The organism is Citrobacter sp. EC_71, from assembly GCF_019584005.1.
In the GTDB taxonomy this organism is placed as follows: domain Bacteria; phylum Pseudomonadota; class Gammaproteobacteria; order Enterobacterales; family Enterobacteriaceae; genus Citrobacter; species Citrobacter werkmanii.
The window spans coordinates 1-230,686 of the sequence record NZ_VDAY01000006.1 but is presented as its reverse complement, the minus strand read 5'-3'; the positions used below and the strand labels follow the sequence as shown (position 1 = coordinate 230,686).

Annotated in this window: 208 protein-coding genes, 2 tRNA genes and 1 pseudogene (1 of these 211 cut by a window edge); 129 read left to right on the top strand and 82 right to left on the bottom strand. The window is 52.3% G+C overall.

Translation table 11 applies throughout. From position 1 onward, the window contains the following. Positions 1-2,186: the 3' portion of a phosphoenolpyruvate--protein phosphotransferase gene (gene ptsP, locus FHD02_RS08885; protein WP_137360988.1), read on the top strand. Its footprint begins 310 nt before the window's first position; the window shows 2,186 of its 2,496 coding nt (coding positions 311-2,496); its start codon lies beyond the left edge, outside the window; its stop codon occupies positions 2,184-2,186. A 78-nt stretch (positions 2,187-2,264) separates the two neighbouring features. Here the strand turns inward: ptsP and FHD02_RS08880 are convergent, their stop codons facing one another. The 4 genes from FHD02_RS08880 to FHD02_RS08865 form a co-directional block, all read right to left on the bottom strand. Continuing rightward, positions 2,265-2,453 carry a hypothetical protein gene (locus FHD02_RS08880; RefSeq protein ID WP_137360987.1) on the bottom strand — a complete coding sequence of 63 codons (189 nt, stop codon included), beginning with the start codon at positions 2,451-2,453 and terminating at the stop codon, positions 2,265-2,267. A 101-nt stretch (positions 2,454-2,554) separates the two neighbouring features. Next, positions 2,555-3,418 (bottom strand): helix-turn-helix domain-containing protein, encoded by an 864-nt coding sequence (locus FHD02_RS08875; protein WP_061382148.1) that lies wholly within the window; start codon positions 3,416-3,418, stop codon positions 2,555-2,557. A gap of 15 nt (positions 3,419-3,433) precedes the next feature. Beyond that, entirely contained in the window at positions 3,434-4,168 is a 735-nt protein-coding gene (locus FHD02_RS08870; RefSeq protein WP_137360986.1) for a LytTR family DNA-binding domain-containing protein, read from the bottom strand. A gap of 14 nt (positions 4,169-4,182) precedes the next feature. After that, a complete protein-coding gene (locus FHD02_RS08865) occupies positions 4,183-5,880 on the bottom strand; it encodes a sensor histidine kinase (protein ID WP_071888159.1) in 1,698 nt (565 codons plus the stop codon). A gap of 386 nt (positions 5,881-6,266) precedes the next feature. On the opposite strand from FHD02_RS08865, the gene alaC reads away from it, so the two are divergent. Further along, entirely contained in the window at positions 6,267-7,505 is a 1,239-nt protein-coding gene (gene alaC / locus FHD02_RS08860; RefSeq protein WP_042306985.1) for an alanine transaminase, read from the top strand. 67 nt (positions 7,506-7,572) lie between these two features. Here alaC and ypdK read toward each other — a convergent pair whose 3' ends face one another. Continuing rightward, positions 7,573-7,644 carry a membrane protein YpdK gene (gene ypdK / locus FHD02_RS08855; protein ID WP_010723117.1) on the bottom strand — a complete coding sequence of 24 codons (72 nt, stop codon included), beginning with the start codon at positions 7,642-7,644 and terminating at the stop codon, positions 7,573-7,575. A 342-nt stretch (positions 7,645-7,986) separates the two neighbouring features. Here ypdK and FHD02_RS08850 point away from each other — a divergent pair, with 342 nt between their 5' ends. Next, positions 7,987-8,601 carry a lysozyme inhibitor LprI family protein gene (locus FHD02_RS08850; protein WP_137350009.1) on the top strand — a complete coding sequence of 205 codons (615 nt, stop codon included), beginning with the start codon at positions 7,987-7,989 and terminating at the stop codon, positions 8,599-8,601. Positions 8,602-8,642: 41 nt separating this feature from the next. On the opposite strand, the gene lpxP is transcribed toward FHD02_RS08850, so the two are convergent. Beyond that, positions 8,643-9,563: a kdo(2)-lipid IV(A) palmitoleoyltransferase gene (gene lpxP, locus FHD02_RS08845; RefSeq protein ID WP_137360985.1), complete on the bottom strand. Its 921-nt coding sequence runs from the start codon at positions 9,561-9,563 to the stop codon at positions 8,643-8,645. Positions 9,564-10,002: 439 nt separating this feature from the next. Here lpxP and FHD02_RS08840 point away from each other — a divergent pair, with 439 nt between their 5' ends. Beyond that, complete coding sequence (locus FHD02_RS08840) at positions 10,003-10,245, top strand: DUF2545 family protein (protein WP_042306990.1); 243 nt, start codon at positions 10,003-10,005, stop codon at positions 10,243-10,245. Between the two features lie 105 nt (positions 10,246-10,350). Here the strand turns inward: FHD02_RS08840 and pgtP are convergent, their stop codons facing one another. Beyond that, positions 10,351-11,742 carry a phosphoglycerate transporter PgtP gene (gene pgtP, locus FHD02_RS08835; RefSeq protein WP_137360984.1) on the bottom strand — a complete coding sequence of 464 codons (1,392 nt, stop codon included), beginning with the start codon at positions 11,740-11,742 and terminating at the stop codon, positions 10,351-10,353. 421 nt (positions 11,743-12,163) lie between these two features. Between pgtP and pgtC the strand changes: the two genes are divergently transcribed. Genes pgtC through pgtA form a run of 3 tightly spaced genes read left to right on the top strand, consistent with a single transcriptional unit; the run spans position 12,164 to position 16,597 of the window. Beyond that, the gene (gene pgtC, locus FHD02_RS08830) at positions 12,164-13,357 is read left to right on the top strand and encodes a phosphoglycerate transport regulator PgtC (RefSeq protein ID WP_371415445.1); all 1,194 of its coding nucleotides are present in this window, start codon (positions 12,164-12,166) and stop codon (positions 13,355-13,357) included. An 11-nt stretch (positions 13,358-13,368) separates the two neighbouring features. After that, positions 13,369-15,360: a two-component system sensor histidine kinase PgtB gene (gene pgtB, locus FHD02_RS08825; RefSeq protein WP_170972933.1), complete on the top strand. Its 1,992-nt coding sequence runs from the start codon at positions 13,369-13,371 to the stop codon at positions 15,358-15,360. Then, positions 15,350-16,597: a two-component system response regulator PgtA gene (gene pgtA / locus FHD02_RS08820; protein WP_137360981.1), complete on the top strand. Its 1,248-nt coding sequence runs from the start codon at positions 15,350-15,352 to the stop codon at positions 16,595-16,597. The genes pgtB and pgtA overlap by 11 nt, the downstream gene beginning before the upstream one ends. 99 nt (positions 16,598-16,696) lie before the next feature. Here pgtA and FHD02_RS08815 read toward each other — a convergent pair whose 3' ends face one another. Further along, positions 16,697-17,236 (bottom strand): DUF2058 domain-containing protein, encoded by a 540-nt coding sequence (locus FHD02_RS08815; RefSeq protein ID WP_079223254.1) that lies wholly within the window; start codon positions 17,234-17,236, stop codon positions 16,697-16,699. A gap of 384 nt (positions 17,237-17,620) precedes the next feature. Between FHD02_RS08815 and FHD02_RS08810 the strand changes: the two genes are divergently transcribed. Further along, entirely contained in the window at positions 17,621-19,519 is a 1,899-nt protein-coding gene (locus FHD02_RS08810; RefSeq protein WP_137360980.1) for a methyl-accepting chemotaxis protein, read from the top strand. Positions 19,520-19,594: 75 nt separating this feature from the next. On the opposite strand, the gene FHD02_RS08805 is transcribed toward FHD02_RS08810, so the two are convergent. Further along, complete coding sequence (locus FHD02_RS08805; protein ID WP_137360979.1) at positions 19,595-20,203, bottom strand: DUF1062 domain-containing protein; 609 nt, start codon at positions 20,201-20,203, stop codon at positions 19,595-19,597. 280 nt (positions 20,204-20,483) lie between these two features. On the opposite strand from FHD02_RS08805, the gene FHD02_RS08800 reads away from it, so the two are divergent. After that, positions 20,484-21,116: a DNA-binding protein gene (locus FHD02_RS08800; RefSeq protein WP_137371286.1), complete on the top strand. Its 633-nt coding sequence runs from the start codon at positions 20,484-20,486 to the stop codon at positions 21,114-21,116. Between the two features lie 74 nt (positions 21,117-21,190). Here FHD02_RS08800 and FHD02_RS08795 read toward each other — a convergent pair. Both FHD02_RS08795 and FHD02_RS08790 read right to left on the bottom strand, forming a co-directional pair. After that, positions 21,191-21,262: transfer RNA gene (locus FHD02_RS08795), tRNA-Arg, on the bottom strand. 75 nt (positions 21,263-21,337) lie between these two features. Next, entirely contained in the window at positions 21,338-22,270 is a 933-nt protein-coding gene (locus tag FHD02_RS08790) for a formate/nitrite transporter family protein (protein ID WP_170972932.1), read from the bottom strand. A 297-nt stretch (positions 22,271-22,567) separates the two neighbouring features. Between FHD02_RS08790 and mlaA the strand changes: the two genes are divergently transcribed. Next, on the top strand, positions 22,568-23,323 hold the full coding sequence (mlaA, locus tag FHD02_RS08785; RefSeq protein WP_038642393.1) for a phospholipid-binding lipoprotein MlaA: 756 nt from the start codon (positions 22,568-22,570) through the stop codon (positions 23,321-23,323). A 61-nt stretch (positions 23,324-23,384) separates the two neighbouring features. Here the strand turns inward: mlaA and fadL are convergent, their stop codons facing one another. After that, positions 23,385-24,668 (bottom strand): long-chain fatty acid transporter FadL, encoded by a 1,284-nt coding sequence (gene fadL, locus FHD02_RS08780; protein ID WP_137360976.1) that lies wholly within the window; start codon positions 24,666-24,668, stop codon positions 23,385-23,387. Positions 24,669-25,039: 371 nt separating this feature from the next. On the opposite strand from fadL, the gene FHD02_RS08775 reads away from it, so the two are divergent. The 4 genes from FHD02_RS08775 to sixA all read left to right on the top strand — a co-directional run bounded on the left by FHD02_RS08775 (position 25,040) and on the right by sixA (position 29,653). After that, positions 25,040-25,324 (top strand): YfcZ/YiiS family protein, encoded by a 285-nt coding sequence (locus FHD02_RS08775; RefSeq protein ID WP_038642389.1) that lies wholly within the window; start codon positions 25,040-25,042, stop codon positions 25,322-25,324. 176 nt (positions 25,325-25,500) lie between these two features. Continuing rightward, positions 25,501-26,811 carry an acetyl-CoA C-acyltransferase FadI gene (gene fadI / locus FHD02_RS08770; protein WP_137360975.1) on the top strand — a complete coding sequence of 437 codons (1,311 nt, stop codon included), beginning with the start codon at positions 25,501-25,503 and terminating at the stop codon, positions 26,809-26,811. After that, positions 26,811-28,958: a fatty acid oxidation complex subunit alpha FadJ gene (gene fadJ / locus FHD02_RS08765; protein ID WP_220393812.1), complete on the top strand. Its 2,148-nt coding sequence runs from the start codon at positions 26,811-26,813 to the stop codon at positions 28,956-28,958. The genes fadI and fadJ overlap by 1 nt, the downstream gene beginning before the upstream one ends. A gap of 209 nt (positions 28,959-29,167) precedes the next feature. Then, entirely contained in the window at positions 29,168-29,653 is a 486-nt protein-coding gene (sixA, locus tag FHD02_RS08760) for a phosphohistidine phosphatase SixA (RefSeq protein WP_137350052.1), read from the top strand. A gap of 74 nt (positions 29,654-29,727) precedes the next feature. Here the strand turns inward: sixA and smrB are convergent, their stop codons facing one another. Further along, positions 29,728-30,279 (bottom strand): endonuclease SmrB, encoded by a 552-nt coding sequence (gene smrB / locus FHD02_RS08755; protein ID WP_006683613.1) that lies wholly within the window; start codon positions 30,277-30,279, stop codon positions 29,728-29,730. 166 nt (positions 30,280-30,445) lie between these two features. Between smrB and prmB the strand changes: the two genes are divergently transcribed. From prmB to FHD02_RS08725, 6 genes are read left to right on the top strand one after another with little or no spacing between them, the layout of a single operon-like run. Next, positions 30,446-31,378, top strand: coding sequence for a 50S ribosomal protein L3 N(5)-glutamine methyltransferase (gene prmB / locus FHD02_RS08750; protein WP_220393811.1), 933 nt, complete (start codon positions 30,446-30,448; stop codon positions 31,376-31,378). Positions 31,379-31,417: 39 nt separating this feature from the next. Next, complete coding sequence (aroC, locus tag FHD02_RS08745) at positions 31,418-32,503, top strand: chorismate synthase (protein WP_137360972.1); 1,086 nt, start codon at positions 31,418-31,420, stop codon at positions 32,501-32,503. A gap of 3 nt (positions 32,504-32,506) precedes the next feature. Further along, positions 32,507-33,331 carry a penicillin-insensitive murein endopeptidase gene (gene mepA, locus FHD02_RS08740; protein ID WP_042307048.1) on the top strand — a complete coding sequence of 275 codons (825 nt, stop codon included), beginning with the start codon at positions 32,507-32,509 and terminating at the stop codon, positions 33,329-33,331. Beyond that, complete coding sequence (locus FHD02_RS08735; RefSeq protein WP_220393810.1) at positions 33,331-34,140, top strand: sulfite exporter TauE/SafE family protein; 810 nt, start codon at positions 33,331-33,333, stop codon at positions 34,138-34,140. The genes mepA and FHD02_RS08735 overlap by 1 nt, the downstream gene beginning before the upstream one ends. Continuing rightward, positions 34,140-34,688, top strand: a complete 549-nt coding sequence (locus FHD02_RS08730) for an elongation factor P hydroxylase (RefSeq protein ID WP_137371282.1) — start codon at positions 34,140-34,142, stop codon at positions 34,686-34,688. Before FHD02_RS08735 ends, FHD02_RS08730 begins: the two co-directional genes overlap by 1 nt. Before the next feature lie 32 nt (positions 34,689-34,720). Then, on the top strand, positions 34,721-34,999 hold the full coding sequence (locus tag FHD02_RS08725) for a YfcL family protein (protein WP_042307051.1): 279 nt from the start codon (positions 34,721-34,723) through the stop codon (positions 34,997-34,999). A 123-nt stretch (positions 35,000-35,122) separates the two neighbouring features. On the opposite strand, the gene mnmC is transcribed toward FHD02_RS08725, so the two are convergent. Further along, entirely contained in the window at positions 35,123-37,123 is a 2,001-nt protein-coding gene (mnmC, locus tag FHD02_RS08720) for a bifunctional tRNA (5-methylaminomethyl-2-thiouridine)(34)-methyltransferase MnmD/FAD-dependent 5-carboxymethylaminomethyl-2-thiouridine(34) oxidoreductase MnmC (protein ID WP_220393809.1), read from the bottom strand. Between the two features lie 159 nt (positions 37,124-37,282). Here mnmC and fabB point away from each other — a divergent pair, with 159 nt between their 5' ends. After that, a complete protein-coding gene (gene fabB / locus FHD02_RS08715) occupies positions 37,283-38,503 on the top strand; it encodes a beta-ketoacyl-ACP synthase I (RefSeq protein WP_038642358.1) in 1,221 nt (406 codons plus the stop codon). Between the two features lie 44 nt (positions 38,504-38,547). Here the strand turns inward: fabB and FHD02_RS08710 are convergent, their stop codons facing one another. The 3 genes from FHD02_RS08710 to FHD02_RS08700 form a co-directional block, all read right to left on the bottom strand. Continuing rightward, positions 38,548-39,066: a YbjP/YqhG family protein gene (locus tag FHD02_RS08710; protein ID WP_137360970.1), complete on the bottom strand. Its 519-nt coding sequence runs from the start codon at positions 39,064-39,066 to the stop codon at positions 38,548-38,550. Between the two features lie 2 nt (positions 39,067-39,068). Next, positions 39,069-39,434, bottom strand: a complete 366-nt coding sequence (locus FHD02_RS08705) for a CHAP domain-containing protein (protein WP_137360969.1) — start codon at positions 39,432-39,434, stop codon at positions 39,069-39,071. A gap of 170 nt (positions 39,435-39,604) precedes the next feature. Continuing rightward, on the bottom strand, positions 39,605-39,841 hold the full coding sequence (locus tag FHD02_RS08700) for a helix-turn-helix domain-containing protein (protein ID WP_220393808.1): 237 nt from the start codon (positions 39,839-39,841) through the stop codon (positions 39,605-39,607). 172 nt (positions 39,842-40,013) lie between these two features. Here FHD02_RS08700 and FHD02_RS08695 point away from each other — a divergent pair, with 172 nt between their 5' ends. Then, positions 40,014-40,388 (top strand): DNA-binding protein, encoded by a 375-nt coding sequence (locus FHD02_RS08695; protein ID WP_137360967.1) that lies wholly within the window; start codon positions 40,014-40,016, stop codon positions 40,386-40,388. A 179-nt stretch (positions 40,389-40,567) separates the two neighbouring features. Continuing rightward, positions 40,568-41,746 carry an MFS transporter gene (locus FHD02_RS08690; RefSeq protein ID WP_061382126.1) on the top strand — a complete coding sequence of 393 codons (1,179 nt, stop codon included), beginning with the start codon at positions 40,568-40,570 and terminating at the stop codon, positions 41,744-41,746. On the opposite strand, the gene flk is transcribed toward FHD02_RS08690, so the two are convergent. Beyond that, complete coding sequence (gene flk, locus FHD02_RS08685; protein WP_137371505.1) at positions 41,743-42,750, bottom strand: flagella biosynthesis regulator Flk; 1,008 nt, start codon at positions 42,748-42,750, stop codon at positions 41,743-41,745. The two genes, FHD02_RS08690 and flk, sit on opposite strands and share 4 nt — an antisense overlap. Positions 42,751-42,858: 108 nt before the next feature. Between flk and pdxB the strand changes: the two genes are divergently transcribed. The 15 genes from pdxB (at position 42,859) to hisP (ending at position 57,006) form a co-directional block, all read left to right on the top strand. Beyond that, positions 42,859-43,995 (top strand): 4-phosphoerythronate dehydrogenase PdxB, encoded by a 1,137-nt coding sequence (gene pdxB, locus FHD02_RS08680; RefSeq protein ID WP_220393807.1) that lies wholly within the window; start codon positions 42,859-42,861, stop codon positions 43,993-43,995. 67 nt (positions 43,996-44,062) lie between these two features. Further along, positions 44,063-45,076, top strand: coding sequence for an aspartate-semialdehyde dehydrogenase (locus tag FHD02_RS08675; protein ID WP_042307061.1), 1,014 nt, complete (start codon positions 44,063-44,065; stop codon positions 45,074-45,076). Further along, positions 45,076-45,888 carry a tRNA pseudouridine(38-40) synthase TruA gene (gene truA / locus FHD02_RS08670; RefSeq protein ID WP_042307062.1) on the top strand — a complete coding sequence of 271 codons (813 nt, stop codon included), beginning with the start codon at positions 45,076-45,078 and terminating at the stop codon, positions 45,886-45,888. The genes FHD02_RS08675 and truA overlap by 1 nt, the downstream gene beginning before the upstream one ends. Positions 45,889-45,912: 24 nt before the next feature. Continuing rightward, positions 45,913-46,572: a DedA family protein gene (locus FHD02_RS08665; RefSeq protein ID WP_003028140.1), complete on the top strand. Its 660-nt coding sequence runs from the start codon at positions 45,913-45,915 to the stop codon at positions 46,570-46,572. A 149-nt stretch (positions 46,573-46,721) separates the two neighbouring features. Continuing rightward, complete coding sequence (gene accD, locus FHD02_RS08660; protein ID WP_006683629.1) at positions 46,722-47,636, top strand: acetyl-CoA carboxylase, carboxyltransferase subunit beta; 915 nt, start codon at positions 46,722-46,724, stop codon at positions 47,634-47,636. A 69-nt stretch (positions 47,637-47,705) separates the two neighbouring features. After that, on the top strand, positions 47,706-48,974 hold the full coding sequence (gene folC / locus FHD02_RS08655) for a bifunctional tetrahydrofolate synthase/dihydrofolate synthase (RefSeq protein WP_137360961.1): 1,269 nt from the start codon (positions 47,706-47,708) through the stop codon (positions 48,972-48,974). Beyond that, positions 48,964-49,632 carry a cell division protein DedD gene (gene dedD / locus FHD02_RS08650; protein WP_137360960.1) on the top strand — a complete coding sequence of 223 codons (669 nt, stop codon included), beginning with the start codon at positions 48,964-48,966 and terminating at the stop codon, positions 49,630-49,632. The genes folC and dedD overlap by 11 nt, the downstream gene beginning before the upstream one ends. A 202-nt stretch (positions 49,633-49,834) precedes the next feature. Continuing rightward, positions 49,835-50,323 (top strand): colicin V production protein, encoded by a 489-nt coding sequence (cvpA, locus tag FHD02_RS08645; protein WP_006683632.1) that lies wholly within the window; start codon positions 49,835-49,837, stop codon positions 50,321-50,323. Positions 50,324-50,356: 33 nt separating this feature from the next. Beyond that, positions 50,357-51,874: an amidophosphoribosyltransferase gene (gene purF, locus FHD02_RS08640; protein ID WP_005129677.1), complete on the top strand. Its 1,518-nt coding sequence runs from the start codon at positions 50,357-50,359 to the stop codon at positions 51,872-51,874. A 97-nt stretch (positions 51,875-51,971) separates the two neighbouring features. After that, positions 51,972-52,541 (top strand): UbiX family flavin prenyltransferase, encoded by a 570-nt coding sequence (locus FHD02_RS08635; RefSeq protein WP_220393806.1) that lies wholly within the window; start codon positions 51,972-51,974, stop codon positions 52,539-52,541. 287 nt (positions 52,542-52,828) lie between these two features. Continuing rightward, a complete protein-coding gene (argT, locus tag FHD02_RS08630) occupies positions 52,829-53,611 on the top strand; it encodes a lysine/arginine/ornithine ABC transporter substrate-binding protein ArgT (RefSeq protein WP_006683634.1) in 783 nt (260 codons plus the stop codon). A 248-nt stretch (positions 53,612-53,859) separates the two neighbouring features. Next, positions 53,860-54,642 carry a histidine ABC transporter substrate-binding protein HisJ gene (gene hisJ / locus FHD02_RS08625; protein WP_003028120.1) on the top strand — a complete coding sequence of 261 codons (783 nt, stop codon included), beginning with the start codon at positions 53,860-53,862 and terminating at the stop codon, positions 54,640-54,642. A 186-nt stretch (positions 54,643-54,828) separates the two neighbouring features. After that, positions 54,829-55,515 (top strand): histidine ABC transporter permease HisQ, encoded by a 687-nt coding sequence (locus tag FHD02_RS08620; RefSeq protein WP_038642334.1) that lies wholly within the window; start codon positions 54,829-54,831, stop codon positions 55,513-55,515. Next, positions 55,512-56,219, top strand: a complete 708-nt coding sequence (gene hisM, locus FHD02_RS08615) for a histidine ABC transporter permease HisM (protein ID WP_006683637.1) — start codon at positions 55,512-55,514, stop codon at positions 56,217-56,219. The genes FHD02_RS08620 and hisM overlap by 4 nt, the downstream gene beginning before the upstream one ends. 13 nt (positions 56,220-56,232) lie before the next feature. Beyond that, the gene (hisP, locus tag FHD02_RS08610) at positions 56,233-57,006 is read left to right on the top strand and encodes a histidine ABC transporter ATP-binding protein HisP (RefSeq protein WP_038642330.1); all 774 of its coding nucleotides are present in this window, start codon (positions 56,233-56,235) and stop codon (positions 57,004-57,006) included. A 33-nt stretch (positions 57,007-57,039) separates the two neighbouring features. Here hisP and FHD02_RS08605 read toward each other — a convergent pair whose 3' ends face one another. The 4 genes from FHD02_RS08605 to yfcG form a co-directional block, all read right to left on the bottom strand. Further along, complete coding sequence (locus FHD02_RS08605; RefSeq protein WP_137360959.1) at positions 57,040-57,555, bottom strand: GNAT family N-acetyltransferase; 516 nt, start codon at positions 57,553-57,555, stop codon at positions 57,040-57,042. Positions 57,556-57,626: 71 nt separating this feature from the next. Beyond that, positions 57,627-58,520, bottom strand: coding sequence for a TIGR01777 family oxidoreductase (locus FHD02_RS08600; protein WP_220393805.1), 894 nt, complete (start codon positions 58,518-58,520; stop codon positions 57,627-57,629). A 19-nt stretch (positions 58,521-58,539) separates the two neighbouring features. Next, positions 58,540-58,902, bottom strand: coding sequence for a dihydroneopterin triphosphate 2'-epimerase (gene folX, locus FHD02_RS08595; RefSeq protein ID WP_038642324.1), 363 nt, complete (start codon positions 58,900-58,902; stop codon positions 58,540-58,542). A 54-nt stretch (positions 58,903-58,956) separates the two neighbouring features. Continuing rightward, positions 58,957-59,592 carry a GSH-dependent disulfide bond oxidoreductase gene (gene yfcG, locus FHD02_RS08590; RefSeq protein WP_137360998.1) on the bottom strand — a complete coding sequence of 212 codons (636 nt, stop codon included), beginning with the start codon at positions 59,590-59,592 and terminating at the stop codon, positions 58,957-58,959. 134 nt (positions 59,593-59,726) lie between these two features. On the opposite strand from yfcG, the gene yfcF reads away from it, so the two are divergent. The 3 genes from yfcF to yfcD are packed head-to-tail and all read left to right on the top strand — an operon-like array spanning position 59,727 to position 61,589. Next, positions 59,727-60,371, top strand: a complete 645-nt coding sequence (gene yfcF, locus FHD02_RS08585) for a glutathione transferase (RefSeq protein ID WP_220393804.1) — start codon at positions 59,727-59,729, stop codon at positions 60,369-60,371. A gap of 55 nt (positions 60,372-60,426) precedes the next feature. Continuing rightward, positions 60,427-60,978 carry a phosphodiesterase gene (yfcE, locus tag FHD02_RS08580; protein WP_220393803.1) on the top strand — a complete coding sequence of 184 codons (552 nt, stop codon included), beginning with the start codon at positions 60,427-60,429 and terminating at the stop codon, positions 60,976-60,978. A gap of 56 nt (positions 60,979-61,034) precedes the next feature. After that, positions 61,035-61,589, top strand: coding sequence for an NUDIX hydrolase YfcD (yfcD, locus tag FHD02_RS08575; protein ID WP_042307083.1), 555 nt, complete (start codon positions 61,035-61,037; stop codon positions 61,587-61,589). A gap of 56 nt (positions 61,590-61,645) precedes the next feature. Here yfcD and yfcC read toward each other — a convergent pair whose 3' ends face one another. The 3 genes from yfcC to ackA form a co-directional block, all read right to left on the bottom strand. Then, the gene (yfcC, locus tag FHD02_RS08570; RefSeq protein ID WP_042307085.1) at positions 61,646-63,166 is read right to left on the bottom strand and encodes a putative basic amino acid antiporter YfcC; all 1,521 of its coding nucleotides are present in this window, start codon (positions 63,164-63,166) and stop codon (positions 61,646-61,648) included. Positions 63,167-63,366: 200 nt separating this feature from the next. Continuing rightward, positions 63,367-65,508 carry a phosphate acetyltransferase gene (gene pta, locus FHD02_RS08565; RefSeq protein WP_042307087.1) on the bottom strand — a complete coding sequence of 714 codons (2,142 nt, stop codon included), beginning with the start codon at positions 65,506-65,508 and terminating at the stop codon, positions 63,367-63,369. A 76-nt stretch (positions 65,509-65,584) separates the two neighbouring features. Beyond that, positions 65,585-66,787, bottom strand: a complete 1,203-nt coding sequence (gene ackA / locus FHD02_RS08560) for an acetate kinase (protein ID WP_042307090.1) — start codon at positions 66,785-66,787, stop codon at positions 65,585-65,587. 339 nt (positions 66,788-67,126) lie between these two features. On the opposite strand from ackA, the gene yfbV reads away from it, so the two are divergent. The 4 genes from yfbV to FHD02_RS08540 all read left to right on the top strand — a co-directional run bounded on the left by yfbV (position 67,127) and on the right by FHD02_RS08540 (position 70,740). Further along, complete coding sequence (gene yfbV, locus FHD02_RS08555) at positions 67,127-67,582, top strand: terminus macrodomain insulation protein YfbV (RefSeq protein WP_038642312.1); 456 nt, start codon at positions 67,127-67,129, stop codon at positions 67,580-67,582. 83 nt (positions 67,583-67,665) lie between these two features. Then, positions 67,666-68,160, top strand: a complete 495-nt coding sequence (locus FHD02_RS08550) for a YfbU family protein (RefSeq protein ID WP_006683652.1) — start codon at positions 67,666-67,668, stop codon at positions 68,158-68,160. Then, positions 68,153-68,830, top strand: coding sequence for a sugar phosphatase (locus tag FHD02_RS08545; RefSeq protein ID WP_087051296.1), 678 nt, complete (start codon positions 68,153-68,155; stop codon positions 68,828-68,830). Before FHD02_RS08550 ends, FHD02_RS08545 begins: the two co-directional genes overlap by 8 nt. A 77-nt stretch (positions 68,831-68,907) precedes the next feature. Beyond that, positions 68,908-70,740 carry an SLC13 family permease gene (locus FHD02_RS08540; protein ID WP_038642308.1) on the top strand — a complete coding sequence of 611 codons (1,833 nt, stop codon included), beginning with the start codon at positions 68,908-68,910 and terminating at the stop codon, positions 70,738-70,740. A gap of 48 nt (positions 70,741-70,788) precedes the next feature. Here the strand turns inward: FHD02_RS08540 and yfbR are convergent, their stop codons facing one another. After that, positions 70,789-71,388 carry a 5'-deoxynucleotidase gene (gene yfbR, locus FHD02_RS08535; protein ID WP_042307093.1) on the bottom strand — a complete coding sequence of 200 codons (600 nt, stop codon included), beginning with the start codon at positions 71,386-71,388 and terminating at the stop codon, positions 70,789-70,791. A gap of 97 nt (positions 71,389-71,485) precedes the next feature. Continuing rightward, a complete protein-coding gene (gene alaA, locus FHD02_RS08530; protein ID WP_005129483.1) occupies positions 71,486-72,703 on the bottom strand; it encodes an alanine transaminase AlaA in 1,218 nt (405 codons plus the stop codon). Positions 72,704-73,624: 921 nt separating this feature from the next. Here alaA and lrhA point away from each other — a divergent pair. From lrhA to nuoN, 14 genes are all read left to right on the top strand, one after another. Beyond that, on the top strand, positions 73,625-74,563 hold the full coding sequence (lrhA, locus tag FHD02_RS08525) for a transcriptional regulator LrhA (RefSeq protein ID WP_042307095.1): 939 nt from the start codon (positions 73,625-73,627) through the stop codon (positions 74,561-74,563). A 627-nt stretch (positions 74,564-75,190) separates the two neighbouring features. Next, on the top strand, positions 75,191-75,634 hold the full coding sequence (nuoA, locus tag FHD02_RS08520; RefSeq protein ID WP_003028077.1) for an NADH-quinone oxidoreductase subunit NuoA: 444 nt from the start codon (positions 75,191-75,193) through the stop codon (positions 75,632-75,634). A 15-nt stretch (positions 75,635-75,649) separates the two neighbouring features. Further along, positions 75,650-76,312, top strand: a complete 663-nt coding sequence (gene nuoB, locus FHD02_RS08515; RefSeq protein WP_003028075.1) for an NADH-quinone oxidoreductase subunit NuoB — start codon at positions 75,650-75,652, stop codon at positions 76,310-76,312. An 85-nt stretch (positions 76,313-76,397) separates the two neighbouring features. Next, positions 76,398-78,200, top strand: a complete 1,803-nt coding sequence (gene nuoC, locus FHD02_RS08510; RefSeq protein ID WP_137360955.1) for an NADH-quinone oxidoreductase subunit C/D — start codon at positions 76,398-76,400, stop codon at positions 78,198-78,200. Between the two features lie 2 nt (positions 78,201-78,202). Then, positions 78,203-78,703: an NADH-quinone oxidoreductase subunit NuoE gene (nuoE, locus tag FHD02_RS08505; protein WP_006683660.1), complete on the top strand. Its 501-nt coding sequence runs from the start codon at positions 78,203-78,205 to the stop codon at positions 78,701-78,703. After that, on the top strand, positions 78,700-80,037 hold the full coding sequence (gene nuoF, locus FHD02_RS08500) for an NADH-quinone oxidoreductase subunit NuoF (protein WP_003839356.1): 1,338 nt from the start codon (positions 78,700-78,702) through the stop codon (positions 80,035-80,037). The genes nuoE and nuoF overlap by 4 nt, the downstream gene beginning before the upstream one ends. Positions 80,038-80,117: 80 nt before the next feature. Continuing rightward, a complete protein-coding gene (gene nuoG / locus FHD02_RS08495) occupies positions 80,118-82,844 on the top strand; it encodes an NADH-quinone oxidoreductase subunit NuoG (RefSeq protein WP_042307216.1) in 2,727 nt (908 codons plus the stop codon). Then, on the top strand, positions 82,841-83,818 hold the full coding sequence (nuoH, locus tag FHD02_RS08490) for an NADH-quinone oxidoreductase subunit NuoH (RefSeq protein WP_003028063.1): 978 nt from the start codon (positions 82,841-82,843) through the stop codon (positions 83,816-83,818). Before nuoG ends, nuoH begins: the two co-directional genes overlap by 4 nt. Positions 83,819-83,832: 14 nt before the next feature. Continuing rightward, entirely contained in the window at positions 83,833-84,375 is a 543-nt protein-coding gene (nuoI, locus tag FHD02_RS08485; protein WP_003028062.1) for an NADH-quinone oxidoreductase subunit NuoI, read from the top strand. Between the two features lie 11 nt (positions 84,376-84,386). Then, a complete protein-coding gene (gene nuoJ / locus FHD02_RS08480) occupies positions 84,387-84,941 on the top strand; it encodes an NADH-quinone oxidoreductase subunit J (protein ID WP_042307097.1) in 555 nt (184 codons plus the stop codon). Then, positions 84,938-85,240 carry an NADH-quinone oxidoreductase subunit NuoK gene (gene nuoK, locus FHD02_RS08475; protein WP_006683663.1) on the top strand — a complete coding sequence of 101 codons (303 nt, stop codon included), beginning with the start codon at positions 84,938-84,940 and terminating at the stop codon, positions 85,238-85,240. The genes nuoJ and nuoK overlap by 4 nt, the downstream gene beginning before the upstream one ends. Next, positions 85,237-87,078 (top strand): NADH-quinone oxidoreductase subunit L, encoded by a 1,842-nt coding sequence (nuoL, locus tag FHD02_RS08470; protein WP_220393802.1) that lies wholly within the window; start codon positions 85,237-85,239, stop codon positions 87,076-87,078. The genes nuoK and nuoL overlap by 4 nt, the downstream gene beginning before the upstream one ends. A gap of 76 nt (positions 87,079-87,154) precedes the next feature. Next, positions 87,155-88,684 carry an NADH-quinone oxidoreductase subunit M gene (gene nuoM / locus FHD02_RS08465; protein ID WP_220393801.1) on the top strand — a complete coding sequence of 510 codons (1,530 nt, stop codon included), beginning with the start codon at positions 87,155-87,157 and terminating at the stop codon, positions 88,682-88,684. A 6-nt stretch (positions 88,685-88,690) separates the two neighbouring features. Then, positions 88,691-90,148: an NADH-quinone oxidoreductase subunit NuoN gene (gene nuoN / locus FHD02_RS08460; protein ID WP_042307100.1), complete on the top strand. Its 1,458-nt coding sequence runs from the start codon at positions 88,691-88,693 to the stop codon at positions 90,146-90,148. Positions 90,149-90,207: 59 nt separating this feature from the next. Here the strand turns inward: nuoN and FHD02_RS08455 are convergent, their stop codons facing one another. Then, a complete protein-coding gene (locus FHD02_RS08455) occupies positions 90,208-91,212 on the bottom strand; it encodes a chemotaxis protein (protein ID WP_042307102.1) in 1,005 nt (334 codons plus the stop codon). 64 nt (positions 91,213-91,276) lie between these two features. Further along, a complete protein-coding gene (rbn, locus tag FHD02_RS08450) occupies positions 91,277-92,194 on the bottom strand; it encodes a ribonuclease BN (RefSeq protein ID WP_079223305.1) in 918 nt (305 codons plus the stop codon). A 67-nt stretch (positions 92,195-92,261) separates the two neighbouring features. Between rbn and FHD02_RS08445 the strand changes: the two genes are divergently transcribed. From FHD02_RS08445 to pmrD, 9 genes are all read left to right on the top strand, one after another. Next, on the top strand, positions 92,262-92,723 hold the full coding sequence (locus FHD02_RS08445) for a GNAT family N-acetyltransferase (protein WP_042307106.1): 462 nt from the start codon (positions 92,262-92,264) through the stop codon (positions 92,721-92,723). A gap of 63 nt (positions 92,724-92,786) precedes the next feature. After that, a complete protein-coding gene (gene elaB / locus FHD02_RS08440; RefSeq protein ID WP_006683669.1) occupies positions 92,787-93,092 on the top strand; it encodes a stress response protein ElaB in 306 nt (101 codons plus the stop codon). Between the two features lie 104 nt (positions 93,093-93,196). After that, positions 93,197-94,495 carry an isochorismate synthase MenF gene (menF, locus tag FHD02_RS08435; RefSeq protein ID WP_137360954.1) on the top strand — a complete coding sequence of 433 codons (1,299 nt, stop codon included), beginning with the start codon at positions 93,197-93,199 and terminating at the stop codon, positions 94,493-94,495. Positions 94,496-94,579: 84 nt separating this feature from the next. Further along, on the top strand, positions 94,580-96,250 hold the full coding sequence (gene menD / locus FHD02_RS08430; RefSeq protein ID WP_042307111.1) for a 2-succinyl-5-enolpyruvyl-6-hydroxy-3-cyclohexene-1-carboxylic-acid synthase: 1,671 nt from the start codon (positions 94,580-94,582) through the stop codon (positions 96,248-96,250). After that, on the top strand, positions 96,247-97,005 hold the full coding sequence (menH, locus tag FHD02_RS08425; protein WP_137360953.1) for a 2-succinyl-6-hydroxy-2,4-cyclohexadiene-1-carboxylate synthase: 759 nt from the start codon (positions 96,247-96,249) through the stop codon (positions 97,003-97,005). Before menD ends, menH begins: the two co-directional genes overlap by 4 nt. 14 nt (positions 97,006-97,019) lie before the next feature. Next, positions 97,020-97,877, top strand: coding sequence for a 1,4-dihydroxy-2-naphthoyl-CoA synthase (gene menB, locus FHD02_RS08420; RefSeq protein WP_137371500.1), 858 nt, complete (start codon positions 97,020-97,022; stop codon positions 97,875-97,877). Next, positions 97,877-98,839, top strand: coding sequence for an o-succinylbenzoate synthase (gene menC / locus FHD02_RS08415; RefSeq protein WP_137360952.1), 963 nt, complete (start codon positions 97,877-97,879; stop codon positions 98,837-98,839). The genes menB and menC overlap by 1 nt, the downstream gene beginning before the upstream one ends. Further along, on the top strand, positions 98,836-100,248 hold the full coding sequence (menE, locus tag FHD02_RS08410; RefSeq protein WP_137360951.1) for an o-succinylbenzoate--CoA ligase: 1,413 nt from the start codon (positions 98,836-98,838) through the stop codon (positions 100,246-100,248). Before menC ends, menE begins: the two co-directional genes overlap by 4 nt. 95 nt (positions 100,249-100,343) lie before the next feature. Beyond that, positions 100,344-100,607, top strand: coding sequence for a signal transduction protein PmrD (gene pmrD / locus FHD02_RS08405; protein WP_042307121.1), 264 nt, complete (start codon positions 100,344-100,346; stop codon positions 100,605-100,607). 2 nt (positions 100,608-100,609) lie between these two features. Here pmrD and arnF read toward each other — a convergent pair whose 3' ends face one another. The 8 genes from arnF to nudI form a co-directional block, all read right to left on the bottom strand. Then, positions 100,610-100,996, bottom strand: a complete 387-nt coding sequence (arnF, locus tag FHD02_RS08400) for a 4-amino-4-deoxy-L-arabinose-phosphoundecaprenol flippase subunit ArnF (protein WP_137360950.1) — start codon at positions 100,994-100,996, stop codon at positions 100,610-100,612. Continuing rightward, entirely contained in the window at positions 100,996-101,331 is a 336-nt protein-coding gene (gene arnE / locus FHD02_RS08395) for a 4-amino-4-deoxy-L-arabinose-phosphoundecaprenol flippase subunit ArnE (protein WP_042307126.1), read from the bottom strand. Before arnE ends, arnF begins: the two co-directional genes overlap by 1 nt. Continuing rightward, complete coding sequence (gene arnT / locus FHD02_RS08390) at positions 101,328-102,983, bottom strand: lipid IV(A) 4-amino-4-deoxy-L-arabinosyltransferase (protein WP_137360949.1); 1,656 nt, start codon at positions 102,981-102,983, stop codon at positions 101,328-101,330. The genes arnE and arnT overlap by 4 nt, the downstream gene beginning before the upstream one ends. After that, positions 102,980-103,882 carry a 4-deoxy-4-formamido-L-arabinose-phosphoundecaprenol deformylase gene (gene arnD, locus FHD02_RS08385; protein WP_137360948.1) on the bottom strand — a complete coding sequence of 301 codons (903 nt, stop codon included), beginning with the start codon at positions 103,880-103,882 and terminating at the stop codon, positions 102,980-102,982. Before arnD ends, arnT begins: the two co-directional genes overlap by 4 nt. Beyond that, positions 103,879-105,861, bottom strand: coding sequence for a bifunctional UDP-4-amino-4-deoxy-L-arabinose formyltransferase/UDP-glucuronic acid oxidase ArnA (gene arnA, locus FHD02_RS08380; RefSeq protein ID WP_061382108.1), 1,983 nt, complete (start codon positions 105,859-105,861; stop codon positions 103,879-103,881). The genes arnD and arnA overlap by 4 nt, the downstream gene beginning before the upstream one ends. Continuing rightward, a complete protein-coding gene (arnC, locus tag FHD02_RS08375) occupies positions 105,858-106,841 on the bottom strand; it encodes an undecaprenyl-phosphate 4-deoxy-4-formamido-L-arabinose transferase (protein ID WP_220393800.1) in 984 nt (327 codons plus the stop codon). Before arnC ends, arnA begins: the two co-directional genes overlap by 4 nt. Before the next feature lie 2 nt (positions 106,842-106,843). Next, a complete protein-coding gene (gene arnB / locus FHD02_RS08370; protein ID WP_220393799.1) occupies positions 106,844-107,983 on the bottom strand; it encodes a UDP-4-amino-4-deoxy-L-arabinose aminotransferase in 1,140 nt (379 codons plus the stop codon). 292 nt (positions 107,984-108,275) lie between these two features. After that, positions 108,276-108,701 (bottom strand): nucleoside triphosphatase NudI, encoded by a 426-nt coding sequence (gene nudI, locus FHD02_RS08365; RefSeq protein ID WP_220393798.1) that lies wholly within the window; start codon positions 108,699-108,701, stop codon positions 108,276-108,278. Positions 108,702-109,018: 317 nt separating this feature from the next. On the opposite strand from nudI, the gene FHD02_RS08360 reads away from it, so the two are divergent. Next, positions 109,019-109,561, top strand: a complete 543-nt coding sequence (locus FHD02_RS08360) for a YfaZ family outer membrane protein (protein WP_038642254.1) — start codon at positions 109,019-109,021, stop codon at positions 109,559-109,561. A 79-nt stretch (positions 109,562-109,640) separates the two neighbouring features. Beyond that, entirely contained in the window at positions 109,641-110,837 is a 1,197-nt protein-coding gene (locus FHD02_RS08355; protein ID WP_137360945.1) for a nicotinamide mononucleotide deamidase-related protein YfaY, read from the top strand. A gap of 112 nt (positions 110,838-110,949) precedes the next feature. Here FHD02_RS08355 and FHD02_RS24365 read toward each other — a convergent pair whose 3' ends face one another. The 4 genes from FHD02_RS24365 to glpA form a co-directional block, all read right to left on the bottom strand. Continuing rightward, positions 110,950-111,330, bottom strand: a complete 381-nt coding sequence (locus FHD02_RS24365) for a hypothetical protein (protein WP_371415457.1) — start codon at positions 111,328-111,330, stop codon at positions 110,950-110,952. Between the two features lie 151 nt (positions 111,331-111,481). Then, positions 111,482-112,672 (bottom strand): anaerobic glycerol-3-phosphate dehydrogenase subunit GlpC, encoded by a 1,191-nt coding sequence (gene glpC, locus FHD02_RS08345; RefSeq protein WP_137360944.1) that lies wholly within the window; start codon positions 112,670-112,672, stop codon positions 111,482-111,484. Next, entirely contained in the window at positions 112,669-113,928 is a 1,260-nt protein-coding gene (gene glpB, locus FHD02_RS08340) for a glycerol-3-phosphate dehydrogenase subunit GlpB (RefSeq protein ID WP_137371498.1), read from the bottom strand. Before glpB ends, glpC begins: the two co-directional genes overlap by 4 nt. Next, complete coding sequence (glpA, locus tag FHD02_RS08335; protein WP_220393797.1) at positions 113,918-115,546, bottom strand: anaerobic glycerol-3-phosphate dehydrogenase subunit A; 1,629 nt, start codon at positions 115,544-115,546, stop codon at positions 113,918-113,920. The genes glpB and glpA overlap by 11 nt, the downstream gene beginning before the upstream one ends. Positions 115,547-115,816: 270 nt before the next feature. Here glpA and glpT point away from each other — a divergent pair, with 270 nt between their 5' ends. Then, the gene (gene glpT / locus FHD02_RS08330; protein ID WP_042307146.1) at positions 115,817-117,175 is read left to right on the top strand and encodes a glycerol-3-phosphate transporter; all 1,359 of its coding nucleotides are present in this window, start codon (positions 115,817-115,819) and stop codon (positions 117,173-117,175) included. A 3-nt stretch (positions 117,176-117,178) separates the two neighbouring features. Continuing rightward, positions 117,179-118,246, top strand: a complete 1,068-nt coding sequence (glpQ, locus tag FHD02_RS08325; RefSeq protein ID WP_061382104.1) for a glycerophosphodiester phosphodiesterase — start codon at positions 117,179-117,181, stop codon at positions 118,244-118,246. Between the two features lie 60 nt (positions 118,247-118,306). Here glpQ and FHD02_RS08320 read toward each other — a convergent pair whose 3' ends face one another. Beyond that, complete coding sequence (locus FHD02_RS08320) at positions 118,307-119,185, bottom strand: LysR family transcriptional regulator (protein WP_220393796.1); 879 nt, start codon at positions 119,183-119,185, stop codon at positions 118,307-118,309. A gap of 161 nt (positions 119,186-119,346) precedes the next feature. Between FHD02_RS08320 and FHD02_RS08315 the strand changes: the two genes are divergently transcribed. Continuing rightward, positions 119,347-120,537 carry an MFS transporter gene (locus FHD02_RS08315; RefSeq protein WP_042307149.1) on the top strand — a complete coding sequence of 397 codons (1,191 nt, stop codon included), beginning with the start codon at positions 119,347-119,349 and terminating at the stop codon, positions 120,535-120,537. Between the two features lie 3 nt (positions 120,538-120,540). On the opposite strand, the gene yfaE is transcribed toward FHD02_RS08315, so the two are convergent. The 4 genes from yfaE to ubiG form a co-directional block, all read right to left on the bottom strand. Beyond that, the gene (yfaE, locus tag FHD02_RS08310; protein ID WP_137371496.1) at positions 120,541-120,795 is read right to left on the bottom strand and encodes a class I ribonucleotide reductase maintenance protein YfaE; all 255 of its coding nucleotides are present in this window, start codon (positions 120,793-120,795) and stop codon (positions 120,541-120,543) included. After that, positions 120,795-121,925 (bottom strand): class Ia ribonucleoside-diphosphate reductase subunit beta, encoded by a 1,131-nt coding sequence (nrdB, locus tag FHD02_RS08305; protein ID WP_003027605.1) that lies wholly within the window; start codon positions 121,923-121,925, stop codon positions 120,795-120,797. The genes yfaE and nrdB overlap by 1 nt, the downstream gene beginning before the upstream one ends. Before the next feature lie 111 nt (positions 121,926-122,036). Then, a complete protein-coding gene (gene nrdA, locus FHD02_RS08300; protein ID WP_137350039.1) occupies positions 122,037-124,322 on the bottom strand; it encodes a class 1a ribonucleoside-diphosphate reductase subunit alpha in 2,286 nt (761 codons plus the stop codon). Positions 124,323-124,742: 420 nt separating this feature from the next. Further along, a complete protein-coding gene (gene ubiG, locus FHD02_RS08295) occupies positions 124,743-125,471 on the bottom strand; it encodes a bifunctional 2-polyprenyl-6-hydroxyphenol methylase/3-demethylubiquinol 3-O-methyltransferase UbiG (protein WP_038642230.1) in 729 nt (242 codons plus the stop codon). 158 nt (positions 125,472-125,629) lie between these two features. Here ubiG and gyrA point away from each other — a divergent pair, with 158 nt between their 5' ends. From gyrA to FHD02_RS08270, 5 genes are all read left to right on the top strand, one after another. Next, positions 125,630-128,266 (top strand): DNA topoisomerase (ATP-hydrolyzing) subunit A, encoded by a 2,637-nt coding sequence (gene gyrA, locus FHD02_RS08290; RefSeq protein WP_087857376.1) that lies wholly within the window; start codon positions 125,630-125,632, stop codon positions 128,264-128,266. A 357-nt stretch (positions 128,267-128,623) separates the two neighbouring features. Further along, positions 128,624-129,145, top strand: a complete 522-nt coding sequence (locus FHD02_RS08285) for a PTS glucitol/sorbitol transporter subunit IIC (RefSeq protein ID WP_006683705.1) — start codon at positions 128,624-128,626, stop codon at positions 129,143-129,145. 9 nt (positions 129,146-129,154) lie between these two features. Continuing rightward, the gene (locus FHD02_RS08280) at positions 129,155-129,553 is read left to right on the top strand and encodes a PTS glucitol/sorbitol transporter subunit IIA (RefSeq protein ID WP_137360939.1); all 399 of its coding nucleotides are present in this window, start codon (positions 129,155-129,157) and stop codon (positions 129,551-129,553) included. Beyond that, positions 129,534-130,547: a PTS sorbitol transporter subunit IIB gene (locus tag FHD02_RS08275; RefSeq protein ID WP_220393795.1), complete on the top strand. Its 1,014-nt coding sequence runs from the start codon at positions 129,534-129,536 to the stop codon at positions 130,545-130,547. The genes FHD02_RS08280 and FHD02_RS08275 overlap by 20 nt, the downstream gene beginning before the upstream one ends. 11 nt (positions 130,548-130,558) lie before the next feature. Next, positions 130,559-131,575, top strand: a complete 1,017-nt coding sequence (locus FHD02_RS08270) for a Gfo/Idh/MocA family protein (protein WP_006683708.1) — start codon at positions 130,559-130,561, stop codon at positions 131,573-131,575. A gap of 93 nt (positions 131,576-131,668) precedes the next feature. Here the strand turns inward: FHD02_RS08270 and FHD02_RS08265 are convergent, their stop codons facing one another. After that, a complete protein-coding gene (locus FHD02_RS08265; RefSeq protein ID WP_137360937.1) occupies positions 131,669-132,424 on the bottom strand; it encodes a MurR/RpiR family transcriptional regulator in 756 nt (251 codons plus the stop codon). Between the two features lie 365 nt (positions 132,425-132,789). On the opposite strand from FHD02_RS08265, the gene rcsC reads away from it, so the two are divergent. Next, on the top strand, positions 132,790-135,636 hold the full coding sequence (rcsC, locus tag FHD02_RS08260; protein WP_079223352.1) for a two-component system sensor histidine kinase RcsC: 2,847 nt from the start codon (positions 132,790-132,792) through the stop codon (positions 135,634-135,636). Positions 135,637-135,706: 70 nt separating this feature from the next. Here the strand turns inward: rcsC and rcsB are convergent, their stop codons facing one another. Both rcsB and rcsD read right to left on the bottom strand, forming a co-directional pair. Then, a complete protein-coding gene (gene rcsB, locus FHD02_RS08255) occupies positions 135,707-136,357 on the bottom strand; it encodes a response regulator transcription factor RcsB (RefSeq protein WP_003027592.1) in 651 nt (216 codons plus the stop codon). A gap of 16 nt (positions 136,358-136,373) precedes the next feature. Next, a complete protein-coding gene (rcsD, locus tag FHD02_RS08250) occupies positions 136,374-139,043 on the bottom strand; it encodes a phosphotransferase RcsD (RefSeq protein ID WP_042307165.1) in 2,670 nt (889 codons plus the stop codon). A gap of 741 nt (positions 139,044-139,784) precedes the next feature. On the opposite strand from rcsD, the gene FHD02_RS08245 reads away from it, so the two are divergent. The 6 genes from FHD02_RS08245 to mgtE all read left to right on the top strand — a co-directional run bounded on the left by FHD02_RS08245 (position 139,785) and on the right by mgtE (position 147,107). After that, positions 139,785-140,885 carry a porin OmpC gene (locus FHD02_RS08245; RefSeq protein WP_137360935.1) on the top strand — a complete coding sequence of 367 codons (1,101 nt, stop codon included), beginning with the start codon at positions 139,785-139,787 and terminating at the stop codon, positions 140,883-140,885. Between the two features lie 114 nt (positions 140,886-140,999). After that, positions 141,000-142,052 carry an FAD:protein FMN transferase ApbE gene (gene apbE / locus FHD02_RS08240; RefSeq protein WP_137360934.1) on the top strand — a complete coding sequence of 351 codons (1,053 nt, stop codon included), beginning with the start codon at positions 141,000-141,002 and terminating at the stop codon, positions 142,050-142,052. Positions 142,053-142,131: 79 nt separating this feature from the next. Next, complete coding sequence (ada, locus tag FHD02_RS08235; RefSeq protein WP_061382096.1) at positions 142,132-143,196, top strand: bifunctional DNA-binding transcriptional regulator/O6-methylguanine-DNA methyltransferase Ada; 1,065 nt, start codon at positions 142,132-142,134, stop codon at positions 143,194-143,196. After that, positions 143,196-143,846 carry a DNA oxidative demethylase AlkB gene (gene alkB / locus FHD02_RS08230; protein WP_042307174.1) on the top strand — a complete coding sequence of 217 codons (651 nt, stop codon included), beginning with the start codon at positions 143,196-143,198 and terminating at the stop codon, positions 143,844-143,846. Before ada ends, alkB begins: the two co-directional genes overlap by 1 nt. Before the next feature lie 75 nt (positions 143,847-143,921). Beyond that, positions 143,922-145,565: a multidrug ABC transporter permease/ATP-binding protein gene (locus FHD02_RS08225; protein WP_079223354.1), complete on the top strand. Its 1,644-nt coding sequence runs from the start codon at positions 143,922-143,924 to the stop codon at positions 145,563-145,565. A 105-nt stretch (positions 145,566-145,670) separates the two neighbouring features. Then, the gene (gene mgtE / locus FHD02_RS08220; RefSeq protein WP_137360932.1) at positions 145,671-147,107 is read left to right on the top strand and encodes a magnesium transporter; all 1,437 of its coding nucleotides are present in this window, start codon (positions 145,671-145,673) and stop codon (positions 147,105-147,107) included. Here the strand turns inward: mgtE and FHD02_RS08215 are convergent. After that, positions 147,070-148,314 (bottom strand): SulP family inorganic anion transporter, encoded by a 1,245-nt coding sequence (locus FHD02_RS08215; RefSeq protein ID WP_137360931.1) that lies wholly within the window; start codon positions 148,312-148,314, stop codon positions 147,070-147,072. The two genes, mgtE and FHD02_RS08215, sit on opposite strands and share 38 nt — an antisense overlap. 277 nt (positions 148,315-148,591) lie before the next feature. On the opposite strand from FHD02_RS08215, the gene mqo reads away from it, so the two are divergent. Further along, positions 148,592-150,253 carry a malate dehydrogenase (quinone) gene (mqo, locus tag FHD02_RS08210; protein WP_220393794.1) on the top strand — a complete coding sequence of 554 codons (1,662 nt, stop codon included), beginning with the start codon at positions 148,592-148,594 and terminating at the stop codon, positions 150,251-150,253. 41 nt (positions 150,254-150,294) lie between these two features. Here mqo and eco read toward each other — a convergent pair whose 3' ends face one another. Beyond that, positions 150,295-150,792 (bottom strand): serine protease inhibitor ecotin, encoded by a 498-nt coding sequence (eco, locus tag FHD02_RS08205; RefSeq protein ID WP_061382229.1) that lies wholly within the window; start codon positions 150,790-150,792, stop codon positions 150,295-150,297. Here eco and FHD02_RS24855 point away from each other — a divergent pair. The 16 genes and pseudogenes from FHD02_RS24855 to FHD02_RS08130 all read left to right on the top strand — a co-directional run. Next, positions 150,771-150,830: pseudogene (locus tag FHD02_RS24855) on the top strand (hypothetical protein); the annotation flags it as partial. The gene eco and the pseudogene FHD02_RS24855 sit on opposite strands and share 22 nt — an antisense overlap. A 375-nt stretch (positions 150,831-151,205) precedes the next feature. Beyond that, on the top strand, positions 151,206-151,697 hold the full coding sequence (gene napF / locus FHD02_RS08200) for a ferredoxin-type protein NapF (protein ID WP_137360930.1): 492 nt from the start codon (positions 151,206-151,208) through the stop codon (positions 151,695-151,697). Next, complete coding sequence (napD, locus tag FHD02_RS08195; RefSeq protein ID WP_137350858.1) at positions 151,687-151,950, top strand: chaperone NapD; 264 nt, start codon at positions 151,687-151,689, stop codon at positions 151,948-151,950. The genes napF and napD overlap by 11 nt, the downstream gene beginning before the upstream one ends. Further along, positions 151,947-154,433 carry a nitrate reductase catalytic subunit NapA gene (napA, locus tag FHD02_RS08190; RefSeq protein ID WP_137371493.1) on the top strand — a complete coding sequence of 829 codons (2,487 nt, stop codon included), beginning with the start codon at positions 151,947-151,949 and terminating at the stop codon, positions 154,431-154,433. The genes napD and napA overlap by 4 nt, the downstream gene beginning before the upstream one ends. Before the next feature lie 6 nt (positions 154,434-154,439). After that, positions 154,440-155,135 (top strand): ferredoxin-type protein NapG, encoded by a 696-nt coding sequence (gene napG, locus FHD02_RS08185; RefSeq protein ID WP_003834629.1) that lies wholly within the window; start codon positions 154,440-154,442, stop codon positions 155,133-155,135. Further along, the gene (gene napH, locus FHD02_RS08180) at positions 155,122-155,985 is read left to right on the top strand and encodes a quinol dehydrogenase ferredoxin subunit NapH (protein ID WP_042307187.1); all 864 of its coding nucleotides are present in this window, start codon (positions 155,122-155,124) and stop codon (positions 155,983-155,985) included. Before napG ends, napH begins: the two co-directional genes overlap by 14 nt. Beyond that, positions 155,982-156,431, top strand: coding sequence for a nitrate reductase cytochrome c-type subunit (napB, locus tag FHD02_RS08175; RefSeq protein WP_038642185.1), 450 nt, complete (start codon positions 155,982-155,984; stop codon positions 156,429-156,431). The genes napH and napB overlap by 4 nt, the downstream gene beginning before the upstream one ends. Before the next feature lie 9 nt (positions 156,432-156,440). Beyond that, positions 156,441-157,043 (top strand): cytochrome c-type protein NapC, encoded by a 603-nt coding sequence (gene napC, locus FHD02_RS08170; RefSeq protein WP_003027548.1) that lies wholly within the window; start codon positions 156,441-156,443, stop codon positions 157,041-157,043. Positions 157,044-157,063: 20 nt separating this feature from the next. Beyond that, positions 157,064-157,684, top strand: coding sequence for a cytochrome c biogenesis heme-transporting ATPase CcmA (gene ccmA / locus FHD02_RS08165; protein WP_137371492.1), 621 nt, complete (start codon positions 157,064-157,066; stop codon positions 157,682-157,684). After that, positions 157,681-158,340 carry a heme exporter protein CcmB gene (gene ccmB, locus FHD02_RS08160; RefSeq protein WP_003027542.1) on the top strand — a complete coding sequence of 220 codons (660 nt, stop codon included), beginning with the start codon at positions 157,681-157,683 and terminating at the stop codon, positions 158,338-158,340. The genes ccmA and ccmB overlap by 4 nt, the downstream gene beginning before the upstream one ends. A gap of 76 nt (positions 158,341-158,416) precedes the next feature. Beyond that, positions 158,417-159,154: a heme ABC transporter permease gene (locus FHD02_RS08155; protein WP_006683732.1), complete on the top strand. Its 738-nt coding sequence runs from the start codon at positions 158,417-158,419 to the stop codon at positions 159,152-159,154. Then, positions 159,151-159,363, top strand: a complete 213-nt coding sequence (gene ccmD / locus FHD02_RS08150; RefSeq protein ID WP_005129320.1) for a heme exporter protein CcmD — start codon at positions 159,151-159,153, stop codon at positions 159,361-159,363. The genes FHD02_RS08155 and ccmD overlap by 4 nt, the downstream gene beginning before the upstream one ends. Further along, positions 159,360-159,839, top strand: coding sequence for a cytochrome c maturation protein CcmE (ccmE, locus tag FHD02_RS08145; RefSeq protein ID WP_042307191.1), 480 nt, complete (start codon positions 159,360-159,362; stop codon positions 159,837-159,839). The genes ccmD and ccmE overlap by 4 nt, the downstream gene beginning before the upstream one ends. Further along, complete coding sequence (locus FHD02_RS08140; RefSeq protein WP_137360927.1) at positions 159,836-161,785, top strand: heme lyase CcmF/NrfE family subunit; 1,950 nt, start codon at positions 159,836-159,838, stop codon at positions 161,783-161,785. The genes ccmE and FHD02_RS08140 overlap by 4 nt, the downstream gene beginning before the upstream one ends. Next, complete coding sequence (gene dsbE / locus FHD02_RS08135) at positions 161,782-162,339, top strand: thiol:disulfide interchange protein DsbE (protein WP_003834613.1); 558 nt, start codon at positions 161,782-161,784, stop codon at positions 162,337-162,339. Before FHD02_RS08140 ends, dsbE begins: the two co-directional genes overlap by 4 nt. Next, positions 162,336-163,385 (top strand): cytochrome c-type biogenesis protein CcmH, encoded by a 1,050-nt coding sequence (locus tag FHD02_RS08130; protein WP_220393793.1) that lies wholly within the window; start codon positions 162,336-162,338, stop codon positions 163,383-163,385. Before dsbE ends, FHD02_RS08130 begins: the two co-directional genes overlap by 4 nt. A 101-nt stretch (positions 163,386-163,486) precedes the next feature. Here the strand turns inward: FHD02_RS08130 and narP are convergent, their stop codons facing one another. From narP to FHD02_RS08110, 4 genes are all read right to left on the bottom strand, one after another. Further along, complete coding sequence (gene narP / locus FHD02_RS08125; protein WP_137360925.1) at positions 163,487-164,134, bottom strand: nitrate/nitrite response regulator protein NarP; 648 nt, start codon at positions 164,132-164,134, stop codon at positions 163,487-163,489. Positions 164,135-164,342: 208 nt separating this feature from the next. Then, positions 164,343-164,419 (bottom strand) — tRNA-Pro (locus FHD02_RS08120). A gap of 74 nt (positions 164,420-164,493) precedes the next feature. Further along, on the bottom strand, positions 164,494-166,254 hold the full coding sequence (gene yejM, locus FHD02_RS08115) for an LPS biosynthesis-modulating metalloenzyme YejM (protein WP_042307247.1): 1,761 nt from the start codon (positions 166,252-166,254) through the stop codon (positions 164,494-164,496). Positions 166,255-166,285: 31 nt separating this feature from the next. Beyond that, complete coding sequence (locus tag FHD02_RS08110) at positions 166,286-166,513, bottom strand: YejL family protein (RefSeq protein WP_003027506.1); 228 nt, start codon at positions 166,511-166,513, stop codon at positions 166,286-166,288. Positions 166,514-166,647: 134 nt separating this feature from the next. Here FHD02_RS08110 and yejK point away from each other — a divergent pair, with 134 nt between their 5' ends. Then, on the top strand, positions 166,648-167,655 hold the full coding sequence (yejK, locus tag FHD02_RS08105; protein WP_048234884.1) for a nucleoid-associated protein YejK: 1,008 nt from the start codon (positions 166,648-166,650) through the stop codon (positions 167,653-167,655). 120 nt (positions 167,656-167,775) lie between these two features. On the opposite strand, the gene rplY is transcribed toward yejK, so the two are convergent. Then, on the bottom strand, positions 167,776-168,060 hold the full coding sequence (gene rplY / locus FHD02_RS08100; RefSeq protein ID WP_006683755.1) for a 50S ribosomal protein L25: 285 nt from the start codon (positions 168,058-168,060) through the stop codon (positions 167,776-167,778). A gap of 124 nt (positions 168,061-168,184) precedes the next feature. After that, complete coding sequence (locus FHD02_RS08095; RefSeq protein WP_137360923.1) at positions 168,185-169,945, bottom strand: DEAD/DEAH box helicase; 1,761 nt, start codon at positions 169,943-169,945, stop codon at positions 168,185-168,187. A 151-nt stretch (positions 169,946-170,096) separates the two neighbouring features. Here FHD02_RS08095 and rsuA point away from each other — a divergent pair, with 151 nt between their 5' ends. From rsuA to FHD02_RS08080, 3 genes are all read left to right on the top strand, one after another. Beyond that, a complete protein-coding gene (rsuA, locus tag FHD02_RS08090) occupies positions 170,097-170,804 on the top strand; it encodes a 16S rRNA pseudouridine(516) synthase RsuA (RefSeq protein ID WP_061382086.1) in 708 nt (235 codons plus the stop codon). A gap of 15 nt (positions 170,805-170,819) precedes the next feature. Continuing rightward, a complete protein-coding gene (locus tag FHD02_RS08085; protein ID WP_061382085.1) occupies positions 170,820-172,010 on the top strand; it encodes a Bcr/CflA family multidrug efflux MFS transporter in 1,191 nt (396 codons plus the stop codon). A 334-nt stretch (positions 172,011-172,344) separates the two neighbouring features. Beyond that, complete coding sequence (locus tag FHD02_RS08080; protein WP_029139605.1) at positions 172,345-172,689, top strand: YejG family protein; 345 nt, start codon at positions 172,345-172,347, stop codon at positions 172,687-172,689. A gap of 3 nt (positions 172,690-172,692) precedes the next feature. Here the strand turns inward: FHD02_RS08080 and yejF are convergent, their stop codons facing one another. From yejF to FHD02_RS08035, 9 genes are all read right to left on the bottom strand, one after another. Continuing rightward, a complete protein-coding gene (yejF, locus tag FHD02_RS08075) occupies positions 172,693-174,282 on the bottom strand; it encodes a microcin C ABC transporter ATP-binding protein YejF (RefSeq protein WP_137360922.1) in 1,590 nt (529 codons plus the stop codon). Position 174,283: 1 nt separating this feature from the next. After that, the gene (locus tag FHD02_RS08070) at positions 174,284-175,309 is read right to left on the bottom strand and encodes an ABC transporter permease (RefSeq protein WP_137371487.1); all 1,026 of its coding nucleotides are present in this window, start codon (positions 175,307-175,309) and stop codon (positions 174,284-174,286) included. Beyond that, the gene (locus FHD02_RS08065; RefSeq protein WP_137360920.1) at positions 175,309-176,403 is read right to left on the bottom strand and encodes a microcin C ABC transporter permease YejB; all 1,095 of its coding nucleotides are present in this window, start codon (positions 176,401-176,403) and stop codon (positions 175,309-175,311) included. Before FHD02_RS08065 ends, FHD02_RS08070 begins: the two co-directional genes overlap by 1 nt. Further along, positions 176,404-178,218, bottom strand: coding sequence for an extracellular solute-binding protein (locus tag FHD02_RS08060; protein ID WP_042307261.1), 1,815 nt, complete (start codon positions 178,216-178,218; stop codon positions 176,404-176,406). A 100-nt stretch (positions 178,219-178,318) separates the two neighbouring features. Continuing rightward, positions 178,319-179,878, bottom strand: coding sequence for a cyclic di-GMP phosphodiesterase (locus tag FHD02_RS08055; protein WP_220393792.1), 1,560 nt, complete (start codon positions 179,876-179,878; stop codon positions 178,319-178,321). A gap of 168 nt (positions 179,879-180,046) precedes the next feature. Then, complete coding sequence (mepS, locus tag FHD02_RS08050) at positions 180,047-180,616, bottom strand: bifunctional murein DD-endopeptidase/murein LD-carboxypeptidase (protein WP_003027474.1); 570 nt, start codon at positions 180,614-180,616, stop codon at positions 180,047-180,049. 413 nt (positions 180,617-181,029) lie between these two features. Next, a complete protein-coding gene (locus FHD02_RS08045) occupies positions 181,030-181,743 on the bottom strand; it encodes a phosphatase PAP2 family protein (protein ID WP_042307265.1) in 714 nt (237 codons plus the stop codon). Between the two features lie 34 nt (positions 181,744-181,777). Continuing rightward, entirely contained in the window at positions 181,778-182,764 is a 987-nt protein-coding gene (locus FHD02_RS08040; protein ID WP_042307267.1) for a GTP-binding protein, read from the bottom strand. 119 nt (positions 182,765-182,883) lie between these two features. Then, positions 182,884-184,350, bottom strand: coding sequence for a mannitol dehydrogenase family protein (locus FHD02_RS08035; RefSeq protein ID WP_137371486.1), 1,467 nt, complete (start codon positions 184,348-184,350; stop codon positions 182,884-182,886). Positions 184,351-184,552: 202 nt separating this feature from the next. Between FHD02_RS08035 and uxuA the strand changes: the two genes are divergently transcribed. Beyond that, positions 184,553-185,743, top strand: a complete 1,191-nt coding sequence (gene uxuA, locus FHD02_RS08030) for a mannonate dehydratase (protein ID WP_042307270.1) — start codon at positions 184,553-184,555, stop codon at positions 185,741-185,743. A 45-nt stretch (positions 185,744-185,788) separates the two neighbouring features. Here the strand turns inward: uxuA and FHD02_RS08025 are convergent, their stop codons facing one another. Further along, a complete protein-coding gene (locus FHD02_RS08025) occupies positions 185,789-187,261 on the bottom strand; it encodes a PLP-dependent aminotransferase family protein (protein WP_137371485.1) in 1,473 nt (490 codons plus the stop codon). A 164-nt stretch (positions 187,262-187,425) separates the two neighbouring features. On the opposite strand from FHD02_RS08025, the gene torC reads away from it, so the two are divergent. From torC to torD, 3 genes are read left to right on the top strand one after another with little or no spacing between them, the layout of a single operon-like run. Beyond that, complete coding sequence (torC, locus tag FHD02_RS08020; RefSeq protein WP_137371484.1) at positions 187,426-188,559, top strand: pentaheme c-type cytochrome TorC; 1,134 nt, start codon at positions 187,426-187,428, stop codon at positions 188,557-188,559. Positions 188,560-188,568: 9 nt separating this feature from the next. Beyond that, positions 188,569-191,067, top strand: a complete 2,499-nt coding sequence (gene torA / locus FHD02_RS08015; RefSeq protein WP_137371483.1) for a trimethylamine-N-oxide reductase TorA — start codon at positions 188,569-188,571, stop codon at positions 191,065-191,067. Then, positions 191,057-191,689 carry a molecular chaperone TorD gene (gene torD, locus FHD02_RS08010; protein ID WP_220393791.1) on the top strand — a complete coding sequence of 211 codons (633 nt, stop codon included), beginning with the start codon at positions 191,057-191,059 and terminating at the stop codon, positions 191,687-191,689. Before torA ends, torD begins: the two co-directional genes overlap by 11 nt. Before the next feature lie 54 nt (positions 191,690-191,743). On the opposite strand, the gene yeiP is transcribed toward torD, so the two are convergent. Then, the gene (gene yeiP, locus FHD02_RS08005; protein ID WP_038642029.1) at positions 191,744-192,316 is read right to left on the bottom strand and encodes an elongation factor P-like protein YeiP; all 573 of its coding nucleotides are present in this window, start codon (positions 192,314-192,316) and stop codon (positions 191,744-191,746) included. A 157-nt stretch (positions 192,317-192,473) separates the two neighbouring features. Between yeiP and FHD02_RS08000 the strand changes: the two genes are divergently transcribed. Continuing rightward, entirely contained in the window at positions 192,474-192,728 is a 255-nt protein-coding gene (locus FHD02_RS08000; protein ID WP_220393790.1) for a YkgJ family cysteine cluster protein, read from the top strand. Here the strand turns inward: FHD02_RS08000 and setB are convergent. After that, a complete protein-coding gene (gene setB, locus FHD02_RS07995; RefSeq protein ID WP_087857397.1) occupies positions 192,725-193,906 on the bottom strand; it encodes a sugar efflux transporter SetB in 1,182 nt (393 codons plus the stop codon). The genes FHD02_RS08000 and setB overlap by 4 nt on opposite strands. A 368-nt stretch (positions 193,907-194,274) precedes the next feature. Here setB and fruB point away from each other — a divergent pair, with 368 nt between their 5' ends. From fruB to FHD02_RS07975, 4 genes are all read left to right on the top strand, one after another. Then, positions 194,275-195,405: a fused PTS fructose transporter subunit IIA/HPr protein gene (fruB, locus tag FHD02_RS07990; protein ID WP_137361773.1), complete on the top strand. Its 1,131-nt coding sequence runs from the start codon at positions 194,275-194,277 to the stop codon at positions 195,403-195,405. Beyond that, complete coding sequence (fruK, locus tag FHD02_RS07985) at positions 195,405-196,343, top strand: 1-phosphofructokinase (protein WP_006683781.1); 939 nt, start codon at positions 195,405-195,407, stop codon at positions 196,341-196,343. The genes fruB and fruK overlap by 1 nt, the downstream gene beginning before the upstream one ends. A 16-nt stretch (positions 196,344-196,359) precedes the next feature. After that, positions 196,360-198,048, top strand: a complete 1,689-nt coding sequence (gene fruA, locus FHD02_RS07980) for a PTS fructose transporter subunit IIBC (protein ID WP_137350017.1) — start codon at positions 196,360-196,362, stop codon at positions 198,046-198,048. A gap of 146 nt (positions 198,049-198,194) precedes the next feature. Then, positions 198,195-198,431: a YgdI/YgdR family lipoprotein gene (locus FHD02_RS07975; protein ID WP_042307282.1), complete on the top strand. Its 237-nt coding sequence runs from the start codon at positions 198,195-198,197 to the stop codon at positions 198,429-198,431. 66 nt (positions 198,432-198,497) lie between these two features. On the opposite strand, the gene FHD02_RS07970 is transcribed toward FHD02_RS07975, so the two are convergent. Both FHD02_RS07970 and FHD02_RS07965 read right to left on the bottom strand, forming a co-directional pair. Continuing rightward, positions 198,498-199,796 (bottom strand): anaerobic C4-dicarboxylate transporter, encoded by a 1,299-nt coding sequence (locus FHD02_RS07970; RefSeq protein WP_079223422.1) that lies wholly within the window; start codon positions 199,794-199,796, stop codon positions 198,498-198,500. Between the two features lie 73 nt (positions 199,797-199,869). Beyond that, complete coding sequence (locus tag FHD02_RS07965) at positions 199,870-200,589, bottom strand: aspartate/glutamate racemase family protein (protein WP_042307286.1); 720 nt, start codon at positions 200,587-200,589, stop codon at positions 199,870-199,872. Positions 200,590-200,942: 353 nt separating this feature from the next. On the opposite strand from FHD02_RS07965, the gene hypT reads away from it, so the two are divergent. From hypT to FHD02_RS07945, 4 genes are all read left to right on the top strand, one after another. Beyond that, the gene (gene hypT / locus FHD02_RS07960) at positions 200,943-201,854 is read left to right on the top strand and encodes a hypochlorite stress DNA-binding transcriptional regulator HypT (RefSeq protein ID WP_079226151.1); all 912 of its coding nucleotides are present in this window, start codon (positions 200,943-200,945) and stop codon (positions 201,852-201,854) included. A 303-nt stretch (positions 201,855-202,157) separates the two neighbouring features. After that, entirely contained in the window at positions 202,158-203,099 is a 942-nt protein-coding gene (locus tag FHD02_RS07955; RefSeq protein WP_042307288.1) for a pseudouridine kinase, read from the top strand. Further along, positions 203,087-204,022 carry a pseudouridine-5'-phosphate glycosidase gene (locus tag FHD02_RS07950; protein WP_042307290.1) on the top strand — a complete coding sequence of 312 codons (936 nt, stop codon included), beginning with the start codon at positions 203,087-203,089 and terminating at the stop codon, positions 204,020-204,022. The genes FHD02_RS07955 and FHD02_RS07950 overlap by 13 nt, the downstream gene beginning before the upstream one ends. 96 nt (positions 204,023-204,118) lie before the next feature. Further along, positions 204,119-205,369, top strand: coding sequence for a NupC/NupG family nucleoside CNT transporter (locus FHD02_RS07945; RefSeq protein ID WP_137371478.1), 1,251 nt, complete (start codon positions 204,119-204,121; stop codon positions 205,367-205,369). Between the two features lie 43 nt (positions 205,370-205,412). On the opposite strand, the gene FHD02_RS07940 is transcribed toward FHD02_RS07945, so the two are convergent. The 3 genes from FHD02_RS07940 to FHD02_RS07930 form a co-directional block, all read right to left on the bottom strand. After that, positions 205,413-206,501 carry a sugar kinase gene (locus FHD02_RS07940; RefSeq protein WP_061382074.1) on the bottom strand — a complete coding sequence of 363 codons (1,089 nt, stop codon included), beginning with the start codon at positions 206,499-206,501 and terminating at the stop codon, positions 205,413-205,415. A gap of 2 nt (positions 206,502-206,503) precedes the next feature. Next, positions 206,504-207,361, bottom strand: coding sequence for a deoxyribonuclease IV (nfo, locus tag FHD02_RS07935; RefSeq protein ID WP_042307296.1), 858 nt, complete (start codon positions 207,359-207,361; stop codon positions 206,504-206,506). A gap of 65 nt (positions 207,362-207,426) precedes the next feature. After that, positions 207,427-208,476: a YeiH family protein gene (locus FHD02_RS07930; protein ID WP_137361776.1), complete on the bottom strand. Its 1,050-nt coding sequence runs from the start codon at positions 208,474-208,476 to the stop codon at positions 207,427-207,429. 244 nt (positions 208,477-208,720) lie between these two features. On the opposite strand from FHD02_RS07930, the gene yieE reads away from it, so the two are divergent. After that, entirely contained in the window at positions 208,721-209,602 is an 882-nt protein-coding gene (yieE, locus tag FHD02_RS07925; protein ID WP_079223428.1) for a DNA-binding transcriptional regulator YeiE, read from the top strand. 195 nt (positions 209,603-209,797) lie between these two features. After that, entirely contained in the window at positions 209,798-211,267 is a 1,470-nt protein-coding gene (gene lysP, locus FHD02_RS07920) for a lysine-specific permease (RefSeq protein ID WP_042307301.1), read from the top strand. Positions 211,268-212,128: 861 nt separating this feature from the next. Here lysP and FHD02_RS07915 read toward each other — a convergent pair. From FHD02_RS07915 to serB, 3 genes are all read right to left on the bottom strand, one after another. Continuing rightward, positions 212,129-214,114, bottom strand: a complete 1,986-nt coding sequence (locus FHD02_RS07915) for a ligand-gated channel protein (protein WP_220393789.1) — start codon at positions 214,112-214,114, stop codon at positions 212,129-212,131. A 340-nt stretch (positions 214,115-214,454) separates the two neighbouring features. Next, the gene (locus tag FHD02_RS07910) at positions 214,455-215,777 is read right to left on the bottom strand and encodes an MFS transporter (protein ID WP_137360783.1); all 1,323 of its coding nucleotides are present in this window, start codon (positions 215,775-215,777) and stop codon (positions 214,455-214,457) included. A 30-nt stretch (positions 215,778-215,807) separates the two neighbouring features. After that, entirely contained in the window at positions 215,808-216,695 is an 888-nt protein-coding gene (gene serB, locus FHD02_RS07905; RefSeq protein ID WP_137360784.1) for a phosphoserine phosphatase SerB, read from the bottom strand. Positions 216,696-216,910: 215 nt separating this feature from the next. Here serB and FHD02_RS07900 point away from each other — a divergent pair, with 215 nt between their 5' ends. Both FHD02_RS07900 and FHD02_RS07895 read left to right on the top strand, forming a co-directional pair. Then, a complete protein-coding gene (locus tag FHD02_RS07900; RefSeq protein ID WP_137360785.1) occupies positions 216,911-218,293 on the top strand; it encodes an L-serine ammonia-lyase in 1,383 nt (460 codons plus the stop codon). Continuing rightward, on the top strand, positions 218,271-218,660 hold the full coding sequence (locus FHD02_RS07895) for a helix-turn-helix domain-containing protein (RefSeq protein ID WP_061382069.1): 390 nt from the start codon (positions 218,271-218,273) through the stop codon (positions 218,658-218,660). The genes FHD02_RS07900 and FHD02_RS07895 overlap by 23 nt, the downstream gene beginning before the upstream one ends. Here the strand turns inward: FHD02_RS07895 and fghA are convergent, their stop codons facing one another. Next, positions 218,661-219,497: an S-formylglutathione hydrolase gene (gene fghA, locus FHD02_RS07890; RefSeq protein ID WP_042307313.1), complete on the bottom strand. Its 837-nt coding sequence runs from the start codon at positions 219,495-219,497 to the stop codon at positions 218,661-218,663. Between the two features lie 319 nt (positions 219,498-219,816). Here fghA and folE point away from each other — a divergent pair, with 319 nt between their 5' ends. The 6 genes from folE (at position 219,817) to mglC (ending at position 226,735) form a co-directional block, all read left to right on the top strand. Next, positions 219,817-220,485, top strand: coding sequence for a GTP cyclohydrolase I FolE (gene folE / locus FHD02_RS07885; protein WP_003027410.1), 669 nt, complete (start codon positions 219,817-219,819; stop codon positions 220,483-220,485). A 14-nt stretch (positions 220,486-220,499) separates the two neighbouring features. Next, the gene (yeiB, locus tag FHD02_RS07880) at positions 220,500-221,657 is read left to right on the top strand and encodes a DUF418 domain-containing protein YeiB (protein WP_137360786.1); all 1,158 of its coding nucleotides are present in this window, start codon (positions 220,500-220,502) and stop codon (positions 221,655-221,657) included. 144 nt (positions 221,658-221,801) lie between these two features. Beyond that, complete coding sequence (gene galS, locus FHD02_RS07875) at positions 221,802-222,827, top strand: HTH-type transcriptional regulator GalS (protein WP_038641992.1); 1,026 nt, start codon at positions 221,802-221,804, stop codon at positions 222,825-222,827. Between the two features lie 292 nt (positions 222,828-223,119). Then, entirely contained in the window at positions 223,120-224,118 is a 999-nt protein-coding gene (mglB, locus tag FHD02_RS07870) for a galactose/glucose ABC transporter substrate-binding protein MglB (protein ID WP_006683804.1), read from the top strand. 70 nt (positions 224,119-224,188) lie between these two features. Continuing rightward, on the top strand, positions 224,189-225,709 hold the full coding sequence (gene mglA, locus FHD02_RS07865) for a galactose/methyl galactoside ABC transporter ATP-binding protein MglA (protein WP_005129207.1): 1,521 nt from the start codon (positions 224,189-224,191) through the stop codon (positions 225,707-225,709). A 15-nt stretch (positions 225,710-225,724) separates the two neighbouring features. Continuing rightward, on the top strand, positions 225,725-226,735 hold the full coding sequence (gene mglC / locus FHD02_RS07860) for a galactose/methyl galactoside ABC transporter permease MglC (RefSeq protein ID WP_220393788.1): 1,011 nt from the start codon (positions 225,725-225,727) through the stop codon (positions 226,733-226,735). Between the two features lie 56 nt (positions 226,736-226,791). Here mglC and preA read toward each other — a convergent pair whose 3' ends face one another. From preA to sanA, 4 genes are all read right to left on the bottom strand, one after another. Next, positions 226,792-228,027 carry an NAD-dependent dihydropyrimidine dehydrogenase subunit PreA gene (gene preA / locus FHD02_RS07855; protein WP_137360787.1) on the bottom strand — a complete coding sequence of 412 codons (1,236 nt, stop codon included), beginning with the start codon at positions 228,025-228,027 and terminating at the stop codon, positions 226,792-226,794. After that, positions 228,021-229,262 carry an NAD(P)-dependent oxidoreductase gene (locus tag FHD02_RS07850; RefSeq protein ID WP_137360788.1) on the bottom strand — a complete coding sequence of 414 codons (1,242 nt, stop codon included), beginning with the start codon at positions 229,260-229,262 and terminating at the stop codon, positions 228,021-228,023. Before FHD02_RS07850 ends, preA begins: the two co-directional genes overlap by 7 nt. 233 nt (positions 229,263-229,495) lie before the next feature. Continuing rightward, positions 229,496-229,735, bottom strand: coding sequence for a DUF2542 family protein (locus FHD02_RS07845; RefSeq protein WP_061382065.1), 240 nt, complete (start codon positions 229,733-229,735; stop codon positions 229,496-229,498). 2 nt (positions 229,736-229,737) lie between these two features. Next, positions 229,738-230,457, bottom strand: coding sequence for an outer membrane permeability protein SanA (gene sanA, locus FHD02_RS07840; RefSeq protein ID WP_038641981.1), 720 nt, complete (start codon positions 230,455-230,457; stop codon positions 229,738-229,740). Positions 230,458-230,686: the final 229 nt, after the last annotated feature.

The window sequence follows — 230,686 nt, the reverse complement described above, 5'->3', positions numbered from 1 at the left end:
CGTTGCCGCGTTCGCTGATTCGGCTCAACCCGGATTTGCTGTATGGCACCGTGCTGGCAGGCGGCGTGGGGGCAGGTCAGCTCACGCTGTGGCAGAGTGATAATCTGGAGAGCTATCGCGCGATTGCGGCGAGTGCGGAAGACAACGCCAGGCTGGAGCACAGTCTGGCGACGCTGGCGGAGCTGCTCAATCAGCAACTGCGCGAGCGCGATGGTGAGAGTAAAACCATTCTCAGTGCGCATCTGTCTCTGATTCAGGACGATGAGTTTGCCGGGAATATTCGCCGCTTAATGCTCGAGCAGCATCTGGGGCTGGGGGCGGCGATTATTACCAATATGGAGCAAGTATGCGACAAGCTGTCGGCTTCCGGCAGCGATTACCTGCGTGAACGCGTCAGTGACATTCGTGATATCAGCGAACAATTGTTGCACATTACCTGGCCTGAAAAGCGGCCACGCCATGCGCTGGTGCTGGAAAAACCAACGATTCTGGTTGCTGAAGATCTGACGCCCAGTCAGTTTTTGAGCCTCGATTTGCAGCATCTGTCAGGCATGATTCTTGAGAAAACAGGGCGCACCTCGCATACGCTGATCCTCGCTCGGGCGTCGGCGATTCCGGTGCTTAGCGGCTTGCCGCTGGCAGCGATTAGCCGCTATGCCGGGCAACCCGCGGTACTGGATGCCCGATGTGGCGTCCTGGCCATTAATCCAAACGAGGCGGTTCGCGGCTACTACGCGATTGCGCAGAAGCTGGCTGATGAATGCCAGCGTCGGCAAGCCCTTGACGCCGCCCAGCCCGCGTTAACAAAAGATAATCAACGAATTGACGTTGCAGCGAATATTGGCACCGCGCTGGAAGCGCCGGGGGCGTTTGCCAATGGCGCGGAAGGGATTGGGTTGTTTCGCACAGAAATGCTGTTTATGGATCGCGACAGCGCTCCCGACGAGCAGGAACAGTTTGAAGCCTACCAACAGGTGTTGTTGGCTGCGGGCGACAAGCCGGTTATCTTTCGCACGATGGACATTGGCGGCGATAAGAACATCCGTTATCTCAATATTCCGCAAGAAGAAAATCCGTTCCTGGGTTATCGCGCGGTGCGGATTTATCCCGAATTTGCTGGGCTGTTTCGCACGCAGTTGCGCGCCATTTTACGCGCGGCCACCTTCGGTAATGCGCAGTTGATGATCCCGATGGTGCACAGCCTCGACCAGATTTTATGGGTAAAAAGCGAATTGCAAAAAGCGCTGGTGGAGCTGAAAGCGGAGGGTTTACGTCATGCTCCGACAATTTCATTGGGGATTATGGTTGAAGTACCGTCGGTGTGTTACATCATCGACCACTTCTGTGACGAGGTGGATTTCTTCAGCATTGGTTCAAATGACATGACCCAGTATCTGTACGCTGTCGATCGTAATAATCCTCGCGTGTCGCCGCTATATAACCCGATTACGCCCTCGTTCTTGCGGATGTTGCAGCAGATTATCCGCGTGGCGCACGAACGCGGTAAATGGGTAGGCATTTGCGGTGAACTGGGCGGGGAAAGTCGTTACCTACCGCTGCTGTTGGGCTTAGGGCTTGACGAGTTAAGTATGAGCAGCCCACGGATCCCGGCGGTGAAAAGTCAGCTTCGTCAACTGGACGGCCAGGCGTGTCGCGAACTCGCTATGCAGGCCTGCGAGTGTCGCAGTGCTCAGGAGATAGAAGATTTGCTGAACCAGTTTGCACCGCAGAAAGACGTGCGCCCGCTACTGGCGCTGGAGAATATTTTTGTTGGCGAGCCTCTTGCCAACAAAGAGCAGGTGATCCAGTTCTTATGTGGCAATCTTGGGGTAAATGGACGCGCCGAACATCCGTTTGAGCTGGAGGAAGATGTCTGGCAGCGCGAAGAGATAGTGACTACTGCCGTTGGTTTCGGGGTTGCTATCCCACATACTAAATCCCAGTGGATCAACCATTCCAGTATCAGCATTGCCCGGCTTGCTCAGCCGATAGACTGGCAGTCCGAGATGGGCGATGTTGAGCTGGTGATCATGCTAACGCTGGGGGCTGATGAAGGCATTAACCACGTGAAGGTCTTCTCGCAGCTGGCGCGTAAGCTGGTGAACAAGCAGTTCCGCCAGTCGTTGTTCGCCGCTACCGATGCCGAAAGCATTCTGGCGTTGCTGCAGGCGGAACTGACGTTTTAAACGCCACTGTGAGGAGCATTTTCCAGCCTGCGTTAATGGGATTGCAGGCTGGGCAAAACGGTTTTACAAGAGGAATTATTAATCTGCGGTGTGTTGAATCGGCAGTTTCCCGGCCCTTAACAACGTCATCTCTTGTTTGCAGAGCAGTACTACCGCCTGGCGACCTTTGACGCGTCGGGCGGTGAGCGCTCTTTTTACGGTCCGACGATCCGCACCTGATTCCAGCATCTGAAGACACATCAGGGAAAGTGCACGTCTGTTTTTCATCGAATATTCACTTTGTTGAGTAAGCCTGCACGTTATGCGCGAAAGGGCATTATTTTACAACGATACAAGTGGATATGACTAACTCGTTGGTGTTGCCTCAATCAACGTGCTGACTGAAAACGGGCGCCGTACTCGCCCGGCGTCAGGCCAAACTGACGGCGGAACAGGCGGCAAAAATAATCACTGTCCTGATACCCGCAACGCTGTGCGACTTCGCTAATCGACAAATGATATTTCTGTAAGATAATGCGCGCCTTCGCCATTCTCACCCACCGCAAATACTCAACAAATCCCATGGTGCCATGCTGGGTAAATACTTTTGATAAGTGATTCGGTGTGATATTGAAAAAATGCGCTACGTTTTCCCGGTTCAGCGGCTGGGCATAGTTGTCCTGGACCCAATTGCATATGCTGTGATAGAGAAATTCAGAGCGCGGGCGCGCTATATCAGGCCGGGTGTTTACCACGCTGCGGCACAGGTGCAGCAGACTCAGCACCAGCGGCTGAATAATATCCTGGGCCTGTGGTGAGCGGCTTAAATGGGTTAATGCGGTAAGCATCGCCTCGCCTTCACCGCGCTGCGGATGCGGTAACTCAATGCGACGTACGGGACGTAGCAGCGATGCGGTTCGGTTGTCATAAAAAGAGAGGCCCAGCCAGGCCGGTGAAAATACCAGGCTCAAGAGCATCACCGGTTTATCGCTGCCTGGTAAATTCGCCGCTTTCGCCGGGATGAACAACATGTCGCCTTCCGCCAGGCTGTGCTGCTGTTTTTCCAGTTGGTTGCTGTACTCTCCGCGCAACACGATATCCAGGCGGGGCAGGTCAATACATAAACTGCCGGTCGGTAATGTGGCTAGTTGCCTGGCGAACCATACGCGCCCCAGACGCTGCGGGTTTAACACCAGGCCGCTGAACAGATCGGCAAAAAACTGTTGGTCGGCGGGCAGGCCTGGCTCTTTCATTGCTCTTTCTCTGCGCTATAAGTGCATTAACTGTCTGAACTCTTTCACTTTACTCCGACTCACCGGGATTTCAAATTCCAGGTCTTTTAAGCGCAAAATGTAGGTGTTGTTAAACCAGGGTTCGATCTCGCGAATTTTATTCAAATTCACACAGAATGAGCGGTGGCAGCGGAAGAAATGCGCAGCAGGCAGTTTGCTGCAAAACTCGGTGATGTTCATTGGCATCACATACGACTCGCGCCGGGTGTAGACGAACGTCATCTTTTCATGGGCTTCAGCGTAGTAGATGTCGTTGATCGGGGTTACGATGATCCGCTCATCTTTGATCAGGTTGATCGTATCGTTTTCACGGGGAGCTGGGCTAGATGGTGAGGTTCCCGCTTGCTGCTGTTGCCAGGCGGCCTCCAGCTTTTGCAGCATGCCGACAATGCGCGATTCCTGATACGGTTTCAGAATATAGTCAAAGGCTTCCAGTTCGAAAGCTTCTACAGCGTGCTCTTTCCATGCGGTAATAAACACAATAAAGGGCTTATGCGCGAACTGGCTGATGTTTTGCGCCAACAGTACACCATCCAGCGAGGGAATATTGATATCCAGAAAAATAGCGTCAACGCGGTTGTGCTGGAGATATTTCAGCACGTCAAGACCGTCGTCAAATGTACCGACAATCTCCATCTGGCTGTGCTCTTTTATCAGCCAGCTTAGTTCCTGTTGGGCCAGGAATTCATCTTCGACAATGATGACTTTCACGACTTCACTCCTGGTTAAAGCAATAATGTGGCCGGTGCGGCTGCGGGCGAGTGCTGATTAGGCACATAAAAGGCAATCTCTGTGCCTGGCTCCAGACGGCGGATCAGTAATCCTTCACCGTAGAGCAGCTTAACGCGATGATGCACATTCAACAGGCCGATTTTATTCCCCGGCATTTCATTGGATTCGACCCGCTCAATTACTTTCGGATCAATACCATGGCCGGTATCCCGCACGGCAATCCGTACCCGGTTCCCGCACTCTGCAACGCTGATGGTGACCACGCCTTTCCCTTTGCAGGGTTGAATACCATGGACGATGGCGTTCTCAACAAGCGGCTGAATCAGTAGGCTGGGAATATAACAGCTTACCTCTTCATCAATATCATAAATAACCGTCAGCTTGTCGCCAAAACGGGCCTGTTCGATGGCGATGTAATCCTTGATTTGATACAGCTCTTTCTTGATGTCGATCTGCTCATCATCTTTTAATTCAATATTATAGCGAAGATAGCGCGACAAATTAAAAATGAGCTGACGCGCAGTGTCCGGGTTAAGCCGCACCGACGAGGAAATAGCGTTCAGGGCGTTAAACAGGAAATGGGGATTTATTTTACTCTGCAGTGCTCTTAGCTCTGCCTTATTTGCCATTTCGCGTAACTGTTCCGCCCGAGAAACCTCAAGCTGAGTCGAGATAATTTGCGACAGGCCGATGGCCATTTCCTGCAATGAGGAGGTGATCTGGTGAGCGTGACAGTAGTAGATCTTTAGCGTGCCGGTAACAACGCCTTTCTCCCACAGCGGGATCACCAGCATGGAGTGTATTTCCGGTGTCCGATGCGCTTCATCATTGTTTTTTATGATGATTTTACCGTAATTGATCGCCTGTCGCGTGGTCGGGCTGACGAAATCATCGTTATCGCGGTAATTCAGTTCACCCACGCCAACGTAGGCCAGAACGTGCTGGGTATTGGTAATAGCGACGGCATCAGCATGAATATCATGGCGAATAATCTCGCATACCTGGCGGAGCGACTCGCTGTTGACGTGACGGAAAAGCGGCAGGGTTTTGTTGGCGATATCCAGCGCCAGCTTGGCCTGCTTCGCGGCGCTGGCTTCTTTTTCACCTTCCACGCTTTGAACCAGCATAACGATAAAGCCAATACAGACGCTGCCCAGGATCATTGGGATACCGATTTTCGAGACGATATCCAGCCCCAGCGCGGTCGTAGGCGCCCAGGCAACGACGAGGATCATGGTCAGGGATTCGCACAGCATTCCGCCTAAAATACCTGCGCGCCAGTGTTGCGCTTTGGGGATCTTACGGTTGATCCACCCGGCAATGCAGCCTGCCAGAATACTGGTAATAAAGCAGGGTAGGGCGGTGACGCCGCCAATATCAATCAGGTAGCGGTGGGTGCCGGCGATGAGCCCCGTAATGATGCCGACCCACGGACCGAACAGAATTCCCCCTGACATGACCGCGATAATACGTACGTTAACCAGTGAGCCTTCAACCGGTACGCCGGACCAGGTACTGAACAGGGCAAACATCGAGAAAATCGCGGTGACGGCGAGCAACTCTTTCGGGGAGTGGGCTGACTTGTGCAACAGTTCGCGAAACAGGCGGATACGAATCAGGAAAAACAGACAAAACAGCATCAGCGCTGCCCGGTCAAATACCGCCAGCAGCATATTAAATATTTCGTGCACGGGTGACTCTTGCGCAGGGGTTAAACCTCTATGATAGGCAACCTGAGTCTGGATGACCAGCGCCCGCGCAGTCTGCGGCTAATGAGGAAAAACCTTAATATTAAAAGGGGATTGTTGCATTGTTGTTGTATTTACAATACCTGTCTTCTAAGCGCAAAGATCAAGGTAATGTTTTTCACAACAAAATGTTAAATGATGGTAATTTTTAGCTGTGTGTGAAATTGAATATTTCCTCATTTTTTTTACTTGTTCCTCATTTGTGCCGAAAAAAATATTTTGTTTTGCCTCTCGACAGAAGGAAATTATTCAGGCTATTTTCTAAACGTGCCACCATCGTGGCAGCGTCGCTCGGACGGTCCGGGCGCTAACGTTAATCTGAGGATATTATGGCTGACTCCCGCCCTGAACGTCGCTTTACGCGTATTGATCGCCTTCCCCCTTACGTTTTTAACATTACCGCTGAACTGAAAATGGCTGCGCGTCGGCGCGGCGAAGATATTATCGATTTCAGTATGGGGAACCCGGATGGGGCCACGCCTCCTCACATTGTTGAAAAACTGTGTACCGTGGCGCAGCGCCCGGACACGCATGGCTATTCCACGTCTCGCGGCATTCCGCGTCTGCGTCGGGCGATTTCCCGCTGGTATCAGGAACGCTATGACGTTGAAATTGATCCCGAATCCGAAGCGATTGTGACCATTGGTTCCAAAGAGGGACTGGCGCACCTGATGCTGGCAACGCTCGATCATGGTGATACGGTTCTCGTACCCAACCCGAGCTATCCGATCCATATTTATGGCGCGGTGATTGCCGGGGCGCAGGTACGGTCAGTGCCGCTGGTGGAAGGTGTCGATTTCTTTAATGAGCTGGAGCGCGCGATCCGTGAAAGCTACCCGAAACCGAAGATGATGATCTTAGGTTTCCCGTCCAACCCGACAGCACAGTGCGTCGAGCTGGAATTTTTCGAAAAAGTCGTCGCGCTGGCTAAACGCTATGACGTGCTGGTGGTTCACGATCTCGCCTATGCCGATATCGTTTACGATGGCTGGAAAGCGCCATCGATTATGCAGGTACCAGGCGCTCGTGATGTCGCGGTTGAATTTTTCACCCTGTCGAAAAGCTACAACATGGCGGGCTGGCGTATCGGTTTTATGGTCGGCAATAAAACGCTGGTCAATGCGCTGGCGCGCATCAAGAGCTATCACGATTACGGGACGTTTACACCGTTGCAGGTTGCGGCAATCGCGGCGCTGGAAGGCGATCAGCAATGCGTACGGGATATTGCCGAGCAGTATAAACGCCGTCGCGATGTGCTGGTTAAAGGGCTGCATGAGGCCGGTTGGATGGTTGAGATGCCAAAGGCCTCAATGTACGTTTGGGCGAAAATTCCTGAGCAATATGCCGCGATGGGGTCACTTGAGTTTGCCAAAAAATTGCTGAACGAAGCGAAAGTATGCGTTTCGCCGGGGATTGGCTTTGGTGATTATGGCGATACACACGTGCGTTTTGCCTTAATTGAAAACCGTGACCGTACCCGCCAGGCGATCCGCGGCATCAAAGCGATGTTTCGCGCAGATGGCTTACTGCCTGCCAGTGCGAAATCGGCTATTGAAAGTACCGACTAACCAATCGTGAGATCCCCAAAAGCAAACAGGAGCCTGATGGCTCCTGTTTTTTTGCTGCGTCTTTTATTTAGATCATCAGGGCGAACGTACCGGCCCAAACGATGACCATAAAAGAAATGCCCATAAAGAAATATTTCACTTTTCATCTCTCCGCGTACCTGGGTACGTCTGAATGAACATATGCTTACCTGACAGAGAGCTGATGCACGCGCAAACGAAATGGAGAATATCCCTCGTTTGCCTGGCTGCATCACCTCAGAATTCTGAGCTTTAGTGCTCCAGACGGCGCTAATGTACGCCTAAAAATGAGGTGAGACAAGAGGCATTTTTCTATTTAATTTTAATAACTTACAAGTGTCGTGATTCGGCGACAGTTTAATTTCTGCCGGTAATAAATTGCTATTGAGCGACGTAATGATTAGTCGGATAATTCTCATATCACCATAATATGAATACGGTTAATTTTTCGCGGAATTCAATAATGAAAAGGTTAAAAATGACCAGATTAATGATGTTAGCACTCGTTCTTACGCCAGTGGCGTCGATGGCGGCCTCTCCGTTGGCGTTTAATTTCAGCTGCGCAAGTATTGGTGGTGTGAATAGTGATGGTAAAGGCAACGTTTGGATTGATGGCTCAAAGGCAACCGTAAAGAGCTTCAATGACAACTACTGGGAAGCCAAAAGCGGGAAAAATACGCTTTCCATCTCCCGTAAAGATGACGGCAACCCGGAAGTTTCATGGACAGGACCTAATCGTAAGCACGGAATTTGTCAGCCTGAAGACAATATTGACTACGCTCCGGGGGAAAAATCGACCTACAGCGGTCCTTCTTTCTCTTGCTCAGCGGTGGCAAAGGGAAGTATTGAAGAGGTTATTTGCCAGAGTCCATCACTCTCCGCGCTGGATGTTAAGTTGAACGGGGTCTACAAACAGGCGTTGGTTAAATCGAAAAATAACCCAACGCTGAAAGCTGAGCAGCGCGGCTGGGTTAAAGGACGAAACGAGTGCTGGAAAGAGCAGGATAAACCAGCCTGTATTGCTCGTAACTACAATGAGCGCATGGCTGAACTACAGAACGAGTGGGGCGTTAAGTAATTCAGCCACAGACAAAAAGAAAGGCCGTAAGGCCTTTCTTTTTAGATATATAACGAGGCTTCACCCATGGGGCGGGTTTTGAAGCGACGGTGGATCCAGAGATACTGCTCGGGCGCGCGCATGATCTCTTTTTCGATAATTTTATTCATATAAGCCGCAGCCTGGCTTTCATCTGCCGGGTAACCTTCCATTTGTGGTGTGATAAACAGGCGGTAACCTGAGTTATCTGCTTTTCTCACCATGGTTACGGTCAGCATCGCTGCGCCTGATAGTCGTGACAGCACGTAAGTACCATTGGTGGTTGCCACGTTTTTGACAGCGAAGAAGGGCGCGAACGAGCTTCCTTTACGGCCGTAGTCCTGATCGGGAGCAAACCATACCGCTTCCCCTTTTTTCAGGGCGCCGACAATGCCACGCAGATTATTTCTGCCGATCATGGCTTTGTTGGAACGCATACGACCGCGGGTTTGGATCCACTCCATCAACTTATTGTTGTGCGGGCGATAGGTTGCCATCATCGGCTGGCAAAGCCCCATTACGCGGCCACCTAATTCGAGCGACATAAAATGTACGCCAACAACCATCACGCCACGGCCTTCAATCTGGGCGCGTTTCAGGTTGTCTAACCCTTCTACATCAAACCATTTGCGAACCCGGTGATCCGGCCAGAACCAGGCCATGCCTGTTTCAAGCAGTCCCATACCGAGTGAACGGAAGTTCTCATCGACCAGTTTGTCTCTTTCTTCCTGCGACAGATTGGGGAAACAGAGTTCGAGGTTTTTACGTGCAATAGATTCACGGCGCTTTAAAAATGGGCGAGCCAGTGTTCCTGTACGGGTACCAAGAAAACATAATACGGGATAGGGAAGTTGTACCAGTAACCAGAGCACACCGACGCCAAACCACGTGAGCCAATAGCGCGGATGCAAAAACGCGCGTGAAAATTTACATTGGGGAAACATAAGCACCTGTTGTTGATACGAAATAGATGTATCGCGAAGACGCTGGGTCTGGCGCGTTACACTCTGCACAGATCGTTAGGCCGCCATAAACGACATTGGTTCCTGCAAAGAGTGTAAAACTGAGTCAGGACAAAACCACGAGGGGCATGAATGATCGGACGCACAATGTACACCCGAAGATTAATGTCAGCCAGAAATAATTACTCAAGTTTCGTAAATATTTTTGGGGCGATTAAGAACAAAAAAAGCCTATATATAATTCATTGTTTTTATGATGAATAAATAAACTCCAGGTGAATATCTAAATAGTAAGCAGATGAGTGATTTTTGTAACGTAAATGTTGCTTAAATTGCGAACTAATGGGAATTGTCTTAGAATATAAAATCAAGGGAGTGTAAGGACTTACGTAAAGTTTTACGGCAAACAGGAGGTATCGCAATGCTCTATTTTTGGATCTTTCTCGCATTGAGCATTCTGAGCGTCAGTTGCTACATCTGGCAGGTAATGGGCGCGGCGGCGTCAATAAGCGCTTTTATCGGCATGGGCATACTCACGGCTTTAATTTACGTTTTCACTATGCGGTTGACTAATGGTAACGAAATGGTAACCGGATTATTCCTTTTTCTTGCCCCGACATGCGGTTTGATCATTCGCTTTATGGTGGGGGACGGCAGGCAATAATCTGGCACGTTACGATTGGAAATGAATTATCACGGTTAGAGATTTATTTAGCTGAGCGTAGGGAAGTGCCAGCAGCGCTGGCACTTTTTGCGAGACTGGAATCGATTAACGGGCGTCAGCCAACTGGAGTGATGCTTCTTCTTGCTGAGCATTTTTCCGCTGTTGCTCAAGTTCCAGCGCCCCGCGATGAGAGAGGTAGCAGAACAGGATGCAACAGACAATTCCCCCCATCAGCAGATAGAAACCGCCATGCCATCCCATTTTGTCGACCATTACGCCAAACAGGCTGGTACCCAATGATGCGCCAAAAATGTAGCTCATAAATCCGCGTAATCCTACTGCGGAACCCACTGCGAAGCTGGGTACGATTTCCATGGTCTGAACGGAGGCCAGGAACTGAGGAACATAAATCAGGCAGCCAACGATGGCGGCAAAAATAGTCACCATCAACAGCGATTCGCTTTTCCAGTAGCCGATCAGACAGACGAAAATCAGTGCCATACAAATCATTGCCAATGGCATGCGGCGGCCTTTAAACAGTTTATCGGTAAGCCAACCCGCCAGTAATGTGGAAGGAATTGCCGCCCATTCGAAAAACAAAAACGCGACGCTCATTTCCTCTTTCGAGAAATGTTTTTCGGTTAACAGATAAATTGGCAACCAGCTAATCATGCCAAAACGCACCATATAGACAAAGACATCTACCAGTGAAACATACCAGGCATTTTTATTACGCAGGACATAGGTGCAGAAAATCTGGAAGGCGCTCATATTTTCTGGCGCCTGGACAGCGTGTTGGGTATTTAATACAACTTTCTCTTCCGGCATCATTTGTTCCAGAGCCGGTAAACCTTCCTGGCGTGGTGAGCCTTTCCCCAGCATCAGCACGATAACTGCAAACAGTACGGCAACGCCGGCCGGAACAATATAGCTGGCGCTTTGCCAGTGTTCACTTCCCAAAATGGCAAAGGCGGCACCAACGATCGGGGCAACAATACCACCACCGACATTATGTGAGATATTCCAGAACGCGCCAACGCGTCCACGTTCTTTACGCGGGAACCAGTTGGCAATAGTAATAAATGAAGGGCCGACGCCCATCCCCTGGAACAAGCCATTGAAGACAACCAGCGCGGCAAAAATCCAGAATCCGGTACTGAATCCTAAACCCACGTTGACGATAGCGCACAGAATTAAACCGCATGCCATAAAGACTTTGGGGCTGGCTTTGTCTGCCAGGCTGCTCATAATGCCTTTACTGATCCCATAGGCGATAAGCATACAACTACTGAGTAAACCGATCTGCGTGGCGCTGAGATCCAGATGTTCCTTCAGATAAGGCGTTGAGAGCGTGAAGTTATTGCGCACAATATAGTACGCAAGATAGCCCAGGAATACGCTGAGTAATGCCTGAATGCGGTAGCGACCATAAGTTTCCTGGACTTTCTCCGCCGGGACTTTATTTGCCGCTGGCCCTGCCTTAAATATTGATAACATATCATCACCTAAATTTATATTGATGTGAATATCAGGAGTTTTCGTGGTGCAGAGTGAAATAGGCAGGAGATAAACTCAAGTCGATGAAATGTGTCACTATTGACTCATTTTATCGATGGCGCGGCAGATTTTGACTCTTTTTAAATAATGGCATTTTATTTCTGTTCTTTTGCGCGAGGTTTTATTGCTGGCATGTGCGGATATTAACAAATTCAGACTGTGTTTTCGGGTATTCTTTGTTGATGTAGTCACTTTCCGTATGGTTATTTTGCGAATAACCTTATTCTTCTCTCCTGTCGTGATAAACGGGTAAGTTTTGTCTCAATATTATTTTTTGCACATGTTGGTATTTATGAACGGGATCACAAACAGACTTTTCTGTTGGCGGCGTTTTTGGGCAATCTCGCTCTGTTTCATGTCGCTGTCGGCGAGTAGCCAGGCTTTGGGTAAAGAGCTGGTGATGGCCACAACCTTTTCCCCCGGAGCCACGGCCTGGATTATCCAGCGCTGGCAGACGCAGCCGGGGTCGGTGATGATTCGCACATTAAACCGGACCAGCAGCTCGCTGGAACAACTGCTTGATACCGCGAATGCGGAAAATGTTGATCTCATTTTGACCTCATCGCCCATGCTGTTACAGCATCTTCAGGAGCATCAGAAGCTGGCGCCCTTTGAAAATGCGCTGCCGGAAAGCCAGAGGCTGGTGCCTGAGTCTATTCGCTCGACCTCCGTGGCCGTGGCGATATCCGGTTTTGGCCTGCTAATTAACCGTTCTGCGCTGGCGGCGCGACACCTTTCACCTCCTGCTGACTGGGCGGATTTAACGCAGCCTAAATACCAGAATGCGTTGTTGATGAGTAGTCCGTCTCGTTCCGATACCAACCATCTGATGGTTGAGTCGCTGTTGCAGCAAAAAGGATGGGAAGAGGGCTGGGTGACGCTATTAGCGAGCGCCGGTAATCTGGTGACGATTTCATCACGCAGTTTTGGCGTCGCCGACAAAATTAAGAGCGGTCTTGGCGTTGCCGGGCCGGTCATTGATAACTATGCCAACCTGTTGCTCAACGATCCGCATCTGGCCTTTAGCTATTTTCCACGCTCGGCAGTGTCGCCAACCTATGTTGCCGTGCTCAAGAACAGCCAGCACGCCAGTGAAGCGCGTCGTTTTATCCGCTACTTATTAAGTCCGGAAGGACAGCGGATCCTTGCGGATGCGAATACGGGAAAATATCCGGTTACCCAGCTCGCGTCAGATAACCCACGGGCCGCTCAACAGGCGATGTTGATGAACCAGCCTGCGCTTAATTATCGGCTGATCCTTAAGCGGCAGCGGCTGGTGCAGCGGATGTTTGATACCGCCATCAGTTTTCGTCTGGCACAGCTGAAAGATGCCTGGCGGGCGCTATACAGTGCGGAAGCGCGCCTGAAACGCCCGTTACCCGAAATCAGAGCCTTACTGACCAGCGTCCCGATAGATGCCAGGCGTAGTGAAGATGAGGCCTGGCTTGCTCAGTTCGATAACAAAAGCTTTGCCGAACAGCAGATGATGGAGTGGCAGCTGTGGTTTCTTAAAAATCAACGTCAGGCGATAGCAAAACTGGAAGAATTAAAATGAAAGGTGGATCGATACTGCAACGCCTGCGGCAGCTCAACATTAGCAGCAGCCTGCGGGGAGCCTTTCTGACGGGCGCATTACTGACGTTGAGCGTAAGCTGCGTCAGTTTGTACTCATGGCACGAGCAGAGCTCGCAGATACGCTATTCGCTTGATGATTACTTCCCGCGCGTGCATTCCGCTTTTTTGATTGAAGGCAATCTTAACCTGGTTGTGGACCAGCTTAATGAATTCCTGCTGGCCCCCAATACGACGGTGAGGCTGCAACTGCGCAATCAGATAATCTCGCATCTGGATAAAATCGAGGCACTGAGCCGGGGGCTACAACCCGCAGAACAACAGCAACTGGCGGTGATTTTGCAGGACAGCCGGGCGCTGATGGCGGAACTGGATCGGGTGCTCTACAACATGTTCCTCGTGCGTGAAAAAGTGAGTGAACTCTCCGCACGCATCGACTGGCTACATGATGATTTTAACACTGAGCTGAATTCACTGGTGCAGGATTTTACCTGGCAGCAGGGGACGTTATTGGATCAAATCGAGGCAAAAAGTGGCGATGCGGCGCTGTATCTCAAACGTGCCAGAGAGGTGCAAAACGAGCAGCAGCAGGTTTACACCCTGGCAAGAATTGAAAATCAGATCGTCGATGATTTACGCGACAGGCTTAATGAACTGAAGTCGGGCAGCGACGACGGGATGCTGGTGGAGAACCATATCCGCTACCTGGAAAATCTGAAGAAAACCGCCGATGAAAATATCCGTACCCTCGATGACTGGCCCAGTACCATCACCCTGCGGCAAACCATTGATGAGCTGCTGGAAATCGGGATGATGAAAAATAAAATGCCCGACACGATGCGCGATTATGTCGCTGCGCAAAAGGCGCTCATTGATGCCAACCATGCCAGAGAGGCAACGCTCGGGCGCTTTCGAACGCTGCTTGAAGCGCAACTGGGAAGTAGTCATCAGCAAATGCAGATGTTTAACCAGCGGCTGGAACAAATTGTTCGCGTCAGTGGCGGACTTATTCTGTTGGCGACGCTGCTGGCGCTCCTTCTCGCCTGGGGACTTAACCACTACTTCATTCGTTCCCGACTGGTGAAGCGTTTTACCGCGCTCAACCAGGCCGTGGTGCAAATTGGTCTTGGCCGAACGGATGCCACGATCCCGGTTTATGGGCGCGATGAATTGGGGCGTATCGCGGGCTTGCTGCGCCATACCCTGGGCCAGTTGAATGCGCAAAAAAATCAGCTGGAGCAGGAGGTGGCAGAGCGTAAGGAGATTGAGTCCGATCTCCGGGCTATGCAGGATGAGCTGATCCAGACGGCTAAACTGGCGGTGGTTGGCCAGACCATGACCACTCTGGCGCACGAAATTAATCAACCGCTGAATGCGCTGTCGATGTACCTGTTTACGGCGGGAAAGGCAATTGAGCAGGGGCAATCCGCTCAGGCCAGAAGCACGTTAACCAAAGCAGAGGGGCTGATTACCCGCATCGATGCCATTATCCGTTCACTGCGTCAGTTTGCGCGCCGAGCGGAGCCGGGCGCGCCTTTACATCCGGTCGATCTACGACAAACGTTTACTGCTGCCTGGGAACTGCTGGCTATGCGCCATAAGCAGCAGGGCACGCTGACGCTGCCTGCTCAAAGCGTGTGGGTGGCAGGTGATGAAGTGCGTATTCAGCAGGTACTGGTAAACATACTGGCAAATGCGCTGGATGCCTGTCCGGCTGCCGCGAAAATAGAGGTTCACTGGCAGATCGAGGGCCGCCGATTGTGCGTCTTAGTCTGTGATAACGGCCCCGGCTGGCCAGGCGCGTTGTTGCCATCACTATTAAAGCCGTTTACCACCAGTAAGGATGTGGGTCTCGGTATTGGTTTATCGATTTGTGTATCGTTAATGACGCAAATGAACGGCGAGCTGCGCCTGGCCTCGACGCCGGGGCGGAATGCCTGCGTCGTGCTGGAATTTAATCTGACGGATGTAAACGATGTTGTGTGATGAATATGCTGTTTTGCTGATTGATGACGATGCTGATGTTCTCGACGCTTACACGCTGTTGCTTGAACAAGAGGGTTATCGTGTATACGCATGCAGTAACCCTTTTGACGCCCGAAATTGGCTCCAGGCCGACTGGCCGGGGATTGTCCTGAGCGACGTGTGTATGCCTGGCTGCAATGGAATCGATCTAATGACATTGTTTCATCAGGATGATAATCAGCTGCCGATCCTGTTGATCACCGGGCATGGCGACGTCCCGATGGCCGTGGAAGCGGTGAAGAAAGGGGCATGGGATTTTCTGCAAAAACCGGTCGACCCCGGCAAACTGCTGTTGTTGGTAGAAGATGCGTTGCGTCAGCGAAAATCCGTGATTGCGCGTCGCCACTATTGTCAGCAAAAGCTGCAGGTTGAGCTGATCGGTTACAGTGACTGGGTCAATCAGTACCGTCAGCGTCTGCAGCAACTGGCGGAAACGGATATCGCCGTCTGGTTTTATGGTGAGGCGGGAACGGGGCGTATGACGGGAGCCCGTTATTTGCATCAGCTCGGGCGCAGCACCGAGGGACCGTTTATCCGCGGTGAGCTGACGCCCGTGAATGCGGGACAACTCAATGATCTTATTGCCCAGGCGCAAGGCGGTACGCTGGTCCTGAGCCATATTGAATGCCTGACGCGCGAACAGCAGCACCAACTGGTGCACCTGCAAAGCCAGGAGAGGCGTCCGTTTCGCTTGATCGGTATTGGCGCCACATCGCTGGTGGAACTGGCGGCAACTAACCAAATTGTGGCCGAACTCTATTACTGTTTCGCGATGACGCAAATCGCTTGTCAGTCGTTGTCGCAGCGTCCCGATGATATTGAGCCATTGTTTCGCCATTATCTGCAGAAAGCCTGTCTGCGCCTGAATCATCCTGTACCTGACGTTGAAGGGGAACTCCTGAAAGGCATGCGGCGCCGCGTGTGGCTAAGTAATGTTCGGGAACTGGCGAACGCCGCTGAGCTTTTTGCCGTTGGGCTACTTCCGCTGGCTGAAACCGCAAATCCGCAGCTGCATATGCCTGAACCGACGCCGCTCGATCGCCGGGTGGAGGAGTACGAGCGGCAGATTATTACCGAGGCGTTAAATATTCATCAGGGGCGCATTAATGAAGTGGCGGAGTATTTACAAATCCCGCGTAAAAAACTGTATTTACGCATGAGAAAATACGGGCTGAGCAAAGAACATTATAAGTTTTAGCTGACAGGATTGGGCAGAGGTGACGTCAATGATATTTCGGTGGTAGCGTTGGCGTTCACCGAAATACGCGACGGAAGTTTGAATTATCTGTTTGTTTTCTTACCACATCAAATCATCAGGGATGACAAAATCAGCATACGGATCGTCTTCGTCCTTCGCTTCCTGGCTCAGCTCGCAATTTAATACGATATAGTTTGCATCGCGCTGGGCAATTTTATCGGCGACGACAGCCGGAATGATGGCATATTCGCTATCGCTACTGCTTTCAGCCGTCAGACGCGCAATGGCCAGGCGGCCCTTGATCAACTGTGATTGGGTCACTTTATCAACATAGACTTTTTTGATCAGATTATTATCAGTGAAGTTGTAACCAATATCGCCACGAGTAATGGTGATTTTGTTCATTTCAATCAGTTGCTTGATCTGTGCTTTATACTCTTTAGACAGCGCAGCCTGCTTTTGCTGCTCGCTGAGCAGCTTATCACGTTCGACCTGTGCTTTTTTATTCTCTTCCACCGCCTCTCTGGCTTCACGAGCCTGAACGCGCGATTTTTTCGCCGTTCTCTGCACTTTTGCCATTTTTTTACTGCTGACCAGACCTGCCTTAAGCATCTGTTCTTGTAGGGTAAGTTTTGTCATCGTCGCTTCTAATCCAATAAAATCGTTGTAGGGATTATAACCTTAACGTTCGGTGGGAAGCCAGATAAGGGGCGCGCTCTGCAGGTCGCTCTTTGGGCGACACCCGCGACGGGAGCGATCCTGTGTCTTTCTTCCGTTTTTCATCAGATTAATAATTACCCTGACTGGAATAAGAAATAACATGCTATATATTATTCAAATAATAAAATATAGATTCGCGAATATAATATAAATGGATATTTATGCTATTTATTCTAATTATATAGAGGTATATTGATCAATATTAAACCAAATACATAGCCATGTGTCTCCTGAAAAGATGTAAAGTGCAGCAACACCACGCCGATAACCATGACGAAAATATGGATAAGGGAGGTAAGTGGCATGTGGTGGGTTTATCGAATGCCGATGAAAATGAAGTTAATAATCGCGCTGCAACCACTATTATTGGCGTTATGTTGGTTTGCTGGTTCAGGAATATGGACGCGCATCGAAACAGAACGACAGATGGAGAATATTGCCCAACTGACAGCCCTCGCACGCAGTGCCGGAAATGTGGTGCATGAACTGCAAAAAGAGCGTGGAATGAGTGTCGGGTTTCTTGGGGCCGAAGGGAAGACGTTCAAAGATGAACTAAACGCGCAACGGGCGTTAACCGATCGCGAGATCGAGATATTTGTGCGTTCGCTGTCCGATACTGCCTTACAGGCAGGGGATGTGACCAACTCTGTCGCCGCGTTTAAGAAAAATATTCTGTCGCTGGCGACAATTCGGGAAAAGGTGACGCAATTGGGTCTGCCAGCCTCTGAGGTGGTTAAGTTTTATACTAGCGTTATTGCTGATGTACTGCATTTTGTTGGCCGGTTGGGGACGTTGACGGATTCCGGCGAGATGGCGAATTCATTTGCAGCCTACTACAACTTGCTGAATTTGAAGGAGCAAGCGGGCATTGAGCGAGCGCTGCTGTCAAATATCTTTTCCTCTGGTCATTTCGCCGACGGACAATTACATCAGCTTAGCGATGTGGTCAGTAAACAGAATGTCTGGCTGGCACAATCATTGCGCCTGAGTTCACCTGAACAGGCCGCCATGCTGAAAAGTCGCTTACAATCCACCGAAGCTACACAAGCGCTTTCATTACGCGAAGCCGCGTTTAGCCATGCGGCGAACGGTGGATTTGACGTCGATCCTACTGTCTGGTTTAAGGTACAAACCCAGCGTATTGAAGTGATGCGACAGATAGAAAATTTGGCGGCGAATCTTCTATGGGAGAGTGCGATAAAACTCGCACAGGATGCACGTAAGAACTGGCAGATATATATGGCCGTGAGCCTGCTGGCGCTACTGGCATCATTGGCGTTCGCCGGGGCCATCGCACTCAATATGCACCGTCAGTTCAGCGACACGCTAAGCAAGATTGCGGGTATGAACGGCGATCTGACTCAACGTCTGGCGACGCCAGGGAAAGACGAGCTTTCTTCACTCAATCGCGCCTATAACACGATGCTGGAAAATATTCAGCACATCGTACAGGAGATAAAACAAGGCTCTCTGGTGCTGTACGATGCCAGCAGCAGTATCACGGCGGGAAATCAGGATCTGGCCCAGCGCACCGATGAACAGGCCGCATCGATTGTAGAAGCCGTGGCCAGTATGGAACAGCTCTCAACGACGATTACGCAAACGGCGGACAATGCCCGCGAAGCGGAGCTCCTGACAATAAGATTGGAAAAAGAGGTTCGCCAGGCAAGTAACGTCGCCAGCGCGGCAAACCAGAGCATGGGGGATATTCGCTCCTCCAGTGAGAAAATCTCAAATATCGTTACCTCAATTGATGATATTTCCTTTCAGACGAATTTGCTGGCGCTGAATGCGGCTGTTGAAGCGGCACGCGCCGGAGAGATGGGCAGGGGGTTTGCGGTAGTTGCCAGTGAAGTGCGTAACCTTTCACAGCGCTGTGCTAAAGAAGCGAATCAGATCCGTGAGCTGGTGGCGCAGAATATGGTAAAAATCAGCGAGGGCGTTGAGCGGGTTACAGCGTCAGCTACCGCGCTAAAAGCGGCGGCAGATAATACCACCAGTATGAAGCAATATATCGGCGATATCGCCCGGGTGGCGACGGAACAATCGCTGGGTGTTTCCCAGATAAACCAGGCGTTGAGACCCATGGAGCAGGTCACGCAGCAAAACGCGGCGTTGGTTTCTCAGGCCGCGAATGACAGCCAGCGGCTGGATAATCTCTCCGTAACCATGAGGGATCTGGTTAATCGTTTTGTTGTCTGACATAAAACCGCTATCCCGATCCGGCAAAGGTGTCGGATCGGGAGGGCTCATTACCTCAGGATGAGCCTTATTCTATTAACGTAGCGCCAAAACCACCCTTCGCCGGGCATACAACGTTACCGCAGACAAGTAAAAATCGACATTTGCTGTCCGTAACGTTCGGGATTTGAGTTCTTTCATGGTGATACCACGAATATGACCTTCATCTATCAGTTTCTTAATCTCCGCTGTGCTGAGTAAAAGCTGGCGCTTTAATATCGATAGCGCACTGATCTGAAAAGCACAGGTAAGCCTGATGCTGACGGCGAAGTGTTGGTCAATATTGATGCTGGCCTGCCATTGCTCCTGAACACGAAAATCAGGCTTACCTGCAAGCTCAGCGTTGTTTCGGCTCAGAGTGGCTTTATCATGAGAATAATAGTGAACCGTACTGGCATCGTTCGTGATAAACCGATGGTACAGCTCTCGATTAATTTTGCTGATGTGAAACCGTGAGAACAGCGAGATATTCCACGTATATTCACAATGCGTGCATTTATAAATGCTCCAGATATCGAGCACTTTTTTTTGTGAATTAACCCTGAAGGCACCGGAAGGTGCAAACTCGCGTTTTATATTGCATGCGGGACAGCGTTTGGTAATTCGCTGGTACCCGGCAGGAGTGACAGTCCATGTGACTTTCATACCGTACCTTTTTTAACCCAAATAAATTCGGATCCGTATTGAACGAACCATCGTTTTTATATGAGAAAAATATTTGTTAGATATTTTTCAGTGGGTTAAGAAAAGATTTCTAACACGGTGACCCTGTCCGCCAGCCAATGAATTCCGTGAGATTAGCAGTGTGATAACAATTAAGTATATGAGTTGAGTCAATATTCGTTATGTTGCCGGGCTTTCGGTAGTCGTCTGTCGCTGGTAAAGTGAGCAGCAAATACCGAATGTGGCCAGAAGGGAATGCCGTGTGACCGGACGTATTGATTATCAGGCTGAAAAGTACAGTTTTACAGAGGCTGCTGAAAGTTCTCGTCTTATCGGCCAATGGGCTGACGTCATTGCGGAATGTCGGGAAATGAAGGCCGGCCCGGAAGAGCGTTTGCGTATTGCCTTACTGAACGTGGACTATGTGACCAGCTTTGAGCTGCCTTTTCGGTTGTTATTACTTCGAACCCCGCAATTGATTGCCAGCGTGCGTGACGCGCTACAGCTTAGCCAGAAAAACGTCATCTTCAATGGTAAACGCTTTGGGTGTGTATATACCCTGAAAGCGAGCCTTGACGGTATACCGGATGAATTTCAGTACCGGCTGTCGCATCGTATCCGGCGCATAGATCCAGAAGGGTTGACCGAAGCCCCTTACCAGCGGATCGCAAAAGCGGTGAAATCTCCACGGGAACGCCTGAAGATGGCGCTCGAATCAGGACTGGATGTCACGGCGTTGGACGGGCTTTTCTGGTTTGGCAGCCAGCGTATAGCGGCTGACGTACTGAGGTTGCGAAAATCAGGGATGCGGGTAGCGACGGGCCAGACATTGGTGTCTGATAATCTCACTGCAACAGTGAGAAATGTTCCGTTTTATCGCCTGGCACAGGGTTAAGCTGAAGAGACATTTTTCTGCCGTTTTGGGTCACAAGATAAAGGGTTTTTAGCAGAGGATATGAGCGTTCAGAGTGTCCCCTGCAGGAATCGAACCTGCAACTAGCCCTTAGGAGGGGCTCGTTATATCCATTTAACTAAGGGGACAAAGCGGCACGAGTATAGCGTTTTTTACCCTCAACGGTAAGTCTCAAGCCGCCTGACTGCTCAAACAGTCACCATTCAAGCCTGTTTTTTCTGGTTTTTCTGCTTTTGCTCGTCGCGTTTGGCTTGCTGCCTGGCTTCTTCCTTGCGTTTGTTGCTCATATCATTGCGAATCTGCGCGTGGCTCATCAGCGCAAAGATAAACGTACCGCCGCAGATATTTCCGGCGAGTGTCGGTAACGCAAAGGGCCAGAAGAAATCACCCCAGTGCAGCGTACCATTAAAGACCAGATAGAGAATTTCCACTGAGCCGACGACGATATGCGTGGTATCGCCTAGCGCAATTAGCCAGGTCATCAGAATAATGACCACAATCTTCGCCGCACCGGCCGCAGGAAACATCCAGACCATTGTGGCAATCAGCCAGCCAGAAATAATCGCGTTAGAAAACATCTCTGTTGGGCTGTTTTTCATCACGTCCATGCCGATTTTGACAAAGGCGTCGCGGGTCTGTTCATCAAAAATCGGCATATATTCAAAGGCCCATGCCGCAATGCCGGTACCGATAATATTGCCCAGTAAAACCACTCCCCACAGGCGCATTAACAGGCCAAAATTACCGAGGGTGGGGTTTTGCATAACCGGTAGTACGGCAGTGACGGTATTTTCGGTAAAAAGCTGTTGGCGGGCCATGATGACGATGATAAACCCGAAGGTATAACCAAGATTCTCGAGTAAAAAACCTCCAGGCACGCTTTCTAATTGCACGTGAAAAATCCCTTTTGCCAGTAACGAGGCACCCATCGATAGCCCGGCAGCGATGGCCGACCACAGCAGCGCCATCGCATCGCGTTCCATCTCTTTCTCCCCATCCTGGCGGATATGTTCATGGATCGCCATCGCCCGGGAGGGGAGTCTGTCCTCATCGACCTCTATCTTTTTACCTTCTAGCTTTTCATCACTTTCGACCTGGATTTCGTCGCTGTGCCGATCGATTTTTTCTTTCTCAATATCATTCATAGCCGAATCCTGAATAAGCACGTATTGCTAAAGCGTAGCGGTTTTTATCCGAAATTCAGCGGGACAAAGTCTGAGATAGCAAAAATGGTAACGTTTGTTTTTATCGGGTTAGCTAAAATAGAACCGCCGCGTAGTGTGCATTACCAGGCTATGATCAAATCAGTAAGACCGGGTATATAGACATCGTTTGACGTGCTGTTACAATCGCTCACATCTTAACAGGCGGATACGTCATCGTTCCGTCATGGATGGCAATCAGCGATAGCCATATTACACAGGGAGACACTTATGAAGCTTCGCCTGTCGGCGCTTGCGCTGGGAACCACACTTTTGGTGGGGTGTGCGAGCTCCGGTACTGAACAGCAGGGGCGTTCGGATCCATTTGAAGGGTTCAACCGCACTATGTACAACTTTAACTTTAATGTTTTAGATCCCTATGTTGTTCGACCGGTAGCAGTAGCCTGGCGTGATTATGTCCCGCAGCCGGCGCGTAATGGTTTAAGCAACTTTACGGGCAACCTTGAAGAGCCGGCCGTCATGGTCAACTATTTCCTGCAAGGTGATCCTTATCAGGGGATGGTGCATTTTACCCGTTTCTTCCTGAACACCCTGTTGGGGATGGGCGGATTTATCGATGTGGCGGGGATGGCGAATCCGAAGCTACAGCGCGTTGAACCACACCGCTTTGGCAGTACATTAGGCCACTATGACGTGGGTTACGGACCGTATATGCAGCTTCCGTTCTACGGTAGCTTCACGTTGCGCGATGATGGTGGCGATATGGTGGATACGTTGTATCCGGTATTGTCCTGGCTGACCTGGCCGTTGTCGATAGGTAAATGGACCGTTGAAGGGATTGAAACCCGCGCACAGCTGCTTGATTCCGACGGTCTGCTGCGTCAGTCTTCCGACCCTTACATCATGGTACGTGAAGCCTACTTCCAGCGTCATGACTTCATCGCGAACGGCGGGAAACTTAAACCAGAAGAAAACCCGAACGCGAAAGCCATTCAGGATGATTTAAAAGATATCGATTCCGAGTAAGGAATTGGTGCAAATAAAAAGGTGAGCTAAAAAAGCTCACCTTTTTTACGTCGGAAGAAAATCAGAACGCGTAGTTGAAGTTGGTTCCGAACAGCCAGGCTTTACCTTCAGAGTCGAAAGTATAATACGGGCCTTCTTTGACGGTCACGTTCTGCCCGTGCATGTAAGATACGCCGACGTCGATAGAAGCATCTTCGTTAAAGGCATAAGTAGTACCTGCGCTTAGCCACAGACGGTCCTGATCTGGTATGGAAATGGAGCGTTTGTTTGCTGGAACCGGGCTGTCGTCATAGGCGATACCGGTACGGAAGGTCCAGTTTTTATCCATATAGTAGGTTGTACCCAACGCCAGACGGTAAGAATCTCGGAAACCTTCTTCTTTATAGAACAGGGTTTGTCCGTTAGTACCGGTGGCTTTTAACTCCTGGAACTGGCTCCAACTGGTGTAAGCGATACTGTAGTGGATTGCCCACTGCGGAGCTACGCGGTTGTAACCCGACAGTTCCCACATTTCCGGCAAGTTAAGCGTCAATGAACCTGGAACCGTGGTGTTGTTGGTTCCCCATGGGAAATCAATACCAGCTTGCGGTGAACCGTTGACCAGACTGCTCAGTCCGCTCTTATAATCGCCGTCGAAATCGATTTTAACTTCAGAGCGGTACGTTAAGCCCCAACGGTTATCTTTATCCAGCTCGTACAAAATACCGGCGTTCCAGCCGTAGCCCCATTCGTCACCCTTCAGGCTGGCAATTTTGTTGCTGACTTTCGGTAATCCCGCAGTCATTTCACCGGAATAACGTTCAATTTTTGCATCGGCGTAGACGGCATTAAAACCAACACCAAAGCTCCAGCTGTCATTCAGACGGTAGGCACCGCTCAGGTTAAGGTTGACTGTTTTAAGGTCAGTCTTCCCACCGTATTCACCGACGATATAGCTGTCATTAAACTCGGTCGCCAGACCATAGTTAGAGGTGACAGATGCCCCCCAACCAAACTGTTCGTTGATAGGCATCACGAAGTGGGCGTTGGGAACCCACGCCGTCGGGGCGATGTTATCTGCGTCGGTGCTACGTCCGGTGAATGGCGATTTACCGGAAATATTCACGTCTGGATCGATATACACTGCACCCGCAGAAAAAGTGGGGCGATCAAACATCATAATCAGTGCCGGGTTACGACTGGCGTTACCTGCATCATCTGCAATAGCGCCTTCACCCGAATATGCCCGGCCAAGGCCAGAGGAAGAAAATTCGTTTAACTGAAAGCCTGCAGACCAGGCCTGTGTGGAGATAATTGCCACTGCGACTGCGAGAGCAGACTTTGTAAACAGGGTTTTCTGGCTCATGACCATAACCTCATAGATTTATTTTTATACAAACAATGTTACATACCGTAACAGGAGCGCGAAGTGTAGGGTCTGAGGTACGACATAGAAATCAGACCAGTGCCGAGAGTATAGGTCTGACCAGCTAAAATGTTGCAAGTATGTTTATAAATATTTTCAATTCTGATCTCGGAAACGCGATCCAGCTGGCAAAATTGCGGGTATGCGCACTCACCTGTTTGGGTGATTTTTGTTTTAGATCATTTTTAAGTGTGATTTCGGTCACTTATCGCATTTCATACAATTAACGACTGGAGAGGCGAAAGAGGGGAGCGTAAAATATCCCCATCGTTTATCTGGCACCTCAGGTGCGAATACAGAGGAAATCTACAATGAGTAAATGCAGTGCTGATGAAACCCCGGTTTGCTGCTGTATGGATGTTGGCACCATCATGGACAACTCCGATTGCACCGCGTCATACAGCCGTGTGTTCGCGAATCGCGCAGAGGCAGAAGAAACGCTGGCCGCTCTGACTGAAAAGGCGCGTGGCGTGGAATCTGAGCCTTGCCAAATCACCTCTACTTTTACTGAAGAGTCAGATGGTGTGCGTCTGGATATTGACTTTGTTTTTGCTTGTGAAGCAGAAACGCTGATTTTCCAGCTGGGCCTGCGTTAATCCCTTCTATTTATGCCCTTGCTACCTGGTGGCAAGGGCATTTTCGTAACAGTCAGTGATTATTCACTGTGTCTTAGCTCCCACTTTCTTTTCTCTCCGCTTGGCTAAATGTAAAAAATTGGTTAAGACTGTGATCAGGTCAGACCACTTATTTTTATTTTTTACAGGGGAGTGTTATGAGTCAGGCTTTACCGCTGGTTACCCGCCAGGGCGATCGCATCGCCATTGTAAGCGGATTGCGTACGCCATTTGCCCGTCAGGCAACCGCATTTCATGGCATTCCCGCCGTAGATCTGGGGAAAATGGTTGTTGGCGAACTGCTGGCGCGTAGCGAAATACCCGCTGATGTGATCGAGCAACTGGTCTTTGGCCAGGTTGTACAAATGCCTGAAGCCCCCAATATTGCTCGTGAAATCGTGCTGGGAACCGGTATGAATGTGCACACGGACGCCTACAGCGTAAGCCGAGCCTGCGCCACCAGTTTCCAGGCAGTGGCGAATGTCGCGGAAAGCCTGATGGCGGGAACGATTCGCGCCGGAATTGCCGGCGGGGCGGACTCGTCGTCAGTCCTGCCGATTGGCGTCAGCAAAAAGCTGGCGCGTGTGCTGGTGGATGTCAATAAAGCCCGCACGACAGGGCAACGCCTGAAACTGTTTTCCCGGCTGCGTTTACGTGACCTGATGCCTGTGCCGCCAGCCGTCGCTGAATATTCCACCGGCTTGCGCATGGGGGATACGGCCGAGCAGATGGCGAAAACCTATGGCATTACTCGCGAGCAGCAGGATGCCCTGGCGCATCGTTCGCACCAACGTGCCGCTCAGGCATGGGCTGAAGGAAAGCTCGCCAATGAGGTGATGACCACCTACGCGCCACCGTTTAAAGATCCTCTTTCCGAAGATAACAACATTCGCGGCAACTCTACGCTGGCCGATTACGCCAAACTGCGTCCGGCGTTTGACAGAAAGCACGGTACCGTCACTGCGGCAAACAGTACCCCGCTGACAGACGGCGCAGCCGCCGTGATACTGATGACGGAATCACGTGCTAAAGAGCTGGGACTGGTGCCGCTGGGGTATTTACGCAGTTATGCTTTCACCGCAATTGATGTCTGGCAGGACATGCTGCTGGGTCCGGCGTGGTCAACGCCGCTTGCGCTGGAGCGAGCTGGACTGACGATGGCGGATTTAACCTTGATCGATATGCATGAAGCCTTTGCCGCACAAACGCTGGCGAATCTTCAGTTGCTGGGCAGCGAACGTTTTGCCCGCGAAGTGTTGGGTAGGGCACATGCCACTGGCGAGGTTGATGACAGTAAATTTAACGTGCTGGGCGGATCGATTGCCTATGGACACCCCTTCGCCGCCACCGGTGCGCGAATGATTACGCAAACCCTCAATGAATTACGCCGTCGTGGCGGCGGTTTTGGCTTAGTGACTGCCTGTGCGGCAGGTGGCCTGGGTGCGGCAATGGTTCTGGAGGCAGAATAATGGAAATGACATCGGCTTTTACGCTAAACGTGCGTCTGGATAACGTCGCTGTTGTCACCATTGATGTGCCCGGAGAGAAAATGAATACCCTGAAAGCGGAGTTTGCTTCTCAGGTTAGGGCCATCCTGAAACAAATTCGCGATAACAAAGCACTGCGCGGTGTGGTGTTTATTTCGGCGAAACCCGATAACTTTATCGCCGGAGCCGATATAAACATGATTGGTAGCTGCCGCAGTGCGCAGGAAGCCGAAACGCTGGCCCGCCAGGGTCAGCAGATTATGGCAGAAATTCACGCGTTACCGATCCCGGTTATCGCCGCGATTCATGGCGCGTGTCTGGGCGGTGGCCTGGAGATGGCGTTGGCCTGCCATAACCGTATTTGTACGGATGATGCTAAAACCGTACTGGGTTTGCCGGAAGTCCAGCTTGGCCTGTTGCCCGGCTCCGGCGGCACGCAACGCTTACCACGCCTGATTGGCGTCAGTACCGCACTGGATATGATCCTCACCGGAAAACAATTACGCGCAAAACAGGCGCTGAAAGTTGGTTTAGTGGATGAAGTTGTACCGCATTCCATTTTGCTAGAAGCGGCCGTTGAACTGGCTAAAAAGGACAGTTCTGCGCACCGAACGCTGCCAGTGAGAGAGCGGGTGTTGGCGGGGCCACTGGGGCGAGCGCTGTTGTTCCGCATGGCCAGTAAAAAGACGGCGCAAAAAACGCAAGGTAACTACCCTGCAACAGAACGTATCCTTGAAGTCATCGAAACCGGGCTAGCGCAAGGCAGCAGCAGCGGTTACGACGCTGAGGCCCGCGCGTTTGGTGAACTGGCGATGACATCCCAGTCTCAGGCGCTACGGCACATCTTTTTTGCCAACACCGATGTGAAAAAAGATCCCGGAAGTGATGCGAAACCAGGCCCGCTAAATAGCGTAGGTATTTTGGGTGGCGGTCTGATGGGCGGCGGTATTGCCTATGTGACGGCCTGTAAAGGCGGCTTGCCTGTGCGTATCAAAGATATAAATGCTAAGGGAATCAACCATGCGCTGAAGTACAGCTGGGAGCAGCTTGAAACGAAGGTTCGTCGCCGTCATATCAAAGCCAGCGAGCGCGATAAACAGCTGGCGTTAATCTCGGGATCTACCGATTATCGCGGTTTTGCGCATCGTGATCTGGTGATTGAAGCCGTGTTCGAAGATCTGGCGTTAAAACAACAGATGGTGGCAGAAGTTGAACAAAATTGCGCACCTCACACTATTTTTGCTTCCAACACCTCATCTTTACCGATTAGTGATATTGCGGCTAAGGCTGCCAGACCTGAACAAGTGATTGGTTTGCACTTTTTTAGCCCGGTTGAAAAAATGCCGCTGGTTGAGGTCATTCCGCATGCTACGACCTCTGAGCAAACTATTGCAACAACCGTCAAGTTGGCGAAAAAACAGGGTAAAACACCGATAGTCGTCAGAGATAAGGCCGGGTTTTACGTTAACCGCATTTTAGCGCCTTACATCAATGAAGCTATACGCCTGTTAACCGAAGGTGAGCGGGTTGAAGTCATTGACGCCGCGCTGGTTAAGTTTGGTTTTCCGGTTGGGCCAATCCAACTTTTGGATGAGGTCGGAATTGATACGGGCACTAAAATTATACCTGTGCTTGAGGCCGCGTATGGAGAACGTTTTAGCGCGCCTGCAAATGTTGTTGCTTCAATTTTGAATGACGATCGCAAAGGTAGAAAAAATGGTCGTGGTTTCTATCTTTATGGGGCGAAAGGGCGTAAAAGCAAAAAACAGGTCGACCCTGCAATTTATACGCTTATAGGCGCTCAGGGCCAGGCCCGACTCACCGCCACGCAAATTGCTGAGCGGTGTGTCATGTTAATGCTCAATGAAGCAGCACGCTGCTTCGACGAGAAGGTCGTCCGCAGCGCGCGTGATGGCGACATCGGCGCTGTATTTGGTATTGGTTTTCCGCCATTCCTCGGCGGCCCGTTCCGGTATATGGATTCTCTCGGCGCGGGTGAAGTAGTTGCGGCTCTGCAACGGCTATCAACACAATATGGCACGCGGTTTACGCCGTGTGAGCAGTTATTGCTGATGGCGGAACGTGGTGAAAGATTCTGGAATAGTAGGGAAACTGACCTGAATTCATGAGGTCAAAGGTAGGATGAATCCGCACTGAATGTATGGCTCATGCTCAAAATGTAAACAGAGATTGACTATACTTACGCCGTTGAGGTAAAAAACAGCGTTTCATTCGGTGAATGGATAAGGCACAATGCCGGCCACCATATCGTTACCACGGTCAATAGGGGCTGTGACTAACTGGTGTTGGTGATTCTGGTTAACAAAAGCGGTGCAATATGCAAGTTTTTATCATGCGTCACGGCGACGCGGCCCTCGATGCCGCCAGTGATTCGGTTCGTCCTTTAACCTCTTGTGGTTGTGACGAATCTCGCCTGATGGCGAACTGGCTGAAAGGTCAAAAAGTGGATATCGAACGCGTTCTGGTGAGCCCGTTCCTGCGAGCCGAACAAACGCTGGATGTGGTGGGGGAATGCATGAACCTGCCAACCGACGTGGATGTTTTGCCGGAGCTGACTCCCTGCGGCGATGTCGGTCTGGTCAGCGCCTATTTACAGGCTCTGGCCAATGAAGGTATCGCCACGGCGCTGGTGATCTCTCACTTGCCTTTAGTGGGGTATCTGGTGTCTGAGCTTTGCCCAGGCGAAACTCCGCCGATGTTTACCACGTCAGCGATTGCCAGCGTAACGCTTGATGAAAGCGGAAAAGGGGTTTTCAACTGGCAGATGAGCCCGTGTAACCTCAAAATGGCGAAAGCGATATAAGTAGGCCGGATAAGGCACAACCACCATCCGGAAAATAAAAGAGCCGCAAACGCGGCTCTTTCTGTTTTTCTGCATCAGGGAAGTTCTGGCGGCAGCCACTCTTCCACTTCAATCAGCACCAGCAGCGCGGCGTCGCCCCCATACTCTTTCGGCGCCTGATGAAAGGCCATCACGTGCGGATGCTGTGCCAGCCAGAGAGGCGTTTGCTGTTTAAGAATATGCTTTCCGTGGCCATGCATAACGCAGGCGCAAAATACGTGCTCACGACGACAGGCGGCGATTAGCGCGCCTAGTTCCTGTTTGGCCTGTTGCTGGGTCAGTCCGTGCAAATCGAGAAATAGCTCCGGGGAGTAGTCGCCACGACGCATTTTCTTCAGTTCGAAATGGCTGACGTCAGCACGCAGATATCTCACCGGGCCGTCCGTGTTCAGCAACGGCTGAAATTCGTCAGAAAAATAGTGGCTGGCATCAGCCTGTTCCTGCAACAGCCTTTTAACCGGGACCTCGGTGATTTTTTTACGTAGCGGTCGGTGAACAATAGTGTCTTGCTTAATTTTACGCGTGCCGGTCATCAGCTGGCGAAACAGCGTCTGATCCTCCTCGCTGAGCGATGTTTTCTTTTTCATTCGAGAGTCTCATCTTTTATTTTCCGTTAGTTTAACCCGACTCGACGGGCATCCGATCGCTTAAAACGCAATTTTCGCGTTCAGGCCCGGTGTGGATGCTGATTTATCGCCGTCTTCGTGGCAAACTAGCCGCCGAAATTAATACGAGCATGCCCTGGAGGAATACGTGGATAAAATTTTCGTCGATGAAGCAGTGAGTGAACTGCATACCATTCAGGACATGTTGCGTTGGGTGGTCAGCCGTTTTAGCGCGGCGAACATCTGGTATGGCCATGGCACGGATAACCCATGGGACGAGGCCGTACAGCTGGTGCTGCCGTCGCTCTATTTACCGCTGGATATACCTGAAGATATGCGCACTGCGCGTCTGACCTCCAGCGAGCGCCATCGTATTGTTGAACGCGTGATTCGCCGCGTCAACGAGCGTATCCCGGTTGCTTATCTGACCAATAAAGCCTGGTTCTGCGGGCATGAGTTTTATGTTGATGAACGCGTGCTGGTTCCACGCTCACCGATTGGCGAATTGATCAATAATCGTTTTGCGGGCCTCATCAATGAGCAGCCGCAGCATATCCTTGATATGTGTACCGGCAGCGGCTGCATCGCTATTGCCTGCGCGTATGCTTTCCCGGAAGCCGAAGTGGATGCGGTGGATATTTCCACTGACGCGCTGGCGGTGACCGAACACAATATTGAGGAACATGGTCTGATCCATCACGTGACGCCGATCCGCTCCGATCTGTTCCGCGATCTGCTGAAAGTGCAGTATGACCTGATTGTGACCAACCCGCCCTACGTCGATGCGGAAGATATGTCCGATCTGCCAAACGAATATCGTCATGAACCTGAGCTGGGTCTGGCGTCCGGTAGCGATGGGCTGAAACTGACTCGCCGCATTCTGGGGAACGCTCCAGATTACCTGGCAGATAACGGTATTCTGATTTGTGAAGTCGGAAACAGCATGGTACATCTGATGGAGCAGTATCCGGATGTACCGTTCACCTGGCTGGAGTTTGACAACGGCGGTGACGGTGTATTCATGCTGACCAAAGAACAGTTAGTTGCTGCTCGCGAGCATTTCAGCATTTATAAAGACTAAATACACGCGCACAAACACAACACTCATAACGGAGCCGTGATGGCAGGAAACACAATTGGGCAACTCTTTCGCGTAACCACATTCGGCGAATCACACGGGCTGGCGCTCGGTTGTATTGTCGATGGTGTTCCGCCGGGCATTTCTCTGACAGAAACTGACCTGCAGCACGATCTCGACAGACGTCGCCCGGGGACGTCGCGTTACACTACGCAGCGCCGTGAACCGGATCAGGTGAAAATCCTCTCTGGTGTGTTCGAAGGCGTGACCACCGGTACCAGCATTGGTCTGCTGATCGAAAATACCGATCAGCGTTCACAGGATTACAGCGCGATTAAGGATGTTTTTCGTCCTGGTCACGCCGACTATACCTATGAGCAAAAATATGGCCTGCGCGACTACCGTGGCGGCGGACGTTCTTCCGCACGTGAAACAGCGATGCGCGTGGCGGCTGGGGCGATTGCCAAAAAATATCTGGCGGAAAAGTTCGGCGTTGAAATTCGCGGCTGTCTGACGCAGATGGGCGATATCCCGCTGGAGATTAAAGACTGGTCTCAGGTGGAGCTTAACCCGTTCTTTTGCCCGGATCCGGATAAAATCGAGGCGCTCGATGAACTGATGCGCGGCCTGAAAAAAGAGGGCGACTCCATCGGAGCAAAGGTCACCGTGGTGGCAAGCGGCGTACCTGCGGGTCTCGGTGAACCTGTATTTGATCGCCTGGATGCCGACATTGCCCATGCGCTGATGAGCATTAACGCCGTTAAGGGCGTAGAGATTGGTGATGGGTTTGACGTTGTCGCGCTGCGCGGCAGCCAAAACCGTGATGAAATCACCAAAGACGGTTTCCAGAGTAACCATGCGGGCGGCATTCTGGGGGGGATCAGCAGCGGGCAGCAAATCGTTGCACATATGGCGCTGAAACCAACCTCCAGTATTACCGTTCCCGGACGCACGATTAACCGCTTTGGCGAAGAAGTCGACATGATCACCAAAGGACGCCACGATCCGTGTGTTGGGATCCGCGCCGTGCCGATCGCAGAGGCAATGCTGGCGATCGTATTAATGGATCACCTGCTGCGTCAGCGGGCGCAAAACGCGGACGTGAAGACCGATATTCCACGCTGGTAAGAGATGAACAAAATGGCACTTGCGGCGCTGGCTCTTTTTGCCAGCACCGCCTGCCTGGCGGCGACGCCCTGGCAGAAAATTACCCATCCGGTGGCAGGCAGCGCGCAGTCTATCGGCGCGTTCTCCAATGGTTGTATTGTTGGCGCCGATACGCTGCCTGTACAGTCTGAGCACTATCAGGTGATGCGCACCGATCAGCGACGTTATTTTGGTCATCCGGATCTGGTGATGTTTATCCAGCGTCTGAGTAATCAGGCGAATAATCTGGGGCTGGGCACGGTGTTAATCGGCGATATGGGCATGCCGGCCGGTGGGCGTTTCAATGGCGGTCATGCCAGCCACCAGACGGGACTGGATGTGGATATTTTCCTGCAGTTGCCGAAAACGCGCTGGACCCAGTCACAATTGCTGCGTCCTCAGGCGTTAGATTTGGTCTCACGGGATGGCAAACATGTCGTGCCGTCGCTGTGGAAGCCGGAGATTTTCAGCCTGATTAGGCTGGCGGCAAAAGATAATGAAGTCACGCGTATTTTTGTGAATCCGGCGATTAAGCAGCAGCTGTGTCTGGATGCAGGGACCGACAGGGACTGGTTGCGTAAAGTGCGACCGTGGTTCCAGCATCGTGCGCATATGCACGTACGATTACGTTGTCCTGCTGACAGCCTGGAGTGCGAAGATCAACCTTTGCCCCCACCGGGTGACGGCTGTGGCGCAGAGCTGCAAAGCTGGTTCGAACCTCCTAAACCTGGAACCACCAAGCCTGAGAAGAAGACACCGCCGCCGTTGCCGCCTTCCTGCCAGGCGCTACTGGATGAGCATGTACTCTAATGGATCATTTTGTCTCTCTGTTTATGGTGTCGCCACTGCTGTTGGGTGTGCTTTTTTTTGTGGCAATGCTGGCAGGTTTTATTGACTCTCTGGCCGGGGGCGGCGGTTTACTCACCATCCCGGCATTGATGGCGGCTGGAATGCCGCCCGCGCAAGCACTGGCCACCAATAAGCTGCAGGCCTGCGGGGGATCTATCTCTTCCTCGATCTATTTTATTCGCCGGGGCGTGGTTAATCTGGCGGATCAGAAGCTCAACATCTTCATGACCTTTGTCGGTTCAATGAGCGGCGCATTGTTGGTCCAGCATGTGCAGTCCGACATATTACGCCAGATCCTGCCGGTGCTGGTTATCTGTATTGGCCTCTACTTTCTGTTGATGCCCAGAGTGGGCGAAGAAGACCGGCAGCGTCGACTGCACGGTTTGCCTTTCGCGCTGGTGGCCGGAGGCTGCGTTGGTTTTTACGATAGCTTTTTTGGTCCGGCAGCGGGATCGTTCTACGCGCTGGCTTTTGTCATGCTGTGCGGATATAACCTGGCGAAATCGACGGCCCACGCCAAAGTATTAAATGCCACCTCGAATATCGGTGGGTTGTTGCTGTTTGCCCTCGGCGGCAAAGTGATTTGGGCGACCGGGTTTGTGATGCTCATTGGCCAGTTTATTGGCGCACGGATGGGATCGCGACTGGTGCTCAGCAAAGGACAAAAACTCATTCGGCCTATGATCGTTATTGTCTCCGCCGTAATGAGCGCCAAGCTACTTTACGATAATCATGGACAGGAGATTCTCCACTGGCTGGGGATGAACTAATGAATAACACCCATCACTACGAACAGTTAATTGAGATTTTTAACGGCTGCTTTGCCGATGAATTTAATACCCGTCTGATTAAAGGCGATGACGAACCGATCTATCTTCCTGCTGATGCGGAAGTACCGTATCACCGTATCGTTTTTGCGCATGGTTATTACGCCAGCGCCTTACATGAAATTTCGCACTGGTGTATTGCGGGTAAAGCGCGTCGTGAGCTGGTTGACTTTGGTTACTGGTACTGCCCGGATGGACGCGACGCGAACATGCAATGCCAGTTTGAAGATGTGGAAGTGAAGCCGCAGGCGTTTGACTGGCTGTTCTGCATGGCGGCGGGCTATCCGTTTAACGTCAGTTGCGACAATCTGAACGGAGACTTTGAACCGGATCGCGTGGTATTCCAGCGTCGTGTGCATGCCCAGGTGATGGAGTATCTGGAAAAGGGGATCCCGGAGCGTCCAGCGCGCTTTATTAACGCGTTACAGAATTATTATCACACGCCTGAACTTAAGGCGGAACAATTCCCGTGGCCCGAAGCGCTCAACTGAAGCCGCCGCCACGTTTACAATGAGGAAAGAAGATGATCGCGGAGTTTGAATCACGCATTCTGGCATTAATCGACGATATGGTAGAGCACGCCAGCGATGATGAGTTGTTTGCCAGTGGCTATTTGCGTGGGCACCTGACGCTGGCCGTAGCAGAGCTGGATGCTGGCGAGGACCATTCCGCTGAGGCATTGTACGCCAATGTGACCAGCAGCCTGGAAAAAGCGATTAGCGCAGGCGAACTTTCGCCGCGTGATCAGGCGTTAGTGAAAGAGATGTGGGACATGCTGTTCCAGAAGGCGACAAAACAATAATTGCAGTGGATTGTGCCGGATGGCGACGTTAAGGCGTCTTATCCGGCCTACGTGGACTGACGATTCGGGTTCAGTTTGTAGGCCTGATAAGCGCAGCGCATCAGGCAATGATGAGAGGGTATCTTATTTCACCGCTTTTCCCTTCAATAACTTCCTGACCCACAACCGATTCGGGTTCAGTGCCGCCAGCGTATTGGCATCCATAGGAATAGGTTCATCGCTCATTTGCGAGGCCAGAATTTCTGCACACAGTGGGGCTGAACACAACCCGCGTGAACCCAATGCCCCCAGCATAAATAAATCAGCATAAACCGGGGCGCTTACCGCGTGCGCTTTGTCTTCGGCAAGCCTGGCGTACTGGCTGAGCGTGGCGTCATAGTCTGCGACATTGCCCACCATCGGGATGTGATCGCGCGTAGCGCAGCGGACCCCGCAACGGGCGGCATGCGCACTGACGTCCACCTCTTTTGCCCATGCGGCGTGCGGGAAGCAGTCGATTAAGCGCTGACGATTTTGCTGCTGGTCCTCCTCGCGATACTCAGTCTCTTCACTCCCACGATGATAGCTGGCACCAATGCAGTGTTGCTGGTTTTGCGGGTTATGCGGCGTGAGGTAACCGTCGTAGCACAACACCTGGCGTAGCGCTGACAGCGCGGGCGTGGTGGGGATATGACTCACCTGGCCGCCAACGGAATAGACCGGTAACGTCTGCGTCAGCTCAAAGCGGTTAATGCGATGGCCGTTAGCCAGAACCACCGCTTCGTGAGTGGCGGTTTCTCCACAGGCAAACTGCAATTGCCAGCCTGCTGTCTGGCGTGAAAGTGAGGCCAGAGTATGTTGGTAGCGGGTGCGTAATCCCAGGGTTGTGGCATAGTCCAGTACGGCAGCGGTTAACTGCGCCGGGCACAGCCATCCACCGGCAGGATACTGAATCCCGCCGCACCCGGTTTCGACGCCGGTGGTCTGTAAAACCTGCTCTGCGTCAACGCCGACGGCAAGCGCATCGGGCAGTTCAAGAGACAGCATTTGAGTGATTTTCTGCTGACTTTTTTCATCCCATGCGAGCTGCGTCACGCCGCACCAGTCATGCGCGAACTCTACCGGAAGGGCGTCATACAGGCGGCGGGCGAAGGTAAACGCGGTGGGGAAAAAGAGATTAATGGCCGCGTCATGCTTGCTGAGTAACGGATAGAGCGCGCCCTGACGGTTACCTGATGCGCCTTCGGCTGGTTTCGCGTCTGCGCAATAGAGCGTGACCTGCCAGCCGCGGCGCAGTAGCGCCAGCGACAGCAATGCGCTGGCGATGCCCCCGCCAATAATAGCGGCTTCGCGCTTATCTGTGCCCGTGCGCGTGAACCATGGAGCCGATGAAGGGAGTGCCAGAGTCTGTTCCATGGCGCCACAAAGCATTTCGCGTTTGCGACCAAAGCCTTTGCATTTTTGCATCGTAAATCCGGCTTCCTGCAACCCCCGTCGCACAAAGCCTGCCGATGTGAAGGTAGCCAGTGTGCCGCCGGGGCGAGCCAGTCGGGCCATCGCGTTAAACAACGTTGGCGTCCACATGTCAGGATTTTTTGCCGGGGCGAAACCGTCCAGGAACCAGGCGTCCACTTTTTGATTCAGGGAATCATCGAGTTGGCTGGTCAGTTCGTTAATATCGCCAAACCACAGATCCAACGTGACGCGCCCATCATCAAGAAGCAGACGATGGCATCCCGCCAGCGGCAGCGGCCACTGCGCCTGTAACGCCGTGGCCCACGGGGCAAGCTCCGGCCAGTGCTGATGGGCTAAAGTTAAATCTTCACGCGTCAGCGGATATTTTTCAAAACTGATGAAATGTAATCTTTTCAGAGTAGCGTCAGGGTGCGTATCGCGAAAATCAGCGAATGCCTGCCAGAGAGTCAGGAAGTTAAGCCCGGTGCCAAACCCACTTTCTGCCACCACGAAGAGGGGACGTGAATGCACAGGGAATCGCTGTGCGAGATGATTCCCGCCGAGGAAGACGTAACGTGTCTCTTCCAGCCCGTTATCATTGGAAAAATAGACATCATCAAAATCTCGGGAAACAGGTGTACCCTCAGCGTTGAATTCAAGGTTGGCAGGTTGTATAGCGTATTGTTTCACGTAAGTTACTCGTCTGGCAGGCTGTGCCCCGATCTTAGCGATGAGTGCCTGGCTGCGCAAATTTCCACATTAAATGGCTGATCGGACTTGTTCGGCGTACAAGTGTACGCTATTGTGCCACTCGAAACTTTAAAATAGTGCGACTTACAGAGGTATTGAATGAAACGTGCAGTGATTACTGGCTTGGGCATCGTTTCCAGCATCGGTAATAACCAGCAGGAAGTCCTGGCATCTCTGCGTGAAGGACGTTCAGGGATCACTTTCTCTCAGGAGCTGAAGGACTCCGGCATGCGTAGCCACGTATGGGGCAACGTAAAACTGGATACCACTGGCCTCATTGACCGCAAAGTAGTGCGCTTCATGAGCGACGCATCCATCTATGCATTCCTTTCCATGGAGCAGGCTGTGGCGGATGCCGGTCTTGCTGCAGAAGATTACCAGAATAACCCGCGCGTTGGCCTGATTGCAGGTTCCGGCGGCGGTTCCCCGCGTTTTCAGGTGTTCGGCGCTGACGCAATGCGTAGCCCGCGTGGTCTGAAAGCGGTTGGCCCGTATGTGGTCACCAAAGCGATGGCGTCCGGCGTTTCTGCCTGCCTCGCAACGCCATTCAAAATTCACGGCGTAAACTACTCCATCAGCTCTGCCTGTGCGACATCTGCGCACTGCATCGGCAACGCAGTAGAACAAATTCAACTGGGTAAACAAGACATCGTGTTTGCTGGCGGCGGCGAAGAGCTGTGCTGGGAAATGGCGTGTGAATTCGACGCCATGGGCGCGCTGTCTACCAAATATAACGACGATCCGTCTAAAGCTTCCCGTACCTATGATGCAAACCGCGACGGTTTTGTTATCGCAGGCGGCGGCGGTATGGTGGTGGTTGAAGAGCTGGAACACGCTCTGGCTCGTGGCGCACATATCTACGCGGAAATCGTCGGTTACGGCGCTACCTCTGATGGCGCAGACATGGTTGCCCCGTCTGGCGAAGGCGCAGTACGTTGCATGCAGATGGCGATGCATGGCGTCGACACCCCGATCGACTACCTGAACTCTCACGGTACCTCTACTCCGGTAGGCGACGTGAAAGAGCTGGGCGCAATCCGTGAAGTGTTTGGCGACAACAGCCCGGCAATTTCTGCAACCAAAGCGATGACTGGTCACTCACTGGGCGCGGCTGGCGTGCAGGAAGCCATCTACTCTCTGCTGATGCTGGAACACGGCTTTATCGCGCCAAGCATCAACATTGAAGAGCTGGACGAGCAGGCGGCGGGTCTGAACATCGTGACCAAACCGACCGAGCAGGCGCTGACCACCGTAATGTCCAACAGCTTCGGCTTTGGCGGTACCAACGCTACGCTGGTTATGCGTAAGCTGAAAGCGTAAGTCTGCAAAATAAAATGCAAAGGGGAGTCTGATGGCTCCCTTTTTTATTTATTCATTTTTTCGTACTCCGGCGCGATTTCCGCCGACCAGGCTTTGGCTCGTGTGATATCACCAGTGCTGTAGATTGGCTGTTCAAATTGATTATCCAGATCCCGCACGCGATAAATTTTCCAGCGACCCTCTTCCCAACGCGTATACACTTCCAGTTGCATGGGCGCTTCGCCTGCTGGCCCACCTAATTGTACTTCCACCTTTTCGCCACCGAGAAAGTGTTGAGCTGCTCCAACCCGTAGCCGCGGGATCCATTCAGGGTCGTAATCCTGCACGTACATAAAATAGTCAGAATTTATTATTTCCTGCTCGTAAAGGCTGTCAATCAGCGCCAGACGGTCGATAACGTCTTTCGCCACATAACGTTGCATGAGCGCGGACGTATCTCGATCTTGTGTGTAGGCGGACATCCACGCGAGATAGAATTGTTTAACATCCTGAGTGCTGTCACTGCGTGATGAAGAACAGCTACAAAGTAACAAAACCAGAGCAATCAATGGGAACGCTTTCATTACTACTTCCTGTAAATAGTGTATGAAGGTTTTGCCGCCCGATAGCCTGGTCCCGCCCACATATCACGTTGTCTAAAATCGGAGTACCACTCCTGACCGTCAAATATCGCCATATGACCGCTTGGGTTTCCTCCCTCATAAGGTTGAATGACGACGACATCTCCAGCTCTGGGCTGTTCATATGTACCGATAGGACGGAATCCTGCGTTTTTTAACAACGGTCCATAATCTTTAGCATGGTAGGTATTCCCAAGATTGATACCACCGGCCTGAATGGCTTTACGGGTAAATTCTGCACAACGCTTTTGAGAATGGCTGCCTGCATGAGATTTTGCATAATTTGTTGCTGCTGTTTTATCCCAGCTCATCACGACTCCTGTTAAGAGAATATTTAATAAGTTCGTGTATTGCTTTAACAGGATTTAATCTGACGAGAATGACCGATAGTGCTATTAATATCGAAAATACATTTACTTGAAATATTAATTAATCCGTTTGGTAAATTATTGGTGATAAATTTATAATTTATGTTTATTCTTTATAACCGTTTTTTTCTTGATTTCGAAAGATAGCGTGACGGCCAAATCACGTCCGGTGTGGTTTCCAGTGCCTGTGCGATGATCTGTTCTGCGCGCGGCCAGTTGCGGGTAAATACATTACGCAGCGAATCTGGAGATAAGCCTGCCGCACGTGACAATTCTCTGAGCGTAATGCCTCTTTTTTCCAGTGCACTTTTAATATCTGCACGATGCCAGTCTTGGCTTTTTTGTTCCATTCTGTAATCCTAAGAAGATGTGTTATCGGCGCCGATATTTTTCAGGGTATAAATTAGAAAGCCAAAAAGAATGTAACTTTCTTTTTGACGTTGGAATATTGCCAGAATTAATCTGAAATTTCGCGCAAAAGAAAAAATATTTTTATTTCATCAGCAGAAAGGAAAATAACTGATGGTAAAAGAGTGGTTTACGGTGAAGGAGTGTCTTGAATTGCCTGGGTTTCCGAGAAGCGCACCAGCCGTTCGCTTGCGCTTAAATACCTACAGTGAAGGAAAAGAGGGCGTCAAACGTAAGCGTGCGAAGTCTAAGGCTGAGGAATTTCATATTTCTGTGTTTCCGCTATATGTCCGCTCGTATCTGAATAAAAATGAGCAAACAGAAGCGCCAGATCGTAACATCGTGCAGGAAGCCGAGCCCAAAGAGATTTGGGATATGATGTTCCGGCTCCTGACGCCGCAGCAGCGTGAACAGGTAACCGGATTGTTCAGAACGAAGGGAATTGACGCTGTATTTCCCTTTTTGTTTGTAGACAAGTCATCGTTTTGATACGTGTAGCTATGTTTTCACAGTTGACAGCCCGGGCCCCTCACAGGCAGACTCCAGCTTCAACATTATCCTCTTGATAATGCGTAAGCGTTTAACGTTATCCAACGCACCTTAATCCTGAAAGTCAGGTAGAGGGGGCGTGGGCATTCCTCGCCTTACTCTGCATTTTGGAGTAACGCATGACAGCAGTAACCCAACAAGAAAAAACACCGTCGGCGAACTTTTCGCTGTTTCGTATCGCTTTTGCGGTTTTTCTGACCTACATGACGGTCGGTCTGCCTTTGCCCGTCATTCCTCTGTTTGTGCACCACGAGCTGGGCTATGGCAACACCATGGTTGGTATCGCCGTAGGCGTACAGTTTTTGGCAACGGTCTTAACCCGCGGCTACGCCGGGCGCTTAGCCGATCAATATGGCGCTAAACGTTCGGCGCTACAGGGGATGTTTGCCTGTGCGCTGGCGGGGGCGGCGTGGCTTTTAGCCGCGCTATTGCCTGTCTCTGTCCCGGTGAAATTTGCGTTGTTAATCGTCGGGCGTTTGATCCTCGGCTTTGGCGAAAGCCAACTGCTCACCGGAACCCTGACCTGGGGACTGGGGCTGGTTGGCCCTACGCGTTCCGGTAAGGTGATGTCGTGGAACGGGATGGCGATTTACGGTGCGCTGGCTGCCGGTGCGCCGTTGGGCTTGCTGATCCATAGCCACTTCGGCTTTGCGGCGCTGGCGGGAACCACGATGGTATTACCGCTGCTGGCCTGGGCATTCAACGGCACCGTTCGTAAAGTGCCTGCGCATGCCGGGGAACGACCTTCACTGTGGAGCGTGGTCGGGCTTATCTGGAAACCGGGCCTGGGTCTGGCATTGCAGGGCGTGGGTTTTGCTGTCATCGGTACGTTTATTTCGCTTTATTTTGTCAGCAATGGCTGGACGATGGCTGGATTCACCCTGACCGCGTTTGGCGGGGCATTTGTGCTGATGCGCATTCTGTTTGGCTGGATGCCGGACCGGTTCGGCGGCGTGAAGGTCGCCGTTGTTTCATTGCTGGTTGAAACTGCGGGCCTGATCCTGCTGTGGCAGGCTCCCTCTGCCTGGGTTGCTCTGCTCGGGGCGGCATTAACCGGGGCCGGGTGTTCGCTTATCTTCCCGGCATTGGGCGTTGAGGTTGTGAAGCGCGTGCCAGCACAGGTTCGTGGTACGGCGTTAGGCGGTTACGCCGCATTTCAGGATATCTCCTACGGCGTAAGCGGCCCTGTCGCCGGGGTGCTGGCCACCGCGTACGGTTATCCCTCGGTATTCCTTGCCGGGGCGATATCCGCCGTGGTGGGGATTGTTGTGACGTTGCTGACTCTGCGAAAAGGCTAAGCGACCAGCCAGAAAATGGCTAACGCAATCATCAAGGCAATAAATATTAGTCCCGGTCGTGCCGACAGTGATTTAACCGTTTCAATCATCGGCGCGAACGGGCTGTAAATGGGTTGGGGATGGCGCGGATCGTTTAATTCCTGCTCCCGGTCACGTTCCACGCGGCGCAGGAAGATTTGATTCAGCAAGTCCAGCACCTGAACTGTGGTCAGAATCGATTGTGGTTGGATCTGATATGTCTGCTGCGCGTACTCTTTGATTGCCGTCAGCTCATTGGGCTCTAACGGCAGCTTCAGCGCCGCCTGCAGCGTTTGTAGCGTCGGGGCATTTTGCAGACTGAGCGTCTGGCGCGCCTGCAGCCAGGTGACCAGATGCGTAAATTGTTTGGCGGGGATTAGCTCTCCGCTTTTTACCCCAGACAGCTCCAGCATAGATTGCCAGATCATCTTACCGGATTCTCCCGTAGCCGCCGCCAGCTTGGTAACTAACTGGTTCAGCGTATTGTGCTCTGCGGGTAATAACGGGCGATCGGTAGCCGGACGCTGCTGCGGCTGCGGTATTGAAAGCTGACCTTGTTGCAACAGGGTCAGCACGTTCTTCAATTGTTCTGGCGTGAGTTGGCTAAGCGCCGTCTGCCCATACTGCTGGCGAATAAAATCACTCACCGCCTGACGGTTATTTCCCTGACTTAACAGTTCAGTAAGCTGCGACAGCACCTGACGATTAGCATGGTTCTGCTGTGCGACTTCCAGCCGCTGGTTCAGGTTTTGCTCTGCGGCAGGAAAGTGACGTGACTGCAACGGTGTGTCACTTTTAACGCCCAGATCGTGTTTCATTCCAGCCCACACCTCAGCGCTTTGCTGTTGGGTGAGCGAAATCAAACGGGTAATCAGCCGTTCCAGCACGGTACGTTGTAACGTGGATAACGGTTGCTCACCTGCAACGGAGGGGACATTTTGGCCTTCGCCGGGAGGGCGAGCGGGCGTACCTGAAATGGGCTGCATCGTCTCTGTTCCTTAAATCTGTGCTGACCAGGTCTCGCAGTATGCCTGGCGGCGAGATTATGGCACACTTGCCCGGTTAACTCTCGTTCTCAAACAGGTGCGAAAGACGTGAAAATCCTCGTTGATGAAAATATGCCCTATGCCCGCGAACTGTTCAGTCGTTTGGGGGAGGTCAAAGCGGTTCCTGGTCGTCCGATTCCCGTTGCTGAACTGGATGATGCGGATGCTTTAATGGTGCGCTCGGTGACGAAAGTCAATGAATCACTGCTCAGCGGAAAACCGGTTAAATTTGTTGGTACGGCAACCGCAGGCACGGACCATGTGGATGAGGCCTGGCTTGCGCAGTCGGGAATCGGTTTTTCCGCAGCGCCCGGATGTAATGCGATTGCGGTCGTAGAATATGTTTTTTCAGCGTTGTTAATGCTGGCGGAGCGCGACGGTTTTGCGTTACGCGATCGTACCGTGGGTATCGTCGGTGTTGGCAACGTAGGTGGACGTTTGCAGGCGCGACTGGAAGCGCTGGGGATCCGTACTTTGCTGTGCGATCCGCCAAGAGCCGATCGCGGTGACGAGGGCGATTTCCGCTCGCTGGACGAACTGGTACAGCAGGCCGATGTGCTGACTTTCCATACGCCACTATTTAAAGACGGCCCGTATAAGACACTGCACCTGGCGGATGACGCGCTGATGAGTCGACTGAAGCCCGGCACTATTCTGATCAACGCCTGCCGTGGGCCGGTTATCGACAATACGGCATTACTGAACCGGCTTAACACCGGGCAGGCGCTGAGCGTGGTGCTGGATGTCTGGGAAGGCGAGCCGGATCTCAATGTGGCGTTGCTGGAGAAAGCCGATATCGGCACCGCGCACATTGCCGGATATACCCTGGAAGGAAAAGCACGTGGGACCACGCAGGTCTTTGAGGCCTATAGCAAGTTTATTGGTCGCGAGCAGCACGTGGCGCTGAACACCCTGTTACCTGCGCCGGAATTCGGTCGTATCACGTTGCACGGCCCGTTAGATCAGCCAACGCTGAAAAGGTTGGCGCATTTAGTGTATGATGTGCGCCGCGATGATGCGCCGCTGCGTAAAGTCGCTGGAATTCCGGGTGAATTTGATAAACTGCGTAAAAATTATCTTGAGCGCCGTGAATGGTCGTCTTTATACGTGATGTGTGACGACGAGACGACAGCCACCTTGCTGTGTAAGCTGGGTTTTAACGCTGTTCATCACCCGGCACATTAATGTCTTCTTAATGCTCCCTGTCGAATAATGCGACAGGGACGCTTATGTATTTCTGGAGTAAATCACCATGTCTGAAGGCTGGAACATTGCCATTCTGGGCGCAACGGGCGCCGTAGGCGAAGCCCTGCTCGATACGCTGGCTGAACGCCAGTTCCCGGTCGGTGAAATTTTTGCGCTGGCGCGTAACGAAAGTGCCGGTGAGCACCTGCGTTTTAACGGTAAATCGGTCATTGTTCAGGATGTTGCAGACTTTGACTGGACGCAGGCACAACTGGCATTTTTTGTTGCGGGCGCTGAGGCCACCGCTGCATGGGTGGAAGAAGCAACCAATGCCGGTTGTCTGGTTATCGACAGCAGTGGTTTGTTCGCACTTGAGCCTGACGTTCCGCTGGTGGTTCCGGACGTTAACCCGTTCGTGTTGGCAGATTACCGCAACCGCAATGTGATTGCGGTCCCTAATAGCCTGACCAGTCAACTGTTGTCTGCGCTGAAACCGCTGATTGATGATGGTGGTCTTTCACGTATTACGGTGACCAATATTCTGTCGGCCTCTGCGCACGGTAAAAAAGCGGTGGATGCGTTGGCAGGGCAAAGTGCGAAACTGCTCAATGGTATCCCGATTGACGAAGACGATTTCTTTGGTCGCCAGCTGGCATTCAATATGCTGCCGCTGCTGCCAGATCGCGAAGGTAGCGTGCGTGAAGAACGTCGTATCGTTGATGAAGTGCGCAAAATTATGCAGGATGACGGTCTGCTTATCTCCGCTAGCATCGTACAGTCACCGGTATTCTACGGTCACGCGCAGATGGTGAATTTTGAAGCTCTGCGTCCATTAGCTGCGGAAGAAGCGCGCGATGCGTTTTCTCGCGCTGAAGACGTGGCGTTGTCGGAAGAGACCGATTTCCCGACTCAGGTTGGCGATGCGTCAGGTACGCCACATCTTTCCATCGGCTGTGTACATAACGATTACGGTATGCCGGAGCAGGTTCAGTTCTGGTCCGTGGCAGACAACGTGCGTTTTGGCGGCGCGTTGATGGCGGTGAAAATTGCGGAGAAACTGGTGCAGGAGTATCTGTACTAATGTCGGACCTGCAACAGCCGCTAACCCATAAAATTGCGCTGGGCATTGAGTATGACGGCAGCAAATATTATGGCTGGCAGCGCCAGAACGAAGTGCGTAGCGTTCAGGAAAAGCTGGAAAAAGCGCTTTCTCAGGTCGCGAATGAGCGTATCAATGTCTTTTGTGCGGGGCGCACGGATGCGGGCGTTCATGGCACAGGGCAGGTCGTGCATTTTGAAACGCACGCTGTGCGTAAAGACGCCGCCTGGACGTTGGGCGTAAATGCGAATTTACCTGGTGACATCGCCGTGCGCTGGGTGAAAGCTGTACCTGATGATTTTCATGCCCGATTTAGCGCCACGGCTCGCCGTTATCGCTACATCATCTACAATCATCGGTTGCGCCCTGCGGTTTTGGGCAAAGGGGTAACCCATTACTATGAGCCGCTGGATGCTGAACGTATGCATCGTGCAGCCCAGTGTCTGATCGGCGAAAATGATTTTACCTCGTTTCGTGCGGTGCAGTGCCAGTCGCGCACACCGTGGCGTAACGTGATGCACATTAACGTTGAACGTTTTGGTGCATATGTGGTGGTGGATATTAAAGCGAATGCCTTTGTACATCATATGGTCAGGAATATTGTCGGCAGCCTGATGGAAGTAGGCGCCAACAACCAGCCGGAGAGCTGGATAGCAGAACTGTTAGCAGCGAAGGACAGAACGCTGGCAGCGGCAACGGCGAAAGCGGAAGGACTGTATTTGGTTGCGGTAGATTACCCTGACCGGTTCGACCTGCCAAAACCGCCAATGGGCCCGCTATTTCTGGCGGACTAATTTGAGTCGTATAAAGGCAAAACTATGGACCTGATTTACTTTCTTATCGATTTTATTCTGCACATTGATGTGCACCTGGCAGAGCTGGTCGCGGAATACGGTATCTGGGTATACGCGATTCTGTTTCTGATCCTGTTCTGTGAAACCGGGCTGGTAGTGACGCCGTTCCTGCCGGGGGACTCACTGCTGTTTGTTGCTGGCGCGCTTTCTGCGCTGCCAACTAACGATCTCAATGTTCATCTGATGGTGGCGTTGATGATTGTGGCTGCGATTGTCGGCGATGCGGTGAACTATACGATTGGCCGGTTGTTCGGTGAAAAACTCTTTAGTAACCCGAACTCCAAAATTTTTCGTCGCAGCTACCTGGATAAAACCCATGCGTTCTACGAGCGTCATGGCGGAAAAACGATTATCCTGGCGCGTTTCGTGCCTATCGTGCGGACATTTGCGCCATTTGTTGCCGGTATGGGACACATGTCCTACCGCCACTTTGCGATGTATAACGTTGTAGGCGCACTGCTGTGGGTATTGCTGTTCACCTATGCAGGCTATCTGTTTGGCGATCTGCCCATCGTTCAGGAAAACCTGAAATTATTGATTGTGGCGATTATCGTCCTTTCCGTATTGCCGGGTGTGATTGAAGTAATTCGTCATAAACGGGCTGCGTCACGGGCTGCAAAATAGAAAGTAACTCAGCGGTTCGACCACTTTTTTATCCAAAGTTTCGGGCTGTTATGTTTTAATGTGCAACATTCATGGTCTGTTAGGGGCAAAAATGGCATTATGCGCCCCTTATAACAAAGCTGACTAGGGTTCAGGCAGAAAGGTCACCAATGAGCTGGATTGAACGAATTAAAAGCAACATTACTCCCACCCGCAAGGCAAGCATTCCTGAAGGGGTGTGGACCAAGTGTGATAGCTGCGGTCAGGTTTTATACCGTGCTGAGCTGGAACGTAATCTTGAGGTCTGTCCGAAGTGTGACCATCATATGCGCATGTCGGCGCGCAATCGCCTGCATAGCCTGTTAGATGAAGGTACTCTTGTGGAACTGGGTAGCGAACTTGAGCCGAAAGACGTGCTGAAGTTTCGTGACTCCAAAAAGTACAAAGACAGACTGGCCTCAGCACAGAAAGAAACCGGCGAGAAAGATGCGCTGGTGGTGATGAAAGGCACGCTTCACGGTATGCCGGTCGTTGCGGCTGCATTCGAGTTCGCGTTTATGGGCGGCTCCATGGGTTCTGTCGTCGGTGCGCGTTTCGTCCGTGCCGTTGAGCAGGCGCTGGAAGACAACTGTCCGCTAATCTGCTTCTCCGCTTCTGGCGGGGCGCGTATGCAGGAAGCGCTGATGTCTCTGATGCAGATGGCGAAAACCTCTGCTGCGCTGGCGAAAATGCAGGAACGCGGTTTACCGTACATTTCTGTACTGACCGACCCAACGATGGGCGGTGTTTCCGCAAGCTTCGCGATGCTGGGCGATCTCAACATTGCCGAACCGAAAGCGTTGATCGGCTTTGCGGGTCCGCGTGTTATCGAGCAAACCGTACGTGAGAAACTGCCGCCGGGATTCCAGCGCAGCGAGTTCCTGATTGAAAAAGGCGCTATCGATATGATCGTCCGCCGTCCGGAAATGCGTCTGAAACTGGCAAGCATTCTGGCGAAGCTGATGAATCTTCCGGCGCCGAATCCGGATGAGCCGCGTGAAGGCGAGGTGGTACCTCCGGTACCCGATCAGGAATCAGAGGCCTGATAACTGAAAAGGGCAGGGCCACAGGCGCTGCCCTTTTGCTTTTCTCAACGTAAAGAATCTACAGGCATCATGGACAATAAACGTATTCCTCAAGCCGCGTCGCCCCTGGCGTCGTGGCTTTCTTATCTGGAAAACCTGCACAGTAAAACCATCGATCTGGGCCTTGAACGCGTCAGTCAGGTGGCGCGTAAATTGGGTGTGTTGAAACCCGCGCCATTTGTCTTTACGGTGGCGGGAACCAACGGAAAAGGCACGACCTGCCGTACGCTGGAATCGGTGCTGACCGCAGCAGGTTATAAAGTCGGAGTATACAGTTCGCCGCATCTGGTGCGTTACACGGAACGCGTGCGCGTGCAGGGGCGTGAACTGCCGGAATCCGCGCATACCGCTTCGTTTGCTGAGATTGAAGACGCACGTGGCGATATTTCCCTGACCTACTTTGAATACGGTACGCTATCGGCGCTTTGGTTGTTTAAACAGGCTCAGTTGGACGTAGTCATTCTGGAAGTGGGGTTAGGCGGTCGCCTTGACGCGACGAATATCGTCGATGCCGATGTTGCGGTCGTCACCAGTATTGCGCTTGATCATACTGACTGGCTGGGCCCGGATCGCGAGAGCATTGGTCGTGAGAAAGCGGGGATTTTCCGCGCAGAGAAACCGGCCATCGTTGGCGAACCGGAAATGCCATACACTATTGCGGATGTGGCGCAAGAGTGCGGGGCGATTTTGCAACGCTGTGGTGTGGACTGGCGCTATACGGTAACGGAGAACGACTGGTCCTTTACGGACGCTCACGGCACGTTGGCGCATCTGCCATTGCCACAGGTTCCACAACCGAACGCTGCGACCGCACTGGCTGCGCTGCGTTCCAGTGGTCTTGACGTCAGCGAGCAGGCAATTCGTGACGGAATCAAACAGGCGATTTTACCGGGGCGCTTCCAGATTGTGAGCGAGTCGCCGCGGGTGATTTTTGATGTTGCCCATAACCCGCATGCGGCGGAATATCTGACCGGACGTCTGAAAAAGTTAGTGAAAAGCGGGCGTGTACTTGCAGTTATCGGTATGCTACATGATAAAGATATTGCCGGTACGTTGGCCTGGTTAAAAAGCGTGGTCGATGTCTGGTACTGCGCGCCACTGGAAGGGCCGCGTGGCGCAACGGCAGAACAGCTGTTAGAACATCTGGGCAAAGGTGAAGCCTATGACAGCGTGGCGCAGGCATGGTCTGCGGCACTGGCCGAGGCGAAGCCAGAAGATACCGTGTTGGTGTGTGGATCGTTTCACACTGTCGCACATGTCATGGAAGTGATAGACGTGGGGAGAAGCGGTGGCGAGTAAGTTTCAGAATCGATTAGTTGGCACAATTGTGCTGGTCGCGCTTGGGGTGATTGTGCTCCCCGGACTGCTTGACGGGCAAAAAAAACATTATCAGGATGAGTTTGCTGCGATCCCTCTGGTGCCCAAACCGGGCGATCGCGACGAACCGGACATGATGCCTGCGGCAACGCAGGCGCTGCCGACGCAACCGCCTGAAGGGGCGGCAGAAGAGGTGCGCGCGGGCGATGCCGCCGCGCCATCGCTGGACCCATCGCGCATGGCAACGGCAAACAGCGCGGAGTTAGATCCTGTCCCTGCACCTGTTGAACCGCCGAAACCTAAACCGAAGCCGCAACCCGTTGCCGCCACACCGGCACCAACCCCTGCGCCTGCTCCAGCACCGAAACCAGTCGCGGAAGACGCGCCAGCCCCGACCGGCAAAGCGTATGTTGTGCAGCTCGGCGCGCTGAAAAATGCGGATAAGGTCAATGAGATCGTGGGTAAACTTCGTGGCGCGGGCTTCCGGGTATATACTTCCCCGTCAACGCCGGTACAGGGTAAAATAACCCGCATTCTCGTAGGGCCTGACGCCTCCAGAGATAAGCTGAAGAACTCGCTGGGCGAGCTGCAGAAGATCTCTGGTCTGAGTGGGGTTGTGATGGGGTATACCCCTAATTAAGGGGCCGTCTCATGTCGGCCGGATACGGTGTTTTCATCGCTATCCGGCAGTGTCCGAAGAGGCATAAAACCGTATGGCGTTGAAGATTTTTTCAGCGCCATTTTTATTTACGCGTGGAAAGGAAATCCCTACGCAAACGTTTTCTTTTTCTGTTAGAATGCGCCCCGAACAGGACGACAGGGCGTAAAATCGTGGGACACTTATGGTCTGGATTGATTACGCCATTATCGCGGTGATTGGTTTTTCCTGTCTGGTTAGCCTGATCCGTGGCTTTGTTCGTGAAGCATTATCGTTGGTGACTTGGGGTTGTGCTTTCTTTGTCGCCAGCCATTACTACACTTACCTGTCTGTCTGGTTTACGGGCTTTGAAGACGAACTGGTTCGAAATGGGATTGCTATCGCGATACTGTTCATCGCGACACTTATCGTCGGCGCTATCGTTAACTTTGTGATAGGCCAACTGGTAGAGAAAACAGGTTTGTCGGGTACCGACAGGGTGTTGGGGGTTTGCTTTGGTGCTCTGCGAGGAGCGCTGATCGTCGCCGCCATACTGTTCTTTCTCGATACGTTTACCGGTCTGTCGAAAAGTGAAGACTGGAGTAAGTCGCAGCTGATCCCGCAGTTCAGTTTCATCATCAGATGGTTCTTTGACTATCTGCAAAGCTCGTCAAGTTTCTTGCCCAAAGTATAAACTTTGGGTCGTTGCTGAACGAGGAAAAGACGTATGTGCGGTATTGTCGGTATCGCCGGTGTTATGCCGGTAAACCAGTCGATTTATGACGCGTTAACGGTGCTCCAGCATCGTGGTCAGGATGCTGCGGGCATCATCACTATTGATGCCAACAACTGCTTCCGCTTGCGTAAAGCAAACGGAATGGTGAGCGATATTTTTGAAGCGCGCCATATGCAGCGTTTGCAGGGCAATATGGGCATCGGTCATGTGCGTTACCCAACGGCTGGCAGCTCCAGCGCCTCCGAAGCTCAACCTTTTTACGTTAACTCACCGTATGGCATCACGCTTGCCCATAACGGCAACCTGACCAATGCGCATGAGCTGCGTAAAAAGCTGTTTGAAGAAAAGCGCCGCCACATCAATACCACTTCAGATTCTGAAATCCTGCTGAATATTTTCGCCAGCGAACTGGATAACTTCCGCCATTACCCGCTGGAAGCAGACAATATTTTTGCGGCCATTGCGGCAACCAACCGCCAGATCCGTGGCGCCTATGCCTGCGTGGCGATGATTATTGGCCACGGTATGGTTGCCTTCCGCGATCCTAACGGTATTCGCCCACTGGTACTGGGCAAACGCGATATTGGCGACGGTCGCACCGAGTATATGGTGGCTTCCGAGAGCGTGGCGCTGGATACGCTGGGCTTTGAATTCCTGCGCGATGTAGCACCTGGCGAAGCGGTGTACATCACCGAAAAAGGCCAGCTGTTTACCCGCCAGTGCGCCGATAACCCGGTCAGCAATCCGTGCCTGTTCGAATACGTTTACTTTGCGCGTCCTGACTCCTTTATCGACAAGATTTCCGTCTACAGCGCCCGTGTGAATATGGGAACTAAGCTCGGCGAAAAAATTGCCCGCGAGTGGGAAGATCTGGATATCGACGTGGTGATCCCGATTCCGGAAACCTCTTGTGATATCGCGCTGGAAATCGCCCGTATTCTCGGCAAGCCGTACCGTCAGGGGTTTGTGAAAAACCGCTATGTGGGGCGTACCTTTATCATGCCGGGCCAGCAGCTGCGTCGTAAATCCGTGCGCCGTAAACTGAACGCCAACCGTGCGGAGTTCCGTGATAAGAACGTGCTGCTGGTGGATGACTCTATCGTACGTGGCACCACCTCAGAACAGATTATCGAGATGGCGCGTGAAGCTGGGGCGAAGAAGGTGTATCTGGCCTCTGCCGCACCGGAAATTCGCTTCCCGAACGTGTATGGTATCGATATGCCGACGGCGACGGAGCTGATTGCCCACGGTCGCGAAGTGGACGAGATTCGTCAGATAATCGGCGCAGACGGGCTTATCTTCCAGGACCTGAACGATCTGATTGAGGCCGTTCGCGCTGAGAACCCAGATATTCAGCAGTTTGAATGTTCAGTGTTTAACGGCGTCTATGTCACCAAAGACGTTGACCAGCAGTATCTCGATTTCCTCGATTCCCTGCGTAATGACGATGCCAAAGCGATATTGCGTCAGAATGAAGCGGAAAACCTTGAGATGCACAACGAAGGTTAATGTTTGCTCGCAAGCAAGGGCGCAATCCGCACCCTTGCTTGCAACTCCCCATAAATTCCTGCAAAGTCGGCCCTGAAGCAAGCAAGGGCGATTAAACATGAAACGACTCATCATTGGTATTTCTGGCGCAAGTGGGGCTATTTACGGCGTGCGCCTGCTGCAGGTTTTGCGTGACGTTACTGATGTGGAAACCCATCTGGTGATAAGCGCCGCTGCCCGGCAGACGCTGGCGCTGGAAACGGATCTCTCTGTGCGCGACGTGCAGGCGCTGGCGAATGTGACTCACGATACGCGCGATATCGCCGCCAGTATTTCCTCTGGCTCTTTTCAGACCGCCGGGATGGTTATCCTGCCCTGTTCAATTAAAACGCTTTCTGGCATCGTTCATAGCTATACCGATGGGCTGCTCACCCGTGCGGCTGACGTGGTCCTGAAAGAGCGTCGTCCGCTGGTGCTGTGCGTGCGCGAAACGCCATTGCATCTGGGGCATCTGCGGCTAATGACGCAGGCGGCAGAAATTGGGGCGGTGATTATGCCACCGGTGCCGGCGTTTTATCATCGCCCGCAAACCCTCGATGACGTGATTAATCAAACGGTTAATCGTGTCCTCGACCAGTTTGATATCTCCCTTCCTCATGACCTCTTCACCCGCTGGCAAGGGGCGTAAGCCGTTCCATCAGGGTGCAAAGAAACATCCGTTGCCCTGTTTCAGGGCAATTTTGTAACCGCGATCATATCCTCAACATTTAATTCGTCAAAACTCAACGAAACGCTGCGTTTCAACCGTCAGACCTGCTATCTTCAAAATCAGGACAATATTGCAACGTTTTATTAACATATTTAACGTCGAATATCCTCAACGACGCGAAAATGGCATAAGACCTGCATGAAAAAGTCTGCAAACACACAACACAACGTAAAACATAATAAAATTACGCCACTTGAGGGTTATGTATGAAGAAGACGGTTCTTGCTTTGTCTTTGCTGGTAGGACTTTCCGCAACCGCGGCCAGCTACGCAGCACTTCCGCAGACAGTTCGTATTGGTACAGATACCACGTATGCACCTTTTTCCTCTAAAGATGCCAAAGGCGATTTCGTCGGTTTTGATATCGATCTGGGAAATGAGATGTGTAAGCGCATGCAGATCAAATGTACCTGGGTTGCCAGCGACTTTGATGCGCTGATCCCGTCGCTGAAAGCGAAAAAAATTGATGCCATCATCTCCTCGCTTTCCATCACCGAGAAGCGTCAGCAAGAGATTGCCTTCTCAGACAAGCTTTACGCCGCAGATTCTCGTTTGATCGCCGCGAAAGGTTCGCCGATTCAACCGACTCTGGACTCCCTCAAAGGTAAACACGTAGGCGTACTACAAGGCTCTACTCAGGAAGCCTATGCCAATGATAACTGGCGCAGCAAAGGCGTGGATGTGGTGGCCTACGCGAACCAGGACCTGATCTATTCTGACCTGACGGCGGGACGTCTGGATGCGGCATTGCAGGATGAAGTCGCGGCCAGCGAAGGTTTCCTGAAACAACCGGCAGGTAAAGACTACGCTTTTGCCGGTCCTTCAGTTAAAGATAAAAAATACTTTGGCGACGGAACCGGGATTGGCTTGCGCAAAGATGATGCGGAGCTGAAGGCGGCTTTCGATAAAGCGCTGGGTGAACTGCGCAAAGACGGCACCTACGACAAAATGGCGAGTAAGTATTTTAACTTTAATGTCTACGGCGATTAATTCATCGACGTGGGGGCGTTGGCTGCACCATTGCGGGTAACCATTACGGTGCATTATAAATTCAGTGCACTGTTTTGGTGCCTTTATCGCTGACTTAATAAGCATGAGTGCATACTTAAGCGCTTTTCATGCAAATAAATACCGCCGACAAGGTAGAATGCTTTGCCTTGTCGGCCTGATTAATGGCACGATAACTGCACCTGGTCCTGTAAAGATCCCCTATAAAAGACAGTCTGTTGAGGATAGTTATGAAAAAACTGGTGTTGTCTCTTTCTTTGGTCCTGGCTTTCTCCAGTGCTACCGCAGCATTTGCAGCCATTCCGCAAAAAATTCGTATCGGCACCGATCCTACTTATGCGCCGTTCGAATCGAAAAATGCGCAGGGTGAATTAGTCGGTTTTGATATCGATCTGGCTAAAGAGCTATGCAAACGTATTAATACACAATGTACCTTCGTGGAAAACCCGCTGGATGCGCTGATCCCTTCGCTAAAAGCGAAGAAAATCGATGCGATTATGTCCTCGCTTTCCATTACTGAAAAACGTCAGCAGGAAATCGCGTTTACCGACAAGCTTTATGCAGCTGACTCGCGTCTGGTTGTCGCTAAGGATTCTGCTATTCAGCCGACCATTGAATCGCTGAAAGGCAAACGTGTCGGCGTGCTGCAGGGTACCACTCAGGAAACGTTCGGCAACGAACACTGGGCGCCAAAAGGCATTGAAATTGTCTCCTATCAGGGACAAGACAACATCTATTCTGACCTGACAGCCGGGCGTATTGACGCCGCATTCCAGGATGAAGTCGCTGCCAGCGAAGGCTTCCTGAAACAGCCAGTTGGTAAAGATTACAAATTCGGCGGCCCGTCTGTGAAAGACGAGAAATTGTTTGGCGTGGGTACCGGTATGGGACTGCGTAAAGACGATAACGAGCTGCGCGAAGCACTGAATAAAGCCTTTGCTGAGATGCGCGCCGACGGCACTTACGAGAAGCTGGCTAAAAAGTACTTCGATTTTGATGTTTACGGCGGTTAATCACCGCAGGTGCTGATAAAGCCCGTAGATTTTTGACGCGTTAAATTTATGCCTGATGGCGCTGCGCTTATCCGGCCTACATTGATTTTGTAGGCCGGATAAGGCAAAGCCGCCATCCGGCATTGAACGGTTAGTCTGAAATCAAAAGAGGCTTATTACTCCACCACACACGACAGGACAGGCAGCATGTTGTATGGCTTTTCAGGTGTTATTTTACAGGGCGCAATTGTTACGCTTGAGCTGGCGCTCAGTTCAGTGGTGCTGGCGGTTCTGATAGGCCTTGTCGGCGCGGCAGCAAAACTGTCGCAAAGCCGGGCGTTGGGGCTTATTTTCGAAGCGTACACCACGCTTATCCGCGGCGTGCCCGATCTGGTCTTAATGTTGCTCATCTTCTATGGATTACAAATCGCGCTGAATACCATTACCGATGCAATGGGGGTCAGCCAGATTGATATCGATCCGATGGTAGCGGGGATAATCACGCTCGGATTTATCTACGGGGCCTACTTTACGGAAACGTTCCGCGGCGCGTTTATGGCTGTGCCCAAAGGCCATATTGAAGCCGCGACGGCATTCGGCTTTACCAGTTCACAAATTTTTCGCCGCATTATGTTCCCGGCAATGATGCGCTATGCCTTACCGGGAATTGGTAATAACTGGCAGGTTATTCTCAAAGCCACTGCGTTGGTATCGCTGCTCGGTCTGGAAGATGTGGTGAAAGCGACTCAGCTTGCCGGGAAAAGTACCTGGGAGCCGTTCTATTTTGCCGTCGTGTGCGGGGTCATCTATCTGGTGTTTACCACAGTTTCTAATGGTGTGCTGCTGTACCTTGAGCGCCGCTACTCCGTGGGTGTGAAGAGGGCTGACCTGTGATTGAGATTATTCAGGAATACTGGAAGTCCCTGCTGTGGACCGACGGATACCGCTTTACTGGCGTGGCTATCACCCTGTGGCTTCTGATTTCGTCGGTGGTGATGGGCGGGATACTGGCGCTGTTTTTGGCGATTGGTCGCGTTTCCAGTAATAAATTTATTCAGTTTCCCATCTGGTTATTCACCTATATTTTTCGTGGGACACCGCTGTATGTACAACTGCTGGTGTTTTATTCCGGGATGTATACGCTGGAGATAGTCAAAGGAACGGACTTCCTCAACGCATTTTTCCGCAGCGGGTTGAATTGCACTGTACTGGCGTTGACGCTGAATACCTGCGCCTATACGACGGAGATTTTCGCCGGGGCGATTCGTTCTGTGCCGCACGGCGAGATTGAAGCCGCGCGCGCTTACGGTTTCTCGTCATTCAAACTGTATCGCTGCATAATTTTGCCTTCCGCGCTGCGTATTGCGCTGCCGGCATACAGCAATGAAGTGATTTTAATGCTGCATTCCACGGCGCTGGCGTTTACCGCCACGGTGCCTGATTTGTTGAAAATTGCCCGCGATATCAACTCGGCAACGTATCAACCGTTTACCGCTTTCGGTATTGCCGCGGTGCTGTATTTGATTATTTCGTATGTCCTGATCAGTCTGTTCCGTAAAGCGGAAAAACGCTGGTTGCAGCATGTATCCTCTAAATAATTCGAGTAACACGATGTCTGAGAATAAATTAAACGTTATCGATTTACATAAGCACTACGGCGAACATGAAGTGCTGAAAGGGGTTTCGCTGCAGGCTAATGCGGGTGATGTCATCAGTATTATCGGCTCGTCAGGTTCCGGTAAGAGTACCTTTCTGCGCTGCATTAACTTTCTTGAAAAACCGAGTGCTGGTTCCATTGTCGTCAGTGGGCAGAACATTGGTCTGGTGCGAGACAAAGATGGCCAGCTCAAGGTTGCGGACAAAAATCAGCTGCGTTTGCTGCGCACAAGACTAACCATGGTCTTTCAGCACTTTAATCTGTGGAGCCACATGACGGTGCTGGAAAACGTCATGGAAGCGCCGATTCAGGTACTGGGACTGAGCAAGCAGGAAGCCCGCGCACGCGCGGTGAAGTATCTGGCTAAAGTGGGTATTGATGAGCGAGCGCAGGGCAAATATCCGGTGCATTTGTCTGGTGGTCAGCAGCAGCGCGTTTCTATTGCGCGTGCGCTGGCGATGGAACCGGAGGTGTTGCTGTTTGATGAACCCACCTCGGCGCTTGACCCAGAGCTGGTCGGCGAGGTGCTACGCATTATGCAGCAACTGGCCGAAGAGGGGAAAACCATGGTGGTCGTGACCCATGAAATGGGGTTTGCCCGAAATGTCTCCACGCACGTGATTTTTCTGCATCAGGGGAAAATCGAAGAAGAGGGTGACCCGGAGCAGGTATTCGGCAACCCGCAAAGCCCACGCTTGCAGCAGTTCCTCAAAGGATCGCTGAAGTAATTCAGTTGCCCGGAGGCGCCATGCTTTCCGGGCCTACCGCTTTAACGCATCGCACTCCAGGCGATAAACCCAGTCGTCGTGCGCGATCCCATTAATCTCATACGCTTTTTCCAGCACCTGCGTTCGTACAAAGCCTGTCTTTTCCAGAACACGTATCGAACCCTTATTCTCTGCCAGCACGTAAGCATTTATCGCCGTGACGCCAGCATGTTCAAAGGCATATTGGCACACCGCGTTCACGGCATCGCTGGCAATACCTTTCCCCTGTGCATGTGGCATGATGGCGTAACCGAGGTCGGCCTCATGCGGATAAAGATGACTGATTTGCAGACCAATATCGCCGAGCGGCGTCGGGTTGTTATGCTCGCGAATAACAAATGTTTGCTGTGCGGCAAGGCGTCTGGCGAATAACAGACGCGTATCCTTCGCTGGGGCGATGTCGCCCATATAGCGCATGACTTCAGGGCTTTCACGTAATCTCTGGAAAAATGACCAGTCAGAAAATTGAAACAAAGAGAGGGTAAGACGGGGAGTCGATATTTTTGCCATAACGTCGCCATTGCGGAAGTCAGATCTATAACCTTACCATCGCAACGGCGAATGTGAATAGCGCTTAGTAACTATTGGATAACATCCGCTAGCGCCTCTTCTAAATCGTACCAGCGAAACGCGAAACCGGACGCTTCCAGACGTTTGGGTAACGCCCGCTGTCCGCCGAGAACCAGCACGGAAGACTCGCCCATCAGTAGACGTATTACGCCAGCGGGAACGCGCAGAATGGCTGGGCGGTTTAAGGCATGGCCCAGCGCGTGGGCAAACTGCTCATTGTGTACCGGGTAAGGTGAAACCATATTGAAGGGGCCACGAAGATCGTTATCCAGCAGCCAGATAATGCCGTTGACCATATCATCAATATGGATCCAGGCCAGATACTGGCGTCCGTTACCCATCGGGCCGCCTAAACCAAGACGAAATGGTGGGACCATTTTCCCCAGAATCCCGCCAGCAGAGGCCAATACCACGCCGGTACGCAACATACACACGCGGGTTTTGTCACTTTGCGCTGTGCTGGCAATTTGCTCCCAGCGGGCGCACAGTTTATGGGTAAATTCGTTATGCGGCGGCTCTTCTTCCGTGACCACAACTTCGCCCAGATCGCCGTAGTAACCGGTAGCGGAACCGGATATTAACACCGCGGGCGGCGTCTCGCTGGCGTGGATTAAATCGACCAGTTTCTGCGTGATGCCCCAGCGACTCTGACACAGACGCTCCTTTTGCTCAGCGCTCCAGCGCTTATCTGCAATAGGCTCTCCGGCAAGATTAATCACGGCATCAATGCCATTGAGATTTTGCTGCTCTGTCAGCCCCTTCCACAACGTGACCCGAGAGCCGAGAATCTGACGCGCCTTATCAGGGTTACGTGTCACTACGGTTATCTGATGCCCCAGTTCGAACAGGCGGGGGATCAGATGACGTCCAATCAGGCCAGTACCGCCGGTAATCAGAATCTGCATGTCGCCTCCCGGGTTACGTTTAGCGCTGCCAGCTCAGCGTCATGGATACTGAGTCGGCGTAACGCAATGCGTGAAGTTTATCGATCTCTACTTCAGCATAAGTGACCCAGTGATGTTCGCGTGCGATATCGAGCACATCTTGAGTTAATTTTTCTAATAGTGAGAAGCGGTTACTCTCCACGTGCGCAATGATGCTTTTGGTGATAGTGCGATAATTCAGCGCGTCGTTGATGTCTTCGCTGATACGGGCTTTGTCTGCCGGATAATGAATGGCAATGTTGATGACGATATCCTGGCGGTTAAGGATCTCCTCTTCTTTGATGCCGATAAAGGTGCGCAGACGAAGGTTTTTTATACGAATAATAGCGTCAGGTTGTGACATTGCAGGTTTCCTCCATGTATGAACCTATTCATGATACACGAGAATCGAATCGTGTTACCGCTTCTCACTCTGCGCTTGCTGCATGGCGCGTTCCGTGGCAGGCCGCGTACGGATGCGCTCATGCCAGTTATTAACCGCCGGGTAATTGTCGAGGTCGATACGCTGACGCTGGTGGGCATGAATCCATGGCCAGCAGGCTATGTCAGCAATGCTGTAGTGATCGCCCCCCAGCCAGGGGGAGGTTTCCAGACGTTTATTCATCACGTTATACAGGCGCTGAGTTTCAACCTGGTATCTTTCAATGGCGTAGGGGATCGTCTGCGGGGCGTAATGACTGAAATGGTGATTCTGACCGAGCATGGGCCCCAGGCCGCTGACCTGCCAGAACAGCCATTGCAACGTGGCGTGGCGCTCACGTAACTCACCGCTCAGCAGCTTGCCGCTCTTTTCCGCCAGATAGAGTAAAATTTCTCCGGACTCAAACAGGCTGATCGGGCTTCCGCCGTCCTGCGGTGCATTGTCGATAATGGCCGGGATTTTATTGTTCGGCGAGATCTGCAGAAAATCAGGACGAAACTGGCTACCTTTGTTGATATCAACATGAATCAGACGGTATTGCAGCTGCGTCTCTTCAAGAAACAGCGTGATTTTGTGACCGTTTGGCGATGGCGTGTAATAGAGATCGATCATTTTCAGCGTCCGTTTTGTCATGAACCGGGTCATTACAAGTATAGAGGCTGTTAGCGTGCGTGAGTTTTCATCAAGTGACAGCGAGAGAAAGACTCTATATTTTGAAGGCAAGCCAATACACTTCAGAGGACGTTATGAGCAAACCTGCAATTACGCTGTGGTCAGATGCCAATTTTTTCTCCCCTTACGTGCTGTCTGTTTATGTCGCTCTGCAAGAGAAAGGACTACCTTTTACGCTGAAAACTGTTGATCTCAACAGCGGTGAACACTTGCAACCTTCATGGCAAGGTTATGCGTTGACGCGCCGCGTGCCGGTCCTGGAGATTGACGATTTCGAGCTAAGCGAATCATCAGCAATTACTGAGTTTCTGGAAGAGAGCTTTGCCCCGCCGCAGTGGGAGCGCATCTACCCACACGATGTGCAAAAGCTCGCGCGGGCTCGCCAGGTGCAGGCGTGGATCCGCAGCGATCTGATGCCTATTCGTGAAGAACGTTCAACGGATGTAGTTTTTGCTGGCGTGAAAAAAGCGCCGTTGAGCGAAGCCGGAAAAGCCAGTGCAGAAAAATTGTTCGCCACTGCGAGCAGTTTACTGAGCCACGGTAAACAAAATTTATTTGGTGAATGGTGTATCGCTGATTGCGATTTAGCGCTAATGCTTAATCGTCTGGTCCTTAATGGCGATGAGGTGCCAGAAGCGCTTGCGGAATACGCCACCTTCCAGTGGCAGCGCGCTTCCGTTCAGCGTTTTATCGCGCTTTCAGCGAAGCGTTCCTGCTGACCATCGAAGCGTAATCCAGTATCATTACAAGGTACTTTTCAACGAGGAGTGAGTGATGAAACTGATGTTCGCATCGGACATTCATGGTTCGTTGCCAGCCACGGAACGCGTACTCGAACTGTTTACCGCAAATGGTGCGCAATGGCTGGTGATATTGGGTGATGTTTTAAATCACGGACCGCGTAATGCGTTGCCGGAAGGCTATGCGCCCGCGCAGGTTGCAGAGCGGTTGAATGAACTGGCAGCGCGGATTATTGCGGTGCGTGGCAATTGCGACAGTGAAGTGGATCAGATGCTCCTGCATTTTCCGATAACCGCGCCGTGGCAGCAAATTCTGACAGAAAACCAGCGACTCTTTTTGACGCACGGGCATCTTTTGGGCCCGCAAAATATGCCAGCGCTCAGCGCGGGAGATGTACTGGTTTATGGCCATACGCATCTGCCGGTTGCCGAGTTGCAAGGGGATGTCTATCACTTTAACCCCGGCTCGGTAAGCATCCCGAAAGGAGGCTTTGCGGCAAGCTACGGGATTCTGGATGATAATGTTCTCAGCGTCATGGCACTCAATGATCAAAGTGTTATTGCGCAGATCGAGATTAATCCGTAATTTACCCCACAAACATAAACGCGCCGTAAGAGCGCCAGAAAAAAGAAGGTTTCCTGATGGTGGAACAGCGTCATTTGGCAAGTACGGAATGGGTGGATATTGTGAACGAAGACAACGAAGTCATCGCACAGTCCAGCCGGGAACAAATGCGGGCGCAGCGCTTACGCCATCGTGCGACGTATATCGTGGTGCACGATGGTATGGGCAAAATTCTGGTTCAGCGTAGGACTGAGACAAAAGACTTTTTGCCCGGCATGCTGGATGCCACCGCTGGCGGTGTTGTTCAGGCTGACGAGCAGCTACTGGACTCAGCGCGCCGTGAAGCGGAAGAGGAGTTGGGGATTGCGGGCGTGCCGTTTGCCGAGCACGGTCAGTTTTATTTTGAAGACCAGAATTGTCGCGTCTGGGGTGGGCTGTTTAGCTGTGTGTCCCACGGACCGTTCGCGTTACAGGAAGAAGAGGTCAGTGAAGTTTGCTGGCTTACGCCGGAAGAAATTACCGCACGCTGCGACGAATTTACGCCGGACTCTCTGAAAGCGCTGGCGCTGTGGATGACCCGCAACGCCAAGAATGAAGGGGCAAAAGCCGAAAAGCAGGAAGAAGCCGAGTAACGTCTGCTCATCCGGCCTACAGCGTCGAGAAATCATGTAGGCCGGGCAATCATTTTTTAATGGTAACCCATTATCTGCGCACCAATCACCACCACGCTGGACATAATAAACAGCAGGCCTAACAGCGTGGCACCTACTTTCAGCCAGTTACGAAAATCCACCCGACAAACGCCTAACGTTGCCATCAATGATGCCGACGTCGGATAGATAATGTGGCTGAATCCGTCGCCAAACTGGAAGGCCAGTACGGTGACCTGACGGTTTACGCCAACCAGATCGCCCAGCGGCGCTAATAGCGGCATGGTCAATGCAGCCTGGCCAGAGCCGGACGTAACGAAGAAATTAAATACCGCCTGGAACAGCAGCATAAACCATGCAGCGATAGCGTTATCCAGTCCGCTGATACCGTTGGCAATGCTATGCAGCAGGGTATTTAATACGCTGGCTTCGCCCGCCTCTCCGTTACCGACCAGCAGTAATATGCCCTTGGCGAAACCGACCAGCAGGGCGGGAGCAATCATCATTCGCGCACCTTCAGTGAAGGAAGATGCCATGACGTTGACCGTCATACCGTTGAGACGGAACACCACACCGATGATGCCAATCACCAGTCCCATCGTGAAGAACTGGCTGGCGATCTCAGGAATAAACCACGCGTTGACGATAACGCCCCAGACGACCCAAATCATCACCGCGGTCAGTACCAGCAATACCAGCCAGTCGCCCAGCGTGAAGCGTCGTTCTACAACCTCGTCCTGCTGCTCACGAAAGAAGCGGTCGGACTCATGTACCCGGGAGAGAAGCGGATTTTTTTTGATGCGCGCTGCGTAGGCCAGGGTGAAGGTCAACCCTATCAGGGTCGCAACGACCCATACTACGATACGCAGACCGGAACCAGAGAGCACCGGGACACCTGCAATACCCTGCGCGACCACCACGCAGAACGGGTTCATCCATGAACTGGCAAAACCAATTTGGGTAGCGATATAGGTGACCAGCACGGTGGTGATACTGTCGTAACCTAAGCGTACCATCAAAGGCGCAATGATAATGGCAAAAGCAACCGCCTCTTCGCCCATGCCAAACACCGCGCCGCCTAATGAGAAGAGAATAAACAGCACCGGGATAAAGAGAACTTCGTTACCCCGCGTATGACGAATGAGCGCCAGAATGCCATTATCAATGGTTCCGGTACGCATAACGATGCCAAATGCGCCGCCAATCACCAGCATAAACATGATGATACCAACCGCCGTGCCGAACTTAGAGCCGGAGGTTAACCCTTCAAACGGAAAATTCATCAGGCCGGGGCGTTCATCTCCGGTGGTGAAAAACTGCACCCGGTGATACTGCTCTTCACCCGCGTCGTTGGTCAGAATACGAAAAGAGTGGGGGTCAACAACTTTACGGGTTTTGGTTTGCCCATCAACCTGATACTGCACTTCCTGGCTGTCGAACATCCCGACCGGAACTACCCATGTCGCCAGGCTGGTTAAAATGGCGACGAAAAAAATAATCACCAGTGTATCGGGCATCGCCCATTTTTTGGCTGGCTGTGATTCTGTGACTGCTGACATGAAAGACTATCCCTGTTGCAATGCAAAAGAGAGTAAGTATGCAAACAGAAGAATAGTTATTCATTGATGCAGCGCATCCTGGCAAATATTTCAGAATGTACCAAAGAAAAAACAGATATAAAAAAACCGGAAATATCAGCTATTTCCGGTTTGATAAGCAGAAGCGTTACCGGATAAGAGATCCGGCACACTGCAGCAAATTACTGCTGCTGGGAAGACTGGATCGCGGTCAGGGCGATGGTATAGACGATATCGTCTACCAGCGCGCCACGGGACAGGTCGTTCACCGGCTTGCGCATACCCTGCAGCATTGGCCCGATGGAGATCAGGTCGGCAGAACGCTGTACCGCTTTGTAGGTGGTGTTACCGGTGTTCAGATCCGGGAAGATGAACACGGTAGCGCGACCTGCAACCGGCGAGTTCGGCGCTTTGGATTTCGCTACGTCAGCCATAACTGCGGCGTCGTACTGCAACGGACCGTCGATCATCAGGTCAGGACGTTTTTCCTGCGCCAGACGAGTCGCTTCGCGAACTTTCTCTACGTCGCTACCTGCACCAGAGGTACCGGTGGAGTAGGAGAGCATCGCAACGCGCGGTTCGATACCGAAGGCGATGGCGGATTCAGCGGACTGAATGGCGATTTCTGCCAGCTGTTCAGCAGTTGGATCCGGGTTGATCGCACAGTCACCGTAAACGTAAACCTGTTCCGGCAGCAGCATGAAGAACACGGAAGACACCAGAGAGCTACCCGGCGCAGTTTTGATCAACTGCAGCGGCGGACGAATGGTGTTTGCGGTGGTGTGAACGGCACCAGAAACCAGACCGTCAACGTCGTCCTGCTCCAGCATCAGGGTACCGAGAACCACGTTGTCTTCCAGCTGTTCGCGGGCAACGGTTTCGGTCATGCCTTTGTTCTTACGCAGCTCAACCAGGCGAGCAACGTAGCTTTCGCGAACCACATCCGGGTCAACGATTTCTACGCCAGCGCCCAGCTCAACGCCCTGAGAGGCCGCAACGCGGGTGATCTCGTCCGGGTTACCCAACAGAACGCAGGTAGCGATACCGCGTTCAGCACAGATAGCAGCCGCTTTAACGGTGCGCGGTTCGTCGCCTTCCGGCAGAACAACGCGTTTGCCCGCTTTACGCGCCAGCTCGGTCAGCTGATAACGGAACGCCGGCGGAGACAGACGACGGCTGCGCTCAGAGGTCGCGGTCAGAGATTCAATCCAGTCAGCGTTGATGTAGTTAGCAACGTATTCCTGAACTTTTTCGATGCGCTCGTGATCGTCAACCGGAACTTCCAGGTTGAAGCTCTGCAGGCTCAGAGAGGTCTGCCAGGTATTGGTGTTCACCATGAATACTGGCAGGCCGGTAGCGAATGCACGTTCGCACAGTTTGTTGATGCGCGCGTCCATTTCGTAGCCGCCGGTCAGCAGCAGTGCACCGATTTCTACACCGTTCATCGCTGCCAGACATGCTGCAACCAGCACGTCAGGACGGTCGGCAGAAGTCACCAGCAGAGAACCTGCGCGGAAGTGCTCCAGCATGTGCGGAATGCTGCGTGCGCAGAAAGTCACAGACTTCACGCGGCGGGTGTTGATATCGCCTTCGTTAACGATGGTGGCGTTCAGGTGACGCGCCATATCGATTGCACGGGTAGCGATCAGATCGAAGCTCCATGGCACCGCGCCCAGAACCGGCAGCGGGCTGGATTCTTGCAGTTTAGCCGGATCAACTTTGATCACCTGCGCCTTGGAAGAGTCGTCGAAAATCTCGGACAGATCCGGGCGAGTACGGCCCTGGTCATCAACCGGCGCGTTCAGTTTGTTAACGATAACGCCAGTGATGTTGGTGTTTTTCGCGCCGCCGAAGCTGCTGCGAGTCAGTTCAATACGCTCGTTCAGCTGTTCCGGAGTATCGGTGCCCTGAGACATCACGAAGACGATTTCCGCATTCAGCGTTTTCGCGATTTCGTAGTTCAGAGACTGCGCGAACTGATGTTTACGGGTTGGGACCAGGCCTTCAACCAGTACGACTTCAGCATCTTTGGTGTTCGCGTGGTAATTCGCGATGATCTCTTCCATCAGCACATCTTTCTGATTGCTGGAGAGCAGAGATTCAACGTGGCTCATCTTCAGCGGCTCAGCAGCTGGCAGGTTAGAGTTAGCACGAACGATAGTAGTAGTCTGGTCTGGCGCATCGCCACCGGCACGAGGCTGAGCGATTGGCTTAAAGACGCTCAGACGAACGCCTTTGCGTTCCATAGCGCGGATCACGCCGAGGCTGACGCTGGTCAGGCCGACGCTGGTTCCGGTAGGGATCAGCATAATAATACGGGACACGGTTTATCCTCTTTCGTTACCGCCCATTTCAGGCGGGTTACAAAACAGCACCGCCAGCTAGGCTGGCGGTGTGAAATCAGGCAGTCAGACGGCTCGCGTCTTGCGCGATAACCAGTTCTTCGTTGGTTGGGATAACCACCGCAGGACGGGTACCTTCTTTGTTGATGAAACCAGATTTGCCGAAACGTGCGGCCAGGTTACGTTCGTGGTCAACTTCAAAGCCCAGAACGCCCAGTTTGCCCAGAGACAGTTCACGAACCATCGCTGCGTTTTCACCGATACCACCGGTGAAGACAACCGCATCCAGACGACCATCCATCAGCGCAGTGTAAGAACCGATGTACTTCGCCAGACGGTGGCAGTAAACGTCCATTGCACGTTTAGCGTCTTCTTTGGTTGCGTAGTTATCTTCAACATAACGGCAGTCGCTGGTGACTTCGGTCAGACCCAGCAGGCCGGACTCTTTGGTCAGCATTTTGTTGATCTGGTCAACGCTCATGCCCAGGGTGTCGTGCAGGTGGAAGATGATCGCCGGGTCGATGTCACCGGAACGCGTACCCATCACCAGACCTTCCAGCGGGGTCAGACCCATGGAGGTATCAACACATTTACCGTTACGGATAGCAGATACAGAACCGCCGTTGCCCAGGTGGCAAGTGATGATGTTCAGTTCATCAACCGGTTTGTTCAGCATTTTTGCCGCTTCCTGAGTAACAAAGAAGTGGCTGGTACCGTGCGCGCCGTAACGACGAACGCCGTGTTCTTTGTACAGGCTGTACGGCAGAGCATAGAGGTAAGACTCTTCCGGCATAGTCTGATGGAACGCGGTGTCGAATACAGCCACGTTTTTGTCTTTCAGGCTTGGGAAGGATTTCAGCGCTTCTGCGATACCGATGAGGTGAGCAGGGTTATGCAGCGGTGCGAAAGAGGCAGAATCTTTGATGCCCTGGATAACAGAATCATCGATAACCACAGAGCTGGTATACTTCTCGCCGCCGTGTACGATACGGTGACCGATAGCGGTCAATTGCGCAGACAATTCTGGTTTTTGTGCCAGAATAGTGTTAACGATAAAGTTCAGCGCTTCACTGTGAGCGGCGCCTGCACCTAAAGCCGCTTCTTGTTTACCGCCGTCCATTTTCCACTTGATGCGTGCTTCTGGGAGATGGAAACATTCGGCTAAACCAGAGAGGTATTCTTCACCGTTTACTGCATCGATGATGGCAAATTTCAGTGAGGAGCTACCGCAGTTCAGAACCAGTACTAACTTACTCGACATGGAAGTACCTATTTATGATACGTGGCTAAAAAAACGTCAGGGAGCCATAGAGCGTAGCGCATGATGACACCGACGTTTATGATTAACATCATGCGCCAGAGTCTTTTTGGGCACGATGGAATAAATACCTTTGAGTCTATGTCATTTTGCGTATTTTTCAGCCAGTGGCATACTGTATGCCAATTTGACGACTCAATGATTTTGGACTAAAGGCCTTACAGGCCGGCACAGGATACCTGAATGTGGGTATCAAAGACAAAATGTTTTGAACGATGTCCCTTGTAGTTGTTGTTTTGCACAAATTTTTTAATTTTTATATGTGAAGTTGAGGTAACCGCCATGTCGACACCGGATAATCGTTCCGTCAATTTTTTTAGTTTGTTTCGCCGGGGGCAGCACTATGCGAAGACGTGGCCAATGGAAAAGCGCCTCGCGCCCGTGTTTGTTGAGAACCGCGTGATCCGCATGACGCGTTACGCAATCCGTTTTATGCCGCCCATCGCTGTTTTCACCTTATGCTGGCAAATTGCTTTAGGCGGGCAGTTGGGACCGGCCGTGGCGACAGCGCTGTTTGCACTCAGCCTGCCGATGCAGGGCATGTGGTGGCTGGGTAAGCGTTCTGTCACGCCGCTGCCGCCTTCAATACTCAACTGGTTCTACGAAGTTCGGGGTAAATTGCAAGAGGCCGGACAGGCGCTCGCTCCGGTAGAAGGAAAGCCTGATTATCAGGCGCTGGCTGACACGCTTAAGCGCGCCTTCAAACAACTGGATAAAACTTTCCTCGATGATTTGTAATTGACCCCTGATTACGCATATAAAAGAAGGCACAAGATGCCTTCTTTTTTTTCATCGCAGTAGTAGTGATACAGGAGTCCCAAATGGAAATGACCAACGCTCAACGTCTGATTTTGTCGAATCAGTACAAAATGATGACTATGCTCGATCCCACTAACGCCGAGCGTTATCGTCGTTTGCAGACGATTATTGAACGCGGTTACGGCTTGCAGATGCGTGAGTTGGATCGTGAGTTTGGTGAGCTGACGGAAGAAACCTGTCGTACGATTATCGATATTATGGAGATGTATCACGCATTACATGTCTCCTGGACCAATCTAAAAGACGCGCAGTCTATTGATGAGCGACGCGTGACCTTCCTCGGTTTTGACGCCGCAACGGAAGCCCGTTTCCTCGGGTACGTTCGTTTTATGGTCAATGTGGAAGGGCGTTATACCCACTTCGATGCGGGTACGCATGGTTTCAACGCCCAGACCCCGATGTGGGAAAAATATCAGCGTATGCTGAATGTCTGGCACTCTTGCCCGCGCCAGTATCACCTGAGCGCGAATGAAATTAACCAAATCATTAATGCCTGAGGGGGCGAGCGTGCAGTGCAAAGGTTTTCTGTTTGATCTGGATGGAACGCTGGTCGATTCCTTACCCGCAGTAGAACGCGCGTGGTGCAACTGGGCCGATCGTTTTGGCCTCGATCACGCCGAGGTGCTCGGCTTTATTCATGGTAAGCAGGCCATTACCTCCCTGCGACACTTTATGGTGGGCAAGTCCGAGGCGGAGATCGCTGCGGAGTTCACCCGCCTGGAGCAGATCGAAGCGACGGAAACCGCGGGGATCACCGCGCTGCCAGGGGCGGTTGATTTGCTCAACCATCTCAACAAAGCGGGCATCCCATGGGCGATTGTGACTTCAGGATCAATGCCGGTCGCACGGGCGCGCCATCGTGTCGCAGGACTTCCTGCTCCTGAGGTGTTTGTCACTGCCGAACGGGTAAAAAGAGGTAAACCAGAGCCTGACGCCTATCTGTTAGGCGCTCAGTTACTGGGCCTGGCGCCACAGGAATGCGCGGTAGTCGAGGATGCGCCCGCAGGGGTGCTCTCGGGACTGGCTGCAGGGTGCCATGTAATAGCGGTAAATGCGCCAGCGGACACGCCGCGTCTGGATGAGGTCGATTTTTCGCTGACCAGTCTGGAACATATTTCTGTGACCAAACAGCCCAACGGAAATGTGGTCGTTGTAAGAAATACCTGATCATGATTTAGCCCCAGATTGTTGGGGCTTTTTTATGGCAGAATCGGTCCATCCCTCTCATTTAACAAGGATATGTTGTGAACGGTGAATTGATATGGGTTCTCTCATTGCTGGCGATTGCCGTCGTCTTGTTTGCAACTGGCAGAGTGCGTATGGACGCGATCGCTTTGCTGGTCATTATTGCCTTTGTTCTGAGTGGAACATTGAGCATCACAGAAGCTTTTTCCGGGTTCAGCGATCCTAACGTTATTTTGATCGCGGCTTTATTTATTATCGGCGACGGTCTGGTGCGTACCGGGGTGGCGACGGTGATGGGGGCCTGGCTGGTGAAGGTCGCCGGCAGCAGTGAAGTCAAAATGCTGGTGTTGCTGATGATAACCGTGGCCGGGCTCGGTGCGTTTATGAGTTCGACCGGCGTGGTTGCTATCTTTATACCGGTTGTCTTAAGCGTTTCCATGCGCATGCAAATTTCTCCCTCACGTCTGATGATGCCGCTGAGCTTTGCCGGATTGATAAGCGGCATGATGACGCTGGTGGCGACACCGCCAAACCTGGTCGTCAACAGTGAGTTGCTACGCGAAGGACTTAACGGTTTCAGCTTTTTTAGCGTCACTCCGCTGGGGCTGGTGGTTCTGGTGCTTGGCATAATTTATATGCTGCTGATGCGCTTTATGCTGAAGGGCGAAGATTCCGGGCAGCCAGGAGACGGTTGGAAACGCCGGACTTTTCGCGATTTAATCAAAGAGTATCGCCTTACGGGGCGTGCCCGCCGTCTGGCTATTCGCCCTGGTTCACCGATGATTGGCCAGCGTCTGGACGACCTGAAACTGCGTGAGCGTTACGGAGCAAACGTGATTGGTGTGGAGCGCTGGCGGCGCTTTCGTCGCGTGATTGTTGACGTTAACGGGGTTTCTGAGTTTCGCGCCCGTGACGTGCTGCTGATTGATATGTCTGCAGCGGATGTTGATCTGCGAGAATTTTGCAGTGAGCAACTGCTGGAGCCGATGGTGCTGCGCGGGGAATACTTCTCCGAGCAGGCGTTGGATGTGGGCATGGCCGAGATCTCACTGATCCCAGAATCGGAACTGATTGGCAAAACGGTACGGGAGATAGCCTTTCGTACGCGTTACGGTCTGAATGTGGTCGGCCTGAAACGCGATGGTACGGCGCTGGCAGGCGCGGTGGTGGATGAACCGTTGCTGATGGGGGATATCATTCTGGTGGTGGGTAACTGGAAGCTCATCACACTGCTGGGACAAAAAGGGCGCGACTTCGTGGTGTTGAACATGCCAGCTGAGGTCAGTGAAGCTTCCCCGGCGCACAGCCAGGCGCCGCATGCCATTTTCTGCCTGGTGCTGATGGTCGCCCTGATGCTTACCGATGAAATTCCTAATACGGTTGCCGCAATTATCGCCTGCCTGCTGATGGGGAAATTCCGCTGTATCGATGCCGAAAGCGCCTATAAAGCGATTCACTGGCCAAGCATTATTTTGATCGTCGGGATGATGCCCTTCGCATTGGCGCTACAAAAAACTGGCGGTGTCGATCTGGTGGTAAAAGGACTGATGGACGTTGGCGGCGGGTATGGCCCGTACATGATGCTGGGCTGCCTGTTCGTCCTGTGCGCGAGCATCGGGTTATTTATCTCTAACACTGCAACGGCGGTACTCATGGCGCCAATCGCCCTGGCGGCGGCAAAGTCGATGGGGGTTTCGCCGTATCCTTTTGCGATGGTGATTGCAATGGCGGCATCCGCAGCCTTTATGACACCGGTCTCTTCGCCGGTAAACACGCTGGTGCTGGGACCGGGTAACTATAGCTTTAGCGATTTCGTGAAAATTGGCGTGCCGTTTACGGTGATCGTGATGGCGGTGTGCGTGGTGATGATCCCGATGCTGTTCCCGTTTTGATTTTTATGTGCCGGATAAGACGTTGACGTCGCCATCCGGCAAAATCGTTTAAAGCGGTGAATCCTGGCTGATCTCATCTAATGAGAGGTGAAAGCTCGGGACAAACACCTCCATAAAATAGTCCATCTCTTCGCTGCGCCGCGACTCCAGCGTTTTTTCCAGCCGCGTTTTCGCCAATAGGAACTCATTATTGCCCGCCGAAAGTTCCTCCAGACACTTCAGATAGGCGCACAGCGCATCGGCCTGTTTGACGATAGATTTCTCTTCTTCGCTGTAAGCATGTTCATCAATCAGCGGAGCAAAAATATCGCGCAGCTCGTCGGGCACCATATCGACCAGCTTTTGCTGGGCAATTTTCTCTATCGCTTTATATTCCTGGGCGATTTGTGAGTTGAAGTATTTTACCGGGGTAGGGAGGTCACCGGTCAGCACCTCTGAAGCATCATGGTACATTGCCAACAGGGCAATGCGCTCTGCATTAAGCTGACCACCAAATTTACGGTTTTTAATCGCGGCCAACGCATGAGCGACCATGGCAACTTGCAAACTATGCTCGGACACGTTTTCGGTGCGCACGTTGCGCATCAGCGGCCAGCGGTTAATGAGCTTCAGGCGGGAGAGGTGGGCAAAAAAGTGGCTCTGCTTCATAACGACCCTTATATGATGGCAACCTGTGAGTCATTGTGCGCAGAGAAGGCTGTCAGATGCAAATACTCGTCATACTGATCCAACAGCCCGTGTTTTATTACAGCTGGTGATACCCTGACAGGAAGCGCTCAAATTTACTCAGCGACATTTCGATATCGTCAATGCGCGGGAGCGTGACGATGCGGAAATGATCCGGCCACGGCCAGTTGAACGCCGTTCCCTGAACCAGCAGCACTTTTTCCTGCAACAGGAAGTCGAGCACCATTTTCTGGTCGTCATGAATGTTGAAGCGTTTAGCGTCGATTTTTGGGAACATATACAGCGCGCCGCGCGGTTTCACGCAGGAGACGCCGGGAATATCATTGAGTAACTCCCAGGCGCGGTTGCGTTGTTCATACAGGCGCCCGCCAGGCATGATAAATTCACTGATGCTCTGGTATCCGCCCAGCGCGGTCTGAATCGCATGTTGCGCCGGAACGTTAGCACATAAGCGCATAGAGGCCAGCATCTCAAGACCTTCGATGTACCCCTTGGCATGTTTCTTCGGCCCGTTCAGCACCATCCAGCCCTGACGGAAACCGGCAACGCGATAGGTTTTTGACAGGCCATTGAAGGTGATAGTCAGCAGGTCCGGAGCCATTGCGGCGATCGAGTGGTGTTCAGCGTCATCGTAGAGAATTTTGTCGTAAATCTCGTCCGCAAAAATGATGAGATTGTTCTGGCGAGCAATTTCAACAATCTCCATCAGCAGCTCTTTGGAGTAAACAGCGCCGGTTGGGTTGTTGGGGTTAATGATGACGATCCCACGCGTGCGCGGGGTAATTTTTGCGCGAATGTCGTCCAGGTCCGGGAACCAGTCAGATGATTCGTCACACAGGTAGTGCACGGCATTACCGCCGGAGAGCGATACCGCCGCCGTCCACAGCGGGTAATCAGGTGCCGGAACGAGCATTTCGTCCCCACTGTTCAGCAATGCCTGCATGGCCTGCACAATCAATTCGGAAACGCCGTTACCGATATAGATATCTTCCACGGTCACATCGCGCATCCCGCGGGCCTGGTAATGCTGCATGATCGCTTTACGGGCTGAATAGAGACCTTTTGAGTCGCAATATCCTTGCGCTGTTGGCAAATTGCGGATCACATCAACCAGAATTTCATCTGGCGCTTCAAACCCGAATGGCGCCGGGTTGCCGATGTTCAGTTTCAGAACTTTATTGCCTTCTTCTTCCAGGCGCTTTGCTTCCTTCAGAACCGGGCCGCGAATGTCATAACAGACGTTTTCTAATTTGCTGGATTTTTCAATGGGGGACATGAACGTTGACCTTTTTAGCTGTGAATGCCACTCCCTGCCATGGAAGTCAGCCCAGCACAATGTACTCCCACGACGGTAAGTTTTGAAGGGTCTTTAGTAGAAGATTTTGAAAATCCATGAAGTTATAATTAACTGTTAATAACTAAATAACGCAATTATCATGAAATAATAATCTGGTTAATTTTATTATATTGGTGATATGTTTTGTGGTGTTGGTTTGGGTGTGGTGGTTTGTCTGGTCAAAAAAACTTAACTCTGTAAAGCAAAAGATCGCCGACACATAAGCGGTATGACGTCATTCGAAAATACTGAGGTTTTATCTGCGAGGGCTGTTATCGGCCTGATCCGCGCGTGGTACGGTGTGAATTCATTGTTAAGCATAATTAATGAATTGAGGGATTCTTAATTAATTATTATTTAATATTTAAATCGCATTAATTTTAATGGACTAATAATACGAAAACCTCAGTTCTGACATAACGCCTTGTTGCCTCGAATTATTCGCGATAACACTTATAAATATAGTGGTTTTAGGTTAAGATAAGTCTCATGAAATGGTGCGTAGTAAGAATTTTACGATAATTCAAATGTTTGTTGGTTGTTCCTAACATACTGAAAAGTTAGTTTTTAATGTGTAAATTATTGTTCGTTAACTTTTTTTAAATTTACATGTTTTCCATTAGTCAGAATCATCCAGCAGCTAAAAATATGGCCCTTTCTCGTTGCTATATTCCGATGAGTGTCACGGTTATTATATAGCGTAGAAAGAGAATTGTTTCGTTTGTTAAACCAAATACATCCTTATTTTCACCTGGTTACACTAAGCGAAACTGCAAGGAAGGCAGGCAGATAACAAATGGAGTTGTTTGATTCTGAATGCACAGCATTAACACGGTATGACCCGCGAGTAAGTGAAAAACTATGATAAATGCAAATCGTCCGATAATTAACCTCGACCTCGATCTGCTGAGAACCTTCGTTGCTGTTGCCGACCTGAATACCTTCGCGGCTGCGGCAGCTGCGGTATGTCGCACTCAGTCTGCGGTGAGTCAGCAAATGCAGCGTCTTGAGCAACTCGTGGGGAAAGAGTTGTTCGCGCGCCATGGACGCAACAAACTGCTGACCGAACATGGTATACAGCTGTTGGGTTACGCCAGAAAAATCTTGCGTTTTAATGATGAGGCATGCTCATCATTAATGTTTAACAATCTTCAGGGAGTGTTAACTATCGGAGCTTCTGATGAATCTGCCGATACTATACTGCCTTTCCTGCTCAACCGTATAAGTTCGGTTTATCCGAAGCTTGCATTGGATGTGAGGGTCAAGCGCAACGCCTATATGGTGGATATGCTGAAGTCGCAAGAAGTGGATTTGGTGGTAACGACTAACCGTCCGGGCGATTTTGAATGCCTGAATCTGCGCACTTCACCGACGCACTGGTATTGTGCAGCTGAATATATCCTGCAAAAAGGTGAGCCGGTTCCGTTGGTTCTGCTGGACGATCCGAGCCCGTTCCGCGATATGGTGTTGGCAACGCTGAATGCTGCACAGATCCCGTGGCGCTTAGCGTATGTTGCTTCAACATTGCCTGCGGTTCGTGCTGCGGTCAAAGCCGGTCTGGGCGTTACTGCGCGTCCCGTTGAAATGATGAGTCCTGATTTACGCGTACTGGGCGCGGCGGACGGATTACCGCCACTGCCTGATACCGAGTATCTGTTGTGCTGCGATCCGGCTACGCAAAATGATTTAGCTCAGGTTATCTTTAACTCGATGCAGACTTATCAAAATCCTTGGCAATACAATCAGTTTACCCCCGAAGGGGGAGATGATTCGCTCCTTGTTGAAGGGGACTTCGAGTAACGCGTCACAAAAAACGTTTTAAAATGTAAGTGTAAAAAAAGAGCCGCTAATGATGAAAAAACATCCAGCGGCTCTTTTTTTAAGTAAATAACGTTGGTTTATGTCATTTGCTATACTAAAACTTAACAAAATCAGCGGGTAAAAAAACAGCCTGCAAACAGGGTGAAAAATAAGCAGCAGAAGTGTTAATTGTTTCCATGTTAAAAAACTAGAGAAATTGTTGCTGTTTTTTATGGTGAATTAACAAAAGCGTGTCACAGATCAAGAAAATACTCCCATTTAGGGGGAGGCATTAGTGTGAATTCCTGTCAAAATAGACGTGTATTATCTTTTTTACTTCACTACGGACACGATTCAACAACATTAAAAAAGACCGATGATGCGATCGAAATGGGTCTAAACAGCACTTTATGTTAATGAAGTTGGAGCAGTGTAAAATAATGTGAGGAAACTTTTGTTAAAGTTGACAAAAGGTTATAGAAAGGAGTAAAAAACCCCATCAATTGGCTGTATAAAATGGTTTTCTACAGTGATTGTAAGGTTTTTTTTATTCCTCCCCATGAATCGATGTGGCGTTCATCTGCCGAAAAGAGCAGAGAATTTGGCGCTACTTTTGATGAGTAAGCAATGAGTATGTCAACATCCACTGAAATCATCGCTCATCACTGGGCATTCGCTATCTTTCTTATTGTCGCCATTGGCCTGTGCTGCCTGATGCTCGTCGGCGGCTGGTTTTTAGGTGGTCGCGCGCGCGCGAGATCTAAAAACGTGCCGTTTGAATCAGGTATCGACTCGGTCGGCACCGCCCGCTTGCGCCTGTCTGCCAAGTTTTATCTGGTAGCCATGTTCTTCGTTATCTTCGACGTTGAAGCGCTGTATCTGTTCGCATGGTCAACATCTATCCGTGAAAGCGGTTGGATTGGCTTTGTGGAAGCTGCAATTTTTATTTTTGTGTTACTGGCTGGTCTGGTTTATCTGGTGCGTATTGGCGCGCTGGACTGGACGCCCGCGCGTTCACGCCGCGAGCGTATGAACCCGGAAACGAACAGTATCGCTAATCGTCAACGCTAACCGCGAGGCATTAAGATGGATTATACGCTCACCCGCATAGATCCTAACGGTGAGAACGACCGTTACCCCCTGCAAAAACAGGAGATCGTAACCGACCCCCTGGAGCAAGAAGTTAATAAAAATGTGTTCATGGGTAAGCTCCATGACATGGTTAACTGGGGCCGTAAAAACTCAATTTGGCCATATAACTTTGGCCTTTCCTGCTGCTACGTTGAGATGGTGACCTCGTTTACCGCCGTGCACGATGTGGCCCGTTTTGGTGCGGAAGTACTGCGTGCCTCGCCGCGTCAGGCTGACCTGATGGTCGTGGCTGGAACCTGCTTTACCAAAATGGCTCCTGTTATTCAGCGCCTCTACGATCAGATGCTGGAACCAAAATGGGTTATTTCCATGGGCGCATGCGCCAACTCCGGCGGTATGTACGACATCTATTCTGTGGTGCAGGGCGTTGATAAATTTATTCCGGTTGATGTGTACATCCCGGGATGTCCGCCGCGTCCGGAAGCGTATATGCAGGCTCTGATGCTGCTGCAGGATTCCATTGGCAAAGAACGCCGTCCGCTCTCTTGGGTGGTTGGCGATCAGGGCGTTTATCGCGCCAATATGCAGTCAGAACGCGAGCGTAAACGCGGCGAACGTATTGCTGTAACGAATCTTCGTACACCAGACGAGATTTAATTTGCGCATGTCGGCAGCAGCCCTTCCTTCGCTTATCACTACATAAATAGCGCGAAGCACTGCCGACTACCACGGACCATTTGCAATGGTGAACAATATGACCGACTTAACCGCGCAAGACGCTGTATGGCAAACACGGGATCACCTTGATGACCCAGTCATTGGCGAACTGCGCAACCGTTTTGGGCCGGATGCCTTTACCGTTCAGGCGACTCGCACCGGGGTACCCGTTGTTTGGGTCAAGCGTGAACAATTACTGGAAGTTGGCGATTTCTTAAAGAAACTGCCGAAACCTTACGTCATGCTGTTTGACTTACACGGCATGGACGAACGTCTGCGTACGCACCGCGAAGGGTTACCTGCCGCGGATTTTTCCGTTTTCTATCACCTGATTTCCATTGAACGCAATCGCGATATCATGCTCAAGGTGGCTTTGTCTGAAAACGATCTGCGTGTACCGACGTTTACCAAACTGTTCCCGAACGCCAACTGGTATGAGCGTGAAACCTGGGAAATGTTTGGCATTGATATCGAAGGTCACCCGCACCTGACGCGTCTGCTGATGCCGCATACCTGGCAAGGTCACCCGCTGCGTAAAGACTACCCGGCGCGTGCGACCGAATTCGATCCGTTTGAGCTGACCAAAGCCAAACAGGATCTGGAGATGGAGTCTCTGACCTTCAAACCCGAAGACTGGGGCATGAAACGTAGCACCGAAAACGAGGACTTCATGTTCCTCAACCTCGGTCCTAACCACCCGTCTTCTCACGGTGCGTTCCGTATTGTGCTGCAGCTTGATGGCGAAGAAATCGTCGACTGTGTACCTGACATCGGCTACCACCACCGTGGCGCTGAAAAGATGGGTGAACGTCAGTCCTGGCACAGCTACATTCCTTACACTGACCGTATCGAATACCTCGGCGGCTGCGTCAACGAAATGCCTTACGTACTGGCGGTTGAGAAACTGGCGGGCATCACCACGCCGGATCGCGTCAACGTGATTCGCGTGATGCTGTCTGAACTGTTCCGTATCAACAGCCACCTGCTGTACATCTCCACGTTCATTCAGGACGTCGGCGCGATGACGCCGGTCTTCTTCGCCTTTACCGACCGTCAGAAAATCTATGACGTCGTAGAAGCGATTACCGGTTTCCGTATGCACCCGGCCTGGTTCCGTATCGGCGGTGTCGCACACGATCTGCCGCGCGGTTGGGACAAGCTGCTGCGTGACTTCCTCGACTGGATGCCAAAACGTCTGGATTCCTACGAGAAAGCCGCACTGCGTAACACCATCCTGAAAGGTCGTTCCCAGGGCGTTGCCGCCTATGGCAAGAAAGAAGCGCTGGACTGGGGTTGTACCGGTGCCGCGCTGCGTGCGACCGGTATTGATTTCGACGTGCGTAAAGCCCGTCCATACTCTGGCTACGAAAACTTTGACTTTGAAGTTCCGGTTGGCGGCGGCGTATCCGACTGCTATACCCGCGTAATGCTGAAAGTTGAAGAGTTGCGCCAGAGTCTGCGCATCCTTGAGCAGTGCCTCAACAACATGCCGGAAGGCCCGTTCAAAGCGGATCACCCGCTGACGACGCCGCCGCCGAAAGAGCGCACGCTGCAACATATCGAAACCCTGATCACCCACTTCCTGCAGGTTTCGTGGGGACCGGTTATGCCGGCAAACGAGTCCTTCCAGATGGTGGAAGCGACCAAGGGTATCAACAGTTACTACCTGACCAGCGATGGCAGCACCATGAGTTATCGTACTCGTATCCGTACCCCGAGCTATGCGCACCTGCAGCAGATCCCGGTAGCGGTACGTGGCAGCCTGGTGTCCGACCTTATCGTCCATCTGGGTAGTATTGATTTTGTTATGTCAGATGTGGACCGCTAATTATGCACGAGAATCAACAACCACAAACCGAGGCTTTTGAGCTGAGTGCGGCTGAGCGTGAAGCGATTGAGCACGAGAAGCACCACTACGAAGACCCGCGTGCGGCGTCCATTGAAGCGCTGAAGATCGTTCAAAAGCAGCGTGGCTGGGTGCCGGATGGCGCGATCTATGCGATCGCGGATGTGCTGGGTATCCCGGCGAGCGACGTAGAAGGTGTTGCCACGTTCTACAGCCAGATCTTCCGCCAGCCGGTAGGTCGCCACGTGATCCGCTATTGCGACAGCGTGGTGTGCCATATCAATGGTTATCAGGGGATTCAGGCTGCGCTGGAGAAAAAACTCAACATCAAGCCGGGGCAGACGACCTTTGATGGTCGCTTTACGCTGCTGCCGACCTGCTGCCTGGGGAACTGCGACAAAGGGCCGAACATGATGATCGATGACGACACTCATGCTCACCTGACCCCGGAAGGCATTCCTGAACTGCTGGAGCGGTATAAATGAAAGACATTATCCGTACTCCCGAAACACATCCGCTGACCTGGCGCCTGCGTGATGACAAACAGCCGGTCTGGCTGGACGAATACCGTAGCAAAAACGGTTACGAAGGTGCGCGTAAGGCCCTGACCGGCCTGTCACCGGACGAAATCGTCAATCAGGTAAAAGACGCTGGCCTGAAAGGGCGCGGCGGCGCAGGCTTTTCTACCGGCCTGAAGTGGAGCCTGATGCCGAAAGACGAATCCATGAACATCCGTTACCTGCTGTGTAACGCCGATGAAATGGAACCGGGTACCTATAAAGACCGTCTGCTGATGGAACAACTGCCGCACCTGCTGGTTGAAGGGATGCTGATTTCCGCGTTTGCGCTGAAAGCATACCGTGGTTACATCTTCCTGCGCGGTGAATATATCGAGGCGGCTGTGCATCTGCGCCGCGCGATCGCCGAAGCAACCGAAGCCGGTCTGCTTGGCAAAAACATCATGGGCACGGGTTTCGATTTCGAACTGTTTGTCCACACCGGGGCAGGGCGTTACATCTGCGGTGAAGAAACTGCGCTGATTAACTCCCTCGAAGGTCGTCGTGCTAACCCGCGCTCCAAGCCGCCGTTCCCGGCAAGCTCTGGCGCATGGGGTAAGCCGACCTGCGTAAACAACGTCGAAACGCTGTGTAACGTACCGGCCATCCTCGCCAACGGCGTGGAGTGGTACCAGAACATCTCGAAGAGCAAAGATGCGGGCACCAAGCTGATGGGCTTCTCCGGTCGCGTGAAGAACCCTGGCCTGTGGGAACTGCCTTTCGGTACTACCGCGCGTGAGATCCTCGAAGATTACGCGGGCGGCATGCGCGATGGTCTGAAGTTCAAAGCCTGGCAGCCTGGCGGCGCGGGGACAGACTTCCTGACCGAAGCACACCTCGATCTGCCGATGGAATTCGAAAGCATTGGTAAAGCAGGCAGCCGTCTGGGCACCGCGCTGGCAATGGCTGTCGATCACGAGATTGGCATGGTACCGCTGGTGCGTAACCTCGAAGAGTTCTTCGCCCGCGAGTCCTGCGGCTGGTGTACGCCGTGCCGTGACGGTCTGCCGTGGAGCGTGAAAATTCTGCGTGCGCTGGAGCGTGGCGAAGGCCAGCCTGGGGATATCGAGACACTTGAGCAACTGTGTCGTTTCCTCGGCCCGGGTAAAACCTTCTGTGCACACGCACCGGGCGCGGTGGAGCCGCTACAGAGCGCCATTAAATATTTCCGCGAAGAATTCGAAGCTGGCATCAAGCAGACATTCAGCAATACCCACGCTATTGGTGGTATTCAGCCGAACCTGCTGAAAGAGCGCTGGTAATTGCAGGTTACCCCTGCATCGCGATAAGTAATTCGATTAACGCTTAGTCCCTGACTAAGCCAACTGGAAGCATGCTGACTATGGCTACGATTCATGTAGACGGCAAAGAATATGAGGTCAACGGAGCGGACAACCTGCTGGAAGCTTGTCTGTCTCTCGGCCTTGATATTCCGTACTTTTGCTGGCACCCGGCGCTGGGCAGCGTCGGTGCTTGCCGCCAGTGTGCGGTGAAGCAATATCAAAACGCGGAAGATACGCGTGGTCGCCTGGTGATGTCTTGTATGACACCAGCCACCGAAGGCACCTTTATTTCTATTGATGACGAAGAAGCGAAACAGTTCCGCGAAAGCGTTGTGGAGTGGTTGATGACTAACCACCCGCACGACTGTCCGGTCTGCGAAGAGGGCGGTAACTGCCACCTGCAGGATATGACCGTTATGACCGGTCATAGCTTCCGTCGCTATCGCTTCACGAAGCGTACGCACCGCAACCAGGATCTGGGGCCGTTCATCTCTCACGAAATGAACCGCTGCATCGCCTGCTATCGCTGCGTACGTTACTACAAAGATTACGCCGATGGCGCGGATCTGGGCGTGTATGGCGCGCATGACAACGTCTACTTCGGTCGCCCGGAAGACGGTACGCTGGAAAGCGAATTCTCCGGTAACCTGGTCGAGATTTGCCCGACCGGCGTGTTCACCGATAAAACGCACTCCGAGCGCTACAACCGTAAGTGGGACATGCAGTTTGCGCCGAGCATCTGCCAGCAGTGTTCCATTGGCTGTAACACCAGCCCGGGCGAACGCTATGGTGAACTGCGTCGTATCGAAAACCGTTACAACGGTACCGTTAACCACTACTTCCTCTGCGACCGTGGTCGTTTTGGCTATGGTTACGTGAACCTGAAAGACCGTCCGCGTCAGCCGGTACAGCGTCGTGGCGATGACCTGATCACGCTCAACGCCGAACAGGCGATGCAGGGCGCGGCAGATATTCTGCGCCAGTCGAAGAAAGTGATTGGTATCGGCTCCCCGCGTGCCAGCGTTGAAAGCAACTTCGCACTGCGTGAACTGGTCGGGGCGGATAACTTCTATACCGGTATCGCCCAGGGTGAGCAGGAACGTCTGCAACTGGCGCTGAGCGTTCTGCGTGACGGCGGTATTCATACCCCGGCACTGCGTGAAATCGAGTCTTACGATGCGGTTCTGGTGCTGGGCGAAGACGTCACCCAGACCGGCGCGCGCGTTGCGCTGGCGGTGCGTCAGGCGGTGAAAGGTAAAGCACGCGAAATGGCGGCGGCGCAGAAAGTGGCTGACTGGCAGATCGCGGCAATCCTTAACATCGGCCAACGTGCTAAGCACCCGCTGTTTGTCACTAACGTCGATAACACCCGTCTGGATGATATCGCCGCGTGGACCTACCGCGCACCGGTAGAAGATCAGGCGCGTTTAGGCTTCGCTATCGCTCATGCGCTGGACAACAACGCCCCGGCGGTTGACGGTATCGATCGTGACCTGCAGAACAAAATTGACGTGATCGTTCAGGCATTAGCCGGAGCGAAGAAACCACTGATTATTTCCGGCACCAACGCCGGTAGCGCCGAAGTGATTCAGGCTGCTGCCAACGTGGCGAAGGCGCTGAAAGGTCGTGGCGCTGACGTCGGCATCACCATGATTGCGCGCTCTGTTAACAGCATGGGCCTGGGTATGATTGGCGGTGGTTCTCTTGACGATGCGCTGACCGAGCTGGAAACAGGTCGTGCTGACGCCGTTGTGGTGCTGGAAAATGACCTGCATCGCCATGCTTCAGCAACGCGCGTTAATGCCGCGCTGGCGAAAGCGCCGTTGGTACTGGTTGTTGACCATCAGCGTACGGCAATTATGGAGAACGCCCATCTGGTGCTTTCCGCCGCGAGCTTTGCCGAAAGCGATGGGACGGTGATTAACAACGAAGGCCGCGCGCAGCGCTTCTTCCAGGTCTATGACCCGTCCTACTATGACAGCAACACCGTGATGCTGGAAAGCTGGCGCTGGCTGCACTCGCTGCACAGCACCGTGCAGAGCCGGGAAGTGGACTGGACGCAGCTCGACCACGTTATCGACGCGGTTGTTGAGAAGTTGCCGCAACTGGCTGGTATTAAAGATGCCGCGCCGGATGCAAGCTTCCGTATCCGTGGACAGAAACTGGCGCGTGAGCCGCACCGCTACAGCGGTCGTACCGCGATGCGCGCTAACATTAGCGTCCATGAACCACGTCAGCCGCAGGATAAAGACACCATGTTCGCCTTCTCGATGGAAGGGAACAACCAACCGTCTGCGCCGCGTTCACAAATTCCGTTTGCCTGGGCTCCGGGCTGGAACTCCCCACAGGCGTGGAACAAGTTCCAGGATGAGGTGGGCGGGAAACTGCGTCATGGCGATCCGGGCGTGCGTCTGATCGAAGCTTCTGCGGATGGTATGGATTACTTCACTACCGTTCCGGCGAGCTTCGAGGCTCAGGATGGTCAGTGGCGTATCGCGCCGTACTACCATCTGTTTGGTAGTGACGAATTGTCTCAGCGTGCGCCGGTCTTCCAGACCCGTATGCCACAGCCGTACATCAAACTTAACCCGGCAGACGCCGCGAAGTTGGGTGTTAATGCCGGTACCCGTGTTTCTTTCAGCTACGATGGCAATACGGTCACGCTGCCGGTTGAAATCGCTGAAGGATTAACGGCAGGGCAGGTTGGTTTGCCGATGGGTATGCCTGGCATCGCGCCGGTTCTGGCAGGTGCGCGTCTTGAGGATCTGCAGGAGGCACAACAATGAGTTGGATTACACCCGATCTGATTGAGATCCTGCTGAGCATTCTCAAAGCGGTCGTGATCCTGCTGGTGGTGGTCACCTGCGGGGCATTCATGAGCTTTGGCGAACGTCGTCTGCTGGGTCTGTTCCAGAACCGTTACGGACCGAACCGTGTTGGCTGGGGCGGTTCGCTCCAGCTGGTTGCGGACATGATCAAGATGTTCTTTAAAGAAGACTGGATCCCGAAATTCTCGGATCGCGTCATCTTTACCCTGGCACCGATGATCGCCTTTACGTCACTGCTGCTTGCTTTCGCCATCGTGCCGGTGAGTCCAAACTGGGTGGTTGCTGACCTGAACATCGGCATCCTGTTCTTCCTGATGATGGCGGGCCTCGCGGTATACGCGGTGCTGTTCGCTGGCTGGTCCAGTAACAACAAATACTCCCTGCTTGGTGCGATGCGTGCTTCTGCGCAGACGCTGAGCTATGAAGTGTTCCTTGGGCTGTCCCTGATGGGCGTGGTGGCGCAAGCCGGTTCATTCAATATGACCGACATCGTCAATAACCAGGCTGATATCTGGAACGTTATTCCGCAGTTCTTTGGTTTTGTCACCTTTGCCATCGCGGGCGTGGCGGTATGTCACCGTCACCCGTTTGACCAGCCAGAAGCCGAGCAGGAACTGGCCGACGGTTACCACATTGAATATTCCGGCATGAAATTCGGTCTGTTCTTCGTGGGCGAGTACATTGGTATCGTCACCATTTCTGCACTGATGGTTACCTTGTTCTTCGGTGGCTGGCATGGCCCGTTCTTACCGCCATTCGTCTGGTTCGCGCTGAAAACCGCGTTCTTCATGATGATGTTCATTTTGATTCGTGCGTCGTTACCGCGTCCTCGTTATGACCAGGTAATGTCCTTCGGCTGGAAAGTCTGTCTGCCGCTGACGCTCGTCAACTTGTTGGTAACGGCGGCTGTCATTCTGTGGCAGGCGCAATAAGGGACACAAAGACCATGACCTTAAAAGAATTGTTCGTAGGTTTCGGCACCCAGGTACGCAGTATCTGGATGATCGGCCTGCATGCGTTCGCGAAACGTGAAACGCAGATGTACCCGGAAGAGCCGGTCTATCTCCCGCCCCGTTTTCGTGGTCGTATCGTTCTGACCCGCGACCCGGACGGTGAAGAGCGCTGCGTTGCCTGTAACCTGTGCGCGGTAGCATGTCCGGTAGGCTGTATCTCTCTGCAAAAAGCAGAGACCAAAGATGGCCGCTGGTATCCGGAGTTTTTCCGCATTAACTTCTCACGCTGCATTTTCTGCGGCCTGTGCGAAGAAGCCTGTCCGACAACGGCTATTCAGCTGACTCCAGATTTCGAGCTGGGTGAGTACAAGCGCCAGGACCTGGTTTACGAGAAAGAGGATCTGCTGATCTCCGGTCCGGGCAAATACCCGGAATATAACTTCTACCGGATGGCAGGTATGGCAATCGACGGCAAAGATAAGGGCGAAGCAGAGAACGAAGCCAAGCCTATCGACGTCAAGAGCCTGTTACCGTAAGGAGAGGGGCAATGGAGTTCGCTTTTTATATCTGTGGCCTGATAGCCATTCTCGCAACCTTGCGGGTGATCACCCACACCAATCCGGTACACGCGCTGCTGTATCTGATTATTTCGCTGCTGGCGATTTCTGGGGTGTTCTTCTCGTTAGGCGCTTACTTCGCCGGTGCGCTGGAAATTATCGTCTACGCGGGCGCCATCATGGTGCTGTTCGTGTTCGTGGTAATGATGCTCAACCTCGGTGGCTCTGAAATTGAACAGGAACGCCAATGGCTGAAACCACAGGTGTGGATTGGTCCGGCAATTCTGTCGGCCATCATGCTGGTGGTGATTGTGTACGCCATTCTTGGCGTTAACGATCAGGGCATCGACGGTACGCCAATTAGCGCGAAAGCGGTCGGTATTACCCTGTTTGGACCGTATGTACTGGCGGTCGAACTGGCTTCGATGCTGCTGCTGGCGGGCCTGGTTGTGGCCTTCCACGTTGGTCGCGAAGAGCGTTCAGGTGAAGTGCTGAGCAATCGCACCGATGACCGTGCGAAAAGAAAAACGGAGGAGCACGCATGATCCCCTTACAACATGGACTGATCCTCGCGGCTGTCTTATTCGTGCTGGGCTTAACCGGTCTGGTTATCCGCCGCAATCTGCTGTTTATGCTGATTGGGCTGGAAATCATGATTAACGCCTCCGCGCTGGCCTTTGTGGTCGCCGGAAGCTACTGGGGCCAGACCGATGGTCAGGTGATGTACATTCTCGCCATCAGCCTTGCGGCTGCGGAAGCGAGCATTGGACTTGCACTGTTGCTGCAACTTCATCGCCGTCGCCAGAACCTGAACATCGATTCAGTAAGTGAGATGCGTGGATGAACATGCTTGCCTTAACCATTATTCTGCCATTTATTGGCTTTGTATTACTGGCGTTCTCTCGCGGTCGTTGGTCAGAAAATCTGTCCGCTACCGTGGGCGTTGGTTCTATTGGCCTGGCTGCGCTGGTGACGGCGTTTGTTGGCGTTGACTTCTTTGCTAATGGTCAACAAGCCTACAGTCAGCCGCTGTGGACGTGGATGTCTGTCGGTGACTTCAACATCGGCTTCAACCTGGTGCTGGACGGCCTGTCGCTGACTATGCTCAGCGTGGTGACCGGCGTCGGTTTCCTGATCCATATGTTCGCCTCCTGGTATATGCGTGGGGAAGAGGGCTACTCTCGTTTCTTCGCTTACACCAACCTGTTTATCGCCAGCATGGTGGTTCTGGTACTGGCGGATAACCTGCTGCTGATGTACCTCGGTTGGGAAGGCGTGGGCCTGTGCTCCTATCTGCTGATCGGTTTCTATTACACCGATCCGAAGAATGGCGCTGCGGCAATGAAAGCCTTCGTGGTGACCCGTGTCGGTGATGTGTTCCTCGCCTTCGCGCTGTTCATCCTCTACAACGAGCTGGGCACGCTGAACTTCCGCGAAATGGTCGAACTGGCGCCTGCGCACTTTGAAGCGGGTAATAACATGCTGATGTGGGCAACCCTGATGCTGCTGGGTGGTGCGGTGGGTAAATCCGCGCAGCTGCCGTTGCAGACCTGGCTTGCTGACGCGATGGCCGGCCCGACGCCTGTCTCCGCGCTGATCCACGCCGCGACGATGGTTACCGCTGGTGTCTACCTGATTGCACGTACCCATGGTCTGTTCCTGATGACCCCGGAAATCCTGCATCTGGTGGGGATTATCGGTGCGATCACGCTGGTGCTGGCGGGTTTTGCCGCGCTGGTACAGACCGACATCAAACGCGTTCTCGCTTACTCCACCATGAGCCAGATTGGCTACATGTTCCTGGCGCTCGGCGTTCAGGCATGGGATGCGGCGATTTTCCACCTGATGACGCACGCCTTCTTTAAAGCGCTGCTGTTCCTGGCATCCGGCTCGGTTATCCTGGCTTGCCACCACGAACAGAACATCTTCAAGATGGGCGGCCTGCGTAAGTCGATTCCGCTGGTGTATGTCTGCTTCCTGATTGGTGGCGCGGCGCTGTCGGCTCTGCCGTTGATTACCGCGGGCTTTTTCAGTAAGGATGAGATTCTGGCCGGTGCGATGGCGAACGGTCATATTAATCTGATGGTTGCAGGTCTGGTCGGTGCGTTTATGACCTCGCTGTACACCTTCCGTATGATTTTCATCGTGTTCCACGGTAAAGAACAAATTCACGCTCACGCCGGGAAGGGGATTACCCATCATCTGCCGCTGATTGTGCTGATGATCCTGTCTACCTTTGTTGGCGCGCTGATTGTGCCGCCGCTGCAGGGAGTATTGCCTGCAACGACCGAACTTGAGCATGGTCGCGTCATGACGCTGGAAATTACCTCCGGCATCGTAGCGATTGCGGGCATCCTGATCGCAGCGTGGCTGTGGCTGGGTAAACGTACGCTTGTTACGTCGATTGCCAACAGTGCGTCGGGCCGCCTGCTGGGTACCTGGTGGTATAACGCCTGGGGCTTCGACTGGCTGTACGACAAAGTGTTCGTTAAGCCGTTCCTGGGCATTGCCTGGCTGCTGAAGCGCGACCCGCTGAACTCAATGATGAACATTCCGGCTGTCCTTTCCCGCTTTGCAGGTAAAGGCCTGCTGTTAAGCGAGAACGGTTATCTGCGCTGGTATGTGGCATCAATGAGCATCGGCGCTGTCGTTGTGCTGGCACTGTTGATGGTACTGCGTTGATCGTAAAGTGAATTTTATCCAAATTCGTTGAAAATCAGGCCTCTGTCAGAGGCCTTAAAAAGGAATAAAAATCGCCATGTTACTACCCTGGCTAATATTGATTCCCTTTATCGGTGGCTTCCTGTGCTGGCAGACCGAACGCTTTGGCGTGAAGGTGCCGCGTTGGATCGCGCTGATTACCATGGGACTGACGCTGGCGCTTGGCCTGCAACTGTGGTTGCAGGGCGGCTATTCACTGACGCAATCCGCGGGTATTCCGCAGTGGCAGTCTGAGTTTGTCCTGCCGTGGATCCCACGTTTTGGCATCTCTATCCATTTAGCAATCGACGGCTTGTCGCTGCTAATGGTAGTGCTGACCGGTCTGCTCGGCGTTCTGGCGGTCCTTTGCTCCTGGAATGAAATCGAAAAATACCAGGGCTTCTTCCACCTGAACCTGATGTGGATCTTAGGCGGCGTGATCGGCGTGTTCCTGGCCATCGACATGTTCCTGTTCTTCTTCTTCTGGGAAATGATGCTGGTGCCGATGTACTTCCTGATCGCGCTGTGGGGGCATAAAGCTTCTGACGGTAAAACGCGTATCACGGCGGCAACCAAGTTCTTCATTTACACCCAGGCGAGTGGTCTGGTGATGTTGATTGCCATCCTGGCGCTGGTGTTTGTGCACTATAAAGCGACCAGCGTATGGACCTTCAATTATGAAGAGCTGCTGAATACCCCGATGTCCCACGGCGTGGAATATCTGCTGATGCTCGGCTTCTTCATCGCCTTCGCGGTGAAAATGCCGGTGGTTCCGCTGCACGGCTGGTTGCCGGATGCGCACTCCCAGGCACCGACCGCGGGTTCCGTTGACCTGGCGGGGATCCTGCTGAAAACCGCAGCCTACGGTCTGCTGCGTTTCTCTCTGCCGCTGTTCCCGAACGCGTCGGCGGAGTTTGCGCCTATCGCCATGTGGCTTGGCGTAATCGGTATCTTCTACGGCGCGTGGATGGCCTTTAATCAGTACGACATCAAACGTCTGATTGCCTACACCTCCGTATCCCACATGGGCTTCGTGCTGATTGCTATCTACACCGGCAGCCAGCTGGCGTACCAGGGTGCTGTTATCCAGATGATTGCGCACGGTCTGTCCGCAGCCGGTCTGTTCATTCTGTGTGGTCAGCTGTACGAACGTCTGCACACGCGTGATATGCGTATGATGGGCGGCCTGTGGGGCAAAATGAAATGGTTGCCTGCGCTGTCGATGTTCTTCGCAGTGTGTACGCTGGGTATGCCGGGTACAGGTAACTTCGTTGGCGAATTTATGATTCTGTTCGGCAGCTACCAGGTGGTTCCGGTCATTACCGTGATCTCGACCTTTGGTCTGGTGTTTGCCTCTGTATACTCGCTGGCGATGCTGCATCGCGCTTACTTTGGTAAGGCGAAGAGCCAGATTGCCAGCGTAGAACTGCCAGGGATGTCGCTGCGTGAGCTGTTTATCATCCTGTTGCTGGTCGTGCTTCTGGTACTGCTTGGCTTCTATCCGCAGCCGATTCTGGATACCTCGCATTCTGCGATGAGCAACATCCAGCAGTGGTTTGTTAATTCCGTTACTACTACAAGGCCGTAAATCGCCATGACAATAACTCCACAACACCTGATTGCGCTGCTACCGCTGCTGATCGTCGGCTTGACGGTGGTGGTTGTGATGCTCTCCATTGCGTGGCGACGCAATCACTTCCTCAATGCCACGCTGTCGGTCATTGGGCTTAACGCCGCGTTGGTTTCGCTCTGGTTTGTTGGCCAGGCGGGCGCCATGGACGTCACCCCGCTGATGCGGGTTGACGGTTTCGCCATGCTCTACACCGGGCTGGTGCTGCTGGCGAGTCTTGCCACCTGTACCTTTGCTTACCCGTGGCTGGAAGGCTATGACGACAACCGGGAAGAGTTCTATCTGCTGGTATTGATTGCTGCCCTGGGCGGTATTTTGCTGGCAAATGCTAACCATCTGGCGGCGCTGTTCCTCGGTATCGAACTGATTTCTCTGCCGCTGTTTGGTCTGGTTGGCTATGCGTTCCGTCAGAAACGTTCGCTGGAAGCCAGTATCAAATACACCATTCTGTCTGCCGCAGCGTCTTCCTTCCTGCTGTTCGGTATGGCGCTGGTGTACGCGCAGTCTGGCAACCTGTCGTTTGTTGCGCTCGGTAAGAGTCTTGGTGACGGCATGCTGCACGAACCGCTGCTGCTGGCGGGCTTCGGTCTGATGATTGTTGGCCTCGGCTTTAAACTCTCGCTGGTTCCGTTCCACCTGTGGACGCCAGACGTATACCAGGGCGCTCCGGCTCCGGTTTCCACCTTCCTGGCGACGGCGAGCAAAATCGCTATCTTCGGCGTGGTGATGCGTCTGTTCCTGTACGCACCGGTTGGCGACAGCGAAGCGGTACGTACCGTGCTGGGCGTGATTGCCTTTGCCTCCATCATCTTCGGTAACCTGATGGCGCTGAGCCAGACCAACATCAAGCGTCTGCTCGGTTACTCCTCCATCTCTCACCTCGGCTATCTGTTGGTGGCGTTGATTGCCCTGCAGAGTGGCGAAATGTCGATGGAAGCGGTTGGCGTTTACCTGGCCGGTTATCTGTTCAGCAGCCTCGGCGCGTTCGGTGTGGTCAGCCTGATGTCCAGCCCGTACCGCGGCCCGGATGCCGATTCTCTGTTCTCCTACCGTGGTCTGTTCTGGCATCGTCCGATCCTCGCGGCAGTGATGACGGTAATGATGCTGTCTCTGGCGGGTATCCCGATGACGCTGGGCTTTATTGGTAAGTTCTACGTGCTGGCGGTCGGTGTGCAGGCTAACCTGTGGTGGCTGGTTGCTGCCGTGGTGGTCGGTTCCGCAATTGGTTTGTACTACTACCTGCGTGTTGCCGTGAGCCTGTACCTGAGCGCACCGCAACAGCTGAACCGCGATGCGCCGTCTAACTGGCAGTACAGCGCGGGCGGGATCGTGGTGCTGATTTCTGCTCTTTTGGTGCTGGTATTGGGTATCTATCCGCAACCGCTGATCAGCATTGTGCAGTTAGCGACGCCGCTGATGTAAGCGACCCGCTAAAACGAAAAAAACCCGCCAAGGCGGGTTTTTTTATGCGTGAAATCCGGTCAATTTAATAGCTGCCTGCTCACCAGCGGACCGCTAATGTCTTTCGCTGCGCGCTCCATGACTTCCTGAATGACAGAAGAGAGTTCATTGACCTCAAATTTTGCCACGTAGCCATCAGCTTTAACCCGGCGAACGTGATCTTCATTGGCACTACCGGAAAGCGAGGAGTGGATAACGACCGGGATTTTCTTCAGGCGTTCGTCGGTCTTGATCTTCCGGGTAAGCGTAAAACCGTCCATCTCCGGCATTTCCAGGTCGGTGAGCACCAGGGCTATCTTCTCGGTGATTGGCTTGCCTTCCGCCTGTGCTTCTGCGGAAAGCTGCTGGATTTTTTCCCATGCATCCTTACCTGTCACATGCATCTGATGCGGGATTTCCATGGCATTAAGCCCTTTCTCCAGCATCGCGCGAGCGACTTTCGAATCTTCTGCCACAATCGCCACCGCACCCGGCGTGATGTTGAATTTACTGGTTTTCAGGTCTGTCGCGCGTAAATCGTGATTGGACGGTACGATGTCGTAAAGGATTTGCTCAACGTCGAGCACCAGCGCCAGGTTGTTGGTCTCTTTATCGTCATCCAGGCAGGCGATACTGGTGATGTAGCGGCCGTTGACGGCTTTCTCGGCGGTATGCACCTGTTGCCAGTCCAGACGCATAATGTTTTCCACTGATTCCACCGCAAATGCCTGTACGCTGCGGGCGTATTCTGTAATGAGCAGGATGTTGAGTCCGGTCTCGGGTTTACAGCCCGCCACCGCCGGCAGGTCAATCACCGGAATCACTTGATCGCGAATGTTCACCATACCTAACAGCGGAGCTTTCATTCCCGCCGGACGCGTAAACGTCGGCATCGGCACGATTTCACGTAGTTTAAATACGTTGATGCCAAACAGCTCTGATTTCTGCTCCTCAACAGATTTGCCGAGGCGAAACAGCAGCAGTTCAAAACGGTTAGACAGGGTTAGGTTGGTCCTGTCATCAATATCTTTCTGGAAATTGTTCATCCTGTCCTCAGTGTGAAAGCCAGCCTTTTCACTGTTATCGGCACTGAGGCGAAAAAATAGAGCATTAAACGGTGAAAATGGCGAAATCGTGAGCCAGTTCTGTTGCCGGGAACAGCGTTCTGCACTCTTCGAGTAATCGCTGACAGCCTTTTTCATCGTAGCGTGAGCTAACGTGGGTCATGATCAAGCGTCCGACACTTGCTTTAAGCGCCAGAAGCGCGGCTTGTCGGGTTGAGCTGTGTCCACGACTATTGGCTTTCTCCTCCATTGACGAGTCCAGCGTAGTTTCATGCACCATCACATCCACGCCTTTAGCCAGTTCGAGGGCGCTTGCGCATGGGCCTGTATCGCCGAAAATAGCCACCGATTTTCCCCTGGTGGCCGGGGCAAGAAAGTCGGCACCGTTAATCGCGCGACCATCTTCCAGGACGATGGTTTTCCCGGCTTTCAAATCCTGAAACCACGGGCCGGATTTAACACCAGCCGCCTTCAGAGCACTGGCGTCAAGTGCACCGGGTTTGTCGTGCTCTTCAATGCGAAAACCATAGCATTCCAGCGGATGTTCCAGTGGATATGCCGTTACCTTACGCAGGCCGTCATCCACGATTTCACCTGCGGTGATTTCCACAATATCCAGAGGATAATCAGTCCATGAACCGCTCAGACGCAATGCGGTTTCGGTAAATTCCCGTAATCCTTTTGGTCCGTAAAGCGTCAGTGGCTTCACGTTCCCGGCCATCGAACGACTGCATAGCAGACCAGGTAAACCAAACAGGTGGTCGCCATGCAGGTGGCTGATAAAAATACGGTCGAGTTTTCCCGGATTGAACGGCGTGGCGAGCATCTGATGCTGTGTTCCTTCGCCACAATCGAAAAGCCACAGCCCCGGCTGAGTCGGGTGTTGCAGATTGAGTAAAATTGCCGTTACATTGCGTGAGCGGGTAGGAACTCCCGCTGACGTGCCTAAAAATAGTAATTCCATCTTTGCGTTACACTTTTCGCCATCAATAAGGCAGGGTGTTCAGGTTATCACAACAAAGGGGCAGACAATGATTCACTGGCAAGATCTCCACCATGCAAAGCTGAGTACACAAGAACTGTATGCCATTCTTCAGCTTCGCTGCGCGGTGTTTGTTGTTGAACAACAGTGTCCATATCAGGATGTGGATGGCGACGATCTGGTTGGAGAAAATCGGCACATTCTGGGCTGGCACAATGATGAGTTGGTGGCGTATGCGAGGATTCTGAAAAGCGATGACGATCTGGAGCCGGTGGTCATTGGCCGGGTGATTGTCAGCGAAGCGCTACGCGGCGCAAAACTTGGGCAACAGCTGATGACCCAGACGCTGGCATCCTGTGCGCAACACTGGCCGCACAAGGCGCTGTATCTGGGGGCGCAGGCGCATCTGCAATCGTTTTATGCGCGCTTTGGTTTTATACCGGTGACGGATATTTATGACGAAGACGGGATTCCGCACATCGGGATGGCGCGAGAAGCACATCAGGCATAAACAGGCGCAAACGGTCCAGGTTGTCTATAGTTAGCGGATACGTCAATAGAAAGGGAGAATACAATGTCTTTTCAATCTTATGAATCACGTATCGATGATGATCTGGAGCTCTTGAGCGAAACGCTGGAAGAGGTACTGCGTTCTTCCGGCGATCCGGCCGATCAAAAATATCTTGAGTTAAAAGCGCGGGCAGAGCGGGCGTTAGAAGAGGTGAGAAATCGCGTCAGCCATGCCTCTGACAATTATTATTTCCGCGCGAAAAAGGCCGTTTGCCGTGCAGATGACTATGTGCATGAAAAACCCTGGCGTGGAATCGGCGTTGGCGCCACGGTCGGTTTAGTGATGGGATTGTTGTTAGCACGGCGATAAATTCCGCTCCGTCAGCGCATTTGTTCGTACTCCCTAACTGGGGGTACTGCTTTTTCTGTTCAGTACCCCGTATAATAAGAGGTTTTTAACAGGGAGAGGTCCGCGTGCAATCAATCACTACTGCGCTGGAAGGTCTGATGCGTCATTTGTCGCAAGAGATACCGGCAGCACCTGGAATTCGTATTTACGACATACCTTTCCCTCTGAACGATGCGTTTGACGCTTTAGGATGGCTGGCCAGTCAACCCGTCTGGCCCCAGTTTTACTGGCAGCAGCGTAACGGCGACGAAGAAGCCGCTGTGCTGGGTGCCGTTGCCACGTTTTCCTCGCTGGCATCCGCTCAACAGTTTTTACGTCAGCACGACAACCAACCTGACCTGCGTATCTGGGGCCTTAATGCGTTCGAGCCCCGGCACGGCAATTTGTTGTTACCGCGACTGGAATGGCGACGCTGCGCCGGGGTGGCAAGCTTACGGCTACACCTGTACAGCGATGTTTCGCTGCGTGAAGACGCCGCACGCGCGGTTGAATTTATCTCCACGCTGGCCAATGTTAAACCGTTGCCCGCGTTGCGTTTGAGTTTGACGGGAGAACAACACTGGCCAGATAAATCCGGCTGGATAGACCTGATAAAACTTGCCACGCACACCATCAATGGCGAAGAACTCGACAAAGTTGTGCTGGCGCGAGCGACAGATTTACAGTTTTCACAGTCGGTGAATGCCGCTGCGGTGATGGCTTCCAGCCGTCGCCTGAACCTCAACTGCTACCATTTCTTTATGGCATTCTCTGCCGACTCCGCTTTTCTTGGCTCTTCCCCTGAACGTTTGTATCGGCGGCGTGATACGGCGCTGCGCACCGAAGCGCTGGCCGGAACCGTTGCCAATCACGCTGAGGATCATCGCGCCTGGCAGTTAGGCGACTGGTTGATGAAAGATGATAAAAACCAGCGCGAGAATATGCTGGTGGTCGAAGATATTTGCCAGCGGCTGCAAAGCTGTACGCAAACCCTTGATGTGCTCCCCCCGCAGGTGCTCAGACTGCGCAAGGTGCAGCATCTACGCCGTTGTATCTGGACGGAGCTGAATCAGGCCGACGATACGCTTTGCCTGATGCAGCTCCAGCCGACGGCGGCAGTTGCAGGCATTCCGCGTGAGCTGGCGCGCGAATTTATCCAGCAAAATGAACCCTTTGAACGCGAGTGGTATGCCGGCTCTGCGGGTTATCTTTCTCTGCGCCAAAGTGAATTCTGCGTGTCATTACGTTCGGCGAAAATTAACGCCAACGTGGTCCGGCTGTATGCCGGTGCGGGGATCGTGCGTGGTTCAGATCCTGAGCAAGAATGGCAAGAAATAGACAATAAAGCGGCAGGACTGCGCACTTTATTACAGATGGAAGGGTAATGAGTTGTATATTACCGACTCATATCAAAAATCCATTTATTCGATTCTTTATACTGTGTCGCAATATTGATACCGGACAATCTCATGTCAGTAAGCGCATTTAACCGACGCTGGGCGGCGGTCATACTGGAAGCACTCACTCGCCACGGCGTCAGGCATATCTGCATTGCCCCTGGCTCTCGTTCTACACCGTTGACGCTGGCAGCCGCGGAAAATCCTGCTTTCATCCACCATACCCATTTTGATGAGCGTGGTCTTGGGCATCTGGCCTTAGGTCTGGCAAAAGTGAGTCGCCAGCCTGTCGCCGTGATTGTCACGTCCGGTACGGCGGTGGCGAACCTGTATCCTGCATTGATTGAAGCGGGCCTGACCGGTGAAAAACTGATTTTACTCACGGCTGACCGACCGCCAGAACTTATCGACTGTGGCGCTAATCAGGCGATTCGTCAGGCCGGCATGTTTGCTTCTCATCCGTCGCAAACGCTCTCCTTACCGCGTCCAACTCAGGACATTCCGGCAAGCTGGCTGGTGTCCACCATTGATAATGCCCTGGCCGCGCTGCATAGCGGAGCGGTTCATATTAATTGTCCGTTTGCCGAACCGCTGTATGGCGACATGGACGAAACGGGGATCGCCTGGCAGCAGCGCCTCGGCGACTGGTGGCAGGATGATAAACCCTGGCTACGTGAAGCGCGTCGGCTGGAAAGCGACAAACAACGTGACTGGTTTTTCTGGCGACAAAAGCGCGGCGTAGTCATTGCCGGCCGTATGAGCGCGGAAGAGGGCAAGAAAGTTGCGCAATGGGCGCAGATGCTTGGCTGGCCGCTGATTGGCGATGTGTTGTCGCAAACCGGACAACCCCTGCCGTGTGCTGACCTGTGGTTGGGGAATGCGAAGGCGGTGACTGAGTTACAGCAGGCGCAGATAGTGGTGCAGCTTGGCAGTAGCCTGACCGGAAAACGACTCCTGCAATGGCAGGCCAGTTGCGATCCGCAGGAATACTGGATTGTCGATAATATCGAAGGTCGCCTCGATCCGGCGCATCATCGTGGACGCAGGCTGGTGGCGAAGGTTGGTGACTGGCTGGATCTGCATCCGGCGGAAAAACGCCAACCCTGGTGCGTGGAAATCCCGCGCCTGGCGCAACTGGCATGGCAGGCGGTGGAAGCCCGTCGCAACGTGTTTGGTGAAGCGCAATTAGCCCATCGTATTCACGAATATCTGCCCGAACAAGGGCAACTGTTCGTGGGTAACAGTCTGGTGGTGCGCCTGATTGATGCACTGTCGCAGCTTCCGGCTGGTTTCCCGGTCTATAGCAACCGTGGCGCGAGCGGCATTGACGGTCTGCTGTCAACGGCGGCGGGCGTACAGCGCGCCAGCGCAAAATCAACGTTGGCTATCGTCGGCGATTTATCTGCACTGTATGATCTCAATGCGCTGGCGTTATTGCGTCAGGTTTCCGCGCCGTTTGTCCTGATAGTGGTCAATAATAACGGTGGGCAGATATTTTCCCTGCTACCGACGCCGGCAAGTGAACGTGAACGGTTCTATCTGATGCCGCAGAACGTGCACTTTGAGCATGCCGCAGCCATGTTTAACCTTAAATATCAGCGCCCAGAAAACTGGGAGCAACTGGAGAACGCGTTGACAAATGCCTGGCGTACTCCTGCGGCAACGGTTATTGAGCTGGTGGTGAACGAAACTGACGGGGCGCAAACCCTGCAGCAACTGCTGGCGCAGGTAAGCCATCTATGATCCTGCACGCCCAGGCGACCGTTAGCCAGAGTGGATCACCCTGGCTGGTTTTCCTGCACGGTTTCTCCGGCGACTGTCGGGAATGGCACACGGTCGGCGAAGCGTTTCAGGATTATTCGCGGCTATATATCGACCTGCCGGGACACGGCGGTTCCGCCGAGATTAAGGTGAGCGGGTTCAATGATGTCTGTGCGTTATTGCGTAACACCTTGCTTAGTTACAACATACTTAGCTACTGGCTGGTGGGATACTCTCTGGGCGGCAGAGTCGCGATGATGGCGGCCTGTCAGGAGATGCCCGGACTTTGCGGTCTGGTCGTTGAAGGTGGACATCCTGGCTTGCAAAGCGAGGAGGCACGCGTTCAACGTCGTCTTTCAGATGGCCGCTGGGCCGCGCGTTTTCGCGCAGAGCCTCTGCGTGAGGTATTTAATGACTGGTATCAACAGCCGGTATTTTCCTCGCTGAATGCGGCGCAAAGAGAGGCGCTGGTCGATCTGCGTAGCCAGAATAACGGGCATACGCTGGCGGCGATGCTGGAGGCCACCTCGCTTGCCGTACAACCTGATTTACGTGCGCAACTCACTGCGCGCACATTTCCGTTTTATTATTTATGTGGTGAACGTGACGATAAATTCCGCGCGCTGGCGACGGAAATGTCAGTACCAAACCATGTGATTCGTAATGCCGGACACAACGCGCATCGGGACAACCCCGCTGGCGTGGTGGACTGTCTGGCTCAGATTCTACGTCGCTGACTATAGGACACTTTATGATCTATCCTGATGAAACAATGCTTTACGCACCGGTAGAATGGCACGATTGCTCTGCAGGCTATACCGACATTCTCTACGAGAAATCCACCGACGGTATCGCCAAAATCACCATTAATCGTCCACAGGTACGCAATGCTTTCCGTCCTGTTACCGTAAAAGAGATGATCCAGGCGCTGGCGGATGCCCGCTATGACGACAACATCGGTGTGATCATTCTGACCGGTGCGGGTGACAAAGCGTTTTGCTCAGGCGGCGATCAGAAAGTGCGTGGCGATTACGGCGGATATCAGGATGACGCCGGTGTGCATCACCTGAACGTGCTGGACTTCCAGCGTCAGATTCGTACCTGTCCGAAACCGGTCGTGGCGATGGTAGCAGGGTACTCCATCGGCGGCGGCCACGTGCTGCACATGATGTGTGACCTGACCATTGCGGCGGAAAACGCCATCTTTGGTCAGACCGGCCCGAAAGTGGGTTCCTTCGACGGTGGTTGGGGTGCCTCTTACATGGCCCGTATCGTGGGTCAGAAAAAAGCGCGTGAAATCTGGTTCCTGTGCCGTCAGTACGATGCGCAGCAGGCGCTGGACATGGGCCTGGTCAACACCGTGGTTCCGCTGGCGGATCTGGAGAAAGAGACCGTACGCTGGTGCCGTGAGATGCTGCAAAACAGCCCGATGGCGCTGCGTTGCCTGAAAGCGGCACTGAACGCCGACTGCGATGGACAGGCAGGTCTGCAAGAACTGGCCGGTAACGCCACCATGCTGTTCTACATGACGGAAGAAGGTCAGGAAGGTCGTAACGCCTTTAACCAGAAACGTCAGCCTGACTTCAGCAAATTCAAACGGAATCCGTAATGCGTAGCGCGCAGGTATACCGCTGGCAGATCCCCATGGACGCGGGGGTGATTCTGCGCGACAGGCGGTTAAAAACGCGTGACGGGTTGTATGTTTGTCTGCGTGACGGCGAGCATGAAGGGTGGGGAGAGATCTCCCCGCTGCCGGGCTTCAGTCAGGAAAGCTGGGAAGAGGCGCAAACCGAGCTGCTGTCCTGGGTACAAGGCTGGTTGCAAGGGGATGATTCTTTACCACAGCTGCCTTCTGTCGCTTTTGGCGCAAGCTGTGCGCTGGCCGAACTGGCTGACGCTCTGCCGGAGGCTGCAGACTATCGTGCTGCTCCTCTGTGTACGGGCGATCCTGACGATTTGGTGCTGCAACTGGCGGATATGCCGGGCGAAAAAGTCGCCAAGATCAAGGTTGGGCTGTATGAAGCGGTTCGTGACGGAATGGTAGCCAATCTGCTGCTCGAGGCGATTCCGGAGCTGCATCTGCGACTCGACGCCAACCGCGCCTGGACGCCGTTGAAAGCCCAACAGTTCGCGAAATACGTCAATCCAGAGTATCGCGGACGCATTGCCTTCCTTGAAGAACCATGTAAAACGCGCGATGACTCACGCGCATTCGCACGTGAAACCGGCATCGCTATCGCCTGGGACGAAAGTCTGCGTGAAGCGGATTTCACCTTTGAAGCCGAAGAGGGCGTCAAGGCTGTGGTTATCAAACCTACGCTGACCGGTAGTCTCGACAAAGTGCATGAACAGGTTGCAGCAGCGCATGCGCTTGGTCTCACCGCCGTTATCAGTTCATCTATTGAGTCGAGTCTTGGCTTAACCCAACTGGCGAGAATTGCCGCCTGGCTGACGCCGCAGACCATTCCGGGTCTGGACACGCTGAGTCTGATGCAGTGCCAGCAGGTACGCACCTGGCCGGGTAGCGCGTTGCCGTGTATTGCCGTTGATGCGCTGGAACGCCTGCTATGACCTCATGGGAAACGCCCGCTAGCGCAAGCTTAGCGGGCACTGACTGGCCCTGGCGCGACTGGCGGCAGGTTCGTGCGCAGGCGCCAGCGCTGCGCCTCAACGATGAAGTATTAAGCTGGAGTGAGCTCTGTACCCGCGTCGATCATCTGGCCAGCGGCTTTGCCGCTCAGGGCGTGGAAGAGGGCGATGGCGTCCTGCTCCGCGCATGGAATCATCCGCGAGCCTTGCTGGCCTGGATCGCGCTGTTGCAATGTGGGGCGCGGGTTTTACCTGTGAACCCACAGTTGCCTCAATCGCTGCTTGATGCGCTGGTCCCGGACTTAACGCTACGTTTTGCCCTGGATCTGGAGGCCGCTAACGCGTTTCCCGGGCTGGAACCGTTGCAGATGCAGGCGCTGCCAGGCGCACATGCCGCCGCGTGGTCGCCTCAGCGCTTGAGCACAATGACGTTAACCTCAGGTTCCACCGGATTGCCGAAAGCGGCGGTTCACACCTGTCAGGCACATCTGGCAAGCGCGCAGGGCGTGCTGTCATTAATGCCGTTTGGCGCTGAAGATGACTGGCTGCTTTCATTGCCGCTGTTTCATGTTTCCGGCCAGGGTATTTTATGGCGCTGGTTGTTTGCCGGGGCGCGAATGACCGTGCGCGACAAGCAGCCGCTGGAGCAAATGCTGGTCGGCTGCACCCATGCCTCGTTGGTCCCCACACAGTTGTGGCGCTTGTTGGTCAATAAAACGCCGGTCACGCTCAAAGCGGTGCTGCTGGGCGGCGCAGCTATTCCTGTTGAGTTGACGGAGCAGGCGCGCGATCAGGGGATTCGCTGCTGGTGCGGTTATGGACTGACGGAATTCGCTTCCACCGTTTGTGCGAAAGAGGCGGATGGTCTGGCTGATGTCGGTTCAGCCTTAGCGGGCAGAGAAGTCAGAATCGTGGATGACGAAGTCTGGCTGCGTGCGGCCAGCATGGCGCAAGGTTACTGGCGTAACGGACAGCTTATTCCTTTAGTGAACGCGGAAGGGTGGTTTGCTACCCGCGATCGTGGGGTGTTAAAGGACGGCAAGTTAACCATTATCGGTCGTATGGACAATCTGTTTTTTAGCGGTGGGGAAGGCATACAGCCAGAAGAAGTGGAACGCGTGATTGCAGCGCATCCGCAGGTTCTGCAGGCCTTTATTGTCCCGTTAGAAGATAAAGAGTTTGGTCATCGTCCGGTGGCGGTCGTTGAGTATGACACCAACGCTGGCGATGCCAATCTTGCAGAGTGGGTTAAAGATAAGCTGGCCCGTTTTCAGCAACCGGTATGTTGGCTGACGTTGCCACCTGAACTGAAAGCCGGAGGGATTAAAATCTCTCGTCGCGCGTTGGCGGATTGGGTAAGTGCTTCATCATTAACATTAAGAAAATATTAATTACATTTCTCATTTTTGCCATTCCGTCGCTATTGTCGTTTTGTTTATCAGCTAAAGTGTAACCTGATGTGAAATTCATTAACAAAAGGTGCGCTATGGAATGGCATGTGAAGAAGTCTTGCTGTCACAAGAAAGCAGGGAGGCTCTATATCGTACTTTGCGATAGCGGTGGTTCGCTTAAGATGCTTGCTGAAGCGCAATCTTCCGAACGGGTTAAGCCCGGGGATCTCCTTTCACCGCTGAAAGACGCACAGTATTGTGTTAATCGTGATGCATCCCGTGTGATTAAAATAATCGATGCCAGACAGTACATTTGTGACGAATGGGAGCGCCTGTTACGACTGTCGGCAGATAAATGAGCTCAGCGCCGGTGCTGGTCAGCAGGCAGAAAAATCGTCATTAAACCCGCCATGATGCACAGTACCCCAACCAGCGCCTTCACTGAAAATGTTCCCTGCCAGCCGGGCAGAATCATTGATGCGACCCAAACCAGCACATAGCTGAGGCTGAGCAGGGCATAAGCCTTGCTCAGGGCGAGCTGGTGCAGGGCCTTATGCCAGCAAATTACCGACAGTAAATATCCCGCCAGCCCACTAAAAAGAGCCAATGCGCCAGCGTTGAGAGCGAATACGGCGGAGAGAAATTTCAGCGGTTGCAACATCGGCGGCAGGTTATCCATCGCAAAGCCGAGACTTAGCTGGGCAGCCGAGGTGATAATAACGCTACATAATCCCCAAAAAATGCCCATTACACCGCGCTCCCAAGAATGAATATGCCGGCGATTATCAGCCCCACACCCAGCCAGTGGCGCGTTGCGACCGGTTCGCGCCAGATTTTCCAGGCGGCCAGCGTCACCCAGACAAAATTCAGGCTCAGCATGGGATAGGCGATGCCAACAGGGATATTCTGCAACACCACCAGCCAGAGCAGCATAGCCAGGCCGAGGCTTGCCAGGGCCAGCCCAATCCATTGCGTAATATGGCGTTTTCGCCTGCCTGAAGGTACCGGACGCGTTGCCTGCTTCTGGCATAACTGTCCGCATACGCTGAGCAGGCTGGCGAAAATTAATACTATCCAGATCATTTCGGCCGATACTGAATCAGGACCAGACGCCCCTGGTTATCGATATAATCAGCGGGAGGAATGGCTAGTTGATTAATATCTTCATTCTTATCAATCGAGAGCACGAGGGTAATATTTCCTTGCTGACGGTGTTGGGCTAACCAGTCGACAAAGTCCGTCCGACTGACAAAGCGCCCTTGGGCATCCGGATAGCTGAGGCCGTATTTCAACTCGCCTGTTTGTCCGTATAGCATGATGTCGTCACGCTTCAGGCTCCAGGCCAGCCCCGCAGCGAGGCCAACGCTGTCGGTGAGAATATAGCGGCTGGATTCCAGCGACTCTTTGGTCATCTCGACAAAAAACTGCGGTTGTTTAGATTCCATGACCCGATCGGGAATGGAGAAGCCAAACAACAGCGCCAGTCCTAATGGGCAAAACGCGGCAAATTGCCAGTTCTTCTCGCGGTTATTTAACGTATACCAGCCAAAGAGCGTCCAGATGAGAAAAATACCCCATGCACAAAAAACCTTATAGGTTTCGATATGCGACCAGATAGGCGTTTTCAACGGTCCCAGCGTGGAAACAATAAACGTGGCGATAATGCCTACCACACCAAACAGAACGTTGATCCAGCCATTCACACGCAGCGCGGCTGAACCTTTTTGCGCAGCCTGCAGGCCAAAACGCGCCGTTAATATCGCCAACGGCGCGAAGCAGGAAAGAATATAGGTCGGCAGTTTTCCTTTTGCGATGCTGAAAAACAGGATCGGCATGCTAATCCAGCTTAGCAGGTATAGTGTGCTGCGCGGAACATCTCGTTCCCGCCAGCCCGTACGCAGTGCGCCGGGAAGCAGCCCGAGCCACGGTAACGCGCCAGCCAAAAGCACGGGAATGTAGTACCAGACAGGGGCCTTATGTTGGGCATCATCCTGGGCGAAGCGTTGAATGTGTTCGACCCAGAAGAAGTAATGCCAGAAGTCCGGCTCACGCTGAGCAATCGCTACACCCCACGGCAGCACAATCACGACGCAGCCGACGACTGCCAGCAGGCCGTAGACGATCAGGTCTTTCCAGCGTTTTTGCACGAAAACCCACGGCAGTACGCTGAGCACAGGAACGGCAAGCGCCAGGAAACCCTTGGTCATTACGCCCATGCCGCAGGTTAGCCCTAACAGCAGAAAGGCAACGATTTTGCGTGTTCTGGTAGTGGCCTGCATCCCCTCCCAAAAGCAGCACATGCCCGCCATCAGCCAGAGTGCGATCATAGGATCGAGTACCGCGTAGGTACCGATGCTATAGACCGAAAAAAAGGTTAAAAAGATAACTGAAGAGAGTACGGCGGTACGCTTATCCTGCCACATCCGCATGGCAAGCCAGGCTACCAGTAGCGCCGTCAGCAAGGTGGCAAAAATAGCGCCCGCTCTGACGCCAAAATTATTGGCGCCAAACAGCCATTGCCCGATGCTGTTCAACCAGTATCCGGCAATCGGTTTTTCAAAATAACGCAGCCCTAAAAAGTGCGGAACGATCCAGTCGCCAGAGGTCAGCGTCTCCCGACTGATTTCGGCATAGCGCGTTTCATCAGGCTGCCACAGCAGACGACTATTAATAGGTAAAATAAAATACAGCGCGATAAAAGCGATAAATGCCAGGGCGTTACGTACCGATTTCATTGTGTCATATCCACGGGTTGCTGACAGCCGATCCATCCCTCTCTGCCGGGAATCTTCCCACGCACGATCCGCCCGGTTGGCAGCGCACTGATATCGTCCGGTAGCAGATCCCCGAGCGGGCAAAACGTAATCCCCATGTCGGCAGCACGAGTGAGCAATTCGTCAAAATTCTGCTGAAAGGCAATACCTTCCACTTCTGCATGAATGGTGTACACCGGTGTCTCTCTGCTCATCTGGATGTGGGAGAGAATATAAGCATTAAAGTCCACCGCCTGAACCTCTTGACCCACCACTTCATCCCATGTGGGTAATGTGACAGGAATTTGCGGCGTACCTGTTTTCCCGGACGCCAGCACAGGACGGAATAACGACGTTCCACGACAGTCGCTGTTATAGCGCAGATGGAACGTTTCTTTGGCATGGACGACGCGGTCGTCGGCACGCCATCCGGCAACGGCGGAGCAGGTAACGGGCTGATTGATGATAGCTTCAAGGGCGGTAATGCCACGTGAAATATCATCAATTAGCTCTTTGTCATTCCAGTTTCCGCTTCGCGCCTGCCAGGCATGGTGATCCCAGGCATGCAAACCGGTTTCATGAAGCAGGGCGGTTTGCGCAATAATGGCCGCATTGGCCTGGCCGATCTCTTTTCCCGGCCATGCTGTACCCGCCAGCAAAATATCCCACCCGTAGAGCGATGCTGCGTTTGAGCGCAGCATCTTCCACAGAAATTGTGGCTTCACCAGGCGCCAGAGATGGCGTCCCATGTTGTCAGGTCCCATGCTAAAGAAAAAACTTGCCCGAACGTTATGTCGGTTCAATGTCTCCAGCAGGCGGGGCACGCCTTCGCGTGTCCCCCTGAATGTGTCGACATCAATGCGCAAGCCAACTTTGGTCATGATGTGTGTTCCGTGATATCCACACTGCGTAAGAAGAAGTCCAGCGTCTCTTCTACCGTTTCCTGCATCTCAATGGTGGGTTCCCAGTTCAGGCAACGTTTTGCGTTGCGAATATTGGGCTTACGGTGCTCAACGTCCTGATAACCTTTACCATAGTAGGTGCTGCTTTCGACGTCGCGGAAACCGGCAAACGGCGGAAAATGCTGACGTAATGGATGTTTTTCAAAGCAGGTTAGCAGCATTTCTGCCAGTTCCTGAATACTCGCTTCGTTTTCCGGGTTACCGATGTTGATAATCTCGCCGTCACAGCGTCCGCCTTCATTTTCAATAATGCGGTACAGGGCTTCGATACCATCGCGAATATCGGTAAAACAGCGCTTTTGCTTGCCGCCTTCAATCAGCTTAATCGGTGAGCCTTCCACCAGATTGAGAATCAATTGGGTGATGGCGCGTGAGCTGCCGATACGCGCGGCGTTAAGACTGTCCAGACGCGGTCCCATCCAGTTAAACGGACGGAATAGGGTGAAGCGCAACCCCTCTTTTTCGCCGTATGCCCAGATTACGCGGTCCAGCAACTGCTTGGAAACGGAGTAGATCCAACGTGGTTTATTCACCGGGCCGACGATCAGATTCGAGCTGTCCTCATCGAAGACTTTATCGGTACACATGCCGTAGACTTCGGAGGTTGACGGGAAAATGATGCGCTTACGGTACTTCACGCAGTAGCGAATGATTTTCAGGTTCTCTTCAAAATCGAGTTCAAACACGCGCAGTGGGTTGCGGGTATATTCGATTGGCGTGGCGATCGCCACCAGCGGCAATACGACGTCGCATTTTTTCACATGATATTCAATCCATTCGGAGTGAATGCTAATGTCGCCTTCGACGAAATGGAAACGCGGATGTTGCAGGAAACGCCCAATTGCGTCGCTGCCAATATCGAGTCCATATACTTCGTAATTGTCTTCTTGCAGCAGGCGCTCGGTCAGGTGGTTACCAATGAAGCCGTTAACGCCAAGGATCAGCACGCGTGTACGACGTTTGCTGGTGGTAACGGACTGGCTGTTCAGACGAGAACCGGGTACCAGGCCCAGAACCTGCGCCAGCTGTGAGCCTTGCATCGCAATACCATCGCCAGCTTGTCCGGTAATAATCTCCAGTGCGCCATCGGCACAGGCGATCAGCAAAGGCGACACGGAGATGACGGTGCCTGGTTGGGCTGCAAGGTCATTTGTGCAAACACGCGACGACCAGACGGTGAACTTTTGCGTGCCAACATAGCTAAATGCACCCGGCCACGGATCGCTGACGGCGCGGACCTGGTTATGCAGCTCTGCGGCAGGTTTGTTCCAGTCCAGGAAGCTATCTTCCGGCGTGCGGCGGCCAAAACAGGTAGCCTCTGCTTCCTGTTGCGGGCGTTCTGCGTAATCCCCCGCTTTAATCGCGGGCAGCGCCTGTTCCAGCAGGTGACGCGCAGCCTGGCACAATTTATGGTGCAGCGTTAACGCCACATCATCCGAAGAGATAGCGACAGACTGCTGGGCGATAATAGCGCCAGCGTCTGCACGTTTGACCATGCGATGAAGCGTGACGCCGGTTTCGGTTTCGCCATTGACCAATACCCAGTTCAGCGGCGCGCGGCCGCGGTATTTTGGCAGCAGCGAGCCGTGCAGATTAAATGCCCCCTTAGGCGCAAGACTGAGGATCTCCTCACTCAGTAAATGGCGATAGTAGAACGAGAAGATAACATCGGGTGCCAGTTGGCTAATGCGCTCGATCCACAAAGGATGATTAACCTCGTCCGGGGCGTAAACCGGAATACCGGCGCTGGCGGCGAGGCGGGAAACAGAGCCAAAAAACGCTTTTTCACCGGGGTTGTCGGTGTGCGTAAAAATTGCGGCGATTTCATAACCTGCATCCAACAAGGCCTGGACACCCTGACATCCCATATCGTGATAGGCAAATACGACGGCTTTCATGCGCGGTTTTCCTCGGTTGACTGCGTGGTTTGTGGGCGGATAACGTGTTGAACAAAATAGCGGGGGCGGGCGCGGACATCGTTATAGATGCGACCGATATATTCGCCGAGTAAACCCATGCCAATGAACTGTGCGCCGATAAAGGTAAACAGGACGGCAAACAGCATGAATACCCCTTCCGCGGCCCACTGCGGGCCGAGCGTCAGGCGTAACACAACAAGCAGAACGGACAGCGTAAAGCCCGTGGCGGCAATCACGCTGCCGAGCAGGCTCAACATACGTAACGGCGTGGTGGTCAGACAGGTCACCAGGTCATACATCAGGTTGATCAGACGCATGAAGCTGTATTTAGAGTCACCAAATTCACGCTCTGCATGGTGCACCGGGATCTCCGTGGCGCGACGGGCAAAAATGTTGGCCAGAATCGGAATAAAGGTGCTGCGCTCCTGGCAATGCAGCATGGCATCGACAATATGGCGACGATAGGCGCGTAGCATGCAGCCGTAGTCGCCCATCGCTTTACCGGTAGTGCGCTGAATCAGGTGGTTGATCACACGCGAGGCGGTCTTACGAAATACGCTGTCCTGTCGGTTCTGGCGTACCGTTCCGACCACATCGAAACCTTCATCTGCGGTGGCGACCAGCCGGGGGATCTCTTCCGGCGGATTTTGCAAATCGGCATCCAGCGTGATGATCAAGTCACCGGTGACATGGCTGAAACCGGCCATAATTGCCGAGTGCTGGCCGTAATTGCGGTTCAGCAGAATAGAAACGATCTGGCTGTTCGGCGCCTGTGAAGCGTCCATCATCAGTTGCGCGGAACGGTCGCTGCTGCCGTCATCGATCAGCAAGATTTCATAATCTTTGCCCAATTTTTCGCAGGCGGCGCTGGTGCGTCTGATTAATTCTGGCAGGCTTTCCTGTTCGTTAAAAACAGGAATGACCACTGAGACTTTCTTGATCGGTGTGGCTTCAAACATAGTTATTGTCCTGCAATCTCGCGAAGCGCCGTAATGACCCGCTGGGTGTCGGTGGCGGTCATATCGGGGAACAATGGCAGCGAGCAGATGCGTGCGCTATTCCATTCTGTATTTGGCAGCGAAAGCGTGGTGAAGCGTTCGCGGTAATATTTTTGCGTATGGGCTGCACGAAAATGCAGACCGGTGCCGATATTTCTGGCCTTCAGCGCTTCCATTAAGGCATCTCTGTTCAGGCCGCAGCGCGCTTCGTCAACACGAATGATAAACAGGTGCCAGGCGTGAACGTGGGACCAGTGGGGCAGGCTCAACGGTTGAAATGGCGTATCGGCCAGCGCCTGTTGATATTCCTGGGCAATTTGTGCGCGGCGCGAGTTCAGTTGTTCCAGCTTCTTCAGCTGTACCAGCGCGATGGCGGCATTGATATCTGTGAGGTTGTATTTGTATCCTGGCGCCAACACTTCGGCCTGCGGCGCACGGCCGTAGGTTTGTCGATCGAAAGCATCAACGCCCAGGCCGTGAAACTTCAGACTGCGAAGCCGCTGGGCAAGCTGGCCGTCATCGGTAACAATCAGCCCACCCTCCGCACAGGTGATATTTTTGATGGCGTGAAACGAGAAAATAGCGGTGCCGCGCGCGCCAACATGACGACCCTTATATAACGTCCCTACGGCGTGTGCCGCATCTTCGATGATCGGAATGCCATAGCGCTCGCCAATGGCATAAATCGCGTCAAGGTCGGCGGGGGCGCCAGCGTAATGCACCGGAATAATTGCTTTGGTTCGTGGCGTGATGGCCGCTTCAATCTGCTCTGGTGTGACCATGAGCGTATCGCGATCAACATCGACCATGATTGGTGTGGCACCCAGCAGGATAATCATATTGAGGGTAGAAACCCACGTCATCGATGGCGTGATGACCTCATCGCCCGCACCGATGCCCAGCGCCATCAGCGTGATGTGCATTCCAGCAGTGGCGGAGCAGACGGCAACGGCATGCTTATTTCCCGTGAGCTGGCAGAAGGCTTCTTCCAACTGTTGATTTTGCGGGCCGGTGGTTATCCAGCCAGAATCCAGAACCGCCTTCACTGCGGCAAGCTCTTCAGCTCCCATAGCCGGGCGAGAGAAAGGCAAAAAGTCAGACATCATTATTCCTTCAAGCCATTTAACGCACCGACGTTTTATTTTTAGCGATAAACAGGGGCGTCGTTAATTATTTATCAGGCTTCAAAGGTTAATGACTGAAGGTTAATTTATCCTTAAGAGTTTAAGGTTCGAGATATAAAGGAAAATAACGGTGTTTTTAATTTATTGTTTTGAAATCAAATGAATTTTACAGAAATTGCGTGGCGTAAACGGCATTGCTGTTTACCGTAGACAGGTCAATGCAATGCCGCAATTCAGAGGGTTTATTTTATGCCACTATTAGAATGATAACTTAGAGTAATCCTTTCAGGGTTAACGTCTTACGCGTGGCGACATTTAAGTCGTACGTGCCAAGATCTTCCGGTTTAACCCAGGCGAACGCCTGAAACTCTTCGTTAATGTTCACTTCACGATTCTCCGTGACACAATCAAAGATAAGATAGATCATGTAAATCTCTTCCTGGCTGCCATCGGCATAGGTTTTGGTGCGAATATCATCACTGAAGGTCCATGGGGTAATTTCTGATAACACGAGCTGTTCGCCCAGTTCTTCCCTCACTTCCCGACGCAATGCTTCTTCGATGCGTTCGCCCGCTTCAACACCGCCGCCAGAAAGCGCCCACTGGCCGGGGAACACGCCACGGTCATCAGCCATTTTGCACAGTAAATAACAGCCATTATTTTGTATTAATGGACAAACAATCGTTCTTTGGCGCATAAGTCGGATCCTTGTAGGGGAATACTGAGAATTCCATCGTGTGCCCATCTTACCTTTTGCTGGCGGCAGAAAAAACGCTTCCGTGACGATTAACCCTTCTTTAACTGAGGAGAAAGGGATGTTTGTTGAAAACGAGGAGTAGCTACGTTCGATTCTGCAATTAGCCGCAGAATTTAACCTTAACTCAAACTTGCAAGTAGTATTTGGTTACAATATGCCATTGCATCGCTTTTTTAGCTCATTGATTCCTTGTCATCTGGCAGTACAATTCCTCGGTTTTGGGGCTATGTTTTGATTCTTGCTGGAAAGGATAGAAAATGAAAAAAAGTTTAATGTTGGGTTTTGCCGGAATGCTGTTTGTTTCCGCGTCGGCGAGCGCAATTAGCATTAGTGGCCAGGCGGGCGAAGATTACACCAACCTTGGGTTTGGTATGGGAACTGAGTCTACCGGACTGGCGGTCAGCGGTAACTGGATGCATAACGATGACGACGGCGATGCAGCCGGTCTGGGACTGGGTCTGAATATTCCGCTTGGTCCGTTGCTGGCAACCGTTGGAGGAAAAGGTATTTATACTAATCCTAATGATGGTGATGAAGGCTACGCGGCGGCAGTTGGTGGCGGTCTGCAGTGGCCGATTGGCGATAGCTTCCGCCTGTTTGGTGAGTACTATTACTCTCCTGATTCGCTTTCCAGCGGTATCGACAGTTATGAAGAAGCCAATGCCGGTGCGCGTCTGACAATTATGCGCCCGCTGAGCATTGAAGCCGGTTATCGCTACCTGAACCTGGCGGGTAAAGATGGCAACCGCGATAACGCGATTGCTGATGGTCCGTACGTTGGGGTTAACGCCAGCTTCTGATATTTCTGGCGCGGCGTTCAGTCGCGCCTTCCCCTCTCCATGCGCTATAGTGTTTTCATCATAAAAGCAGGAGAACACGATGTTAAACGTGGAGATGCTATCCACCGGGGATGAAGTGTTGCACGGACAAATCGTCGACACCAATGCCGTCTGGCTGGCTGATTTTTTCTTTAATCAGGGATTACCGTTAACCCGCCGCAATACGGTAGGGGACAATCTTGACGATTTGGTCGCTATTTTACGTGAACGTAGCGAACACGCCGATGTGCTGATCGTTAATGGCGGTCTGGGGCCAACCAGCGATGATTTAAGCGCGCAGGCGGCGGCAACGGCGAAAGGCGAAGGGCTGGTACTGCATGAAGCATGGCTGGCCGAGATGGAGCGTTATTTCCGCGACCGTGGCCGCGTGATGGCGCCGAGCAACCGAAAACAGGCTGAGCTTCCTGCCAGCGCTGAATTTATCAATAATCCTGTCGGCACCGCGTGCGGATTCGCAGTGAAGCTAAACCGTTGCCTGATGTTCTTTACGCCTGGCGTGCCATCGGAATTTAAAGTCATGGTTGAGCATGAGATTCTGCCGCGTTTGCGTGAGCGTTTTTCTCTGCCTCAACCACAGCTCTGCCTGCGATTAACCACCTTTGGCCGTTCTGAAAGTGACCTGGCGCAGAGTCTGGATCCGCTGCCTTTGCCGCCGGGAGTAACAATGGGCTATCGCTCGTCGATGCCGATTATTGAGCTGAAGCTGACCGGGCCGGATTCCCAACGAGACGCCATGCTGGCACTGTGGCCTGAGGTGAAGCGGGTTGCCGGACAGAATATGATATTCGAAGGTACGGAAGGTTTGCCTGCGCAAATCGCCCGCACGTTGCAGGAGCGGCAATACAGTCTGACGCTGAGCGAACAGTTCACCGGTGGCTTAGTTGCACTCCAGCTCTCGCGCGCTAATGCCCCTCTGTTAGCGAGCGAGGTGGTTCCGTCCCAGGAAGAAACGCTGGCGCAAACGGCGCACTGGATTACCGAGCGACGCGGCAAACACTATGCCGGGCTGGCGCTGGCAGTATCGGCATTCGAAAGCGAACATATTAACTTTGCGCTGGCAACCCCGGATGGGACACATGCCTTGCGCGTAAGGCTTAGCGCTAATCGCTACAGTTTGCCGATTCGTCAGGAAGTTTGCGCGATGATGGCGCTGAATATGCTGCGTCGTTGGCTAAACGGCCAGGATATTGCCAGCGAACACGGCTGGATTGAAGTGGTTGAATCGCTGACGATTTAAGCATTGATTGGGAAGGCTACAAACCTTCCCAACCTGACTCACTCTGTAACATCGCCAGGCAATAGCCCGGTAATTAACTGAACCAAATTATGATCAATTCCATTTTCCAGCATCATGCGAGCGATACGTAAGGCTTCTTCTTGCGTACCTTTTTGCACTCCCTGTTCAATCCTTGTTCTAATCCTTGCTGTATCCCTTCTTGTAGGCCATGGTGGTGGCCTTCTTGTCTTAGCCTCTCTGCGATTGTCATCAACCTCTCCTTGTGATGGGGGGAACGTTCGGCAACCTCATGGATAAATGCGCTGACGTGAGAAACATTGCCGTATCGTAGCAGGTAATTAAATAGCGTTTGCAACTGGCTGTCATTAGCGGTGCTTGTAACTAAAAGCGAGACCAGACGGTCCACCAGCCCCATCAAATCACGCTGCATCATGCGGTGTAGAGGTGGTTGATTTATCCATGGTAGTCCGTCACCTGAAGGAGAAGTTGGCATGACGGTACCTACTTTTAACAAGGGCTGCATGGGAGGATTTGGCTATTTGCGCGGGTGAATCAGAGATAAATACGCCCGATTGCAACGTATTCAGATAGGCGGAACAGAGTACGCAAAAATGCCCGGTAACAAACGCCACCGGGCAACAGAGTTAACCCAATGCTTTGGCAAGCAGGGTGATAGGATGTTCGCAGCGTTTGCTTGTAGACATCTCTATCTGCCATTTACAGGTTTCACAGTCGGTGACAACGATATCGGCACCGCTTTCTTCAATTTGGCGGAATAACGGTGCGCCAATCGATTGTGATGTCGGGTAGTTTTCCTTTTTAAAGCCGTATGTCCCGGCGATTCCGCAACACTGAGAATCTAACACCGTCAGCTCCAGTCCCGGAATTTGGCGCAACAGCTCCAGCGTGTAGAGCGTCCAGCCCATTTTCTCCATATGGCAAGGCGTGTGATAGACCACTTTCAGCGGCAGCGTTTTCAGCGGCAACGTTTTGCCTTCATCCAGCTTGCGCCACAGCCAGCGGGTCGCCAGCTCAATATGTTCGCGCAGGCCCGTGTTGTCGACGTCCAGCACTTCCGGGTACTCATCGCGGAGTGCAAAGGTACAGGTTGATGAGGTGGCGATCACCGGAATGCCTTTCCCGTCAATCGCTTCCCTGAGCGAGGCCACGTTGCTCACCGCCTGCTTGCGTGCTTTATCGGTAAAGCCGTTGGCGATCAGCGGTACGCCGCAGCATTTCTCTTTGCTCAGCAGCTGTACGCCGGTTCCCATGGCGTTCAGGACCTTGATCAGGTCTTTACCGAGTTGCGGATGGTTGTAATTCACAAAACAGCCGTGGAAAAAGGCGACCTGATCCGGATACTGCGCCTGCTGCGCGGCAACGCTGCGATACCAGCGGCGGAACGTGCCAAAGGAGTATTTCGGCAGCGTACGGCGATGGTCGATTTTCAGCGCGTAGTCCAGCAACTGGCGTACCGGTTTCAGCGAGGTGGCGGTATTCACTATCGGCGCGAACGGGGTGGATACACTTCCCATTAAATCCGTATGGCTTAAAACAAAATTACGCAGCGATGGACGCGTAGTGTCATATTTGGCGCGCGCACGCTGGATGATATCGCCAATTTTCACATCTGACGGACACGCCACTTCGCAGCGCTTACAGTTGATGCAGTATTTCAGCGCGTCGTCGTATAATGCGCCATCTTTCAGGCGCAGACGCTCACCGTCCGGTCCGGCTTGTTTTGGGCCAGGGTAGCCCGGATTGACGCGACTTACCGGGCAGGCGGTGGTGCACACCGTGCATTTGATACAACTTTCAAAACGTGTGTCGCTCATTGCTGTCCTCCTGCACGTTTCGCAATGTCATGTGCGGCGTGTAAGGCACTGACTGCGCATACGCCGCCTCCGCAACCCTCGGCAATAGGGTCGAAACCACCGAGAACAGAACCGATGGCATACATATTTTCTACCGTTTTACCCGCCAGTGACGGGCGCAGCGTAGCGTCGGTTGTGACGCCAAACTTTTGCCACGGTTGCGGATCGAAGACGTCGCGTTGATACCACTCGGCGCGGGTGGCGGTTTGCTGTACATCCAGCCCGAGGATCGGTTCGTGGATGGCCTCTCTCGTGGCGATCAGTCCGCTGCTGAAAAAGCTGCCGCTGGCGAGCACGGCGAAGCGCGGACGCAACGGGATATCGGCATGGTTACGGGTCCAGATTTCACTGACTACGCCGTCCTGACAGGTGATTTTCTTCACTTCATCACCCGGCATCCAGACGCCGCCCTGGCGCACAAACTGGCGCTGTAATTTGTTGTGCAGACGCATACCCAGTACTGAAGGCGGTAGAGTCGGTAACAGCGTCAACGAGCAGGGAAGGCGCTCGTTAAGCCAGTGCCAGAGGCGCTCATCCACCAGGCCGAAACAGGCTGGCATAATGATCATGTCGCAGGTTTTTGCCTGTGGCAGTAAAGCATCATAGAGCAGCGACCATTTATCTTCGTTGTCCAGCAGGCGCGCAATATTGACGGCGCGAAACTCGGTCGGGTTATCACGCAGGACATCCAGCTCGGGCAGATCGATTTCTGCTGTCTCGACGCTAAGATTACGTTGGCGCAGCGAGGCCGCGGCGAGATGCGCCTGAAAATCCAGTAAACCGCTGATACCGACAACGCAGATACGCTGTGCGGACAGTGGCCACACCGGAACTTCTGGGGAACTTAACCAGGTTGAGCGCAGGGTGCCCAACGGGGTTACGCGTTGATGTGACTGGCGTACCTTGCCCTGCAAATGCGTTCCGCATTCATCCAGCAGATCCTGCGCCTGCTGGGCCAGCTCCAGGACGTTCTGTGTTCCGATGGTGCTATACGGATGCGTGGGCGCCTGAGTACGCAGCGCATTCAGACCTGCTTCTATCTCTACCACCGGTTGACCATCGGGTAAGTTGCTGAGCAAATCCAGTGAGCCGGAGGAAAAATGCAAGGCGCTTTGGCCGCGCGTGACAATCGTACAGCGCAACCCGCTTTTTTGCAGCTGCAGGCCGCACAGCAGTCCGGCCAGGCCGCCGCCGATAATGACGGTATCAAATTTCATCCTGGTGCTCCTTTTCCAGACCGCACAATCCCTGATAGACCCAGCGCGTGAATTCGCTTTCGCGCAGCGCATCTCCCCAGGCGATAGGCTGCACGCCTTTCCAGCGCTCATTGAGGAAATCGGAAAGCTGGGTGATAGATTGCGCAGCAGTGGTGACATTAAAACGTTGCAGTAAACCTGCGGCGCGGCAGGCGCACAATTCGCCCTGGCAGGTCCCCATACCAACGCGGGTACGGCGACGTAAATCGAGCAGGCTGTTGACGGTTAAATTCTCGACGGCGTATTGCACTTCGCCCGCGGTGACCGCTTCACATTCACAGACCAGGCTACGGTGCTGACGACCTTTGCTAAGCCACGCCGGGGTGCGATCGCCGTGACGGTAGACCGCCGAACCGCGCAACGGCGCAGGCAATGAAATTACGCGTTTCAGCGTGTGCTCGGTGGATTCCTGCGAGCCTGGCAGCGCGGTGTCTGCCGTGGTGCAAGGTTGAGAATTGCCCAGCTTGCGGCAAACGGCATCGGTGGCCCATTCCGCCATCAGACGGTAGGTCATCAGCTTACCGCCGGTAATGGTGATAAACCCATCCAGTCCGTCACGTTCAGCGTGATCGAACAGCACAATACCGCGGCTGACGTTACGACCGCTTGGATCGTCGTCGCTGGCGACCAGCGGTCGCACACCTGAGTAGGCGCGTAAAATGCGTGTTTTCGCCATAATCGGCGCCAGTTTCTCGCCTTCGCGCAGCAGAATATCGACCTCTTCTGCGGTGACGCGGTTGCTGTCAATATCGTCGTAATCAATGTGCTGCGAGGTGGTACCAATGAGCGAAATGGTATCACCAGGCACCAGAATATCGGCGTCAGAAGGTTTACGGCAGCGATTAATGACATGCTGGTTTATACGATGATCCATAATCAGCAGCGAACCTTTGGCCGGGAACATCCGGATACTCAGATCGGCATATTCTGCAATGCGCTGGCCCCAGATCCCGGCGGCATTCACCACCACCGGCGCATGCAGGGACTGCATCTCACCCGTCAGATGATTGCGAACGTTAACGCCGCAAACCGTTGCCCCTTCGCGAATCAGCCCCGTCACTTCATGGGCCGTTAAGATAACCGCGCCATGCTCACGCGCATCCAGCATGTTGGCGGCGGTTAAGCGGAAGGGATCGACCGTACCGTCCGGCACTTTAACTGCGCCAATCAACTGTGGGTTGACGGAAGGTTCGATAATGCGCGCCTGCTTAGGGTCAATCGCTTCTGCGCGAATACCGGCCTCTTCACAGGCGCGAATAAAGGTAGCCTGGAAGGAGAGCTCATCCTCCGGCAGGGTAATAAACAGACCGTCCGTCGGCTCAACGCAATGACGGGCGATACGTTTCAGAATTTGGTTTTCGCTGATGCACTCACGGGCAGATTCAGCGTCGGTGACGGCGTAGCGCGCACCGCTATGCAGCAGGCCGTGGTTACGTCCGGTCGCGCCCGTGGCGATATCGTGGCGTTCCACTAAGATGACGCGCAACCCGCGCAGCGCACAGTCGCGTGCGATCCCTGCACCTGTTGCTCCTCCACCAATGATAATCACGTCACTTGTTTGCGAGTCGCGAGTTTTCATTGTTTTTCCTCACAGTTCGTTTTTTATCATTTAGCCACATAAAAAACATGGATTGTTTGATTTCGCGCATAATCGCTCATTATTCGAAAATGAAACGTGATTCCGTGCGCCTTTATGAACATTTGTCATAAATCTGTAACAATATGTGCTGCGTTTCACATTTTTGTTAGGTATCTTTCCTTAACATCGCGGCCACACTGGAAGCGGTAGGGTAGTAATGACGAACTGCAGTGTTTACTTCGAATGAAAGACGGCCACGGAGGCTACACTATGTTGAGTATTTTTAAACCAGCGCCACATAAGGCGCGTTTGCCTGCTACGGAGATCGATCCGACATATCGTCGATTGCGTTGGCAGATTTTCCTGGGGATTTTCTTTGGTTATGCCGCGTACTATCTGGTACGTAAGAACTTCGCCCTGGCGATGCCATATCTGGTTGAGCAGGGTTTCTCTCGCGGCGATCTGGGTTTTGCCTTATCCGGTATCTCCATCGCTTACGGATTTTCGAAATTCATCATGGGGTCCGTTTCGGATCGCTCGAATCCGCGCGTTTTCCTGCCAGCGGGTTTGATTCTGGCTGCCGCAGTGATGTTGTTTATGGGCTTTGTGCCGTGGGCGACATCGAGCATTGCGATTATGTTTGTGCTGCTGTTCCTCTGCGGATGGTTCCAGGGGATGGGGTGGCCGCCGTGTGGCCGTACCATGGTGCACTGGTGGTCGCAGAAAGAACGTGGCGGTATTGTTTCCGTCTGGAACTGTGCGCACAACGTGGGCGGCGGTCTGCCTCCTCTGCTGTTCCTGCTCGGTATGGCCTGGTTCAATGACTGGAAAGCGGCGCTGTATATGCCTGCTTTCGGTGCGATTGTGGTTGCGCTGTTCGCCTTTGCGATGATGCGTGATACGCCGCAGTCCTGCGGTCTGCCGCCTATCGAAGAGTATAAAAACGACTACCCGGACGATTACAACGAGAAAGCGGAAGAAGAGCTGACTGCGAAGCAGATCTTCATGCAGTATGTACTGCCAAACAAACTGTTGTGGTACATCGCTATCGCCAACGTGTTTGTTTATCTGCTGCGCTACGGCATCCTGGACTGGTCTCCGACCTACCTGAAAGAAGTGAAGCATTTCGCACTCGATAAATCATCCTGGGCCTACTTCCTGTATGAATACGCGGGTATTCCGGGCACGCTGCTGTGTGGTTGGATGTCGGATAAAGTCTTCCGCGGCAACCGTGGTGCGACCGGCGTGTTCTTTATGACGCTGGTGACTATCGCGACCATCGTTTACTGGATGAACCCGGCAGGGAACCCGAACGTTGATATGGCTTGTATGATTATCATCGGCTTCCTGATCTACGGCCCGGTTATGTTGATCGGCCTGCACGCGCTGGAACTGGCGCCGAAAAAAGCGGCGGGCACGGCGGCAGGCTTTACCGGACTGTTCGGTTATCTCGGCGGTTCTGTGGCGGCGAGCGCCATTGTCGGCTACACCGTTGACTTCTTCGGCTGGGACGGTGGCTTTATGGTGATGATTGGCGGTAGCGTGCTGGCGGTGATTCTGCTGGTGGTCGTCATGATTGGCGAAAAACGCCATCACGAAGAAATGCTGCAGAAACGTAACGGGGGCTAATTTATGAAAACCACATTGAAAAGTCTCAGCGTGGCGCTGATGCTGGCTGGTATGGTTGTTAGCAGCGCGGCGGTCGCCGCCGATAAAATCGTGATTGCGCACCGTGGGGCAAGCGGTTATTTACCTGAGCATACGCTGCCCGCGAAAGCGATGGCCTATGCTCAGGGCGCGGATTATCTGGAGCAGGATTTGGTGATGACCAAGGATGACCATCTGGTCGTCCTGCATGACCACTATCTGGACCGCGTCACCGATGTCGCTGAGCGTTTTCCGGATCGTGCGCGTAAAGATGGACGTTATTACGCTATCGACTTTACGCTGGATGAGATCAAATCGCTGAAATTTACCGAAGGCTTTGATATCGAAAATGGCAAAAAGGTACAGACCTACCCTGGGCGCTTCCCAATGGGTAAATCTGATTTCCGCGTGCACACCTTCGAAGAAGAGATTGAGTTCGTTCAGGGACTGAATCACTCAACCGGTAAAAACATCGGCATTTACCCGGAAATGAAGGCGCCGTGGTTCCATCACCAGGAAGGGAAGGACATCGCTGCGAAAACGCTGGAAGTGCTGAAAAAGTACGGGTATACCAGCAAAAACGACAAGGTTTATCTGCAGTGTTTTGATGTCGCGGAGTTAAAGCGCATTAAAAATGAACTGGAACCAAAGATGGGGATGGATCTCAATCTGGTGCAGTTAATTGCGTACACTGACTGGAATGAAACCCAGGAGAAAAAGCCGGACGGTAGTTGGGTTAATTACAACTACGATTGGATGTTCAAACCGGGTGCCATGAAACAGGTGGCGCAGTATGCGGACGGCATTGGGCCGGACTACCACATGCTGGTTGATGAGAAGTCGAAAAAAGGCAATATCTCGTTAACTGGTATGGTTCAGGACGCGCATCAGAACAAGATGGTGGTGCATCCTTATACGGTTCGTGCCGATCAGCTACCGGATTACACTACTGACGTAAACCAGCTGTATGACATTCTGTATAACAAGGCGGGCGTTGACGGGTTGTTCACCGACTTCCCCGACAAAGCAGTGAAATTCCTGAATAAAGAGTAATGGCACAAGGCCTGTGATGCACCTCCGGTCACAGGCCTTATTGGATAACGTTATAAACTGTTAGATAAGGCCGTCTGCTGTCAACGTTTCCATACAAGCCTGCAGGAGAAATAAAGGGCTGCCGTCCACCGGCGGCTCTTTTGCCAGTAACGATATCTGTCGATAGAACGTCGGCTCCAGCGCCACCGAGCGTATCTCCCCGCCAACGGCTTTCAGCGTTAACTCCGGTAATAACGCAATACCCAGCCCCTGACGAATAAAACTCATCGCGGTATCCGGATGGTTAAATTCGTATTTAATAACCGGCTCGATACCTTTCTCTTTAAATAGCGTCATGATGCTTAATTCATAGCGACCTTTACTGATAATCAGCGGTTCTCCCACCAGTTGTTCAACCGTAACCGCGGTATGGGCTGCCAGAGGATGGCTTTCGGGAACCACGACGGTAAATTTGTCGCGATAGACCGGTACGCAGTACATGCCGCTCACCGGAAAATGCACAAATCCGGCATCAATATCCCCGCTGCGCAGGGAATCCACGATCGCCGTGCTGTTCTCTTCGAAGGGAATGATTTTGATGTGCGGATGGTGCTGCTCGAAGTGGTGGATAATGCCCGGTAAAATGCAGGCGCAGGCGCTGGGAAAGCAGCCGATGCGCAGGGTTCGGGCTGGTTTTTTTCGCTCCTGCTCGGCAATCTCTTTCACCGCGTTGGTTTCTGAAACGATCATGCGCAGGTGCGGTACGATCCGTCTTCCAACGGGGGTGAGCTGAATGTCTTTGCGGCGCTCGCGGATAAGACATTCGACTCCCAGCTCTTCTTCAAGCGCCGAAATTGCCTGGCTTACAGCGGATTGGGTCATATACAGCCGCTTACTGGCTTCGGTAAAACCGCCGCATTCAAGCACCGCAAGCAGGGCGTGGATTTGGGTTAATGTCATTAGTTCCCTCTAATTAACAATATTAAAACGATTAATTTCTCTAATATGATGAACCTGTTTACACTTGCGGTCTACCGTATAAATCACATTTTGACGCACCTCTCCGTTGCTCAGTTGAGTTGAGCGTTGCCTGCGTGCGCCGTCTGGACAGGTTGTCGAATATGAAAGAAAAACTGTGGACGAAAGATTTTTGGGCAATCACGATCATTAGCTTCATTATATTCTTTGTGTTTTATGTCCTGCTTACGTTATTACCGATCTATATTTCGGATCGCCTGCACGCCACGCCGGATAAAGCCGGCTTATTGGTCACCTTCTTTTTAGGTGCCGCAATTGTTGTACGTCCATTCGCCGGGCAATGGGTGGGGAAATATTCGAATAAAACGATTCTGGTGCTCTCTTCTCTGGCCTTTTTGGTTGTCACTGCGCTGTATCCTGTTTGCCACTCAATTGAATCGCTGCTGTTTATTCGGGTGCTTCATGGGGTGACGTTTGGCGTCATTACCACGGTAAAAGGAACGATTTCCGCGCGGCTGATACCGGCCTCCCGACGTGGGGAGGGCATCAGTTTTTTCTCGTTGGCCATGGGACTGGCAATGGTTGTGGGGCCCTGGGTGGGGCTGAATATGGCACGCTGGGGCGCTTTTACCACCGCTTTCTGGCTGTGTAGCGCGGTTGCCGCGCTGGGTATTATCCTGTCATTGATCGTCGCCGTACCGCCGGTCATCCGTCATGCCGACGGCTCAAAACCGAAGCTGGGATTTGCGGCAATGTTTGACCGTGCCGCGCTGCCTTTCGCGATGGTGACGTTTTTCATGACCTTCTCCTATGCGGGCGTTTCTGCTTTCCTCGCGCTGTATGCGCGCGAGTTGGATCTGATGGCCGCCGCCAGTAATTTCCTGTTGTGCTACGCTATTTGCCTGATGATCTGTCGAACCTTTACCGGCAACATTTGTGATAAAAAAGGGCCGAAATACGTGGTATATCCGTGTTTGCTGGCCTTTACAGTGGGACTGGTGGCGCTTGGCTACACCAACGGCAGCATCATGATGATTATTGCCGGGGGATTAATCGGCATTGGTTACGGTTCGGTCACGCCGGTATTCCAGACACAAATTATTAGCTCGGTGGAACCGCATAAAATTGGCATCGCCAATTCGCTATTCTTTAATGCGATGGATGCGGGAATGGCGATTGGCGCGTTCATTATGGGGATGATGGTCGAGGGCGTGGGCTATCGGGCGATTTATCTGGTAGGGGCGCTGCTGGTGGTTTTAGCCGGGGCGCTGTATATCGCGCAGATGAAACGCCGCGGAGCGATGCCGCTGGTTAGCGCACATGAAGTGCACTAACCGTTACAGCTCAAGTTCAATATCGCCTTTTGCCCGGCAACAGCAGGGCAATATTTCACCCGGCTGAATAAAGGCCAGAGGTTCTGCAATCCAGTCCACCTGTCCCGCTACCAGGCGGGTACGGCAGGAACCGCAGTAACCCTCACGACACTGGTATTCGACTTCAACATTGTACGATTCGAGTGCGACCAGCAGGGAAGGGTGTTCATCCTGGCACAGCAGCTGTGTGCCAGAGATGCGTAGAGTAACGCGGCTCATCAGAGTTGGAAGTTACTCAGATCGTCGGTATCAACTTCGGAATCGATCTGGCCGACCAGATAGGAGCTGACTTCCACTTCCTGCGGCGCAACCTGTACGTTATCGGACACCAGCCAGGTGTTGATCCACGGGATCGGGTTAGAGCGCGTCTGGAACGGCAGATCCAGCCCAACAGCCTGCATACGAATGTTGGTGATGTACTCAACGTACTGGCACAGAATATCTTTGTTCAGGCCGATCATCGAACCGTCACGGAACAGATAGTCCGCCCATTCTTTCTCTTGCAGCGCGGCCTGCACGAATAGGTCGTAGCACTCTTGCTTACACTCTTCTGCGATTTCCGCCATCTCTGGGTCGTCTACACCGCTGCGCAGCAGGTTCAGCATGTGCTGCGTACCGGTCAGGTGCAGGGCTTCGTCGCGGGCGATCAGACGAATAATTTTCGCATTGCCTTCCATCAGTTCACGTTCGGCGAAGGCGAAGGAGCAGGCGAAGCTGACGTAGAAGCGAATGGCTTCCAACGCGTTCACGCTCATCAGACACAGGTACAGCTTTTTCTTCAGCTCACGCAGGTTCACGACAACCGTTTTGCCATTAACGGTATGGGTGCCTTCCCCTAGCAGATGCCAATAGCTGGTCATCTCGATCAATTCGTCATAGTAGCTGGAAATGCCTTCCGCGCGCTTCTGGATCTGCTCGTTGGTAACGATATCATCAAACACCACCGCCGGATCGTTCACGATGTTACGGATAATATGGGTGTAAGAGCGCGAGTGGATAGTTTCAGAAAACGCCCACGTTTCGACCCAGGTTTCCAGTTCAGGAATCGAGATTAACGGCAGCAGCGCGACGTTCGGGCTACGACCCTGAATGGAGTCCAGTAACGTCTGATACTTCAGGTTGCTGATGAAGATATGCTTTTCATGCTCCGGCAGCGCCTGGAAGTCGATGCGATCGCGGGAAACATCGACCTCTTCCGGACGCCAGAAGAAAGAGAGCTGCTTTTCGATCAGTTTTTCGAAGATGTCATATTTTTGCTGATCGTAGCGGGCGACGTTCACCGGCTGGCCGAAGAACATCGGTTCCAGAAGCTGATCATTTTTCGTCTGTGAAAAAGTGGTGTATGCCATTGATGTGAATCCTTTGTGGGATGAGCGCCGGATGCGGTATAAACACCTTATCCGGCCTACAAACCGTGCAATCGTAGGCCGGGTAAGCGTAGCGCTACCCGGCAACATTCATCAGATCTTACATGCGCCGCTTTCGCAGCCATCGTCCTGAATGGACGGTACCAGATCGTCCTGAGTATCTTCCGCACCATCGCGGGTGTTCTGATAATACAGCGTTTTGACGCCAAATTTGTAGGCGGTGAGCAGGTCTTTCAGCAACTGCTGCATCGGCACTTTTCCTGATGGGAAACGCGTCGGATCATAGTTGGTGTTGGCAGAAATCGACTGATCAATAAACTTCTGCATGATACCTACCAGTTGCAGATAGCCGTCGTTGTTCGGCATTTCCCACAGCAGTTCGTAGGCGTCGTGCAGGTGTTCGTAGTCCGGCACGACCTGACGCAGAATCCCATCTTTAGACGCTTTGATGCTCACGTAGCCGCGCGGTGGTTCAATACCGTTAGTCGCGTTAGAGATCTGCGAAGAGGTTTCCGACGGCATCAGCGCAGACAGCGTGGAGTTACGCAGGCCGTGAGTTTTGATGGACTCGCGCAACGCTTCCCAGTCCAGGTGCAGTGGCTCGTCAGAGATAGCATCAAGGTCTTTCTTATAGGTATCGATCGGCAAGATACCCTGGGAGTAAGTTGTTTCGTTAAACCACGGGCACGCGCCTTGCTCTTTTGCCAGCTCGTTAGAAGCTTTCAGCAGGTAATACTGAATGGCTTCGAAGGTTTTGTGGGTCAGGTTATTGGCGCTACCGTCAGAATAACGCTTACCGTTTTTCGCCAGCCAGTAGGCGTAGTTGATGACGCCAATACCCAGCGTACGACGGCCCATCGCGCCGCGTTTGGCGGCCGGGATTGGATAATCCTGATAATCCAGCAACGCATCCAGCGCGCGCACCGCCAGTACGGCCAGTTCTTCCAGCTCGTCCAGGCTCTTAATCGCGCCGAGGTTGAACGCGGACAGCGTACACAGCGCAATTTCGCCGTTTTCGTCGTTAACGTCGGTCAGCGGTTTGGTCGGCAGGGCGATTTCCAGACACAGGTTGGACTGGCGCACCGGAGCGACTACCGGATCGAACGGGCTGTGGGTGTTGCAGTGGTCCACGTTCTGGATATAGATACGGCCTGTAGAGGCACGTTCCTGCATCATCAGGGAGAACAGTTCGACCGCTTTCACGCGCTGTTTACGGATGCTGTCGTCGTTTTCATATTGGGTGTACAGACGTTCGAACTCGTCCTGATCGGCGAAGAACGCGTCGTACAGCCCCGGCACGTCGGACGGGCTGAACAGGGTAATGTCGCCGCCTTTCAGCAGACGGGTGTACATCAGCTTGTTGATTTGTACGCCGTAGTCCATATGACGCACGCGGTTGCCTTCAACGCCACGGTTGTTTTTCAACACCAGCAGGCTTTCGACTTCCAGATGCCACATTGGGTAGAACAGCGTTGCCGCACCGCCGCGCACGCCGCCTTGCGAGCAGGATTTCACCGCGGTCTGGAAGTGCTTGTAGAACGGAATACAACCAGTGTGGAACGCTTCACCGCCGCGAATCGGGCTGCCCAGCGCACGGATGCGGCCGGCGTTGATACCGATACCGGCGCGCTGAGAAACGTATTTCACGATAGCGCTGGAGGTGGCGTTGATGGAATCCAGGCTGTCGCCGCACTCGATCAGTACGCAGGAGCTGAACTGACGGGTTGGGGTTCGCACGCCGGACATAATTGGCGTTGGCAGAGAAATTTTGAACGTTGAAACGGCATCATAGAAACGTTTTACATATTGCAGACGCGTTTCACGTGGATAGTTAGAGAACAGGCAGGCCGCTACCAGAATGTAGAGGAACTGCGCGCTTTCATAAATCTCACCGGTGACACGGTTTTGCACCAGATATTTACCTTCTAACTGCTTCACCGCAGCGTAGGAGAAGGTCATATCACGGTCGTGTACGATGAACGAGTCCATCTGCTTGAACTCTTCTTCCGTGTAGTCTTCCAGCAGATGATTGTCGTATTTGCCCATTTCAACCATTTTCACGACATGGTCGTAAAGTGCAGGCGGTTCAAACTCGCCGTAGGCTTTTTTGCGCAGGTGGAAAATAGCCAGGCGGGCAGCCAGGTACTGATAATCCGGCGCCTCGCGGGAGATCAGGTCGGCGGCTGCTTTGATGATCGTCTCATGGATATCGGAAGTTTTGATACCGTCATAAAACTGAATATGAGAGCGCAGCTCGACCTGAGAAATCGATACGTTATTCAGTCCTTCTGCCGCCCAATCCAGAACTCGGTGGATTTTGTCGAGATTGATGCGCTCTGTACTACCATCACGCTTTGTCACCAGCAGACTCTGATTCATGTGGTTTTTTACCTGTCCGTGAAAGAAAAAATATCCCCCATATTATCCACAGAGTCATGTTGTGACTAAGTCTGTGGATAAATACTATATGTAGGGGTTGTTTGATAAAATAGACGCTATATGGTGAGTATTCTAGTAGGGATTCTTTTCAGCACAAGAGTTGATTTTGACGTTAAATTGAGGTTGCAAAAGGGTAAGAATCGCTAAGTGCGCGTCTTATAAGGCCTGGCGGGGATGTCAATAATTGAGAAAAAAAATAGAAAATTTGATCGAGTGCTGATTTCTTCATCTAAGGCGAAGAAAGTTCTTTTGATCTGGCACAGGATTTGTAGGCCCGATAAGCGAAGCGCCATCAGGCCCTGTTCCTGTCAGCATACCGGGTGGCGGCGTTAGACGCCTTATCCGGCCTACAGAAAGTGGTTAATCAACGCTGGCGGTGGTATGGACCATATAGTTCACATCAACGCCCGGACCGAGTTTGAAGCTGTTGGTGATCGGGTTGTAATGCAAGCCGGTCATATGACGCTCTTTCAGCACGGTCTGATCTACCCACTGTAATAACTCTGCAGGCTTAATAAATTTTTTCACATCATGCGTGCCTTTCGGCACCATGCGCAAAATATATTCCGCTCCGACCACGGCCATCAGCCAGGATTTGCCGTTGCGGTTAAGCGTGGAGAAAAACACTTCGCCGCCCGGTTTAACCAGCCTGGCGCAGGCGCTGACCACCGACTGCGGGTCCGGCACGTGCTCCAGCATTTCCATGCAGGTCACCACGTCATACTGGTGCGCATGTTTTTCCGCGTGCTCTTCGACGGTTTCCTGGACGTACTCGACCTGGATACCGCTCTCCAGCGCATGCAGTTTTGCTACCTGTAACGGTTCAAAGCCCATATCCAGGCCCGTGACGGTTGCGCCTTCGCGCGCCATACTTTCTGCCAGAATGCCGCCGCCGCAGCCTACGTCGAGTACCTTTTTACCAAACAGGCCGCCTGAGCGCTCCGTGATGTAACCCAGACGCAGCGGGTTAATGCGGTGCAGTGGCTTAAATTCACCCTCAAGGTCCCACCAGCGTGACGCGACTGCTTCAAACTTGGCAATTTCTTCATGGTCAACGTTGTGGCTTACCGGGGGTTTTTCGGCATTCATTGGGGCTTCTACTCCTAAATTTGCGATGCAAATGAGTATATCAGCCTGACGGGATGAATAAAGCCTCTGTCAGGGGGAATCCATTTACCTGAATCTGTGCGAATGTGTTATAATTTGCGACCTTTGAATCCGGGATACAGTAGAGGGATAGCGGTTAGATGAGCGACCTTGCGAGAGAAATTACACCGGTCAACATTGAGGAAGAGCTGAAGAGCTCATATCTGGATTATGCGATGTCGGTCATTGTTGGCCGTGCGCTGCCAGACGTCCGAGATGGCCTGAAACCGGTTCACCGTCGCGTACTTTACGCCATGAACGTATTGGGCAACGACTGGAATAAAGCCTATAAAAAATCTGCCCGTGTCGTTGGTGACGTAATCGGTAAATACCACCCTCATGGTGATACCGCCGTTTACGACACCATTGTTCGTATGGCGCAGCCATTCTCCTTGCGTTACATGCTGGTAGATGGTCAGGGTAACTTTGGTTCTGTCGATGGCGACTCCGCAGCGGCGATGCGTTATACGGAAATCCGTATGTCGAAAATCGCCCATGAGCTGATGGCTGACCTGGAAAAAGAAACGGTTGATTTCGTCGATAACTACGACGGCACCGAACAAATTCCTGACGTCATGCCGACCAAAATTCCTAACCTGCTGGTGAACGGTTCGTCCGGTATCGCGGTAGGTATGGCAACCAACATTCCGCCGCACAACCTGACGGAAGTGATCAATGGCTGTCTGGCATACATTGACGATGAAGACATCAGCATTGAAGGGCTGATGGAACATATTCCGGGTCCGGACTTCCCGACCGCCGCGATCATTAACGGTCGTCGTGGTATCGAAGAAGCCTACCGTACTGGTCGTGGCAAAGTGTACATTCGCGCCCGCGCGGAAGTCGAAGCTGACGCCAAAACCGGCCGTGAAACCATCATCGTCCATGAAATTCCGTATCAGGTGAACAAAGCGCGCCTGATCGAGAAAATCGCCGAGCTGGTAAAAGACAAACGCGTTGAAGGCATCAGCGCGCTGCGTGACGAGTCTGATAAAGACGGTATGCGCATCGTGATTGAAGTGAAACGCGATGCGGTCGGGGAAGTGGTTCTGAACAACCTTTACTCCCAGACCCAACTGCAGGTTTCTTTCGGTATCAACATGGTTGCGCTGCACCATGGTCAGCCGAAGATCATGAACCTGAAAGATATTATTGCCGCGTTTGTACGTCACCGTCGTGAAGTCGTAACGCGCCGTACTATCTTTGAACTGCGTAAAGCCCGCGACCGCGCGCATATCCTTGAAGCGTTGGCGATTGCGCTGGCGAACATTGACCCCATCATCGAACTGATCCGCCGCGCGCCGACCCCGGCAGAAGCGAAAGCTGCGTTGGTGGCGCGTTCGTGGGAACTGGGCAACGTGTCCGCCATGCTGGAACGTGCCGGTGATGACGCCGCGCGTCCTGAATGGCTGGAGCCGGAATTTGGCGTGCGTGACGGTCAGTACTACCTGACTGAACAGCAGGCCCAGGCGATTCTGGATCTGCGTTTGCAGAAACTGACTGGCCTTGAGCATGAAAAACTGCTCGACGAATACAAAGAGCTGCTGGAGCAGATCGCTGAACTGCTGCACATTCTGGGCAGCGCAGATCGTCTGATGGAAGTTATCCGTGAAGAGATGGAGCTGATTCGCGAGCAGTTCGGCGACGAACGTCGTACCGAAATCACCGCGAACAGTGCTGACATCAACATCGAAGATCTGATTAGCCAGGAAGATGTTGTCGTAACCTTGTCTCATCAGGGCTACGTGAAATATCAGCCGTTAACCGATTACGAAGCACAGCGTCGTGGCGGTAAAGGCAAATCAGCAGCACGTATTAAAGAAGAAGACTTTATTGACCGCCTGCTGGTGGCTAACACCCATGACACGATCCTCTGCTTCTCCAGCCGTGGTCGTTTGTACTGGATGAAGGTTTATCAGTTGCCGGAAGCCAGCCGTGGCGCGCGTGGACGTCCAATCGTCAACCTGCTGCCGTTGGAAGCGAACGAACGTATCACCGCTATTCTGCCGGTACGCGAGTACGAAGAAGGTGTGAACGTCTTCATGGCGACCGCCAGCGGTACGGTGAAGAAAACCGCGCTGACTGAGTTCAGCCGTCCGCGCTCCGCCGGTATCATTGCGGTTAACCTGAACGAAGGCGACGAGCTGATTGGCGTTGACCTGACGTCCGGTAGTGACGAAGTTATGCTGTTCTCTGCCGCGGGTAAAGTGGTGCGCTTTAAAGAAGATGCCGTTCGTGCGATGGGGCGTACCGCGACCGGCGTACGCGGTATCAAACTGGCAGGCGAAGACAAAGTCGTTTCTCTGATTATTCCGCGCGGCGAAGGCGCTATCCTGACCGTGACGCAAAACGGCTACGGTAAGCGTACCGCGGCGGAAGAGTATCCGACCAAGTCTCGTGCGACTCAGGGCGTTATCTCCATCAAAGTGACCGAGCGCAACGGCTCTGTTGTTGGCGCGGTGCAGGTTGAAGATACCGACCAGATCATGATGATCACCGATGCAGGTACGCTGGTGCGTACTCGCGTGTCGGAAATCAGCGTAGTAGGGCGTAATACCCAGGGCGTGATCCTCATTCGTACTGCGGAAGATGAAAACGTCGTGGGTCTGCAACGCGTTGCTGAGCCGGTTGATGATGAAGAACTCGACTCCATCGACGGAAGTGCCGCTGAGGGCGACGAGGATATCGCGCCTGAAGCAGAAACCGATGATGATGCAGCGGATGACGCTGACGAGTAATTCAGTATTTTAATACTGCACAAAAGGGAGGCTTTGCCTCCCTTTTTTACGTTCTGAATATTCTCTTTCCCATCAGCTAATTATCCTTTATCCGCTTGTTGCAGGCCTTATGTATAAAAATACAAAAATAAATGAATAATTATCGTTTCGTGAGGGTGCTCACTGTTTGTTCACCCTTTTACCGCTAACGTTATTCTGTCCACTAAAAGAATTTTAAGATCCGTTGTGAACAGGAGACCGACAAATTATTTAAGAAAAAACACCTGAAGTGTGAAAGAGAAATGCGTTGGCTGCCTCAGTCTGTCAGTTCACCTCTGACGGATGAATATACTTTTACCTCGGCGTTGGGAGTTAACTATGATAGTTGAAATTGCGGAAGGTTTTATCCATCTTTTTCAGAGTGCTGGCAAGATATTCTCCGGGATGATCGTCAGCACTATTCCGATGTTAATAACGCTAATTCTGACGGTTAATTTCATAATGAAGTTAATAGGTCAGCAGCGGATGGAAAAAGTCGCCACCCTGATGGGTAAATCAAAAATATTAACCTACGGAATATTGCCCAGTTTTGCCTGGTTCTTCCTGAGCAGTCCCGGCGCGTTGACCATGGGCAAATTCCTGCCAGAACGGTGTAAGCCCGCTTATCAGGATGCGCTGGGCAGTACCGTTCACCCGCTGACCTCGCTGTTTCCCCACATTGTGCCATCTGAACTCTTTATCTGGCTGGGCGTGGCTGCGGGGATTACCCGACTCGACCTTCCTGTTGCCGATCTGGCATTGCGTTATATCGCGGCAGGTATTTTGCTTGGATTTATCCGCGGTTTTCTTACCGAATATATCTTCACCAGGCTGGAGAAGCGTGAACTTAACCAGGAATAAGGAAAAACAATGAAAGTACTATTTTCGGCTGACGTCGTAAAAGCTGGAAAAAAAGTAGAAGAGGGGTTGCTTAGTGGCATGCTGATAACGTTTAACGATCGCGCCCCGGAAGATTATCTCGATTATGTGCTGGTAATTAAGAATATTGTTTGTAATAGCGCGCCATTACAAAAAACAGCGAACTACGTTTTACAGATTAATAACCAGATATGGAGTATCACCTGCTGGGGAGATGCGGCGTGGCAAAACTTATCTGAGCTGGGGCATATGACAGTGGTATTTGACGGGGCAGAAAAGCCAATCGCCTATGGTGCATTACACGTAAAAAGCGATTGCCCGCCTGCCGTTAATGAATTAACGGGCCCATTGACAATAATGAGGAAAACCGATGAAAACCGTGCTGATTAAAAAAGGTCATTCAGGGATTGGCGATGATATGTATTTATCTCGCGATACCAGCAAAGTCATCTTGTCGCTCACCGGGAAAAGCATTGACCCGATTGCCAAAAAATTGGGTGAAATGCTGGAGATGCCGGTTGTTAACGGCTTTGATGCAATGCCGGATGATAAGAAAATCCTTTGCGTGGTGATCAACTGCGGCGGTTCATTGCGCTGCGGCATCTACCCACAAAAAAGAATCAAGACCATCAATATTCTCCCCACCGGCGCGATGGGGCCGCTGGCGAAGTATATCACCGAGGATATCTACATTTCTGATGTCAGCAGTGAATCGCTATCGCTGATTGAAACGCTTAATCAGCCGGTCACTGCCCGAGAGGTGGATGTTGTTGAACCTCTGCCCGCAGGTGATGCTTCGGTGGCCGTCAGTCGCCAGGGGAATACCAAACCGCGCGGTTCGGCGACCAACACCGCGCTGGAGTTGATGACCCGATTTGCGACGGGGATCGGGAACTTTGTCAGCCTGCTCTATACCTCCGCGCGCGAGTCGGTTGAGCTGTGCATTAAAAACGTTATTCCGTTTATGGCTTTTATCTCCGTGCTGATTGCTCTGGTGCAGGAAACGGCAATTGGTCAGTGGGCCGGGAATGCGCTGTCACCGCTTGCCGGATCGTTAACCGGTCTGTTTGTCATCGCGATTATCTGCGGCTTACCGTTTATCTCGCCGATTCTGGCTCCGGGGGCGGCTATAGCACAGGTGGTGGGCGTGCTGGTGGGGACGCTCATCGGCAGCGGCGTAGTTTCACCCCTGATGGCGCTGCCGGCGCTGTTTGCGATAAATGTCCAGGTAGGCGCCGACTTTATTCCCGTTGGGCTTTCTATGCAGGAGGCGAAAGAGAAAACCATTCGCCTTGGTGTGCCGGCTTTCCTGCTGTCACGAATGATTACCGCCCCTCTGGCGGTGGCTATCGGCTATCTGTTCTCTTTTGGTTTGTTTAACTGAGGAATCGTGTCATGAACAAAATCAATGCCGCGGTGGTTGGCGCGGGAATTTACGGCAAACACCATATCAATGCTTATCACTATAATCCGTGGGTAAATCTGGTCGGGTTTTGCGAAATCAACCCGGAAATCCGGGCCAGCGTGGCGCAGGAGTTTCACATTCCCGGCTTTGCATCGCTGGCAGAATTGTTCGCCGCCACGCAGGTCGATTTGGTGTCGATCGCCACCCCGGATCCGTTCCACTTTGATGCTACGATTGAGTCCATCACCGCCGGCAAACATGTGCTGATTGAAAAACCGATGGCGACAACCTCGGCGGAATGTCGGGAGATTATCCGCTGCGCCGCAGAGCATGGGGTGAAAATCGGCGTTGATTACCACAAGCGCTGGGACGGGATGGCACAACATATTCATCATGAGCTGTTGAAGCCGGAAACCGGCCAGGTACTGCGTGGCTATATGAGCATGGATGACATCATCGACGTGCCAAAAAACTGGTTATCGTGGGCGAACGAGAGCTCTCCGGTCCATTTTCTCGGCACTCACTGTTTTGATTTAATTCGCTATTATATGAACGGCGCCAACGCGGTGAGCGTCTATGCGATAGGACAGAAGAAGAAACTGGTGGCTGAAGGCATCGATTCCTGGGATACCATTCAGTCTTTTGTTACGTTTGAAAATGGTGCGCAATGGACGGTGGAAGTAGGGTGGTGTTTACCGCCAACGTTTCCCAAAGCCAATGATGGTCGTAGTTTTGTGATCACTGAAAATAACTATTATCGTGCGGATGCGCAGTTGCGCGGTTATGAAATGTTTACCCCACAGCGTAGCGCGACGCCAAATTATAACTTCATTAATTACGTTAATAATAAGGCCAGCGGATACGGAATTCAGCCAATACATGATTTTGTGGAACACATATTATTTGATACGCCGTATCTGGCAACAGCCGAAGATGGGTTACAGGCGACGTTAATCTGTGAGGCGGTGCATCATTCGTTATCAACAGGGAATATTGTGCAGTTGTAATTAATCTGGTTTTCACGTCTCATAAACATTCTTTTGGGCTTTAATTTCTCTGATTAAAGCAGGGTATCTTATTCCCCCTGACCCTGCCAACGATCATCGTTTATGGGACGTCTTTTCATTATTCATATTCAGATAGCAATATTGCAGGGCATGAAAAAAAAGCGTATGCAGTGACATTTTCAACGCGGCGAAACTCAGAGGGCTGACGCTGGATTGCGGGGTGTACAGCGTCACATCGGCCAGTGATGTACCGCTCTGATGGCAGGCGATGGCCAGCGAGGCGGCTTCATGCTCACGAATCAATGTAATCAACTGGTTATCCGGCTCATCCTTAGGGCCCGGCAGCAGGATGACGGAATCACAATCTGTCAGGCTATTGGCTAACAGCGAATTGGCGTTTTGATACTCAACGGGAATACACACCTTACCAATATCACTATAGTCCTGAATAATATTACTGAGCAGAGAGCCGAGTTCCCGTGAGTGACAAAAATAAAGATTACGACTGGAGCTGATAATTTCAAAGAAAGTATTAATCGCCGCCGGGTTATTATTGTTAATAAATTCACTGAGAATAATATTGTTCCTGGCCGCCTGCGCCGGAAGTAGGGCGGCGGGCTCACTGCGCAGACACTTAATTAAATCATATTTAAAGGAAGTAAAACCGGTATAACCGAGAGCCTGGGCAAAACGAACAATAGACGGTTGGCTGGTATGGGTCTTTTTTGATATTGCCGTCGAGGTCAGTTTTTCTGCACCTGATAATGTAGCCAGAATGTAACGGCTAATAGTTTTTTCCGTGTGTGAGCCCGTTTTTACCAGTAACTGAAGCTGTTCGATAATGTTCATTGAGGTCCCTCGGTTTTGTTTATTATGACATATACACTTTTTCCTTCAAGTTACCTCTGTGGCGCTCGTGGACCCGTGTACGCGCAGGGGAGCAGCCGATGTTCTGCGTGTTGTTAAGCAGGGCAAGGCGCGAAGCGTTTTTTCTCATTTTCAGATAAGACTGCTGAACGGCTGGCGATTTCTACGATATAAACAAGAGAACTCATCGGCGCAGCAATCGTTCGGTGGTGTAAACGTCGCGGGGTTAAGACAGCGGAGCCAGGGCCGTGTATCATTTCCGTGTAAAGAGAGGGCATTGCGACGCCGGACATTTACCGCTACCTTAACCACACTCTATTAATGCCCTGAGGCGGAGCTTCGCCCCTTTGAAATACCTTGCTTCCGTTCATTCAACCCTAAAAGTCTCACGCTACCTGTTCAGAGCGTTGGCGCTCCTGATCTGGTGTCTGATCGCTTTTGCCTCCGTGTTCTACATTGTGAACGCGCTGCACCAGAGAGAGTCTGAGATCCATCAGGAGCTTAACCTCAGCTCCGATCAGGCCCAGCGTTATATCCAGCGCACATCGGATGTTATTAAAGAGCTGAAATATATTGCCGAGAATCGCTTAACGGCGGAAAACGGCGTGATGTCGCTGCGGGCGCGGGATGACAAAACCGTCGTACCTAACTTTGAGCCGCTGTTTGCCGACTCCGACTGTTCGGTGATGGGCAACGCCTGGAGAGGTTCTCTGGAGTCGCTGGCGTGGTTTATGCGCTACTGGCGCGACAATTTTTCTGCTGCCTATGATTTGAATCGCGTATTCCTGATCGGCAGCGATAATCTCTGTATGGCGAATTTTGGTCTGCGTGAGATGCCCGTCGAACGTGACCAGGCCCTGAAAGCGCTGCATGAGCGTATTATTAAGTATCGCAATGCGCCGCAGGATGAAAATGGTAATAACCTGTTCTGGATTAGCCAGGGGCCGCGTCCTGGAGTGGGCTATTTCTATGCGCTGACGCCGGTTTATCTTGCCAACCGTCTGCAGGCGCTGCTGGGCGTGGAACAACCTATTCGCATGGAGAACTTCTTCACGCCGGGCAGTTTGCCGATGGGGGTGACCATTCTCGATGAAAATGGCCATGCGCTGATTTCGCTCACCGGTCCTGAGGGGAATATTAAGGCTGAACCACGCTGGATGCAGGAGCGTTCCTGGTTTGGCTATACGCCGGGTTTTCGCGATCTGGTGCTGAAGAAAAATCTGCCGCCGTCATCGCTGAGCATTGTGTACTCTGTTCCGGTGGATCTGGTGCTGGAGCGGATCCGCATGATGATCCTGAACGCTATCCTGCTGAATGTGCTGGTCGGCGCGGCATTATTTATGCTCACGCGTATGTATGAGCGGCGTATTTTTATTCCTGCGGAAAGCGATGCACAGCGCCTGGAGGAACACGAGCAATTTAACCGTAAAATCGTGGCTTCCGCGCCGGTGGGGATTTGTATTTTGCGCACGCTGGATGGTATTAACATCCTGAGTAATGAACTGGCGCATACCTATCTGAACATGCTGACGCATGAAGACCGGCAACGGTTAACGCAAATCATCTGCGGCCAGCAGGTCAATTTTGTCGATGTGCTGACCAGTAACAATACCAATCTGCAAATCAGCTTTGTGCATTCGCGCTATCGCAATGAAAACGTGGCAATTTGCGTCCTGGTTGACGTCAGCGCGCGCGTTAAAATGGAAGAGTCGTTGCAGGAGATGGCCCAGGCGGCGGAACAGGCGAGTCAGTCCAAATCGATGTTCCTTGCGACAGTGAGCCATGAGCTGCGCACGCCGCTGTATGGCATTATCGGTAACCTCGATTTGTTGCAAACCAAAGAGTTACCCAACGGGGTGGATCGCCTGGTGACGGCGATGAATAACTCTTCCAGCCTGCTGTTGAAAATTATCAGCGATATTCTCGATTTCTCGAAAATTGAATCTGAACAGTTGAAGATTGAACCGCGCGAGTTCTCACCGCGTGAAGTGATGAGCCATATTACGGCAAACTATCTGCCGCTGGTGGTGCGTAAGCAGTTGGGATTGTACTGTTTTATCGACCCGGATGTGCCCGTCGCGTTGAATGGCGACCCTATGCGTTTACAGCAGGTGATCTCCAATCTGCTGAGTAACGCGATCAAGTTTACCGATACCGGCTGCATTGTGCTGCATGTGCAGTGTGACGGTGATTACCTCAGTATCCGTGTGCGTGATACCGGGGTGGGGATCCCCGCCAAAGAAGTGGTCCGTTTGTTCGATCCTTTCTTTCAGGTGGGCACTGGCGTACAGCGTAATTTCCAGGGAACCGGGCTCGGTTTGGCTATCTGTGAAAAACTGATCAGCATGATGGATGGCGATATTTCCGTTGATTCAGAACCGGGAATGGGCAGCCAGTTTACGCTCCGTATTCCTCTTTATGGCGCCCAGTATCCGCAGAAAAAAGGCGTAGAAGGACTGGCAGGTACCCGTTGCTGGCTGGCGGTGCGTAACGCATCGCTGTATCGCTTTGTCGAATCCAGTCTGACGCGTAACGGGGTGACGGTGCTGCGTTATGAGGGGCAGCACCCGGACGCTGATGACTTGTTGGTTGCCGACGATGTGCTGGAACAGGCGTGGCAAGGACGTGCCGCGGTGATTTTCTGCCGTCGACATATTGGGATTCCGTTAGAAAGGGGGCCAGGGGAGTGGGTGCACAGCGTGGCGTCACCGCACGAACTGCCCGCGCTGCTGGCGCATATTTACAGCGTTGATCTGGGGAGTGAAGAACTCTCCACGGCGCTCCCCGCCCCGGATAAAGTCGGCGCGACCAATGATGACATGATGATACTGGTGGTCGACGATCATCCTATCAACCGGCGTTTACTGGCCGATCAGCTGGGATCGTTGGGATATCAGTGTAAAACGGCGAATGACGGTGTCGATGCGCTCAATGTACTGAGTAAAAACCATATCGACATCGTGCTGAGCGACGTCAACATGCCAAATATGGATGGTTATCGACTGACTCAGCGCATCCGCCAGTTAGGTTTAACGTTGCCGGTTGTGGGCGTGACGGCAAACGCGCTGGCTGAAGAGAAGCAGCGTTGTCTGGAATCCGGTATGGATAGCTGTCTTTCCAAGCCAGTGACATTGGATGTATTGAAGCAAACGCTGACGGTCTATGCGGAAAGAGTGAGGAATGCGCGGGGATAAGAGATCTCTTATCAGACCTACGAAACAAGTTGTTCGTAGGTCTGAGAAACGCAGTGCCATCGGCAGTTACTTACTCTTTATCTGAAGGACTCAGCGTCACGGAAGAGAGGTAATTTAACAGCGCGATATCGTTTTCCACACCGAGTTTCATCATCGCCGATTTTTTCTGGCTGCTGATGGTTTTAATACTGCGGTTGAGCTTTTTGGCAATTTCCGTAACCAGAAAACCTTCGGCAAACAGACGCAGAACTTCACTCTCTTTCGGTGACAGACGTTTGTCGCCATAGCCACTGGCGCTGATTTTCTCCAGCAGACGAGAAACGCTTTCCGGAGTAAATTTCTTCCCTTTTTGCAGCGCGGCCAGCGCTTTCGGCAGGTCTGTTGGCGCGCCTTGCTTCAGGACAATCCCTTCAATATCGAGATCCAGTACCGCGCTCAGGATGGCCGGGTTATTGTTCATGGTCAGAACAATAATCGACAGGCTCGGGAAATGGCGCTTGATGTATTTAATTAACGTGATCCCATCACCGTATTTATCTCCCGGCATGGAGAGGTCGGTAATCAACACATGAGCATCTAACTTAGGCAAATTGTTGATCAGTGCTGTGGAGTCTTCAAATTCGCCGACAACATTTACCCACTCGATCTGTTCAAGTGATTTACGAATACCGAACAGTACAATCGGGTGGTCATCGGCAATAATTACGTTCATAGTGTTCATGTATTGGGCTACCTTGCTACAGCAAGCTCTTGACGTATGCGTCAATGTCGCTGATGTATTTTTCTATACCTGGAGCATCTTTCTCTTGAATAAGATGTTCCAGCGCTTCACATAACTGCTTGCCGGGTACCAGATTAAGCATGGCAAACACGCCTTTCAGGCGATGAGCCGTTTGGGCTAACGCAGCGAAATCACTGATTGCTGCCTCAGTATACAACCTCTTAACATCATCCGGTACTGTGTCTACAAAGAGTGCATAGTAACCGCTGGCATGAAGTTCGGCATTTTCATCTCCGCCGAGGGGGAGCTCCTGGAGCTCTTCTTGTGCCAACTGCTCTTCTATCAGCTCGAGGACAGCTTCCTGCATAGCATTGCTCATATTAAAGTTGACGCGCAGCTGACCGGGGCCAATTTTCCGTACGCCAGACTCATCATCGCTTAAAAGCAAGCCCGAGGCAGTAAGATTAGACGGATTATCTGTTAAAAAGAGATCATATTCTTGACTATTCAACCGTTCGTCGGGCGTGATGCAGGTTGCGCCCCAGTTTTCCAGTTGACGTAATACGATGCTCCGTACGTCATTAGAGGTCACATCAACCATCACGCAGACGTCATCTAACAGGCGCTCTTCACTATCAGCATGTTGATCGTGCAGTGGCATTTTAACATGGACTATATAACGTGTTCCAAGCTCTTCCCGCGCTTTAATGTTCAGGTGTCCACCCAGCTTACGGGCTAACTGATCGCACAGCCAAAACGTCAATGGGTTGGCTTTGCCATAACGATCGCCTTGTGTGTCATTAATGAACGGGAAATGCAGGTTATCAACTTCCTGTAACGTGACGCCTTCCCCGGTATCCAGAATGCGGAAGGTCAGACGTTCAGCCTCCGATTCATCCTGGTCGACTTCCAGCGTGATTTTACCAATCTGCGTGGTGGTTACCGCATATTGAATCAGCAGCAGCAAAATACGACGCAGGGCATCGCGGTCGCCACGGCGTTCGTCATGAGCGCTAAGGTGATTTTTAATCAGTAGCTGCAGCCCTTTACGCTTAATGGCCGGCAACACCTCCGGGACCACGTCGTCAATCAACGCCTGTACGGAAAACAGCGTTGATTCACCTTTCCAGGCATCGCTTTCCAGCAAGTTAGCCAACTGGATTTCATCCACCATGCGAACCAAAACGTCAGCCTGATTTGCCAGTTTTTGGCTGTCGGGGGTATTGAGCGCGGCGGCATTAGCAGCCAGTGTTTTAGCCGGGTCTTTCAGCGCATTACCAATATTCTGCATAAAGGCTGCGCGAGCCTGTTGGTTTTTCTCATACAGCCGTTGCGCTTGCTTCAACTTTTTATTAACCAGTACTTCACGGTCCTGGTCACGAATGATAAAGATCTGCGTTCGCGATGAGATCTGGCTGCGAAACAGCCTGATTTCATACAGTTCATTATTGATAGTGGCCTGAATGACGCCCTGATGCTGCTCCGCCATATTGGTAATGTTTTGCAGATTTAAATGCGGCAGCAGGTGGTCGGCAATTTTATTGCTAATTACCGTGCGGTTGGCTTCTTGATCGTGCACCAGTAATCCCAGCGGCAGCAGGGAAACAATCTCTTCATTGATCGCACGCAGGATCCGCAGTTCATTATTTGCCGCAAGATTTGGCGCCACTTCGGTTGAACGGGCAGGGAGGTGACGAAAGGTGGTATAACCAAACAGCGCCAGGGCCAGCAACGCGATGTTCAGTAACAGCGGCAGCAGAATGTTTTGCAGCGTATCGAGTAGCAATGAGCCGAACGGAACCTGCCAGACCAGCCGCATATCCGTTGAGTCCAGCGCCGATGAGATCTCAATTTTACTGTTGTTGAAGCTAATACTGACGCTGTCAGGCGACTCTTTTTCATTGACGTGTTCAGTCGTTGAACTGGCATCAGGGACCAGATGGAAACTGTCCAGCGGCATGCCGGCAGGGATCAGGTCATTAATCGGCAGGTCAAAGGCGACAACCGTTGCCAGATGTCCCGGCTGATTAAAGGTCGTGCGCAGCGTGAAGTAATGTCCGTTTTGCCAGACCAGACGGCGCAGCGACGAGAAGCTTTCACGCTCATCCAGCGCATTGGCCTGCTGCAGCATTTCAGCGCGCCGGGAGTCGACAATATTACCGATCGTCGATTCCTTAAAGCCGGAAGTCAGATCTTTCAGCGGCAATGTTGAGATAAGGATCAGGCTATTGTCCTGACCATTGAGGTAATACATTGACCATGGAATATTTTCCGCGCCCCACAGCGTATCCAGATAGGTTGAGATTCGTTGGGTCATCTCCAGCGTAGAGCTGTCATGTGAGCCGAAAATCAGCGCCTCGGTTTTTCTGCGAGGTTTTTCAAGATAGTAGACATCTTGTTTCAGGCGAGTTTCCTGCAGCCCTTCTGCGCCAGGCGAGCTGGGCGTGGCAGCAATATTGTCATAAATTTGCCAGGTCACGTATCGCCAGGTATCGACCCTTTTATGAATGGCATGGGTGATATCGACAATCTGATAGCTCTTATCCTTTAGCCAGGTATTGACGGCGCTCTGGACCATGACGCCCATCATCACCAACAGCACCACGATCAGTAATAAGAAGTAACGGGTAATATTTCCCGGTAGGAGAGAGAATCGGGTAGAAGCCGTTGTGTCAGACTGACTCATTCGTGTTTATGACCTGTTAAACGACGCGAAACATGAAGGGGCAGTATAAAGGGTAATGTATGAATTGCCATACCTGGAGCATGCGACAGAGTTTGCATTGTCTGCGCCGCATTTTGCTGTAACCCCCGATGATGCAAAGATGTACAGCGAAGAATAGCGGGTACAAATATTTTGTAGTGAATGTATACATTTAGCATTAAATAACAAGAAATTAATAATAAGGTTTATTTCTGATCTCAACGTGACGGGATGGTTAATAGACGTGATAGTTGTTCATCGGTAGCACAGAACAGTCAGCTTTGTGTAAAGAAGAGTAAAAAAAAACCGAACGCAGAGCGTTCGGTTGAAATAGGGGTAAACAGACATTCATGAATGAATGACGGTAATAAATAAAGTTAATGATGATAGCGAGTCTATTTTAGTTGCGAGTGAAGATTTTTTTTTATCATTCAGTGCTATGGCTGTGCTTTATTTAATTAATTGATTTATATGTGTTTTTTAATGGTTCTTGGCTATTTGTGCTTATTCTCTCCATTTTCTTAATTAAAAAAAGTTCCCTTTTGTTAATATTTTGAAACATCTACATAGATAAATGAAACATCTTTAAAGTATTAGTATCATATTCGTGTTGGATTATTCTGTGTTTTTGCGGAGAATGAAGTTGCCGACTGGTTAATGAGGGTTAGCCAGTGAGCAGTGGCATAAAAAAGCAATAAAGGCATATAACAGAGGGTTAATAACATGAAAGTTAAAGTACTGTCCCTCCTGGTACCGGCTCTGCTGGTAGCAGGCGCAGCAAATGCGGCTGAAATTTACAACAAAGACGGCAACAAATTAGACCTGTACGGTAAAGTCGATGGTCTGCACTATTTCTCCGACAACAAAGGTGATGATGGTGACAAGACCTATATGCGTATCGGCTTCAAAGGCGAAACCCAGGTTAATGACCAACTGACCGGTTACGGCCAGTGGGAATACCAGATCATGGGTAACTCCTCTGAAAACGAAAACAACGCCTGGACCCGTGTGGCGTTTGCTGGTCTGAAATTCGCTGATGCAGGTTCTTTCGACTACGGTCGTAACTACGGCGTGGTTTACGATGTAACGTCCTGGACCGACGTTCTGCCGGAATTCGGCGGTGACACCTATGGTGCGGACAACTTCATGCAGCAGCGTGGTAACGGCTTCGCGACCTACCGTAACACCGATTTCTTCGGTCTGGTTGATGGCCTGAACTTTGCCATTCAGTACCAGGGTAAAAACGGTAGCCCGGAAGGTGAAGGTATGACTGGTGTGACCGGCAACGGTCGTGACGCACTGCTTCAGAACGGCGACGGCGTTGGCGGATCTATCACTTATGATATCGGTGAAGGCTTCTCCCTGGGTACTGCAGTCACCAGCTCTAAACGTACTGACGAACAGAACAAGCTGAACTTCGGTACTGGCGATCGTGCTGAAACTTACACTGGTGGTCTGAAATACGACGCGAACAATGTGTACCTGGCAGCACAGTACACCCAGACCTACAACGCAACGCGTGCGGGTAGCCTGGGCTGGGCTAACAAAGCGCAGAACTTCGAAGCCGTTGCGCAGTACCAGTTCGACTTCGGTCTGCGTCCATCCGTGGCTTACCTGCAGTCTAAAGGTAAAGACCTGAACAATGGTTACGGTGACCAGGACATCGTGAAATATGTTGATGTTGGCGCAACCTACTACTTCAACAAAAACATGTCCACCTATGTTGATTACAAAATCAACCTGCTGGATGACAACAACTTTACACGTGATGCTGGTATCGCTACCGATGATATCGTAGCACTGGGCCTGGTTTACCAGTTCTAATCTGCGTTCATGTTGTTAAAAGGCCCTGCGGGGCCTTTTTTAATGCTTTTTTTCGCCGTACAAACAACGATTTTTGGTGTACTCTTGCGCCCGTTCGCATGAGGATAATTACGTATGGAAATGAATTTTTATCGCGCAGCGCTACTGGCTGTGACGATCTTTTTTGTCGGGTGCGATGATGCCCCGAAACCGGCTCAGACCACACAATCCGCCACCGTTCTGGAAGGTAAAACGATGGGCACCTTCTGGCGGGTCAGCGCGGTGGGCGTGGATGCCAAACGCGCCAGGGAGTTGCAGGAGAAGATCCAGACTCAGCTTGATGCTGACGATCAGCTTCTTTCAACCTATAAAAATGATTCTGCCCTGATGCGCTTTAATCTATCGAAAAGCCTGTCGCCGTGGCCGGTTAATGACGCCATGGCGGATATCGTCACGTCGGCGCTGAGAATTGGCGCGAAAACCGATGGGGCGATGGATATCACCGTGGGACCGTTGGTCAACCTGTGGGGTTTTGGTCCGGATCAGCAACCCGTGCACATTCCCACTCAGGCGCAAATTGATGCCGCAAAAGCGCAAACCGGACTTTCACACCTGAAGGTAGTGAATGAGGCGCAACGCAACTACCTGCAAAAAGACTTGCCGGATCTGTATGTGGATCTGTCTACCGTTGGTGAAGGTTATGCCGCCGATCATCTGGCGCGACTGATGGAGCAAGAGGGGATTGCCCGTTATCTGGTTTCCGTTGGCGGTGCGCTAAACAGTCGTGGTATGAATGCGGAAGGACATCCATGGCGGGTGGCGATCCAGAAACCCACCGATCGTGAAAACGCGGTGCAAGCGGTTGTCGACATTAACGGGCACGGCATCAGCACCTCCGGTAGCTACCGTAACTATTACGAGCTGGACGGTAAACGCCTGTCGCATGTTATCGATCCGCAAACCGGTCGTCCGATCGAACATAATCTGGTGTCTGTGACGGTGATAGCCCCTACGGCGCTGGAGGCTGACGGCTGGGATACCGGTTTGATGGTGCTCGGCCCGGAAAAGGCCAAAGAAGTGGTGCGTCGTGAAGGGCTGGCGGTGTATATGATTGTGAAAGAGGGGCAAGGGTTTAAAACCTGGATGTCGCCGCAGTTTAAAAGCTTTCTGCTCAGCGAAAAAAATTAAAAAGCAAGATTGCGGGTTTTTATACCTGGCTATCAGGACACACTGAGGCTAAGCGCTATGCTTAACAAAGGAGTCCATAATGAAAAGTCGTTTACGCATAACTGATGATGACCGCTGGCAGTCTGTTGTGGATCGTGATGCTGACGCCGACGGTCAGTTTGTTTTCGCCGTCCACACCACCGGTATTTTCTGCCGTCCGTCCTGTCGGGCGAAGCATGCGCTGCGCAAAAATGTCAGTTTCTTTGCTGATGCCGAGCAGGCGCAGGCCGCCGGGTTTCGGCCCTGTAAACGCTGCCAGCCGGATAAAGATAGTGCGCAGCAGCATCGGCTGGACAAAATAGCCCACGCCTGTCAGTTGCTGGAGCAGGAGTCGCCTCTCACGCTGGATGACCTGGCGCAGCAGGTGGCGATGAGCCCGTATCATTTACACCGCTTGTTTAAAGCCACGACGGGCATGACCCCGAAAGCGTGGCAGCAGTCCTGGCGCGCTCGTCGTCTGCGCGATGCCCTGGCAAAAGGGGCACCAGTAACCCAGGCGATTCTGAACGCCGGATTCCCCGACAGCAGCAGCTATTACCGGCAAGCGGATCAGGCACTAGGGATGACCGCCAGGCAATTTCGCAAAGGCGGCGACAACGTTTCTGTGCGCTATACCCTGGCAGATTGCGCCCTGGGTCGTTGCCTGGTGGCGGAAAGCGAACGCGGTATCTGCGCGATCTTGTTGGGTGACGATGATGCTACATTGGTTGCGGAACTGCATGAGCTGTTTCCCGCCGCTCAGGATGAAGCAGCCGATGCCGATTTCCAGCAGCATGTGCGTGAAGTCATCGCCGTGATTAATACGCGCAATACGTCGTTGTCTCTGCCGCTGGATATTCGCGGGACCGCATTCCAGCTGCAGGTGTGGCAAGCGCTGCGCGCAATCCCATGTGGTAAGACGGTTAGCTACCAGCAGTTAGCCAGCGCCATCGGCAAACCGAAAGCGGTACGCGCGGTGGCCAGCGCCTGCGGAGCTAACAAACTGGCGATTGTCATCCCGTGTCACCGGGTGATCCGCAATGATGGTGCGCTTTCGGGCTACCGCTGGGGTATTGCGCGCAAAGCGCAGTTACTGCAACGAGAAACCACTGGGGAGGAAACGTAATGCTTGATCTCTTTGCGGATGAGAAACCCTGGCAAGAACCGCTGGCATCCGGCGCGGTAATTTTGCGACGTTTTGCCTTTGAGTCCGCACCGTCTTTACTGCAGGCGATCGCGGCTGTCGCCAGACAGTCGCCGTTTCGCCAGATGGTGACGCCCGGCGGTTACACGATGTCGGTGGCGATGACCAACTGCGGTCATTTGGGCTGGACGACGGATCAACATGGCTACCTTTATTCACCGTTTGACCCGCTATCCGGTACGCCCTGGCCGCCGATGCCGGATACTTTCGCGGACCTGTGCCAGTTGGCGTCAACCGCAGCGGGCTATGCTGATTTTCAACCCGATGCCTGCCTGATTAACCGCTACACGCCAGGGGCGAAACTGTCATTACATCAGGATAAAGACGAACCTGACCTGCGGGCGCCTATCGTTTCTGTCTCGCTGGGGTTACCAGCCATCTTTCAGTTTGGCGGTTTGCGCCGTAATGACCCTTTAAAACGTTTACTGCTGGAGCATGGCGATGTCGTGGTATGGGGTGGGAACTCACGGTTGTTTTATCATGGGATCCAGCCACTTAAGACAGGGTATCATCCGTTAACCGGTGACTGTCGTTACAATCTGACGTTTCGCCAGGCTGGTAAAAAAGAATAAAAATAAGAATTATTATTGCTGTCGGCAAAGAGATGTTTAAACTGCGGGCTGTTATTACTTGTCCGGGTTGTTTGCATGGAACTTTTACTTCTTGTCTGGCGGCAGTATCGCTGGCCATTTATCAGCGTCATGGCGCTCAGCCTCGCCAGCGCTGCGTTGGGAATTGGTTTGATTGCGTTTATTAACCAGCGCCTGATTGAAACGGTCGACACCACGTTGATGGTGCTACCGGAGTTTCTTGGCCTGCTGCTGCTGTTGATGGTTGTCACCCTCGGCTCACAGCTGGCGTTAACCACGCTGGGACACCACTTTGTTTACCGCCTGCGTAGTGAATTTATCAAGCGTATTCTGGACACCCACGTCGAGCGTATCGAACAGCTTGGCAGCGCCTCGTTGCTGGCCGGTTTAACCAGCGATATCCGCAACATCACCATCGCTTTTGTCCGTCTGCCTGAGCTGGTGCAGGGGATTATCCTGACCATCGGGTCGGCGGCGTATCTGGCGATGCTATCAACCAAAATGCTGCTGGTGACGGCAATCTGGGTGGCAATCACCATCTGGGGCGGATTTGTGCTGGTTGCGCGGGTATATAAACATATGGCGACCCTGCGCGAAACAGAAGACAAATTGTACAATGATTACCAGACAGTGTTGGAAGGGCGCAAAGAGTTGACGCTCAACCGCGAGCGCGCCGAGCATATCTTTAATCAGTTATACGTCCCGGATGCCAAAGAGTATCGTCACCATATTATCCGCGCCGATACCTTCCACCTCAGCGCGGTGAACTGGTCGAACATTATGATGCTGGGCGCCATTGGCCTGGTGTTCTGGATGGCTAACAGTCTGGGCTGGGCGGATACCGCCGTGGCGGCGACCTATTCGCTGACGCTGTTATTCCTGCGTACGCCACTGCTTTCTGCTGTTGGCGCATTGCCGACGCTGCTCACTGCACAGGTCGCTTTCAACAAGCTGAATAAGTTCTCACTGGCGCCCTTTAAGGCCGAATTCCCGCGCCCAACCGCGTTTCCGGACTGGCAAACGTTGGAATTACGTAACGTGGTTTTCCACTATCAGGATAATGCGTTCTCTGTCGGGCCGGTAAATCTGACTATTCGTCGCGGGGAACTGATCTTCCTGATTGGCGGCAATGGTAGCGGGAAATCCACACTGGCTATGTTACTCACCGGGTTGTATCAGCCGCAGTCAGGCGAGATCCTGCTCGACGGCAAAGCGGTTGCTGTCGAAAAACCAGAGGACTATCGCAAGCTGTTCTCCGCCGTGTTTACCGACGTCTGGCTGTTCGACAAACTGCTCGGTCCGGAAGGTAAAGAGGCCGATCCGGCGCTGGTGGCGAAGTGGCTGGAACATCTGAAGATGGGTCACAAGCTTGAGCTGAACGATGGGCGTATTCTCAATCTCAAGCTGTCGAAAGGGCAGAAAAAACGCGTGGCGCTGCTGCTGGCGCTGGCGGAGGAGCGCGACATTATTCTGCTGGATGAATGGGCTGCCGATCAGGACCCTCACTTCCGCCGTGAGTTCTATCAGGTGTTATTGCCGCTGATGCAGGAAATGGGTAAAACCATCTTCGCTATTAGCCATGACGATCACTATTTTATTCACGCCGATCGTCTGTTGGAGATGCGTAACGGACAGTTAAGTGAACTCGTGGGCGATGAGCGTGACGCCGCTTCACGTGATGCCGTCGCTCGTACTGCGTAATCCCAGCAACCGCCGGTTTTTTATCCGCCCGGCGGTTCCGTTTATTGTTATTTACATAAATCGGCATCATGATTAATGATATTTCATATCATGGATTTATGATTAATGTCCGCATTCAACAAAAACAGCGCCAGACTGCGTGATGAAGAGCGTGCGCGCCTCATCTGGTTGCTGACCACTGATAAAGCCATTATTTCCACGCTGTTGGGCAAGCTTACCCTGGCTGAGCAATATGACGTCGGTACCTTAGCCGACGATATTGCTGAGGTAGGGGCGCTGGTGGCGCATCTGCCGCCGCCGGATCTGGCCGATACCCTCGAAGCATTACCTTCTGAAGAGCGCCACGCCCTGTGGCGGCTGGTCGAAAATGAAAAGCGCGGTAACGTCCTGCTTGAAGCGTCAGAAAACGTCTGGGACGACCTGATTGATGAGATGAGCGACCGCGAGCTGCTGGATGCGCTGCAATATCTCGACATCGATGAACAGATTTACCTGGTCCAGCATCTGCCGCGTAACCTCACAGGCCGTCTGCTGGCAACGTTACCCGCAGAGGAGCGGGCGCGCGTGCGCCAGGTGCTGCACTACGAGAAGAATCGCGTCGGTGCGATTATGGAGTTCGAAGTCATCACCGTGCGCCCGGACGTGACGCTGGAAGTGGTGCAGCGCTATTTACGGCGGCTGGGCAGGATGCCGGAGAACACCGATAAACTTTTCGTGACCGATCGCAATAAGGTGCTGGTCGGCGAACTGACGCTAACCTGTATCCTGCTCAATGATGTGCAGCGTAAAGTCAGCGAGGTGATGGAAGATGACCCGCTCACCTTTTCCCCGGAAGACATTGCCGAAAACGCCGCGCGCACGTTCGAACGTGACAACCTGGTCAGTGCCGCGGTGGTTGATCCTGCCGGTAAGTTGATGGGGCGTTTGACCATCGATGAGATCGTGGATGTGGTATACGAAGAGACCGATACCGATCTGCGTCGAATGGGGGGCTTAAGCGCCGAAGAGGATGTGTTTGCTCCGGTTACCAAAGCGGTAAAAACCCGCTGGGCATGGTTGGCTATTAATCTCTGTACCGCCTTTATCGCCTCGCGGGTCATTGATGGCTTTGAACATACGATTTCGCAACTGGTGGCACTGGCCTCGCTGATGCCGATTGTGGCAGGGATCGGCGGCAATACCGGAAATCAAACTATCACCATGATCGTTCGCGCGCTGGCGCTACAAAATATTCAGCCAGGGAACCTGACGTTTTTGATCCTGCGTGAGATGGGCGTGGCGCTGGTAAATGGCCTCGTCTGGGGTGGGATTATGGGCGGCATTACCTGGTGGCTGTACGATGATATGGCGCTCGGCGGCGTGATGACCCTGGCGATGATGCTTAATCTGCTGATGGCGGCGTTGATGGGGGTGATTATTCCCATGACGATGGTGAAGTTCGGGCGCGACCCGGCGGTCGGCTCAAGCGTCATGATTACGGCCATCACCGACACCGGCGGTTTCTTTATTTTTCTCGGTCTGGCAACGCTGTTTCTGATGTAGCCGCGCGTTTACGTCTGACGATGCGCGGCAGGATGAGCATGGTCATCACTCCGGCAACCACGCCAATCGCCAGGTTGCCGGTAGCGACCGTTACGCCGACGGTTATCAGCATGACCAGCGTTTCAGTAACGGGGATTTTCGTCAGTGTAGCGGGCTGAATGCTGTGCCAACTGAAGGTTTTCACCGCGACAATCACCATTATCCCCGCCAGCACCGACATGGGTATTTTCGCCATGACTTCGCTCAATGCGGTGACTAACAGCAGCAACACCAACCCGGCGGCAATCGTCGAAACGCGGCTGCGTCCTTTGCCCATCTCGACGTTAACGATGGTTTGACCAATCATCGCGCATCCGGCAATGCCGCCATAAAATCCGGCCAGAATATTGGCTATCCCCAGTCCAGTGCTTTCTCGATTCTTATTCGACGGTGTCACCGTCAGATCATCCACCAGACGGGCGGTTAACAGCGACTCCATCAAACCGACAAAAGCGATGCTCAGCGCACAGGGCCAGATAATGGCCAATGTTTGCAGGTTGAGCGGCACTAACAGCTGCGTTAATCCCGGAAGTCCACCGCTCATTGAACCTTCATCACCGACGGTTGGTAGCAGTTGTCCGCTGCTTACAGTAAATACCGTCAGCAGCACGATGGCGATAAGCGGCGCGGGGATTGTTTTAATAAACCGTGGAACCCACACCACAATCAGCAGTGTCAGGACAAACAGTCCCCAGATTAGTGGGCTTTTACCCCAAAAATGTGGGACCTGAGCAAAGAAAATCAAAATGCCCAAGGCGTTGACAAAGCCGGTCATGACGGCTGTAGGAATGAATCGCATCAGACGCGCCATCCCTGATACGCCAAACAGGATCTGAATCATCCCAGCCAGCGCCACCGCAGGCAGAATGTACTGCACGCCGTGTTGATGCACCATCGGACCAATCACTAGCGCAACCGATCCTGCAGCAGCCGTAACCATTGCCGGACGGCCACCTAAAAAAGACATTGCCAGGCACAACACGACGGAAGCGATCAGGCTGACTTTAGGGTCGACGCCCGCAATAACGGAAAAAGAGATCACTTCCGGGAGCAGCGCCAGGGCGGTTACCACCCCCGCCAGCGTTTCTCGTACCAACAGGCGGGGTTGTCGCAGTACGGCGCGGGTGCTCTGTTCTGTCACCGCAGGGGAGGAGTGTGTTGCAGACATAGTAACTCTCAGGTCAGAAAGGGCCTGATAACAGCAGACCGACAGGCATCCGTGCGTGAATAGCAAAGCGCAGCATAGTACGCGTCTGGCGGGCAGGTTTCCAGACGTGATTGTCAATAACCGTATAAATTATCAACGTATTAATAACATTTTTAAAATTAAAATATAATTTATAAACAATATTTAATTATTTTTACTTAAGTGTTACCGTTGGTGCCGCTCGATTTTCACCTGCATTAAAAGCAAAAAGCGATACTAAAAGTAAGGCATTAACATTATGAAAAAAGTGACTGCCATGCTCTTCACCATGGCTGTAGGGCTGAACGTTGTCTCTATGGCAGCAAAAGCGAAAGCGGCGGAAGAGCAGGAAACGGATGTACTGTTGATTGGCGGCGGTATCATGAGCGCCACGCTGGGAACCTATTTACAAGAGCTGGAGCCACAATGGTCAATGACCATGGTCGAGCGACTGGATGGCGTAGCGCAGGAAAGCTCAAACAGCTGGAATAACGCCGGAACCGGCCACTCCGCACTGATGGAGCTGAACTACACGCCTAAAAAGGCCGACGGTAGCATCAGCATTGAAAAGGCAGTCGAAATCAACGAAGCCTTCCAGATTTCCCGTCAGTTTTGGGCTTATCAGGTTAATAATGGCGTGATGCATGAACCACGCTCATTTATCACTACCGTCCCGCATATGAGTTTTGTCTGGGGCGACGAGAATGTGAATTTCCTGCGCGCACGTTACGCCGCACTGCAGCAGAGCACCTTATTCCGTGGTATGCGTTATTCCGAAGATCACGCGCAGATTAAAGAGTGGGCACCGCTGGTCATGGAAGGTCGCGATCCGAAACAGAAAGTCGCGGCAACACGCACCGAGATTGGTACTGACGTTAACTATGGTGAAATCACGCGCCAACTGATTGCCTCGTTGCAGAAGAAGCCCAACTTTGCGCTGCAACTGAGCACCGAAGTGCGTGGCTTTAAGCGTAATGCAGACAATAGCTGGACCGTTACGGTCGCTGATCTGAAAAACAACGAAGCGGAACATGATATCAAGGCGAAGTTTGTCTTTATCGGTGCCGGTGGCGCTGCGCTGAAGCTATTGCAGGAAACCAACATTCCAGAAGCGAAAGGCTATGCCGGATTCCCGGTTGGCGGCCAGTTCCTGGTGGCGGAAAATCCGGACGTGGTAAATCGTCACCTGGCGAAAGTGTATGGTCAGGCGTCTGTGGGCGCGCCGCCGATGTCCGTACCGCACATCGATACCCGTATCCTCGATGGCAAACGTGTCGTGCTGTTTGGGCCATTCGCGACATTCTCCACCAAGTTCCTGAAAAACGGTTCGTTGTGGGATCTGCTCAGCTCGACCACGACGTCGAACTTTATGCCGATGGTCAACGTAGGCCTGGATAACTTCGATCTGGTGAAATATCTGGTAAGCCAGGTGATGCTGAGCGATGACGACCGTTTTGCCGCACTGCAAGAGTACTATCCGCAGGCGAAAAAAGAAGACTGGCGTTTATGGCAGGCGGGTCAGCGTGTGCAGATCATTAAAAGTGATGCAGAGAAGGGCGGCGTGCTCCGTCTGGGAACCGAAGTCGTCAGCGATAAAGAAGGTACGATTGCTGCGCTGTTGGGCGCTTCGCCTGGTGCATCAACCGCGGCACCGATCATGCTACATCTGATGGAAAAAGTGTTTAAAGATAAAGTCGCCAGCCCTGAGTGGCAGGCGAAGCTGAAAACGATTATTCCGTCTTATGGTACTAAGCTGAACGGAAACGTTGAAGCAACTGAACAAGAGCTGCAATACACCAGCGAAGTTCTGGGTCTGAAATACGACAAGCCGCAGGTTGCCGATGAAGCGCCAAAACCGCAGTTGAAACCTCAGGCTCAACCGCAGCCTGAGCAGAAAGCTGTGGCGGATATCGCGCTGTAAATAAAATGCCGGATAGCCTACGCTATCCGGCACATTCTCACTTATCGCGCGACTGCGTCCTGAATCTTCTCTTCCGCTTTCCAGATACGGTATTTCACTTCCACGTTTTCCGGGGTGTAGACCACAATCGGCAGCTTGCTGTTGTAGCGCAGCATGCCGTCATCACCCAGATACGCGGTAATAAATTTCTTCTCTTTCTTGCCGTCCGGGCAGGCCATCATGGTTGAAACCGGGGAGGTGACTTTGTCGAAAACATAGTAGTCGTATCCCCAACCTTCCAGCGTTTTACTGTCCAGCTCTCCGCCCAGGCGGTGCTGGTTACAGTCAACTTCCAGCGTTTGTCCGATCAGCAGTTCTACTTTCAGAGTAGATTCATCTTTCTCAGGGGTAAGCTGGATAACCTGGCGCTTCATACCCTTTTCCGCTTTAGGATAAGGGGCGACTTTTTCCAGCGGCTGAGCACCGGTATCGTTACTGGCAGCCCAGGCAGAGGTGCTGGCAAAGGCGGCGAAAAGTACGGCAGGGACAATTGTCTTCATCTTATTGTTCACAGTGTTTCCTTTCTTCTGTCTTATGAATGAGTCTGGGGCAGGTTAACATATTTGTGTTATCTATTAATCTGCATTTACTTATATTTAAAGTGTATTTGGCATGGGTTTATAATCAATGTAGCGATATATTCTAAGAATTATCTTAATTATAAGATTATTCTCTTTCCACCTGCTTCGTTGTGTATTTCATTATATAACCCATTGAAATGTGAGCAAAAGCGCATTTTTTCCCGTCAACTCAACACTCCTTTGATCCGGCAACAGCATTTACCCCAATTGGGGTATGCACCTCTAACACATCCTGAAATATCTTACGGCTAAAAATAACTACTCATAAATAGTGCAGTTTTTTATGTCGTTCAACCCGCCGAGGGAGGGCGTCATTATGGAAGGACAATGTCATGGTTGATTTATCCCGTCGAGGCATGTTGACAGGCAGTTGGCGTAACGCCAACGCAGGGATTCGTCCGCCGTGGAGCAAGGAAGACTCTCACTTTCTGACCCATTGCCTCCGTTGTGACGCCTGCATCCAGGCGTGTGAAACCGACATCCTGCAGCGAGGCCAGGGTGGTTATCCGAGCGTAAATTTCAAACACGGCGAGTGCAGCTTTTGTTATGCCTGCGCAGAAGCCTGTCCCGAATCACTTTTTCTTCCGCGCCACACCAGGGCATGGGATCTGAATTTTACGATCGGGGAAAACTGTCTCGCACACCAGTCAGTTGAGTGTCATCGCTGTCAGGATAGCTGTGAACCTATGGCCATAACCTTTCGCCCCACGCTGTCCGGTATTTATCAGCCACAGCTCGACAATCAGGCCTGTAACGGATGCGGCGCGTGTGTCGCTATTTGCCCGGTATCAGCCATTAATGCGGAGTACAACCATGGACAGTAACTGGCAGGTCTGCAGCCTGGTCGTTCAGGCCAAAAGTCAGCATATCAATGATATCGCCACGCAGTTGCGTTTGTTTCCGGGTTGCGAAGTTGCACTTAGTGATGTGGAAAGCGGCCAGCTCATTGTGGTGGTGGAAGCAGAGCAAAGTGAAACGCTAATGAAAACTATTGAGTCAGTGCGCAACGTTGCGGGCGTGCTGGCGGTGTCGCTGGTTTATCACCAGCAGGATGAGCAAGGTGAGGAAACACCATGAAACTCAGTCGTCGTAGCTTTATGAAAGCTAACGCCGTTGCGGCCGCTGCGGCGGCTGCCGGGTTAAGCGTGCCGGGCGTAGCCCGCGCGGTAGTCGGTCAGCAAGAAGCCATCAAATGGGACAAAGCCCCGTGCCGTTTCTGCGGAACGGGCTGTGGCGTATTGGTCGGGACGCAGCAAGGGCGTGTTGTGGCATGCCAGGGTGACCCGGATGCGCCGGTTAACCGTGGACTTAACTGCATCAAAGGTTACTTCCTGCCGAAAATCATGTACGGAAAAGACCGTTTAACACAGCCGATGCTGCGCATGAAGGACGGTAAGTATCACAAAGAAGGCGAATTCACTCCGATTAGCTGGGATCAGGCCTTTGACGTGATGGAAGAGAAATTCAAAACGTCCATGAAAGAAAAAGGCCCAGAGTCTATCGGCATGTTCGGCTCGGGTCAGTGGACGATTTGGGAAGGTTACGCTGCCGCCAAATTGTTTAAAGCCGGCTTCCGTTCTAATAACATCGACCCGAACGCCCGTCACTGCATGGCGTCAGCGGTGGTCGGCTTTATGCGTACCTTCGGTATGGATGAGCCGATGGGCTGTTATGACGATATTGAGCATGCCGATGCTTTCGTCTTGTGGGGCGCGAATATGGCGGAGATGCACCCGATTCTGTGGTCGCGCATCACCAACCGTCGTCTGTCCGATCCGAATGTAACCGTCGCGGTGCTCTCCACCTTCCAGCATCGTAGCTTTGAGCTGGCGGATAACGGTATGGTCTTCACGCCGCAAACCGATCTGGTGATCCTCAACTACATCGCAAACTACATCATTCAAAACAATGCGATCAACCAGGATTTCTTCAGCAAGCACGTTAACCTGCGTAAAGGGGTGACTGACATCGGCTACGGCCTGCGTCCAACCCATCCGCTGGAAAAAGCGGCGAAGAATCCAGGTTCCGATGCTTCTGAACCGATGAGCTTTGAAGATTACAAAGACTTCGTTGCTGAGTACACGCTGGATAAAACCGCCGAAATGACTGGCGTACCGAAAGATCAACTGGAACAGTTGGCGCAGCTGTATGCCGATCCGAAGAAAAAGGTCATCTCCTACTGGACGATGGGTTTTAACCAGCATACCCGCGGCGTGTGGGCCAACAACCTGGTCTATAACCTGCACCTGCTGACCGGTAAAATTTCTCAGCCAGGCTGTGGCCCGTTCTCTCTGACCGGCCAGCCTTCAGCGTGCGGCACCGCGCGTGAAGTCGGGACGTTCTCCCACCGTCTGCCTGCGGACATGGTGGTCACCAACGAAAAACACCGCGATATCTGCGAGAAGCACTGGAATATCCCGACCGGGACTATTCCGGCAAAAATCGGGCTGCACGCTGTGGCGCAAGACCGTGCGCTGAAAGATGGCAAACTCAATGTCTACTGGACGATGTGTACCAACAACATGCAGGCCGGTCCGAACATCAACGAAGAACGTATGCCGGGCTGGCGCGATCCGCGCAATTTCATCATCGTTTCCGATCCGTACCCGACGGTCAGCGCCCTGTCAGCCGACCTGATCCTACCGACCGCAATGTGGGTAGAGAAAGAAGGGGCTTACGGTAACGCGGAACGACGCACTCAGTTCTGGCGTCAGCAGATTAAAGCGCCGGGTGAATCGAAATCGGATTTGTGGCAACTGGTGCAGTTTTCCCGTCGCTTCAAAACAGAAGAGGTATGGCCGGAAGAACTACTGGCGCAGAAACCGGAGCTGCGCGGCAAAACGTTGTATGACGTGCTGTTTGCCACGCCAGCCGTGACCAAATTCCCGGTCGCTGAACTGGCTGAAGATCAGCTCAACGATGAATCCCGCGAGCTGGGTTTCTATCTGCAAAAAGGGTTGTTCGAAGAGTATGCCTGGTTTGGCCGTGGCCACGGGCACGATCTCGCACCGTTTGACGATTACCATAAAGCGCGCGGTTTACGCTGGCCGGTCGTTGAGGGCAAAGAGACTCAGTGGCGCTACAGCGAAGGCAACGACCCGTACGTGAAAGCGGGGGAAAGCTACAAGTTCTACGGTAAGCCGGACGGTAAAGCGGTTATCTTCGCGCTGCCATTTGAACCTGCCGCTGAAGCGCCGGATAAAGAGTATGACCTGTGGCTTTCCACTGGACGTGTGCTGGAACACTGGCATACCGGCAGTATGACGCGTCGTGTGCCTGAACTGCACCGTGCTTTCCCGGAAGCCGTGCTGTTTATCCACCCGCTGGATGCAAAAGCACGCGATCTGCGCCGTGGCGATAAAGTCAAAGTGGTTTCCCGTCGTGGTGAAGTTATCTCGATTGTTGAAACGCGCGGGCGTAACCGTCCGCCGCAGGGGCTGGTATACATGCCGTTCTTCGATGCCGCACAGCTGGTGAATAATCTTACGCTGGATGCCACGGATCCGCTCTCCAAAGAGACGGATTTCAAGAAGTGCGCCGTGAAACTGGCGAAGGTGTAACGCGTTATGTCCCGGTCAGCAAAACCCCAAAATGGCCGCCGCCGTTTTCTGCGCGATATGGTTCGCGCGGCGGGCGGGCTGGCCGTCGTTGGCGTGGCGCTGGGGTTGCAACAACAAACCGCACGTGCAACTGGCGTGCGGTTACGCCCGCCAGGCGCACTGAGCGAGGAGGCATTCGCCAGCGCCTGTGTGCGCTGCGGTCAGTGCGTTCAGGCATGCCCATATGACACGCTGAAGCTGGCGACGCTGGCCTCCGGGCTGGCAGCAGGTACGCCCTATTTTGTCGCCCGCGATATTCCTTGCGAAATGTGTGAGGACATTCCGTGTGCCAAAGTCTGCCCCAGCGGCGCGTTGGACAGGGAAATTGAATCCATTGACGATTCGCGTATGGGGCTGGCGGTACTGCTGGATCACGAAAACTGCCTCAACTACCAAGGGTTACGCTGCGATGTTTGTTACCGCGAGTGCCCGAAAATCGATGAGGCTATCACCCTTGAGCTGGACCGTAATATGCGTACCGGCAAGCATGCGCGGTTTATTCCGACCGTGCACAGCGATGCCTGTACCGGCTGTGGGAAATGCGAAAAAGTCTGCGTACTGGAACAGCCAGCAATAAAAGTGCTGCCGCTGTCGCTGGCGAAAGGGGAGTTAGGACACCATTACCGCTTCGGTTGGCTGGAGGGGAACAATGGCAAATCGTAAACGTGATGCCGGGCGTGAAGCGCAGGCAAAAAAAGGATGGTGGAAGAGTCATCGCTGGCTGCTGCTGCGTCGTTTGAGTCAGTTTTTGATACTGGCGATGTTCCTCAGCGGCCCGTGGCTTGGCGTGTGGATCCTGCATGGCAACTACAGTGGCAGTCTGCTGTTGGATACCGTCCCATTCACCGATCCGCTGATTACGCTGCAAAGCCTGGCCAGCGGACACCTGCCGGCAACGGTTGCGTTAACGGGGGCGGTCGTCATCACGGTGCTGTATGCCCTTGCGGGTAAGCGTCTGTTTTGCAGCTGGGTTTGTCCGATGAACCCGGTCACCGATTTAGCCAGTTGGTTACGCAGAAGGTTTGACCTGAATCAGTCCGCGACCCTGCCGCGCTATATACGGTACGTCCTGCTGGTGGTTATCCTGGTCGGTTCCGCCTTGACCGGTACGCTGCTGTGGGAATGGATAAATCCCGTCTCTCTGCTCGGACGGAGTCTGGTAATGGGATTTGGCAGTGGAGCGCTGCTGATTCTGGCGCTGTTTTTATTTGATCTACTGGTCGTTGAGCATGGCTGGTGCGGGCATCTCTGTCCACTGGGCGCACTGTATAGCGTAGTGGGAAGTAAAGGCGCATTAACCGTTTCGGCAAAAGAACGTAACAGATGTAACCGCTGTATGGATTGTTTTCATGTTTGCCCGGAACCGCATGTGCTACGTGCGCCGGTGCTGGATGAGCAAAGCCCGGTGCAGGTAACCAGTCGCGATTGCATGGCCTGCGGTCGCTGCGTGGATGTCTGTTCTGAGGATGTTTTTACAATAACAACACGATGGAGTTCGGGAGCGAAATCATGAAAAGCCATGACCTGATTAAAAAGCTGAGTCAATGGACGGCCCTGCTTGCCCTGGTCGTCAGTGGGGCCGTTTGGGCTGCAAACGGAGTGGACCTAAGCCAGTCACCGGAAGTCTCAGGGACACAGGAAGGGGCGATTCGCATGCCGAAAGAGCAGGAGCGTATGCCGCTGAACTATGTGAATCAACCGCCAATGGTTCCGCACAGCGTTGAAGGGTATCAGGTGACGACCAATACTAACCGCTGTCTGCAATGCCACGGTGTGGAAAGCTATCGCACTACCGGCGCGCCGCGCATCAGTCCGACGCACTTTATGGACAGCGATGGCAAGGTATTGGCTGAAGTCGCGCCGCGTCGTTATTTCTGTCTGCAATGTCACGTCCCGCAGGCTGACGCTGCGCCGATTGTTGAAAATACCTTCACCCCCTCGAAAGGTTACGGGAAATAAGAGGTCATTATGGAAAATTCTAACCGTAAACCAGGCTGGATTAAGCGCGTCTGGCAATGGTGGCGTCGCCCCAGCCGTCTGGCGCTCGGCACGCTGTTGTTAATCGGCTTTGTGGGCGGCATTATTTTCTGGGGCGGCTTTAATACCGGTATGGAAAAGGCCAATACGGAAGAGTTCTGCATTAGCTGTCACGAAATGCGCAATACGGTGTACCAGGAATACATGGAAACCGTACACTACAACAACCGCAGTGGTGTGCGTGCGACTTGCCCTGATTGCCACGTCCCGCATGAGTGGGGCCCGAAAATGATCCGTAAGATCAAGGCCAGTAAAGAGCTGTACGCGAAAGCATTGGGGTTAATAGATACACCGCAAAAATTTGAAGACCATCGTCTGACGATGGCGCAAAATGAGTGGCGGCGTATGAAAGACAATAACTCGCAAGAGTGTCGCAATTGTCACAACTTCGAGTTTATGGATTTAACCGCCCAGAAAGGCGTTGCGGCCAAAATGCACGACCAGGCCGTGAAAGACGGGCAAACCTGTATTGACTGTCATAAAGGGATAGCGCACAAACTGCCTGATATGCGCGAAGTCAAACCGGGCTTTTAACAGGATGTAGATAACCAGGTATGCTTGAAGCCAGAGAATTACTTTGCGAGCGGGATGACAGAATACTGTTCAGCGATCTGTCATTTCGCGTCAACGCAGGGGAATGGGTACAAATTACCGGCAGCAACGGCGCGGGGAAAACCACTCTGCTGCGGTTGCTTACCGGGCTGGCGCGTCCCGACGCAGGGGAGGTTTGCTGGCAAGAACAACCCCTGCATCACGTGCGGGACAGCTACCATCAGCAATTGCTGTGGATCGGACATCAGCCGGGGATAAAAACCCGGCTTTCGGCGTTGGAGAACCTGCGTTTTTTCCATCACGACGGTGATATCGCACAGTGTCTGGACGCGCTGGCGCAGGCGGGACTTGCCGGATACGAAGATATTCCGGTGAATCAGCTCTCCGCCGGACAACAGCGGCGCGTGGCGCTGGCCCGTTTGTGGCTGACCCGCGCCCGGCTGTGGATCCTCGATGAACCCTTTACCGCCATTGATGTGAACGGCGTTGAGCGACTGACTCAGCGTATGGCACAGCACACGGAGCAGGGCGGTATTGTTATTCTTACCACCCACCAGCCGCTTAATGTTGAGACCAGTAAAGTGCGACGTATTGCGCTGACCAGCGAGAGGGCAGTGCAATGATGTGGCGAATCTTCCGTTTAGAACTGCGAGTTGCGTTTCGTCATAGTGCGGAAATCGCCAATCCTTTATGGTTCTTCCTGATTGTTATCACGCTGTTCCCTCTGAGCATTGGGCCGGAGCCACAGCTGCTGGCGCGTATTGCGCCGGGCATCATCTGGGTTGCGGCGCTGCTGGCGTCATTGCTGGCGCTGGAGCGCTTGTTTCGTGATGACTTACAGGACGGCAGCCTTGAGCAACTGATGCTGCTGCCGCTGCCGCTTCCGGCGGTCGTGCTGGCGAAAGTGATGGCGCACTGGGTCGTAACTGGTTTGCCGCTGTTAATCCTCTCGCCGCTGGTGGCATTACTGCTGGGCATGGATATGTACGGCTGGAAAATTATGGCGCTGACCTTGTTGCTCGGTACGCCGACGCTGGGTTTTCTCGGCGCGCCGGGTGTGGGTTTGACGGTGGGCTTAAAGCGCGGCGGCGTGCTGTTAAGCGTGTTGGTACTCCCGCTTACCATACCACTACTGATTTTTGCGACCGCCGCGATGGATGCGGCTTCCATGCACTTGCCTGTTGAAGGATACATGGCGATTCTGGGGGCGTTGCTGGTAGGCAGCGCCACGTTAAGCCCGTTTGCCACGGCTGCGGCGTTACGGATCAGCGTGCAGTAATGCGGACAGGATTTGCAGGCCGGGCAAGGTACTCCGGCAAAACGGATATTAATTAATGGAGTCTGGTGACTGAACTATGTGGAAAACACTTCATCAATTGGCGATGCCCCCTCGGCTCTATCAGATCTGCGGCTGGTTTATTCCGTGGCTGGCGATTGCCAGCGCGGTGGTACTCATAACGGGATGGGTCTGGGGCTTTGGCTTCGCGCCAGCTGATTATCAGCAGGGACAGAGCTATCGCATCATTTATCTGCACGTTCCGGCGGCAATCTGGTCGATGGGGATTTATGCCTCGATGGCTGTTGCGGCGTTTATCGGCCTGGTCTGGCAAATGAAAATGGCCAATCTGGCGCTGGCTGCGATGGCGCCCATTGGCGCTGTGTTTACCTTTATTGCGTTGGTGACGGGGTCCGCATGGGGCAAACCGATGTGGGGAACCTGGTGGGTCTGGGATGCTCGACTCACCTCAGAACTGGTGCTGCTGTTTCTCTACGTTGGCGCCATTGCGCTATGGCATGCGTTTGATGATCGCCGCCTGGCAGGGCGTGCCGCCGGTATTCTGGTGCTGATTGGCGTGGTCAACTTACCGATTATTCACTACTCGGTCGAGTGGTGGAATACGCTGCATCAGGGGTCAACCCGTATGCAGCAGAGCATCGATCCGGCAATGCGCGCTCCGCTGCGTCTGGCGATTGTCGGCTACCTGTTGCTGTTCGTCACGCTGGCGCTAATGCGCATGCGTAACCTGATTTTGATGATGGAAAAACGCCGCCCGTGGGTGAGCGAACTGATCTTAAAAAGAGGCCGCCAATGACCCCTGCATTTGCATCATGGAGTGATTTTTTCGCGATGGGCGGTTACGCCTTGTATGTCTGGCTGGCTGTCGCCATGAGCGTTATTCCGCTGCTGGTGCTGGTGCTGCATTCTGCGTTACAGCATCGCGCAATTTTACGCGGTGTGGCTCAGCAGCGGGCGAGGGAAGCGCGCATGCGCGCAGCGCAAGTACAACGGGAGGCGGCGTGAATATTCGACGTAAAAATCGGCTATGGATAGCCTGCGCGGTACTGGCAGGTCTGGCGTTGACCATTTCGCTGGTGCTCTACGCGCTGCGTTCCAATATCGATCTGTTCTACACCCCGGGAGAGATACTCTACGGTAAGCGTGAAACGCAGCAGATGCCTGAAGTCGGTCAACGTCTGCGCGTGGGTGGGATGGTGATGCCGGGCAGCGTGAAGCGCGATCCGCAATCGCTAAAAGTAAATTTCAGCATCTATGACGCCGAAGGTGTGGTGGATGTGACCTATGAAGGTATTTTGCCGGACCTGTTCCGTGAGGGGCAGGGCGTCGTCGTTCAGGGCGAGCTGGACAAGGGAAATCATGTGCAGGCTAAAGAGGTTCTTGCCAAACATGATGAAAATTACACCCCGCCGGAAGTCGAAAAAGCGATGCAGGAAAACCACCGTCGCCCGGAAAGTGTTTATAAGGATAAAACGTCATGATGCCTGAAATTGGCAATGCGCTGTTGTGCCTTGCGCTTGGCGTTGCATTACTGCTGTCGGTCTATCCGCTGTGGGGCGTGGCGCGCGGCGACGTGCGGATGATGGCCTCAGCACGGCCCTTTGCCTGGGTCTTGTTTATCTGCGTGATGGGGGCGTTCCTGATTCTGGTTAATGCCTTTGTGGTTAACGACTTTACCGTGACCTACGTCGCCAGTAACTCCAATACCCAACTTCCGGTCTGGTATCGGGTCGCGGCGACCTGGGGCGCGCATGAAGGCTCGCTGCTGCTGTGGGTGCTGCTGATGAGCGGCTGGACGTTCGCCGTCGCAGCGTTCAGCCAGCGCATGCCGCTGGATATCGTCGCCCGCGTGTTGGCGGTGATGGGGATGGTCAGCGTCGGCTTCCTGCTGTTTATCCTGTTTACCTCTAATCCGTTTGCCCGCACGTTGCCCAACTTCCCTATCGAAGGGCGCGACCTCAACCCGCTGTTGCAGGATCCGGGACTGATTTTCCATCCGCCGTTGCTGTACATGGGGTATGTCGGTTTCTCAGTGGCTTTCGCGTTTGCGATCGCCGCGCTGATGAGCGGACGACTGGACAGTACCTTCGCCCGTTTTTCGCGTCCGTGGACGCTGGCGGCGTGGGTGTTCCTGACACTGGGGATTGTGCTCGGTTCGGCATGGGCTTATTACGAGCTGGGTTGGGGCGGCTGGTGGTTCTGGGATCCGGTTGAGAACGCCTCCTTTATGCCATGGCTGGTGGGCACAGCCCTGATGCACTCGCTGTCGGTAACCGAACAGCGCGCCAGCTTCAAAGCCTGGACCCTGCTGCTGTCAATCAGCGCCTTCTCGCTGTGCCTGTTGGGTACTTTCCTGGTACGTTCCGGCGTATTGGTTTCGGTGCATGCTTTCGCCTCAGACCCGTCGCGAGGGATGTTTATACTGGCCTTCATGGTGCTGGTGATTGGCGGTTCCCTGCTGCTGTTTGCAGTGCGTGGGCATAAGGTTCGCTCGCGGGTAAACAACGCGCTGTGGTCGCGTGAATCGCTGCTGTTGGGAAACAACGTCCTGCTGATCGCCGCTATGCTGGTGGTGTTATTGGGCACGCTGCTGCCGCTGGTGCACAAACAGCTTGGGCTGGGCAGCATTTCGATTGGCGAGCCGTTCTTCAATACCATGTTCACCTGGCTGATGGCGCCGTTTGCGCTGCTGCTGGGCATTGGGCCATTAGTGCGCTGGGGCCGTGACCGACCACGTAAACTGAAAACGTTACTGATCATCGCGTTTGTCACCACGCTTATTCTGTCGCTGCTGCTGCCGTGGCTGTTTGAGGATCGCATTGCCGCCATGACAGTGGTGGGGCTGGCGATGGCGTGCTGGATATTTGTACTGGCCATGTCCGAAGCGTACCTGCGCATTTCTCGTGGAACAAAGCTGACGCCAAGCTACTGGGGGATGGTATCAGGTCACGTTGGGCTGGCGATTACCATTGTTGGTATTGCCTTTAGCCAGAATTACAGCGTGGAACGCGATGTGCGCATGAAAGCGGGCGATAGCGTCAGTATCCATGACTATCAGTTCACCTTCCGTGAAGTAAAAGACATTACCGGACCAAACTACCGGGGCGGGGTCGCCATTATTGGCGTCACGCGTGATGGTAAACCGGAAGCCACGCTGCATGCGGAGAAACGCTTCTATAACAGCACCAGTTCGATGATGACCGAAGCGGCGATTGACGGCGGGCTTACGCGCGATCTGTATGCTGCGCTGGGTGAAGAGCTGGATAACGGCGCATGGGCTGTACGTTTGTATTACAAACCGTTTATTCGCTGGATTTGGGCCGGAGGGTTGCTGATGGCGCTGGGTGGGGTGTTCTGCCTGTTTGATCCACGCTATCGCCAGCGCCCGCGTGTCGCGGTGCAAAAAAATGCGTCGGAGGCTGTATGAAGCGCAACGCACTGTTAATTCCGTTTATTATTTTTCTCATCATTGCAGCGGCGCTACTGTGGCAGTTAGCGCGTAACGCGCAAGGAGACGACCCTACTAATCTGGAGTCGGCGTTGATCGGCAAACCTGTTCCGACGTTCCGCCTGGAATCGCTGGAAAACCCGGGGCAGCATTATCAGGCCGATGTGCTGACGCAGGGGAAGCCAGTGCTGCTGAACGTCTGGGCGACCTGGTGTCCGACCTGTCGCGCCGAGCATCAGTATCTGAATCAGCTGTCTGCGCAAGGCGTGCGGGTAGTGGGCCTGAACTATAAAGACGATCGTCAGAAAGCCATTGTCTGGCTGAAAGAGCTGGGCAATCCTTACTCATTAAGTCTGTTTGACGGCGACGGTATGCTCGGCCTCGATCTTGGCGTGTACGGCGCACCGGAGACGTTCCTGATCGACGGGAAAGGTATTATTCGCTATCGCCATGCCGGCGATCTGAATGCCCGGGTGTGGGAAAGCGAGATCAAACCGTTGTGGGATAAGTACAGTAAGGAGGCTGCGCAATGAGATTTTTATTGGGCCTGCTGATGCTGGTTATCTCGGGATCCGCGCTTGCGACTATCGACGTAATGCAGTTTAAGGATGAAGCGCAGGAGCAGCAGTTCCGCCAGCTTACCGAGCAACTGCGTTGTCCTAAATGTCAGAACAACAGTATTGCCGACTCTAACTCAATGATCGCCACCGACCTGCGTCAGAAAGTGTACGAACTGATGCAGGAAGGCAAAAGCCAGAAAGAGATTGTTGACTACATGGTGGCGCGCTACGGCAACTTCGTCACTTACGATCCGCCGTTAACTCCGCTGACCGTGCTGCTGTGGGTGATGCCTGTGGTAGCGATTGGTCTCGGGGGCTGGATTATTTTCGCCCGTACTCGCCGACGCGTGCGGGTGAAACAAGAAGAGTTTCCTGACGACATTATCCCGGATGGCAAGCGCGGTGGATTCGGACTATTTGTGCCCGGCATCGTGGTGGCGCTGGTGGTTGGCGTGGTGAGCTATTATCAAACCGGGAACTATAAACAGGTGCAGGTCTGGCAGCAGGCCACCGCTCAGGCTCCAGCGCTGCTGGAGCGGGCATTGGATCCGAAAGCCGACCCGTTGAATGAAGAAGACATGACGCGTCTGGCGCTGGGGCTGCGCACTCGCTTACAGTCCGAAGCCGGAAACGTCGAAGGCTGGATCATGCTCGGACGTATTGGCATGGTACTCGGTAACGCCAGTACGGCTACTGAAGCCTATGCCAATGCCTATCGACTGGATCCTAACAACAGCGATGCGGCGCTGGGTTATGCGGAAGCATTGACCCGTTCTTCCGATCCTGATGATAACCGTCGGGGAGGGGAGTTGTTGCGCCAGTTGATCAGAGGCGAGCATGCTAACGTGCGCGTATTGAGCATGTATGCTTTTAACGCTTTCGAACAGCAGCGCTTCGGCGAAGCGGTTGCGGCGTGGGAGATGATGCTGAAATTATTGCCCGCTAACGATACCCGTCGGGCGGTAATAGAACGCAGTATTAAACAGGCGATGGAGCAGCTAACGCCGCAGGAGAAGTAAGAGTGGAAGGGGCCGGATGGCGACGCAAAGCGTCTTATCCGGCCTGGCGATCCTCGTGATTTGTAGGCCCGATAAGCGTAGCGCCATCGGGCAATATCTGGTTATTGCATTCCGCGCGTTTGCAAAAACAGAATAGTGGCAGCAACGCGAGAGCGCACGTTGAGTTTGCGCAGCAGGTTGCGAATATGCACCTTCACCGTCTGTTCGGAAATATTTAATACCGAAGCAATCTGTTTATTCGACAGCCCCTGAGCCAGCTCGTGTAACACATCCAGCTCGCGTTCGGTGAGAATGCTGAACGGATCTTCTTGTGCACCGAACAGGTCGCGTTCGCGCAGATATTCATTGACGCGTGTACTAAACGCTTTACCGCCTTTGGCGCCGCTGCGAATGGCCTCCAGCAGGACTTCAGGATCGCTGTCTTTGAGCAAATAACCATCCGCACCCGCGTCAATTAAGGCGTATACATCGCTGGCGGCATCCGAAACGGTCAGAATGATAATTTGTGCGGTAACACCGTCCCGACGCAGCGCATTCAGGGTATCCAGCCCACTCATACCTTTCATATTGAGATCCAACAGGATCACGTCAAGGTCCAGACGGTTTGCCAGATCGATCGCACTTGCGCCGTCACCTGCTTCAGCTACTACGTTAAATGCGGGATCCAGTTGCAATAATTGACTAATTCCCCGCCGCATCAGTGGGTGGTCGTCGACAATCAGCACCCGAAAAGGCGTTGCTTCAGGCATACTATTCTCCTGAGTTTTATTAGTATCATTATTGTTTTCAGCGCATCAATCGTCCAGATTCATCGCGCTGATGAGAGGATAAATTTTACCCCAATTTGTGCATGGGTAAGTAGTAAAACCTGTACTGAAAGCCGTGGTGGTGATGCGGAACATTGAATCGCAGGCATAAAAAAACCAACCACAAGGGTTGGTTTTTTTTGAGGATTTTTGGTCGGCACGAGAGGATTTGAACCTCCGACCCCCGACACCCCATGACGGTGCGCTACCAGGCTGCGCTACGTGCCGACGCTATGGCTGATAATACTACTGCTTTCCACCGCGAATGCAAGAGGATGGCTTGCTAACTGATTTATAATTAATCAGTTAGCAATGAATCGCTTCTCATCCGTCAGAACTTGCAGCAGCAGGCTCAGCTGCGGTTTCTGATCTTTTATCTTCTCACCGTGTAAATCATACGTCTGATAATTACCGTTGTTGTTAAGCACCAGCGTCATCTCTGGCGTGGTAATCGCCAGCGTGCTGCCGTCGGCGGCGGTAACCCAGTAATGGCGGCGGGTTGCATTAAACAAATCCTGGCCCTGCGAGTACTCGTTAGCTGGCGTGCTGACGTGGAGCAGACGTTGCATAAGCGTCGTCATCAGGTCTGTATGATCGGTCAGGCTATTGATGCGCTGAGCAGGTGTTCCCGGCCAGTGAATAATCAGAGGAACCTGCAGATGGCCGCGCGACCACGCAAAGCTGTTCTCTTCCTGAGTCAGCGGCACGCCCCGACCAGCAGTAATAATCACCACCGTGTTGTTCAGTTTACCGGAGTCGCGCAGGGCGCTAAGGATCCGGTTAATGTTGGCATCCACATCCTGAGCGGCATTGGCGTAGCGTTTGGCAAAGTTCTTCTGGTTGCTGTCATCCAGGTTCGTTCCGTTAAAGGAGACCCAGGAGAACCAGCGGTTATCTTCCTGTGCGTAGCGACCCAACCAATTAATCCACTGACTTGCGGTTTGCTCGTCAGACTGCGTTTGCACGCTCGGCATAGAGAAATCTGACAGTAGCGCCTGGCGATAAAGCGGGCTGGTAAAGCCATCCGAGGAGAATAGCCCCAACTGATACCCCTGCTGGTTCAGTGCAGAGATCAGCGCCGCAGGCGTTCGGGTCGACAAAATGCCGTCCATGTAGCTTGGGGACACGCCATAGAACAGGCCAAAAATCCCGTTATCTGTGGTGTTGCCTGTGCTCATGTGACGCGTAAAGGAGATATTCTGCCCAGCGAATTCAGCCAGCGCTGGCATCTGTTTTTCAAAACGCGAGTAGTTCAGGCCGTCTACGGTGATCAGCAGAACGTTCTGGCCGGTTCCCATATCGCGGTAGCGCAGGTCGCTGAGCGGGTACTGTACGGAAACTGCTTCCGGGTTTCCCTGCTCGATCAGGCGGCGTTGATATTCTTGCGCATCCAACAGACCATGTTTTTCCAGAAACTTACGTGCCGTCATCGGATAGGAGAGCGGCAGGTTCGCGCGTTGCATGGTAATAGGGCGATAGAAATTGGCGTCTGCCCAGATGTACACCACATGCGAGGCGATAAAGGAAACGAAGAAGAATGCTGCTAAGGGTTTCGCAAAATGGCGACGACGCGTCAGGCTGCGCAGCTTTTGCCAGCTCCAGGTCGCAAACAGCATTTCGATTAACAGAATAACCGGCACGCTGATAAACATCAGTTGCCAGTCACGCGCCGCTTCATTCTGGTCAGGGTTAATGACCAGTTCCCAGACGATCGGGTTGAGATGCAGGTGGAAGCGGGTAAAAACTTCGCTGTCGATTAACAACAGCGTCATGCCGGCCGTCGCCAGGATAGCTGATAAGAATCGCATCAGCCTCTGGGACATGACGATAAACGTCAGGGGAAACAGGATCAGCAGATAGGTGGCAAACACCAGGAAGCTAAAATGCCCGACAACGCTCAGGTAGGAATAAACGCGCCCTGCAAGCGTAGTCGGCCAGTCGGCGACAAACAGGTAACGGCTACCGAGTACCATGGCCAACAGAATGTTGAACAAAGCAAACCAGTGCCCCCAGCTAACCATCTGGGAGACTTTCTCACGGTAGCGCTGACGATGAGTTACCATAAACTGTTGTTCGTTTCCCCGGAGCAGGCTCTTAATGCGCTTGGTCGTCGTTTACCGAAGACTGCAATGCGCGGGCAAAAGAGTTGGCAATCGCCTGGCGCTGGGCCGGTGCGATGCTTGTATTGATAAGGTTAGTCACCATGTTTCCCAGTACCATCAGGGAAAGATCGGTCGGCGCCTTATGTTTTTCCAGTACGTTGAGCATCTCATTCAGCAGTTGTTCAACGTGTTCGTCACTATAGCGGGAAATTTGTGGCATAAATCGAAATCAGTCTGTTCATGAAAGGGCAACATATTACCGTACGGACAGTTTTTTTTCTGCTTTTTTATCTTCTATTGCGTCACTGCCCGGCAGGTGGTTGAATACCGCCCGGTCTAAAAGGAGAGTTTATCATGAGTCTGGATATCAACCAGATTGCCCTGCACCAGCTTATCAAACGTGATGAGCAAAACCTTGAGCTGGTCTTGCGCGATTCATTACTGGAACCGACAGCGACCGTTGTCGATATGATGGCTGAACTGCATCGGGTGTATAGCGCCAAGAATAAAGCCTATGGCCTGTTCAGCGAAGAGAGCGAGCTGGCGCAAACGCTGCGTTTACAGCGTCAGGGTGAAGAGGATTTTCTGGCCTTTAGCCGTGCCGCGACAGGGCGTTTGCGGGACGAGCTGGCGAAATATCCTTTTGCCGATGGTGGTATTGTCTTGTTCTGCCATTACCGCTATCTGGCGGTAGAGTATCTGCTGGTTGCCGTGCTGAACAATTTAAGCAGCATGCGCGTCAATGAAAATCTGGATATCAACCCGACGCACTATCTGGATATCAATCATGCGGACATCGTGGCGCGTATTGATTTAACCGAGTGGGAAACCAATCCGGAGTCCACACGCTATCTGACGTTCCTGAAAGGGCGGGTCGGGCGCAAAGTCGCCGATTTCTTCATGGACTTTCTCGGCGCCAGCGAAGGTCTGAACGCCAAAGCGCAAAACCGTGGCTTGCTGCAGGCGCTTGATGACTTTACCAATGAGGCGCAACTGGATAAAGCCGAGCGCCAGAACGTGCGTCAGCAGGTCTACAGCTACTGTAACGAGCAACTTCAGGCCGGTGAAGAGATTGAGCTGGAATCGCTGTCTAAAGAGCTTTCCGGCGTCAGTGAAGTCAGCTTCAGCGAATTTACCGCTGATAAAGGGTATGAGCTGGAAGAGAGCTTCCCGGCGGATCGCAGTACGCTGCGCCAGTTAACCAAATTTGCCGGCAGCGGCGGTGGGTTAACCATTAATTTTGACGCCATGCTGCTGGGCGAGCGTATTTTCTGGGATCCGGCGACGGACACGTTAACCATCAAAGGTACGCCGCCGAACCTGCGCGACCAGCTCCAGCGCCGCACGTCGGGCGGGAAATAAAACCGTTTGCCGGGTGGGGGAGGAAACGCCTTATCCGGCCCTGCGTGATCTATCTTTAGCGCCAACAGAATCCCATAAAAAAACCCCGCCGAGGCGGGGTTTTCTTCAACTTCCAGGCGATTACGCGCGAACGAAGTCGATGTGAGTCAGCTTCGGCTTGAAAGCGTGACGCTGTACAGCCTGAGCTTTAACTTTAACTTCTTTACCGTCAACAACGATGGTCAGAACTTCGCTGTAGAATTCAGCTTTAGCTTGCATGTTCATAACTGCATCGTGATCCAGTTCGATAGCAATCGGGGCTTCTGCGCCACCGTAGATGATTGCCGGGAACTTGTTAGCGGCACGCAGGCGGCGGCTCGCACCCTTACCCTGCTCTTTACGTACTTCAGCGTTGATAGTAAACATTTAAATCTCTCTTTAATAATTCCTGCTACAGGCGACCCAGCAACAGGTAAGTGATCTGCTTTGCGTATGCAAAAGCGGGCGAGATTCTATACTCAAACGGCTGGTACATCAATCAAAAGTACAATTAACCGCGTAATTCATGTGCCCGGCGAAAGCGACCTTCATAATCGAAGACCTTTTCACGCACCTGCCAGTACTGACCTTTCATACGCGCAACCACGAAATCAGGATGGCGCAATAGCGCCTGCTGGGCGAGGATATCGGTGGCGGTTATCCAGCGTAAGGGAATACCGGGAGTTCGGGTGTGAGGGCGAATAAACAGTTGTTCGAATGCTGTACGCTGCGCAGGAGTGTGTAGACGAAAACGTTCGCTGACGTCGGCCCCGTCTTCATCGTAATAGGTGATTTTTAGCCATTCGCCTTTCTCATCCTGGCCATTTTGTAACACCATCCCGCTACAGCGCAGGACCAGCGCATCTTTTAGCCTCAACGCCGCTTTTAGCATGTCATCCGGATCGACCAGCACCGTATCGCATTCACGACAGCGGCGGGCAGCAATGTCATTTTCCGCGTTGCACTGCGGGCAATTTTTAAAACGGAAACGAAAGTCGCACTGTTCGCGATGGCCGTCATCATCTTCAAACCATCCCTGGCAGCGGCGACCAAAATGTTCAATCAGCGTACCGTCAGCCGTTGTTTTGCCCCAAAAGGTGTTGGCAAATCCGCAGGCAGGACAGAACACCTGCACCGGCACGTTGTCGCTTTTTCCCTTCGGCGCGCCTACTTCCGGGGCGTACAGATCGTGGGGATTGCCCGCGTAATCGAGGATCAGACAGTCGGTTTTACCTGGGGCCAGGCGCAGTCCTCGACCAACAATTTGTTGGTACAGGCTGACTGATTCAGTCGGGCGCAGAATAGCGATAAGGTCGACGTGCGGGGCATCGAAGCCGGTAGTCAGGACCGACACATTCACCAGAAAGCGAAAACGCTGGGCTTTGAACTCTTCAATCAGCACGTCACGCTCCGCGCCTGGCGTATCTCCGGTGATAAGCGCGGCATCGTCATCAGGCAGTAGGCCCAGAATTTCTTTGGCGTGTTCAACGGTGGCGGCGAAAATCATCACCCCTTTGCGCGACTGGGCAAACTCGACAATCTGGCTGATGATATGCGGCGTGATTCGCTGCTGCTTCTTTAATTCCCGATTAAGGTCCGCCTCGCTGAACAGGCCGTTACTCTGCGCCTGCAGACGGCTGAAGTCATACTGCACGACCGGCATGTCGAGGCGTTCCGGCGGCGTCAGATAGCCGTGTTTAATCATGTAACGCAGCGGTAATTCATAAATGCAGTCGCGAAACAGCGCTTTTTCATCGCCGCGCACCATTCCGTGATAATGAAAGTGGTAAATCCACCCTTTACCCAGACGAAAAGGCGTGGCGGTAAGCCCGAGCAGGCGTAAGTGGGGATTGACGTTGGTCAGGTGAGTGAGGATTTGCTGATACTGACTCTCTTCATCATCACTGATGCGGTGGCATTCATCGACGATAAGCAGGGAAAACTCTCCCTGAAAGGCGTCCAGATTGCGCGCCACCGACTGTACGCTGCCGAATACCACTTTCCCGTGGCTCTCTTTACGCTTCAGCCCAGCGGCAAAAATATCGGCCTCCAGCCCCAACGCGCAATATTTGGCATGGTTTTGCGCGACCAGCTCTTTGACGTGCGCCAGTACCAGCACGCGACCACGCGCCACGCGGGCCAGTTCCGCTATCACCAGGCTTTTGCCTGCGCCAGTGGGCAGGACGATAACCGCCGGCGTGCGGTGGTGGCGAAAATGGTTGAGCGTGGCGTCCACGGCTTCTTTTTGGTACGGGCGAAGAGTAAAAATCATGGGCTCACTAAGGTAAACAGTAACAATGAATAGTATGCCATGAATCATTTCCCTTGAGGGATGGTGTAACGCCGCTATACTGGGCGGATAACAGTCCCACTTTTCGGGCGCAAACCCGATTCTCGTATTTTTACAGGCAAAAATCACACTCATGCGACTTGATAAATTTATCGCTCAGCAACTCGGCGTCAGCCGCGCTATTGCCGGGCGTGAGATCCGTGCTAACCGCGTTACCGTCGACGGTGAAATCGTCAGAAATAGCGCCTTTAAGCTGCTGCCAGAACATGACGTCGAATATGACGGCAATTCCCTGATTCAACAAAATGGCCCGCGCTATTTTATGCTGAATAAGCCTCAGGGCTATGTTTGTTCAACGGATGACCCGGATCACCCGACGGTTCTTTATTTCCTTGATGAACCCGTCGCCCACAAATTACATGCGGCAGGGCGTCTGGATATCGACACCACCGGACTGGTGCTGATGACCGATGACGGTCAGTGGTCGCATCGCATCACTTCACCACGTCACCATTGTGAGAAAACCTATCTGGTGACGCTGGAATCGCCGGTGGCGGATGATACCGCCGAGCAGTTTGCCCGTGGTGTACAACTACATAACGAAAAAGACCTGACAAAGCCGGCCGTGCTGGAAGTCATTACGCCAACTCAGGTGCGATTGACCATCAGCGAAGGGCGCTATCATCAGGTGAAACGGATGTTTGCCGCCGTGGGGAACCACGTTGTAGAACTGCACCGTGAACGGATCGGCGCCATTAAGCTCGATGATGATCTTGAGCCAGGTGAATACCGTCCATTAACTGAAGAAGAAATTGCCAGCGTTAACTTAACCCCGCGTTAATCTCAGGAGCTAAATGTGACCACCCGGCAGAACTCGTCAATTGCCATTGTCTTTATCCTTGGCTTGTTAGCCATGCTGATGCCGTTGTCGATTGATATGTATCTTCCGGCGCTGCCTGTTATCTCTGAGCAGTTTGGGGTGCCTGCCGGTAGCGCGCAGATGACCCTCAGTACCTATATTTTAGGTTTTGCGGTGGGGCAGCTGCTGTATGGTCCAATGGCAGACAGCATTGGGCGTAAACCGGTAATACTGGGCGGAACGCTGGTGTTTGCGGCGGCAGCAGTTGCCTGTGCGCTGGCGCAAACTATCGATCAACTGATCATAATGCGTTTCTTCCATGGTCTGGCGGCTGCGGCAGCGAGCGTAGTTATCAACGCTCTGATGCGCGATATCTATCCAAAGGAAGAGTTTTCGCGCATGATGTCATTTGTCATGTTGGTCACCACCATAGCGCCATTGCTGGCGCCCATTGTGGGCGGTTGGGTGCTGGTATGGCTGAGCTGGCACTATATCTTTTGGATCCTCGCTGTGGCGGCTATTCTGGCTTCAGTGATGATCTTTACGCTGATCAAAGAAACGTTGCCCGTAGAGCGTCGCCAGCCATTTCGCTTGCGCACTACTCTGGGCAACTTTGCCTCGCTGTTTCGTCATAAGCGCGTACTAAGCTATATGCTGGCCAGCGGGTTCAGCTTTGCCGGCATGTTTTCTTTCCTTAGCGCCGGGCCTTTTGTCTACATCGAGATTAACCATGTTTCACCGCAGCATTTCGGTTACTACTTCGCGCTGAATATTGTTTTCCTGTTCGTGATGACCATTATCAACAGCCGCTTTGTCCGTCGCGTAGGGGCATTGAATATGTTCCGTACAGGGCTGTGGATCCAGTTTGTGATGGCGGGCTGGATGGTTTTCAGTGCGTTGTTCGGGGTAGGTTTTTGGGCGCTGGTGGTGGGCGTGGCGGCATTTGTCGGCTGCGTGTCGATGGTGTCATCTAATGCGATGGCGGTCATCCTGGATGAATTCCCACACATGGCGGGAACGGCATCATCTTTGGCGGGGACGTTCCGCTTTGGCATTGGCGCTATTGTTGGGGCACTGTTGTCACTGGCGACCTTTAACTCGGCCTGGCCGATGATTTGGTCGATAGCGTTTTGCGCCACCAGCTCTATTCTCTTCTATCTCTACGCCAGTCGCGCTAAAAAACGGTGATCTAATACACAACATGGAGGTCATAAGGCCTCCAGAGTTGATGTATATCAACCGCAAATCTATCAATTCTCCTGCTTATGTTTATTTTATGTAAAATCAATTTATGTAAAAAGTCACATCATTGTAGTTATAAAGGTTGAGTTAGATCGCAGAAACGAGTACATATAGCCCGGAAATTTGCCAGAACCATTGAATAAATTTAAATACCTGGTTCGGAAAGTAGCATATGGACATGGGTGTAAACGTTTACCAACTGTTTAAAGACGTTTTGTCAATGATGTGTTAATATTGATGTAAAATAATTGTGAAGTGATTGTGCTTCCAGGGAAAGAAAGTGATGACATTACAACTCTCAATCGTTCATCGTCTGCCGCAGTGCTATCGTTGGTCGGTGGGTTTCGCAGGTTCGAAAGTTGAACCGATTCCGCAGAATGGCCAGAGCAATGAGAACAGCCTGGTGGCGCTCAAATTGCTCAGCCCGGATGGTGATAGCGCGTGGTCAGTTATGCATAAACTCAGCCAGGCCCTCAGTGATATTGAGGTTCCTTGTTCCGTGCTGGAATGCGAAGGGGAGCCGTGCCTGTTTGTGAATCGTCAGGATGAGTTTGCTGCGACCTGCAGACTGAAAAATTTCGGCGTAGCAATTGCAGAACCTTTTTCAAATAACAATCCATTTTGAGCGTCAGCTTAGCGCGAGCAGCTGACGCGTATAGGCCTGTTGTGGCGCGTTGAATACGTGCTCGCATTGCCCCTGTTCCACAACTTCTCCCTGCCTTAGCACAATAACCTGATGGCATAACGCGCGTACGACATGCAAATCATGGCTGATAAAAATATAGGCCAGACGATGCTTTTCCTGTAAGGACTTTAACAACATCAGGATTTGCGCCTGTACGGTCCTGTCGAGTGAGGATGTCGGCTCATCCAGAATGATCAGCGAAGGTTTTAGAATCAACGCCCGGGCAATAGCTATGCGCTGACGTTGACCACCGGAAAACTCCGCGGGATATCGATGCCGCGTTTCGCTATCAAGCCCCACTTCCGTCATTACCGCTTTCACCTGCGCTTCGCGTTGTTCGGCAGTAAGTGTCGGTTGATGAACGCGTAGTCCCTCCTCAATAATCTGCAGCACGCTTAAGCGCGGGTTTAGCGAGGAGTTAGGATCCTGAAATACCACCTGAATGCGGTGACGTACGGGTAACAGCTGGCGACGATTTAAGGTATGCAACGCCTGGCCATCGAACACAATACTTCCCTGCGATGTGATTAGCCTCAGTAGCGCCAGTCCGGTGGTACTTTTCCCGGATCCTGATTCACCGACCAGCCCCAGCGTTTCACCGGGGCGGAGGGAAAAACTGACGTCGCTAACCACGACGTTATGGTCTACTACGCGCTTTAGAATACCTTTGCGGACAGGGAAGGCGACGCGGAGTTTTTCCACTTCCAGCAGGGGGGCTTGCCCTACTGGTAAGGGAACCGGATCACCGGAAGGTTCGCTGTTTAACAATTTCTGCGTGTACGGATGCGAGGGCGCAGAGAGCAACTGTGCGGCACGATTTTGCTCCACGCACTGGCCGTTTTGCATGACCGCCACGGTATCGGCCAGCTTTTTCACAATGCTGAGGTTATGGGTGATGAACAGTAATCCCATATTCAGCTCTCGCTGTAACTCCCGTAACAATTGCAGGATCTGTGCCTGGACGGAGACATCCAGCGCGGTGGTGGGTTCATCGGCAATCAGCAGTTCTGGCCGCGTTAACAGCGCCATGGCGATCATTACACGTTGGCGCTCACCGCCAGACAACTGGTGCGGGTAATCTGCGAGACGTTTGGCCGCCTGACGGATCCCGACGCGGTCCAGACAGGTCAGAATCTCTGCTCGGGCGGCCTCGCGACGCATTCCCCGATGCAGCGACAGCACCTCGTAAAGCTGTTTTTCCAGGTTGTGAAGCGGGTTTAGTGACACCATTGGCTCCTGGAAAATCATGGCGATTTTGTTCCCTCGTACGCTGCGAAGCGTCTGCTCGTTGGCGTGAAGCAATGATTCACCATGGAAACGAATATCACCGGCAAGATAAACCGCGGGAGGGGACGGTAATAAGCGCAGAATAGAAAGCGCGGTCACACTTTTCCCTGAGCCAGATTCGCCCACCAGCGCCAGCGTTTGCCCGGCATCAACCCGCAATGAGAGAGTGTTGACCACGGTGCGCACGGTCTCTTGTTGGCGAAAACCTACCGATAAATTCTCAATAGCTAACAGAGGTTGTGTCATTTTAAATCGCCTTATTGGGATCAAACGCGTCGCGTACCGCTTCACCAATAAAGATCAGTAGCGATAAAAGCAGGGCAACGGAGATGAACGCAGTGATCCCAAGCCACGGCGCCTGCAGGTTATTTTTACCTTGTAACAGGAGCTCTCCCAACGATGGCGAGCCAAGCGGTAAGCCGAATCCGAGAAAATCCAGCGAGGTCAGGGTGGTGATCGAGGCGCATAATATAAACGGTAAAAAAGTCAGGGCGGCGACCATCGCGTTGGGTAGCATATGACGCAGAATAATACTGCGATCGCATACGCCGAGCGCCTGCGCGGCACGAATGTAATCAAAGTTTCGGGTACGTAAAAATTCCGCACGTACCACGCCAACCAGACTCATCCAGCCAAACAGCACGGTAATGCCCAGCAGCCACCAGAAGTTGGGCTGAACCACGCTCGACAGCAGAATGATTAGAAACAGCGTCGGCATACCAGACCAAACCTCAATAAATCGCTGTCCCCACAGGTCCACCTTGCCGCCATAATAGCCCTGAATAGCACCTGCCATGATGCCCATCACGCTGGAACACAGGGTCAGCATTAAACCAAACAGGACCGAGATACGAGTGCCGTACAGGATACGCGCCAGCACATCGCCGCCGTTGGCGTCCGTCCCCAGCCAGTTTTGTGCAGAAGGTGGGGAAGGGAAGGGTTTATCGGTGGCAAAGTTAATGCTGGTGGCGCCAAAGCGTACGGGCGCCCACAGGATCCAGCCCTGCTTCTCCAGGCGCTGCTGTAGCCAGGGATCCTGATAATCAGCTTTGGTCGCCAGCGGTCCGCCGAAGTCGCTTTCACTGTAGTTTTTGAACAGAGGGAAATACCAACTGCTGTCATAGCGCACCAGCAGCGGCTTATCGTTGGCAATCAGTTCGGAACACAGGCTCAGGCCAAACAACACCAGAAAAATCCACAGCGACCAGTAGCCGCGGCGGTTATGGCGAAAACGCGCCCAGCGGGCTTGATTGACGGGGCTTAATCGCGACATTAGCGTCCCTCAAAATCAATACGGGGATCGACCAGCGTATAGCTGATATCACTGAGAATATTCAGCAGCAGTCCGATCAGGGTGAAGATATAGAGCGTGCCAAACATCACCGGGTAGTCGCGTGATACGGTGGATTCATACCCCAGTAACCCCAGTCCGTTAAGCGAGAACATGACTTCAATCAGCAGCGAGCCGGTAAAAAACATGCTGATAAACGTTGCCGGGAAACCTGCTATCACCAGCAACATCGCGTTGCGAAACACATGTTTCCATAGAATGTTTTTCTCGCTTACTCCTTTGGCGCGCGCGGTGACGACATATTGTTTGCGGACTTCATCCAGAAATGAGTTTTTGGTCAACATGGTCAGCGCGGCAAACCCGCCAACCACCGTCGCCAGCACCGGCAGGGTAATATGCCAGAGATAGTCGGTGATCTTTTGATACCAGGGGAGAGTGTCAAAATTAGCGGAAACCAGCCCGCGTAGCGGGAACAGATCGTAATAGCTTCCCCCGGCAAAAAAGACGATCAGCAAAATCGCAAACAGAAATGCCGGGATGGCATAGCCAATAATAATGAATGCACTGCTCCACACATCAAATCGACTGCCATTGTGAACCGCTTTGCGGATACCTAGCGGTATCGACACCAGATAGATGATGAGTGTGCTCCACAGCCCCAGCGTGACGGAAACGGGCAGGCTGTCTTTTATAAGCGTCAGCACCGAAGCGCTACGGAACAGGCTGTCGCCGAAATCGAAACGAATGTAGTCCCAGAGCATTTTGAAGTAACGCTCATGAATAGGCTTATCGAACCCGTAGCGGCGGGTGATTTCTGCAATCACTTCCGGGTCAAGACCGCGGCCTCCGCGATAATTGCTGTCGCTGATGTTACCCACGCCGGTTTGCGCGTGGCTGGCGCGAACGCCTTCGCTGCCCGCGCCGGGTAAGGCTCCACTTTGCCCGAACTCAATAGCGGCGACGGCCTGCTCAACGGGACCGCCTGGGGCAATTTGCACGATAAAAAAGTTAATGGTGATGATGGCCCAGAGCGTCGGGATCACCAGTAGCAGACGTCGAATCAGATAAGCGCCCATTTACTCTCCCTGCCGTCTGGCTGCGGGTAGCTTCGCCGCTTTGTTGACGTCATACCACCAGTTATCGAGGCCGATGGTGTAAATTGGGCGAATAGCAGGATGTGAAAATTTATCCCACCAGGCGATACGATCCTCGGCCATGTACCACATTGGCAACATGTAGTAGTTCCAGGTTAATACCCTGTCCAGCGCCCGTCCCAGCGGGATCAGTTTGGCTTTATCACCTTGCGCCGCGATGATTTGATTGATCAATTTATCAATCACCGGGCTTTGCACGCCGGGCGCATTGTAGCTGGAGTCAATGTATTCAGAGGCCCACAGAATTTGCAGGTCTGAACTCGGCCACGGCATCGCGCGATACAACCTCGGCATCATGTCATAGTCGCGACTGCGCAGACGGTTCGTGATTTGCGAATTATCAACCTGGCGGATGTTCATGGTGATGCCTAAGCGCTGCAGGTTGTGCTGGAACGGCAGTACCCACTGGCTGTTACTGCCCGCCGGGAGCAACAGTTCGAAGCTCAGGGGTTTACCGCTGGTGCTGTTCACGCGCTGCTGTCCCTTTAGTACCCAGCCAGCCTGTTCCAGTAAGGTATTGGCTTTCAATAAGTTGTCCCGATCGTAACCATCACCTGTTGATTTCGGCGGCTGATAAATTTGGCTGAAGACCTCAGGGGGGAGATCTTTTTTCAATGGCGCGAGTATCACCAGTTCATCCGCATCGGGGTAATTTTTTGCGGCATACTCGGTATTCTGAAAATAGCTGTTTGTCCGGCTCCAGGCGTTATAGAACAGGGCTTTATTCATCCATTCAAAGTCAAAGGCCAACGTGATGGCTTCACGTACGCGTCGATCGCTGAATACCGGACGCTGAATATTAAAGGCCAGCCAACGCGTATCCTGTGCGGATTCGTTTTTCTGCTCATCTTTGATGATGTAATGATTTGCGAAATTTTTGCCGGTATAACGTGTCGCCCAGTTTTTGGCATCATTCTCCAGACGCAGATCAAACGCACCGGCCTTAAACGCTTCAAAGGCGACGTTGTCATCAAGATAGTAATCGTAGCGGATGGTATCAAAGTTCCAGCGCCCGCGGTTAACGGGCAGGTTCGCGGCCCAATAATCTTTGACACGCGAATAGACAATATACTGGCCCATTTTCCACTGGGTGATACGGTACGGGCCACTGGCAAGCGGTGGGGAAGATAAGGGATCGCTGAGTTTATGATCCTTCCAGTATTTCTCAGGCATCACGGGTAATGAAAACAGGCTGAGCATATCCTCTTTGCCCGGTTTGGCTAATTCAATACGCACGGTTAACGGTGCAATGGCTTTTACCGTTGTGCCTTTGTAGACGAGGCGAAACTGCGGCACGCCTTCAGTCATAAATTTGTGAAAGGTGAAGGCGACATCGCTGGCGGTAATGGGGGATCCATCATGAAAACGCGCCCGCGGATTAATAGCGATTTCTACCCAGGAATAGTCGTCAGCATAGCGCGCGCTGTCGGCAATGAGCGGGTAATAGCTGCCAGGCTCGTCGTCAGAGGTGGTAAATAGCGTATCGTATAGCGTTTCTGTACGCGCGCCGGGGTTGCCACGCATTGCATAGCGGTTGAAGTTATCGAACGTACCAATCGCAGAGAGGGTGATTTGCCCGCCTTTGGGGGCGGCCGGGTTGACGTAATCAAAGTGGTTAAAGTTAAACGCATACTTCGGTTCGCCCAGTACGGCAAACGCATAGCTTTCTTTGATGGATTGCGCCTGGACGCTAAACCCGATGAGGGCGATAAACAGCAGCAGTAGGCGAGGGATCATATAAAAGCGCTTTCCTTTTCCTGTCACAACCCGACGGGCATCATGCCTGAGAGATAAGGGGTGTGGCGGCGAGTAAGAGTATATGAATCGCAAACTGCGATCACCACGTTGGCTTATTGGGCTGCGCCATCCAACGCACGAAATCAGCAAGCTTTAACGGTCGGCTAACCCAGTATCCCTGGAAAAAATGTACTCCACGATCGCGCAGCCAACGAGCTTGCTCAGGTGTTTCTACCCCTTCAGCAACCGTCAGCATATTAAGACGCTTAGAGAGTGTCAACACGGCGTCCAGAACCGGAGAGGTCAGGGTTTCTGTGCCGATGGCGTTAATAAACCCGCGATCGATTTTCAGGTAGTCAACGGTGAAGCGTTCCAGATAGATAAGCGCGCTATGACCGGTGCCGAAATCATCAATAGCAATTTCAAAGCCAACAGAGTGTAGCCATTCAAATAGCTGTGTCGCCTCGTGTTGATTGAGCATATCGCGTTCAGTGATTTCCAGCACTAACTGAAAATGGTTCGCGGGAAGCGAGGCGCGCAGTCGTCGAATATCGTCTTTAAAACTCTCGCCCTGCAGGTGCGTTGGTGCGATGTTAATCCCCAGTTTGGCGCCAGCAGGAAACACTTTTTGCAGCGTCGGGGCGTCCTGCGCTATCAACTTAAAGAGATGTTGGGTCAGCGGGACAATCATTTGCTGCGATTCTGCGTAATGAATGAAGGCATCCGGGGGGATCTCACCCGTTGATGGATGATGCCAACGTAATAACACCTCAACACCTTTTACCTCCAGCGTTTGCATCTCTACGACGGGCTGGTACACCACATAAAATTGATTATGTTTGATAGCGTGGAGGATATCTTTACCAGGGCGTAACCGGATAGTGAAGATGTAATACCAGAGGAGAACCCCGGTGATAATCCCGGCCATACATCCCAACATAATCGCGTACCAGATGTCGTTGTACGTCCACTCTTGCGCATACAAACGAATCTTCAGCGGCACCTCTTTAAGCGTCGCCTGGCGCCATGGCGTGTTAGGTAGCGCAGAGACGTCCATAATTCGGGATGAAAATGTTGAAATAGCCGTGTCGCCAGCAATAACGGCAATACCATTAAAATTATCTTCGCGGGCGGTATAAAGCAGATAGGGTGCCAGGTTGATATTCAGTGAAGAAAATACGCCGCTGTTATGGAGTGAGTGATTGCGGTGCCAAATCATTATCGCTGGTTTATCCGGCATCATGGGCGTACCGGAAAGTATTTCCACATCAACATCTTTGTTGATATTCAGCTTGGGGATCAGCGACATAATGGGGGCGTTCATTGCGCCTGTTGCGGAGGAGCAAAAAGCAATACCGTCTTTTACCAGCAAAAAAGCACGAACGTTGAGGTTAAAAGCCGCACTGGAGGTAAGTTTTGCAGCGACTTGCTGGCAGTTCTTTTCCAGCAGGGGTTGAAGCGCATCGGTGGTGGTTTTGAGATCTGCAAAGTAACTACTGACATAATTCTGGATATCGGCAAGCAGCGTTTCGTACTTAACCTCTCGTTTATGCCAGGTGACCAAAAATTGCAGGGTACTCACGAGAAATGCGACGATTAGTCCCGTTAACATACAGGAAAGCAGGATTTTCCGACCGGATGAAGAGCTGCGTCTGAACATAGTTCCTTATGTTTACCTGTAGTAACCGCTTATTCTGTATGAATATAACCTGAAACGGTCCATGTTGTGAGATTTTTCTTAGTCGAGAGGCGAAACAAAAAAGCACCGCCGAAGCAGTGCTTTTGATATGTCTCATCAGGATAGCCAAGGGATAGCTGCCAAACGAAATTAACTGCGGCTCAGAACCCGGCGCGCTTCGTTGTAACGTTTTTTCCAGTAAGGCTCGTTCATGCTGGAAATGATAACGCCACTGCTGGTCGAGGCATGAACAAACTGGTTGTTGCCGATATAGATACCGACGTGACGGCCTGTGGAGCCAGCGCGGAACAGAACCAGATCGCCTGTGCGCAGATTAGTACGCGAAACGGATTTACCTGTTTCCTGTTGTTCGTAGGTTGAGCGCGGAAGCTCTAAACCAAACTGCTCACGGAACGTACGCTGTACGAAGCTGGAGCAATCAATACCTTTTTTGGTGCTGCCGCCAAGGCGGTAACGCACGCCTTTCCAGTCAGCATACTGATCCATAATACGCGATTTAACATCGATATTACGGACCATATTTTCAAATTCATCCTGAGAGGCTTGCAGTGAAGAGTTATCTCCATTGCCCACAGCATGCGTCTCAGAATGCATATTCCTGGCGGTGTTCGTGGTACTACATGCGGAAAGCAGAACCGCAACTGCTATCGCGGGTATGCCCCGCAAGATATATCTCAAAATCGGTTGAGATTTGACCATTTTGTTTGTTTTCCCTTGAAGTCCTTAACGATAAATATCGTTATAAAAAATGCCAAACGTGACGAGACTAATTACCATCGCACGATGAGACAATTCCTTAAGGTCAAATCTGTGGCAGAACGCACAAATTTATTCAGAAAGGCAATAATTGTCCAGCGAGGCAAAACGAGTTCGAGGTTACCCGATCGCCCCAGTCATTGCGAGAGATTTTATGTGATTTCTTATAAGAAAAATTGATACAGAAAGTGAATAAACGGCATTGGCTAAATTAAGAACAATTAGCGCAAAAAATACGCAAGTCATTCATTCTAAACATGAATAAGATGACAGGAGAATGACAATCAGAATGATGGAATATTGGTCGGCATCATCAGGGAATCAGAAGTATCCCTGATGATGTTAATTATTTTGCGTTATTTGTTTGAAAATTGTTTGTTTTTGCCGGGCAGATAATTCACAAACAGCGTGACCAGACGATCGCTTAATGGCGTCATTAGCCACCAGGGCAAACCAATCAGCACAACCGTCATGGAGCCGACCACGATATCGGTGAGCCAGTGAGCGCCGATCATTACACGCGGAAAGGCAAAAACCACAGCGATAATAAGGCCGATTATACCTGCAACTTTTCCGAAATAACGCAGCATAAATGCGGAAAAAATAAGCAGCATCATGCCGTGATCGCCAGGAAAACTGTCTCTGGAGGCATCTTTGGTTGGAATATGCAGCAGTTCGCTGACGCGATGAATATTATCCAGCATCAGCGTAGGACTGGCGCGTTTAACCGGAATAAGCGCCTGGCCCAACTGATTTAATACCACTGCGGTGAGCAGCATCACCAGACCTATAGCCACAATACGCCGGCGACCTTCCGTCGTATCCTTCAGCCAAAAGTGCAGCATCAGTGCGCCCATCGCCAACAACGAGCAGCCATCAAATGCCCGGTTATTAGTGATCGCAACAATCCACAGGAACAGCGGGCTTTCAACCAGCTTCTGGTTGAAGAAACGGAAAACGCCCGTATCCAGTGAGGACCAGAACCCGTGCCCGGCGGGAATATACCAGGACAGAAACAGCGCTATACCTGCAATATTGAGCAGAAGAATAAGAGGGTATCGGGTTTTCATCGTCGTTTACCATTGCTATAAAACGAAGGCAACCTTACGCGCTACCGTCTAAACGAAGTCTCAACAATGCGCTCTGTAACGTATTCCAGTCGGTGTCAGTATCGGAGATGAGTTCAATACGGCTATCCGGCGGAGCGACGTTTTGCGTCTCAATATGCCAGTCCTCTCCCTGACGGTTAATGCGCACCAGACCCTCTTTTATACGCATGACTCCTTTTACACGCCCTACGGGGGCAAGGCGCGACCATTCCAGCAGGCCGATGGTATCGAACACCGTATCGGCGTCAAAAATCCAGCCGCAGGCCTGATGACCCTGACCGCTGTTCAGGCTGCGACGCCAGCGCTGTTGTGCGGGCAAACTTAACGCCGCCAGCCCTTTTTTGTCAGCATGACTATGGGCGTGCTCGGCGCTTGCGGGAAGCTGCGCCAGGTTTAGTCGGGGCAAATCCAGTAATTGGCCAGCAATATTTCCATGATCGGCATGAACCAACTGACGATTGCCGCCATAGTGCTGCCACCAGGTTTGCAGGGCGTTTTCGCTTTCCGTTGTGGCGCGGTCGGCTTTGTTGGCGACGATGATATCGGCGGCAGCCAGCTGATCGCGGAAATTGTCATTGGCGACGCTTTTTTCATCCAGTAGCTGGCGCGGATCAAGAATACAAAGGGTCGCGCGCAAATCAATCCACGGTTCGTAAACCGGCGCGGTGAGTAAATCCAGAATCTGTTTGGGATGTCCGAGTCCGGTGGGTTCAATGAGCAGTCGGTCGGGTTTTCCCTGACGCAACAACGTATTGAGGCCAACCTGCATTGGCAGGCCGTTAACACAGCACATACAGCCGCCGGGGATCTCTTTCAGCAATGCGCCGCTGTCGGCTAACAGGGCGCCATCAATACCTACTTCGCCAAACTCATTGACCAGTACGGCCCACTTCTCTGCGGGATCTTTGTTTGCCAATAAATGAAGAATAGAGGTGGTTTTGCCACTGCCGAGAAAACCGGTGATGAGATTGGTTTTAGTCACATTTACTCCAGAATCATAAATTGCCGTAATGGCATTTAACAATCCTGGCGAAAAACGGGGAAAAAGAGAAGGGGTGAGAGGACGAAGACGTGCTTCGTCCTGATTAATGGCAGAAATCGTTAACTTTTTAACGTCTCAATGACAGCCTGATGCGCACCATATTGGGCAATACGTTGCCAGGCGAGTTGAATAGCCGCAACAAACTGCGGATTCTGTACGAGATCGGTGGCGAAAATCTCATGCAGAGAAAGTAGGGCGCTGACGCGTTCTGAGTCTGTACTCTGCTCCACAAGCGCGCCGATTTTCTCGCTCAATGGATCGCGAATATCAATGGCCGCACCTGAATCATCCACTCCGCTCACGTAACGCATCCAGCCTGCGACGCCAAGCGCCAGCAGCGGCCACTCGCTGCGCCGTGCTAAATGTACGCGGATCCCTTCCAGCATACGCTGGGGTAATTTTTGGCTACCATCCATCGCGATTTGCCAGGTTTTATGCTTCAGCGCCGGGTTGGCAAAGCGCTCCAGCAGGTTAGCGGCATACTGGTCTAAATCAACATCGGTGATTTGCAGCGTAGGTGCCTGTTCGTTGAGCATCAGGCGGTAGGCGGCTTCACGAAATGCGCTGTCCTGCATGCAGTCGCTGATGTGCTGAAACCCAGCCAGATAGCCGAGATACGCGAGAAACGAATGACTACCGTTCAGCATCCGCAGTTTCATTTGTTCCCACGGCAGAACGTTTTCAACCATTTGTACGCCGGCGGTTTCCCACTGCGGACGACCACACACAAAATTGTCTTCAATCACCCACTGGATAAAGGGCTCACAACTGATTGCGCAGGGATCGGCCACTCCCAGCTCGCGGGCGATTTCAGCCAGTGACTCTTCGGTAGCGGCAGGAACAATCCTGTCCACCATGGTACCCGGGAAGCTGACATGTTCCTGGATCCAGTGTGCCAGCTCAAGTGAGCGTTTCTCCGCCATTCCCAGTACGGCGTTTTTTACCACATGGCCATTGTCCGGGATATTATCGCAGGAGAGGACGGTAAAAGGTTGCAGCCCGCGTTCACGTCGGCGGTGCAGCGCTTCAACAATAATACCGGGTGCGGAGTGTGGTTCAGCCGGAGTTTGTAGATCATGAACAATGCGTGGATGAGAAAGATCCAGCGAGCCTGTTGCCGGATCGATGCAGTAGCCTTTTTCCGTAATCGTTAACGAGACAATCGCTACCTGAGGTTCACAGAATTTTTCGATAATGGCTGCCAGTGAATCCAGCGTGGCGTTCAGGCATTCTTTGACGGAGCCAATAACAATCGGTTGGTTACCATTCGCCCCTTTTTCTAACACGGTAAATAAATGATCCTGCTCGCGAAGCTGACTCATTAGCCGATCGCCGCTGAACAGACTTATCTCGCAAATTCCCCAGTCCCCACCCGGTGCATTCAGTACCCGGTCGGTCAGTAATGCCTGATGGGCGCGGTGAAAAGCACCGAAACCAAAATGCACAATCCGCGTTTTTAATTGTTGGCGATCGTACTGCGGCATCATGACATTTTTCGCGAGCGGCGCTGAGGCAATAGTTTTCATTCAATACACCTGATTAACCATTAATTAACAATGGCAGTATAAAGTTATATGACAGCAAATTGAATTGGTGTGCCTCATTTATCCGGGGAATGTGAGCTGGATCAACCAATCATCGCGGATTCGTTGATCCTCGCCCAGATGCCTGTATGGTAGTCGTCATTAAGTGAGTTTAATTTGGTATAACAACTTGTGAGGTGAAACAATGGAACAAACCTGGCGTTGGTACGGACCTAACGATCCAGTATCGCTTGATGATGTGCGTCAGGCTGGCGCAACGGGTGTTGTGACCGCCTTGCACCACATTGCCAACGGTGAAGTCTGGCCGGTAGAAGAGATTAAAAAGCGGCAGGCTATTCTGGCTGAAAAAGGGCTGACCTGGTCAGTGGTGGAAAGTATCCCCGTCCACGAAGATATCAAAACGCACTCTGGTCAGTATCAAACGTGGATTGCTAACTATCAGCAGAGTATCCGTAATCTGGCGACCTGCGGCATCGATACCGTGTGCTATAACTTCATGCCGATCCTCGACTGGACGCGTACTGACCTCGAATATCAGTTGCCGGACGGCTCCAAAGCGCTGCGTTTTGACCAGATCGCTTTTGCTGCCTTTGAGCTGCATATCCTCAAACGTTCTGGGGCCGAAGCAGATTACACCCCGGAAGAACAACGCCAGGCGCTGGACTATTTCAATGCCATGAGCGAAGCCGATATTGAAAAACTGACGCGCAATATTATTGCAGGTCTGCCCGGTGCCGAAGAGGGATATACCCTGGATCAGTTCCGTGCGCGCCTTGCTGAATATGACGGCATCAGTAAAGACGATTTGCGCAATAATATGGCGGTATTCCTGCGGGCGATAGTGCCAGTGGCAGAAGAAGTCGGCGTCCGTCTTGCCGTGCACCCGGACGATCCGCCGCGTCCGATCCTCGGCCTGCCGCGCATCGTTTCGACCATTGAAGATATGCAGTGGCTGAAAGACACCGTCGACAGCATCAATAACGGTTTCACCATGTGCACCGGCTCCTACGGCGTACGCGCCGATAACGATCTGGTGAAAATGATTGAAACTTTTGGCGATCGTATTCACTTCACGCATCTGCGTTCAACTTGCCGTGAAGATAACCCGAAAACCTTCCACGAAGGTGCGCATTTGCAGGGTGATGTGGATATGGTATCGGTGGTGGCGGCGATTCTGAGCGAAGAGCAGCGTCGTAAACAGGCGGGCGATCTACGTCCAATCCCGATGCGCCCCGATCACGGGCACCAGATGCTTGATGATTTGCATAAGAAAACCAACCCGGGCTACTCTGCGATTGGTCGTCTGAAAGGCCTGGCGGAAGTCCGTGGCGTTGAGCTGGCGCTGAAACAAACGCAGTTTCGCGATCTGCTGTAAGGCGAACAACAGGGATTGAGCGGCAGGCTCGATCCCTGTAATCCATCAAGGCTGCGATAGCGCCTGTTCCAGTACTGCCAGGACTCTTTTTATCTGCTGTATCTGCAATCCACCAAAACCAAAAAACATGACTGCATCGCTGTTCTCCTTACGCCATGCGGCTTCTGAGCCATTCTCTATATCTGGCAGGGTATCAAAACGAATCCCGGCCAGCAGGCAGCGTTGTTGCAGCCTGGCGATAGTTTCGGGGGACCAGGCAATGCGTAAAGAGAGGTGCAGACCTGCCGTTGCTCCAGCGATTTTCCCTTCCGGAAACAACGCGGACAGGCCGTCGCGTAATAGCGTAAGACGTGCCGCATAATTGCAGGCCAGCTTGCTGATATGCGTATAAAACACCTGATTTTGCATTAATTCGGCCAAAAATTGCTGCAACAACCACTGGCTCCCGTTGTTATTGAGCGCTTTCATATTCTGTACGGCCGAAAGCAGTTCGTCAGGGCAAATCAGATAGCCAAGACGTCCTCCTGGCCCCAGTGTTTTGGAAAATGTCCCCATATAGATAACCCGGTTGTGATAATCCATGGCTTTCAGCGCGGGAAGGGGATTTTCTCCATAGGTAAAAACGGCATCGTAATCGTCTTCAATAATGTAAGCGCCGACGCGCTGCGCCCATGTTAATAATGCCTGACGCCGCTCCAGTGACAGGACGCTACCCAGCGGATACTGATGTGCTGGAGTAACATAACAAAGCTGGGTGGCATATTCCGGTAAATTATCTGTTTGCAGCCCGTGGTTATCGACGGCAATTGGCGTAATGTCTGCGCCGTAATAATTAAACAGATGCCAGGCACCCGAATAACAAGGGGACTCGGTTACAATATGGCACTTTTTTTGCTGACTGAAAGTATGATGGTTAATAAAGAGTTGAGTGAGCAGTGATAGTCCTTCCTGAATCCCGTTAGTAATAATGATGTTCTCTGCTCGAGTATTAATACCGCGAGATAAATTAAGGTATCTGACCAATTGTTCACGCAGTGAAAATAATCCATTTGGTGAATGATATCGGGTAAATAATTGTTCCTTGAGGATGCTGGGGGCGTTATTCCATTTGCGCCAGCTTGACCAGGGAAAAGCATTGGGATCGGGAACGCTCATTTGACAATAGCACTCTCGTCCAGGCTCTACATAAACATCGGTGGGGATCCCAGCCGCTTTAGGTTTCATCGGCGGGGAACCCTGCGCGACGGGCACGATTGCTGGCGTTGTGCGTACAGGTGTGGTGAAGATGACCTCGTAGCCGATACCTTGTCGACTCTTAATTAATCCCGCGGCCATGAGCTTATCATAGGCCATCACGACCGTTATTTTGGCAACGTTTAATACCTGCGCCTGCTCGCGAATAGAGGGAAGTTTATCTCCACAAAGCAAATCACCGCGCTGAATGGCCTGGAAATAAAATTGAAATATCTGCAATTGCAGCGGGGTACGGCTTTCTCTATCGAGAGTCAGTGTTAGCATGAGAAATTCCTTATGTATAATACGCACTATATTACGAGCTTCTCTTCTTTCCGCTTTGATGCACCTCATAGAGTAGATGCTGTTCCTATAAGCTGCTTTTGCTGTCTCTATTTTTGATTTTTATGATCGCTTAGCGTGTCGCTATTAAAAAAATGGAGGCAAGCATGTCGTGGATAAAAAAGAACGCACTGTGGTGCGCATTCGTCGGGGCAGTAGCAATGGCCCTTGCAATTTGGGGGACGTGGCAAGGCGTTCATTACACCAGTACCACCGAATTTTGTTTATCGTGTCACTCGATGCGTACACCAGGAGAGGAATATAAAACCAGCGTGCATTTTCGCAATGCTTCTGGAGTGCGTGCTGAGTGTAAGGATTGTCATATTCCGCCAGGGATCGTCCCGACGCTGGTTCGTAAAACGGAAGCCTTAAACGACCTCTACCACACCTTTATCTCTCCTTCGATTGATACCCCGGAAAAATTTGCCGCAAAACGAGCGGAATTGGCTCAGCGAGAGTGGGCGCGAATGAGCGCTAACAATTCGGCGGCATGTAAATCTTGCCACAGCTATGAGGCGATGGATCACGGCAAACAATCTGCGAATGCGGCGGCGCAAATGACCGCGGCGGCGGCAAAAGACAGCAACTGTATTGATTGCCATAAAGGTATTGCCCATCACAAACCCGATATGAGCAGCGGTTTCCGCGATCGCTATAAGCAGTTGCAGCAGCAGGGAGCGTCTTTATCGAATGCGAGCATGCTGTTCTCGTTAAGCGAAAAAGCACTGACGGCAACGGCCGGAAGCCCCGCAGGTAAAGCGCTGTTATTTCCTGCCACCGAGGTCAAAGTGCTGCAAAAAGAGGGCAGCAACGTGCAGCTTGAACTGACGGGCTGGCGTGAAAGTAAAGGACGCGGGCGGGTGATAACCCAGTATATGGGTAAGCGTGTGTTCTCGGCCGTGCTGGATGACTCTCTGATGGCTAACGTCAAAGTGCTGCAAACTCAGGTCGATCCTGACTCACACCAGCAATGGCAGCAGGTGAGCGTGACCGCCTGGACCTCTGCCCAGGGGCTTATCAGCGATATTGCACCGATCTGGGAATATTCGGATCAAATGCTGCAATCCACCTGTAGTGCCTGTCATAGCACTCCTCCTACGACCCGATATACCGCCAACGGCTGGATCGCCGGATTGAAAGCGATGTCCACCTATTACCGACTGAATCCGGTGGAAGAACGTACGTTGTTGAAATACCTCCAGACCCATGCCAGCGATGTGTCTGAACCTAACAAAAATTAAGGAAAATGTATGGATATTTATGACTTTAACCCGTCTCGCCGCCGTTTTCTGAGCGGTATGTTGGCGGTGGGCGCAGCCAGTGCGCTGGCGCCGAATCCGCTGATCTCAAAAGTATGGGCGGCGGGAGAAAACCCCGAACAGTGGATCCAGTCCGGTTCGCATTATGGCGCTTTTGAAGCCAAAGTGGTCAACGGCGAGTGGACAGAAACCCGGCCTTTCAAACATGACAAATACCCTTGCGATATGCTGAACGCGGTGCGTGAAGTGGTCTATAACCCGTCGCGGGTGCGTTATCCAATGGTTCGTCTGGACTGGTTACGCAAGCGTGAGAAATCGGATCGCAGCCAGCGCGGAGATAATCGTTTTGTGCGGGTAAGCTGGGATCAGGCGCTGGATCTGTTTTACGAAGAGCTGGAACGGGTACAAAAAACCTACGGCTCATCGGGGGTATTTACCGGGCTGGCCGACTGGCAAATGGTGGGAAAATACCATAAAGCGGGCGGGGCGATGGACAGAGGACTTGGCCTGCATGGTAGCTATGTGACGACCGTCGGCGACTACTCTGCGGCCGCGGCGCAGGTTATCTTGCCGCATGTGATTGGTTCGCTGGAAGTTTATGAGCAGCAAACGTCGCTGCCGCTGGTTATCCAGAACAGTAACACCATCGTGCTGTGGGGTTGCGATCCGATCAAGAACCTGCAGATCGAGTTCCTGGTCCCCGATCACGATGCGTTTGGCTATTGGCAACAAATTAAAGAGGCGGTTGCGCAGGGTAAAATGCGTGTTATCAGCGTCGATCCAGTGCGTAGCAAATCGCAAAACTATCTTGGCTGCGAACAACTGGCGCTTCGGCCTCAAACCGATGTCGCGCTAATGTTGGCACTCGCTCATACGCTGTATGAAGAAAAACTGTATGACACGGCGTTTATCAACGATTACACCGTCGGTTTTGAGCAGTTTTTACCGTATCTGCTTGGGGAGAGTGATAAGCAGCCGAAAAATGCCGAATGGGCAGCGGAAATCTGTGGCCTGACGGCGGAGCAGATCCGTGATTTCGCGCGCCTGCTGGTCAAAGGCCGGACCCAATTTATGGGCGGTTGGTGCGTACAACGCATGCATCATGGCGAACAGTATCCCTGGATGCTGGTGGTGCTGGCCAGTATGGTTGGGCAAATTGGCTTGCCGGGCGGGGGCGTAGGGTTTGGCTGGCATTACAACGGCGGTGGTACGGTGACATCCGCCGGACCTGTACTCTCCGGGCTGGGAGGGATTGCGAATCCTCCACCGGCGAAGTATAAAGCGGATTTTCGCGGCGCATCGGAGCATATCCCCACCTCACGCATCGTTGACTGTCTGCTTGAGTCGGGCAAAAAGGTTGCCTTTAACGGCGAAACGTTAACCTGGCCTGATATCAAAATGGCGATCTACAGCGCGGCGAATCCATTCCATGCGCAGCAGGATCGTAATCGCATGATCGAGGCGTGGAAGAAGCTGGAAACCGTGGTGGTATTGGATCATCAATGGACCGCGTCGTGTCGATTTGCCGATATCGTTCTGCCCGTGACCACCCGTTTTGAACGCAACGATATTGAACAGTTTGGTACGCATTCGAATAAAGGGCTGATGGCGCTGCATCAGATCGTTAAACCGCAATATGAAGCCCGGCATGATTTTGACGTTTTTGCCGGATTATGTAAGCGCTTTGACAAAGAAGCGGTGTACCGCGAGAACCGTGACGAAATGCAGTGGATACAAGCGCTCTATGACGAAGGCGTGAAGATGGGTGCGTCGCTCGGCGTCTCTTTACCAGACTTTGCGACATTCTGGCAGGGTGAAGGATATATTGAATATCCGGCCGGACAGCCGTGGGTGCGTCACGGTGAGTTTCGCGACCAGCCAGACCTCAATCCTCTGGGAACGCCTTCAGGTCTGATTGAAATCTACAGTAAAACCATTGCTGGCTTTGCCTACGAGGACTGTCCGGGTCATCCGGTATGGATGGAACCGTTTGAACGTAATCATTCCGCTAAAAAAAATAAATACCCGCTGCATCTGCAATCCTGCCATCCGGATAAACGTCTGCACTCTCAGCTGTGCTCAAGCGAGGCGTTTCGCAACACCTATGCGGTTGCCGGAAGAGAACCGCTTTATATCAGCGCGCAGGATGCCGCCGCCCGTGGCCTGAAAGCAGGTGATATTGCACGCGTCTTCAACGACCGCGGTCAGGTGCTGGCTGGGGTGGTGATTAGCCCTGATTTCACTCCAGGCGTAATCCGCATTCATGAAGGGGCGTGGTATTCCCCGCAGGAAGGTGGAAAAGCCGGGACGTTATGCACCTATGGCGACCCGAATGTCCTGAGCGCCGATATTGGTACTTCACAGCTGGCACAAGGCCCTTCAGCGCATACCGTGCTGGTGGAGGTCGAACGTTACCAGCAAAAAGCCCCACAAGTAACGGCGTTCGGTGGCCCGGAGACAGTAAAAGAGGAGGGGGGAAGTGCAGCATAACCAAATACATCAGCAGCGGGCGGACATGTACCAGTGGTTCTCGCAATTGTTATTCCGTGAGCTGGACGAAAAGCAACTTGCCAGCCTTGAAAACGGCGAGAATCGGGCGTGGATTATCTCACTGGCGGCGATTCCTGGGTTGTCTGGCAAGGTTAAGCAATTTGAGCGTAGTCTGACCCGGATTTTGCGTCGTGATTCCCGACAGATGGAACTCGCCGCGGATTTCGCCTCGCTGTTTCTGCTGGCACCGCCTGGCGGAGTTTCTCCCTATGCCGGGCACTATCCGCATACGACCGCGTCAGCAGAACGTCAGCAAATGAATGTGCTGCTGATCGAACACGGTCTGGCCGCGCGGGAAAATGAGCCATCCGATCATATCGCCATTCAACTGGCATTGATGGCGAAGATGGTTGCTAAAGAGGAGGCGGTATCTGCACAGTATTACTTTTTGCATCACCATATGATGTGCTGGGCGCCATTGCTACGCGATGCCTGCCTGGCGCGAGATGAACAGGGGTTTTACCCGCAGGCGGTCAACCTGATAGTGAGTTTTATGCGCGAGGATGAACAGTATCTGGAATCGCTGTTAATGGATGATTTTTATCTCAGCAGCCAGCGCTGAGTATAACAAAGGGACAGCCTGCGCTGTCCCTTTTCGGCAACGGGGAGCAGAAAGTTAGTCTGCACGGCCCATATAGCGACGTTCTTCGATATGAATACGGATTTTTTCTCCCGCACTCAGATACTCAGGAACCAGGATCACCAGACCGGTAGTCAGGGTCGCAGGTTTGTTACGCGCACTTGCTGATGCCCCTTTAATGCCCGGCGCTGTTTCAACAATCTCCAGGTCTACCGTTTGCGGCAGTTCCAGCGCCAGCAGTTGGCCGTCCCAGGTCAGAACCTGCATGTCCGGCATTCCGCCTTCCGGCATGAACAACAGTTCTTCTTCAATCTGGTCTTTGGTGAAGGTATACGGGGTATAGTCTTCTTTATCCATAAAGACATATTCGTTGCCATCGACGTAGGAAAAGTCAACGCCACGACGGCTCAGTGTGACAGTATCAACTATATCATCGCCCTTGAAACGCTCTTCAACTTTCAGGCCGGTACGGACATCAGAAAAACGCATTTTGTACAGCGTGGCGGCGCCACGTGCGGTTGGCGATTGAATATCAATATCTTTTACAATCAGCAGCTTGCCGTTGTAATTCAGTACCATACCTTTTTTAATTTCGTTCGCTCTTGGCATCGAAAAAATCCTGTAGTGAGGAGTGTCTAAAATATCGCGTAAAACTACTCGCGCTGGGGCATTCAGGCAAGTGGAATTGATGCTTTTGCTGGTGCAAAAAAGGTGTTACTGTGCGCTTCTCGCCCAATCCGATGGTTCACGATAAAGAGAGTACTGTATGAAATGCCGTCCGGATTGTGGTGCATGCTGCACCGCGCCTTCAATCTCCAGTCCCATCCCCGGTATGCCTGATGGCAAGCCCGCTAATACACCATGCGTTCAGTTGGATGAATCATTGCGCTGTAAAATTTTCGCTTCGCCGCTGCGGCCAAAAGTATGTGCCGGTTTGCAGCCCAGTGCGGAAATGTGTGGGAAGACGACGCACCAGGCCATGCTGTATCTTATTGAGCTTGAATCGCTGACCGCGCCTTAAACATCTTTGATGCGCGCCAGGCACACGATGGTGGCGATGATCATCACCAGCGCAAACCAGAACACTGCGTGATAATTCCAGATTTCAGCGGCAATACCGGCCAACGATCCGGCAATAATCCAGCCTACGCGAATGGTATTCGTATAAAGAGTCGTGGCTGAACCTGCTTGTCCTGGCATCAAATCCTGGAAATAGAGCATGCCAATCCCGCCAAGGATGCCGATATAAATCGCGTTCAGCAGTTGTAAACCAAGCAATACCGCCGGAGAGTGGGCCAACAGCATACCGGCATAAAAGAAAAAGCCGGCGACGACGGCAATTCGCATCAACAGACGCTTGCCCAGACGCTTCGCAAAGTATCCGGCAATCAACATGGTCGGGATTTCCAGCCCGGCAGCGGTGCCCATCATGATACCCGCCAGTTTTTCCGGCAGATGCAGTTCATTGATAATAAACAGCGGCATATTAATGATATAGAGGCTATTGGTCCCCCACATTAATGTGCAGATAACAAAAAGGAGCAGCGTGTCGCGACGATTGCGCCGTGGCGCCTCCACCACGCCAGTGGCGAGAGGCACATTTTTACTCATCGACGGTAAGAACAGCCAAACCATTGCGCCGCAGACAATAAAAGCAACCGCCGCGCTGAGGTACATCACCGTGAAGCTAAATCCCATTGCCAGTGCGTAGGCCAGCGGCGGGCCAATTACCCAGGCCAGCGATACCTGCGCACGTAAAATTGAGCTGAACATGACCGCTTCCCGGCCTGTACGGTCGGCATGCTCGCGGGCGAGAGCAAACATTTGCGGGTTGGCGGTCGAACCAAAGCTGCTGAGGAAGACGCCGACAAACAGCAAAATAAAATAGTTGCGGTTCCAGGCAAACAGCACGCAGGCTAGCATGCCCAGCACACAACAGAAGACAATCAGGTTTTTGCGGTCGCCTTTTTTATCCGATCGCCCGGCCAGAAACTGACTCACCAGGATACCGATTACTGCGCTGCCGGTAAAAAAGAACCCGACCATACCGGGACGGGCATGGACTTCATCGGTCAGAAAAAGACTCAGCGTTGGTGTCTGCAAAGCGCCGGCGATACCCGTCAGAAATGCGACAAGCAGGAACGCCGCAGACGTTAAATCGAACGCCTTAGGTGTGGCGGCTACGGGGGTGTTATGCATGTTTTGATATCAATGATGTGAAGAGACGCGGAGTTTACGCTGCTTGCCAGGAAATAAACAGGTAGCCAAATCAAAATCGGCATCAAAAATCAAAATAGCATTTCAGTCAAAGAATGCTGTTTGCTGATGTTGCTGAATCTGACACGCTGACGCCATTTTTGCTTCAGCAATTTTATCTCTCCCCAGGAGAAAATGTGCGTTATCTCTAAATTCAGCAAGTAATTTGTCAACTTTACTTGTGTGCTGAAGAAAAAAGATCAAGACTTCTTGAAACGTTTCAGCGTCATCTTGCCATAACTGATGGAGTCAGGTGACGCCTTTTTTCTCATGTTGGCTGAATCGTTTCAATTCAGCGGGAGAGGAGAACCATGTTCCAGTTATCTGTTCAGGATATTCACCCGGGCGAACAGGCCGGGAATAAAGAAGAGGCTATTCGCCAGGTTGCCGCGGCCTTAGTGCAGGCGGGTAACGTTGCGGAAGGCTACGTCGATGGCATGCTGGCGCGTGAACAACAAACGTCCACGTTTCTTGGCAACGGTATTGCTATTCCTCACGGGACGACGGACACGCGCGATCGGGTGCTGAAAACCGGTGTGCAGGTGTTTCAGTTCCCGCAGGGCGTGACCTGGGGCGAAGGGCAGGTCGCGTATGTGGCGATAGGTATTGCCGCCAGCTCTGATGAGCACCTCGGTTTACTGCGTCAGCTGACGCATGTGTTGAGTGATGACTCCGTTGCTGAACAGCTGAAATCAGCGACCACGGCGGAAGAGCTACGCGCGTTGCTGATGGGCGAAAAGCAGAGCGAACAATTAAAGCTTGATAACGAAACGCTGTCGCTGGACGTCGTTGCCAGCTCGCTGGTTACGCTGCAGGCGCTCAACGCTGCGCGGCTGAAAGAAATTGGTGCGGTTGATGCCGCATTTGTCGCCAGAGCCATCAATGAGCAGCCGATGAATCTCGGTCAGGGGATCTGGCTGAATGACGGTGCTGAAGGTAACGTGCGCAGCGCCGTTGCGGTCAGCCGTGCAGCTACGGCGTTTGATGTACAAGGGGAAGCGGTAGCCCTGCTGGTGACCGTCGCGATGAATGACGATCAACCGGTTGCAGTGCTGAAGCGCCTTAGCGATCTGCTGCTGAACAATAAAGCTGACCGTTTGTTGAAAGCGGATGCGGCAACGGTACTGGCGCTGCTGACCAGCGATGACGCCTTAACTGATGATGTACTGAGCGCCGAATTTGTTGTGCGCAATGAGCATGGTTTGCACGCCCGTCCGGGCACCATGCTGGTGAATACGATTAAACAATTTAACAGTGAAATTACCGTGACAAATCTCGATGGAACCGGCAAACCGGCAAATGGACGCAGTCTGATGAAAGTTGTGGCATTAGGCGTGAAAAAAGGACACCACCTGCGCTTTACCGCCCAGGGCGAGGATGCTGAACAGGCGCTGAAAGCGATTGGCGAAGCCATCGCGGCAGGTCTTGGGGAGGGCGCGTAATGAGCAGACGTGTTGCTACTATCACCCTTAACCCGGCCTACGACCTGGTGGGTTTCTGCCCGGAAATTGAACGCGGCGAAGTGAATCTGGTGAAAACCACCGGCCTGCATGCGGCGGGGAAAGGGATTAATGTCGCTAAAGTCCTGAAAGATTTAGGTATCGATGTCACGGTGGGCGGTTTCCTGGGTAAAGACAACCAGGATGGTTTTCAGCAGTTGTTCAGCGAGCTGGGCATTGCCAACCGCTTTCAGGTTGTACAAGGGCGTACCCGTATCAACGTCAAGCTGACCGAAAAAGACGGTGAAGTCACCGACTTCAATTTCTCCGGCTTTGAAGTTACCCCTGCTGACTGGGAACGCTTTGTGAACGATTCGCTGAGCTGGCTGGGCCAGTTCGACATGGTGTGCGTTAGCGGTAGTTTGCCGACCGGCGTGAGCCCGGAAGCTTTCACCGACTGGATGACGCGTCTGCGCAGTCAGTGTCCGTGCATTATCTTTGATAGTAGTCGTGAAGCGTTGGTGGCAGGTCTGAAGGCGGCGCCGTGGCTGGTGAAGCCAAACCGTCGTGAACTGGAAATCTGGGCGGGTCGTAAACTGCCTGAAATGAAAGATGTGATTGATGCTGCGCATGCGCTGCGCGAGCAGGGTATTGCTCATGTCGTGATTTCACTCGGTGCGGAAGGCGCGCTGTGGGTTAACGCTTCGGGTGAGTGGATTGCTAAACCGCCCTCAGTTGAGGTGGTCAGCACCGTGGGCGCGGGTGATTCAATGGTTGGCGGTCTGATTTATGGTCTGCTGATGCGTGAGTCCAGCGAACACACCCTGCGTCTGGCGACGGCTGTTGCCGCCCTGGCGGTAAGCCAAAGTAACGTGGGCATTACCGATCGTCCTCAGTTGGCCGCAATGATGGCGCGTGTCGACTTAAAACCGTTTAACTGACAGCAGGAGAGGCATAATGAAAACGCTGCTGATTATTGACGCTAATCTCGGCCAGGCTCGCGCTTACATGGCGAAAACCCTGCTTGGAGCGGCGGCGCAAAAAGCGCATCTGGAAATTATTGATAATCCGAATGATGCAGAACTGGCGATTGTTCTGGGCGACACGCTTCCTGCCGACAGCTCGCTGAACGGCAAAAAAGTTTGGCTCGGCGATATCGGTCGTGCGGTTGCGCATCCTGAACTCTTCCTCAGCGAAGCGAAAGGCCATGCAAAACCTTACAGCGCCCCGGTTGCGACAGCGCCTGTGGCCAGCAGTGGTCCAAAACGTGTGGTGGCGGTGACGGCGTGTCCGACCGGCGTTGCCCATACGTTTATGGCTGCTGAAGCTATTGAAACAGAAGCGAAAAAACGTGGCTGGTGGGTGAAGGTTGAAACCCGTGGCTCGGTCGGGGCAGGCAATGCCATTACCCCGGAAGAGGTGGCTCAAGCGGATCTGGTGATTGTGGCGGCTGACATTGAAGTTGATCTGGCCAAATTTGCCGGAAAACCAATGTACCGCACGTCTACTGGCCTGGCGCTGAAGAAAACGAAGCAGGAGCTGGACAAAGCGCTGGAAGAAGCTACGCCGTATCAGCCAACCGGCAAGGCGCAGTCTGCGGCAACCGAAGGTAAGAAAGAGAGCGCTGGCGCGTATCGTCACCTGCTGACGGGTGTGTCTTATATGCTGCCGATGGTGGTCGCTGGCGGTCTGTGTATTGCGCTCTCATTCGCCTTTGGTATTGAAGCGTTTAAAGAGCAGGGCACGCTGGCGGCGGCGCTGATGCAGATTGGCGGTGGTTCAGCCTTTGCGTTGATGGTGCCGGTTCTGGCGGGTTATATTGCATTTTCCATTGCTGACCGTCCGGGTCTGACGCCAGGTCTTATCGGCGGTATGCTGGCAGTGAGCACTGGTTCTGGCTTTATTGGCGGGATTATTGCCGGTTTCCTTGCCGGTTATGTGGCGAAGCTCATTAGTACCAGACTGAAACTCCCGCAGAGTATGGAAGCGCTGAAACCGATTCTGATCATTCCACTGCTTTCAAGCCTGGTGGTGGGCCTGGCCATGATCTACCTGATCGGTAAACCGGTAGCGGGCATTCTGGAAGGTCTGACCCACTGGCTGCAAACCATGGGTACGGCGAATGCGGTACTGCTCGGTGCGATTCTTGGCGGCATGATGTGTACCGATATGGGCGGCCCGGTTAATAAAGCGGCGTATGCTTTCGGTGTAGGTCTGCTGAGTACGCAAACTTATGCGCCGATGGCTGCCATTATGGCTGCGGGGATGGTACCTCCGCTGGCGCTGGGTCTGGCAACGCTGGTTGCACGTCGTAAGTTCGACAAAGCACAGCAAGAGGGCGGTAAAGCTGCGCTGGTGCTGGGCCTGTGCTTTATCACCGAAGGGGCAATCCCATTTGCCGCGCGTGACCCGATGCGCGTTCTGCCTTGCTGTATCGTTGGCGGCGCAATTACCGGTGCTCTCTCCATGGCGGTAGGGGCTAAGCTGATGGCGCCACACGGCGGTCTGTTCGTGCTGTTAATCCCTGGCGCAATTACGCCGGTGGTTGGCTACCTGCTGGCCATTATTGCCGGTACGCTGGTAGCCGGTCTCTCCTACGCGGTGCTGAAGCGCCCGGAAGCAGAGGTTGTGGCAAAGGCGGCCTGATTAAGAACTGAAATCCAGGGCAGAGAAATCTCTGCCCTTTTTTTATGCATTAACCCTTACCGTTACAGCATCGCCACAATAATCCATCCTGCCTTAAGCAAATTCGATAAAGTGCCTTTAAATCAAACTGGTCATGGAAATCGAATATGAAAAAAGCGCCCATTTTTGCTGTTCTGTCACTCGCGACGCTGCTGCTAACGGGGTGTTCAACTACCTGGGTGATGACAACAACGTCAGGTTCAACAATAGAGACGCAAGGCAAGCCTGAGCAAGACCCCGAGACAGGACTGACAAAATATGCTGACGCCTATGGCTATCACCGCGTGATTAAAAGCAGCGATGTGAAGCAAATAGATAAAGGTAAGACGGTATTGATGTGGTGAGTCGGGGCAAATGAGTAGAGAATCATTCAGGGGCGATATCTCTGTCGCGCCCCTGAATAAGACGGCTCAGGCAATCATTGGCGCGATGATGAAACCAAAAGCAACGCCAGCGACTATCCCACCCAGTCCCGGCAACATAAACGGGTGGTTTAAGACATACTTACCTACGCGCGTTGTCCCGGTGGTGTCGAACTCCATAGCCGCCAGTGAGGTCGGGTACGTTGGTAGAACAAATACGCCGGTCACAGCCACATAGGAAGCCAGAATAGCCCAGGTGGGAACGCCAAGTGCGACGGCAAGCGGGATAATCAACGGCGTGGTGGCTCCCTGTGAATAGAGCAACGCGCAGGTGCCAAACAATACCAGAGCCAACAGCATCGGGTAGGCCTGCAGAATATTGCCTGCGATGTCCTTAATTTCCGCCAGGTGCGCGTCAATGAACGTGGTTCCCAGCGTAACAATGCCGAGAATGACTGCCAGCGAACTCATCCCGGCGCGAAAAGTGGACGTCAGGACAATGGCATCTGTAGATGTTTTGCACAGCACCACCATCAGGCAAGCGGCAGCCAGCATGCAGATAATAATGATATCCCGCGTATTCATTGGGTTGCCAGCGTCAAACCCCGGACGTAACTGAGGGAATGCGGCAAGAATAACGATGAGCACCGTGGCCAGCATAAACAGGGCGACGGAAAGCCTTGCACCCGGCGTGATACTGTTTTGCCCTTCGTATTTACGCACCAGCCCTTTCTGCAGGCGTTCCAGATAGACCTCATCGTCTTCAAGCTCACACCCCTGGCGTGAAGCGATGAATGCGCCAACCATCGCGGCAACAAACGAGGCTGGCAGACATACGGCCATAACCTGGATAAAGCTGATGCCGTTACCTTCCATGATGGTCAACATCGCGGCCATTGCGGCGCTGATCGGCGAGCCGGATATCGCTACCTGGGATGCCACTACGGAGCCTGCGAGCGTACGAGAAGGGCGGATACCCGACTCTTTCGCAACTTCTGCAATCACCGGCAGGGTTGAAAATACAATGAAACCTGTTCCCGCCATTATGGTCATCGACCAGGTGATAATCGGTGCAATGACATTGATATATTTAGGATTACGACGCATAAAGTTGCCGGCAATGCGTACCAGATAATCCATGCCTCCGGCTGCCTGTAGCGCTGATGCCGCCACAACCACCGTCATAATAATAAGAATGACGTCCACAGGCGGTGAGCCAATTTTTAGATCAAATCCCAGGGTTAAAATAGCCAGCCCCAGCCCGCCGCATAAACCGATACCAATTCCGCCGAGGCGGATACCGAAAAATATTGCGCCCAATACTACGATAATTTCCAACCAAAGCATAATGGCCTCCGCCAGATAATAATTTGCTATAAGAATGGCTTTTATTAAATGTGATGATTAAATGGTGGTTTTTTTATTGCGCCAGAAGGTGGCTTTTTCCAACGCGTTTTTCATACCACTTGATTCCGGCACGAACCAACGAACCGGTTGAATCAATATATTTGGCTGGTGATTTCTTGATGGCTTCAGCAAGGATGACGGGAACTTCAGTACATCCCAGAACGATGACTTCCGCGCCGCGTGAGAAAAGTGCTTCAGCCTGTTCATTCATTAATTTTTGTGCTTGCTTAACATCGCCAGCTTTCAGGCAATAAATGCTTTCCATTACTTTTTCCTGGCTGGAGGAATCAGGGCTGACGCAGGTTAACCCAAGAGATTCTATACCTTTTTGGTAAAGGCCCATGTACAACGTGGCGTTGGTGGCAAGCAGTCCGATGCGCGATTTTCCGCAGTTTCTAACCTCACTAAGGGTTGTCTCCACAATACTGAGCAACTCTGTATGACAGGATTCTTTTAACTCTTTAAACCAAAAGTGGGCGGTATTACACGGGATCACAATACACTCCGCGCCAGCATCTTCGAGTTTATGCATATAATCGCGCATGGCCGGAAGAGGGGAATTACCATGACGCATTAATGCGTCAGTTCGGTCGGGTATATCAGGAATGGATGAAATAATTAGTGGGATATGTTCCTGATCGCGTTGCGCTGCGGTAAAGGTGACGAATTTATTAAATAGATCGACGGTTGCAGCAGGTCCCATACCACCAAGTACACCAATTAAACCTTTCACGATATATACCTCATTTCACCGTTAAATAATATTCAGGCTGTGTTTTGTCTTGCCCTAATGTTTAACAGCAGAGCGTTGCGAGGAGAAATGCAATAATGTTTGTCTTAATGCAAAAACTGCATGACTGTAGTTTTTTACGCCATCCTATGGGGTTAGGATAGCGTGGCAAGCCTGAAGTTCTGCAAGCAGAGTAGGGTTGTGGCTGAAGGGTGACGCTGACATGTTAATGTCAAAAACGAAGGTTTGATGCAAAAAACGAATCATCGTGGGCTGATCGTCAATATCATCTCTGGAATTCTTCAGGCATGATGTTTTTAGGCTCATCAACATATTTAAACATCCGTGTGACAGGTATGAAAAATATTGAGACAAAATGGTTATATGATTTTCTGACGCTGGAGGCATGCCGTCATTTTTCCCAGGCTGCGGAGGAGCGCAATATATCTCAGCCGGCATTTAGCCGGAGGATCAAAGCGCTCGAATCAGCCGTGGGGGTGCAGCTGTTTGATCGCACGACGACACCGCTACAACTCACGGAGGAGGGTAAGTTATTCCATTCGCAAACGCGTAGCCTGCTACAACAGCTGGAATGTAATCTGGACGAACTCAGTGGTCACAATCTGCTTGGGGTACCCAATATAAAAATCGCGGCAGCGCATTCTTTGTCGCTGACCATGTTGCCCCGGTTAGTGCATTCAATGGCGGCCTGGGGGGAAGAATTTGTCTGGCACGTCGAGGCGATTGATGTGGTGCAAGCGGTGAATACCCTGCGCGAGGGGAAAAGTGATTTTATTATCTCGTTTCGTGATGAAGATTTAATGCAGTCACCTTTCTGTGGCTTGAAGGTTTTTGAGTCTGAGCTTTATCCCGTCTGTGCCACCGATGGTCAGGGGAACGCGTTGTTTGATATCTATCAGCCGCAGGCGCCGATTCTGAACTATACCAGCACATCCTACATGGGAAGATTGGTAAACCGTCAGTTGGCGGAAGTAGGCGGCATTTCAGCACGTACGTTGTTTATGTCTTCGATGAGTGAGTTGTTGAAAAACATGGCGCTGGATGGGCATGGCATCGCCTGGCTACCAGCGTGGTCGATCGTCAACGAGCTGCGTGATAAGCGTCTGGTGCGTCTGGAGACACCTGAGCTGATGGTGCCAATTCAGGCCTATATTTACCGGATGGACACGCGATTGAATAAAACGGCTGAACATTTCTGGCGTATTTTGTACAACCATATGCCAGAGGACCTGGTTTCGCTTACCTGAGGCGCGCCAGCTTGCCAGGCGCATCTGAAAAATCTCCGGTTATGCCGGAGTTATACTTTTTAGTCTGCTTAATTTGTGTACTGCCTCTCATTTCCTCTCTCCCTTACAAACTGTATCTATAAAAAATTGTGATTCTGTTCATATCTATTGGTTTTAGATCTTGCAGATGGGTTTACTTTGTCAAAAACCTGCTTACTATAAACACATGTTCGATATTGAACATATGCTCTAATAATTTTGTGTGTGGCGGTGGTTATTCTTAACGAACTCATTAGTGGCAAGATAATTGCCAGGGGACGTGCTATGCGTGAAAAGGAATACATAGTAACTATTGGCTCGGCCAATATGGATGTTGCTGGGTATTCGCATGCTTCTCTAAATTATGCGGATTCGAATCCAGGAAAGATAAAATTCACCCCCGGCGGAGTTGGACGCAACATTGCACATAATCTCGCGCTGCTGGGTAAAAATTCGTGGTTACTGACTGCGGTTGGTAATGATTTTTATGGTCAATCGTTATTGGCGCAAACTAATCTATCCGGAGTACATGTTGATAAGTGTCTTATCGTTCCCGGAGAGAATACATCGAGTTATTTATCTCTGCTTGATAACACCGGTGAAATGCTGGTTGCCATTAATGATATGAGTATCACTGAACATATTTCACCGGGTTTTTTATCGCAGCAGCATGATTTTATTCGGCAGGCGAAAGTTATCGTCGCCGATTGCAATATCAGCGAAGATGCCCTGGCATGGGTACTGGAAAATGCCGGAGATGTTCCGGTGTTTGTCGACCCGGTATCGGCATGGAAGTGCGTCAAAATTCGTGAGCGGCTTGGACAAATTCACACCCTCAAACCTAACCGGCTTGAAGCCGAAACGCTGAGCGGTATTGCGCTTTCCGGGCGTGATGATGTTGGCAAAGTTGCCGCCTGGTTTCACGATCGCGGCTTAAATCGCCTGGTGCTCAGTATGGGCGGTGATGGAGTTTATTACAGTGATATTGCGGGGGATTGCGGTTGGTCGCTGCCGATTAAAACTCACGTCATTAATGTTACTGGGGCTGGCGATGCGATGATGGCGGGACTGGCTTCCTGCTGGGTAGACGGCATGCCCTTTATTGATTCGGTTCGATTTGCGCAGGGTTGTTCATCAATGGCGTTAGCCTGTGAATATACCAATAACCCTGATTTGTCTGTTGCGAATGTTATCTCAATCGTGGAGAACACAGAATGTCTGAATTAACTCTTTCCTCTGAATTATTACAAATATCTCCAGAAGTACAGGAAGCATTAAACGGTAAAAAACCGATTGTTGCCCTCGAATCAACCATTATTTCTCATGGTATGCCATTTCCGCAGAATGCCCAGACCGCTATTGAAGTCGAAGAAACTATTCGTAAACATGGGGCAGTTCCTGCGACCATTGCTATTATTGGCGGGGTAATGAAAGTTGGTTTAAGCAAAGATGAAATTGAGTTGCTTGGGAGAGAGGGACATAGCGTTACTAAAGTCAGTCGTCGTGATTTACCATTTGTGGTTGCTGCAGGAAAAAATGGTGCGACGACAGTTGCCTCAACCATGATTATTGCCTCCCTGGCTGGAATTAAAGTATTTGCAACGGGCGGGATTGGTGGTGTTCATCGTGGTGCTGAACATACCTTTGATATTTCCGCGGATCTGCAAGAACTGGCGCATACCAATGTCACGGTAATTTGTGCCGGCGCGAAATCTATTCTTGATCTCGGTTTAACGACCGAATATTTAGAAACCTTTGGCGTGCCGTTAATTGGATATCAGACCAACGCGTTGCCGGCATTTTTCTGCCGAACCAGTCCGTTTGAGGTCAGTATTCGTTTGGACAGCGCAAAAGAGATTGCCCGTGCCATGGCGGTGAAATGGCAGACAGGTCTCGATGGCGGTCTGGTTGTTGCAAACCCAATCCCAGAGCAGTTTGCGATGGCTGAAGAGAAAATTAATGCGGCAATCGATCGGGCGGTAAAAGAAGCGGAAGAGCAGGGTGTTGTGGGCAAAGAGAGTACGCCGTTCCTGCTGGCGCGCGTTGCGGAGCTGACCGGTGGTGACAGCCTGAAATCAAATATTCAGCTGGTGTTCAACAACGCGGTACTGGCTTGTGAAATTGCGAAGGAGTATCAACGCCTCGCCTGACCAAATTTTCCGGGCAGAATGCGGTCGCCCGCGGATAGCAAACCTACCAAAACCTGGCGGTAACGCCGGGTTTCCTGGCATGAAGGGAATTTCATTATGGATATAATGAGAAGTGTTGTGGGTATGGTGGTATTACTGACTATCGCGTTTCTGCTGTCAGTAAATAAAAAGCGTATTAGTCTGCGTACGGTCGGGGCAGCACTGGTGCTGCAAATTGCAATCGGCGGCATTATGCTCTATTTCCCGCCGGGGAAATGGCTGGTTGAACAGGCCGCGCTCGGTGTCCACAAGGTGATGTCATACAGTGACGCGGGTAGTGCATTTATCTTTGGCTCCCTGGTCGGGCCAAAAATGGATGTGCTGTTTGACGGAGCCGGGTTTATCTTCGCCTTTCGGGTGCTCCCGGCCATCATTTTTGTGACCGCGCTGATCAGTCTACTCTACTACATTGGCGTGATGGGGCTGTTGATCCGCATCCTTGGCGGTATTTTCCAGAAAGCGTTGAACATCAGTAAGATCGAGTCATTTGTCGCAGTAACCACGATTTTCCTCGGGCAAAACGAGATCCCGGCGATCGTCAAACCGTTTATTGACCGGCTGAATCGCAATGAGCTATTTACCGCTATCTGTAGCGGGATGGCCTCGATTGCTGGCTCAATGATGATTGGTTACGCTGGAATGGGCGTTCCGATTGACTATCTGCTGGCGGCATCGTTGATGGCAATCCCTGGTGGTATTTTATTTGCGCGTATGCTGAGTCCGGCAACTGAAGAATCTCGCGTCACCTTTGAGAACCTGTCATTTACCGAAACGCCGCCGAAAAGCATCATCGAAGCAGCGGCGAGCGGGGCGATGACCGGGCTGAAAATTGCCGCAGGCGTGGCGACGGTAGTAATGGCATTTGTCGCCATTATCGCGCTGATTAACGGCATTATCGGCGGAATTGGTGGTTGGTTTGGTTTTGGTCACGCCACCCTGGAAGGAATCTTCGGCTGGCTACTTGCACCGCTGGCTTGGATTATGGGCGTGGACTGGAGCGATGCGACGCTGGCAGGTAGCCTGATTGGTCAGAAGCTGGCAATCAACGAGTTTGTCGCGTATCTCAACTTCTCGCCGTATCTGCAAACCGGCGGGACACTGGATGTGAAGACCATTGCGATTATTTCGTTTGCGCTGTGCGGGTTCGCTAACTTTGGTTCGATTGGTGTTGTTGTCGGCGCATTTTCGGCGATAGCGCCACAGCGTGCTCCAGAAATCGCGCAGCTTGGAATGCGCGCGCTGGCAGCAGCAACGCTGTCAAACCTGATGAGCGCCACCATAGCGGGTTTCTTTATCGGTATAGCATAGTGAGAGCAATGCCGGATAAGCGTGGCGCTATCCGGCATTACATTTAAGCTGTTTGCAGCAAATATAAGGCGTTATCTGCCGAGAGGGTTGGGTTGTTGATGCTGACGCTGGCTCGCGATAATGCCGCGCAGGCCATGGCAAAGTGAGCGCTTTCACGAAACTCGCTACCTTCCAGAAAGCTGTACAGCAATCCCGCCATAAAAGCGTCATCGGCGCCAAAACTGTCTACGATCGTATGATCAGGAGGTGTCAGTAAAAACTGTTCTCCGTCCTTTTCGCTGCAAAAAACGGAATCATCTTCCAGGCAGACAAAGATCCGTTTTACACCTTGCTGATGCAGACTATTGACGGCCAGTATGCGATCAGCATCTGAATGGATAGGTTGGCCCCACAAAATCGCCAGCTCTTTCTGCGTTGGTTTAAGCGTATGAATACGCTTAAACCATGTCTTCATTTTTGCCGCTTTGAACTCTGAAACGGTGTCAATGAATACGGGAATATCATCAGCAATCGTAAAGACCCACTCAATGGCTTCGGCGGTCAGATTGCAATCTGCCAGTACGACACCGGAATGGCGGATCAAATCTCGCGACCCGTTCAGCAACTGTGGCGTTAATTGCTGCAGGATATGGGTATCGTTAATTGCCAGTACGGTTTCTTCCTGCTGATTAGCGATCGACAGGTAGGTTGAGGTGTTATGCCCATGCAGGCGTATGCAACTTGCAACGTTTACACCGGCCTGACGCGTTTGTTCCAGCAATGTTTCCCCATAGAAATCGCTGCCAACAGCGGAAATTAAGTGAACGTCACGGCCCAGCAGCGCCAGGTTGTGGGCGATGTTGCGTCCTACGCCGCCTGCCGAGCAGTGAATGCTGCCAGGATTAGAAGCAGCCTGAGGATAGTGGATGTCTGCAACACCACGAATATCCATGTTGATTGCCCCGACAACCACGCAATAATCCTGTTCGGTAAGGATATAACCTTTACCTTTGATCATGCCTTTACGCATCAAATCCATAATATGCGCAGCGACGCGTGAACGGCTTATCTGCAGAATATCGGCGATTTCATTCTGCTGAATCAACGGATTGCGACGCAGGATCTTAAGGATCTGCTTTTCCCTGTCGTTCATAATTACGCCACCGCTTGTTCTGTTTGCTGGGCTTTCAGCCAGGCAATCTCTTCTGCCCAGATATCCGGATTAATCGTTTCCAGCACCAGCGGAATGCCGTCAAAACGACTATCCTGCATGATCCAACGGAAAGCGTCGTGGCCAATATTCCCTTCACCTAAGCTGTGGTGGCGGTCGACGCGACTGCCAAAGGTGCTCTTGGCGTCGTTCAGGTGCATACCCCGTAAATAGTTGAAACCGACAATACGTTCAAATTCCGCAAACGTCTTTTCGCATTCCTCGACGGAACGTAAATCGTAACCGGCAGCGAAAGCGTGGCAGGTATCAATACAGACGCCAACACGGGATTTATCTTCAACACCATCAATAATGGCGGCAAGGTGCTCAAACTTAAATCCGAGATTGCTGCCCTGTCCGGCGGTATTTTCGATAACTGCCGTAACCCCCTGGGTCTGAGCGAGGGCGATGTTGATAGATTCAGCAATACGCGCCAGACATTCATCTTCCGGGATCTGCATCAAATGGCTGCCCGGATGAAAGTTGAGCAGCGATAAACCGAGCAGCTCACAACGCTGCATTTCATCGATAAACGCATCGCGTGACTTTTCCAGTGCCTCGCTGACCGGGTGACCGAGGTTAATCAGATAGCTGTCGTGAGGCAGGATCTGGGCGGAAGTATAGTGATACTTCTCGCAAGCAGACTTGAAATCATCAATGATTTCAGTGGTCAGCGGCGCGGCGCGCCACTGACGCTGATTTTTGGTGAACAGGGCGAATGCGGTAGCTTCAATTTCTGCGGCCCGAATAGCGGCGTTAGCCAGACCGCCAGCGGCGCTTACGTGCGCTCCAATATATTTCATAAATTAAACCCGCCATACTCAAAAGGGGAGAGTATAGCGGGTTAAGGGAAGTGAGTCGTGATCGTTTATGCCATCAGCGCGTGGATAGCGACGTTAATCGCACCACCACCCACAATCAACCAGACAAACAGCAGTAGCGCCATTAGTAACGGTTTGGCACCGGCTTTTTTCAGGGCGCTCACGTGAGTGGTTAGCCCCAGTGCGGCCATTGCCATTGCCAGCAGCACGGTATCCAGCGTCACCAGCATACTCACTACCGACTGCGGCAGCAGGTGGAAAGAGTTAAAAATCGCCACCACAATGAACAGGATGGCAAACCATGGAATAGTGATTTTGCTCTTCTCACCACCTGTTGCCGGAGACAGTTGTTTTACTCGTGCGGCCAACAGGATGAGGAACGGCGCCAGCATCATGACGCGCAGCATTTTGGCAATCACCGCGGCGTTTTCAGCATCCGGGTTAATGGCGTGTCCGGCGGCAACAACCTGCGCAACCTCATGCATGGTGGAGCCAATGTAAATGCCGTAGGTTTCTGGACTAAACCAGTGCGCCAACAGCGGATACATCGCCGGATACAGGAAGATAGCGATAGTACCGAAGATGACCACGGTGGCGACGGCAACCGTCACTTTACTGGCTTCCGCTTTCACCACTGGTTCAGTTGCCAGCACGGCGGCGGCACCACAAATGCTGCTCCCCGCGCCAATCAGCCAACTGGTGTGTCGGTCCAGACCAAACACTTTCTGCCCCAGGAAGCAGGCAATCATAAAGGTGCTGCTGAGCGTTAACACATCAATTACGATACCGCTGACGCCGACGTCAGCAATTTGCGCGAAGGTGAGGCGGAAACCGTAGAGGATAATCCCCAGGCGTAATAAATGTTGTTTGGCAAACAGCACGCCGCCATCGCAGCTTTTCCAGATTTGTGGATACACGGTGTTGCCGATAACCATCCCAAACAAGATGGCTAAGGTGAGGGCGCTGAACCCGGCACCAGCGACGGCGGGAATGGATCCCCCCCATAAGGCGGCCCCAGTGATAACTGCACTCAGGGCAAGCCCCGGAATAAAATGCCACGCTGTACGACGATGAGTCTGTAAGGTGAGTTCTGTCATATCCTTCTCCTTTATCTGGGTAAAAGAGTACGGCGATGTGGTTTAAAAATAAAATTGATTATATATTTATAATTAATCTATATAAGTGGTATAACCGTCATACTTCAAGTTGCATGTGCGTTGGCTGCGCTCGTTCACCCCAGTCACGTACTTAAGTACGCTCCCGGGGATGCTCTCTCTTGCCGCCTTCCTGCAACTCGAATTATTTAGGGTATAAGTAACGGATATCCGGTGGAAAACGACTATGCATATCACCCTGCGACAACTTGAAGTGTTTGCTGAGGTACTGAAAAGCGGCTCGACAACCCAGGCATCTGTCATGCTGGCATTGTCGCAGTCGGCAGTGAGTGCGGCGCTTACCGATCTGGAAGGGCAGCTTGGCGTACAGCTGTTTGATCGCGTTGGCAAGCGGTTGGTGGTCAATGAGCACGGGCGCTTACTCTACCCGCGCGCGTTGGCGTTACTTGAGCAAACGATAGAAATCGAACAGCTTTTTCGTGAGGATAATGGCGCGATTCGCGTCTATGCCAGTAGCACCATTGGCAACTATATTTTGCCCGCCATGATCGCCCGTTATCGCCATGATTTCCCGGATTTGCCGCTGGAGCTGAGCGTGGGTAACAGCCAGGATGTGATCAACGCTGTCCTGGATTTTCGCGTAGATATTGGGTTGATCGAAGGGCCGTGCCACAGCACAGAAATTATCTCTGAACCATGGCTGGAGGACGAACTGGTGGTGTTTGCCGCCCCGTCTTCGCCGCTAACAAAAGGCCCCGTGACGCTGGATCAACTGGCTGCTTCGCCGTGGATCTTACGTGAGCGAGGTTCCGGTACGCGTGAACTGGTAGATTACCTGTTGCTATCGCATCTGCCGAGATTCCAGATGGCGATGGAGTTGGGTAACTCCGAGGCCATTAAGCATGCGGTGCGCCATGGACTCGGTATCAGCTGTTTGTCGCGTCGAGTCATTGCAGAACAGTTACAGGCGGGCACGCTGAGTGAAGTTCCCGTGCCGCTGCCGCGTTTAGTTCGCACGCTCTGGCGCGTTCATCATCGACAAAAACATCTCTCTAACGCCATTACGCGCTTTTTACATTACAGCGACCAGGTTGCGCAGGGCGAATAACGCCCTCACTGGCGTAATATCACCTCTATGCATAATGGCGGTTTCGTCTTCACCGCCATGCTCCGCCCATTTTCTGCTTTACTTATAATCCGCGGCCAGTCATGAAGGTCTCTTATAACAGTGCATTTGTGCCGGAAGAAAGCCGTTTCGTCTGCTACAATCGCGCCTCATTTTTTGGATGGATAGCATTTTCACATGGTTTCCGAAACTAAAACCACAGAAGCGCCCACGCTACGTCGTGAACTGAAGGCGCGTCACCTGACGATGATTGCCATCGGAGGCTCCATCGGTACAGGTCTTTTCGTTGCATCTGGTGCAACTATTTCTGCGGCGGGTCCTGGCGGCGCGTTGTTCTCGTATATTTTGATTGGTCTGATGGTGTATTTTCTGATGACCAGTCTCGGTGAACTGGCTGCCTATATGCCGGTTTCTGGTTCGTTCTCCACCTACGGTCAGAACTATGTAGAAGAAGGCTTCGGCTTCGCGCTGGGCTGGAACTACTGGTACAACTGGGCGGTGACAATTGCCGTTGACCTGGTGGCCGCACAGCTGGTGATGAGCTGGTGGTTCCCGGACACGCCAGGCTGGATCTGGAGTGCACTGTTTCTCGGCGTTATCTTCCTGCTGAACTACATTTCCGTGCGCGGGTTTGGCGAAGCGGAGTACTGGTTCTCACTGATCAAAGTAACCACCGTGATTATCTTTATCGTGGTTGGCGTGATGATGATTGTCGGTATCTTCAAAGGTGCTCAGCCGGTAGGCTGGAGCAACTGGACGACCGGTGATGCGCCGTTTGCCGGTGGTTTTGCCGCGATGATTGGCGTGGCGATGATTGTCGGCTTCTCTTTCCAGGGAACTGAGCTTATCGGTATCGCGGCAGGGGAATCGGAAGATCCTGAGAAGAATATTCCACGCGCGGTGCGTCAGGTGTTCTGGCGAATCCTGCTGTTCTATGTGTTCGCGATTTTGATTATCAGCCTGATCATTCCGTACACCGATCCAAGCCTGCTGCGTAACGATGTGAAAGACATTAGCGTTAGCCCGTTCACGCTGGTATTCCAGCACGCGGGTCTGCTGTCTGCGGCGGCGGTAATGAACGCGGTTATCCTGACGGCGGTACTGTCTGCGGGTAACTCCGGGATGTATGCTTCTACACGTATGCTTTACACCCTGGCCTGTGACGGTAAAGCGCCGCGTATTTTCGCCAAACTGTCTCGAGGTGGTGTGCCGCGTAATGCACTGTATGCAACTACGGTGGTGGCGGGGCTGTGCTTCCTGACCTCAATGTTTGGTAACCAGACCGTATACCTGTGGCTGCTGAATACTTCCGGGATGACGGGCTTTATCGCCTGGTTAGGGATTGCTATCAGCCATTATCGTTTCCGTCGTGGTTATGTGCTGCAAGGACACGATGTGAAGGATCTGCCGTATCGTTCTGGCTTCTTCCCGCTGGGGCCGATCTTTGCCTTCGTGCTGTGCCTGATCATCACTCTGGGTCAGAACTACGAAGCGTTCCTGAAGGACAGCATTGACTGGGGGGGGGTGATGGCAACCTATATCGGTATCCCACTGTTCCTGATTATCTGGTTTGGTTACAAGCTGACGAAAGGTACTCATTTCGTTCGCTACAGCGAAATGAAATTCCCTGGACGCGTGAAGAAGTAATCTTGTACCTGATGGCACCGTGCTAATCCGACCTACGTAAGATAGTGTAGGTCGGATAAGCCCTCCATGCTGCCATCCGGCAGACAATAACCCCCCCCCGCTACTCACCATGTTCAGTTAACATCTCAGTTTCAGAAAGCATCAACATGTGTTGGCGGGATAATGAACATGCTCTCTCTGAGAAAGGGTTCCGTTCACCTCAGCCGTATCGCTTCTCTGTACACTGAACGCCAGTGAACGTGTTAAGGGTGCTATCGCCGCACCCTTAACAATCCCGGCTCCCGGCAGGAAAATTGTTGCTGCGCAATACCCTCCGCTTATTCCTTCAGGCTACCGGGCCGGGCGCGAGGTAGCGTCCTTGCAAAGCGCGCCCTGAGCCAGCATCCATGCAGGCTCTCCCGGCCTTACGGAAACACGTCGGCAATTTTCAGCCGGACCAGCCCACACCTCACCATCTGAGTTTTTTGGTCTGAACAGCAAAACAGATTTAACTGGAAGTCAGAGCGTTGAAGCGATGACTCCGGTCCGGCTGAAAATCGATGAGTCGTTGACGGCTGACCGGGTCTGCCCGCAGGGATGCGGGCAGAGGGGATGGCCTGCAGGGACGCAGGCTCGGCCCCGACCCGACAGGCAGACGGCATAAGACGAATGAATCGCGCAGCGACGATTTTCCCGCCGGGAGCCTGGGATGCAAGGGAGGCGGCGGTGAGCCTCCCTTGCACGTTCACGGGTATCTGTGATTCAGAGAAGTGATACCGCTGAGGTGAACGGAACCCCGTAGCGGAATAAAATGTTCTCCATACATGCTTAACTAACAGGCATTAGGCATTCACCTTGCCGGGGTTTTTTATTGCGCCAGACTTAGAAGCTGTAAGTCATGCCAACCGTATAACGACGACCATCGAGAACGGTGTCGTAGGTATCATAATCGATTTGCTTATCCAGCACGTTGTATACGCCAGCGGTCATCAACAGATCCCTTGTAGCATAGTAACGTAAACCGACATCGACCTGCGTATAGGATGGCGTTCCCTGTGCCATAGAGGTACGGCTCAGGTACTCAGACGTTTTCCCGCGCAGATTCAGACGGCTCCAGAAACCAAGATCCTGCGTGGCCTGCCAGTCCAGGGTGGTGTTAAACATATGCTTTGGCATTTTGTTTAATGGCTGGCCGGAGAACTGTCCGCTCTTCTGTTCAGATTCCGTGTAGGTGTAGTTCGCCGTCCAGTTGACGTCGGAGGTGATTTTCCAACCGAAGGTGGATTCCACGCCGCGCATATTGGCTTTATCGACGTTAACGCGATCGCTGACGAAATCATAATGGATGCCACCGATGGTGCAGGCCGGGTCAGAACTGCTGTTACAGCGGCGTACTTCGGTAATTTTGTTTTTGAAGTCGGTATTGAACAGGGTCACGCCCGCGTTGAGATCGTTGCCGTTATCCCACAGTAAACCGATCTCTTCGCTCAGGCTTTTCTCGGGCTTCAGATCCGGGTTGCCAACAATGATCCCGTTCAGACGACCGCCGCCGGTAACCTGTCCCCAACTGGCAGAAGACTGACGCAGATCCGGAGCGCGATAGCCCGCAGATACGCCACCTTTTAACGTCCACTGATCGCTCAGATGCCAGACACCGTAACCGCGGGGTGTCCAGTTGTCACCGTAGTTTTCATCTTTATCCATACGCAGACCGCCGGTCAGCGCGAAGGTATCTGTAATAGCCCATTCGTCTTCAGCAAACAGCGCCCAGCTCCAGCGGGTCAGTTTGTTCAGTCCATCAGCAGCTTGCAACTGGTTGCCATTATCGCGCAGTTTCTCATAACGGTACTGTCCACCCACTGTCAGGGTGTGCGCCCCGAGGAAAATCTGGTTCTGATTGTTAAAGATGGTGTTGTAGGACTTCATCTGGCGACCAGGGTTGTCGGTCTCTTCCTGCTGGACATAGCTGGTGGAGTTGAAGTCGTCGTAATAGCCGCTATGGGTGAGTGAATATGTGGTGTGCACATACTTGCTTTCGCTTTTACTGTTGGGCTTACAGCTTCCATTGCGGCAGATTTCTTCAGCCTTGGATTTGCCCGGCGTACTGTCACGATCCTGCAGTTCACGTGCGTAATCGAAGTCGATGTCGTTTTTATCATCCGGCGTGAAGTTCAGGGTTAAACCCCCGTTACGCATACGCTGTTCGTTGTAGCCATTGAGGATTTCATCTTCGGCACGATGAGAGAATAATCCGGTCACCTTCGCACCGAGAAACCCGTCAATCAGCGGCCCGGACGCATAGGCATTGGTCTGGTAAATATCACCGGAATCTCTGTCTTCCTGGAAAGTGGCATCGCCATGCAAGGAGCCGGTCCAGGCTTTGGTATTCGACACTTTTTTGGTGATGACGTTGATAACGCCACCCATCGCATCGGAGCCGTAAAGCGATGACATTGGGCCACGGATGACTTCGATGCGTTCAATGGATTCCAGCGGCGGCAACCAGCCTTGTTCAATACCTGAGTTATCGCTGTTAGGTCGCGTGCCGCGTGTGCTGATGCGTTTGCCATTGACCAGGAACAGCGTGTATTGCGAAGCCATACCGCGAATACTGATATCGCTGCTGCTACCGCCACCGGTGACGACGACGCCAGGGACATCTTTTAGCGCATCGGTGACATCGCGATAGGCTTTGTCTTCAATCTGCTGCTTGGTAATAACAGATATCGACGCGGGGGCGTCCTGAATTTTCTGCTCGAAGCCGGTAGCGGTGACGACGACGGTGTCCTGTTCAGCGGCATGGCCGAGTGATGGGAGACTGGCGACGCATACTGCGGCAGCTACAGCCTTAACGTGAGGTATAGTCATTTGTATCATTCCATTTAAATGAATCAAACTGCGCGTCATGTGAAAGGCCATGACAATTGTATGTATTTGTCTTTTAAGGACTCTTTTCAGTAAAGAAGCGGTGGGATTGTACAAAAGTGAGAATTTTTGTAAACACAAATGATAATAGAAATCATTTGTGTTTGATATTGGTTGGATGGGAGTTGTTTTTAAATCAATAAGATAAGTTAAAAAGAAAAATGGAGAAAAAGTGAAGAAAGCGAGAATAATGAAGAGGGGAAATGTTTTTGATGCTTAAGAATGGCTTACGTTTTTGACTTAAGGACAGCGGCTATAACCCCGCTGTCCTGTTATGGCTGGCTTATAGCCGATGGAATTTGGCGAGTAAGGCCAGTGACAGCGTGGTTAACAGGATGGCGATCACGGCATACAGGTAAACACCAGACCACTCCCAGCTGTTCTTCACTAATATCACCGGTACGCCTGCTAATGCCGCGCCGACATAGCTAAATAATCCCCGGAAGCCGGTTATCGATCCCGCTGCGTCTTTATGAGTAACATCCAGACAACCTACGGCAAAAAGCATATGCGGGCCGTACAGGGCGAACCCCATGATGGTGAAAAGTATGGCCGTAATGGTATATGAAGTATCCTGTACCACTGGGATTAAGATAATACACACGCACAGCATTAAGGCGAATATTAGTCCTGTCATCCAGCGATTACTTTTAAACATAAAGTCCGATAAGTAACCCGCCAGTAGTCCTCCGGCAAGTCCGCCGGCTTCAAACCACGAGATAATAGAGTTGGCCTTAATCAGGCTCCAGCCATGTACCTGCGAATAGTAAATTTGCGGCCAGTCGTTGAGAATGGTGCGGGCAATATAAACAGACATATCGCCAATGATAATAATCCACACCAGCGGGTTAATCAGGATATATTTAACGAAAATCTGCCAAAAGGAGAGGTTGACCGGACTGGCCTTAACCTGGGCAAGTTCTGTCGGATCCTTGCGCCATTCGCCAACGTTAGGCAAACCTAAGGTCCCGGGACGGTCTTTAATCGTAAAGAGCGCAATGATCCCCATCAGCAGGGAGATCGCGCCCGGTACATAAAAACCCATTTTCCAACTGCCGCTCCAGACAATCGCAAAACTGGTCAACAGTGGGGCGAGACTGCCGCCGATATTATGCGCAGCTTCGACGACCGCCCACCAACGCCCGCGTTCATTTTTGGAAAACCAGGATGCCATGATCTTTGCCATTGGCGGAAAACTGGTGCCCTGGAGAATGGCGTTGAGGCTGTACAATACATAAAACGCGGCAACGCTGTCGGAAAAACCAAACAGAATATTGACGATCCCAACGCCAATGAGCACCGGGCCGGTCATGGCTTTCGGATTGATTTTATCAACCAGCATGCCGCCAACAAACTTCATTGACCCATACAGGATGTAAAACAGTGAAGACATGATGGCAAAATCTTCTGCGGTCAGAGCGGTATCAGACAACATTGCCGGCATGGCCGCTGAGAAGTTTTTACGCGTTAAATAAAAGACAGCGTAAGAGATAAAAACCGAGGTAATGATCTCTATCCTGAATTTTTTGTAAGTATGGTCAATCTCTTGTTTTTCTTTTACAACCGGCTTATCAGCCTGGCTGAATATAAACGATTTCAAGCTCATATGAGTTTCCCTTCAGGCAGTGCTCGTGGGTTATAATCCATCTTCGATGAAGAACAAAAGCGACTCGAATCCGTGAAAATTAATTTGATTTGTTATTAACTCTCTGACCGCCGGTTTAGCTTTCCAGGCAATACCCGTGCCTGCATATGTCAGCATGGGAATATCGTTAGCGCCATCACCGCAGGCGATAATATTATGCTGCGGTATCTGCAACGTTTCGGCGAGTCGCTCCAATGTTTTCTGTTTATTATCTGCATTCATGATGGGCGCAGCGATATTATCTGTCAGTTTACCGTCCCTGATTTCAACGGTATTAGAAAAAACATAATCCAGTTGATATTTTTCCTGTAACCTGCGAGTAAAAATGTCTAAACCACCAGAAATAATCGCCGTTTTAAATCCTTTCTGTTTGAGAATTGGCAAAATAGTGGTAATGCCGGGAGAAGCGGTCATTTGATCGCATACGGCATTAATCACATCGATATGGGTTCCTTTTAACATCCCGATGCGCCGGGTAAAGCTGCTATTGAAGTCCAGCTTTCCTTCCATCGCCTGCTTCGTCAGCTCTGCTATCTGTGCGGAGATGCCGAGCACGCGCGCAATTTCATCGACACCTTCTTCTTCGATAAATGTCGAGTCCATGTCGAATGCAATAATTCCTTTCGCTGGAATGATTTGCGGTTTAATGAAAAAATCAAACTGCTGAGCGAATGACGTGATCCGCAGTTTTTTATATATTTCATTTGTGAATGATTCATCTGGTATTGATAATTTAAAATATGATTTATTGATGTGCGTTATATGTGATTGTTCCAGTGTGCACTGATTTTCTTTTGTATCGCAATTTAGAAACGTTTCATGTAACCATACCTGAAGTTTTTCAGGTTCTTTTGCGCTAATAAAATAAATAATTGCCATAAAATCACTCCTGTAAGCTGACGTTATTGTAAGAGATGAGCGCGACGAGTGAATCCAGCTTTATCACAGATGTGAATGTTAAAAAAAAGATAAAATAGTATTGTTTTTTATACCAGCAAATATACAAAATCTGAAAAGTATCGTTTTTGATATATCACTCACGGTCTGTTTCTACTGGCGGCATATTCTATTGTGACCAACAGGATGAGGCTAAAATGGAAAGTTGTGTTGATATTTTTAAAGTCGCTATTGGGCCTTCGAGTTCAAGAACGGTAGGGCCAATGCGTGCTGCGTTTAACTTTATTTCTCAATTAAAGCAGCAGGAGATTTTGCCGCTGACGCGAAAAATTGAGGTTGAGCTATATGGTGCGCTCTCGTTAAGCCGCAAGTGCCATAACGTTGATGTCGCGATTTACCTGGGTTTGTTGGGCCATCAGCCAGATGATGTTGATTTACGTCAGCAAATGGAGGCCATTAAACGTGCTGAACAAAACGGTATTTTGCTGCTCTCTCCTTCAGTTGCCGTGACGGTGACGATTCTGGCTAATCAGCAACCGCATGCCGGTCATCCCTATGCGATGACGTTTCGCGCCCGGGATGATTATTTTACGTTGTATGAAGAAACATGGTTTTCAACCGGCGCCGGACAGGTTCGTAAACCCGGCGCGTCGACGCCCGAGACAGCGGCGCAAGAAAACGTATCTCCTTTTGCTTTTCAGCATGCGGCGCAGCTGCAGGATCTGTGTCAGCGCAATGGTTTATCCGTTGCGGCATTAATGATGAAAAATGAGTTACAGGTGCATTCCCAGGTGGCGTTGCATGACTATTTTGCGCACGTTTGGGTGATTATGCAGCAGGCCGTCCATCGCGGTCTGCATACTGAGGGGCTGTTGCCGGGGCCGTATCAGGTACCGCGCAGAGCCTGCGCGCTGCATAAATCACTGGTAATGAGACCCTCTGCTAACGACTTTCTCACCAACCTCAACTGGGTCAATGCCTTTGCGATTGCCGTCAGTGAGGAGAATGCCGCCGGTGGGCGGGTGGTGACCGCGCCGACCAATGGCGCGAGCGGAATCATCCCGGCGGTCCTTAGTTGGTACGATAAGTTTGTCTGTGAACTGGATAACGCGTCGGTTACCCGCTTTTTTCTTACCGCTGGCGCCATTGCGTTACTGTTCAAACAAAATGCATCTATTTTAGGTTCTGAGGTCGGGTGTCAGGGGGAGATCGGCGTGGCAAGTTCGATGGCGGCAGCCGGCTTAGCAGAACTGATGGGGGCCTCAGTCAGTCAGGTGCTGAGCGCTGCAGAAATCGCCATGGAACACCATTTAGGGCTTACCTGCGATCCGGTTGGTGGGCAGGTACAAATTCCCTGTGTCGAACGCAACGCGATTTCGTCAGTAAAAGCGATTAACGCCGCAACGATGGCGATAAGCCGCATCAGTGAGCCATGCGTTTCGCTCGATGAGGTGATTGCAGCCATGTATGAAACGGGTAAAGACATGAGCGCGAAATACCGTGAAACGTATCATGGCTGTCTGGGAAAAATTCAGCCCAGAAAACGGAGAGGGTGGCATGAAATATCACACCATGAATAATGATGAAATCATCTTGTCATTATGCGCGCGTATCCGGGAAACGCGGATTACTCTGGCGCTGACCCAGCAGCAGTTTGCCGACAGCGCTCAGGTGGGGATTGCCACCATTAAACGTATTGAGAAAGGTGGGGGATTGAATCTCGATACGCTTATCTCCCTGCTGCGGGCGCTGAATAAACTGCATCATCTGGATGCAATCTTATTCGAGTCTGAAGTACGGAATTTTAGTGAAGGACATGAGGGAAGTGAGAGTACGTCGCGATTACAGGTACGCCAACAGGCAGCCGATTTAAATCGCAAAGCGTCCGCGCCGCAGTCAGAAGAGATAAGCTACAGCGCGGCAATAGAAAACACTCTGTATTGGTGATCACTTCAGCAAATACTGAGCATGGAAGCGCAGGTGATCCTCAATAAACGACGCAATAAAGTAATAGCTGTGATCGTAACCCGGCTGGATACGTAACGTCATTGGCCATGCGGTCTGACGTGCCGTTTCTGCCAGTACCGCGGGCTGTAGCTGATCGGCAAGAAACTGATCGCTGTCTCCTTGATCGATAAGCGTCGGAATCGCATCTTCGGGCCTGCTGGCCAACATTAACGCGCAGCTATCCCACTCGGTCCACTGCGATTTATCTTCACCCAGATAAGCGCTAAAAGCCTTCTCGCCCCACGGAACGCGGCAAGGATTAACGATGGGGGCAAAAGCGGAGATGCTGGTGTATTTCCCCGGATTTTTCAGCGCCATAATCAACGCCCCGTGGCCACCCATGGAGTGTCCGCTGATGGCGCAACGATCGCTGACGTTAAACTGCGACTGAATCAGGGCCGGAAGCTCATCACGCAGATAGTCATACATGCGAAAATGAGTTGCCCACGGCTGCTGGGTGGCATTGAGGTAAAATCCAGCACCCTGACCTAAATCGTAGCCATCATCGTTGGCAACGTGATCGCCGCGCGGACTGGTATCTGGCATCACCAGCACAATACCCAGCTCAGCCGCGACACGTTGCGCGCCCGCTTTGGTGGTAAAGTTTTCGTCATTGCAGGTCAGGCCCGACAACCAGTACAGCACCGGAGGCGGGGTATTCTCACGAGGTGGGGGAAGAAAGATGCTGAAGGTCATAGCGCAATTTAACGTGGCGGAGTTGTGACGCCAGCGTTGCTGCCAGCCTTCAAAACAGCGGTGCTCTTCAAGCATTTCCATGCGTGGCTCCTTGTTGTGTTGAACCTGAATATGTTTGCGAATTCACCATAATACAGATTATTCATTGTACTGTGAGTAACTTTCACTTCCGCATTGGGCAAACATACTCCATCATCTATATAACTTTACATTAACACTCCACATCGTCGGGCTGAACGCTACGTGAATTTGGTACGCTGAAAGGCTGTGCCAATTTCAATAATTATCGCGGTGAATACTGGATTATGTGTGCCGCCTCACGCACAATGTTCTGGCTGACACAGCCTAAAAACTTTGCCCCATGCAGGGCAGAGGCGCCACACCTGCAGGAGAAAAAGAAATGTCATCACTCAGTAAAGAAGCGGCTTTGGTTCATGAAGCGCTGGTCGCGCGTGGTCTCGAAACACCACTACGCCCGCCCGTGCAGGAGATGGATAACGAAACGCGCAAACGTCTTATCTCAGGCCATATGACCGAGATTATGCAATTGCTCAATCTCGATTTGAGCGATGACAGTTTGATGGAAACTCCGCATCGCATTGCGAAAATGTATGTCGATGAGATTTTCTCCGGTCTCGATTACGCCAACTTCCCGAAAATCACCGTCATTGAAAACAAAATGAAGGTGGACGAGATGGTTACGGTCCGCGATATCACGCTGACCAGCACCTGCGAGCACCACTTTGTCACTATCGATGGTAAAGCGACGGTGGCGTATATCCCGAAAGATTCAGTCATTGGCCTGTCGAAGATCAACCGCATTGTGCAGTTCTTTGCGCAGCGACCGCAGGTGCAGGAGCGTCTGACCCAGCAAATTCTCACCGCGCTGCAAACGCTGCTCGGGACGAATAATGTCGCGGTGTCGATTGATGCGGTGCATTACTGCGTGAAAGCGCGCGGCATTCGCGATGCGACCAGCGCGACCACCACCACATCTCTGGGCGGATTGTTTAAGTCCAGCCAGAACACGCGTCAGGAATTCCTGCGCGCAGTACGTCATCACAACTGATTAAGGCAGGGGCCATGGAGCGTAATGTCACGCTGGATTTTATTCGTGGCGTCGCCATTCTTGGCATCCTGCTTCTCAATATTAACGCCTTTGGTCTGCCAAAGGCGGCATACCTCAATCCCGCCTGGTATGGCAATATCACCTTAACCGACGCCTGGAGCTGGGCGGTGCTTGATCTCTTCGCTCAGGTCAAGTTTCTCACGCTGTTTGCATTGCTGTTTGGAGCAGGGCTGCATATGCTGCTCCCGCGCGGCAAACGCTGGATCCAGTCACGGCTTACGCTGCTGGTGCTGTTGGGGTTTATTCACGGGTTACTCTTCTGGGACGGCGATATCCTGTTGGCGTATGGCTTAATTGGTCTGATTTGCTGGCGGTTGATTCGCGATGCCCCTTCGGTAAAAAGCCTGTTTAACACCGGCGTCCTGCTTTATCTGGTGGGGATTGGCGTGCTGCTGCTGCTGGGCGTTATCTCTGGGGGGGAAACCAGTCGAGCCTGGACGCCGGATGCCTCAGCTTTGCTGTATGAAAAATACTGGAAAGTGAATGGCGGTCTGGAAGCGGTCAGCAATCGCGTGGATATGATGTCCAATAGCTTGCTGGCACTGGGCGCGCAGTACGGCTGGCAACTGGCAGGGATGATGCTGCTTGGCGCAGCATTAATGCGCAGCGGCTGGCTGAAAGGGCAGTACAGTTTACAGCATTATCGACGTACCGGTGTACTGTTGGTCATTGTTGGGATGGCGATTAACCTGCCTGCTATTATCATTCAGTGGCATCTGGACTGGGCCTACCGCTGGTGTGCTTTCCTGTTACAAGCCCCCCGCGAGCTGGGAGCGCCGTTGCAGACTATCGGCTACGCCGCGCTGATGTTTGGCTTCTGGCCGCAGCTGAGCCGGCAAAAGTGGGTGATTGCCATCGCCTGCGTGGGACGTATGGCATTAACCAACTATCTGTTGCAAACCTTAATTTGCACCACGCTGTTTTATCAATTCGGCTGGTTTATGAAATTTGATCGGCTGGAGCTGCTCTGTTTTGTCATTCCTGTCTGGGCCGTTAATCTTCTTTTCTCCGTCATTTGGCTGCGTTTTTACCGGCAGGGCCCGGTAGAGTGGCTATGGCGTCAATTAACCCTGCGTGCTTCAGGGACATCATTACCACGTACATCCAGATAACGATCTGGATCACATTCATTAACAAAATGGATGTAAGCGCTTTCATTCCTGTGACATCACTCACGCAGTCCGTTTCATTGTGCTGACAAAATACCCAGCCTGGGGTGTCTGTGGCTAACCGCAATCTAAAACAGGGCAGTGAATATGGTAACCATCCGTGATGTGGCACGACAGTCTGGCGTATCTGTAGCGACCGTTTCCCGCGTACTGAACAACAGTGCGCTGGTGAGTCCCGACACGCGTGAAGCGGTGATGAAAGCAGTCACTCAGTTAGGCTATCGACCTAACGCCAATGCGCAGGCGCTGGCGACACAGGTAAGTGACACCATTGGTGTGGTGGTGATGGATGTGTCAGATGCGTTTTTTGGCGCGCTGGTTAAAGCTGTCGATATGGTTGCCCAGCAGCATCAGAAATATGTCCTGATTGGCAATAGCTATCATGAGGCTGAAAAAGAACGTCATGCTATTGAGGTTTTGATTCGCCAACGCTGTAACGCTCTGATCGTTCACTCTAAAGCGCTCAGCGATCGGGAGCTGGCAGAGTTTATGGATCAGATCCCCGGCATGGTGCTGATCAATCGCCTTGTGCCGGGTTACGCCCACCGCTGCGTCTGCCTGGATAATATCAGCGGCGCCAAAATGGCGACCCGCATGCTGCTGAATAATGGTCATCAACGAATTGGTTACCTGGCATCAAGCCATCGTATTGAAGATGATGCGATGCGCAAAGAAGGGTGGTTATCGGCCCTGAAAGAGCAAGGGATTGATGCGGCGGAAAGCTGGATCGGTACCGGTTCGCCAGATATGCAGGGCGGAGAGTCTGCGATGGTGGAGCTGCTGGGGCGCAACTTGCAACTGACGGCGGTCTTCGCCTACAACGACAACATGGCAGCTGGCGCACTGACTGCGTTAAAAGACAATGGAATCGCCATCCCATTACATCTTTCTATCATTGGCTTCGATGATATTCCCATTGCGCGTTACACCGATCCACAACTGACAACCGTGCGCTATCCCATCGCCTCAATGGCAAAAATGGCGACGGAGCTTGCGCTGCAAGGCGCGGCGGGCACGCTAGATCCTGCGGCGTCGCATTGCTTTATGCCGACGCTGGTGCGTCGTCATTCTGTGGCATTGCGGCAGAATGCGGCACCGATCACTAACTCATAAAGTCGAGCTATGTAACCGCTTTCAATATGTGAGTAAATTCACAGTATATTAACAATGTGATGGCTATGATGACACTGTTTGTTGCGCTGTAACTACTATGTAACGGTGAATAATCACTTTCACCGAGGTATTGGTGCCTTAAACAAAAATTAAAGCCAGTTTTTGGAGCGTTGCCAGGCACGGAAGAATTATTTTTAAAAGTGAGCTTCGGCGTTCAGTAACACTTCAGTAACGTTCTGCCTGCCGAGCATTTATCTCAAGTACTACCCTGCATAATAAAACCGGAGATACCATGAATAAGAAGGTGTTGACCCTGTCTGCTGTAATGGCAAGCATGTTATTCGGCGCGGCTGCGCACGCTGCTGATACCCGCATTGGTGTGACGATTTATAAGTACGACGATAACTTTATGTCTGTGGTACGTAAGGCTATTGAAAAAGATGCCAAAGCGGCGCCTGACGTACAATTGCTGATGAATGACTCGCAGAACGACCAGTCCAAACAAAACGACCAGATCGACGTATTGCTGGCAAAAGGCGTTAAAGCACTGGCGATTAACCTGGTTGACCCGGCAGCTGCAGGCACGGTAATTGAAAAAGCACGCGGTCAGAACGTGCCGATCGTGTTCTTCAACAAGGAACCTTCTCGTAAAGCGCTGGACAGCTATGACAAAGCGTATTACGTCGGCACTGACTCTAAAGAGTCTGGCATTATTCAGGGTGATTTGATTGCAAAACACTGGGCTGCTAACCCGAACTGGGATCTGAATAAAGACGGTAAAATCCAGTTTGTTCTGCTGAAAGGCGAACCGGGACACCCGGATGCTGAAGCACGTACCACTTACGTGATCAAAGAGCTGAACGACAAGGGCATTAAAACTGAGCAACTGCAGTTGGATACCGCGATGTGGGATACCGCTCAGGCGAAAGATAAGATGGATGCGTGGATGTCCGGTCCGAACGCTAACAAAATTGAAGTGGTTATCGCCAACAACGATGCGATGGCGATGGGTGCAGTTGAAGCACTGAAAGCGCACAACAAAACCAGCGTACCGGTATTTGGCGTGGATGCGCTGCCTGAAGCGCTGGCCCTGGTGAAATCCGGCGCCATGGCCGGTACCGTGCTGAACGATGCCAACAACCAGGCGAAAGCGACTTTCGATTTGGCGAAAAACCTGGCTGATGGCAAAGGCGCAGCAGACGGCACTAACTGGAAAATTGACAACAAAATTGTTCGCGTTCCGTACGTCGGTGTCGATAAAGATAATCTGGCTGAGTTCACTAATAAATAAATCTCCGTCTGTGGGCGCAATTTCATTGCGCCCTTAATAACGCGCTTTGCAAGGCCAACAAGGTATATTTATGGTCAGCACACATACTCAGTCGTCAGGCGAATACTTGTTGGAAATGACCGGCATCAACAAGTCTTTTCCCGGCGTTAAGGCTCTTGATAATGTTAATTTAAAAGTCCGCCCACATTCGATTCACGCCTTAATGGGCGAGAATGGCGCGGGGAAATCCACATTATTGAAATGTCTTTTCGGTATCTATCAAAAAGATTCCGGTAGTATTTTATTTCAGGGTAAAGAAATCGATTTTCATTCGGCGAAAGAGGCGCTTGAAAATGGTATTTCGATGGTGCACCAGGAATTAAACCTGGTATTACAACGTTCCGTGATGGACAACATGTGGCTGGGGCGCTATCCCACTAAAGGTATGTTTGTCGATCAGGAAAAAATGTACCGTGATACCAAAGCGATATTTGATGAGCTGGATATTGATATCGATCCGCGGGCGCGCGTCGGTACATTATCCGTTTCACAAATGCAGATGATCGAAATTGCCAAAGCCTTCTCCTATGATGCCAAAATTGTCATTATGGATGAGCCGACTTCATCGTTAACCGAGAAAGAAGTTAATCATCTGTTCACCATTATTCGTAAGCTGAAAGAGCGTGGATGCGGTATCGTTTATATTTCTCACAAAATGGAAGAAATCTTCCAACTGTGTGATGAAATTACCGTACTGCGCGACGGGCAGTGGATCGCAACCCAGCCGCTGGAAGGGCTGGATATGGACAAGATCATCGCCATGATGGTTGGACGTTCGCTGAACCAACGTTTTCCTGATAAAGAAAACAAACCTGGTGAAGTGATTCTGCAAGTGCGTAACCTGACCTCGCTGCGTCAGCCGTCGATTCGTGATGTCTCGTTTGATTTGCACAAAGGGGAAATCCTCGGGATTGCCGGTCTGGTAGGCGCAAAACGTACTGATATCGTTGAAACGCTTTTTGGTATTCGTGAGAAATCATCGGGTACGATTACGTTACACGGCAAAAAAATTAATAACCACAGCGCCAATGAAGCCATCAATCATGGCTTTGCACTGGTCACGGAAGAGCGCCGCTCAACCGGTATTTATGCGTATCTGGACATTGGTTTTAACTCGTTAATCTCCAATATCCAAAACTATAAAAATAAAGTCGGCCTGCTGGATAATTCCCGCATGAAGAGCGATACCCAATGGGTGATTGACTCCATGAGGGTGAAAACGCCGGGCCATCGTACGCAAATCGGTTCACTTTCCGGGGGGAATCAGCAAAAGGTGGTTATTGGCCGCTGGCTATTAACACAGCCAGAAATCCTGATGCTGGATGAACCTACCCGTGGTATCGATGTCGGCGCAAAATTTGAAATTTATCAGTTGATTGCCGAACTCGCGAAAAAAGATAAGGGGATTATTATTATTTCCTCTGAAATGCCGGAGCTGCTGGGTATTACCGATCGTATTCTGGTAATGAGCAATGGTCTCGTTGCCGGAATTGTTGACACTAAAACGACAACGCAAAACGAAATCCTCCGTCTTGCGTCTTTGCACCTTTAAGATTAGGGGCTCCTCATGAGTGCGTTAAATAAGAAAAGTTTTCTTACTTACCTGAAAGAAGGCGGAATTTACGTTGTTCTTTTGGTTTTGCTGGCAATTATTATTTTCCAGGATCCCACTTTCTTAAGTTTACTCAACCTGAGTAATATTCTGACTCAGTCCTCGGTGCGTATTATTATCGCATTGGGTGTTGCGGGACTGATTGTTACGCAAGGGACAGACCTGTCGGCAGGGCGTCAGGTTGGTCTGGCGGCAGTGGTGGCGGCAACCTTACTGCAGTCGATGGAGAACGCCAACAAGGTATTCCCGGAAATGGCGACGATGCCGATCATCGTGGTGGTGCTGATTGTCTGCGTCATCGGTGCGATTATCGGTCTGGTGAACGGTATCATCATCGCGTATCTGAACGTGACGCCGTTTATTACCACGTTGGGTACGATGATCATCGTCTACGGGATCAACTCCCTGTACTACGATTTTGTCGGCGCATCGCCAATTTCTGGCTTTGACAGCGGATTCTCAACCTTTGCGCAGGGCTTTATCGCGCTGGGCAACTTCCGACTCTCTTATATCACTTTCTATGCGCTGATTGCCGTGGCCTTTGTGTGGGTGCTGTGGAACAAGACCCGCTTCGGTAAAAACATTTTTGCTATCGGCGGTAACCCAGAGGCGGCGAAAGTGTCTGGCGTGAACGTCGCGCTGAACCTGCTGATTATCTATGCGTTGTCTGGTGTGTTCTATGCCTTCGGTGGTTTGCTGGAAGCGGGACGTATCGGCTCGGCGACCAACAACCTCGGTTTTATGTATGAGCTGGATGCGATTGCGGCGTGTGTGGTTGGCGGCGTGTCGTTTAGCGGTGGGGTAGGGACCGTCTTCGGCGTGGTGACCGGTGTGATTATCTTTACCGTCATCAACTACGGTCTGACTTACATCGGCGTTAACCCATACTGGCAGTACATTATTAAGGGCGGCATCATCATCTTCGCGGTGGCGCTCGACTCACTGAAGTACGCGCGTAAGAAGTAACGATAAAATGCCAAAAAGCCGGTGCAGCGCAATCTGCACCGGCTTTTTTGTCAGCGTTATAATGTTAACGCGTGCTCTTGCTCTCCGGGTTTAAATTTTACTTCACCCAGGTCGATACAGGCGACCGGGCAAACGTGGCCGCACAGCAAGCATCCCACACATTTTTCCGTGTCACAGTGTGGGGTGCGGGTTTGCTCATTCCATTCCATCGCCTGATGCCCGCCGTCATAACAGGAAATGTAGCAGCGTCCACAGCCAACGCATTTATCGAGATGGATGTTCGGGTAGACGATGTAGCTACGGTCAAGATCTTCTGCGGGGATGATATTGGCATTGGCAAGGCCCACCATCTCCTCCAGTGAGTCAAACCCTTGATCGGCGAGGTAATGCGACAGCCCGCTGATCATGTCCTCCACAATCCGATAACCATACTGCATTATCCCGGTGGTCACCTGCAGCGTGGCCGCGCCTAACAGTAAAAACTCGGCGGCATCTTCCCAGGTTTCAATTCCCCCGATGCCGCTAATCGGGAAATCGCGCAGTTCAGGGTGCATGCGCAGTTGCTGAATAAATCGCAGGGCGATAGGTTTTACGGCCTTGCCGGAGTAGCCGGAAATACTGGATTTACCGTTGACGACGGGCATCCCAATTTTCCGGTTCAGATCGATATTGGTGATGGATTTAACCGTATTGATGGTCGCGATACCGTCGGCGCCACCGCGTTTTGCCGCCAGCGCGACCTCACACATATCACCGATATTCGGTGTCATTTTAGCCAGCATCGGCAGGGAAGAGCCGCGTTTAACTGCCCGACAATATTTTTCGACCAGCTCAGGGCTTTGCCCAACATCGCTCCCCATGGCATGTGAGGTCATTTGCGGGCAAGAGAAGTTACATTCGATCATGTCTGCACCCGCCTCTTCGACCAGCCGGGCCAGCTCCTGCCACTGCTGTTCATTTTCGCCCATGATCGATGCAATCAGGACCTTGTCAGGGTAGTCCTGCTTCAGTCGGCGGATCGCGGCCAGATTCTCCTCCAGCGGATGCTCGGCAATTTGCTCCATATTTTTGAAGCCAACAAAGCCGGTATCTTCTTTGGTCAGATGGTCAAAACGTGGGGAGACTTCATTCGCAATAAAGAAACCGATGGTTTTAAAAACAATCCCGCCCCAGCCGGTATCATAGGCTTTGGCGCACATGTCATAGCAGTTGCCCACCGGAGAAGAAGAGAGGCAGAACGGGTTGGGGAATTTGACGCCGCAAAAAGTAATAGAAAGATCTTTCGTTAACATGAGCAAGCTCCCTCTAAGTAGTGATGAATGGCCTGAGCGGCTTCTTTTCCGGTTTTCACGGCGTAAACCACCGTTTTATCGCCTTTTACGATATCGCCCGCGGCAAACAAAGCGGGATCGGCGGTTTGATAATTATGCGTGTCGATAAGATTGCGCTGTGGTTTTAACGCGGCGAAATTTTCAAGCTGAGCATGCTGGCCGACGGCAAGAATAATATGTTCGGCTTCAAGCGTCAGTTCTCCCGGCAAGCGTACGTGTTTAAAAGTAACCCGATTTCCGCTAACCGCCACAGGCGTGAAACCGTCAATAATCGATACCCCTAACGCTTGTGTGCTGCTGAACTCTTTATCGCTGGCTGGGAAATCGGCCAGTTCTTCACGGGCGACACAGGTAACTGACGGACAGCCCAGCAGTTTCAACGTGCTGGCGACATCCATCGCGACATCGCCGCCGCCGATGATCAATGCGCTTTGCGCGACGGTAATATCGCCGCTGGTTTGCCGGGCTCGTTGCAGAAAATCGACGGCAATTTCAACGTGATTGGCCTTCTCAAACAGCGGTAACGTTGAACCGTAAGACATCCCTACGGTAACCAGTACGGCGCGGTATTCTGTTTTGAGTTGCTCAACGGAAAGGGCATCGCCGACTTCACAATTGCATTTGATGGTTACGCCCATCTCAACGATACGAGCAATTTCGTTATCTAAAACAGCATGTGGCAGACGAAACTCTGGAATGCCATAGCGCAACCAGCCACCAGGTTGGGCCTGCTTTTCATAGATAGTGACGTCATAGCCCAAATTGCTCAGCGTTACGCTGGCTTGTAATCCGGCCGGGCCTGCGCCAATGATGGCGATCTTGCCCTGTGTTTTTGTGGCGGGCTGATAAATTTTCATTGCGGTCTGCTGCTCAAAGTCGGTAATAAAGCGTTGCAGACGTGCAATATCAATCGGCTTATCAATGCCTGAGCGTGTACACCCGCGTTGGCACAACTTTTCGGTTGGGCATACCCGGGCGCATACTGCCCCAAGTGCATTATTTTCACGAATAGTTTCGGCTGCACCCTTAAAATTACGAAAATAAATGGAGCGAATAAATTTTCCCGGGTCAGTTTGCGCCGGACAATCCTGGCTACAGGGGGCGTCGTGACATAATAAACAGCGGGAAGCCTCTTTTATGGCTAATAATGGAGTAAAAGCAGGCGTGAGCTCATCCAGATAATTTTGTTGTGGCATATTTTCTTCCTTAATGCGTGAGTAAATTAAGGCAAACCGTTAATAACAAAATATAAAAATTGAAAGGCTATTCTTAAGGCTAAGCACTGCAGGAAGAGTATTCTGTGAAAGGATTCACAAATAGAAGAGTGATGGCGGGAAATGCTGACGGGCAGCATTAATCCCTTACTTTGAAATGGTAACCGTTATCATAATATTAGCTATTCTCAAACACTAATATAAAGATAATATCTTTATCGATAAAAAATTAAGTAAATAACCATACCGAAGGATAAACATCCGCATCCGGCATAAACCAACACATAGGACCAAAATTGCAGGGGTTCTTGATTGCGATAAGCGTATACCGGTTCGCGTGCATTTTTCTTAATTTTATCTACGGCCCCGGTGCGCCAACCTTTCCAGGCCTCACGGAAACAAAACACAGGAATGAGCAGAAAGGCCAACACGACGAAGAGGGTTTGTACATCCATGCTTATTTTCCTTGTTTCTTTTGCAATTCGAGTAATTGTTCAGGCGTAACCGCTGGATACCCCTGCGCATCGTCGGGTACCTGATGCATGGTAGGGATGGGCACCAGTGGGCCTAAAAAACGGGGTTCACGTTTAAAAATATAGAGATCGGCGAGTGCGCCAAAACGCGCGCCGAATTCGCGTACCCGCACGGTAAGCATATCTTTTGGTGAAGGTACCGCATAGCACTGGGCCTGAATGCCCATATGTAGCGCAATAAACAAGGCGCGTTCACAGTGGAATCGCTGAGTAATAATGATGAAATCGTTGGTATCGAATACCTTACGGGTACGCACGATGGAGTCGAGTGTACGGAACCCGGCGTAATCAAGCACAATGTCAGCCGGATCGACGCCTGCGGCAATCAGATCCTTACGCATCGTCATGGGTTCGTTATAGCTTTGCTGCGCGTTGTCGCCGCTCAGCAGCAGATAGTTAACCTTGCCGCTGTTATAGGCGTTCAATGCGCCCTGAATACGGTAGCGGTAATACTGGTTGATAACGCCGGTTCGATAGTATTTTGCCGTACCCAGGACCACACCGACCTGGCGGTAGGGTAAATCCTGTAATTCGTCGTAGATATAGGGGGCAGTCTTCCAGCTCATCCATCTGTCGAGTCCAAGCACAGTCAACAGCAGCAGGCCTGACAGGACTAACAGGCTGTAAAACACGCGCTTTAACATGCAGAAAACTCGTTATTTGGGTGGAATTTCAATCAGGCTACTGTACCGGAAGACGTAGCGCAAGAAACAGCAGTCTGATTGAGGGGATTTTAGTCACTGTAACCCGGTTAGCGCAGTGTATGACCGGATACATAGGTGACAGATCAGACCGGGAACATAGGTAACACTTTTCAGTCTATCCGGAGCACACTCTCGGTTTTTCGGTCGTAGTACGCAAGTGTTATTCCAT

Excerpts from the sequence above, each read along its gene's own strand:
- yfaE (WP_137371496.1), bottom strand. The coding sequence starts at position 120,795 with ATGAGCCGCGTTACTCTACGCATCTCTGGCACACAGCTGCTGTGCCAG.
- arnD (WP_137360948.1), bottom strand. The coding sequence starts at position 103,882 with ATGACCAAAGTTGGCTTGCGCATTGATGTCGACACATTCAGGGGGACA.
- FHD02_RS08850 (WP_137350009.1), top strand. The coding sequence starts at position 7,987 with ATGAAAAGGTTAAAAATGACCAGATTAATGATGTTAGCACTCGTTCTT.
- FHD02_RS08245 (WP_137360935.1), top strand. The coding sequence starts at position 139,785 with ATGAAAGTTAAAGTACTGTCCCTCCTGGTACCGGCTCTGCTGGTAGCA.
- mqo (WP_220393794.1), top strand. The coding sequence starts at position 148,592 with ATGAAAAAAGTGACTGCCATGCTCTTCACCATGGCTGTAGGGCTGAAC.
- eco (WP_061382229.1), bottom strand. The coding sequence starts at position 150,792 with ATGAAGACAATTGTCCCTGCCGTACTTTTCGCCGCCTTTGCCAGCACC.
- FHD02_RS08315 (WP_042307149.1), top strand. The coding sequence starts at position 119,347 with ATGAAAGAAAAACTGTGGACGAAAGATTTTTGGGCAATCACGATCATT.
- fabB (WP_038642358.1), top strand. The coding sequence starts at position 37,283 with ATGAAACGTGCAGTGATTACTGGCTTGGGCATCGTTTCCAGCATCGGT.
- FHD02_RS08275 (WP_220393795.1), top strand. The coding sequence starts at position 129,534 with ATGAAAACCGTGCTGATTAAAAAAGGTCATTCAGGGATTGGCGATGAT.
- nuoE (WP_006683660.1), top strand. The coding sequence starts at position 78,203 with ATGCACGAGAATCAACAACCACAAACCGAGGCTTTTGAGCTGAGTGCG.
- elaB (WP_006683669.1), top strand. The coding sequence starts at position 92,787 with ATGTCTTTTCAATCTTATGAATCACGTATCGATGATGATCTGGAGCTC.
- FHD02_RS08265 (WP_137360937.1), bottom strand. The coding sequence starts at position 132,424 with ATGAACATTATCGAACAGCTTCAGTTACTGGTAAAAACGGGCTCACAC.
- smrB (WP_006683613.1), bottom strand. The coding sequence starts at position 30,279 with ATGAAAAAGAAAACATCGCTCAGCGAGGAGGATCAGACGCTGTTTCGC.
- FHD02_RS08215 (WP_137360931.1), bottom strand. The coding sequence starts at position 148,314 with ATGTCTGCAACACACTCCTCCCCTGCGGTGACAGAACAGAGCACCCGC.
- FHD02_RS08690 (WP_061382126.1), top strand. The coding sequence starts at position 40,568 with ATGACAGCAGTAACCCAACAAGAAAAAACACCGTCGGCGAACTTTTCG.
- pgtP (WP_137360984.1), bottom strand. The coding sequence starts at position 11,742 with ATGTTATCAATATTTAAGGCAGGGCCAGCGGCAAATAAAGTCCCGGCG.
- FHD02_RS08620 (WP_038642334.1), top strand. The coding sequence starts at position 54,829 with ATGTTGTATGGCTTTTCAGGTGTTATTTTACAGGGCGCAATTGTTACG.
- arnB (WP_220393799.1), bottom strand. The coding sequence starts at position 107,983 with ATGTCTGACTTTTTGCCTTTCTCTCGCCCGGCTATGGGAGCTGAAGAG.
- arnC (WP_220393800.1), bottom strand. The coding sequence starts at position 106,841 with ATGTTTGAAGCCACACCGATCAAGAAAGTCTCAGTGGTCATTCCTGTT.
- FHD02_RS08060 (WP_042307261.1), bottom strand. The coding sequence starts at position 178,218 with ATGATCCCTCGCCTACTGCTGCTGTTTATCGCCCTCATCGGGTTTAGC.
- ackA (WP_042307090.1), bottom strand. The coding sequence starts at position 66,787 with ATGTCGAGTAAGTTAGTACTGGTTCTGAACTGCGGTAGCTCCTCACTG.
- lysP (WP_042307301.1), top strand. The coding sequence starts at position 209,798 with ATGGTTTCCGAAACTAAAACCACAGAAGCGCCCACGCTACGTCGTGAA.
- nuoB (WP_003028075.1), top strand. The coding sequence starts at position 75,650 with ATGGATTATACGCTCACCCGCATAGATCCTAACGGTGAGAACGACCGT.
- menH (WP_137360953.1), top strand. The coding sequence starts at position 96,247 with ATGATCCTGCACGCCCAGGCGACCGTTAGCCAGAGTGGATCACCCTGG.
- yejK (WP_048234884.1), top strand. The coding sequence starts at position 166,648 with ATGAGTCTGGATATCAACCAGATTGCCCTGCACCAGCTTATCAAACGT.
- glpQ (WP_061382104.1), top strand. The coding sequence starts at position 117,179 with ATGAAAACCACATTGAAAAGTCTCAGCGTGGCGCTGATGCTGGCTGGT.
- hypT (WP_079226151.1), top strand. The coding sequence starts at position 200,943 with ATGAAAAATATTGAGACAAAATGGTTATATGATTTTCTGACGCTGGAG.
- setB (WP_087857397.1), bottom strand. The coding sequence starts at position 193,906 with ATGCATAACACCCCCGTAGCCGCCACACCTAAGGCGTTCGATTTAACG.
- mlaA (WP_038642393.1), top strand. The coding sequence starts at position 22,568 with ATGAAGCTTCGCCTGTCGGCGCTTGCGCTGGGAACCACACTTTTGGTG.
- dsbE (WP_003834613.1), top strand. The coding sequence starts at position 161,782 with ATGAAGCGCAACGCACTGTTAATTCCGTTTATTATTTTTCTCATCATT.
- yieE (WP_079223428.1), top strand. The coding sequence starts at position 208,721 with ATGCATATCACCCTGCGACAACTTGAAGTGTTTGCTGAGGTACTGAAA.
- FHD02_RS08270 (WP_006683708.1), top strand. The coding sequence starts at position 130,559 with ATGAACAAAATCAATGCCGCGGTGGTTGGCGCGGGAATTTACGGCAAA.
- ccmD (WP_005129320.1), top strand. The coding sequence starts at position 159,151 with ATGACCCCTGCATTTGCATCATGGAGTGATTTTTTCGCGATGGGCGGT.
- uxuA (WP_042307270.1), top strand. The coding sequence starts at position 184,553 with ATGGAACAAACCTGGCGTTGGTACGGACCTAACGATCCAGTATCGCTT.
- torA (WP_137371483.1), top strand. The coding sequence starts at position 188,569 with ATGGATATTTATGACTTTAACCCGTCTCGCCGCCGTTTTCTGAGCGGT.
- folE (WP_003027410.1), top strand. The coding sequence starts at position 219,817 with ATGTCATCACTCAGTAAAGAAGCGGCTTTGGTTCATGAAGCGCTGGTC.
- yfcF (WP_220393804.1), top strand. The coding sequence starts at position 59,727 with ATGAGCAAACCTGCAATTACGCTGTGGTCAGATGCCAATTTTTTCTCC.
- FHD02_RS07895 (WP_061382069.1), top strand. The coding sequence starts at position 218,271 with ATGAAATATCACACCATGAATAATGATGAAATCATCTTGTCATTATGC.
- apbE (WP_137360934.1), top strand. The coding sequence starts at position 141,000 with ATGGAAATGAATTTTTATCGCGCAGCGCTACTGGCTGTGACGATCTTT.
- mgtE (WP_137360932.1), top strand. The coding sequence starts at position 145,671 with ATGTCCGCATTCAACAAAAACAGCGCCAGACTGCGTGATGAAGAGCGT.
- FHD02_RS08600 (WP_220393805.1), bottom strand. The coding sequence starts at position 58,520 with ATGCAGATTCTGATTACCGGCGGTACTGGCCTGATTGGACGTCATCTG.
- sixA (WP_137350052.1), top strand. The coding sequence starts at position 29,168 with ATGCAAGTTTTTATCATGCGTCACGGCGACGCGGCCCTCGATGCCGCC.
- pgtA (WP_137360981.1), top strand. The coding sequence starts at position 15,350 with ATGTTGTGTGATGAATATGCTGTTTTGCTGATTGATGACGATGCTGAT.
- FHD02_RS08700 (WP_220393808.1), bottom strand. The coding sequence starts at position 39,841 with ATGGAACAAAAAAGCCAAGACTGGCATCGTGCAGATATTAAAAGTGCA.
- hisP (WP_038642330.1), top strand. The coding sequence starts at position 56,233 with ATGTCTGAGAATAAATTAAACGTTATCGATTTACATAAGCACTACGGC.
- gyrA (WP_087857376.1), top strand. The coding sequence starts at position 125,630 with ATGAGCGACCTTGCGAGAGAAATTACACCGGTCAACATTGAGGAAGAG.
- FHD02_RS08880 (WP_137360987.1), bottom strand. The coding sequence starts at position 2,453 with ATGAAAAACAGACGTGCACTTTCCCTGATGTGTCTTCAGATGCTGGAA.
- FHD02_RS08675 (WP_042307061.1), top strand. The coding sequence starts at position 44,063 with ATGTCTGAAGGCTGGAACATTGCCATTCTGGGCGCAACGGGCGCCGTA.
- FHD02_RS07970 (WP_079223422.1), bottom strand. The coding sequence starts at position 199,796 with ATGCTTTGGTTGGAAATTATCGTAGTATTGGGCGCAATATTTTTCGGT.
- FHD02_RS07945 (WP_137371478.1), top strand. The coding sequence starts at position 204,119 with ATGGATATAATGAGAAGTGTTGTGGGTATGGTGGTATTACTGACTATC.
- napH (WP_042307187.1), top strand. The coding sequence starts at position 155,122 with ATGGCAAATCGTAAACGTGATGCCGGGCGTGAAGCGCAGGCAAAAAAA.
- napA (WP_137371493.1), top strand. The coding sequence starts at position 151,947 with ATGAAACTCAGTCGTCGTAGCTTTATGAAAGCTAACGCCGTTGCGGCC.
- sanA (WP_038641981.1), bottom strand. The coding sequence starts at position 230,457 with ATGTTAAAGCGCGTGTTTTACAGCCTGTTAGTCCTGTCAGGCCTGCTG.
- FHD02_RS08545 (WP_087051296.1), top strand. The coding sequence starts at position 68,153 with ATGCCTGAGGGGGCGAGCGTGCAGTGCAAAGGTTTTCTGTTTGATCTG.
- FHD02_RS08095 (WP_137360923.1), bottom strand. The coding sequence starts at position 169,945 with ATGATTTTTACTCTTCGCCCGTACCAAAAAGAAGCCGTGGACGCCACG.
- fadL (WP_137360976.1), bottom strand. The coding sequence starts at position 24,668 with ATGAGCCAGAAAACCCTGTTTACAAAGTCTGCTCTCGCAGTCGCAGTG.
- purF (WP_005129677.1), top strand. The coding sequence starts at position 50,357 with ATGTGCGGTATTGTCGGTATCGCCGGTGTTATGCCGGTAAACCAGTCG.
- nuoM (WP_220393801.1), top strand. The coding sequence starts at position 87,155 with ATGTTACTACCCTGGCTAATATTGATTCCCTTTATCGGTGGCTTCCTG.
- FHD02_RS08070 (WP_137371487.1), bottom strand. The coding sequence starts at position 175,309 with ATGTCGCGATTAAGCCCCGTCAATCAAGCCCGCTGGGCGCGTTTTCGC.
- yfbR (WP_042307093.1), bottom strand. The coding sequence starts at position 71,388 with ATGAAGCAGAGCCACTTTTTTGCCCACCTCTCCCGCCTGAAGCTCATT.
- FHD02_RS08805 (WP_137360979.1), bottom strand. The coding sequence starts at position 20,203 with ATGAAAGTCACATGGACTGTCACTCCTGCCGGGTACCAGCGAATTACC.
- FHD02_RS08045 (WP_042307265.1), bottom strand. The coding sequence starts at position 181,743 with ATGAAAACCCGATACCCTCTTATTCTTCTGCTCAATATTGCAGGTATA.
- menC (WP_137360952.1), top strand. The coding sequence starts at position 97,877 with ATGCGTAGCGCGCAGGTATACCGCTGGCAGATCCCCATGGACGCGGGG.
- nuoN (WP_042307100.1), top strand. The coding sequence starts at position 88,691 with ATGACAATAACTCCACAACACCTGATTGCGCTGCTACCGCTGCTGATC.
- flk (WP_137371505.1), bottom strand. The coding sequence starts at position 42,750 with ATGCAGCCCATTTCAGGTACGCCCGCTCGCCCTCCCGGCGAAGGCCAA.
- FHD02_RS07975 (WP_042307282.1), top strand. The coding sequence starts at position 198,195 with ATGAAAAAAGCGCCCATTTTTGCTGTTCTGTCACTCGCGACGCTGCTG.
- FHD02_RS08455 (WP_042307102.1), bottom strand. The coding sequence starts at position 91,212 with ATGAACAATTTCCAGAAAGATATTGATGACAGGACCAACCTAACCCTG.
- folX (WP_038642324.1), bottom strand. The coding sequence starts at position 58,902 with ATGTCACAACCTGACGCTATTATTCGTATAAAAAACCTTCGTCTGCGC.
- nudI (WP_220393798.1), bottom strand. The coding sequence starts at position 108,701 with ATGCGCCAAAGAACGATTGTTTGTCCATTAATACAAAATAATGGCTGT.
- nuoI (WP_003028062.1), top strand. The coding sequence starts at position 83,833 with ATGACCTTAAAAGAATTGTTCGTAGGTTTCGGCACCCAGGTACGCAGT.
- narP (WP_137360925.1), bottom strand. The coding sequence starts at position 164,134 with ATGCCTGAAGCAACGCCTTTTCGGGTGCTGATTGTCGACGACCACCCA.
- FHD02_RS07930 (WP_137361776.1), bottom strand. The coding sequence starts at position 208,476 with ATGACAGAACTCACCTTACAGACTCATCGTCGTACAGCGTGGCATTTT.
- FHD02_RS08725 (WP_042307051.1), top strand. The coding sequence starts at position 34,721 with ATGATCGCGGAGTTTGAATCACGCATTCTGGCATTAATCGACGATATG.
- mglB (WP_006683804.1), top strand. The coding sequence starts at position 223,120 with ATGAATAAGAAGGTGTTGACCCTGTCTGCTGTAATGGCAAGCATGTTA.
- nuoH (WP_003028063.1), top strand. The coding sequence starts at position 82,841 with ATGAGTTGGATTACACCCGATCTGATTGAGATCCTGCTGAGCATTCTC.
- fadJ (WP_220393812.1), top strand. The coding sequence starts at position 26,811 with ATGGAAATGACATCGGCTTTTACGCTAAACGTGCGTCTGGATAACGTC.
- napD (WP_137350858.1), top strand. The coding sequence starts at position 151,687 with ATGGACAGTAACTGGCAGGTCTGCAGCCTGGTCGTTCAGGCCAAAAGT.
- yeiP (WP_038642029.1), bottom strand. The coding sequence starts at position 192,316 with ATGCCAAGAGCGAACGAAATTAAAAAAGGTATGGTACTGAATTACAAC.
- FHD02_RS08840 (WP_042306990.1), top strand. The coding sequence starts at position 10,003 with ATGCTCTATTTTTGGATCTTTCTCGCATTGAGCATTCTGAGCGTCAGT.
- yeiB (WP_137360786.1), top strand. The coding sequence starts at position 220,500 with ATGGAGCGTAATGTCACGCTGGATTTTATTCGTGGCGTCGCCATTCTT.
- mepS (WP_003027474.1), bottom strand. The coding sequence starts at position 180,616 with ATGGTCAAATCTCAACCGATTTTGAGATATATCTTGCGGGGCATACCC.
- arnA (WP_061382108.1), bottom strand. The coding sequence starts at position 105,861 with ATGAAAGCCGTCGTATTTGCCTATCACGATATGGGATGTCAGGGTGTC.
- FHD02_RS08130 (WP_220393793.1), top strand. The coding sequence starts at position 162,336 with ATGAGATTTTTATTGGGCCTGCTGATGCTGGTTATCTCGGGATCCGCG.
- FHD02_RS08810 (WP_137360980.1), top strand. The coding sequence starts at position 17,621 with ATGTGGTGGGTTTATCGAATGCCGATGAAAATGAAGTTAATAATCGCG.
- FHD02_RS07900 (WP_137360785.1), top strand. The coding sequence starts at position 216,911 with ATGGAAAGTTGTGTTGATATTTTTAAAGTCGCTATTGGGCCTTCGAGT.
- menE (WP_137360951.1), top strand. The coding sequence starts at position 98,836 with ATGACCTCATGGGAAACGCCCGCTAGCGCAAGCTTAGCGGGCACTGAC.
- nfo (WP_042307296.1), bottom strand. The coding sequence starts at position 207,361 with ATGAAATATATTGGAGCGCACGTAAGCGCCGCTGGCGGTCTGGCTAAC.
- nuoC (WP_137360955.1), top strand. The coding sequence starts at position 76,398 with ATGGTGAACAATATGACCGACTTAACCGCGCAAGACGCTGTATGGCAA.
- FHD02_RS08285 (WP_006683705.1), top strand. The coding sequence starts at position 128,624 with ATGATAGTTGAAATTGCGGAAGGTTTTATCCATCTTTTTCAGAGTGCT.
- FHD02_RS08605 (WP_137360959.1), bottom strand. The coding sequence starts at position 57,555 with ATGGCAAAAATATCGACTCCCCGTCTTACCCTCTCTTTGTTTCAATTT.
- nuoK (WP_006683663.1), top strand. The coding sequence starts at position 84,938 with ATGATCCCCTTACAACATGGACTGATCCTCGCGGCTGTCTTATTCGTG.
- alaA (WP_005129483.1), bottom strand. The coding sequence starts at position 72,703 with ATGTCCCCCATTGAAAAATCCAGCAAATTAGAAAACGTCTGTTATGAC.
- preA (WP_137360787.1), bottom strand. The coding sequence starts at position 228,027 with ATGTTAACGAAAGATCTTTCTATTACTTTTTGCGGCGTCAAATTCCCC.
- fadI (WP_137360975.1), top strand. The coding sequence starts at position 25,501 with ATGAGTCAGGCTTTACCGCTGGTTACCCGCCAGGGCGATCGCATCGCC.
- truA (WP_042307062.1), top strand. The coding sequence starts at position 45,076 with ATGTCGGACCTGCAACAGCCGCTAACCCATAAAATTGCGCTGGGCATT.
- yfcD (WP_042307083.1), top strand. The coding sequence starts at position 61,035 with ATGGTGGAACAGCGTCATTTGGCAAGTACGGAATGGGTGGATATTGTG.
- arnT (WP_137360949.1), bottom strand. The coding sequence starts at position 102,983 with ATGAAATCGGTACGTAACGCCCTGGCATTTATCGCTTTTATCGCGCTG.
- FHD02_RS07850 (WP_137360788.1), bottom strand. The coding sequence starts at position 229,262 with ATGCCACAACAAAATTATCTGGATGAGCTCACGCCTGCTTTTACTCCA.
- rcsD (WP_042307165.1), bottom strand. The coding sequence starts at position 139,043 with ATGAGTCAGTCTGACACAACGGCTTCTACCCGATTCTCTCTCCTACCG.
- fruB (WP_137361773.1), top strand. The coding sequence starts at position 194,275 with ATGTTCCAGTTATCTGTTCAGGATATTCACCCGGGCGAACAGGCCGGG.
- aroC (WP_137360972.1), top strand. The coding sequence starts at position 31,418 with ATGGCAGGAAACACAATTGGGCAACTCTTTCGCGTAACCACATTCGGC.
- FHD02_RS08320 (WP_220393796.1), bottom strand. The coding sequence starts at position 119,185 with ATGACATTAACCCAAATCCACGCCCTGCTTGCGGTGCTTGAATGCGGC.
- FHD02_RS07910 (WP_137360783.1), bottom strand. The coding sequence starts at position 215,777 with ATGAGCTTGAAATCGTTTATATTCAGCCAGGCTGATAAGCCGGTTGTA.
- FHD02_RS08035 (WP_137371486.1), bottom strand. The coding sequence starts at position 184,350 with ATGAAAACTATTGCCTCAGCGCCGCTCGCGAAAAATGTCATGATGCCG.
- cvpA (WP_006683632.1), top strand. The coding sequence starts at position 49,835 with ATGGTCTGGATTGATTACGCCATTATCGCGGTGATTGGTTTTTCCTGT.
- glpA (WP_220393797.1), bottom strand. The coding sequence starts at position 115,546 with ATGAAAACTCGCGACTCGCAAACAAGTGACGTGATTATCATTGGTGGA.
- rplY (WP_006683755.1), bottom strand. The coding sequence starts at position 168,060 with ATGTTTACTATCAACGCTGAAGTACGTAAAGAGCAGGGTAAGGGTGCG.
- napC (WP_003027548.1), top strand. The coding sequence starts at position 156,441 with ATGGAAAATTCTAACCGTAAACCAGGCTGGATTAAGCGCGTCTGGCAA.
- nuoL (WP_220393802.1), top strand. The coding sequence starts at position 85,237 with ATGAACATGCTTGCCTTAACCATTATTCTGCCATTTATTGGCTTTGTA.
- rcsB (WP_003027592.1), bottom strand. The coding sequence starts at position 136,357 with ATGAACACTATGAACGTAATTATTGCCGATGACCACCCGATTGTACTG.
- FHD02_RS08280 (WP_137360939.1), top strand. The coding sequence starts at position 129,155 with ATGAAAGTACTATTTTCGGCTGACGTCGTAAAAGCTGGAAAAAAAGTA.
- yfcG (WP_137360998.1), bottom strand. The coding sequence starts at position 59,592 with ATGATCGATCTCTATTACACGCCATCGCCAAACGGTCACAAAATCACG.
- FHD02_RS08875 (WP_061382148.1), bottom strand. The coding sequence starts at position 3,418 with ATGAAAGAGCCAGGCCTGCCCGCCGACCAACAGTTTTTTGCCGATCTG.
- serB (WP_137360784.1), bottom strand. The coding sequence starts at position 216,695 with ATGGCAATTATTTATTTTATTAGCGCAAAAGAACCTGAAAAACTTCAG.
- FHD02_RS08025 (WP_137371485.1), bottom strand. The coding sequence starts at position 187,261 with ATGCTAACACTGACTCTCGATAGAGAAAGCCGTACCCCGCTGCAATTG.
- nuoA (WP_003028077.1), top strand. The coding sequence starts at position 75,191 with ATGAGTATGTCAACATCCACTGAAATCATCGCTCATCACTGGGCATTC.
- mglC (WP_220393788.1), top strand. The coding sequence starts at position 225,725 with ATGAGTGCGTTAAATAAGAAAAGTTTTCTTACTTACCTGAAAGAAGGC.
- FHD02_RS08445 (WP_042307106.1), top strand. The coding sequence starts at position 92,262 with ATGATTCACTGGCAAGATCTCCACCATGCAAAGCTGAGTACACAAGAA.
- nuoG (WP_042307216.1), top strand. The coding sequence starts at position 80,118 with ATGGCTACGATTCATGTAGACGGCAAAGAATATGAGGTCAACGGAGCG.
- FHD02_RS08635 (WP_220393806.1), top strand. The coding sequence starts at position 51,972 with ATGAAACGACTCATCATTGGTATTTCTGGCGCAAGTGGGGCTATTTAC.
- nrdB (WP_003027605.1), bottom strand. The coding sequence starts at position 121,925 with ATGGCATACACCACTTTTTCACAGACGAAAAATGATCAGCTTCTGGAA.
- accD (WP_006683629.1), top strand. The coding sequence starts at position 46,722 with ATGAGCTGGATTGAACGAATTAAAAGCAACATTACTCCCACCCGCAAG.
- FHD02_RS08665 (WP_003028140.1), top strand. The coding sequence starts at position 45,913 with ATGGACCTGATTTACTTTCTTATCGATTTTATTCTGCACATTGATGTG.
- menB (WP_137371500.1), top strand. The coding sequence starts at position 97,020 with ATGATCTATCCTGATGAAACAATGCTTTACGCACCGGTAGAATGGCAC.
- glpT (WP_042307146.1), top strand. The coding sequence starts at position 115,817 with ATGTTGAGTATTTTTAAACCAGCGCCACATAAGGCGCGTTTGCCTGCT.
- fghA (WP_042307313.1), bottom strand. The coding sequence starts at position 219,497 with ATGGAAATGCTTGAAGAGCACCGCTGTTTTGAAGGCTGGCAGCAACGC.
- nuoF (WP_003839356.1), top strand. The coding sequence starts at position 78,700 with ATGAAAGACATTATCCGTACTCCCGAAACACATCCGCTGACCTGGCGC.
- yejM (WP_042307247.1), bottom strand. The coding sequence starts at position 166,254 with ATGGTAACTCATCGTCAGCGCTACCGTGAGAAAGTCTCCCAGATGGTT.
- glpB (WP_137371498.1), bottom strand. The coding sequence starts at position 113,928 with ATGAAATTTGATACCGTCATTATCGGCGGCGGCCTGGCCGGACTGCTG.
- napB (WP_038642185.1), top strand. The coding sequence starts at position 155,982 with ATGAAAAGCCATGACCTGATTAAAAAGCTGAGTCAATGGACGGCCCTG.
- FHD02_RS24365 (WP_371415457.1), bottom strand. The coding sequence starts at position 111,330 with ATGCCAACTTCTCCTTCAGGTGACGGACTACCATGGATAAATCAACCA.
- napG (WP_003834629.1), top strand. The coding sequence starts at position 154,440 with ATGTCCCGGTCAGCAAAACCCCAAAATGGCCGCCGCCGTTTTCTGCGC.
- FHD02_RS08065 (WP_137360920.1), bottom strand. The coding sequence starts at position 176,403 with ATGGGCGCTTATCTGATTCGACGTCTGCTACTGGTGATCCCGACGCTC.
- FHD02_RS08110 (WP_003027506.1), bottom strand. The coding sequence starts at position 166,513 with ATGCCACAAATTTCCCGCTATAGTGACGAACACGTTGAACAACTGCTG.
- rsuA (WP_061382086.1), top strand. The coding sequence starts at position 170,097 with ATGCGACTTGATAAATTTATCGCTCAGCAACTCGGCGTCAGCCGCGCT.
- FHD02_RS07940 (WP_061382074.1), bottom strand. The coding sequence starts at position 206,501 with ATGAACGACAGGGAAAAGCAGATCCTTAAGATCCTGCGTCGCAATCCG.
- FHD02_RS08140 (WP_137360927.1), top strand. The coding sequence starts at position 159,836 with ATGATGCCTGAAATTGGCAATGCGCTGTTGTGCCTTGCGCTTGGCGTT.
- FHD02_RS08550 (WP_006683652.1), top strand. The coding sequence starts at position 67,666 with ATGGAAATGACCAACGCTCAACGTCTGATTTTGTCGAATCAGTACAAA.
- hisJ (WP_003028120.1), top strand. The coding sequence starts at position 53,860 with ATGAAAAAACTGGTGTTGTCTCTTTCTTTGGTCCTGGCTTTCTCCAGT.
- yfcE (WP_220393803.1), top strand. The coding sequence starts at position 60,427 with ATGAAACTGATGTTCGCATCGGACATTCATGGTTCGTTGCCAGCCACG.
- fruK (WP_006683781.1), top strand. The coding sequence starts at position 195,405 with ATGAGCAGACGTGTTGCTACTATCACCCTTAACCCGGCCTACGACCTG.
- galS (WP_038641992.1), top strand. The coding sequence starts at position 221,802 with ATGGTAACCATCCGTGATGTGGCACGACAGTCTGGCGTATCTGTAGCG.
- FHD02_RS08360 (WP_038642254.1), top strand. The coding sequence starts at position 109,019 with ATGAAAAAAAGTTTAATGTTGGGTTTTGCCGGAATGCTGTTTGTTTCC.
- FHD02_RS08000 (WP_220393790.1), top strand. The coding sequence starts at position 192,474 with ATGAAATGCCGTCCGGATTGTGGTGCATGCTGCACCGCGCCTTCAATC.
- FHD02_RS07845 (WP_061382065.1), bottom strand. The coding sequence starts at position 229,735 with ATGGATGTACAAACCCTCTTCGTCGTGTTGGCCTTTCTGCTCATTCCT.
- yfcC (WP_042307085.1), bottom strand. The coding sequence starts at position 63,166 with ATGTCAGCAGTCACAGAATCACAGCCAGCCAAAAAATGGGCGATGCCC.
- torC (WP_137371484.1), top strand. The coding sequence starts at position 187,426 with ATGTCGTGGATAAAAAAGAACGCACTGTGGTGCGCATTCGTCGGGGCA.
- ccmB (WP_003027542.1), top strand. The coding sequence starts at position 157,681 with ATGATGTGGCGAATCTTCCGTTTAGAACTGCGAGTTGCGTTTCGTCAT.
- fruA (WP_137350017.1), top strand. The coding sequence starts at position 196,360 with ATGAAAACGCTGCTGATTATTGACGCTAATCTCGGCCAGGCTCGCGCT.
- FHD02_RS08815 (WP_079223254.1), bottom strand. The coding sequence starts at position 17,236 with ATGACAAAACTTACCCTACAAGAACAGATGCTTAAGGCAGGTCTGGTC.
- pmrD (WP_042307121.1), top strand. The coding sequence starts at position 100,344 with ATGGAATGGCATGTGAAGAAGTCTTGCTGTCACAAGAAAGCAGGGAGG.
- arnE (WP_042307126.1), bottom strand. The coding sequence starts at position 101,331 with ATGATCTGGATAGTATTAATTTTCGCCAGCCTGCTCAGCGTATGCGGA.
- rbn (WP_079223305.1), bottom strand. The coding sequence starts at position 92,194 with ATGGAATTACTATTTTTAGGCACGTCAGCGGGAGTTCCTACCCGCTCA.
- FHD02_RS08225 (WP_079223354.1), top strand. The coding sequence starts at position 143,922 with ATGGAACTTTTACTTCTTGTCTGGCGGCAGTATCGCTGGCCATTTATC.
- FHD02_RS08705 (WP_137360969.1), bottom strand. The coding sequence starts at position 39,434 with ATGAGCTGGGATAAAACAGCAGCAACAAATTATGCAAAATCTCATGCA.
- ccmA (WP_137371492.1), top strand. The coding sequence starts at position 157,064 with ATGCTTGAAGCCAGAGAATTACTTTGCGAGCGGGATGACAGAATACTG.
- FHD02_RS08710 (WP_137360970.1), bottom strand. The coding sequence starts at position 39,066 with ATGAAAGCGTTCCCATTGATTGCTCTGGTTTTGTTACTTTGTAGCTGT.
- lpxP (WP_137360985.1), bottom strand. The coding sequence starts at position 9,563 with ATGTTTCCCCAATGTAAATTTTCACGCGCGTTTTTGCATCCGCGCTAT.
- FHD02_RS08055 (WP_220393792.1), bottom strand. The coding sequence starts at position 179,878 with ATGTTCAGACGCAGCTCTTCATCCGGTCGGAAAATCCTGCTTTCCTGT.
- glpC (WP_137360944.1), bottom strand. The coding sequence starts at position 112,672 with ATGAGCGACACACGTTTTGAAAGTTGTATCAAATGCACGGTGTGCACC.
- napF (WP_137360930.1), top strand. The coding sequence starts at position 151,206 with ATGGTTGATTTATCCCGTCGAGGCATGTTGACAGGCAGTTGGCGTAAC.
- yejF (WP_137360922.1), bottom strand. The coding sequence starts at position 174,282 with ATGACACAACCTCTGTTAGCTATTGAGAATTTATCGGTAGGTTTTCGC.
- ubiG (WP_038642230.1), bottom strand. The coding sequence starts at position 125,471 with ATGAATGCCGAAAAACCCCCGGTAAGCCACAACGTTGACCATGAAGAA.
- FHD02_RS08695 (WP_137360967.1), top strand. The coding sequence starts at position 40,014 with ATGGTAAAAGAGTGGTTTACGGTGAAGGAGTGTCTTGAATTGCCTGGG.
- nrdA (WP_137350039.1), bottom strand. The coding sequence starts at position 124,322 with ATGAATCAGAGTCTGCTGGTGACAAAGCGTGATGGTAGTACAGAGCGC.
- ada (WP_061382096.1), top strand. The coding sequence starts at position 142,132 with ATGAAAAGTCGTTTACGCATAACTGATGATGACCGCTGGCAGTCTGTT.
- yfbV (WP_038642312.1), top strand. The coding sequence starts at position 67,127 with ATGTCGACACCGGATAATCGTTCCGTCAATTTTTTTAGTTTGTTTCGC.
- FHD02_RS08730 (WP_137371282.1), top strand. The coding sequence starts at position 34,140 with ATGAATAACACCCATCACTACGAACAGTTAATTGAGATTTTTAACGGC.
- FHD02_RS08775 (WP_038642389.1), top strand. The coding sequence starts at position 25,040 with ATGAGTAAATGCAGTGCTGATGAAACCCCGGTTTGCTGCTGTATGGAT.
- FHD02_RS07915 (WP_220393789.1), bottom strand. The coding sequence starts at position 214,114 with ATGACTATACCTCACGTTAAGGCTGTAGCTGCCGCAGTATGCGTCGCC.
- mglA (WP_005129207.1), top strand. The coding sequence starts at position 224,189 with ATGGTCAGCACACATACTCAGTCGTCAGGCGAATACTTGTTGGAAATG.
- argT (WP_006683634.1), top strand. The coding sequence starts at position 52,829 with ATGAAGAAGACGGTTCTTGCTTTGTCTTTGCTGGTAGGACTTTCCGCA.
- alkB (WP_042307174.1), top strand. The coding sequence starts at position 143,196 with ATGCTTGATCTCTTTGCGGATGAGAAACCCTGGCAAGAACCGCTGGCA.
- mepA (WP_042307048.1), top strand. The coding sequence starts at position 32,507 with ATGAACAAAATGGCACTTGCGGCGCTGGCTCTTTTTGCCAGCACCGCC.
- FHD02_RS08735 (WP_220393810.1), top strand. The coding sequence starts at position 33,331 with ATGGATCATTTTGTCTCTCTGTTTATGGTGTCGCCACTGCTGTTGGGT.
- FHD02_RS08355 (WP_137360945.1), top strand. The coding sequence starts at position 109,641 with ATGTTAAACGTGGAGATGCTATCCACCGGGGATGAAGTGTTGCACGGA.
- menD (WP_042307111.1), top strand. The coding sequence starts at position 94,580 with ATGTCAGTAAGCGCATTTAACCGACGCTGGGCGGCGGTCATACTGGAA.
- FHD02_RS07955 (WP_042307288.1), top strand. The coding sequence starts at position 202,158 with ATGCGTGAAAAGGAATACATAGTAACTATTGGCTCGGCCAATATGGAT.
- arnF (WP_137360950.1), bottom strand. The coding sequence starts at position 100,996 with ATGGGCATTTTTTGGGGATTATGTAGCGTTATTATCACCTCGGCTGCC.
- folC (WP_137360961.1), top strand. The coding sequence starts at position 47,706 with ATGGACAATAAACGTATTCCTCAAGCCGCGTCGCCCCTGGCGTCGTGG.
- FHD02_RS07950 (WP_042307290.1), top strand. The coding sequence starts at position 203,087 with ATGTCTGAATTAACTCTTTCCTCTGAATTATTACAAATATCTCCAGAA.
- nuoJ (WP_042307097.1), top strand. The coding sequence starts at position 84,387 with ATGGAGTTCGCTTTTTATATCTGTGGCCTGATAGCCATTCTCGCAACC.
- alaC (WP_042306985.1), top strand. The coding sequence starts at position 6,267 with ATGGCTGACTCCCGCCCTGAACGTCGCTTTACGCGTATTGATCGCCTT.
- lrhA (WP_042307095.1), top strand. The coding sequence starts at position 73,625 with ATGATAAATGCAAATCGTCCGATAATTAACCTCGACCTCGATCTGCTG.
- FHD02_RS08155 (WP_006683732.1), top strand. The coding sequence starts at position 158,417 with ATGTGGAAAACACTTCATCAATTGGCGATGCCCCCTCGGCTCTATCAG.